Source organism: Shewanella sp. DAU305, assembly GCF_026802235.1.
GTDB classification, from domain to species: domain Bacteria; phylum Pseudomonadota; class Gammaproteobacteria; order Enterobacterales; family Shewanellaceae; genus Shewanella; species Shewanella baltica.
In genome coordinates this window covers 2,537,547-2,768,232 of sequence record NZ_CP113808.1, presented here as the reverse complement: position 1 = coordinate 2,768,232, position 230,686 = coordinate 2,537,547, and the positions used below count along the sequence as shown (strand labels likewise).

The following is a 230,686-nucleotide window of genomic DNA, read 5'->3' as shown; positions in this document are numbered from 1 at the left end:
GCAACTGTCACTAACTGCGATTTTGAAGCCGTTATCGCCTCAAGCATCACTTGGCTATTGCTGAATTTTCCCGTTCCGGTAAATAACCGTGATTCAAACTCCACATCGGCAATCGTTAACATACTAGCCTCCCGCTACAGCTGAAAAAAGTTCTAATTTATCTTCATGTTGGCAGAGAATCGATTGCCAGCGATTACGCGGAACCACCTCTGCATTCAACACGATAGCGACCGAATCGAGGGCTATATCTTGCGCGAGGATCACAGCCGCGAGTGAAGTCGGTTCCGTTAATGGCTGCGGGACATTATTTATGTGAATTAAAATCATATCAAACCTCCATACTTTATAGTTTGCTGGGCTTATCGGATAATGAATGAACCTCTTTTGGACCACATACGCCACAATGGGGATCCCGCGTTAATATCGCCGCTGTCCATGAAAGTGATTTAGCGTCGAAGCGCCAAAAACGTCCCAACAAGACATTTTTCGATTCATCGCAACCGCTATCCACACTCAGCAAGAGTTGCATGGCCACCAAGGATTGCATTGACGCCATCACGCCCACGCTGGGGCCGAGTACGCCTTGGGTACTGCAGCTCTGCGACACTCTCGTCTGTTCGGGGAAAATACAGTGATAACAACCACCAGAAGGGAACCGCATTTGGTCGACCGCGAACAATTGGCCGCTAAATGCCGCGATTGACGCGCTAACTAAAGGCAAAGCCGCTTCGATACAGCTGCGATTAATGGCTTGGCGAGTCGCAAAGTTATCGGTGCAGTCAAGCACTAGCACTTTTTTGCCCTGTTGTTTTGCCAGTAAAATATCCGCCAAATGATGAGCCGATGTCGCAGCATTAAATGCCGTTTCATAGGCAGTAACAGTGCAACGCGGTGCTATGCCATTGAGCTTTTGCTTGGCAACTCGCGCCTTATTAAGCCCAATATCGGCATCGTTGAATAACAATTGTCTTGGCAGATTTGATACTTCAACTTTATCCATGTCGATTAAGGTCAAGCGACCAATACCTGCACAGGCCAGATATTGCGCCGCCAATTGCCCTAAACCGCCAAGACCGATAATAGCGACACCAGCGCCGGCCAGTTGTAATTGCCCAGCCTCACCGACTTCAGGCAATAAGACTTGCCGAGAATAACGCATAAAATCGGCATCACTGAGTGTATGGCCGCAGTATTCATTGTCGCTGTGTATATGACCGCAAAGAACCTCTGCGTGAGAAAGAGGTGTTTTTTTACTCATGCTTTGCATCCAACTCATGCTTTACAGCCAGTTCTTCAGACAAGCTACATTGCTCCCAAGCTTGGCTCAGCTCTGCAAACGCTGCGACTGGCTCCTTAGCTTTCGTTATTGCGCGCACCACAGCAATATTGCCCACCCCTGTTGCTTTCACCTTTGCCAGATTATCTAAATCAATACCGCCAATTGCGACCAAGGGATAATGGCCTTGGAGTAACGCCACATAGTGTTTAAGTTTTGCGAGCCCTTGGGGCGCCGAAGGCATTTGCTTCGTTGTGGTAGGAAATATATGCCCAAGCGCTATGTAGGATGGCGAACATTGATGGGCCAATAACAGCTCGAAATAACTGTGACTCGATATGCCAAGCGCAAGTCCCGCCGCTTTAATGGCGGCTAAGTCAGCTACAGCGAGATCTTCTTGGCCTAAATGTACCCCAAAGGCATGGTGTTTTATTGCTAACTGCCAGTGATCATTGATAAAAAGCTGCGCATTAAAATGCTTACCTAAGGCAATGGCTGTTTGAATTTGTGCTTCTAATTCGGAGCCAATTAACTCAGTTTCGCCTGATTTAGATTTGCCTGACTCACATCTACTTTGCACAGATTCGCCTAACCCTGCAGAAGTTAATTCGCTGATGTCGGTTTTTATCCTTAACTGCAGGGTTTTAACGCCGGCCGCTAACAAACTTTCCAGCATGGTTAAGTCACTCACCACGGGATACACGCCGAGATCGGCATCGAGCACTTTAAAACCTTGGGATAAAATATTTTGAGGTGGCGCCGAGGCTATTCTTACCTGATCTGTTGCAACTAAATCACTCATAACATCAAGATGTTGGCTGATTTGATGACTAATAAAATTGCCATCACACAAATTTATCTTGGCATAGCAGGACAAGTTATTAGGCCAACCCGTACGGGCCAACGGCCCTGGACCTTGCCCTAAACCAATCGCCGCGCTTAAGCCTTGACTCACATAGGCTTTGGCAACAACCACCGCATCTTGTAATACAAAACCTTGCGCTAACACGGCGGCAATGGCCGATGACAAAGTGCAGCCGCTACCATGATTATGACGGGTATTAACCCGCTGGCTGGCTAACCAGAAGCGTCCATTTTGATGCAACTCAGAGCTCGCGCGCACTTGACGACAAACTAGATAATCCTCGGCAAGCTCAAGATCCCAGCCATTACTCTTGTAAGCGGTATCAAGAGCGTTAGTTTGAGTTTGAGTATCAGCAAGAATGTCAGTGCAACCAAAGCTCACATCGCCACCTTTAGCGAGCACACTGCAATCAAGGCTCTGGGATAAAGCCAGTGCCGCGGCAGCGAATTGCGCTTTCGTTGAAACATCACTGTGAGTTAACCGCCCAAGTTCAAGCACATTGGGTGTGATAAGTTCGATTAAACCTTTGAAAGGCCTAAAATCTAAGGCTGATTTAGCCGCACTTTTTATATCCTGACAGTTATCTACTGCTAATGCATCGCCACAACTGGCGACCATCACAGGATCGACAATCACAGGCACAGATGGATAGTGGATTTTAAAACTCGCGATCCAATCTGCCAGCAATGCCACTTGAGTTTGATCTGCCAGTAAGCCGATTTTAATTGCTTTGGGTGGTAAGTCGGAAAGTAAAGTCGTCAGCTGAGCCATTAACATCGCCGCTGATACGGGCTCGACTAAAGTGACCGCCACAGAGCTTTGCGCCGTCACTGTGGTGATCACGCTACAACCGTGACAGCCTAAATCTTGAATTGTCGCCAAGTCCGCCTGAATACCGGCACCGCCGCCACTGTCTGAACCAGCTATGGTCCAAACAAATGCGGGGTGAGCGGTATTCATGGGCGCATTATCCCCATGAATACCTAGCATAATTAGGCTTCCTCAGCTTCGGCGACAAGCTTGTCTTTCACGTGATAGATCTCGGCGCCCGAAGCAGCAAATTGTGCCGATTTTAGCGCCATGGCCGCTTCCAACTCCTGCGGCGTCTTGACTGTGACTTGCATGGCTTGGTCAGCAGCTTCAACTTGATCCGCCTTCGCTTGTGCCGCCTCTAAGCCAGCGGCATAGGCGCGCACATCTTGGGTGATTTTCATCGAACAAAATTTAGGGCCGCACATAGAACAAAAATGCGCGACTTTAGCGGATTCCTGCGGTAAAGATTCATCGTGATAAGCGCGCGCGGTTTCAGGATCGAGTCCTAAGTTATATTGATCTTCCCAGCGGAATTCGAACCGCGCCTTTGCCAGCGCATTGTCACGAATTTGCGCACTCGGATGACCTTTCGCCACATCGGCGGCGTGGGCGGCAATCTTATAAGCAATCAAACCTTGCTTAACATCTTGTTTATTCGGTAATCCTAAGTGTTCTTTTGGCGTGACATAACACAACATAGCGCAGCCGTACCAAGCAATCATGGCCGCGCCTATGCCGGAGGTGAAATGATCATACCCAGGTGCGATATCGGTGATTTGTGGGCCAAGCGTGTAAAACGGCGCTTCATCGCAGTGAGCTAACTGCTTGTCCATGTTCTCTTTAATGAGCTGCATCGGGATATGTCCCGGCCCTTCGATAATGGTTTGTACGTCGTATTCCCATGCGATTTTGACTAGCTCACCTAAGGTTTCAAGCTCTGCAAACTGGGCGGCATCATTGGCGTCGGCAATTGAGCCTGGACGCATACCATCACCTAAAGACAGGGATACATCGTAGGCAACGCAAAGCTCACAGATCTCACGAAAATGGCTGTAGAGGAAGTTTTCCTTGTGGTGACTCAGGCACCATTTGGCCATAATTGAACCGCCGCGGGAAACGATCCCAGTAACGCGTTTAGCCGTCATCGGCACGTAACGAAGCAGCACACCAGCATGAATGGTAAAGTAATCAACACCTTGTTCCGCTTGTTCAATCAAGGTATCGCGGAACACTTCCCAGGTTAAATCCTCTGCCACGCCGTTCACTTTCTCCAGCGCTTGATAAATTGGTACTGTGCCGATGGGCACTGGCGAGTTACGGATGATCCATTCGCGGGTTTCGTGGATATAACGACCCGTGGATAAATCCATGACCGTATCTGCACCCCAACGGGTTGACCAGACGAGCTTTTCCACTTCTTCCTCGATGGATGACGTCACCGCAGAATTACCAATATTGGCATTCACTTTCACCAAAAAGTTACGCCCAATGATCATAGGTTCGGCTTCGGGATGGTTAATATTCAGCGGAATAATCGCGCGGCCACGGGCAACTTCGGCGCGGACAAATTCGGCGGTAATCGGTTCGCCGACTAAGGCACCAAAAGCTTCGCCCTTGGCTTTACGATTGAGGATTTCATCCTGTACTTCGGCAAGTGCCATGTTCTCGCGGATCGCTACATATTCCATTTCGGGCGTGATAATCCCTTGACGGGCATAGTGTAATTGACTGACTCGTTTACCCTGCAGCGCTCTGCGTGGGCGGACAATTGCACTCGAACCTGCCTCAAAACGCAGATGGTCTAAACCGTCGTCGGCGAGTCTTTGTTGGGTAAAATCTGAGGTGGCACAGGGTAATTGCTCTGTGTCGTTGCGGGCTAGGATCCAGTTTTGTCTTAATTTACCAAGGCCTAGACGCACATTGATATCGGCCTCAGGATCGGAATAAGGTCCAGCGCAATCATACACGCGTATTGGCGGATTTTTTTCCATGATAGGCGCATCATCTGTACCGCCGACAAGGGTGTCAGTCTGCAGGATTTGCCGCATGCCAACGCGAATATCGGCACTTGAACCTTCGAGGTAAATCTTTTGTGAATTAGAATGTTGCAGCGGCGCTAACGTATCGATAAAGGCTTGGGCCTGCGCGCGGGTTTCGCGGCGACTCGGCGCCTTAGGCACGATTGATTGACTAGACTCAGCCGATTTATTAGGCACTGTCGATTTATTAGGGATTGTCGATTCTGACGCTGTGATTTCTATCGCATTGGCAGCTACAGCTGGGTTTTGGTTTGAACTGGACATAAGCAATCTCACGTTAAAAAATGGAGTTGCTTGTCTGGAGAATTGAGTTGTTGATAGCTGGGCATGGCAATCAATTTTTGTGGCCAACACTGGCTTCAAAAATTGAGTTACCCTGCTCAATAACAATTAAATCTAAACATTAAGGCTTAAAACACTGCTGAGTTAACAGGTGTTCAAGCCGTCTATTTTGGCGATTTAATATGTGTTATTACGCTTGTTTCCTTCGCAGGTTTTAACCTGATCAGGTTCAACGGATCCCGAATAAACGGTCTCAGCCAAGAGGCACTCCGACAAGATGAGTGCGCAGTATAGACAGAAGCGGCAGCAACAAACAAGGAAAAAAGTAATTAAAAGCCTTAAATACCAATCCAAAATAAAGGTTCATAATTTATTGTTTTTAATTGATTAAATCAAATTAAACTAAAAAAGCCATAATTAGCATGAAAATAGATCATAAAAGAAAGTCACTATTTATGGGGTTTGAGCATCATTTTATTTAATCGAGATTGAATGGCATCATCAATAGCTTGATTGATTTTTTTGCCACTGCAGTCAAATGGGAAGCCTAAATTTTCTGCGTAAGGATTGACTTGAGTCCCCAATTGTACCACGCGATAACAAGTATCCCCTTTACGCACAATACGATTTGGATCTAAGGGTAAATCTAGACTCGTTGTGCCACCGAAATCATCGGCGTTAGGGACAAATAACACTTCCATCTCAGGGCTCATTTCACTCATATTCGATTTCCGGGTGAATTTATCGGCCTGTTCAATGACGAGATCATCGAGCGCTTGCTCGCGCTGACGTTCAAAATATTGCTGGGTGAATAAACTCATGCTTGAGCTTGTCGCTATTGTGCTCTCACCTTCTGCTGCAGGCGAACTCTGAGCGCCAAGCTGCGTCTTAATTTCTGTGGCATCAAACATATTTGTTGGCTTTTTTGCCGTCGCTTCCGCGGGCTGTACTTCACTTGGGGCACTTGATTGAGATTGGCTCGATTGAGTGATGTCAGGTTTAACCGTATCTGGCTTCACTTTTCCCTGATCTACTTTTTCAGGCACGACCTTTTCAAATATTGGCATAGGCTTAACTTGAGTTGTAGGCGTGGGAACAGTTGTAGGCGTAACAGAACTTGTCATCTCAGTCTTATCCTCGGCCTTGCTCTCTGTTTCTAGCGCAGCGCTTTCAGCCTTCTCTACCGCGGGAGCATAAATAAAATAAGCTTTGAGCGCCGTTACTTTAGGGCCCCGGCTTTCTGTTTCTGTTAATCCAAAGGGATTTAACTGCGGGCGCCACAAAATGCAGATAAGTAAAAATAAACACACATGCACTAAGATCACAAAAAATAACAGGCTTAATCCTTTGAAATATGGCTGACGAGCACGCAAAACGGATCCTGTCCCCAATGAATAAGCACTGGTTTGTATTGTCCCAGACAGTTCAAGTTTTGATTCAGACTCAGCAACCAATTTATCTTGATGTTGATCTTGATGTTCAGTATGGATTTCTTGCAGTACCAAATCTCGGGCCTGCTCTTGATATATAGCTTGGGTGTCATGCTCAGTGACTAAAAGGCCTGCACCGCGATTGAACGCTGACGGCTCGGCATCAGTGGTAAAAACAGGCGTTTGAGCAGCATCCAGTTCACCGAGGTGATGATCAAATGCGATAAAAGTCTCACCTTCTGGCGATGTGACCGAAAAAAACAAAGCACTATCAGTATCATCTCCAATCGCTATTGCTGTAGGAGATACTGTCAATAAAGGCACGGCTTTGGGTTGACGTTGAAAAGGCAAAATCCATCCTTAGGTTTTGTGTAGTCTCAATTGATTTCGATGATGCTTAACGTGGAACAATTGCACTCAAATCCAATATCGAGTTGCTGAATATTGAAAGAGAATTATCCAATGATTGCATTTACTTGCGAGTGCTCAACGCAGATTAGAGGAGGCAAACAGGGTAAAGTTCAACGCGAATGCAACACGTTACAAGCGCAGTGCTTATGCCAATGCTTAGTAAGACACTTGTCAGTTGAGACAAATAAGGCTGGGAATTGAGATCACAATCGCGCTAAATTGATGGGAAAATGCTTGCTAACTCTTACGTCTTAAAGCGGATAACATAGTCAATGCGATACGCTGACGGGAATACAAGACGGCGTAAAAAAGATAAAAGGTGAAAACAATAGAAGCCAATCATGAAATTTAAGCTTACAAGTGTACGCTTAAATATGGTGATTTATTTTCCTAACTGATAGACTCAGTCATTATCGTTTGCGAGTGTGTATCTACCATGTCGACTCAAAGTGTTATCGAACAACAAAACCCAGCTAAAATCCTTGCTAAGTCTGGGCCGTATAGTATTAAAGAAGAGATCGCTAATAGCGTATCCCATGGCTTAGGCGTCATCGCAGGCATAGTGGCATTGGTACTGATGTTACTCAAAGGGCAAGATCATCTAACGCCAATTCAACTAACAGGCGTTGCCATTTATGGTGCGAGCATCATTGTGCTTTTTCTATGCTCGACCTTATACCACAGCGTTAGCCATTCAGGCTGGAAACATAAACTTAAGATCGCCGATCACTGCGCAATTTACTGCTTAATTGCAGGAACTTACACACCTTTGATGCTGATAAGCCTACAGGGGACGCAATCGATAGTAATTTTAACGGCGATTTGGTCGCTTGCAATTGGTGGGATCCTATTTAAGACGCTATTTATTCACAAATTCAAAAAGTTAAGCTTAGTCTTGTATCTCGCCATGGGTTGGCTATGTGTCACTGTGATGGGCGATTTAACGGCGGCCATGTCGGAGTTAGGTTTTAATCTATTGATCTTAGGTGGCTTGTTTTACACCTTAGGGGTGGTGTTCTACGTCGGGAAACGTATTCCATTTAACCATGCCATTTGGCATTTGTTCGTGCTTGGCGGTGCCATGAGTCACTTTCTGTGTATTTATCTGACTGTTATTTAAATGGCTATGATTTACCTGATGGTGATTTAACTGGCTATAATTTAAATGATTATGACTTAACAGATGGTGATTTAACTGACGGTGATTTATCTGTGAGTCAAAGCTGAAAGTCGTTAATTATCTATTCAAGCACTTCCTCAAACGTTCTCTCGAACATCGCAATCAAGTACGGCTATTCAATTCAGTAAACAGCGACGCTAATAGCGCCGCTTGTTCTGCTCTGCCACACTGGCGCCAAAGTGCAATAATACATTCTGCAGTACACAAGCCTCCTTCTTGCTGATTACGCCGCAATATAAAGGCGGATTCAGGCATAAGTGGCGGCAAACTGACTCGTGCAGCCGTTTTAAGATAGGGGCTCTGGCGCAGCATCTTACGCGCCTCCTGCCAGGTCGCATCTAAAATCACCACTTGGCTCGGCATTAGTTCTGCTATCACTGTAGATTGCGCTGCCGCTAACAACATTTGTGCATTCGAGAGCACTGGCTCAGCTAAATCCGTATCTAAGGCATTTTGATCAATGGGCACAGCGGGCTCAGTATCACTTGCAGGAAACAACAATTTAGCCTGCTGCGATGCCAGCATAGCCACTAAATCGTTATCAGGTGTAGTTCTCGACCAGACGATGCTTTTCACCTCTTCAGGGAATGCGGCTAACGCGAGTTGGCCGGTATTTGTTTTGCGAGTTAACTCGCGTTCGTGGGTCAATAAAATAATCTGCATTACCTTCCTTGCTGCGGCAAAAGAATGAGAAATAGCATTAAACATCTACTGTTGTCAGCCACAGGCTCGAAGCAATATCAGCTTAAAAGAGCACGTTGAAATAACGACGTTTAATTGCTAACCAAACTCTGCTCACTCAGTTATGTGTGAAATAAAATCATATATTAAGATAATGATTTAAAAGTGATAAAACTTACAAGCATTCCAACACTATCTGTTTTAGCAGAAAAGTTTCACGCTCTATTGATTGGCCTTTATGGGGATGATTGCGCTGAATATCTTCATTATGAGCGATGGCTTGATGAATATTGAGCCATTCAGGCCGCATGCCATTTTTTATCTCATGGGCTTCTAATCGAGTCTCACCTAAACCACGCTCGCCCAGTGCGGTGTCGATACGGCACACATAACAAAATGACTCCATGTGCACTACGTTCGCCCCTTCACGGTACCAAGGTCGAAACTCTTCGTAACGGCCAAAGGGCGCTAACACTTGAATGTCTAGGGCGCCGGTTTCTTCCTGTAGCTCACGGATCAGCCCGTCTTCGAGGCTCTCGCCGTCGTCAATTCCGCCGCCGGGTAAGCTGTAGTCGCGGTATTTTTGAGTATACAGCAGCAAAATGTCTTCACCCGATAACACAATCGCGCGGGCAGCTCTGCGATAAAAAACGCGTGCCGTCTGTAGGTTAACCGCTGGATCTTGGGTGGTTCTCAATAAACGCATAGTCGTAGCCATTTGCCGAAAAGGAGTCGCAGCATAAACGAAAATGTGCCAAATGCAGATCAAAAACTGTAGCAGAGGCAATAATCACACTCAGTCCAGTCCGAGTGATTGATAGGTTTTAGCGATTACAAGCTTAATTATTAACGCCTTAAGCTAAAATCGTTTTACCAATGATGTTAAGATCGCGATGCATCATCTCTTTCGCCTGATTCTCATCGTAGTTGCTCATCTTTGGTGCCCATCGTAATGTCCAAGCGGAAAAATGCTCAAGAGCATTCAAACTCACTATGCTCACTTAAGAGCTGGGCCAATTGCTGCTGATAGGCATCAATAATCTCTGGTGTTTGCTTATGCGTGGGCATGCGTTGGTAATGACCAATCACCTGCGACAAATAACGCTGCGCTCGCGGCAAACTTGCTTCATCTAACGTCTGCCACATTAACGAACCCGTAGCACTGATAGGCAGACCATTTGGAGCTGCGGTTGTACTGACATGGAGGATTTCGTAGAAACGTTGATTCTCTTCCAATAAGTGTTCTGACTTAAGCCCTAGCCCTAAGGCTGAGAGTGATTGCCTGACATAGTAATTATGATGCACGGGACACAAAATAAATTCGAGGTGCCGCTGTGGGTGTTGAGCTAGAATTGCCTTCACTAAGTCCACCAGCAGTTCACCACCCACACCAGCGATGATGATCAACTGTTTATCCTTGTCACTGGTTTGCACGAGCGGTAAAGCCGCAACATCAAGGCAATGCACTTGCCACTGAGTATGACAACTTAAATTTGGGTCTATGTCTAGGTTTAAGTGTGGGTCTATTTCTGGGTTTAAGTCTGGATCTAAGTTTGGATTAAGGCCTGATATGTCAGCGGGGAAGAAACGCTGCAAACGCAGTTCAAGCGCCTGCATCAGCGAAGGGACACAATCGACAAAGTGTACATGGCGGGCAGCGCTCCTTTCTAGCAACAGCATACCGAGTAAACCATGATCGCAGCAGCAATCCCAAATATGATCGTAATGGCCACTGATCATGCTGTTTATCTGTTGTAAACGTTGGCTAATTTTCACGGTTTGACCTTACTGCTGCGGCTCCAAATACTATAAATCCCACTGTAAATCCCACGCTAAATTGCATTTTTAAGCAAAAAGAAAGCGCGCATATTACCCGAGTCAAAAGCAAACCACATCTTTTGTTCGTGCCCTCGCAATGCTTCTCGTCACTTCTGTTACGTCACGCCTTAATGTGGTGAATACGTATGCAGGCCGTTGCGGTTAAAAAGCCATCGCCACTAGTATGCTGTGAGTCACATTCATTATAAAAACAAGGATCAAGGAATGTTCATCAAGACCAACCCTATTCAGTTTACTGGCCGTCACTTAACAAAGAGTCACGCTCGCCAGAGCTCATCGCGCCAAAAACAATCGCAAGCGCTATTGAGCCCTACACTTATCGCCCTTGCGGTGGCTAGCCTCTTTAGTGCCAACGTATTTGCCAAAACCGTTACCGTCAGCTCACCCAACCAACAAATCCAAATCAGCTTGAGTGACGATACTGGCCGCCCCGAATATAAAATCGATTTTCACGGCAAGACAGTCATAGAACCGAGCCGCTTAGGCTTAGTTTTTCAATCCCTTGGTGAACTCGGTCAAGGATTGCAGATTAACAGTAGCGATAAAAAGAGTGCCGATGACAAGTGGCAACAACCTTGGGGCGAGCAGGAATGGATCCGCGATCAACACAATCAACTGACCGCAGTATTAAGCAACGGCAAGGTACAGCTCGAAGTTGAGTTTAAAGCCTTTGACGATGGTATTGGCTTTCGCTATCACTTAGCCGATCAAGCCGCTCTTCCCGCTAATTCGCCGCTCTCAATCACAGACGAGTTAACCGAGTTCAATGTCGGTCAAGCCGATAAAGCCACCGCTTGGTGGATCCCTGCCCGTGGCTGGAATCGCTACGAATATTTGTATCGCACCACAGCGCTGAAAGAAGTCGATAGAGTCCACACGCCCTTCACCTTTAAACTCGCGAACGGTACGCACTTAAGTATTCACGAGGCCGCCTTGGTGGACTTTGCCGCCATGACCTTAGATCAGCAGCGCGATGGAAAGCTTAAGGCCGATCTCACGCCTTGGTCCGATGGCATTCGCGTCAAAACTCAAGTGGGCTTTTATACGCCGTGGCGCACCATTCAAATTGCCGACAACGCGACTGGGCTGCTCAATTCGCACCTTATCCTTAACCTCAATGAGCCCAATAAACTCGGCGATGTTGCTTGGGTAAAACCGGGGAAATACGTCGGTATTTGGTGGGGAATGCACTTAAATGAAAATACTTGGGGTTCGGGCCCAACCCACGGCGCCACCACCAGCGAAACCGAACGCTATATGGATTTCGCCGCTAAATATCAGTTTGATGGTGTATTGGTAGAAGGTTGGAATAAAGGTTGGGACGGCGACTGGTTCCACAATGGCGATCAATTTAGCTTTACCAAGGCCTATGCCGATTTCGATCTGCCCGCCATCACAGCCTACGGGGCGAAAAAAGGGGTGCGTTTAATCGGCCACCACGAGACAGCAGGATCAGTCACCCATTATCGCGATCAAATGGCTGATGCCTTTGCCTTGTATGAGAAGCAGGGTGTTACCCAAGTCAAAACGGGCTATGTCGCTGATGGTGGCCAAATCAAGCGTATCGATGACAAAGGGGTCACCCGCCACGAGTGGCACGACGGCCAGTTTATGGTGGGCGAGTATCTGCATAGCGTCACAGAGGCTGCGAAACACCATATCAGCATCAATAGCCACGAGCCAATCAAAGACACAGGCCTGCGCCGAACCTATCCTAACTGGATCTCCCGCGAAGGTGCCCGCGGCCAAGAGTACAATGCCTGGGGTAGCCCACCAAATAGCCCTGAACATACGGCCATGTTACCGTTCACCCGTATGCTCGCTGGCCCAATGGACTTTACCCCGGGGATTTTTGACTTAGCACCTAAGGGGTTGGATGCACAAAACCGTGTGCAAACCACCTTGACCAAACAGCTCGCCTTGTACGTTGTGCTCTATAGCCCAATCCAAATGGCAGCGGATCTGCCGCGCAATTATGAAAAGCACTTAGATGCCTTCCAATTTATCCGCGATGTGCCCACCGATTGGTATCAGAGTGTCGCGCTTGCCGGTGAAGTCGGCGACTATGTGGTCTTTGCCCGCCAAGCGAAGGATCAAGGTGATTGGTACTTAGGTGCACTCACCGATGAAACCGCGCGCAAGGTCACGGTCAAACTGGATTTCCTCTCCCCGAATAAACGGTATCAAGCGCAGATTTACCGCGATGGCGCAAAAGCCGATTGGAAAACCAATCCCTATGATTATGTGATTGAGACTAAAGAAGTGAGCGCTAAAGATAGCCTCAACCTCGTACTTGCCAGCAGTGGCGGTACGGCAATACGCTTTAAAGCACTTTAGATTTCATCGTGTTCAGTTCAGCGCGCTAACTTAATTGCTTAAGCGAGTGTGAAAATACAGAGTAAAAAACAGAAAGTCACCAAGGATATACCTTGTCCTTGGTGACTTTTTATTGCCAGATAGGACCTGTTTATCCCAATACAAAACGTAAAAGTTAATCCTCCTCGAAGCGTCTTAGCAGATGTTGGCGCAAATTCAGTTCGTGCCTAGGCCGACAAATCGGTATGAACCGAATACACAGGCTATAAATGCACTCGCAAACTAGCCAACACCACAGACTGTTCAATCCAGCCCAAGGCAAATGCGTACAATCAACACAGGTGCAAAAATGCCTCAGTTAGATTAATCTGACCTTCCTTTCCTTGCGTCATGGTGCTTATCTTGCGGTACACGGCAGACTTATTAGAAATGCGCAGCTTTAAGCGTTTCGAGACCGAACTCGCGCACTTAGGCTTTACGCATTTTCAACCCTTAGCGCCACTTCGCCCATGGGTGCAGCGCTACTTTCATTTGCGCGTAGCGACTGATTTACCGCAGAACATTGAGCAGACATTTTATCCGGACGGCGGCACTAGCCTACATTTCTATTTCCCAACACAAACACTAACTCAAACGCTCAGCGGCGAAGAACCTCAAGTGTTGTTTCATTGTGGTCAGAGCCGACATTCCCACGCCTTTTTGCCAGGAATCGAGCTGCTGACAGTTCGCTTTCACCCCGGCGGCGCGTTTCATTTACTCGGATTTGAACTGCAAGATATTCAGTCTGCCACATCAGTGATGGCTATTGATGCGACGCAATTGCAGCTAACAGGATTGGATCAACTGTTATCGCAACTGGCGCAAACGAATCAACCAGCCCGACGCATCGCATTACTTGAGCATTGGCTATTGCAACTCAACCAGCGGCAATTTGATGCGGCCTTATCTCGACATAAAAGCGCTATGATTGGCTTAGTGCAGGCGAGTTTACCAAAGCTTATTCAAACCCAAGCCAGTTTAGAGGATTTCTATAGCCAATTGCCCTTAAGTCGTCGTCAGTTTGAACGAAGATTTAAACAAGTAACCGGATTGTCGCCAGCGCAGTTACTACAGTTAAACAGAGTCAAAGTCGCCCGCAATCTACTCAGCCAATCACCTAACCTCAGCCTAGTGCAAGTTGCATTCGATTGCGGATTTTACGATCAAGCCCATCTACATCAACACTTTGTGCGGGTGACACAGCAAACGCCAGGACAATACAAAAAGCGTAAAATGTCGCAAATCTCCAATCCTACGTCGCGCTAACCGCTTAGATTGAAGCCTCAGCTTATAGGAGGCTTTTATGTCAGAACGTATACCACGCCAGCAAATTTATCAGCTACAACCCGCACTCGCCAACGCACTGTTAAGCTTAGACAAAGCAGCCGGCGACTCCCACTTTGCGCCATTACTGGTGCATTTAGTCAAGCTCAGAGCATCGCAACTCAATGGCTGCGCGTTTTGTCAGCGAAGGCACGCCGAGGAAGCCAGAAATGACGGTGAAGAACAGCTGCGTTTAGATTTACTTGCCGCTTGGCAGGAGGTCGATGGACTTTTTAATGAACGGGAACGTGCAGCGCTGCTCTGGACAGAAATCTTAACCCAAGTTGCTACTGCACCCGTGCATGACAGTCAGTATGCGGCGCTTACCGAACATTATTCCGAGAAAGAAATTGTCGACCTCACCAGCTTAATCATTGCCATTAATGGCTGGAACCGCATCGCGATCGCCTTCCACTTGCAACCCATATAGCAGCAAATAAATAGACAATAAAAAGGGCACCTAATGCAGTGCCCTGTTTGTTGGTATCACTATGCCGTTCGTATCGCTATGCCGTTAACTTAAGGTCAGCGCCACTATTTTAAGTGGATGATTGTCATCGAACGAAGGGAAATCTTCATGGGGATCAAGCCAAGTGTGCGCTGTGACTGTGCGGCCTTGTTTTTCAACGCAGCGTACTAAACTGTCAAACCAAGCTTGGCGCTCAACTTTCGCCACATTGTTGCAGCAAACGATAGTGCCGCCGACTTTAGTCGCCATTAATGCGGGCTTGAACAACCCTTGATAATCATTGATCAAATCGACAATACCGAAAGCACTTTTGGCATAACGCGGTGGATCGAGGAACACGAGATCAAACTGGGTTTGCGGCAATTTTGGGTAGCTCGGTAATTTTTGATTACGGCGCCCTCCCACACTTAAACCAGCCAATTGGCGCAATGCCGGAAACGCATCACTCTGCACAAACTCACACACATTGGACACCTGATTTAACGCCGCATTCGCTTTGCCCGTCGCTAAAGCAAAGGAAGAAAAATCGACGTTCATCACCCGAGTCGCGCCGCCGATGGCTGCCGCTGTACCAATGCCGCAGGTGTAAGAAAACAAATTCAGCACGGTTTTATCTTGGCTGTTTGCCCGTACATATTCACGACCAATGCGCATATCGAGGAATAACAGCGGATCTTGTCCTTCATGGCGCAGTTTAGTGCTGAACTTGATGCCATTTTCCTGCATGACTCGCTCAGAACTCGCGATCTCTGTCAGTGCGGGTGATAACGCATTCAATACGCGGGAATTGCCTAATGAGCGGTCGTTATACACAATCGGCAAATCGGTCTGTTGCAGTAAAATAGCGCTAACATCGGCTAACTCTTCGTCGGTTAAGGTCTGATGAAAACTCTGCACGAGCCAAGCATCGCCGTAACGGTCGATATTCAAGCCACTCACGCCTTCGACTGTGCCATGGAACACCCGAAAACAATCGGTTTGATCCTGTTCTGCTTGTTGTAAAAAATCATGGCGTTTCGCCAGAGCCGTCGATAACAGCGTTTGAATAGACATAAAAAGCGGGACTCGCGCAGCGGAAACCTGCGTAAGGTTTCAAGAAGGAAAACGGCATAATAGCAAACTAGGTCGCAGAATATCGGATAAATTCACCAAAAGAGCGCTAAATTGCAGGCTTTGGCCCGTTCCAACGAGGGCGCGACGAACTTAGCATAGATCTCTCGATATCACTGTTGAATATAGCGTTAGATACCGCTCATGCTGATCATTTGGATAATCATTAGCTGGAACTGTAGTGCTTGCGTTTAGCTAGCGTCAGTGCGCTCATAAATTAAGCCGTTTTCTGAGTGCCCTTTCATTCTTAGTCCATCTCAAATTCACTCACTTCACCCTTTTGCGATTCAGTTCACTGAGCCCTTGATGAATAAGGCTTAAGCAGGCAGATGGATCTTCTAATGGCAGCAGATGCCCATATCGCTTATCTTCTAAAAATACTGTATCCGGCGTGAGCTGTTGCCAGTGCAGCCAGGTCGCTTCAGAAAAGAACACTGACGGTTTCCCCCGGATAGCGACGCAGGGAAGCTTTATCTGCTTCAATATCGATAATACATTCGGCGGTTGAGTGTAATTATGCGCTTCCCATCGTTTAGGAAACTTCAGGGTGAATTGGCCATCATTGTTTTGATGAATCCCGAATTGGGCTAAGGCGATAAAAGCCTCATCATCAAAGCGTTTGTATAGCTTACTCATTTTGCAATATTCGATATATTGCTCCCGGGTTTCCCACACATCGCGCTTCTTTAAGGTGTTTTTTGCGGGCGCGGTCAGATTCATTAACGATTTAGACATTAACTTAACAAACCAAGCGATCGGGCGCGATACCATTGCAGGTTCAATTAGTATCAGTGCTTTAAACAAATCAGGTCTTTTATTGGCGGCAAGAATGGTGCTGGATGCTCCCATTGAATGGCCAATTCCGATAATCGGCGCACTGCAATGCCGCTCAATATGCAAGATCAAATCACCGGCATAAAGCTGCCAATCTCGGCGCTTAGGCGGCATACCTGCATCAGGCCAAGTCGGTCTTCAAGTGCATTAAGACTGAACGCTCGCTTCAACTTGACCAATAAGGGCGCATAAACGCCTAATGGAAAACCATTGGCGTGGTAGAAATGGGCGGGGTCGCCAATATCTGAAAAGGTTTTAAAAACCTGAGCCTGTTGTAATTCAGTCCAAATTTGATCCATCAAATCCCACTTATCGAGTCCCACTGTTATAGTTCAACGGATTCAATCGTACCAATCTAAATCGCTAGGCACCTTACGCTCAAGCTACGAAATCTAACCTGCCGATATTAGCCTCCACGACGGCCTAAAAGGTTATTAAATCACTTCAATTAACTGCTCTAATCCGGGCGCGGTTTTAGTCGGCACAAACTCTATTACCTCAAACTCGGCAACATCGGCAATGCAGAACGGATCTTGCTGCAAAATGGCCTCTAGCGCCGCGCGACTCTCAGCCTTAGCAAGGATGACACCGCCGGTACGTGGCACTTTGCGACCCGAGGCGACAAAAGTCCCTGCGGCATAATACTGCTCAAGGTAGGCAATGTGCGCGGCTAAATGTAACTCCACTTCGGCAATAGGCTTTTTATAGGTGAGCGAAACAACAAACATAGGTATCCTCTTATTCACAAGTTTGGGGCATAGGGTTCCCCCAGCTGACTATATAGTGCGGTCCTAAAGTGTCAAATGAACTTAGCTTCCTGCAAAGTTAAACATAGCCAACAGCAGGTTGCACCCCTGTTTACCAGAAGTTATCAACCCATGATGAATACGTATGTAAGCAGTTGTGCACAAATCCACGCCGAGGCTACTATAAATCCGCTAGTTTCACCCTCTGCTTGTGGGGTTTGAAATCTGTGAGGTCGTTTCTGATAGGGTTATATACAAGGATTGCTATCAGGCTTAAGTTCTTTCTGCTGACTGGCTTTGAGCCACTCTTTTGGACTGACCGCTTTTAACTAAGGCTGAGGTCCAATTTAGAAATGAATTTATTGGCGAATATACTTCTGAGGGAGAGGTATATTCGCCATTTTTTCACAGAGCAGACTCATTCATAGCATGCGCGAAACCATAGCGAACAAGCTTTGAATCTAACTATCAGTTGTTTCGGGGACTTGCTGGCTTTTACAGGAAGCCTTTAACACAAGCCTCTTAGCAGTGATGAATAGCGATCCACATAAAAGCAAAGTACAGTGCCAATCCATTGCTCGGCAAACAATTAAAACAATAAGCACTCAAGGCAGAAATACTGCCGGCAACAGAAAGGAAGTTCAATGTCTTCGAATCATCAACAGGCTAATCAAAAAGATAGCCATCAAGCTGTCACGCCTCAGACGCAGCATTCATTCAAGCAACAACCTGAGCTGAATTTCTGGCAAATTTTTAATATGTGCTTCGGTTTTTTAGGCATTCAATTTGGTTTTGCCCTGCAAAATGCTAACGTCAGCCGCATTTTCCAAACCTTAGGTGCATCTATCGATGAAATCCCCATTCTGTGGATTGCCGCGCCGCTGACGGGTTTATTGGTTCAACCTATTATTGGTTATTTGAGTGATAAAACCTGGGGACGCCTTGGCCGTCGCCGCCCTTATTTTTTGATTGGCGCGATTTTTACCACTCTTGCTATTTTTATCATGCCGCACTCGCCTACCCTGTGGATTGCCGCGGGCATGTTATGGATCATGGATGCCTCGATCAACATCGCCATGGAGCCGTTTCGCGCTTTCGTTGGTGACAATTTACCGAAAAGCCAGCGTACCCAAGGCTATGCCATGCAAAGCTTTTTCATCGGTATTGGCGCTGTGGTCGCTTCGGCCTTACCCTATATTTTGACTCACTTTTTTGCTGTCGCGAATACTGCACCAGCGGGTGAAATTGCCGACTCCGTGCGTTATGCCTTCTATTTCGGTGGCGCAGTGTTATTGCTCGCGGTCACTTGGACTGTCGTATCGACAAGAGAATATTCCCCCGAAGAATTAGCCGCCTTTAACGCAAAACAAATCGATGCTGAGGATGAAACCTTAGCTCGCACTCGTACCCGCAAGGACTACCAATTTGCGTCCTTCGTGTGGATGGGTCTCGGTGCCCTGCTCACCTTCGCTATTTGGGCGCAGGATTTAGATAAGCAACTGTATATCTTAAGCTTAGGGATTTTCGCCTTTGGCCCATTGCAACTGTATTGCGCGCTGCGTTTGGGCAATTCACACCCCGCTGAACGCAATAAGCTCGGCATGGTATTTAGCGTAGTCGATGACTTATTCCATATGCCCAAAGCCATGCATCAACTGGCGATTGTGCAATTTTTCTCTTGGTTTGCGCTGTTTGCCATGTGGATTTACACCACAGCTGCCGTGACGTCTTACCATTTTGGCAGCAGCGATGTGTTGTCCCAAGCCTACAACGACGGCGCAGATTGGGTCGGCGTGCTGTTCGCCTCTTACAATGGTTTTGCCGCCATTGCCGCGATTTTTATACCTATGCTGGCTAAGCGTATCGGCATAAAACTGACGCACACAGTCAATATGTTCTGTGGCGGTATAGGCTTGATTAGCTTCTTCTTTATTAAAGATCCAAGCCTGTTATGGCTGCCTATGATAGGTGTCGGTATCGCGTGGGCGTCCATTTTATCTGTGCCCTACGCTATGTTATCGGGCATGTTACCCCCGCAAAAAATGGGCGTTTACATGGGGATCTTTAACTTCTTCATTGTGATCCCGCAGCTTCTTGCCGCCAGTGTGCTGGGTTTAGTGCTCAATGGTCTATTCGATGGTCAACCTATTTATGCGCTGATCACAGGTGGCATCTTGATGATGTGCGCAGGTATTGCGGTACTTTTTGTTGAGCAAGAGATTGTGGCTCAAAATGACCAAAGCGCCGCCGTAAATAGCAAAACCAACTTAACCACAAAAGCCGCAAACAAAGTTAACTGATAACAGTTCACTGAGAGCAGTGACGCTCAATGAGGTGGCACTCAATTAAGCTGCGCCCATTTAAGTGCTGAACAGTTAAGCGGTGAACAATTAAGTGAGACTTTTTTTAGATGCCAAGCCATTAGATAACAGTCAGTTAGATGCTAGGTCGTTAGATAAGAGGCAGTTAGTCGGCATACATCCAGATACGTTACGCAAGGTGAACTTGGCCTGTTGGCGATTCACCGCAGCATGAAGCTTTTATATCAATTCAATCACTATAAAAATATAACCATTATTTGGGGAGAACGAGATGGAATCGAGTCCTACGCCGCAGCAGGATCTGCACACTAGCCAAACCCGTCACGCACAAACGTTAACAAGGCGCAGCCGCCTAGCGCTTGCCGTCGCCGCAAGTCTATTAGGGACAATAGGATTCACAGCCTGTTCACCCACATCGAATTCAGCAACACCGAGCATGAGTGGCAATGCCGCATCAAATGTGCAGCAGGTTGCGCCCGGCGCACCGGGTAAAGCGCCGACTTGGGCATTTTCGGGTAAAACCGGTATTGGAACGTCTTACGAGCCTTACACCCAAGGTCAATACCAAGATGCCAAGCAAAATCCCATTAGCCGCGTTTGGTTCTCCCTCGCCCAAGGTATTTTAACCGAAACCATGTATGGTCTGATCCATAATGCGCAGCTCAAAGAACTGCAATTTGTGGTCACGGGTAATGGCTTTGTCGATACCGAAAAAGATAACACCATCAGCAGCATAGAATATTTAGATACCGATGCTAACGGTCGCCCGCAATCCCTTGCCTATAAAATTATCAATAAAGATGTTGAAGGTAAGTATCAGATTGAAAAGCATATCTTTACCGATCCCGACCGCGACACCCTAATGATGCGCGTCACCTTTACCGCCTTTGAAGACGGCATTACGCCGCATTTGTATGTCAATCCGCATATCGATAACGCGGGCGCCAATGATATCGGCCGCATCGACACTCATGCTAATAATCATACTGACAATCATGCCAGCACTCATACTGGCAATCAGGCGCTAGTGGCCTATACCGCAGCCAAAGACAGCAGCGTGATGACGGTAAAATCCGATCTGAATTTTGTGCAGGTAACCACTGGCTTTGTCGGTGTCTCCGATGGCCTAGCCGATTTGGCCGATAACGGCAGACTCGATACGCACTATCAAACGACCAGTGCGCAAGATAAATCTACCGTCGGCAATATCGCCTTTACCGCTAGCTACCCAACGCTCATCAAAGCCAAACCCGTCACCTTTAATCTCGCCATCGGTTTTGGTAAAGATGAAACCCAGAGTTTAGCCAATGCCGATGCCACCTTGGCCGCAGGTTATGATGCAGTGCTCAGCGCCTACAAAGGCGATGCCACCCATATCGGCTGGCATGATTACTTAAGCTCACTGCCCGCCATCGCTAACATGGCCAACAACACTACCGATAACGGCAAGCTGCTGTATACCAGTGCTATGGTCTTGAAAGCGCAGGAAGATAAAACCTATGCGGGCGCACTGATCGCCTCGCTATCCAATCCTTGGGGCGATACGGTTTCGGCAGCCGTGCCGAGCACGGGCTATAAAGCGGTATGGCCGCGGGACTTTTACCAATGTGCCATGGCATTCCTCGCCATGGGTGACACGCAAACGCCCAAGGTGGCCTTCGAATACCTGAAAAAAGTGCAAGTGACCGAAAAGACGCCCGGCTTTACGGGTACACCGGGTTGGTTCCTGCAAAAGACCCATGTGGATGGGCAAATTGAATGGGTTGGCGTGCAGCTCGATCAAACCGCCATGCCTATCATGCTCGGCTGGAAACTCTGGCAAGCGGGCGTGCTCACCCCTGATGAGATCAGTCACTGGTATCAAGAGATGCTCAAAGGTGCAGCGGACTTTTTGATCAGCGGCGGTGAGGTTAATCTGGATTGGAATCACACCCAAATCACCCCGCCCAAAACCCAGCAAGAACGTTGGGAAGAACAAGCGGGTTACTCCCCCTCGACAACGGCTGCCGTGATCGCAGGTCTTGTAGCCGCGAGTGAAATAGCCAAAGAAGCCAAGGATCCCGACTCCAGCAGCCGTTATCTTGCCGCCGCCAAAGGTTTAAGTGATAGCTTAGAAAAACACTTAGTCACCACCCAAGGATTATTGAAGAACAGCACCGGAGTCAGCACGCCTTACTATTTACGTTTAAGCCCGAATGGCGAGCCAAATACTGGCGATACACTGGCGGCAAATAACGGTAAGCAAGGTTTAGATCAACGTCAGATCCTCGATGGCGGATTTTTAGAACTGGTGCGTTATGGCGTGCGCGGTGCAACCGACAAGCTGATCAATCAAAGTCTTCAACTGATTGATAATACTGAGCTTGAGCACAACCTACGCCTTAAATACGAGTTTAGCGCCAAAGATGGCAGCAAAATCCCAGGCTTTAGACGTTATGGTAACGACGGTTACGGCGAGGATACGGTTTCTGGCAAGAACTACGCGGAATCGGGCAGCAACAGCGCCGATCAACGTGGCCGCGTCTGGCCCTTCTTCACTGGCGAGCGCGGTCATTTTGAATTAGCACTCGCCCAAGCGAAAGGCGAGCTAACAGGCAATAACGCGCAGCAAACCAAGCAGCAGTTGATCAACACCTATGTGCAGGGCATGGAAACGTTTGCGAATGCGGGCATGATGTTACCCGAGCAAGCGTGGGACGGTGTCGGCGATGCCACCCGCTACCATTACCAACTCGGACAAGGCACCAACTCAGCCACGCCGCTAGCCTGGACCCATGCCGAATACATCAAACTGGTGCGCTCGATGACCGACGGCCAAGTCTGGGATAACTACCCTATCGTCCCAGCGGCATTGAAATAGTGTATTGAAATAACATATTAGTCGAACTACAAATTCGGTATATCGCTGGCTAGAACAACCTCTCATAAGTTGTTCTAGCTTTTTTATAGGGGTTTTATAATGCTTGATTTAGCTCCTACTGTCCCCACATAAATTCTTTCGATAAGTTTCATTGTTAGACTATACTGTTCATACGTACAGTATATTGTGATTTATTATGATGATCCTAGGCCGCTTCGCCAAACATACCCAATATCGGCTCTCGCTATTTAGCTCCTTGATTGCCGCAGGATTTCCGTCACCTGCCCAAGACTATGTAGAACAAACATTAGATCTCAATGAGTTATGCATCAAGCACCCCGCCGCCACGTTTTTTGTCAAGGTCCAAGGGGATTCGATGATCGAAGCGGGGATTTTCTCCGGTGATATTTTGGTGGTGGATCGCTCATTACAGCCGGCCCACGGAGATACCGTTGTCGCAGCAGTCAACGGCGAGTTTACTGTAAAGCAATTGCAACTGCGCCCTGTGGTGCAATTGCTGCCACGTAATGCCTTATTCTCCCCGATTGCCATCAATGATGAGTCTGAGTTAAACATCTTTGGGGTGGTGACCAACGTGGTGAAAAAACTCAAATGACGCCCTCACTATTCGCCCTCGTCGATTGCAATAATTTTTATGCCTCCTGTGAGCGGATGTTTAGGCCAGATTTAGCTGGCAGGCCGATTGTAGTGTTATCCAATAACGATGGCTGCGTCGTCGCCCGCTCGGCAGAGGCAAAACAACTTGGCATCAAGATGGCGGTGCCTGTATATCAAATCGCAAACCAACTCCGCCAGCATCACGTTGCGGTATTCTCCTCCAACTATGCACTCTATGCCGACATATCAAATAGAGTCATGACCACCTTAGAGCAAATGGTACCGAAAGTAGAAGTGTATAGTATTGATGAAGCGTTTTTAGATCTTTCTCGTCTCGATAAATGCATTGATATTCATCAGCTTGCACTTGATATTTATCAACGAATACCACAGTGGATTGGGATCAGTGTTTGCGTCGGCATTGGACCGACAAAAACCCTCGCTAAACTGGCAAACCATGCCGCGAAACGCTATCCCGCGACGCGGGGCGTGGTTGACTTGCGCGACCGTGAACGCCAACGACGACTGATGGCACTTATCCCTGTCGACGAAGTCTGGGGAATAGGCCGTAGGCTTACAAAACGCTTGAACATCATGGGCATAAATACCGCGTTGCAATTGGCGGATGCGCATCCCAAGCTTATCCGCGACACCTTTTCGGTCACCGTTGAGCGCACTGTACGCGAACTTAACGGCAATGCCTGTGATGACATACAAGAGGCCGCCGCCACTAAGCAACAAATTATCAGCTCCCGATCCTTTGGCAGTCGTATTGATAATTTAGAAGCGATGCAACAGGCGATCAATGAGTACACTTTTAGGGCCTGTGAAAAACTGCGCTCCGAGCGCCAGTACGCTAAAGCAATGTCGGTATTTGTCCGTACTAGCCCTTTTAGCGATGTAACTCCCCAGTACAGCAAATCGCTATCGGGCAGTTTAGTTCGCCCCAGCAATGACACGCGTGATTTTGTCACCCTTGGCCAAAGCCTACTGCAACGCATTTGGCGTGAAGGTCATGCCTATGCAAAGGCCGGTGTCATGTTAGGGGATTTTTTTGGTGCAGGCGTGTTTCAGCTCGGATTATTCGATGACGTCACGCCTAGACCTAAAAGCAAGGAGTTAATGCAATTACTCGATAAAGTTAACCACAGCGGTCATGGAAAAATTTGGTTTGCAGGACAAGGTATTGACCCCACTTGGGGAATGAAGCGTGAGCAGCTTTCCCCTCGTTACACCACCCAATGGGCACAATTACCCATAGTGAAATAATCAACAAATCCAGTGGCTAAATGACCGCCTGCGAATTACAGACCCCACCTAACTCTAAACTAACTCTAAACTAACTCTAAACTAACTCTAAAATCCATATAGCACTAAAACCCATCTAGATCTAAAAAATATATAGCGCTAAGCCCCGTTGGGTGTTAACGCTAAAGCGGCATTAACACCCATCAAGCTTTGGCTCATTCCGCCTTAACACTCTTCATCGCTGAGATCTTCAAAGTACCAGTAGCCTAGATTCACCCACTCGGTAAGTTGCGTGAGCAAATCAGCATGGGCTAACCAAGGGGCTAAGGAGGATTTATCTAACTGATTGCTATCACATAGTAGTGGGATCACTGCAGCCAATTCGGCAGAAAGCTGATACTTATCACCATTAATATAGACAACGCCCTGTGCCACATTGATATCAAAATACAAACAGCGCAGTCCGCCGAGGCGAATAAGCGGCTGCTCATCGAGCCAAGCGAGCACTTCGTCTTGCGTGATGTCCAATGGCTCATCGGGTAAATCTAAGGCGCATTTTGACTGAGTTAAATAGCGGCCCGAAAACTCGCTCACCAGTTCATCGGTCAACATATTAGTCAGTTGGGTGCGTAACCGCGCTAAATCGCCATTATCGACACAACCACTGCGGGTGGTCAGCTCGCGGTCTGGATCTGAAATCTGCTGTGCGCCTAAATCCTGCTCAGACAAATGATCAGCCAAAGCGCTTATCATATCTTTGGCGGAGGCGGTCCGATAACCCACTGAAAAACTTAACGACTGTTCTAAGGTTATGCCGTCATGGGGGAATCCGGGGGGAATATAAAGGATGTCGCCAGGCAACAACTCAGTATCGATAATCGGGTCAAAGGCTTCTGTGTGCAGCAAAGCGGGATGGGCGGCAAACTCTTTGTGCGGCCCCAGATCGCCTACGCGCCAGCGGCGACGTCCCGAACCTTGGCAAATAAACACATCATACAGATCGATATGCGGCCCCACGCCACCGCCAGGAGTGGCAAAACTCACCATCACATCATCTAAACGCCAGCGCGGAATAAAATCAAAACATTGGATCAGGGCTTCTGCATCGGGCACCCAGTTGTTCAAGGCTTGCACGATCAAAGTCCAATCCCGTTCACCGAGATGATCGTAGGAATCAAAAGGGCCAAATTCTGCCTGCCATTGCCCTGCCTGTTGGTACACTCGCCGAGATTCCACCAGCTCATCCATGGCTAACCCAGCTAACTCTTCGGGCGAGATTAAATCTTGAAAGTGTTTGAATCCTTGGCGGATCACCAAAGGTTTTTTCTGCCAATATTCTGCTAAAAATTGCGCGGGTGTTAAGCCATTAATATCGAGTTGCATGGGTCGCTCACAAACCAAACTGTTATTCATAGAGGTAAATGCTAACAGGAAGCGAAACCAAGAAAGCTCGACCGGATCAACAAAGCATTAAGTCTTTTATCAGCGTCAATGTGATAGTGAATTTACTAACGTATTGAATTACAATCGGCTTATCTAAAAGCGTTGCACTGTCAAAGACGGCAATGCTGACACATCATTTATTGAGTCCATGTAAGATCTATGCCTACATCAGCTGCTAACACTTTGGTCGTGCTCGACTTTGAAACCACGGGGCTATCGCCCAATCAAGGGGACCGCGCGATTGAAATCGGGGCAGTGCTGATTGAAAACGGTGTGATCACCCAAAGATTTTCTGAGTTAATGAACCCAGGATTTAGAATAAGTCGCTTTATTGAGGACTACACAGGGATCAGCAATCAAATGCTCAGGGACGCGGCGCCCTGCAATGAAGTGATGGCGCGTTTTGCCGACTTTATCGCCGATCACAATTTAGTTGCCCACAATGCGGCGTTCGATCAGCGCTTTTTAGATGCGGAGTTTGCCCAAATTCGCCATCGTTATCTTGGGCAATTTGGCTGTTCCTTGCTGGTGGCGAGACGTTTGTATCAAACGGCACCCAACCATCAGTTAGGGACTTTAGTGCGCTATAAACAGTTGCCAACCGATGGCACTTTTCACCGCGCCTTAGCCGATGCCGAAATGACCGGCCATTTGTGGCTAGCTATGCTGGCAGACCTTCAACAAGAGTTTGGACTCTGCTCACCGACCTTTGAGTTACTGCAAAAATTAGCGAAGAAAACCAAAGCAGAGGTGCCGAAGTTTTTACGCCAATACGCCGTCAAGTGATCCAAAAAGCAACGCAGCTAAGAGGTATCAAAAAGCAAAAAGCCGATAAATCCAAGGATTATCAGCTTTTTGTTTCAATAGGTACGATTTAACTATTCAATCGGTTGCCAACAAATAGCAGTATGCTAGAGCTACGAACGCCTAGCGATAATAGCCATCTATAGCGGCTTAAGCGGCGCGCTATCAATGCCGCAGGAGCTGCGAACCACTAAGGTTGTAGGAATAAGCTGCGCACTCACCTCTTGTCCGCGGATAAGTTTGAGTACACTGTCGACTAAGATCTCACCGGCTAATTGGGTGTTCTGCTTAATGGTCGTTAATGGCGGATTGGCAAAACTCGCCACCGGAATATCGTCATATCCCACGACAGCGACTTGCTCAGGGACTGAAATGCCCTTTTCTTTCAGCGCCCGAATCGCGCCGATGGCAATCAAATCGCTAGCCGCAAATATCGCATCAAACTTAGCGCCTTGGGCAATCAACACCATAGCGGCATCGTAGCCGGAACTTTCTGTGCTGATGGCCGACACTTGCTTAGTGCGATCAACCGGGATACTCGCCGTTTGCAGCGCCTTCACATGGCCTAAATATCTGTCCCTAAACTCAGGGCTATGGCTCGAAGCATCACCTAAAAAGGCAAAAGCGTTGCGGCCAAGGGAAATCAAATGCTCTGTCGCAATCAAGCCGCCTTGATGATTATCACAACCAATCGACAACACAGACTTATTGTTATGCTCGGCGCCCCAAATCACAAAATGGGTATTCTGCGCTAACAGTCGCTCCAGCTTTTGCTCGTAATCCATATAGTCGCCATAACCGAGCAGAATAATGCCATCGGCTTTATTGCTGTCTTCATAATCGGCGTGCCAATCGCTGGATAATTGTTGAAAAGAAACGAGTAAATCATAACCCTGCTGCGCCGTTGCTCGGGTAATGGAACCTAGCATAGACAGGAAAAAGGGATTGATTAACGAGTCATCATTGGTGGGGTCTTCACACAATAACAGCGCTAAGGTATGGCTATTTTGGGTGCGAAGATTACTGGCATTTTTATCAACCTTGTAATTCAGCTCTTTAGCAATGGCTTGAATACGTTGACGGGTCTCTAAATTGACTAACGGACTGTTTCTAAGGGCACGGGAAACCGTAGACTGGGATACGCCAGCACGATAAGCAATATCAATCGAGGTCGCTTTCGATGCCATAGAGAGGAGGTAACCTTAGTGATTATTTTGCGTCGATACTAAAACAGTTCCGCTAACTTGTATAGACGAATGCGTTAACATCCGTCTTACACTTGGTTTTTCTGCTTAAATGCCAAGCTGATCGAGCAAATCATCGGCGTCATTATCAATGGCGCGAGTCGCAATGGCGGGTTTGTCGGCCATCTTCACCCAAGGCGAAACATTCGACGTTGAGTCCTTATTACTGCCTATCGTGCTGTGCTGCTCTAACAGGCTGTCGGGGTCGAATTCTTCATCGTAAACAAATTCATCTAAACGAATGAACTCAGTTTTATCCATGGCAAATTCGAGGTAGAAAATATGATTATTTTCAGTTCTAAACGACACTCTACGGGCGACCGCATCATCTAAGTTAGCATCGATTGAAATAGTTAACTCTTTATTAATCGTCAACATTTTTGGCTGACTTTGGCTGATTGACGTTTGCAATTCTTTTGAAATTTTATTAATAAAATCCCCTAAGATTTGGTTCATCAACTCACCCATCACGTTACTCACTTCATCTGACGTATGCGAAAATGCCAACTCAGATTCAGGCATGCCCATGTTCAGCATGTAGCGACGGTAGATTTCAATCGCCGCCGAAGATGAAAAGTTAATGACGACTAGGCCCGAAAAACCACCATCAAAAATCGAGAAACAACCAAGATCGGGTTTTAGACGCGTGCGCGCGATACTTTGAACCATACCCGCGTGGGTAACATTACTGGCACTGGTGCTAGAGAGTACGTGGGCGACTGAGTGACATAACTTCAGTAAAATATCATCCGACGTTACGATAGTATTTGTGGTCATAATCGATTCTCAAACTGAATAATGCATTAATCTTGCGCGTAAAAGTGTAAAAAATCAAAATTAAAACAATTGATTAGCCTAATTTAGCAAGGCCGTAAAGTTAACATAATGCTAACTTATTGATATTTAATAGGTCAGATAAAACCTTCAAGGCGCAAGAACTTAAAAAACGGAATAACTTAATAAGAACATGCCCCATAATGCAACAGATTAAAATTCCCTATCATGATTCCCTGCTTTAGATCAAAGAAACTCATATTTTATAACGGCTTTTGCTGAATTTATGTCACAGACGATTCAATTGAGATTGATTCGCAGGTATATTAAGCAACAATTATTAGCCTTTGAGACCCCCCAATGATCACGTTTTTGCGCCGATTTACTATCTTGCAACGCTTAATGATGATGCTTCTTATGGCCGCGATAGGGACTGTGTGTTTTGCCAGTTTTTCGATTAAGGAGCAGTACAGCAATTTAATTGAGCAGAAATGGCTACAGATAGACGGTCAACTCGCCAGCATGTTAAGCGTGATAGATGTACATCGTCAGGATGCGCTCAAAGGTAAATACAGCGAAGAAGACGCCAAGAAAGCTGCCGCTGAGTTAATCAATCAGACTCGCTATTCTGGCTCAGGCTATTTCATTGTTATTGATGATAATAATCAAATCCTCGCCCACGGTGACAATGCAAGTCTTGTTGGCACCTCAGCATTAACGTTTAAATTACCCAATGGCACTAATCCATTGGCCACTATGCTGCCATTAGCGCGGGCTAAATCGAAAACCACCCTCGAATACCCCATAGCCGATCCTATGACTCGCGCTATCGAAGATAAGCTCGCCGAAGCCCGTTACTACCCGCAATGGGGCTGGACAGTGATGACAGGTGCTTATCTCAGTGATGTGAAAGCGAGTTTAAAGTCAGTCATTATCGATTACCTGATTATCATGTTTTTAATTTCAGTGCCGATTTTTGCTTTCTTCCTTGTGCTTAATCATTCCATTACCTCGCCATTGAATGATGCCATTGATGCCCTTGAAGATATTGCCCAAGGCGAAGGCGATTTAAGTCAGCGCATTAATGCCCAAGGTAAAGATGAAATTGCCCATCTTGCCCGCGCCTTTAACATGTTTGCACAAAAAATTGGCGACATGGTCGGCCATTTACAGCCTTTAGGCCAAGCATTAGACACTGACGCCAAACAACTCTTAATTGCAGTTGAAGAGTCCAATCAAAGTGCTGAGCATATCCACAGAGAAACAGGTAGTGTTGCCACCGCAGTCAATCAAATGCTCTCGACCACCCACGAAATGGCGAGCAACACCCAGCAAGCGGCCGATGCGGCGAACAGCGTAAAAGAACAAGCGCAGCAAAGCCAAGTGGTGATTGACAACACAGTCAGCAATACTGAAAAGCTGGTAGCAGAATTAAAAGCCTCTGAAGTGATTACCCAAAAACTGGGCGTTGCCTCACAGCAAATTGGTAGCATTCTCGATGTGATCCGCAGCATTGCTGAGCAGACCAACTTGCTCGCCCTTAATGCCGCCATTGAAGCTGCGCGAGCGGGGACCCATGGCCGCGGTTTTGCCGTGGTTGCCGATGAAGTCCGCGCCCTCGCCACTCGCACCCAAGACTCGACCAATGAGATCCAAAAAATCATTAGCGAGATCCAATCTGGTGTCGGCTCAGTAATGAAGAGCAACAATCAAACTCAGCTGCAATCCGATGAGCTGCAAGCCCAAGCCCACGAAGCGGGTAAAGCCATGGCGGCGATTCTACAATTGATTGCCCATATCAGTGACATGAACACCCAATTAGCCAGCGCCACTGAAGAGCAATCACTGGTGACGGAAGAGATTAATCGAAATATTTGTAATATTTCGGAATTAACCGAAGTCTCAGTCAAAGCCAACGAGAGCAACAGTCATGCGGCTCAGTCACTGCAAGACATTAGCCAAGACATGTCCCGCACCTTGGGTCAGTTTAAAATCTAACTAAAGTGTCTGGGCTGTGTAAAGGTGTATGACTTGTCGACAGGGGCGCCATAGGGCGCCCTTTTCGTTGCACACGTTTTCCAGTAACCCTGGTTAACCGCTAGCTCACCAACAATGAATTTCAACGAAAAAGTCCCATTAACCACAAATTCTCTGTCACGCTAACGTTTGATATGCGGTATGCTTTAGCCTTAAAAATCCAACCGAGACACTGCCATGCGAATGACCTTAGCCGTTCACCCTGAACAGTACACTATTCATAGCTTTAGCCCGAATGCCGTATTGCCCAGTGAGGTTTTTGCACAGGATATGTATTTCATTGGTAAAACCCAAGAAGGTTTATCTTTAGTCATTTCCAGTGAGATGGAACTCGACAGCCTAGAGCAAGAACCGGGCTGGTGTTGTTTTGAAGTGCTCGGCCCACTCGGATTTTCGATGACAGGCATTTTATCGAAAGTGTCTGGCACCTTAGCGGACGAACAAATCAGTATTTTTGCGATTTCCACCTTTGATACCGATTACATCCTCGTGAAAAATAATCGCCTCAAAAGTGCCATCACCGCCTTGAAAAAACAGGGCTACCACATCATAGAATCGAAAGACGAAGTGTAATACCCCTTTAAATATGAGCTCATCCACTATGTACGAAAAATCTGTCACCATTACCGCCAAACATGGCATTCACACCCGCCCTGCAGCTTTACTGGTTAAAGAAGCCAAAACCTTTGACTGCGATGTCATGGTCGAATGTAATGGTAAGCAAGCCAGCGCTAAGAGTCTGTTTAAGCTACAAACTTTAGGGCTATATTCTGGCGTCACGGTAAGAGTGTTTGCCGAAGGTGAACAGGCACAAGCCGCGGTTGAGAAAGTCTCAGAGCTGCTGATCACGCTAAGCTAAGCAGTAGGCCGTTGTCCCACTTATTAATGTACTGATTAGCGCACTAATATCTAAGGCTGCATATAGAACTTACCGACGAGGGATAAGTCGAAACAGGTTCTGTACGTGCCAATACTTTACACGCCAACGCTTTACAAACTCAACGCCACTAAACTAGACTCGCTAGCGCTAACGGGCACTCAGTTCAGTGGTTAATTTAGGAAGGGATATGTCAATAACGGGGATTATAGTGTCATCGGGAATTGCCTTTGGTCAGGCACTTCACCTTATTCACACCGAACACCACCTCGATTATCGCCCTATTCCACTGTCGAAAATTCCCCAACAACAGGGCAAGTTTGCCAAAGCCTTGCAAGAGCTACAGGCACAACTGGCCCACAGCCAAGCTGCACTCGATAGCGATTCAGAAAATTATCAGCTGATCGAAGCCGACCTATTGTTATTGGAAGATGATGAATTAATCGAGCAAGTGAACGATGCGATTCGTACCTTACAATTGTCGGCAAGTGTGGCGGTTGAACGCATATTTGCCCATCAAGCCAACGAGCTGCAATCCCTAGATGATCCCTATTTAGCTAATCGAGCCCAAGATGTACGCTGTTTAGGCCAACGCGTTGTCGCCGCGATCAATGGCCATTTAAACCAAGGGCTCGAAAAACTCGACAGACCCACCATCTTGTTGGCACAAGATTTAACCCCCGCCGAATTTGCCTTACTGCCGAGGGAAAACCTCTGCGGTATTGTGCTCAAAACTGGCGGTTTAACCAGTCATACGGCGATTTTAGCCCGAGCTGCCGGCATTCCAGCCATCTTAAGTTGTCAGTTTGATGCCGATTCGATCCCCAACGGCACGCCCTTAGTACTCGATGCGCTCAATGGTGAGCTTTGCGTTAATCCCAATCCAGATCAACAGGCAAGACTTACCGTCACCTTTCACCACGAACAGGCAAGACGGGCGGCGCTGCAAACCTACAAAGATGGCCCCGCGCAAACCCAAGATGGCCATATCGTGGGGCTTATGGCTAACGTGGGTAATCTCAACGACATCACCCATGTCAGCGATGTTGGCGCCGATGGTATAGGTTTGTTTCGCACTGAATTTATGCTGATGAACGTCAGCACCCTGCCCGATGAGAAAGCCCAATACAGCTTATATTGCGATGCATTGCACGCTCTGGGCGGTAAAACCTTTACCATCCGCACCTTAGATATCGGTGCCGACAAAGAACTGCCTTGCCTGTGCCAAGAAATAGAAGATAATCCCGCCTTAGGGCTACGCGGTATTCGCTATACCTTGGCACACCCCGACTTATTTAAAACCCAATTGAGGGCTATTTTGCGCGCCGCAAACCACGGCCCAATCCGCTTGATGTTCCCTATGGTCAATCAAGTAGAAGAATTGGATGAAGTGTTTGCACTGATTGCCCAGTGCCAAGATGCCCTGGAAGAAGAAGAAAAAGGCTACGGTGAACTCAGCTACGGTATCGTTGTCGAAACCCCCGCAGCGGTATTTAACCTCAATGCTATGCTGCCACGACTCGACTTTGTCAGCATTGGCACCAATGATTTAACCCAATATGCAATGGCAGCCGATAGGACCAACCCGCAGCTTACCCGCGACTATCCGAGCCTTTCGCCTGCCATTTTAGCGTTAATTAACATGACAATAGTCCAAGCAAAAGCGGCCAATGTGAAAGTGTCGCTGTGCGGTGAACTGGCCAGTTCACCACAAATTGCACCGCTGTTAATCGGCATGGGGCTGGACGAACTCAGTGTTAACTTAAGCTCACTGTTAGAAGTCAAAGCTGCCATTTGCCAAGGCAACATCCAACAATTTTCGGCGCTGGCGCACACTGCATTACAACAAGATAGAATTGCAGGTCTACAGCAGTGTATAACAAGCTATAAATAGAGACATTTATTCGTTATGCTGTATTACAGAACAAAAACAATGACAAAAACAAGCAAAAGAGGCTCTAGATTATGGGATTTTTAAGCCGAATAAGGCGCTTGGTATCGGGTCAGACTCAGTTAGCTGGCGGTATCATGGTATATGCCCCCGTTTCCGGCGATATCGTCGCTATTGAAAAAGTCCCCGATGTGGTTTTTGCTGAGAAGATTGTCGGTGATGGCATTGCTATCGCCCCCAAAGGCGAATTAATTCTTGCGCCTATCGACGGCACCATCGGAAAAATTTTTGAGACAAATCATGCCTTCAGCATTGAGTCTCCCCAAGGTTTAGAATTATTTGTACACTTTGGCGTCGGCACAGTCGAGCTGAGGGGCAAAGGTTTTAAACGTTTAGCCCAAGAAGGCCAAGAAGTGAAAGTCGGCGATCCGATTTTATCCTTCGATATTGATTATCTTAAAGACCAAGTCGACAGCCTACTCACCCCTGTCGTGCTGGCAAACATGGAAGACGTCAAATACCTAGACAAGGCCCAAGGCAGTGTCACCGCAGGTAAAGACGTGATCTTTACAGTACAGCTCTAATTTAACATGCATCGTTTATCGGTTGTGTTTTGAATAATAAAAGGCTGGCTCATAATTATGAGCCAGCCTTTTACGTTTTTGAAAACCGAGCCTAACACGGTATTTGAATTCGCCAAGCTGTAGCAGTCTCGATACACAGCATTTAGAACAATCCATTTCAGTCGTTTTCACGCTAAGCCATCACGTTAGCAGCAACGAGCTGAGATAGAGTTCTCGTACACTAATCCGCTTTAAACATGGAAAAATCGGGTCGCGGTAGTCTATCCAAAATACTGTACAGATAAATCACTAATACCGAGAGTGCGGCACCGGTCAAAAACAGCCACTGACCGCCAAAATGATCCAATATAATACCGCCGCCAAGGGGCGCGAGCGCAAAGCCTAAGTCATAGAATGAGGCGGCGCCAAAGTAAGCACCCCGAAGATGGTCAGGAGCTAGGCGGTCGATATGCACATTCATAGTGGGAAACAAAATCGTCTCGGCGACGCTCATCACCACAATTGCGCCTATCCAGCCCCAAAAAAGATCCAGCGGATTAAATGCCAGCCAGATCTGTGAGCAGATAAGTAACAGCAATCCGATTTGAATCCGTTTGACAAGCGGAAAACGGGCCATGAGTTTCAATAGCAAAAATTGGGTTGAGATAATCACCATAGCATTAGTGAAAATCATGCCAGAGATTAACGTCAGTAAATCAGGCGCGCCAGCGCGAGTGAGATATTGGATCAACGAACTGTCCATTTGGGCATAAATGAACATACATAAAATATTGGCGAAAATTAAACATTGCAGCAGTTTATCTTGCAATAGAATGGCGACAATTTGCTTACGGCTCACGACAGCCGCTTTTTTCGTGCTCGTCTCAGTATCACTCGATAAGCCATTCACGCCACGATTAACACCATCACTTGTCATGTCATTTACACAGTCATTTACACAGCCACTTGCACCATCACTTTCAGTGCCACTCGTAGCGTCACTTAAATTATCATTCGATGAGGCGCCAGCCGCCAAAACAACATCCTGACGGGTTTGATGGTTAAATCCCCAATATAATAAGGCTAACAACACGGCAAAGGCCACTGCAGTAAGGTAGAAACTGGACTGCTTGCCCGTAAGACCAAGCCATACCCCAAGCATAGGGCCAACGGCGCAGCCCACGTTGACGATGAAATACAGCGACTGCATCGCCAATTCGCGCGTCTTAGGATCGGCAATGATGTCACCAATAGCCGCCGATGTCAGTGGTCGCCATAATGAAGTCGCCATAGAGCAAAGGGTCATCACAACCACATACCCTTCGACAGAATTGGCTTCAGCCAATAACGAAAACGAGATGATATAGAGGATGCCCGTCAGGTACATCAACTTATGACGACCTATTCTGTCGGACAATGAGCTACCAACAAAGCTCGTAAATACCGAAATAATCGCGGCGCTGGACAAGACCATGCCGACCTCAGTGGCACTTAGCGCGAATTTCTCATATAAAATAACGGCCAAAAATGGCCATACCATGTAATAACTGCCACGGGTGATAAAAGACCCAAACAAAAATATCCACATCAAGCGCGGAAATTGCTTAAATCGCTGCCAAGAAACATCGCTGTGCATTTTAATCCTTTAAAAATCGCGCTAGAGTCAACGCCAGATATCAAGCTGATTTTAATGAGAAAACAATATATAACAGACAGCTTAAGTTAAACAAGTGTAAAGGGAGATATGGAGTAACCAAGAGATAATTCATCCAGTAATACAGCAACTGCAGCGGTAGCAATTTAACAAAAATTACAACCTAAAATGGGACCATAAACACTTGTTGATCACAAAAACTAAAAAATAAATATGACGACTTGTTTTAGAATGAAATGATGACTATACCTCTAAGAAAGCTTTTTGATATTCAAGAGGAAAAACAATGAAATTTAGTCATAAGATTGTAGCTGCATCCTCTATATTACTTTTAGTCACAGTAACGCTGTTAACATCCAAACAATACTCTTCAATTCAAAATGAAATGAAGTCACAGGTTGAAGCCAGTGTTACCGAAATTGTCGATGGGGTTAGAAATACTGTTTCATCGGAAATTGAATCCCGTAAACAAATGGCCGCTTACACGACAAGTCTATTGGAGCAAGATCTCAGCCCCACACATATTACTTCTGTTATTACTCGTCCAGTTGTTAAAAACACCTTTATACTTGTCGGATTCGGCTACGAAAAAGATGGTAGCAACATAAATAACAATCCTAGCTGGGACCCTGGCGCCGGATGGAACCCACGAATTCGTCCTTGGTACATAGACGCAAAAAAATCCGATAAGCTAATTATTACTGCGCCCTATCCTGACTCAGCATCTGGTGAAATTCTTGTCTCAATTGCAACACCGGTAAAAGATAATGGCGAGTTCATTGGGGCTATTTTCTACGATGTTAGCCTCGTTGGTCTAGCCAAACTCGTCAATGAAGTTAAACTCTTTAATGCAGGGTATGTCTTTATTATTTCTGGAGATGGCACGACAATCGCGCATCCAGAGTCAAAACGAAATGGCACGCCAATGAGCGACTATTTGCCACATGTTGAAGTGACGGAGAAGCCACAAAAAGTCACCATAGATGGTAAAAATTATACCTTAGATTTCTCTCGAGTTTCAGGAGAGGACTGGTATGTCGGCGTTATCTTAGATGAAGATATAGCCTATGCTGCAGTCACAAACCTACGCAATAGTTCTATTCTCTATTCCGTTATTGCCTTAATCATCAGTATCACAGTACTACTATTTTTGATTATCCGTTTAATGCGTCCATTACAAATCTTAAACGATGCGATTCAAGATGTTGCCTCAGGAGACGGCGATCTAACCCAACGCTTAAATACACAAACAGATGCTGAATTCTCATCCTTAGCCATTGGATTTAATACATTTACGACCAACCTACAACAACTGATTATTGAATCTAAGTCAATTGGGCAGCTCATTCACCAAAGCTCAGAGTTGACATCGTTAGAGTTACAACAATCGACAAATGCCATGAACTCGCAGATGCATGAATTAGAACAACTTGCGACAGCGATGCACGAAATGGCCACCACGTCTTCAGACGTGGCCCGTAATGCTCAAGGGGCTTCATCCGCCGCAAAAGAGGCTGATGAAGCGACAAATGTTGGTTCCAAAGTCGTCAGTGATACCACAAATGCTATTAACGCTCTGTCATCAAAAATCGATATGGCTGTTGCTGAAGTAAATACCTTAGGGTCAGCAACAGACAACATTGCCACTATATTGAAAGTCATTAATGACATTGCAGATCAAACGAATTTATTAGCCTTAAACGCAGCCATTGAGGCAGCAAGAGCTGGTGATTCTGGTCGTGGTTTTGCTGTGGTCGCAGATGAAGTCAGAACCCTCGCCCAAAGGACTCAACAATCTACAACTCAAATCCGTAACATGATAGAGCAACTCCAAACAGGAGCAAGGGCTGTTGCAGAGGTCATGAGTCAAAGTAAAGATAATGCAAAAGATGCGGTCACACTCGCCCAAGGTGCTAATACCGCATTAGACAAAATTCGTGAAGCAATATTGCAGATCAGCGATATGAATCTACAGATTGCTTCTGCAGCCGAAGAACAAAGTTTAGTTGCCGAAGAAATTAATAATAATACCATTAGAATTAAAGATTTATCTGTCCAAGTATCAGACACTGTGATTCATGCCAATACGGCTATGCATACGCAAACTCAGCACATCAAAGAGCAAGATACCATCCTTAATAAATTCATTGTTTAGGTATAGTAAGTCATGGATTCATCCATGACTTACGGTGGAAATCTTAATAAAGGTACTCATCATGAGCAGAATCGCATTGTTCGTACTAGGCACTATTCTTCAAATACCGCTACAGGCTAATGCCCAAGAAACGGAAGAGTCAGATCGACTGCAGCAACTAGAGCAAAGAGTGAAGGAATTGGAGCAACAAGCGAAAGCTGCACAAACCAGTTCATCAATGCAATCCTCCTTACGCAATAGTCACTTTTCTCTCTACGGCTCGCTGCGTCCAACCTTAGAATACCAAGACAAAGCAGACGATGTATGGGATATAGGTGATGCCCTCTCTCGTTTAGGGGTCAAAGCTGATACCGAGTTTGCCCCAAATTGGCATGCTATTGCCCAAGGAGAATGGAAGATTCGCCTCGATGATAATGGTCGATTCGGTGAGGCGCGCCTCGCATTCGCCGGAATAGGATCTCCCTTTGGTCAGATAACCTTTGGACGTCAACGGCCAGTGCAATACACTTTAGTCGCTGAGTACATTGATATTTTTAACAATGCAAACAGCCCGTTTGGTTACAACCAAGAGAGTCCATTCTTTGTTAATAATGCTTTGATATACGAACTAAAACTCAAACCCGTTACTGTAATGGCCTCTGCAATTTTTGATGGCAACTCTGGTGGCAGCGGCGCTGATACTATTAATGTCGGAGCCGGTTTTGACAAGAATGGATTACACTTAGGCGCCGCATATTTACAACAAGATGTCTATGCCAACGCGAATAGAACTGGAAAAGAACAACTGACAGGCGCGGTTATCTCATATGAGTTTAGCTCTGGTATATATGCTGCTGTTGGCTATCAGGCTAAAGATTACGAGTTTGAAACTGCAGTCAACCGCACTGGTAGTACTTTTGACAGTGCACTGGCTATCCCTTTTGCTAACGCCTATAAGCTAAAATTAGGGTATTTTTGGTTTAAAGATGGGATAGAAGATACTAGCAGTCAGGATTATGATGGCTATAACCTCACCTTAGAATGGCAAATTGCGGCAAATGTCCGTACACATTTAGAATACTTACAACAAAATAATGATCAACGCGAAGATGACACTATTATCGCCTTAGGCATTCGCTATGATTTTGATTTAAATTGGGAGTTCTAATTCAGATTCATTTTATTTAAATTGGCAAAATATAGGGTTAGAGATGCAGCAAATCTATGGCTTTAACCTAATGTCAGGAATAATCCCCTGCAGTAAAAGTAGCAGATCCAACATTTGCGCTAGCTCAACTTCCTAACATCTAATCTGCGAGATAGCGGTAGTTTGTTACCGCTTCTCGTAACGTTTGAAAATTGACTGCTGCTCTAATTATCGCCCTTATTATCGCCCTTAAGTGCAATCTTGACTGTAATATGAAGGCAACAATTAGAGATATAAATAGTAAATATCAATATTTCAACTTAGGCAAAAGTGTCGACTGACTCCCCTTTGCCCGCCTCTTTCGCGCGCTCTTGGGATGACTCATTCACTTCCTCTACTTTCTGAGGCGAGATATTGGCTTGTTTCTGTTGAGCTTGTATCGATGATGACTGCATGCTCGCAGATGATTGACCCACATTGGCGATATTCATGATGATTCCCCTCAACTAATGACAACGATTACACGCTTAGACATTAGAGCTGAAAACTTAAGCGACGCTTAAGCCTTTAGCCTATTTTTAATACAAACTAACAAACTTTCCCCCATGCTCAGATAACGCTTACAGCCCACAACAGCAGGCATGTAAAGGCGGATGCACTGACATTTTTATGCTCACGCTATCTCAGCGACACATCCTACTTGTGACATGCGGCGCACAATGCCACAATGCCAGCAAAATCAATGCTTGCCAGCCAAGCGTCCATCCACACTGGAGCATCATTTTGACCCTCTACGGTATTAAGAATTGCGATACAGTGCGTAAAGCACGCAAATGGATTGAAAATCATCAACTTCCAGTTCACTTCCATGATTTTAGAGATGACGGCCTACGCCAAGAAGACCTCGAATTCTGGTGTAACACCTCAGGCTGGGAAACCGTATTCAATAAGCGCAGCACAAGCTTTCGTGCACTCAGTGACGCAGATAAAACCGATATCGATCAAGCCAAAGCCATTCAACTTATGCTGGCGCAACCGACACTGATCAAACGCCCCGTCTTGGTCGTCGGTGAACACGTGCTGATTGGCTTTGATGAAGCCGCCTATAAAAGAGTATTTTCACTATGATACCAGCCGATGATTATCCCGTAACGGAACTGACAAAAGCGCTGATAGCCCGCCCTTCGGTGACGCCGCTTGATGAAGGCTGCCAAACCTTAATGGCTGAAAGACTCAGCGCCATCGGCTTTAATATCGAACCTATGGTATTTGAAGACACCACCAATATGTGGGCTCGCCGTGGCAATGAAGGTCCGGTCTTTTGTTTTGCCGGCCACACAGATGTTGTGCCAACAGGTGATGTGAGCCGCTGGCACACGCCGCCTTTTGTGCCCACCATTATCGATGGCTACTTATATGGCCGCGGCGCCGCAGACATGAAAGGTTCATTGGCGGCTATGGTCATTGCCACCGAACGTTTTGTGGCTAAACATCCCGATCATAATGGCTCAATCGCCTTTTTGATCACCAGCGATGAAGAAGGCCCCTTCATCAACGGCACGACGCGAGTCATTGATACCTTAGAAGCGCGCAACGAGAAGATCACCTGGGCGTTAGTCGGCGAGCCTTCATCTACCCTAAAGCTGGGTGATGTGGTCAAAAATGGTCGCCGCGGCAGTTTAACCGGCAACTTAATCGTGAAAGGCATTCAAGGCCACGTGGCCTATCCACACCTTGCCGATAATCCAATCCACAAAGCCGCGCCTTTCTTAGCTGAGCTGAGTCAGATGCACTGGGATAATGGCAATGAGTTCTTTCCGCCCACCAGCTTCCAAATCGCCAATATTAATGGCGGCACCGGCGCATCGAATGTGATCCCCGGCGCATTGGACGTGATGTTTAACTTCCGTTACTCCACCGAAGTGACAGCCGACATCTTGATTGAGCGGGTTGAAGCCTTATTGAAAGCCCATGAGCTAGATTACGATATCAGCTGGATTTTTAATGGCCTGCCATTTTTAACCGGCGATGGCCCACTGCTTGACGCGACCCGTATTGCGATCCGCCAAGTCACAGGCTATGAGACAGATCCACAAACCACAGGCGGCACATCGGACGGACGCTTTATCGCGCCAACGGGTGCCAAAGTGTTAGAGCTTGGCCCAGTGAACGCCACCATTCATAAAGTGAATGAATGCGTTAAAGTGGACGACCTTGAGCAGCTAGCCCTGTGCTATGAAGTGATTTTGGAACAACTATTGTGCTAACACACCTCGAGATCCGCCCCGAAACCGCAAAGCTTTACGGCTTAAGCTCTCCTGAATTGGTGGAATATTTAAGTCCGTATCACCTTGGATATCATAGCTTTTGGATCGAAGTGAACACCGCCATCGCCTTTAATGCGATGGCGGAAAAAGCCAAAGATGCGGGCATAGCACTCGCCATCTGCTCGGCCCATCGCCCTTTTGAGCGACAATTGGCAATTTGGAATGCCAAGGCCAGCGGTAAACGCGCGGTATTGGATGCCAACGAGCAGGCGGTAAGTATTAAGGGATTGAGTGACGATGCCATCGTCGACTTGATTTTACTCTGGTCGGCGCTGCCCGGCGCTTCGCGTCACCACTGGGGCACAGATCTTGATGTGTTCGATGCGAATCAAATTGATGTCAAAGCCCTGCGTCTTGTTGAAGCTGAATATGTCCAAGCTGGCCCCTGCGCCAAACTGCATGCTTGGCTGGTGGAAAATGCCCATGATTTTGGCTTTTATTTCCCGTTTCAACAGGGACAAAGCGCGGTCAGTCCTGAGCCTTGGCACATCAGCTATTTCCCTGTTGCGCAATTATTGTTGCCGCAATTCGATCGTGCCGAACTGGCAATCCTTTTAGAAAACAGTGATATGTTGCTAAAAGATGCGGTACTCGCACGATTAGACTATCTAGTGGATGAATACGTATTGCGTATCGCTCAGCCTTAGCTGTGGGATATTCGCCGCAGATTTTTGTAAAGGTTAAGCCCAGCGCTCTATCGCCAAAATGGGCGCCAAAATGCGGCTTAACATAATGATATATTTAATTAAGTAGGTTTTATGGATTTTTCTGCACACCGTCAGCAGCTCATTATTGCCGATCGTAAATTAAGTTACCTTGATGTCGGTACAGGCCCTGTATTGTTGTTTGGTCACAGTTATTTGTGGGATAGCGCCATGTGGGCGCCTCAAATTGCCGCATTAAGCGCCCATTACCGCTGTATCGTGCCAGAACTGTGGGGTCATGGTCAGTCAGATTTACTGCCCGATAATGGTAAAACCCTGCTCGATATTGCCGATCACATGTTGGCCTTAATGGATGATCTCGACATCACTGACTTTAGTGTTATCGGACAATCTGTTGGTGCTATGTGGGGCGCAGAATTGGTACTGAAAGCACCAACAAGGGTTAAAACCCTCGTGATGCTCAACAGTTTTATCGGTTTTGAACCCGAAGTGACCCGCGCGAAATATGATGGCATGCTGGATATGATTACCGCCGCTAAGGCGATTCCTGCGCCGCTTATCAGTGCGATTTCACCTTTGTTCTTCGCAAACAATGCCGCGCATAACACACCTGAACTGGTCGCTGGCTTTGAACACTCACTTGCCACAATCTCAGCAGAAAAAATCCCCACAATAGTGAAACTTGGGCGAATGATTTTTGGTCGTCGCGATACCATGGAATATGCGGAGCAGTTGACACTACCCTGCCTCATCATGGCGGGCGTTGAGGATAAAGCACGCAGTGTGCTAGAAAGCTACCTAATGAGCGATGCCATCGATGGCAGTCAACTGGTGCATATTCCTGCGGCGGGACATATCTCGACCCTTGAACAAGCCGAATTTATCAATCAACACTTAGCCGATTTTCTCGCTAAACATCATTAATCAGTCGGTAAATTAATCCGATTAGCAGCAAGACGTTCGCAATAAACGCAAGTCATAGAAAATATTGAATACAATGATACTGCCGCGTATTGGATAGACCAGCAGAAACAATTTTGCTGGTATACTCTTGCTAAAAATGTGCTGCTTGCATGAATTAGAGCATGAGAAGACATTTTATATGTCAATAAAACAATAGGTTAAAATGAAACTACTCAAACCTTTATTCGACAACAACCGCCGCTGGGCCGGACGTATACGTCAAGAAAATCCTGATTTTTTTGAGCAATTAGCGAAACAGCAACATCCTGAATACCTGTGGATTGGCTGCTCAGATAGTCGCGTACCGTCTAACCAAATCATCGATCTTATGCCGGGTGAAGTCTTTGTTCACCGCAATATTGCCAACATGGTGATCCATACCGATCTTAACTGCTTATCTGTGCTGCAATACGCCGTTGATGTGCTCAAGGTGAAGCACATTATGGTGGTGGGTCACTACGGCTGTGGTGGTGTGCGTGCGGCCATGAGTCAGCAACGCTTAGGCCTTATCGATAACTGGCTCGGGCATTTACGTGATATCTACCGTATCTATCAAGATGAATTAAAACAGATGGATGAAGCCAAACGTTTTGATCGCCTGTGCGAGCTCAACGTGATTGAGCAGGTAGCCAACGTCACCAGTTCAACTATAGTGCAAGAAGCTTGGGATCGCGGCCAAGAAGTCGCAGTACACGGCTGGATTTACGGCATTGATAACGGTTTACTGACAGATTTAGATGTCACTGTCGATCGTGAACACGGCTTAGCCAATCCACGCTAACGGCCTGAATGTAGGCTTTTAACCCTTAGCTAAGTGTCATCTATGCTCAGATAAAACCTGCCCCTGTGCAGGTTTTTCTTTTTCCATGGCAATTTTCAGCAATAAAACATCGCAAGGGTCTATTACCCCAGTTATAATCCGCCAGTTAATTGCAGCGCGACCTATGCGCGACATATTCTAAGGAGATACCTTCCATGCCCGGTTTTGAATTATTTGGTCCTGAAGAGAAGCAGGAAGTCGCTGACGTTATGGAAAACGGTTTTACCTTCCGTTACAACTTCGACCATATGCGTAATGATCGCTGGAAGACTCGCGATATGGAGCAACTGCTCTGCGAGAAAATGAACGTGAAGCATGCTCACCTTTTATCAAGCGGCACCGCTGCACTGCAAACGGCCATGATGGCTGCGGGCATTGGCGCTGGCGACGAAGTTATCGTGCCACCTTTTACCTTTGTTGCCTCAGTTGAAGCAATTTTTATGGCAGGCGCGATCCCCATTTTTGCCGAAATCGACGAGACACTGTGTTTATCTCCAGAAGGTATTGAAGCCGCGATTACCCCACGCACTAAAGCGATTAACTTAGTGCACATGTGTGGTTCTATGGCGAAGATGGACGAGATCAAAGCCGTCTGTGCAAAACATAACATCAAGATTTTAGAAGATGCTTGCCAAGCCATTGGTGGCAGCTACAAGGGCCAAGCCTTAGGTACTATCGGTGATGTGGGTTGTTACTCATTCGATTCAGTCAAAACCATCACCTGTGGTGAAGGTGGCGCTGTGATCACTAATAACACTGAAATCTACAACAACGCGCATATGTTCTCCGATCACGGCCATGACCACATTGGTAAAGACCGCGGCGCTGAGTCACACCCTATCATTGGCTTGAACTTCCGTATTTCGGAAATGAACGCCGCCTTAGGTTTAGCGCAATTACGTAAACTCGATACCATTATCGATATCCAACGTAAAAACAAAAAAACCATTAAAGATGCGATGGCCGCTGCTATCCCAGAAGTCACCTTCCGCCTGATCCCCGATCCAGAAGGTGACTCTGCGGGCTTCTTAACCTTTATGTTGCCAACCGAAGCGCGTACTATTGAAATCAGCAAAAAACTGGCTGAAAACGGCGTCGATGGCTGCTTCTACTGGTATGTAAACAACTGGCATTATTTGAAAAACTGGAAACACATTCAGGAGCTTAAGGCATCTGCTGCGTTGCCAATCACATTAATCGCCGACAGACCTGACTATACTCAAGTTTCTGTGCCTAAATCCGATGCCATTATGAGCCGCACCATTTCTATGCTCATCAAGTTGTCTTGGACCGATGCTCAGATAGCTGAGCGTATCGAAAACATCAAGAAAGCATTTGCCCAATAATTCTACGGGAGTTTGTTGCAATGAGTTTTAAGAATTTTAAAGTAGTTGAAAAAATGATCTTCGGCCGTGGCTCATTCGTCCAATTGGATGAAGTGTTAGCTGCTGAACGTAAAACCGCCGACGACTTCGTGGTATTTTTAGTCGATGACGTGCATCAAGGCAAAGCCCTTGAAGGCCGTATCCCAGCTAAAGCACAAGATATGGTGATTTGGGTTAACGTTGATGAAGAGCCAAGCACCATTCAAATCGACACGTTAACAGAGCAAGTTCAAGCTTTTAATAGCAAACTGCCTGTCAGCGTAGTGGGTTTAGGTGGCGGTTCAACCATGGACGTGGCTAAAGCGGTATCGCTGATGCTGACGAACCCAGGTGGCTCTGCCATGTACCAAGGTTGGGACTTGATCAAGAACCCAGCGGTACACCACATTGGTATTCCAACGATTTCCGGTACTGGTGCAGAAGCGTCACGCACCGCCGTGTTATGTGGTCCAGTGCGTAAGCTAGGTCTGAACTCAGATTACACAGTATTCGATCAAATTATCATGGATTCTGAGTTAATCGAAGGCGTTGAAACGGACCAATGGTTCTACACAGGTATGGATTGCTATATCCACTGTGTTGAATCTTTACAAGGTACCTTCTTAAACGAATTCTCTAAATCCTACGCTGAAAAAGCCATGGATTTATGTCGCCAAGTGTACTTAGACGACCATATAGATAAAGACGACAAGCTGATGATGGCGTCTTTCATGGGCGGCATGAGCATAGCCTATAGCCAAGTGGGTGCCTGTCACGCGGTTTCTTACGGTCTGTCTTATATCCTGGGTTACCACCACGGTATCGGCAACTGTATCGCCTTTGACGTGTTAGAAGAATTCTATCCAGAAGGTGTTGAAGAGTTCCGTTTGATGATGAAGAAACACAACATCACACTGCCGAAGAACATCTGTAAAGATCTGCCAGACGAAACCATCGCTAAAATGGTTGCCGTGACTAAGAGCATGGGTCCACTATGGGCTAACGTTTACGGCGCGGGTTGGGAAGAGAAAGTCACAGACGAAATGTTGACTGCCCTGTTCCGTCGCATCTAAGCTCTAACACATATTAAAAGGGCTCAATTGTGAGCCCTTTTGTCTATATGCATTGTATTTCTACACTGTATATCTTTGATAAAAGTAGGATAATTTGATGAATGTGACTCTGTTAATCCCGGCTCGTTACGGTTCAAGCCGCTTCCCGGGCAAACCCTTAGCCCCGATTAACGGCAAGCCAATGATCCAACACGTGTATGAACGCGCGTCGTTAGCCAAAGGCCTCACCAATATTTATGTCGCTACCGATGATGACCGCATTAAAGCGGCCGTTGAAGGTTTTGGCGGCAAAGTGGTCATGACCAGCCCAGAAGCGGCATCGGGTACAGATCGTATCAATGATGCGATAAACCAACTGGGACTGAAAGATGACGACTTAGTGATCAACCTACAGGGCGATCAACCCCTTATTGACCCCACCTCTATCGAGCAAGTCATCAGCCTCTTCGAGCGTCACCCAGGTGAGTTTGAAATGGCCACCTTAGGCTTTGAAATCGTCAATAAAGCCGAGCTTGACGATCCTATGCATGTGAAGATGGTGTTCGATAACAACAACTATGCCTTGTATTTCTCTCGTTCGCGTATTCCTTTTGGCCGCGACACCCAAGATTACCCCGTTTATAAGCACTTAGGTGTGTATGCTTATACCCGAAAATTCGTCCAAGCCTTCGCCGCTCTGCCATTAGGACGTCTAGAAGATCTGGAAAAACTCGAGCAATTGCGTGCATTAGAATACGGTCATAAAATCAAAATCGCCATTAGCGCCTTTGATTCTATTGAAGTTGATACGCCAGAAGACATTCGTAAATGTGAGCAACGTTTAGCGGTTGATTAATCGCCCGTGAGTCTTGTGCGCGAGTCTATTCGAAACAGGAGCTGAGTATGTCGACCTTAGAAGTCTGGATCATTATTATGTTGATCGTCGGTGTCATCGCCAGCAATCTTGCCGCGTTGAAATACAGTGCTAAGTTCAAACTGCCGCAGTTCGGCCAACATGGTAAAGATAAGCAGATAAAGCCTACTGCCAAGCCTTCGGCAGCAGAGAATGACGCAGATGCGGCTTCAAACAAGCCAAGTTCTACGGACTCAGAAGCCAATAAAACAGATGAGCCACCTAAGCGCTAAACTCAATAGTGGCTTTTAAAGAGTGAGTCAAAAGATGGCTCTTAAACACGCCTCTTAAAGACTGTGCTAAAAAGCTGAACAATGACGTTAGCAAACATAGAAAAGGCGCCATAAGCGCCTTTTTTGTCTCTTATACCAATCGTATTAATCACAAGCTTGCCCACGCATCAACCTTCAGCTTTTTTCGCTGACGTCCGACTCAATGGCTGCTCCTCAAGGTGTGCCACTAAAAAGACTAAGAAGCGAAACAGGGATTTAATCCTCAGATCGTGGCTTTTATTCGGCTCAGCCGCGACTAACTTCTGCAGTGATTTAATTTTAGAGTAAGCATTCTCGACCAAAGCGTCGTTCTCTTTACCGACATACTTAGCAAACTCGGAAAATTCGCCAATAAACGTCAGGGTCACTTTACGGCGATTTAACGCAGTGAGTGCAGCGCCCTCTTTCAGTTTTGCCTCAAAAATACTGCATTCTAAACCGCTGGCGATCGCGCTTTGTGATAAACCGCTGCTTAAGGCATCGGCCAGAAAACCCAAATTGGCTTTTAACTCAAAGGTAATCGCCTGCTTACTGGCGCTCGATTGCTGCCAGCGACTGCGTTCCTTATCGAAAATATCGTATAGCTCTTTCCAAATGCTCATGCGCTTTGCCTACCTTGCACTGAATCGCTCCCTGTCGTTTAATGGCACTCGACTTCATTTTTCAATACTAGTAATACTCGCGTTTTTTAATACTAGCGACTGAAAGTTATCATAAATTTAAGATTTTCGGCATAGCGCTATGATAAATAATGAGTTAAATAATGGGTTAATGCACATTCACACTAAAACTAAAATCGGCATAAAAAAATGGCCCGAACGAGTCGGGCCATAGTGCAACCATATTCAAATCGAGAGCAATGTATGAGCTGCCTGAGCGAGAAACGAACTCAGTGCGAACTCATGATTAACTTACAGCTAATCCAATGAAATATAAAGTTAAAGCACTTGCGATTTTTTCGCGTTATTTTTCTCGGCGGCGAGTCGACGCTGCGCTTCTTTTTTCTCGCGGCGTGCTTCAATCACTTGATTCACATCGCTGCCGATATGCGCTTCGTTACGGGCTTTTGCCAGATTCACTTGGCGCTCACGCTCAACAAAACGTTTACGCTGCTCGTCAGAAATTTTATCGATACAATGTGGGCAACTGACACCTTGCACATAGGCAGGGCTCTGTTTTTCAACTTCAGTGATTGGCATGCGGCAAGCATTACATTGATCGTATTGGCCTTTCTTCAAGTCATGGTTAACCGCGACGCGGTTATCGAACACGAAGCACTCGCCTTCCCACAGACTTTCTTCTGCTTTGACTTCTTCAAGGTATTTAAGAATGCCGCCTTCGAGATGATACACCTCGTCAAAGCCTTGCTCTTTCAAATACGCGGTTGATTTCTCACAGCGGATACCACCAGTACAGAACATGGCAACCTTTTTATGTTTAGCAGGATCAAGATTCTGCTTCACATATTCAGGGAATTCTCTGAAGGTTTCAGTCACAGGGTTAACGGCATTTTTAAAAGTGCCGATTTGCACTTCATAGTCATTACGGGTGTCGACTAAAATCACGTCAGGATCAGAAATCAGCGCATTCCAATCTTGAGGCTTTACATAGGTGCCAACCACTTTAAGTGGATCAATGCCTTCAACGCCCATAGTGACGATTTCGTTTTTCAGTTTGACTTTAGTGCGGTAGAACGGCATTTCATCGTCGAATGACAATTTGTGAACAATATTGTCTAGGCCGTTTTGGCTATTAAGCCAAAGCAATAGTGCTTCGATCGCTTCTTGGGTGCCGGCAACTGTGCCATTAATCCCTTCGCTTGCGAGGAGCAGAGTGCCTTTGATCTCGGCCTGTTCCATCATAGCGAGCAGTGGCGCTCGGATAGATTCAAAATGCGGTAAAGACACGAATTTATATAACGCACACACGACGACTTTAGTCATAACACCCTCTTTGCTAGCTGGAACTTAATTTCCAGTGCATAAACAAATCAATCATCTGTAGACTGGCTACAGATCCCAAAATAGCGCGGAATTCTACCTGAGTCACAGCAAGATAAACACAGATAAAATGCAGGGTCTTTAATTCTTTACGCACAGAGGTAAGAAAAATCATTTTCAGCTGGCAAATTAAGCAGAAATTTCAATATGAAAGCGTTACCATCTGCGCCCTTTGCACACTGCCTGATTGGCACTCGGCATTCGTACTGGCACACTCGCGTCGTCAATAAGCATGTACATGTAGAAGACACAAGCCGACATCAGCGTGCATCGCACTAACTTGCGTCGCATTAGCGCCGCACAGTAGAGGTAATCCTAATGGCTCTAGCCGTTTTATACACTTTTCGTCGTTGCCCCTATGCCATGCGAGCGCGTTTGGGACTCTTACTCGCCCAATGCAATGTTGAAGTCCGCGAAATCACCCTCAAAGCTAAACCAGCGCAAATGCTGGCCGCTTCACCCAAAGGGACTGTGCCGGTATTAGTGCTAGCCAATGGTGAAGTGATTGCCGAAAGTCTTGAGATCATGCGCTGGGCACTCACGCAAGCGGATCCCTTAGATCTGCTATGTCAGCAAAGCCCTGTAATTGAAGGTAAAATGGCGGAGCTTATCACGCAAAATGATCAGCAATTTAAGCCATGGCTCGACCGCTATAAATATGCTGACCGTTACCCTGAACAAACGCAAGCTGACTATTATCAGCAAGCGAGCCATTTCCTCACGCAACTTGAAGCATGCTTAGGGCAACACACCTTTTTAGTTGCCGGTACACCTCGCCTTGCGGACTACGCCATCGTGCCTTTTATACGCCAATTTGCCGCAGTGGATCTTAAACGTGCACTGAGCGATGATTTTCCGCGACTCGCCGCTTGGCTAGAAAACCTCATTTCGAGTGAAATATTTATTCGTGCGATGGAAAAATATGTGATCTGGGACGCTAGCCATTCTCCAACTTGCTTGTTATGAGACATGTAAGCCAATAAGATTTAAAGATTATTTTTATTTTATGTTATAGCCATCGGTAAAATATTCGAGTAAGGTATTTGACAGTTAGTGAGGTCGCTAATTTAGCTACAGATCACTAGGCAAGCTTCTCAAGATAAATGTAACCGCGCTTAATGTCTTTCAAAGGCGTGAATGATAGAACACAAGGATAAGGCAGTTGGAACATATGGATATCAATATCATTATTATGCTTGGGGGCCTGATGCTACTGCATTTTCTTTTCGCCCTTCGAGCCTTCAAGAGTAAAGTGGATCTCAGCACCAACAAAAAATGGTTATGGTGCTTTCTGAGTCTGATCCTCGGCCCTATGGGGTATTACGGTTATCACGGTTTTATTCCCCTCGATAGAATTCTCAAAGACTAAGCCGTCAAACACCATCACATTGGGCGACAACACTTGCTACCGCATCATTGCCCCGCCCAATTCAAATACTCATTTCAATACGAGTCAAAGCACATAAATAAGCATTTAAACAAATACTTACAAGAGCTTAAACACGCCAAAAAATAGCGCAAGCTTAGGCTGCGCTATTTTAATGATTCCTCTTTTACAAAACCTTAAAATTTAAATCATTCGCTATAAATGGCTATGCAACAGCACAGCATCATCGGGGACTTTTTGGATCACAGGCGCTTGCCCTTCAGCCAAGGCTTGTTTATAGCTTTGATTCATTTTAAGGGCGAGATACAAATCTGGCCGGATCAGAATGCCGCCTTCCCCTGTCTGCATACCCGCTTGCTCGAACCAACTCAGCATCTGTCGTTTACGCCCCGCAAGCACTAAGCGTACTCCACGCTTTTTAAGCAATTGATGTAAATCTGCCAACATGGCCATCACACTTAAATCTAAATGGGTAAAACAAGGCACGGCATCAATAATGATGCAATCGACCGGCTCAGATTCCCGAATAAACTTTTCCAGTAAACGGCGCTTAAAATACGTCGCATTAAAATAAGTTAACGGCGAATTAAAGCGATACATAAACACGCCAGGCACAGATTTAGCTTTACCCGAATCATCGACGCTGCGGATAACGCCCTTATGATCTAAGCCAAGCACTTGATCCGTGGGGCGCATTACCGTCGCAAGGAACTGGAATAACCCCAGTAACACGGCCAAAGTGATCCCAGGAATCACCCCAATAAATAGGACAGAGAACAAGGTGATACACGCAAGCAAGAAAGCTGACTTATCGCGCACACGCAAATTCCACAGCGACTTAAGATCGATAAGCGAAATAGAGGCAATCACCAATACCACCCCTAATGCTGCGCTAGGGATGTACTTCAACGGCGCAGTAAAAAACAGCGCGACAACGCCAATCAATACCGCCGCTATGATGGACACTAACTGGCTCTTGCCGCCATTGGCATCGTTCACCGCAGTGCGGGAATCGGCGCCGCTCACCGCAAACCCTTGGGAGATGGCGGATGCGATATTGGCTAACCCTAACGCCCTGAATTCTTTATCTGCATCTATATCGTAACCATTTTTTGCCGCAAAACTTCGAGCGGTCAGCATCATGCTCACAAAGCTCACCATGGCTAAGTTGAGCGCTGGCACCACCAACTCACGGGCGATCCCCAAATCAAAAGCCGGTGCTTGGAATGAAGGTAAACCAGAGGTCACCTCCCCGACAACGCTAATGTCAAAGCTCGTCAGGTTAAATACCCAAACAAGGAATGCCGCCATCGCCATCGCGCACATAGATGCGGGCCATTGTGGACGAAACCGTTTCACTAAGGCATAGGTCGCCAGCGTCACAATCCCCATAGTCAAGGTCGGCCAATGGGTTTTTGATAAATAAGAAGGGGCGCCGCTGAGGCGTTCGATTAAATAGCGCTCGTCGAAGGTAAAACCAAAAATCTTCGAAAATTGTCCGACGATAATGGTGATCGCGACCCCGTTCAGCAATCCCATCAAAATCGGCTTTGACAGAAAGTCAGCGAGCACACCCAGCTTAAAACGGCTCGCGATCAAGCACCAAAAGCCTGTCATGGCCGTCATGGTCATGACTAACTGCCAGTGCTTCATGCTATCACCCGCAGCGAGGGGCGTAACAACGGCGGCGATAACGGCGCAGGTCGCCGCATCTGGACCCACGATTAATTGCTTTGAGGTGCCAAATAGCGCGTATACCAGCATAGGCAAAACGCAGGAGTACAAACCCACAGCAGCATTGACGCCAGTGAGCTGGGCATAGGCAATGGCGACAGGGAGTGCCACAGCGGCAACGGACAAGCCTGCGCGCACATCATCCCTAAGCCATTGCTTTTCATATTGTAATAATTGCGCCAATCCCGGCATAAACGAAATCAAACTAGGGAACTTCACTCGGCAACCTCCATACACACCATCAAGATAAGCACTAATCAGTATAACCGAGACTGAAAATATTCAGCGAAAAGGTCATTACCTAAAAGCCAGCAATAGTATGTTGGTTATGGCATAAAGCCAATCATTACGCGAGTATTTTCCTCAGAATATTTATGGAGTTAGGCGCTGAATAAACACTAAGTTAGCGCAATATCATCGGCAGTGACACTAAAAGTAAACTGCCCATAAACCAATTAAAATGACGCTTACGTCTATCGGTATTGAGTTTCTTACTGATCGCCGCACCGACAAACACCCAAGTAAATGACGCCGGAAATCCCACTAAGTTAAAGGTTAATACCCCAAGAAAGGCACTGAGCCAAAAGCCATCGCCGCCTAATGTGAATGCGCTGCACAGGGTAATTGTCGACATCCAAGACTTAGGGTTAATCCATTGGAATAAGGCGGCCTCAATCAGAGTCATAGGTTTTCGGCCGTCATCAAGATGCGTGCTCTGCACTGGCGACGTCACTAATTTGTACGCGAGATACAGCAAATACGCCAAAGCGAAATATTTCAATACTTGGTGCAATATCGGTAATGCTTCAAACAAGGTGCCAAGCCCAAATAACACCGCAAGGTGTAAAGAAGTCGAACCCAAGCGGATCCCTGCAATGTGCGGCACAGTGCGCAGCACACCAAAATGTGCACCAGAGCTCGCTAAGAGGATATTGTTCGGTCCGGGCGTCATGGTCATGGTTGCACAAAACAACGCGGCAGAAGCCATCAAGGTCCATAATTGTGGATCATAGAGTAGTGCAGTATTCATATTCACCTTAAATTGTATGCATACATTTATTGACATAAATAGATGCGATAAATAATATACGGAGAATATTAGAGATCAATGGATTTATTGTCATGGGTACAATCTGGACGCCAGACCTAAACGCTTTTTCAGGCCCTAAATATCAGCGCTTAGTCAGTGCGATAGAACAAGGCATTTTGCAGAAGGTGTTGACCCAAGGCAGTAAACTGCCACCGCAGCGCCGCCTAGCCGATGCCTTAGGTATCACTATTGGTACAGTAACCCGCGCCTATGCATTGGCGGAACAAAGGGGTTACGTTGAAGCACGCGTGGGTGATGGCACCTATGTCAACGCCTCACCAGTACCAGAGATAGGTAACGTACAATTGAATATGGCGACCTGCCAGCAGCCACTCACAGATCAAATCAGCACCCTCAGTGATTGCCTCAGCCAATTAGCAAAAGACCCAACAAAGCTCAGCCAGTTACTGGGTTATCGCGCCAGTCCATTAGATCAACACCAACAAGTGTTTCACCAATGGCTTAACCAACGCGGCATACAACAAACGCCTGAGCAACTGATCTTTACCCATGGCGGCCAGCAAGCGATTTTTGCCTGTTTGAGTGCATTTTTATCGACGGGTGATGTGCTGCTGCACGAGCAATACAGTTATCCAGGCGTGAGAATTTGCGCTAAGCAACTCGGCGTGACCAGCATTGGTGTGCCCCTCACCCATGAAGGTGTGGATCTCGCCCGCTTTGAGGCGTTAGTGCAAATCCATCATCCCAAGTTAGTCTATCTAACCCTGAATAATCAAAACCCTACCTGTATTCAATACAGTGAGTCGCAGCGGAAAAAACTCCTCGAATTGGCCGAGCAGTATCAGTTTTATATCATTGAAGATGATGTGAATTATTGTTTACCCGAAGAGTGGCATTCGCCCCTGTGGCAATTAGCAAAACAGCTGGCTATCCCACGGGTGATTTATATTTCTAGCCTGTCAAAATTGTTTTCTGGCGGCCTAAGGCAAGGTTTTATTCTGGTGCCTGAACCACTGATCGCCCAAGTGCGACTCGCGATTCATAGCCAATGCTGGATGGTATCGCCGCTGAACATTGAAATAGCCTGTCAGTTGATTAAGAAAGGTCAAATCACTGCCGATCGCGATAGCATAGTTCGCCAACGCCAACGTCTCTGTATCGCCATGGGCGAACGACTGGGATTAGCCCAAACTTGGCGAGGACTTAACGGTTGGCTACATCTGCCAGAAGATATCAAGGCCCATCACCTCGTCACAGCACTGGCCGCTAAAGGCATTTTGATCCGTAATGGAGATGACTTTAATTGCCATGACAATTTTATTCGTTTAAGCCTTGGCGGCGCCGAAAACGACAGTCAATTTCAACATGCGATTGAGTGTATCGAGGCGACGATTCACTCCCTGGTACAAAATGCCTATTCAGTGGTGTAATAGCGCTTAAAAACCTCCGAACTCAGCCAATTTTTATGCGCCATGTCAGATGAAGTTAATTCACACTAAATAGCTAATTTATAAAATTAGAGAGCATAAAAAAGCGCCAGTAGCATGTATGCTACTGGCGCTGATGTTACTGACAAGCTTGATGAACAAGTAATTAGTTATAAACCACTAACGCACCATTATTTAATCTTTAGTTGGTAAACACTCGTCGTGCCGCTGACTTCATTGCCTATGATTAACAAAGGATTACCGTTAGGGCTTTTATCGGCACTGACAAATTTCATCCCTTCTGGCCCTAAATCACCCGCCAATGTTGCATCCCCTTTAACTTCACCCGTATCTGTATCGATAACAAAGTCGGCATCAAAATCACGATTCACAACATAGTCGATAAAATGCACATCGAAGGGATTGGTCACGTCATAGATCATAAAGCCTGAAGTACGCTCCAAACCAACAAAGGCATATAGTCGTTGACCAATTTGCCCCAGGGCTAAGGCTTCTGGCTCTGGTCCTTTGTCATCGCTGCGGCTATCACCTTTATTTTCTTCGTTATTATTGTTGAAGTTACTGCCTAAAAGTGCCGCGGTAATACGTTCAAAATCACTCGCACTGTCAAAGACTTGCTGACCGTCTGCGCTCCAAATCGAGAATGAGCGAGCACCGAAGCTGACTATCTTGTCGTAGTCGCCGTCATTATCGTCGTCACCCATGCTAGTGGTCACTTTAAGGCGGGCTAACTGCGTTTTATCTTTTGCGGCGGCAAATTGTGGGTGATTAGGGTCGAGCACTAAATCCCCTGCGCGGGCTTCTTCAGAAAAGCCCGCATAATCACGGGAATCACCTTCGTTGGCCGTAACGATAAAGTCGGTATTGTTCCAACGGTAGGTCGCGACAGTATCGGGTTGATACATGCCGTAGACGCCTGTGTAGCTTTGCATGTTGACAAGATTGTCTTTATCACTCGCATCAATTTTATTCACCTCAAGTCCGTAATCCTTAAGGCCTAGTGGTAAAATTTTGGCGACTTTGGCATTGGAGATATCAATTACGGCAATGGCATTGTTCTCTTGCAAACTGACAAACGCACGGCGGTTATCTTGGCTAATGGCGATATATTCAGGTTCTAAATCCTGCGCCACACTCGCCATTGGACCATTGATTTTAATGTCTGGCATGATCTCACTGGCACGTGCACCGCCCTGATTAAATTCACTAAAACCGATAATAGTCGCAGTGGCTGCGGGCTTACCGTCAGTAATTGCAATCAGCGCCACACTGCCTTCAGGATCTAGTGTATAGACTGGATTTGGCTCGCCTTCATTGGCCACTAATAAGGTTTTACCATCGTGGGTAAATGCCACGTTATCGGGTAAAGCGCCGACTTCTACCGCGCTGATAAACTGCGGTGCATCTGTGCCGTTAAGCTGATAAAAAGCGACAAAACCATTGGCTTGGGTTTTATTGCCGGCAGCATCGCCACGTTCAATTGCAGCCGCTAACAAGTTGCCTGAAATGCTCACACTGTTAACGCTACCCATAAAGGTTTGGCCAACGTCTTTAGCCACATCAAGTTCACCAAATTTTTCAAGATTATTCAATGCTAACGGATCAGCGGCATTGGATGCCGTTGCTAATAAACTGCCATCAATAATGTCCACTTTACCGCTAATGGCATTGACCACAAAAATACGGTTAGATGCACTGTGATATTCAACGATTTCGGCGGCACTTAAGCCATAAACACCAGTCTGATGGCGACCAATTAACTCAGCTTTTAAGCCTGCAGTTTGTGGCTGGCAAACATATTGTGTTTGCGCTGCTGCAATCTCGCTGTCATCTAATTGTCCATTATTGTTAGCATCTAATCCGGTATCGATACGCTGACCACCGGCGGGACAATTGGCATCACCGATATTCAATGCCGTCACGTTAACCAGTGAATTTAAGCCGTTGTCGCCTTTATCACCTGCTGCGCCATCATCACCGCTGCAGGCTCCAAGTAATAAGCTCGCCATAATGGCAGCGGCTAGCGGAAGTCGTTGTGTTTTCATCGTGTCATTCCTGAATATTTTATTTTTAGTAGGGTGAAGCTAAAGCCCACTAAACTAGTCAGCATAAAAGACGCAGGGATGACAAAGCCGTGACACTCAGATGACAGCTCGCACTTTAGAATGAGTCAGTTTGAACCATAAGGATGTGAAGGACTAAGATGTAAAGAGCTGAGTTACAAAGGGCTGCAATTTGATAAGAAAGACTTGATAAGAAAGATTTAAATGAAGAATCTTGTGAAGATAACGGCTCAATCCACTAAAGTGATGCCTCGATAATCAAACTTACCACTTAGTTACAATTTAATCGGTAAAAAACAGTAAAGAAATCAGCGCAAAGATTGGTTTATTTGTCCGAGCACTTTACTATGCTATTGCTTACTGTCTGAACTGTGCAAATAGACAATACCGCAATTCACTTTTGCCTAAACCCCGCCAATGATCTTGATCATGTGCTCTCGCGCTTAGTGTAGAAACTGGTAGCGCAGGAACTGGCTTAAAAATGGCGGATTAATTGTGAATTGTCCTAGTACAATTTAAACCACACCGCATAAACCTGTGAAATACGCTTTCAATTCTTTCGCCACCCGAGGTAACAGTGGACCCACAATCACAACCTTCTGCCCATAACGGCAGACGTATACCGAATTTAGCGCTGCTTATTCCCATGCTTGCGGCGATTGTCGCGATCACGCCATTGGCCATCGACATGTACTTACCTGCGATGTCGACATTAGCACTCAGTTTTCATACCGATGTCACGACAGTGCAACAGTCCCTGAGTATCTACTTAGCAGGTTACGCGCTGGGCATGTTATGTTTCGGCCCCCTAGCCGACCGCATTGGTCGTCGCCCTATGGTGATATTGGGACTGAGTGGATTTATGCTCACCAGCTTACTGATAGGGTTTGCGGGTCAAGTAGAAGTCTTTCTTGGACTACGTTTTTTGCAGGCTTTTATCGGCGCGGCTGCGACTGTGGTGGTACCGGGATACATCAAAGAAGTCTATGGTGATAATACCGCCAAGGGTATGTCATACGTGAGTTTAATCATGATGTTAGCGCCATTACTCGCACCTAGCATTGGCAGCGTGATCCTCGAACTCGGTGATTGGCATTTAATCTTCTTCATTCAATCCGCCTATGCCGCAACCCTGTTATTACTGGTGCTGTTTGCGCTAAAAATGCCCAGCGATAAAGATATGGATACCCGCAGCCAAAAATCGTTTCTTGGCGCCTATGCGACCGTATTTTCCCGTCCTGGCGTTAAGCTAAACATTGCCAGTGGCGTGTTAACGTCTTTTTCATTTTTCTGTTATCTCACCGCATCGCCCTTCGTTTACATGGAAGTCTTTGCCTTAGATAAATCCTATTTTGCCATCTTGTTTAGCACTAACGTCGGCGCGTTGATGTTGGCTAATATTATTAATACACGTATCGTGGGCCGTTATGGTTCGCTCCGTATGTTGCATGTGTCGACCTTTTTCGGGGCAATTGCTGGGGTCGGTTTATTAACCGTAAACCTGCTGGATATGAGCTATCACTTTACCGTGATCATGCTTATTCCTTTAATGGGTAGCCTAGGGGTGATGTCAGTCAATGCCGATGCGATAGTACTGATGAAGTTCAAGCAAGAAACGGGAACCGCAACCGCAGTTATTGGTACCTTAAGATTTGGCTGTGGCGCACTGGCGGGCCCGTTATTGGCGGTGTTTTACGATGGCACAGCCGTGCCCTTCTCTGCACTCATGTTAGGTTCTATTGTGTTAGTCGGTATTTGCCAATTCAATCGTCCAAAGCATCAAATATCGCCGACGGTTTGAGGATCTATTTTTAAGGGTCTATTTTTAAGGGTCTATTTCTAAGAGCCATGGATACCAATGCCACATCGGCAACACATGTTTGATCGCATAAAACAGCGTATTGGCTTTCACAGATGTAGCAAATAAGTAATATTTAATCGCGACAGTTAAGTATCTGCTTATCTAACCTCCCGCACCAAAACGGCACTTTTAGTGCCGTTTTTGCTTTTTAAGCATCTAACAATCTGAAAAAAATAAGATAAGCCCATAAATCAGCCTAGGTTACTTGGCGATTCCAGCAAGTTATCGAGCTATTCAAACGTGAAATTGTTTCAAGTTGGTTATTTTTTACATAAAAGGCTTGAAATGTTGTTTTTTTTGAATATGATGAAATTCTGTTCATTGCAACAGTTGCTGCATCCTAAGGGATGAGTCACTTGTCTTCGACGAAGTCAGTTCAGCATTTCGGAGTCTGAATTACCCTTCAGGCTTAATTTTTAGAGCGATTACCGTCGCTGTAACAAGATACTGTTTACCGTAACGGTACTATGCAATAGGAGTTCCACATGGAGATGTTATCCGGCGCCAGCATGATAGTGCGTTCTTTGATCGATGAAGGCGTAAAGCACATTTTTGGCTATCCTGGCGGTTCAGTTTTAGATATCTACGACGCCCTGCACGTTATCCCCGGTATTGAACACATACTCGTTCGCCACGAACAAGCCGCCGTACACATGGCCGATGGCTACGCCCGTGCCACGGGTAAAGTGGGCGTGGTATTAGTCACCTCAGGCCCAGGCGCGACCAACGCGATTACCGGTATTGCCACCGCTTACATGGATTCTATTCCCCTTGTGGTGTTATCGGGTCAAGTCCCGAGCAATCTTATCGGTAACGATGCCTTCCAAGAATGTGACATGATAGGTATCTCTCGCCCTGTGGTGAAACACAGCTTTTTAGTTAAAGATCCGACTGAAATTCCTGAAATTATTAAAAAGGCTTTTTACATTGCCTCTACTGGCCGTCCCGGTCCTGTGGTTGTCGATCTGCCCAAAGATTGTTTAAACCCCGCCCTGCTGCACGAATATTGCTACCCAGAAAGCGTCAAAATGCGCTCGTACAATCCAACGACATCAGGCCATAAAGGTCAGATCCGCCGTGGTCTTCAAGCCCTGTTAGCCGCGAAAAAACCGGTACTTTATGTCGGTGGCGGCGCGATTATCTCAGGTTGTGATAAGCAAATACTGCAATTGGCTGAGAGATTGAATATTCCCGTCGTCAGCACCCTGATGGGGCTTGGCGCTTTTCCAAGCACCCACAAAAACAGTTTAGGCATGCTTGGGATGCACGGTCGCTACGAAGCCAACATGACAATGCATAACTGCGATTTGATCTTCGGTATTGGTGTACGCTTCGACGATAGAACCACCAATAATGTGGAAAAATATTGTCCGAACGCGACCATTTTGCACATCGACATCGATCCCTCTTCTATTTCGAAAACTATCCACGTGGATATTCCTATCGTGGGTTCGGCCGACAGTATTTTAGACAGCATGTTGGCACTGTTAGATGAATCGAACGAACACAACGACAACGATGCCATTGCCACTTGGTGGAATGACATTGAACAATGGCGCAGCCGCGATTGTCTGGCCTATGACAAAAACAGTGGCCGCATCAAACCACAGCAAGTAATTGAAACCTTGTATAAGCTGACCAATGGCGATGCCTATGTCGCATCAGATGTTGGCCAGCACCAAATGTTTGCCGCCTTGTACTATCCGTTCGATAAACCGCGCCGCTGGATCAACTCAGGTGGCCTAGGGACGATGGGATTCGGCTTGCCCGCCGCGATGGGCGTAAAAATGGCCATGCCTGATGCCACCGTTGTGTGTGTTACGGGCGATGGTTCCATCCAAATGAACATTCAAGAGCTTTCAACCGCGCTGCAATATGATACGCCAGTAAAAATTATCAACTTAAACAATCGTTTCCTTGGCATGGTAAAACAATGGCAGGACATGATTTACTCTGGCCGTCACTCACATTCCTATATGGATTCAGTGCCAAATTTTGCCAAAATTGCCGAGGCCTATGGTCATGTTGGAATGACGATCAGCGATCCCGCCGAACTTGAGTCAAAAATGGCTGAAGCACTGGCGATGAAAGACAGGCTGGTCTTTATCGACATCATGGTGGATGAAACTGAGCACGTGTACCCCATGTTGATCCGCGGTGGTGCGATGAATGAAATGTGGCTGACCAAGACGGAGAAATGCTAATGCGTCGAATTATATCTGTATTATTAGAAAACCAATCCGGCGCCCTGTCTCGTGTGGTCGGTTTGTTTTCACAGCGCGGTTATAACATTGAAAGTTTAACAGTGGCGCCAACGGACGATATCACCCTGTCGCGGCTTAATATCACAGTCGTTGCCGATGAAATGGTATTAGAGCAGATAGAGAAGCAGCTACATAAGTTAATCGATGTGTTAAAAGTATCGAATATTACTGAGTCTGCTTATATTGAACGCGAACTCGCCCTTGTTAAGGTCCGTGCCCAAGGCGAATTTAGGGAAGAAGTGAAACGTATGGCGGATATTTTCCGCGGACAGATTGTCGATGTCACCGCCAATTTATACACCATCCAAATGGTGGGCACGTCAGATAAACTCGATGCCTTTATTCATGCGCTGGGGGAAGTCACCAAACTGGTCGAAGTCTCACGCTCCGGCGTGGTGGGTTTGGCCCGCGGCGAAAAGGCCATGAAAGCCTAGTTTTCTGAAGGAAATCTCGCGGACATTTTTCGCATAAATACAAAAACATCAAGGGGAGCATAATGCTCCCCTTGTTTTTTAAGCGATTATCACAGCGTCAATTATGACTGGCTGTCTAACAAGCGCGATGAGGTGATTTCAATTTTACGTGGTTTCAATGCTTCAGGAATTTCACGCACTAAATCAACATTGAGTAAGCCATTTTCTAAACTTGCACCGAGCACAGTGACATAGTCTGCTAGCTGGAAAGTACGCTCAAAACCGCGTTCAGCTATGCCTTGATACAGGTATTTACGCTCGGTTTGGCTTTCGGCTTTATTGCCTTTCACCAGTAATTTTTCACCTTCACTGCTGATCTCAAGTTCATCCATTGAGAATCCGGCTACGGCCATCGTTATGCGATAACGATTTTCGCCGAGTAATTCGATGTTATATGGAGGATAACCTGAGTTGCCATTATTGGCGGCGGCATGTTCTGCCAATTGCGCTAAACGGTCAAAACCAATGGCACTGCGGTAAAGTGGTGTTAAATCATAAGTACGCATATTCATATCCTTGTCTTAAGCAATATGGAGAATTGGCGGACTGTTTTCAGGATGAAAACGTTTGTAGAGTCTGCCGAATTAAATCTTCTGTCCTTACGGCACAGAATTCACACTAGGACCCTCATCGAGCGATCCTGAAATAGATATAAGGACGGAAGAGAAAATTTCAAGCAAGAAAATTAAAAAAATGTGCAGAATTTTAAAAGAACAATAAAAACAAACGCTAATACCGCTTTAAAACGGTGAATCGAGATGTAATTGGTATCGCGGCATTAGATTCATTGCGCACGGCAAGCAGTATTCGCTAAATTGCAGCCAATAAAAAAGGAGCCTAGGGCTCCTTTTTCAGTCTTAGCATCGAATTAACGAGTGCGTGGACACAGTTCTTCAGCGCTGAAGAAGTAAGCAATTTCACGAGCAGCAGATTCAACAGCATCAGAGCCGTGAGCCGCGTTTTCGTCAATGCTTTCAGCGAAATCAGCACGGATAGTACCAGGAGCCGCTTGAGCTGGGTTAGTTGCACCTAAAATTTCACGGTGAGCTAAAACAGCGTTTTCGCCTTCTAATACTTGGACCATGATAGGACCAGAAGTCATGAATGCAACCAGAGCACCGAAGAAGCCGCGCTCGCTATGCTCAGCATAGAAACCTTCAGCTTGTTCTTTAGTCAGGTGTAACATTTTTGATGCAACGATCTTAAGACCAGCAGTTTCAAAACGATTGTAGATAGCACCGATGTGGTTTTTTGCAACAGCATCAGGTTTGATAATAGAAAATGTGCGTTCGATCGCCATAACTAGCTTCCTTTGTCAGCAAGTTTAAAAAATTCGCGCGGATTATACGAAATTTAAAAGCTAAATCCTATCTTTATAGCAAATTAGTCTGAGATATTGCGCACATTCGCTTTATTCGTAATCAGCTTGATCACACAAAAGACCCCGCTAGGAGGATAAATCCTCAGCAGGGTCCATTAACTCATTAAAAAATGGGATTATTTTCTATTTTTGGCCCAAATACCTGCCCAAGCAATCAAAGCGACTAAAATGACTGCGGGTGCAAGATCTAACAAGTGATGGAATAAACCGACACCGCCATGTCCTGGATGAGCCCAAGCCATTGAAGGGACAAGCATACATAACAATACAAGCAAAAGTTTCATGTGAACATCCTTGCAGTTGCGATAACAAAGTTAAGCCATTTAAATGCCTTAACCAATATACAACAAGGTACGATATCCGCTAAAAATGAACTTGACTGTGATCAAACTCTCGCCAAATATTCTCTGCGCCGCTGCAAATGCGTGAGGTAAATCACCTTAGTTAAACGTCAAAAGGACAAGATGCCTCACATAAAAAGCCGTATCACCACTGTGTTCACTACTTTTCATCAATCCAACACTGCTGAATCGCTTCCAGTATTTTTTCATTACAGTGCTTGGGATCATCGGCAAAATCATCCAAGGCTAACACCCACTCATACAATTGGGTGAAATGCAGCTGAGTAGGATTCACCTCTGGGTGTGCTTCGAGTAATTCCAACGCAATATCTAACGAATCTATCCAGGTTAATGTCATCGTTTTCCCCTATTCGGTTCGCTTTAATGGGTAAGTTCTTGCTAAACGGCGTTACCCATAAGGAGGTGAATCAAGTGTTGATATTCCGTAGTCAATACTCGACAGCAAGGGCACTAACCCTGTGCTTGCGTCACCTTTTTCACTTTAATTGCATTTTTTTCAACAAAATCAATAATAGCACCCGCCACATCTTTCGTGGTGGCGCCTTCAATTCCTTCAAGACCGGGTGAAGAGTTCACTTCCATGATCACAGGACCGTGGTTTGAGCGTAGCAAGTCAACACCAGCCACATTAAGCCCCATGGTCTTAGCCGCACGAATGGCGACTGAGCGTTCCTCTGGGGTTAATTTGACTAAACTTGCCGTGCCACCACGGTGCAAGTTAGAGCGGAACTCACCGGGCATAGCTTGACGCTTCATGGCGGCAATCACTTTATCGCCGAGCACGAAACAGCGAATGTCTGCGCCATTGGCTTCTTTGATATATTCCTGCACCATGATGTTGGCTTTAAGGCCCATAAAGGCTTCAATCACGCTCTCAGCCGCTTTACGGGTCTCGGCTAATACCACGCCAATACCTTGGGTGCCTTCGAGTAATTTAATCACCAGAGGCGCGCCACCCACCATATCAATCAAGTCGGGGATATCACTCGGTTTATTGGCAAAACCAGTAATGGGTAAGCCAATGCCGCGGCGTGACATCAACTGCATAGAACGCAATTTGTCACGTGAGCGGGAGATCCCAACAGAATCATTTAAAGCATATACGCCCATCATCTCAAACTGACGCAAAACCGCAGAGCCATAAAAGGTAATCGACGCCCCGATACGGGGGATCACAGCATCAAATGCGGGTAACTCTCGCCCACCAATGTGGATACTCGATTGCCGCATGTTGATATTCATATAACATTCAAGGGGATTGATTACGTGTACTTCATGACCACGTAATTGAGCCGCTTCAACGAGTCGCTTCGTTGAATATAACTCAGGCCCTTGCGATAAGATCGCTATTCTCATTCTGGTCTCCGGCAACCATTAATTTTGAGCGCATAATACGCCTGCGCAGGGATAAATCAAACAACTAGAGGCATAGACAAGATTAGTTGCACAAATGCTCAACGCCAAAAGCAAAAAACCAGTCACGTGGACTGGTTTTAACAATTATCGCGGCAGCATTAATTGCCTTCGCTGACCATGTTAACCGTGTATTTAGGGATCTCAATCACCATGTCAGTGTCGACCACTTTCGCCTGACAAGATAGACGGCTTTCGGGCTCAAGTCCCCAAGCTTTGTCTAACATGTCATCTTCCAGCTCATCACTTGGCTCAAGATCATTAAAGCCTTCACGCACGATACAGTGACACGTCGTGCAAGCACAGGACTTTTCACATGCATGCTCGATATTGATGCCATTACGCAGCGCAACATCAAGAATGGTCTCACCAACATTCGCCTCAAGCACTGCGCCATCTGGGCACAACTCGGCATGGGGAAGAAAGACTAATTGGGGCATTACATCACCTATATGTTGTCGATCGACTGGCCTTTGAATGCCACTCGAATAGAATTGTCCATACGTCTGGCAGCAAAATCTTGGGTTTGCTCATCCAGTTTTTCAATCGCGAGCTTAATCGCATCGGCATCATCGCCCGCGGCAACTTGCGCCACATTGGCCATAGTGGCATCGATTTGTCCACGCTCATCGGCATTCAGCAAGTCGCCATCTTTCGCTAACGCGGCATGTAAAGACTCGAGTACCCTCGCCGCCTCCACTTGCTGCTCGGCCAGCATACGACGACCGATATCGTCTTTGGCATACTTCATCGAATCTTTCAGCATAGTGGCAATTTCAGTATCCGATAAACCAAAAGACGGCTTAACTTGAATGCTAGATTGCACGCCGGTGGATTTCTCCATCGCTGTCACGCTGAGTAAACCATCGGCATCCACTTGGAAAGTCACACGAATGTGGGCAGCGCCTGCGGCTAACGGCGGAATACCTTTCAGAGTAAAACGCGCCAGTGAGCGGCAATCGGCAACGAGTTCACGCTCGCCCTGCACCACATGGAATGCCATGGCCGTTTGACCATCTTTAAAAGTGGTAAATTCCTGTGCTCGCGCAACCGGAATCGTCGTATTACGCGACACCACTTTCTCCACTAAGCCACCCATGGTCTCAATGCCTAATGACAAAGGGATCACATCGAGGAGCAGCAAATCAGATTCGGGTTTATTACCCACTAAAATGTCGGCTTGAATGGCCGCACCAATAGCGACAACACGATCGGGATCGATAGACGTCAGTGGTGGTTTGCCGAAGAAAGCTTCAACCTGTTCACGTACTAATGGCACGCGCGTTGAACCGCCAACCATCACAGTTTCAAGCACTTCATCCGTAGTCACGCCCGCGTCACGGAGGGTGCGGCGACAACTTGCAATGGTCTTCTTAACCAACGCCGCAATCATGGCATCAAATTCAGCTTTAGAAACGATTTGCGTGAGTTCAGTCCCATCGGCAAGGATCACTTTTGCTTCAGTTTCTGCTGCATCCGTTAAGGCTTCTTTGACTCGACGCGATTCAATCAACAGTTGACGGCTTAATTGTGAGTCGATGTCGCTAAGCTGCCACACTTGTTGCATATGTGCTTGCAGTAAATGATCGAAATCATCGCCGCCAAGCGCTGAATCACCACCGGTGGCTAACACTTCGAATACACCGCGATTCAAACGCAAAATAGAAATATCGAAGGTACCGCCGCCTAAGTCATAGATGGCAATCACGCCCTCTTGCTTAGAGTCTAAGCCGTAGGCAATCGCAGCAGCCGTCGGTTCATTCAACAGACGTAGCACTTTAACACCCAGCAAAGCTGCGGCATCTTTTGTGCCTTGGCGCTGGGCATCATCAAAATAAGCAGGCACTGTGATCACGACACCTTGCAGCTCGCCACCTAAGGTTTTTTCAGCACGGGCGATCAGCGGACGTAAAATCTCCGCAGACACTTGCACTGGATTCACTTGGCCTTGGGGAGTCACGAATAAAGGTAAACCGTTTTCGCTTTCGGCAAACTCGTAGGGGAATGATTGCTCGCCGGCTTTAATATCAGCCAGGCTGCGGCCCATAAAACGCTTAACCGAAACGATCGTGTTTTGCGGATCCTGCGCCGAACTCAACGCCGCAAGGGCGCCGACTTCGACTGAATCTTGGGTATAACGCACGATAGAAGGTAATGAATGCTGTCCAAGTTCGTCCGGCAGGGTTGCCGTCTCTCCACTTCGAACAGCCGCCACCAAAGAATTGGTCGTACCTAAATCGATGCCAACGGCAAGTCTATGTTGGTGCGGCGCGGCACTTTGACCGGGCTCAGCTATCTGCAAAAGGGCCATATATATCCAACTTAGTAATGCCAACTCAAGCGTGCTTGAGTCAGCAAAGTAACATAAACACGGAAAATCAATCTAACAGAGCGTCTTCGACTCTGGTTAACTCGTCGTGTAATTTTGCCATAAATTTGAGTTTGCGAACTTGATCCGCCGCTAACAATGCATCTTCAGCCTGCTCACTGGTTAACAGTTGAGTCAATTGCTGAGTGAGTTGCGCGCGGTACTGCGCAAACGATTGATATAGCTCGTCAATACTCGCTTGAGGATCGGCACTATCGCGTATATCTTCCAACGCTTCGCGCCATTCCATTTGCTGCATCAAGAAGCCAGTATCTTTCACTGTCGTGGTTTCATGGCTTAGTTCAATGCCACGCAGCGACAGCATATGCTCGGCGCGGCGAATGGGATCTTTTAAGGTTTGAAAACCATCATTGACTTGCGCCGTGCGCTGCACCGACAACAATTTTTGCTGCTCAGTATCATTGGCAAATTTATCGGGATGAACCGCCCGTTGCAGTTCGCGATAGCGTTCTGCAAGTAAGGCGGTATCAATATCGAAGGCAGGGGAAAATTTAAACAGCTCGAAATAATTCATGCGTCAACTTTAGCGGTTAAACAGTGAAACTCTCACCGCAACCACACTCACCTTTTGCGTTAGGATTGTTAAATTGGAAGCCTTCGTTCAGCCCTTCTTTAACAAAATCCAGCTCGATCCCTTGAAGATAGATGAGGCTCTTGGCATCGATGATGATTTTCACATCTTCGATATCAAACACTTCATCGTCATCATTTAAAGAATCAACGAACTCAAGTACATAAGCCATACCAGAACAGCCTGATGTTCTTAAGCCGAGACGCAGGCCTACACCTTTGCCTCGGTTGACTAAGAAAGATCTGACACGATCGGCTGCCGCTGGGGTCATTGTAATCGCCATCTTAACTCCAGATGTTACTTAGCTTGTTTCGATTTGTACTCGTCGATAGCAGCTTTAATGGCATCTTCAGCCAAAATTGAACAGTGGATCTTCACCGGTGGCAATGCCAATTCTTCAGCGATATCTGTGTTCTTAATCGCCGCAGCTTGTTCGATAGTCTTGCCTTTAACCCACTCAGTTACCAGTGAGCTAGACGCAATCGCGCTACCACAACCGTAAGTTTTGAACTTAGCGTCTTGAATGATGCCATCAGCACCAATTTTCAACTGAAGTTTCATCACGTCACCGCAAGCAGGCGCGCCTACCATACCGGTCACGACCGAAGGATCGTTTTTATCAAAAGAACCAACGTTACGTGGGTTCTCATAATGATCTATCACTTTTTCACTGTAAGCCATGGTACTGCTCCAAAATTATCTATTGTAAAGGTCAGAATTAATGGTGTGCCCATTGAACTTGGTTCAGGTCGATTCCATCTTTAAACATTTCCCACAAAGGAGACATTTCTCTTAATTTATCAATAGATTGAGTAATTACTTCGATAGCGTGATCAATTTCTTCTTCGGTTGTGAAACGGCCGATAGAGAAACGAATCGAGCTATGTGCCATTTCATCGTTTAAGCCAAGCGCACGTAATACGTAGCTAGGCTCTAGGCTGGCTGAGGTACAAGCCGAACCCGATGAAACCGCTAAATCTTTCAGTGCCATCATTAACGACTCGCCTTCAACATAGTTGAAGCTGACGTTGAGGCTACCGCTAACACGCTCAATCGCATCACCATTGATATAGGTTTCTTCAATGTGCTTGATGCCATTCCATAATTTGTCACGTAATGCACCGATACGAGCATCATCAGAGGCCATTTCCGCTTTTGCGATTGCAGCAGCTTCACCTAAACCTACGATTTGATGCGTTGGTAACGTACCGCTACGCATACCACGCTCATGACCACCACCGTGCATTTGCGCTTCTAAGCGAATGCGTGGCTTACGACGAACATATAGCGCACCGATGCCTTTAGGGCCGTACATTTTGTGACCAGAAATCGAGATCAAATCCACTTTAGTGGCTTGCACATCGATAGGCACTTTGCCTGCACTTTGCGCTGCATCCATGTGGAAAATAATGCCTTTTGAACGGCATAACTCGCCGATTGCATCGATATCGTGGATCACACCGATTTCGTTGTTCACGTGCATGATGCTGACAAGGATAGTGTCGTCACGCATTGCCGCTTCTAAACGTTCCATCGGAATGATGCCGTTTGCCGCAGGCTCTAAATAAGTCACTTCGAAACCTTCGCGCTCTAATTGGCGACAGGTATCAAGAACGGCTTTATGTTCAGTCTTACTGGTGATGATGTGCTTGCCTTTCTTGTGGTAGAAATGAGCAACACCCTTAATCGCTAAGTTGTTCGATTCCGTCGCGCCAGAGGTAAACACAATTTCGCGGTGATCGGCGTTAATTAACTCGGCAATTTGATTGCGAGCAATATCCACCGCTTCTTCAGCTTGCCAGCCGTAGCGATGTGAACGTGAGGCTGGATTACCAAAGATGCCGTCCATTGTCATGCATTGGAACATCTTTTCCGCGACTCTTGGATCAACAGGCGTGGTGGCGGCATAATCTAAATAGATAGGAAGCTTCATAACACACTCCGTACTGAGCAGTCTCTGCCGAGGCTACATACAACGTACAAAAATTATTTTTATCGTATAACAAAGTTCAGTTATAAACTGACTCTTTGTTCCTTTTGCATAGTGTCTTGCTTAAGCGAGATAAATTGCACATCTCGTTTCTGCATCAAGCCAGCAAGACTGATACCATCTAAAAAATCTGAAATTTGTTTGCTTAAATCGCCCCAAAGTGAATGGGTTAAGCAGCGAGTTCCACTCTGACAATTGCCAAGTCCTTGGCAACGAGTCGCATCGACAGACTCATCTACAGCATGGACAACCATGCCGACTGAAATATCATTGGCTTCTAGGCCTAAGCGATAACCACCGCCCGGTCCACGTACACTGGCAACTAAACCGTGTTTTCTTAGCTTAGCGAAGAGTTGCTCCAGATAGGAAAGCGAAATCCCTTGTCTCTCAGAGATGTCCGCTAAGGGAACTGGTCCCGATGCCGAGTGGATGGCCACATCTAGCATAGCGGTTACTGCATAACGACCTTTTGATGTAAGTTTCATAACTACCATAGCTCCCGAAGAGGTATGCTTTATTTCAACATACCCGAGTAAATCAGTCAAGTATTAAAACCTACTAAAACACTCAAGTATTGAGTGCGCACATAACCAATACCCTTTCATCTTGGTGGGGTATTTAACCTTTTTCCGGCTTAAGATTCAATGCTAGAGCGCCAATTAATCGACATCTAGCACGATATAAACCCAGGATAAAAGTGATCAGTACACTATGGCGCGGTCAAACTAAGGTTTGACCGCGGTATGAGCATTTATAACAAGATCCGCTAAAGTAGAACCGTTGAAACTAGACTTTTAAGTCACTCAGACCATTACGTTAAAGCTAAATACTCGGATCAAACTCATCGATGGCATTTTGTCGCTTATCGGCGGCGGCTTTCTCTGCATCATTAAACTCGCCCATATCCAGCTCTGGCAGTTTTTCGGTGCAGACATTACCGCCCAGCCCTTGGATGGCTTGACACAACTCTTGAACTTTCGAGTCCATCAGATGCATATGATCCAGCATCTGCCCTATCGCATTGGCAACAGGATCGGGATTATCGGGGGATACCGCATACGCATCGAAGCCGTATTTTTTTGCCATCGCGCTGCGACGTTCGGTTTTTTCTTTAGATTGAGCCGAAGGTGTTGCGACCACACGTCCAGGAATGCCCACCACAGTGGTATCTTTTGGTACGTCTTTCACAATCACAGAGTTCGAGCCTACACGCGCACCATCATGCATAGTAATAGGACCGAGGATTTTTGCCCCCGCACCCACAACCACATTATTACCTAATGTTGGATGACGCTTGCCTGCCTGCCACGTGGTTCCGCCGAGCGTTACACCGTGATAAAGGGTGCAATCATCACCAATCTCAGCCGTTTCACCAATCACCACGCCCATACCATGGTCGATAAAAAATCGATGACCTATGGTCGCACCTGGATGGATTTCTACACCCGTCAACCAACGGGAAAAAGTCGATAAACAACGTGCCGTTAAGCGCCAATCGCGCTTCCATAGTTTATGGCTTATCCGATGCAACCAAATGGCATGCATGCCCGGATAGTTAACCAAGATCTCAAACGCGCTGCGCGCCGCAGGATCACGGTGATATATAGATTCAATGTCTTCTTTTAGCCTAGCTATCACGCCCATTGTTTATCCCTTTACGGTCATTCTGTATGGTAATTATTGATGATTAGGATTTGGCTATTTGTCTTTAGAACCCGTCACTTTCTCAATAGAGGTCAAAATACCCCTGAGAATATTCATCTCCTGACTCTCAATCCGTGCGCGGCTAAACAAGCGGCGCAGTTTCATCATCACTTGTCCGGGATGATTCTTAATGATAAAGCCAGTTGATAGCAGCGTCGTCTCAAGGTGTGCAAAGAAACGTTCCTGATCGGCGGCCAAGGGATACTCAGTCAGCTCTTCTTCGGCCACTTCTTTTTGTGCGAGGTGGGCAACACGGGTTTCATAACAAATGATTTGTACGGCTTGCGCAAGATTGAGCGAGCTATATTCAGGATTTGCAGGAATCGCCACATGATAAGTGCATTGTTGCAACTCTTCATTGCTCAACCCGTGGTTCTCACGGCCAAACACTATTGCAACGGGGCCTTTAAGTGCCTCGGTCGCTAATCTCACCCCAGCTTCTCTTGGCTCTAACATCGGCCAATCTAAGGTGCGACTGCGCGCGCTGGTTGCAATCACGAGACTGCAATCGGCAATCGCTTCAGCGAGTGAATCCACTTTCACAAGATGTTTCAGAATATCCGATGCACCCGCGGCTAATGCAATGGAATGCCCATCGGGTTCAACACGCGGTTCTGCAAGGTACAGATTTGACAGACCCATAGTCTTCATCGCTCTGGCAGTGGAACCAATATTGCCGGGGTGCGAAGTCCCCACTAAAACCACTCGAATATTACTTAGCATGAAACAACTTAATTTAATTCATAAAACGTTGGGGACGAATATTATCACAGCCATTGCCGAATGCTTATATGAAAATCGGTATTTGATATAACTATCAAATCGGGTATAATGCCGCCCGCTATTTTAACGTTCTTTAACATCCAGGGGATTGCAATGCATCCGATGCTGACGATTGCTGTACGCGCTGCCCGCGCGGCCGGCCAAAATATTATGCGCGCCTATACCGAACTTGACCGTATTGAAGTCAGTTCAAAAGGTATCAACGATTTTGTTACCAGTGTAGACAAGGAAGCAGAAGCGACAATTACTTACCAAATTCGTAAATCTTACCCTGATCACACTATCGTGGGTGAAGAGAAAGGCGAAAACCGCGGTGAGAATAACGACTACGTTTGGATAGTTGACCCTCTGGATGGCACTAACAACTTTGTTAGAGGCATTCCCCACTTCGCGATTTCTATCGCTCTGCAACATAAAGGTAAAACTGAAGTTGCGGTTGTTTACGATCCCGTCCGTGAAGAACTCTTTACCGCCGTCCGTGGTAAAGGCGCAAAACTCAATGATTTCCGTCTGCGTGTTACCAACGTGAATGAATTAGCTCCTACCATGATTGGTACTGGCTTCCCATTCAAGGCGCGTCAACACACTGAAACTTACATGGCTATTTTCGGCGAAGTCTTCGGCCAATGTGCTGACTTACGTCGCGCAGGTTCTGCCGCATTAGATTTAGCCTATGTTGCTGCGGGTCGTTTAGACGGTTTCTTCGAAATCGGCTTAAAGCCATGGGACATCGCTGCTGGCGATCTTATCTGCCGCGAAGCGGGCGGTACGGTTACCGATTTCACTGGCAACCATAACTATTTGATTTCTGGTAACATCGTAGCAGGCTCACCTAAAGTGACCACAGAATTAGTTAAAATCATGCGTCCTTTATTGAACGAAGCTTTAAAGCGTTAATTGTAGGCGTTAATCTCGAAGCGCTCGAAGCGTTAGCCTCGATTAACACTTAGCTTTCCAAAACGCATAGATACAAAACGTTAGACATAAAAAAGGCCAGTGGCAGTCTCTTCTAAGAGCGCTCACTGGCCTTTTTGTTTATGTGGCTTTCATTCTAAAGCCTTCAGTACTCGAGTCATCAAGTCCTCACATCCTCAGTCGCCAAAACATAGTATTTGAGAAATAGTATAGTCATTGAGACATAGTGATTGAGAATAAAAGGAGTGTCCTGCAAGCGTGCACTGATTTCAGCACCAATCGGCTAACAGGACGCACAACCACTGATTGCGTTATCTACCCGCTAAGGCTTGCGCTGGCGCAATCTGACTGGCTTTCCAAGCAGGATAGAGTGTGGCGACTAAGCTCATCACGAACGCCATTACAATCACCAACGCCGCATCTGAGCCATGTAACTCAGACGGTAAAAAGTCGACAAAGTACACATCGGCTGACAGCAGTTGAATACCGAGTAACTGCTCCATAGTGCTGGCAATCGCACTTAAATTCAGTGCCACACTCACGCCGATAATCCCGCCAAGACCACAGCCAAGCAGCCCATTCAAGGCGCCCTGCACCATGAAAATACCCATCACAGCAAGGCGGCTCAGACCCATAGTCATCAAAATCGCAATCTCAGAGGCTTTATCTCGCACTGCCATCACTAAGGTGGAAACGATGTTAAAGCAGGCGACACCAATCACCAGCACAAGCACTAAGTACATGACTGTGCGAACCAACTGAATGTCTTGATATAAATGCCCTTGGGTACGGGTCCAGTCACTGATATACACCGACTGCTTTTGCGCATAACCAAGTTCACGCACTTTGACGGGTGCATCAAACACTTTATCAACGCTAATACGCACGCCAGTCACGCCGCTCTTCATGTTCAAAATCTGCGCCGCGTACTGCATAGGAATATAAGCCGTAGTCAGCTCAAGCTCGCCGCCAAGATTATAGGCGCCAGACACCACAAAACGATGGCTCTTCGCCGCGCGTAAACTACCCGCCGCTTCTGGATCCATATCCTGCACATATAAGGCCAGCGTATCGCCAATCTCAAGCCCCAACTTAGTCAATAAACTCTGCCCAAGGACGATGTGATTCTCATCTTGGCCTAGACTCTGCCAGCTGGTATCGCTCATAAATTGCGCCAGTGTCGAGACCTTGATTTCTTCTTTTGGATCGATCCCCACGACAGCTAAGCCTTGAAAACCGCCGGGCTTTTGCACTAAACCTTGCATGCGGATAAATGGCGCCGCGCCGCGAATACCTTCAATTAACAGCGCGCCCTCGGCAACACTCTGCCAGTTCGCGATAGGCTCGCTCACACCGACTATGTCCGCCTGCGGCACGACGCCAAGCAATCTATGTTCTAACTCGCGCTCAAAACCATTCATCGCCGACAAGACGATGATCAATACCGCCACGCCTAAGGCGATGCCCGCTGTCGATGCGAAGGAAATAAAACTAATAAAGCTGTTGGATTGGCGGGCGCGATAAAAACGCCAACCAATGGATAAGGCTAACGGTCCTTTCATACTTGGGTTTCCGCCGCTAATTGCAGGAAGCCGTTCTTCATCATCAGTTGACGGTCCATACGGGCAGCCAATTTATGATCATGGGTCACCACCACAAACGCCGTACCCAGTTGTTCGGCGAGTTCGCGGATCAACTCATAAACGGCATCGCCGCTGTTGGCATCTAAGTTCCCCGTAGGTTCATCGGCCAGCACTAATTTAGGTTTATTAATCAAGGCCCTTGCGATAGCAACACGTTGACGTTCGCCACCCGATAGCTCGGCGGGAATGTGCGTCATGCGATGCCCTAACCCGACCCGCTCCAACAAGGCTTTAGCATCGGCGAGCGCCAGCTTACGATCTTTACCTTGAATAAACGCTGGCATAGCGACGTTTTCTAGCGCGGTAAATTCAGGCAATAAATGATGGAATTGATAGATAAAACCCAAATCTTGGTTACGTATCTGCGCTTGGCGCGTACTGGACACTTGATATAAATCTTCGCCTAATAGCAAGACTTTACCTGCGGTTGGTTCATCCAACGTGCCCATGATGTGCAGCAAGGTACTCTTACCTGAGCCTGAACTGCCGACAATCGCCAACTGCTCGCCCTTAAACACGTGCAGATCAACATTAGACAACACTTGCGTGGTCACGGCGCCATCATGGTAACTCTTACTGACACTCTGCACTTGCAGTAACACGTCTTGCATTGAAGTTCTCTCTTAAACAGGCTTTGGCATCGATTTATGTCATCAAATCAATGCATTTAATTATTCGCATCTTGCTAAACCGTCGCTCAATTCAAAAATGCCGACGGTTTACAGCTATTGGCGCATACCGTTACTCATATCTGAGCGCAGTCGCGGGTTGCACATTAGCAGCGCGCAGTGCGGGATATAAGGTCGCCAGCAGGGTTACCAGTAGCGTACCAATCACGATCACAGACAACTGCATCAACTCCAATTTCACCGGCAAGCTCTGCCCCACACCTAGAATAGAAATCCCTAAAGTGGTCATAATGCCATTCAGATTCAAGGTGATGAGTATCCCAACCGCCAGCCCCAGCACTAAACCCAGCACCGCATTGAGCGACCCTTGCACCACAAAAATGCCCATCACGGCGGGTGTGGTCACGCCTTGGGTTTTGAGTACCGCCACATCAGTGGTTTTATCGACCACCATCATGACCAGCGCCGAGACGATATTGAATGCGGCCACGGCCACAATCAGACTCAGCATTAGCGACATCATGTTCTTTTCCATTTTGACCGCGCCAAACAAGTGGCCATAGGTATCACGCCAATCGCTGGTTGTCGCCTTAACACCTTGTTTAGCTAATATATCCTGAACTTTAGGTGCTAAAGCGGGGGCGCTAAAGGGATCGGCTAAATAGAGTCTAAGCTGATCGATAGCCTCACTGGGTTGGCGCATCAGCCGTTTCGCATCTTGATAATGGATATACGCCACGCCCGCATCGACCTGAGAGCCCATTTCAAAAATGCCCGAGACTAAAAACTTACGTTGGCTCGGCACTGGGCCTAAGGGCGAGTACACCACACCATCGCCACTCAATAATCGCACCGTATCACCGGGGGCGACTTTAAGTTGCCTTGCCAGCTCAGAGCCCAAAATTACCTTGTAGTCGCCGCTCGTCAGCTGCTCAAATGCACCTGAGTAAGTGTGCTGGGCAACCGAAGATAACTTTTCCGCTAACTCGGGGAACACGCCATAAACCTGCACAGCACGAATACTCGCCGCCGATTGCACCATGGCCTGCGTTGACACGCTCGGCGTCACGCCTAATACGCCCGGTAAGGCTTTAAGCGCACTCGCCTGCTCAGTCCAATCGACTAAGGGCGCTTCACTATAAAGAGTTAATTGCGGTACTGCGCCTAAGATACGTTGTTTGAGTTGGCCTTCGAGACCATTCATCACAGAACTCACAACAATGAGCGCGGCAACGCCTAAAAAAATGCCCGAAACGGCAAATAGAGTAATGAACGACGCGAACGCGTTCGCTTTTCTGGCCCGCCAATAACGGTAACCAATATAGAAAGGAAATCCTGGATTCATTGAAAGAGGGTTGCGTCCTGTGTGCTGAACTTGCTAAATCATGAAGATGGGCACGATAATAGGGGTATTGGTCCTATAAATAAAGAGGCAAGCCTTGTTCACTGACACCAATCCGTATTTTAGTGTGCCTCACCCTTTTACAGCCTACTTAAGTCTGTGGCCGAGTTCCGAGCCATTACCCTCTGAAATGGCATTAAGATCAATGCAATCATTGGGTATCCAGCTACTCAGCGAAGTGAAAACACTCGAAGCCAATTGCTTGCTGCAACTACGCCATTTAGACAACGACGCTAAGGTGGTGGTGGACTTTTTAAAGCTGCAATCCCGCAAAGTGGATTTAGTGCTGCAGCATGTATTAGAGAAAGAAACCCAAGAAGGCGAAAAATGCATTGGCAATCAGTTTGGTGGCAGCGGCCTAAGACTCCTGACGCCAACCGCATTAGAAATCGGCTCCCACTACAAGATCACTCTTTTTATTCACGACGAATTAGTCGCCATTTTGTGCTTTGGTAAAGTGATTGACTCACAACTCAAACCGGTACAACACCCTGTCAGTTCAAATGCAGAGTCGAATACACAGGCTGAACTTCACTATCCAGTTCAACAGTGGCAAACCGACTTTGAATTCAGTCAAATTCTCGAAGCTGACGTGGAGCAATTAGTCAAAGCCAGCCTCAATGTGCAGCAGAAACAACTCAAGTTACGTAAACTCGCCAGAGACGAGCGTCAATAGCCGCTGACTTTTCACTGGCACCTGCGCCATCAAGTCTCTACAATGTCTGCAACTCTTTGTGAATGAATCAGTTTATCGCACGCCAATGACTCACATATCAGCCCTAACGCCGCCAGCCGTCAAAAATGGCAATCAAATTCAGACTCTGTCCACTGTGGGCGGCGTTTGCCAAGCCGTTACACTCGCCAGTTTAGCGCGTCAACATAAGGGGACGACCTTAGTTGTCACTAGTGATACGCCAAGCGCCTTAAGCTTAGAGCTAGAACTGAGTTATTTGCTCAGTAAAACAGGCATTAAGGTCAGATTATTCCCTGACCGCGAAACCTTGCCCTACGACAGTTTTTCGCCCCATCAGGATTTGATCTCCCAGCGACTCGAAACCCTGTCGCAGCTGTCTCAAATTGAGCAAAACATCGTTATCGTGCCCGTCACGACCTTAATGATGCGCCTGCCACCTAAGGCCTATTTAAGCGCCAACGTGTTTGTGCTGAAAAAAGGCGATAGCTACAAGTTACACGATGTACGCCAGCATTTAACCGACACTGGCTACCATTCGGTTGAACAAGTCTATGAACACGGCGAGTTTGCCATTCGCGGCTCGATTCTGGATATCTTCCCCACTGGGATGAATATGCCGCTGCGCATCGAGCTATTCGATGAAGAAGTGGAGACCATCCGCCATTTTGATCCCGAAACCCAACGTTCACTGCAACCTGTAGATTCGATTCGCCTATTGCCCGCGAAGGAATTCCCGACCGACAGCTCAGCCATCGAAGGGTTTAGACAAAGATACCGTCGCCGTTTTGAGGTCATAGTTAAAGAGCCGGAATCGGTTTATCAGCTGGTGAGCCGCAACTTGATGCCAGCGGGGATTGAAAACTACCTGCCGCTGTTTTTTGATGACACAGCGACCCTATTCGATTACTTGCCCAAGGACACTCAGTTAGTCACTTTAGGCGATATCGAAAAGTCTGCGCGCGCGCATTTGCAAGAAGTCGAACACCGCTATCAAGACCGGCGCGTCGATCCGCTGCGCCCACTGCTGGCGCCTAAAGAGCTGTATTTACTCATCGAAGAGTTATTTGCCGCCTTTAAACCGCTGCCACGTTACCAAATGCACGTGCCGACAGATGGCACTGAAGCGACGAAAGCGGTCGTGATTGCCGCCAGCACCCTGCCCGACATCAGCGCCAACCATAAATTAAAGCAACCACTGTTAGCGCTGCAAGATTATGCCAGCAGCGCCAAGCGCATGTTGTTTAGCGCTGAGTCCGAGGGTCGCCGCGAAGCGCTGCTTGAATTGCTCGCAAAAATTCAGTTAAAACCTGCGCTGTTTAACCATTTTGATGAATTTATTCAAAGTGATGCCAAGTTAGGCCTTATCGTATCGCCGCTGTCACGTGGTTGTTTGCTGCAGATCAGCGCCAAAGATGGCATCAGTATCATTTGTGAAACTGAGCTCTTCGGCCATCGAATTTCCCAGCAACGTCGCCGTGAAAAACAGCGCCAGATCAGCAACGATGCCCTGATTAAAAACTTGGCCGAACTCAAAGTCGGCCAGCCCATTGTGCATTTAGAACACGGTGTTGCCCTCTATAAAGGCTTAGTCACGCTAGATACAGGCGGACTGGTCGCCGAATACCTGCAATTGGAATACGCCGGCGGCGATAAACTGTATGTGCCAGTGTCTTCATTGCACCTTATCAGCCGCTACAGTGTTGGCGCCGACGAAGACGCCCACTTAAATAAACTCGGCAATGAGACCTGGGCTAAAGCCAAGAAAAAAGCCATTGAAAAAATCCGCGATGTTGCGGCCGAGCTGCTTGATGTCTATGCCCGTCGCCAATCTCGTCCCGGCGAAAGCTGCGAGATTGACGAAGAAGAATACGCCCAATTCGCTCGCGGTTTCCCCTTCGAGGAAACCGTCGATCAAGAAAGCGCCATCATCGCCGTGTTAGCCGATATGCAATCGCCGACCGCAATGGACAGATTAGTCTGTGGCGATGTGGGCTTTGGTAAAACCGAAGTCGCCATGCGCGCCGCCTTTGTGGCCGTCAACGCCGGTAAACAAGTGGTCGTGCTGGTCCCGACCACATTGCTTGCCCAGCAACACTATGAAAACTTTAAAGACAGATTTGCCGACTGGCCTGTGGTCACCGAAGTGATGTCACGCTTTCGCACCGCTAAAGAACAGACTCAAGTGCTGCAGCAATTGGAAGAAGGCAAAGTTGATATCGTTATCGGTACTCACAAGTTACTGCAATCTGAGGCCAAGTTTGAAAACTTAGGCCTGCTGATCATCGACGAAGAACACAGATTCGGTGTGCGTCAGAAAGAGAAAATCAAGGCACTGCGTGCCAACGTGGATATCCTAACTCTGACCGCAACGCCGATTCCACGGACCTTAAATATGGCCATGTCGGGCATGCGCGATTTATCGATTATCGCCACCCCGCCCGCCAAACGTTTAGCGGTAAAAACCTTTGTGCGGGAATCCGATCCTGCAACCGTGCGCGAGGCCATTTTGCGGGAAATTCTCCGTGGCGGCCAAGTGTATTACCTGCACAATAATGTTGAAAGTATTGAGAAATGTGCCCAAGGTATTATCGATTTACTGCCAGAAGCGCGGGTAGTCGTCGCCCACGGTCAAATGCGTGAGCGCGACCTTGAGCGGGTGATGTCTGACTTTTATCACCAAAGATTCAACGTGTTAGTCTGTACCACTATTATCGAAACTGGTATCGACGTTCCGAGTGCCAACACCATTATTATCGAGCGCGCCGATACCTTTGGTCTCGCGCAGTTACACCAATTACGCGGCCGCGTCGGACGCTCGCACCATCAGGCTTATGCCTATTTGATGACGCCGCATCCTAAACGTATGACTCCCGATGCGCGTAAGCGTTTAGAAGCCATTGATGCCCTTGAAGATCTCGGTGCAGGCTTTATGCTCGCGACCCAAGATTTGGAGATCCGCGGTGCAGGTGAACTCTTAGGTGATGAGCAGAGCGGCCATATTTCGAAAATTGGTTTTAGCTTATACATGGAAATGCTCGAAGCGGCAGTCAAAGCCTTAAAACAAGGCAAAGAGCCATCGCTGGCGCAAATGCTGAATCAACAATGTGAAATTGAACTGCGTATCCCTGCCCTACTGCCTGAGGCCTATGTGAGCGACGTGAATATTCGTCTATCGCTCTATAAACGCATCGCAGGTTGCGAAACCGAAGCGGCGCTGGATGAGTTAAAAGTCGAATTAATCGACCGTTTTGGCCTATTGCCCGAACCGACGCGCAACTTAATGGAAATGACCCTCTATAAACATGAGGCGACTCGCTTAGGGGCGACTAAAATAGAAGTGCACAGTAAAGGTGGCAGCATCGAATTTAGTCATGATCACGTCATCGATCCTATGTTTATTATTGGATTACTCCAAAGCCAGCCACAAATCTATCGAATGGAAGGACCGAATAAGTTAAAGTTCAGCCTTGCGGCCGAAACCAGCAAAGACAGGCTCGCTTTAGTGAAACTCTTGCTCGAACAACTATCTCAACATCAATCGCAACATCGTCTTGGAGATAATAAATAGTGTTACGTAAACTCGCGGTCTCTATCGCTACCCTCATTGCACTATCGCACAGTCAGGTGGTCCAAGCTGAAGCTTGGTTCGAAGTTGAAGTCTATGTATTTGAACGCCAAAGTCAGTCAACTGAGCAATGGCCAGATACGCCGATCAAGACGAAAACCGATAAAGCGATAGACTTGATCTCTCCAGCGGTTGCACAAGTCGTCACCCCAATGGCGAGTGAGTCGGCGCCTTGTACGCTAGTATTTGATGCCGATGCCAATAGCCACTGCGCTGAAAGCTTAAACGGTGAGTCAACGTCTGAGCCTGTAGCCGCCGCGCCGACCAGTGTCGAATATCGCTATCCGCCAGTGATCCCATCAGAAATCAGCAGCGCAACGACCAGCTATGCCAGCGCCAATGGTGGCCCAGTGTTATTAGCACGCAGCCAAAGCCAGTTCGCGAGCATTATCAATAGCATCTCCCGTGAACGCGGCACGCGCAGTTTACTGCACATGGCGTGGCAACAACCGATGCGCGGCAAAAGTGGTTCAGTGCCTATTCGTTTATTTGCGGGTAAAGATTTCTCGGATACCTATCATTTTGATGGCAGAAAAATTGTTACGCCAACTCAAACTGAACCTATGATCAATGCAGATGGCACGCCTATGCTTGCACCTGTGGTATCACCGGTTTGGGAATTAGATGGCACGTTAAATATCTACTTGAGCCACTATTTGTATATTGAAACCGCACTGAATATGCGCAAAGAAGGCAGAAAGCTATTACCAGCAATGCCAAGTGATGCCGCCGATACCAGCGCAACACTCACGGCGCCTAAAGTCATGACACCGTTTTTAATGTCAGTGCCTTTGGAGCAAAACCGCCGAGTGAAGAGTGAGGAAATCCATTATTTAGATCACCCCGAAATGGGCATGGTGATCCAAATTCGTAAGATGGCACAACCAAGTGCACAGCAAAAAAGTCAGAATGCCGAATCGATACAAACGGTTGGGCAATACTGAGTCAGCAAGTAAACAGCGAAAGGCTTAAGTCGTACTCTAAAATGAATGACTTAGACTGCACTGTTGTTTGAGACTGCACTTTTAGCTTAAGACTGTACTGCTGTTTAAGACTGTACTATGGAGAAGTCGAGGTAGATATCATCGGCTTCGTCTTCTCCCACAGTGACAGTTAATCCCTCGGTACAAGGCACGCCCACTTCGCACCAAGCAATCAAGTTATTCACCGCAATATCACTGCCTTGGGCTAACACTTCGACACTGCCATCACGGCAATTGGTGACATAGCCTGTCACGCCCAAGGCTCTGGCCTTAGTCAAGGTCGCATGCCGACAACCCACACCTTGCACTTTACCCGTTAAACTTATCAATACACGCTTCATCTCACGCCCCTTTTGCACTGCACACAAGCCCGTTATTGGATTAAGCATAGCCGCAATTATCCGAAGGCTAAGTGTTAACCTATGGATCTATAGAGCAAAAAACAAACGATATTTTATTTTAGGCAAAAAAAACAGCTAACAAGACTGCAGTTAGCTGTGTCGGGCGACATACGCAAAGGGATATCCAATAAATGGACAAATACAATAGCAACTCTGTAGCATTTTGTTACAAAATAGCAAGGCTGGCTACTTTACACAATAAATAATTATTTTCAAGAGTTTGAAAAATAAAACTATCCCTCCCTAATGAATATAATGCTTTTAGCTGAAAATCGGCTCATACCGCTGCCTGCATTGTTCATTTAACAAAACACCGCAGTGAAAGTTGCAGAAGTATGAGGACTCGTTGACGTTCAACGCTGAGATTGTGCTTGTTCTGGCCAGCTCGCAATTGCGAAACGAGGGTTTAGGAAGTAAGGGGGTTAGAAGTGAGGGTTGTAGAATTGAAGTGTCGCTATGCCACGCTAATAACGGGTGCTGTGTATGGCGAAGCGTTACAGCAAGACAAGCAAAAATATGCCAGCTACACATTCAAAAGACAAAAGTAAAAAACCGGCATAGTCTGCCGGTTTCTGTTTTATTGCGCTATAAGTTGATTACGCGATAACCTGCTACTCGCTGATCATCTGACCATTTTGATAGCGATACTCGGATGAGGGTTCGCCATTAAAGTAATACACCGACCTGCCGTGCAGTTGATTATCAAGATACTCATCACTTTGCAGCAGGCTGCCATCTTCGTTAAAACTATAGCCTTTGCCCTGCAATTGACCTTTATCATCATATTGCGTCTGCCCTAATAAATGGCCGTTGGCGGAAAAGGCTTGCCAGTGACCCACTTCGTGTCCTGCTTTATAGTTGCCATGCCAGAGCTTAACCATGCTGTAGCTGCTTTCATCTTGCAGCAGCCATTGGCCTTCACGCAGACCGTTAACATACTGACCTTGGGCTTGCAGCTGTTTATCAAAACCACGGAGTAAATACGCGCCATGTAACTTAGCGTTTTTATAAAACTCTCGGCGCATTATCGTGCCATCGGCTGCGATTTCTGTTTGTTCGCCACTCAGCTGACCTTGTTGATTAAACTGCTCATTGCGCGTCGTATCGGTATTTTGTGTGATCCACTGACCAACCTTTAAGCCCAAGTGGTATTGGCCCTTCACAAAACTGCCGTCCTCGGCGTTATCTTCTCGATAGGCACCGTGCATTTGACCTTTGCTGTAGTTGATTTGCCTGACATAACCATTCCAGCCAGCACCGATATATAAGCCTTCATATTGTCCCTTGAGTTGTTCATCGCGTTCAATCAATTCACCTGCTGAGTCGAAGCGCTGACGTAAACTCCAGTTTTTCGCAGTATCACGCTGATATTGATGGGTTAACTTTCCAGTGGCATCGAAGCGCTGTTCAGTGCTAATCCGGCCTTTGGCAAGATATTGAGTATCGGTTTGGGTGGCGACATTACCAGCATCATCATAGGTAATATTCTGTATTTCGCGGCCATCATTATCGTACTCTTGCTGCATGGCTAACAGCCCTGGCCCTTTAAAACGCTGCTGGTTTCCTACCTGCTTGCCATGCTGATAATGTTTGATCTCTTGCAGAATATCTGCGGCCTGATAGATCAACACTTCTCCGTGTATTTTCCCCTTAAGATAAAACTCTTTGGTGTATAACCAGCCCTCTTTGGCCCAATACAGTCGTTCACCTTGGTATTTTCCCGCCACCATATTCACGCTTTGTTCTGGCTTACCATTGTCATAGAAGCTTTCATATCGCCCTTCCATACCGTTCGCACCATAGTTTGCGCGCGATGCCAGCTGGCCGTTGGCATAATAACTTTGCGATAAGCCTAATTCAGCCCCATTCACGCGATGCTGAAGTTCCCGCAATTGACCATTGGTATGGTAACTTTTCTGATCTCCATGCAACTGGCCATTCTGGTAGTGGTACTCTCCCGAAAGCGCTCCGTCTTCCCAATAATGCAGATGCGTGCCCTGATAATGTCCTTGCGCATCGCTACTGCCCTTGCGAGACAATTGACCGTTGGGGTAGAAAAACTCGAAATCGCCAACGATAAAACTCTCGACTAAATTGGGATTGTTGACACTGCCCTTAAAAACCGGTTTATCCGTTTCTAAATAAAATAGCTGCAATGGCCACTCGCCATTTTGTTCTGTCGGCGCTTGTTCCAGATAATAAATGGCTTCGCCAGGTACATCGTTAAGCCGCCATTCTTGGTCGAGTAAAATTCGCTCAGCCAACAAATTAAACGACATCAGTAGCGCAGATAATAGTAATAAGACTCGCATTTTCTGCTCCTTAAGGTAACGCAGGGAATATATTAACCCACTGTTTATTGACCGGTTCGCCACTTATCGTCAGCTGTTCTATCTGTGCAGCGCGCCCCGCCAGCACAAACCAGCGTTGCTCACGTAATACTTGCTGCAACGGACGCTGATAAAAGTCACTGCCATAATCTTGAATAGCAGGCGCAAGGGGTAAATTCTGCGCATTTAAAAAACGATAGCGCCGCATAACGTCGGCAACGGTTTGAGTGGCATCAAGATTCGGCAGTTGAGTGATATCAATCAACCAGCTTTGCTCAGGTTGATACGCTAGCGCTTGCCATTTGGGCGTACCAGTACAGGCCAAGGTGCTGCTGACTTTGATGTCGTAAAAATTGCGGCGGATCCCATCGGCGCTGCTCAGTTGGTACTGCACAAACTTATCCAGCCCAGCACCAAAACCCGTGTTGCTGCTTGCGCTGGTGTTTGTCCATTGCAGTGTGTGTCCGTTGACCTTAGGGGCATCGACCACACTGAGGGTGCACACCGCTGCCTGCTCGGACGTTAACAGCATGCTGACGCCGTACTTAGCAACGATTTGCGGCTCAAGTAAGGCGGGATCAGCAGGTGTACTAGGTTGCGGCTGATTATCATAGGACGCATACATATCATCGCTGTAAAGCAGTTGCTGCTGCGCCGGCGGATACGCGACATTTTGCGCGTAATCTTGGGTTGGAATAAAACGAATATTCTTCGTCAGTTCGCCGCTGTCAGCCGCAGTATTTACATAAAGTGTCAACGCCGACGGCGCGGCGGCAAAGGTAAACTGTGTAATCGTCTCATATTGCGCCGATGAGGCCAGCGACAACATATTTTGCTCTGCCGACGTTAGCCAATCCGGTCCAGTGGCTGGCGGTGAAAGATAGTGCACCATAGCGCCTTCGGCACCATCATAGCGCCGGTATAACCACGTTTTATCAGCGCCGCCTCGCGATTTCAGCAGATAACTGAATGGCTTGTCGGGGATTGGCGAGAGTTCGAGCTGTAAATCTTCATACTGCACGCTCACGGTTTTACTGGGATCGGGTGTCAGGTTAAGTTTGACCAGTTTTGCACCGTGGTAATGGGCCGTCGCGCGAAACTCAGCGACTTGAGCTAAGAGATCATTTGGTGCATTCCAGCCAATAAGCAGATTTTGCTGCACAGATTGATGGAAACCATCCTGTTCTGGATAACTGTAACTGCCTACCTTGCTCAGTTGCAGCGGCAGCACTGTGCCATCCGCGCTGTGTGCCGTGATATCGGTTAAGCTAAACCCACCTTCGGATTTAAAACCTGAAAAGTCATGCTGATAGGTTAGATTTAATAGGTCATCTTGCTGGTAAAAGTAACCCGCATCATAGGCAAATACGGCATCAATGGCTAAGGTCTTATTGATGTCATCCAGCACAAAGTCAGGCTGTTTTTGATACTCAAAGGCTGGGAAATCATAATCAAAACCTAAACGCTGCGTCAGATCGCCCAACTGGCGCTGCTGTGGCAACATAATAACGTTGCTGCGCACTGTGCCCTTATAGCCGTAGCGCTCAAACGGCGCTTCTGCCACTAGAGCTAACTGCGCTAACCAACCCCGCTCACGTTCTAACATCAGCTGACCGTAGATTTTGGCTTGCTCGCCGTCACTTTCAACTTTGGCTAACACATGCGTATCAGTGACTTGCAATACAGTAAGTTTGGCATTGGCGTGGCCTTGATAGGCAGGAAGCGCGACGACCGCCCCCGCTTTGGCGGGTATAGTGTTAAGAAAGGCCGATGAACTAAAGAGCTTTTTCAACTCCTGCTCAAGCTCTGCGCCGCGTTCAGCCAGCAGCGCCTGCCATACCGGTTTGTTTAATGCAGTGAATTCTTTAACGCTGCCATCGTCTAGATTTAATGTAAATTCAAATCCCTGCGAGAAAATAGCGTGCATTTCAGGATTACGATCGGCCCGCTGGCCACTACTGACGCCGCTCCCTTGGCCATCGCGCATGTTCATGTAATCGACGTACACTTGAAACCGACTGTTTTTGCCCGTTTCGAGGACTTTATAACGCAGCAATTGATGTGAGCTAGTATTAACCGTTTCGGTGCGGCTACCATTATCTACTGTGATGTTGGTGGTGCTATACAGCTGATACGAGCGCTCTTCTCCTTTTTCTGGCGTAAACTCAACATCAGCATCCCCAAAAGAACAGGCCGATAATAAACAGCATGCAACTACGCTAACCAAGTACTTCATGGTTATTCCTTGTATCTTAAACAAATAGTAAGCGCCGCATTATGCCCTTTCATGCCCAGTAAATAAAATGCTTTGCTATTTTGCCTATCTAGCACAACACCTGAGTGCGCGACTAAAGCCTCCTTTTTAGATAGTCGCAGGTACAGCAATGCCAATCTTAACTAACACTTCTGCTGTTCGTTTTGCTAAAAAGATATTTGCCCAAAGCAAGATAATTTTGTCGTCAGTTTGCGGCTTGAATTGTCATTGCTTCCCCAGTGACACGCCATAAACTCGTCCCTGATGGCTCGACGGCGGCATCCATGCCGCCAACGGTCACTGTTGCAACAATGCCAATCCTCACTAACCTTATCGCTGTTCGATTAGCTAAAAAGCTATTGCCCCAAAGCTTGCTAGCATTCATTTAGTGAATCGAAAACTGACGAATGAATTACCCTACAAAATCTCATCTATTTACCAAATATATGGCTCTACCGTAAAGCGACTAACAATGTATGGGTATAGTCGTATTTAAATTTAGATGCTTTTGAGTGTTTTTACTCTCATTTGTTTGCGCGTTTATCCAGCCTAAAATTAACAAACCCCTTTAAAATCATTTGCATATACTTTCCAAAATTAGTTAATAGGTTTGGAAAACGCGCATGCGCGTTTTTCCAGTTGGTGTCTTGGATGAAAGGCTGATAAATTCTCTTTAATACATATAGTTAACACTGTGCGCGTTTTTACTGGTCTAATGAGGTAAACAGCGCAGCGCATAAATACTAAGACGTTACATGTGAATATGGAAACATCACCGTTCTACAATGAAGTGCATGAGTTGGCTTTGAGTCTTGTAAATTCACAAGACCAAACCAAATCGTACTGGCGTTTATATGAAAAACTACGAGTGGTTTGTGAAAATCATGCTGGCTCTAAAAGCGACCATCCCTTTCAGTGGGAGACGCTCGCTGACTTCACGCTGGACGATGTAGCTGCGTTAGAAATTTATGCTAAGGCTTTAGAAACTGCTGAAATTTTAGGGTTGGAGCAATATTCCGCATCAATCCAGCTCGCCATGGCAGAACGTTATCTTCAGCTAGGAAAACCAGATTACGCGTTAAAATTTGCAAACTCAGCTAATGAAACTGCTAAAGGCACGAAGGACTTAGACCTTCGTAAGGAAATAAGCGAATTTCTACTGGAAATCTGTAGAAACATGTAACAAGGCGTAGCAACACGCCGCTGCGCGGCTGGACAGTTTGTAAGTCGCGCTTATGTGGTTTTGCTGCGCAAAAGTATTCCACAACGCACAGCTTACAAACTGCCGTTGTGCTTAATGTTAGTTTTTAGGTTAACCAAATGATACTTAGTGCAGCGATTAACATTGCTAACCGAATAGTGGCTTTAGCGATCATTATTTTCCTTTTCGCTGGAGGTTATTTATCTATTTTTTCAGATGTCAGAGTTACCGTTGATAACTCATCAGGTACATGGATCTTCAGTTTGTATGTGTTTTTATTAGTGTTCGGGTTGTTTTCATTTGGTTGTATGTATTTTTTAAATAAAAGTAATTTTTCCGACGTTCGAAAAAACTGGAAAAACACACACTTTTTAGTTTTACCGATAGTTTTTGCTGGCTGGCTAGCGGCAGCTACATTTGGCGGATTGCCCAAGCTTTTGCATCATTTCTATGCAAGTGACGGCACCACAGAGCTAACTGTCGTAGAAATGGAAAGTGTAATCTTTAAAGGCCGATGTGCTCCAAGAGTTGTTGTAAAAGAAGTCACTTTTTTTATCAAACAACATATTTGTTTATCAGAGTCTGTTTACGGTAATCTTGAGTTAGGTTCGAAAATACGAGTTTTTGGGCAAATATCACCTTTTGGTATAGAGGTCGCGAAAATTGAAAACTAATCGGGTAGCCGGAGGTATTTAGCCTCCAGCCCCCACACCACCCTGCATGTGGCTCCGCACAGGGCGGTTCATTTAGAACGCCTAACCTGTTTTCTGGTTCGGATAGTGAACCGCGATCCATCCATCTCTCAGTGAATACAATCCTGCTTTCTTAAGATACTCATTACTCAGCGCTTGCTGTATCCCTGGTGTTTTCGAGCTTCGCCACGGCTCTTTGCTTGTAATTCCACAAGCAACGGCCGCTTGGATCCTGACGCCACGTTTGAGTAAGTTTTGTACCTTAGTCCGTGGCTTTCGCCATTGACGCCAGTAGCACATACGTACTTGACGACGGATCCAGTGGTCTAAATCGACACACCCTTGGTAAGCGTTGGCTATGCCAAAGTAGTTGATCCGGCCTTGCATGTATTGCCGCACTTTAAACAATTGATAGCTCATGCTCACGCCCCAATTGCGGTTTGTCAGTCGCCTTATCTTTTGTTTAAAGATGTGCAGTGTTTTGACATGCCACTGGATCTTTCCGCAGTTAAAGGTAAACCCTAGGAACTTGCTTTGGCCTACCTTAACCACTTGGCTTTTCTGTTCGTTAACAACCAGTTTTAGCTCAGTGGCAAGATAGCGAGTAATACTCTTGAGGACACGTTCGCCCGCTCGTTGAGACTTGACCAAGATGATAAAGTCATCCGCGTAGCGGGCGAAGTGATGCCCTCTGCATTCCAGCTCTTTATCCAGACTATCCAACATGATGTTTGATAATAATGGTGAGAGTGGGCCACCCTGAGGTACGCCTTCGAAGCTTGCTTCAAATTGGTCGTTGATCATCACGCCAGCACGCAGGTATTTACCAATAAGCGCCAGCAGACGCTTATCCTGTACCTTGCTCCTTAACTGAGTCATTAAGAGATCATGATTTACTCGATCAAAGAACTTGGACAGATCAACATCGACGGCAAATTTGCGTTTATGTTTGATGATATCCCTGACTTGCAAGACTGCTTGTTTGGCGTTCCTATTCGGTCTAAAGCCGAAGCTATTAGCCGAGAAGGAAGGGTCAAACAACGGCGTGAGAATTTGAGCAATTGATTGCTGTATCACACGATCAATGACGTTAGGGATACCCAGTTTGCGTTTACCGCCATCGGGTTTGTCGATCTCTACGCGTCTGACTGCTGAGGGTTGATATTCACCTAACTCAAGTTGAGATTTACACTGTTGCCAACCGCCTTGCTGCACCCAAAGCGGGAAGGCTTCGATACCAGCCGCGCCATTATTGGCTTTAACCTGTCGCCAAGCTCGGTGTAAATTCTCAGGCTGAAGCAGTTGTTGGAATAAATCGCTGTTGAAGGCTGGTTGCTCATTTACGGTGGCCATTAGATCACGTGGTTTCGTCGTCTTGTCCCCTTACTTAGTGGGGGAGGCCCTGCCAACTCACCTCTAGCCTACGCCTCATATGATGTTCTTGTTCATCAGCTCGCAAATTTGCTAGCGGCTTCCTTCAAACCAATCCTCGCGGATAAGCCCTTGCCATTCGCTAGTAGTTAACGTTTAATAACAGTATGTTATTGAACAGTGACCTTCCTACAGAGGACTTTCACCTCATTAGTTCATGCCCATGCTGGGCGTACACAAAACGTGCCAGCGGGACAAAGTGCTGCGCACTTCGCCCCTTCACTTGGCGTTATGTTTTCAAGGCAAAGTATGACTGAAGCACCAGAATACCGTGAGTTTACTGGCACACAGAAAGCGTTCGACGAAATTCTGAAAGAAAATATTCTGACTCGAAGAAGACTGTTACTATAGTTGGTCAGCGTATCGATGGTGCTTACACGTTTTTTGTTTACAAATGGGATATCACTGATTGGGAATATATTGGTGAAGGGTACTGGTCGCCTTCTGGAATAGGTGGTTTTTTCCAAGATTTAGATTCAGCTAAAACAGAGGCTTATCTGAACCTATGAATTTAGTGATAACCTCTGAAAAACATAACAAAGCGCTATTGTCGCCGTTATCGTGGCTGGGACGGCATACGCTACTCTTCAGCCGCCCCAAAGCTTGGCGTTATACAACATTCAATATTTGGATAAATTAATGGGATTATTTTCAAGTGGAACAAGCAATTCACCTGTTTTAAATTGGGAAGCATTGAAAAATAATGGTGGTTTGGGATCTAGTAAATATACATACAGAACCAAGGTTCCTGGTGGGTGGCTAATATCTTCATTCGTTAGTGAAGGCATCGAAGATAGAGAGGACAGCCACATCTTTTTGTGTTTTTTAGCTTCTTTGACTAAGCTTTACATTATCTTGGTTTTGTCTGTGTGGAGCTTGTGATGACCTCGGCCAGAAAGAAATAGAAAGGACAGCCACATATTTTGGAGTGTCTTATGACCTCAGCCAGAAGACAGTTAATTGATGCCAATGCAACGCCTTTCTATCATGTGATAAATCGCTGTGTTAGAAGGGCTTTTTTGTGTGGTGAGGATAAACTCACGGGCCGCAGTTATAAGCATCGTCGCGGCTGGATTGTTGATAAAATCAAGGTATTATCTGCGATTTTCTGCATTGATATTTGCGCCTATGCGGTGATGAGTAATCACTATCATTTAGTGCTTAAAATTGATGCCGACAAGGCGAAATCGCTAACGCAAAAAGATATTATTCGTCGCTGGTGTCAAATCACTAAAGGCCATGCCGTCGCTACTAAGTATATGAATGGTGATGCTTTAATCGACGGTGAAGTGATGTTACTTGATGCATTACTCGCCGAGTGGCATGAGCGACTGAGCAGTATCTCTTGGTTTATGCGCTGTTTAAATGAAGAAATTGCCCGTAAGGCCAATCGTGAAGATGAGTGTAAAGGCGCTTTTTGGGAAGGCCGTTTTAAGTCACAAGCCTTGTTAGATGAGCAAGCACTACTGGCGTGCATGATGTATGTCGATTTAAATCCTATTCGAGCAGGGATTGCCGACTCTTTGCAATCCTCTGATTTTACATCGATTCAGGAGCGCGTGAAGGCACTTAATCCTCATATCAACGCGCCAAAACTGGCCAAAACTACAGCAGATAACCTACAGCCAATATCACATAAAGCCCTCGCAAAATTTGATGGTTCAACACTTCTGAGTCAGCAAACGGGTATTCCGTTTCATTTTGCCGATTATCTTGAGTTAATAGATTGGACGGGACGAGCTATGCGCCTTGATAAAAAAGGCTATATCGATAATGAACGGCCAAAACTGCTCAATGAATTAGGCATTTCGCCCGATGCGTGGCTCACTTCAGCCAAAGAGTTTCGACGTCAATACAGTGGCATAAGTGGTCGATGGGATAGCATGTGCGAGTTTAAAAAGCAGCACAACAGCGGCAAATGGTGTAAAGGTAAAGCCTCAAGCCAAGCATTACATCCTTAAGCGCATCATGGCCGACGATTCTGCGCTTAGAATTGTTTTTTATCCGAAATGAAGATAATTTCGCGCAAAAAATAACACGTTTTTGTCCAATAAGAGTGGTGCCTATAATCGTTAAGATTAGATCGGCGATGTTGCACAAATCAGTGAACTAATCGGTGTTGCCATGATCAGATCTTCTGACTCACCTTCAGGACGGCAACATGGGCAAATCAATACGTAAAATCGTTAATTGGAAGCAATACAACCAAGCGTTAGTGAACCGTGGTTCGCTCACCTTCTGGGTGGATGAAGCTGCAGTAAAAGCGTGGTACTGCCATGAGCATCATGGCGGGCGTGGACGCGGGTTTAGCTATAGTGATGTGGCGATTGAAACCGCGTTGATGGTCAAAGGCATCTTTAATTTATCGTTGCGTGCGCTAGAAGGCTTTCTCAACTCATTATTTACATTGATGAATGTTCCACTAATATCACCTGATTACACCGCTATCAGTAAACGCGCTAAGACAGTCAATGTTCAGTACCGCAACCCCAGTCGCGGACAGATAGCGCATGTTGTTGTCGATGCCACTGGCCTGAAAGTGTTTGGTGAAGGCGAATGGAAAACGCGCAAGCATGGCAGCGAAAAACGCCGCACATGGCGCAAGTTGCACTTAGCCATAGATGCAAGCACTCACGAAGTCGTTGCAGCTGAAGTCAGTCTTGTGTCAGTAGGCGATAATGAAGTACTGCCGACTTTGCTCAATCCTTTACGGCGAAAGATAATGCAGGTATCGGCAGATGGGGCTTATGATACAAAGGGTTGTTATCAATTACTGCGACGTAAAGGCTGCAAAGCTACCATCCCCCGCGCTCAAATGCGGGGTTATGGGAAAAGGGGCATCCACGCAATGAAGCCGTAGAAGCACTGAAAACGGGTCAGCTGAAACAATGGAAAATCGATAACGGCTATCACCAGCGCTCTCTAGCAGAGACCGCCATGGGCCGATATAAACAGTTGAATAGTCCAATGCTAAGTTTACGTGATTACAATGGGCAAGTTGCAGAGGCATTGGCTGGTGTGAAGGCGATGAACAAAGTCATTAGACTGGGTATGGCCGTTCGCCAGCAAGTTGCTTAATCGGCCAGAAGTCTTGGAACGATTACGTTCTATGAAATGATTTAATCAACAACGCCGATTAGATCTAGTCTTTAAAACCTAGAGGTTACGCATGCGCTCGATCGGTGAGTCAATGCCATGGCAAGCCTGTGCATGTAGATACCAGCCAACGCTAATCCCCTAAAAAAAAACCAAAAGTCGCAGCCACCCTAGACTACTTTCATACACATTTAAGTCCAAAATCAACACAGTCGATTTTACAATCTAGAGCCCTCAATGTGCGCTACTTAAAAAGATCCCAATAGTCACAGTCATATTCACAGTCGCAATGTGCGTCACATGAAGTACGAAAGCCAAAACCATAAGGCGGAATAGCAGATAAGACAAACCCACTCCCCTTTTTAAATATAAAAAGAGGAGTGATAGTTTTATTCAATAGATATCAATCAAGCCAACTTAAAGGCTTTTATTTTGGGGAGATGTGCGGCGAGTTGGGGGAATTTGTGGGGCTGAACGTCATCCCAATCAATCGAATAATAGGCGCTTAATTCACTGGCGAGTTGCTGATTATCAAACATCTCATCATTAACCGAAAATATGCACATGGCCTTGTGGGTATTCTTTTCACGAAATTGCGACACGCACTTATTAGCAATGTCGGCATACTCTTCTGGGCGGTCAATCTTGCCCTGCATATTCTCTTCTGGATGCAAATTGGGGTTAATCAGCACAGATTTAAGCCCATTTAAAAAACCAATGCGTTCGGCCCAATAAGCGCCGAGTCCTACGCCGACCATTAACGGCGCGGGATCGTCGCTATGCTTCATTTGCTTAGCGACTTCCTTGAGCAAGTGTTGCATGTCGTGCTTAGGGTGCAAGGTGCTGTAACTGACCAAACGAACGTCAGGGTCGATAAATTGCAACTGACGCATTTTTTCGTGATTACCTGGGCTAGTCGCATCAAATCCATGAAGATAGAAAATCATATCAAGGCCTTTTAATCATTTTTGATTACAGTGAATTAACTAACCCTAGCAAAAGAGTGCTCTCACACCTTGCGCTATATCAAACTTTCGCCTGTTGGGCCAAACAAATTTGCTCGGCAAGCTGCTTCGCATTTTCCCAACGGGCCGTATTATCGAGCGCTGCAGCCGTTTGTGCGGCATTGGGTTTAAGTAAACTTGCAGGATACTGCGGCGCGCTCGCAGGCCAGGTAAAGCCATCCAGCAGCGACATCACGCCCGCATTGTCATTGCACACCAAAATCATATCGCAACCGGCAGCTAACGCCGCGCTGGCCCTTGCACGGTAATCGCCCGCAAATCCAGCGCCTTGCATGCAGAGATCGTCGGAGAAAATCACCCCGTTAAAGCCAAGCTCTTTGCGCAGCACTTGTTTTAGCCAGTATTCGGAGAAGCCCGCAGAGTTCGGGTCGACTTTAGGATAAACCACGTGCGCGGGCATCACGCCTAATAACTTTTCTTTTGCAATCAAGTCTTTAAACGGCAGGATATCCTTAGCAAAAATCGCCTCGGCATCGCGCTCATCAATGGGTTTCTCGTAGTGCGAATCCGCCACCACACTGCCGTGTCCGGGGAAATGTTTACCCACAGCGCCCATGCCTGCGGCGGCCATACCCGCAATAAAGCTTTCGGCCAGTGTAATCACCTCGGCAGGCTCAGGGCTAAAACTGCGTTTACCTATGACTTGACTCACGCCGTTTAAGTCCAATACGGGCGCGAAACTTAAGTCGATATCGCAGGCCAGTAGTTCAATCGCCATCAAGAAACCGAGCTCACAGGCCCAGCGTTTGGCTAACGCTATATCACCTTTTGCCGCAGGTAAAATGTCGCCCATGGCGGGAATAACGGTAAAGCCATCGCGGAAGCGTTGTACTCGACCGCCCTCATGATCGACGGCAATTAATAGTTCAGGGCGAATTTGGCGTATCTGTTGTACCAGACGGATCAACTGATCACGGCTTGAAAAATTGCGGGAAAATAGAATTAAACCACCCACCTGTGGATGGCGTAGCATCTCAGATTCTGCCTCACTGACGTCCAACGACAGTAGGTCCAACATTAAATAGCTCATACTTCTCCCTAAAAAATTTCATTAATACTCAAAAAACAACCACTCAAGCCATAAGTAGTCCGCGCTCACAAAAATGCTCAAAAAAGCGAACCATCTGCCCTTGTAGCGCTTTTAAAGCCTGTATTCTTGGCCATAAAATGGTCAGCAAAAAAGTCCCAATTAAGTTCAGCTTATCCGAACCATATCGAATTAAAAAAACTAATGTGAATTGTCACACTAATCTATGGGATACTGAGGTTAGAGTATCACACAAGCAGATTTCGCATGAAAGAGCGCCGCCATTGACCAGAGTTCACGTTGAAGATTAGCGTGCTTCAATCTGCAGAGCGAGCAATCCCATGCACTCAGACTAAAATAATAAACAAGACACAACAGGACTTCTATCATGATTAGCGTATTTGACATGTTCAAGATCGGCATAGGTCCATCGAGTTCACATACTGTCGGCCCAATGAAAGCGGGCAAAATTTTTATGCAAAACCTGACTGACTCAGGACTCGTGACCCAGATTGATGAATTAAGAGCCGAGCTCTTTGGCTCCCTCGGCCAAACAGGCAAAGGCCACGGCACGGGCAAAGCAGTGATTTTAGGCTTAATGGGTGAAGACCCAGAAACCGTAGACACTGACAGTATCGACGGCATTTTAGAGCACGTCTCTAAGGACGAAACCTTAACCCTGCACTGTGGCAAAGTGGTTAAATTTACCCGCGAGCAAGGCATTACCTACCACAGACGCAAAACCTTGCCAGCACACGCCAACGCCATGACCTTATACGCTTATTGTAAAGATGAGTGTATTTTTGAGCGCACTTACTATTCTGTCGGCGGCGGCTTTATCTTAGATGAAGACGAAATCAGCCAACGTAATGCATCACCTGCATCACCAATCGAAGCGGCCCCTTTTGATTTTGGTAGCGCAGCGCAATTATTAGAATTGTGTGGCGAACAAGGTCTGAGCATTTCTTCTTTGATGATGGCGAACGAACTGAGTTTAGCCACAGAAGATGAAGTCAAAGCCAAACTGTGGAACATTTGGCAGACGATGAAAACCTGTATCGAACGCGGTTATCAAAAAGAAGGCATTTTACCTGGAGGCTTAAAACTGCGTCGCCGCGCCCCTGCCCTGTACCGTCGTTTGAAAGCCGAAGGCCGTAACAACGTCGATCCATTAACCGCAATGGATTGGGTTGATTTATTCGCCCTGTCAGTAAACGAGCAAAATGCGGCCGGCGCTCGCGTCGTGACGGCGCCAACAAACGGCGCTGCGGGAATTATCCCTGCAGTATTATGCTATTACGATACCTTCGTACAAGAAGTGGATATAGATGTCTGCGCCCGTTACCTGTTAACCGCCGCCGCGATTGGTATTTTGTACAAGAAGAATGCCTCAATTTCTGGCGCCGAAGTGGGTTGCCAAGGTGAAGTTGGCGTAGCCTGTTCTATGGCTGCTGGCGCACTGACTGAAATCATGGGCGGCACGATTGAGCACGTTGAAAACGCAGCTGAAATCGGCATGGAACATAACTTAGGTTTAACCTGCGATCCTGTGGGCGGCCTAGTGCAAGTGCCTTGTATCGAACGAAATGCCATGGGCGCGATCAAAGCGATCAACGCCTCTCGTATGGCCCTACGCGGTGACGGTCACCATAAGGTTTCACTGGATAAAGTGATCAAAACCATGATGGATACCGGCAGAGATATGCGCAGCAAATACAAAGAAACCGCCAAAGGCGGCCTAGCGGTCAACATTGTTGAGTGCTGAGTGCTGAGTGTTAATCCACTCCCGCTAATCGCTTAAACTGCATCATAAAAAATGCCACAACTCACTGAGTTGCGGCATTTTTGTTTTAGCTCATCGGCGTGACTGCTGAATCGACGATTCAGGGCTTAAAGTACAAGCTATGGAACTTAAGGTGTTCTTCAATAAAGCTCGCGATGAAGTAGTAGCTGTGATCGTACCCCGCTTGCATCCGCACATCTAAGGGATAGCCCTTAGCATTGGCAATGTCCACCAGCGATTGTGGCATCAATTGGGTGTCTAAAAAGCTATCGGCTTCACCTTGGTCAATCATGACTGGCACCTCGGCAATGGCGAGCTTGAGCAACTCACTGGCATCGTACTGGCGCCAGTGTTCACGATTCTCACCTAAATACTCACTGAAGGCTTTAATGCCCCAAGGCGCATTACTTGGATTCGAAATCGGACTAAAGGCCGAAATAGAGCTGTATCTGTGTGGATTACTCAGGCCAATCACCAAAGCACCATGGCCGCCCATCGAATGGCCAGAGATGGCGCGCTGGGTAGTCACCGGAAAATGCGCTTCAATCAACGCGGGCAACTCGTGGACTATGTAATCGTACATTTTGTAATGACGATTCCACGGTGCTTTGGTCGCATTGAGGTAAAACCCAGCGCCTAAGCCTAAATCGTAGGCTTTGTCCGCTGCATCGGGCACATCGTCACCACGAGGACTGGTATCAGGGGCAACAATCGCCATCCCAAGTTCAGCCGCCATGCGCTGGGCGCCAGCCTTCTGCATAAAGTTTTCATCGGTGCAGGTTAAGCCTGAGAGCCAATACAGCACAGGCACAGGTTTATTCACCGCTTCAGGTGGCAGATAAATCGCAAAGCGCATCTCGCAGTTTAACGACTGAGATTGATGGCGATATTGCTTATGCCAACCGCCGAAACTCTTGTTACAACTGATATTTTCTATGGTCATACAAGTCCTTTTAAGCTCAATCTTTTAGCGCTTGGTCATAGCGCTTGCCTTAGAGTTTGTCATGGCATTTGTCTTAGCGTTAGTCATCTGCTCAGTGAACACAGCAGACAGATTGTCACCTGTCTGCCGATTTGTCACATCAAGCTGAAGCATCAATTGACAGTGCGAAACCGCTTATTTATCAAAATGGATCACGCTGCGGATGCTCTTACCTTCGTGCATCAGCTCGAACGCTTCATTGATTTGCTCAAGCCCCATAGTGTGAGTGATAAAGTCATCGAGCTTAAACTCACCCGCCATATAACGCTCAACAATGTGTGGCAGTTCAGAACGCCCTTTCACGCCGCCAAAGGCAGAACCACGCCACACTCGGCCAGTAACAAGCTGGAATGGACGGGTTGAAATCTCTTGCCCTGCACCAGCAACACCGATGATCACCGACTCGCCCCAGCCCTTATGACAACACTCTAAAGCGCTGCGCATCACGTTGACGTTGCCGATACACTCAAATGAGTAATCTACGCCGCCGTCGGTCATCTCAACGATCACCTCTTGGATGGGCTTATCGAGTAATTTAGGGTTGATGCAATCGGTCGCGCCGAGTTTTTTGGCTAACTCAAACTTAGACTCGTTGATATCAATGGCGATAATGCGGCTGGCTTTTGCCATAGTCGCACCAATGATCGCCGATAAACCAATACCGCCGAGGCCGAAAATCGCCACGGTTGCGCCTTCTTCCACTTTGGCCGTGTTCATCACAGCGCCCATGCCAGTGGTTACGCCGCAACCTAACAGACAAATTTCTTCTAATGGCGCGCTCTTATTGACTTTAGCCAATGAGATTTCAGGCAACACGGTATATTCAGAGAAAGTCGAGCAGCCCATGTAATGGAAAATAGGTTTGCCATCGAGATAAAAACGCGTGGTGCCATCGGGCATTAAGCCTTTACCTTGGGTCGCACGAATTTTTTGGCACAGGTTAGTTTTGCCCGATAAGCAGAACTTACACTCGCCACACTCAGGGGTATAAAGTGGGATCACATGATCGCCCACTTGCACGCTGGTCACGCCCTCACCCACTTGCTCAACGATACCGCCGCCTTCGTGGCCTAGAATCGCCGGGAATACCCCTTCTGGATCGTCACCGCTCAAGGTAAAGGCATCCGTGTGACACACGCCTGTGGCCACAATGCGCACTAAGACTTCGCCCGCTTTTGGTAACATCACATCCACTTCTTCAATCTTCAGTGGTTGTCCTGGTCCCCAAGCAACAGCGGCCTTTGATTTAATAAACTGCGGTTTTTCGTTCGACATTGTTACCGTCCCTTGATAGGTAATAGGAGAAAGTTATTGTTGTAATCGATTCTACTTAAGCTAAAGCATCTTGGTTCAAACATATTGGCTCAAACATACCGACTCAGCATACGCTGATACCGATTGCACTGATGCTACTGCACTGATGCTAATGAATAGTAAGATTGTATTTGTTTCTCAGCGAGAGACAATCTAGTATTCAAGCAATTCATTTTTACTGAGCAACAACAATGTACCTCTGGGATGGCATTTCTGAATTTGTCGCAGTGGCCGAAGCCGAAAGTTTTACCTTAGCGGCGCAGCGACTGAATATCTCCACTGCCCACGTGAGCCGCCAAGTCAGCGCCTTAGAGAATCGCCTCGGCACTAAGCTGTTTTACCGCACCACCCGCAAAGTGTCGCTAACCGAAGAAGGCACCATTTATTATCGTCATTGCCGCCAATTACAAACGGGGTTAGAAGAAGCCGAGCGCGCCATCTCAAACCTAAAGGACTCACCCCAAGGCTTAGTCAAACTCACCGCGCCCGTGGCCTATGGCGAAAAATTTATCATGCCGTTACTCAATGATTTTATGGTGCAATATCCCAGTGTTGAGTTTAGCGTCGACCTCACTAATCGCACCTTGGACTTGATTGAAGGCGGTTACGATCTGGCGATTCGCCTCGGCAAACTCGCCGACTCGAGTCTGATGGCCAAACCCTTAAGCAGCCGTACTCACTATGTGGCCGCCTCACCGAGTTATGTGGAAAAGTACGGTCAGCCCCATACCTTATCTGAGCTTAACCAGCACAACTGCTTGATTGGCAATCACAATTACTGGCGCTTTGTGGAGAATGGCCGCGAGCGCAATATCAAAGTGCGCGGCAATCTCAATTGTAACAGCGGCTACGCACTCAGGGATGCGGCGCTAAAGGGAATTGGTATAGTACAACTACCTGATTATTATATTGAAGATGATATAAATGCAGGACGTTTACTCTCCTTACTCGACGGTCACCGCGAAGCCAAAGAAGGCATTTGGGCGCTCTATCCACAAAATCGCCACCTGTCGGCCAAGATCCGCGTATTGGTCGATTACCTCGCCGAAAAACTCATCGAACAGGACTAATCTTTTTCTGAACAGCCGGTTGTTGAGCAGTATTTTGTGGAGCAGTCTGTTGCTAAAAAATCTATTGCTGAGAGGTTTATTGTGGAGCCGTCTGTTGTTGAGCGGATTACTCAGTTCGAACAAACGAAGCTATAACAGACAAGACGCCGCAAACTAGCGCCAGTTTTCCCGTAAAGTGTAATACAACATACCTAACGCCAGCGCTTGATTGCCAAACCATTCATTTAACGGAATACGGATATGGCGCATGCCGGCAAACAAATCAAATTCACGTAATTGTCCATCCATCGCATTGGCCATGATCTCAGCCATAATGTGTGATGTCGCCACCCCATGCCCAGAATATCCTTGGCAATAGAATACATTAGGCGATACTTTGCCGAGCTGCGGGATACGGTTAATCACAATTCCCGCCATTCCCGCCCACGCAAATTCGATATCAACGCCCTTTAATTGTGGAAACGTGCGCTCAATTGCAGGCCGTAATTCCGCCGCCACATTTTTAGGATCGCGGCCGCTGTAATTAGTGCCACCGCCGAACATCAAGCGTTTATCTGCGGTCAGGCGATAGTAATCCAGCACAAAGCGACAATCGTACACGGCTAAATCCTGCGGATTAATCTGCGAAGCGATATCATCGGGCAGAATCGCAGTGGCACAATTGCCTAAGGACGCTGGAAATAACATGCCGCGCAGTTGAGGACGCGCGAGTTTATGGTAGGCATTCCCCGCGATCAGCACGCTATTGGCGCGCACTTTTCCCTTGGCGGTGACAACGGTAGCAAGATCGCCTTCTTCAATATCGAGCACGGGCGAGTTTTCAAAGATCAGCGCCCCAAGACCTGCTGCAGCGCGGGCTTCACCCAGGCATAAATTGACTGAGTGTAAATGCATGTTGCGCCGATTAACTAAGCCGCCGTGATACAAGGGCGAGCCTAAATAGGCGGGTATTTCATCGGCGGAGACCAAGGTCATAAACTCACCCATACCGCGACGCTGCGCCTCATCATGCATAGCCATAAGCTCGTGCATATGCTGCATCTGGTAAGCGGTTTGAATATGACCAAACTTTAAATCACAATCTATGCCGTACTTGGCCACCCGATTTTTAATAATGTCGTGACCGCGCCAACGTAAATTCCACACATAATCTTCAGCTTCATTGCCAATTTGGCGGCGCAGCTGTTTTGTCATCGCTGCATCGCCAGACAAACTGCCCGTCACCTGCCCGCCGTTGCGTCCGGTCGCGCCCCACGCAACTTTGTTGGCCTCAATAAGCGCCACCTTGTAGCCCTTCTCGGATAATTCCAGCGCCGTTGCTACACCGGTAAACCCACCACCGACAATCGCCACATCGACGCGAATGTCACCTTCTAACTGAGGATAATTCGACTCTTGGTTTATGGTGGCATTGTAGTAGGAGGCGCAACGCTCTGCTGGCATAGTCATTCCTTGATGTTGAAAGTTCAGTGTTAAAAGTTAAATATTAAATGTTGAGTGTTGAACGTTAAGTACTAAAAACTGTGTGCTGGTAATGGGTGTTGAGTCTTAGTTTATAGGCACGAGTGTTAACACGTTTTCCGCCGACGGTTGTTTTATATTTTTTACAAGCGTTCAGAATTTGAGAGTATATCTGAGTTGAGATCGAGGTCAACAGTGGATTGAGTTAACCGCTTGCTGGACATAACAAAGGGAGTTGGGCTGGCTCCTGCTTGACGAGCCTGAAATCGAAAAGCTTGAGATGAAAGTATCTGAAATGGCGGCCCTGTGATTATGGAGCTAGAGATTAAGGAGCCAGAGATTAAGAACATGAGCTTAGGCGCCGAATATTAAGGCGTGGCTCATTTTATCTTTTAAGCCTTATGCTTTTTGCTGGTTTAAGATAGGCTTGTGCGGCGCCATACTCTTTTAATCTCAACTGCCTAGAGTCCATTATGTCACTATTACCCATTGCCCAGCCACTTAGCCAACTGCCGTTTTCCCAAGCGTGCGAAAACAACAAAGCGCCGATTTTAGCCGTATTAACGCAGGCATTCTCACTCAACCAACATATACTCGAGATCGGCAGTGGCACGGGCCAACATGCCGTATTTTTTGCAACAAATCTTCCCCATTTAATCTGGCAAACCAGCGATCAAGCTGAGTATATTGAGATCATTAGCGCAAGGTGCGAGCAAGAAGGCAAGCTACCCAATGCTGGGGCAAATCTAGCTTTACCGCTTATCCTTGATGTTACCGCGCCATGGCTGGTGGAGGGATTAACACCTGATATTGATGGCGTATTTACTGCGAACACTTTGCATATTATGAGCAAAAATATGGTTGAAGCGTTTTTTACTGGCCTTGGTCTGTATCTCCCCCAGCTCAAGACCCTGTGCATTTACGGCCCCTTTAACTACCAAGGCGAATTTAGCAGTGATAGCAATCGTCAATTCGATGCCTTTTTAAAACAGCGCGATCCCGCCAGCGGCATTCGCGATATCGAATGGATTTGCAGTTTAGCCAGCGAGCAAGGCTTAACACTCGAGCAAGATGTGGCTATGCCCGCAAATAATCGATTACTGCATTTTGTTAGAGGCTAGCATTTTGTTAGGGGCTAGTTTCTTGTTAAAGGCTCATTTTTTGTTAAAAGCTAGCTTTGGTTTAGTCCGTTTTGACCTCGGCGGTTCTGTGTCCGTAGCTCAGCACTCGTGTGGCTTTCCACTGTTCGCCCTGTTTGCGCCACACAATGACAAAGTCGGCTAGGCCATCACAGCTGCCGGTTTCAAAGCTGCAAAAACGGTGAACACCAAAGATCAAATAAAAGTGTCAGTTTCGTGGTGAATGCTGCTAACCACAACCGAGATACCCACCACCATACTGTTACTAAAGAGTAAAATTTACATAGTCTTTACACAAAAGCGGGATCTGCACTCTTGATGCACTATTTAAGAATAATTATCATTCGCCAAAATTACCCAAGGAAGAATGATATGTCCCGATTTATCCGCCGTACTCGCCTAATCTGTCACGCATCTGCCACAAAATCGACTCTTACGCTGAACCGCCTATCACGCGCCATTGGCTTAAGTCTGTTATTACCCGCAGCCTGGGCAAGTGCCGCAACGACTCAAGATGCCACGCCAGAAATGGAACGTATGGTGATCACAGCTACGCAAACTCAGCATTCGGAACTGTCGGCGCCCGCTTCTGTGTCTGTGATAAATCGCAGTGAACTCGAAGCGCTAGTGATCGACGATCTGGCCAGTGCAGTGCGTTATTTACAGGGCGTGAACATCAGTGAAGGCACGCCCTATGGTCGCAATGAAATTAGCCTGCGCGGACTGGATTCGGACTACACGCTGATCTTAATCAACGGTCGCCGAGTCAACTCCCGCGAAGCGCTAACCTCCAGTTATGGCAACGATTTTGACTTATCATCCATTCCAATGTCTGCCATTGAGCGTATCGAAGTCGTGCGCGGGCCTATGTCCTCCCTGTATGGCTCCGAAGCCTTAGGCGGCGTGGTTAACGTGATTTTGCGCCAACCCACTGACGACTGGCAGACCAGTGTCGGCGTGCAATACGATACGCCCACCAGCGGCAAAGGTGGCGACAGCACTAAGTACAATTTCTACACCAGCGGCGCGCTAATCAAAGATAAACTACTGGCAAACTTAATCGTCGACAGCAATCAACGTGATGCCTGGCGCTCAGATTTAAAACCCACAATCGATGCGTTAGAAGACAGAGATGAAATCAGCGCCCTCGCTAACCTGCAATGGTTGATTGATAGCCAGCAAGATCTGCAATTTGATTTAAGTTACGCCAACGACGAACGCGAGTCGGATTGGAATAACTACGGCACTATCCTCACCAATAACCAGCAAGCCGAGCGGATAAGCTCGGGTTTAACCCACAATGGCCACTGGAATTGGGGCGATACTCGCCTGCGCTATTACTATGAAAATGTTGAGGTAACTGACGACTCAGCGTTAATCGCCGAAATTGGTAATATCACCCAAACCAACCACAATCTCGACGGCCAAACCACAGTCCTGCTTGGGGATCACATGTTAACCAGCGGCGCAGAATACCGTTGGACTCAACTTGAAAACAGCCGCAACATTTTAGGCGATGGCACTTTAGACGACAGTCAATCGGCCTTGTATCTGCAAGATGAATTTAGCTTGGGCGAACTCAATATCACTTTGGGCGGGCGTGTCGATCACCACGATGTGTACGGCACCGAATTTAGCCCACGCCTGTATTTAGTGTATAACTTAAGCTCTGAATGGGTGATCAAAGGCGGCGGTGGCAAAGCCTTTAAAGCGCCAAATATGTCACAGTCTCAAGCCGATTATATTATCCCCGCTTGTCGCGGCGCCTGTACTGTTGCGGGCAATCCCGATCTACAGGCCGAAACCTCAGTGAACTACGAGTTATCGACCCAATATCAAACCACAGATTTTGGTGGCTCGATCACCTACTTCCACAATGATGTAGAAAATAAAATCATCACAGAAACTTGGGATAGAACGCCCGGTGCAGTATTAACTTACCAAAACGTGAACGAAGCTAAGATTACTGGTTGGGAACTGCAGGCTTGGTACGATGTAAGTGACACGGTCAGCATTAGCGGTAATTACAGTAAAACCGATGCCGAAGATAAGCAAAATGGCGCGCCTTTTACCTTAACGCCGGATGACAGCTACAACCTTAAACTGCAATGGCAGGCATTGGAGGGCTTATCCACCTTTATCGCCTACCACTATACTGGCGATCAGTATTTGCGCACCAATGTAAAATCGACGGGTTATGGTTCACTCGACCTAGGCGTAAATTACCAAATCAATCCTATGTTCAGAGTCAAACTCGGCGTCACTAACCTAACGGATGCTGAGCGCGACCAAGTGGCTACCGATCTGGATTACATCCAAAAGAGTCGCAGTATTTATGCGGGCGTAACGGCAAGTTTCTGATAACAATCTGCCACACATGGATTTATCTAGGTGAAAACGGGCTTGCGAAACTATCGCAAGCCCGTTTTTTATGAATTCAGTTTTAAGCTGTCGAACTTTTAGAACACTTCCTCAAGCGAGCAGCCTTAAGGGATTTGTTTTATGGGATCGGCTTTAAGGGAGCAGCTCTAAGGGATCTGTCTTAAAAATTCCAGCGCTTTATCTAGGTCACGGGTGCGCGCCATTGGCGGCAGTGAGTTTAAAAAGGCTTGGCCGTAATAGCGATTCACGATGCGATTATCACAAAGGATCAGCACACCGCGATCTTTTTCATCACGAATAAGACGGCCAACACCTTGTTTCAGCGCAATAATCGCCTGAGGTAAGGACACTTCAGTAAAAGGATCGAGTCCCTGACGACTCACATTGTCGGCTCGGGCACGATACAGGGGCTCATCGGGCGACACAAAAGGTAATTTGTCGATAATCACGCAGCTTAACAATTTACCGCGCACATCCACCCCTTCCCAAAAACTACTGGTGCCGAGCAATACCGCATTGCCGAGTTGGCGAAACTTAGTCAGCAGACTCTGTTTACCCGCTTGGCCTTGTACCAGCAGCGGATACTGAGTGCGAGTTCGCAGTGCCAGCGCCGCTTGTTCGAGCATTTTATGGCTGGTAAATAAAATAAAAGTCCGTCCCTGCGCTGCGTCTATCGCTTGCACGCACACATCCACCAACTGCTTTAACGCTTGCTGTTGATTGGTCACGCTCCCAAGTTGTCTCGGCACACAAAATACCGCTTGGCGGGGATAATCAAAGGGACTGTCGAGAATGCTTTGCTGTGCATCGACGATACCCATTTCTCGGGCGAAATGGGCGAGACTGCGGTTAACCTGCAAAGTTGCCGAGGTAAATATCCAGCTGGTTTCCGGCATAAATAACTGCTGGCACTCACGGGCAATATTGATGGGTGAAATTCGCAGCACCACAAAACGACTACCAAATTCAATGCTGTAGGCCGCCAGATTATTATCACAGTTAAAAAACACACTGAGCTTGTTATTCAGCTCCGCCAACTTGATGGCGATATCATCTAACAATTCACTGCGGCCAATATGGGCCATTAATAAATTCTGCAGCGCAGTTAATTCCGCTAATAAATCCCATGACGCCGCCGCGAGCGCTTTATTGCCCAGCACTAAACGCCAGTCGGATTCATCGCAGGAATATAACTGATTATGCCAGTCACTTAATTTAGCGAGGCAACGCTGACAAAATTGGGCGAGTTGCCCCGTGTCACTGAGTTCGGTCTGATAAATAGCGAGTAGCTTTTGAATAAAATCATCGATAGTGCGACTCGAACATTGCAGGCCAAAATAGTTAACGCAAATATCGGGTAATAAATGCGCTTCATCGAAAATCACCACGTCGGGATCGGGTAATAACTCGGCAAAACCCGTGTCTTTGAGTACGCTATCGGCGAAAAATAAATGGTGGTTAACCACAATAATTTTGGCATCCATAGCACGGCTGCGCGCCTTGCGGGTAAAGCAGGCATCATAAAAATCGCAGCGCTTACCAATACAGCTTTCTTTAGTACTGACTACGAGCGGCAACGCCGAGGAATTCTCAGGTACTGAGGTTAAACCGCCAATATCACCATCTTTACAGGTGCTCGCCCACTGATTGATTTTCAACAAATCATCCAACAAACGCGCATCGATATGTGTCGCCTCGCTCATTTGCTTATCGAGTCGCCACTGGCACAAATAATTATTGCGCCCCTTTAGCAGCGCCAGTTTGGGCTCAATTCCCAACATGGCGACCAGTGCGGGTAAGTCTTTAAAAAACAACTGCTCTTGCAGATTTTTACTGCCCGTACTGACGATAACTTGCTTACCGCTTAATATCGCGGGGATCAAATACGCAAAGGTTTTACCCACCCCAGTGCCCGCCTCAATCACCACATTGCTCTTAGACGCGATCGCCTCACTCACTTGCTGCGCCATCTGCATTTGGCTTGTGCGCGCACTAAACCCTTGAATGTGCTTAGACAATACTCCATCGGGCAAAAATGCCCGTTGCACTTCGCCCGCGAGTCGGCTCACCGCAGCAGCGCCTTTTGAGGCAGCAGGCTTAGCCACTGTTTCTTTTGAGGGAGCATGCTTTGATGTCGGTTGGCGGGTGCGAGTCAAAGGGAGAATCAATCCTTTATCAAGGTGTTAGGGAGCGTTATAAAAAATGTGTAAGGCCACACTATAAGCTGCTGTGGGCTGCTGAGCGAGTGCATTGTGATGACTTTACTTAACAACAAGCACTGGTTAGTGCCGCAAGCCGCGGCCGTAAAAAATAGCGTTAAGCTTAACAGCTCGAAGCATTATGCTGATTTGAGATAAGACTACAAGTTAGCAAGGATAATTTCGCGGGTTCTTTCCCTCACGCCATACATGAGCCGCCATTTCAAGCTGTTCATTTTATGGGTCGTCAGTTTTGATACAAAGCTCCCAAAACAAAATACTTGAGTACGCGCAGCATTAATTGCCATTGTTTCCCCAGTGACTCGCCATAAACTCGTTGCTGAAGGCTCGACGGCGGCATATATGGATATATTCACGGCGTGTCACTGGAAAGTTTTTCTAAGCCACCCATTGTTAATTATTGCGAGTTTCATGGTGCTTCTTGGTGAATCACCAATTTCGCAACTAGGCTTAGTGTCTGTTTCCCCGCACAAGGAGTGTGATGATGCCACAGCCAAGGAGAACTCAAGTCAGTTTGGAAGATACGCCTTTTTATCACTGCTGTAGTCGGGTAGTTAGACGTGCCTATTTATGTGGTGAAGACCTTTTCTCTGGTAAAAATTACGACCATAGACGTGAGTGGGTAGAGCAGCAATTACTTAAACTGGCTCAGGTTTTTGCTATTGATGTTGCAGCATATGCAGTGATGAGTAACCATCTGCACTTGGTACTTTGTGTGGATATTTTCCAAGCCAATCAATGGAGTGATAGAGAAGTGCTTGAGCATTGGCATCAAGTATTTAAAGGCACTGAATTAACACAACAATTTGTCAAAGGGCAAGTTATTGAAGCCCATGACGTGGCTAACCTTAAACACCATATCGCCCTATACCGCAGTCGCTTAAGTGATATCTCTTGGTTTATGCGAGCGTTAAATGAACCTATCGCCCGTAAGGCAAATCAAGAGGATAACTGCACTGGACGCTTCTGGGAGGGCCGTTTTAAATCCCAAGCCCTACTCGATGAGGCGGCAGTACTCGCATGTATGACTTATGTTGACCTCAACCCTATCCGCCTCAACTGGCCACAACACCAGAAACCTCGGATTTCACCAGTATTCAACGGCGTATCCGTGCGGCACTAGCAGGCAAACAACCTCAAACATTATTACCTTTTATCGGTAATGAGCGGGACAATATGCCTAAAGGGCTGCACTTTGATTTACAAGAGTATCTACAACTTGTCGACGATACCGGCAGAATTATTTGCGATGATAAACGCGGGAGTATCAGTTCGAGCAGTGCTAGCTTACTGAGTCGCCTTAATATTCCGCCTGAGCATTGGCTTAAGCTCACTCACCATTTCGGACAGCTATTTAAAGGTCCCGTGGGTACTTTGCAAGAACTTACTTGTTACTGCGAACACCTTGAAAAGCGACGAAGGCACTATCGACATAGCTGCCAGCATTTAATGGCAGGCTGACAGAAGCAGAGATAATTTAGTGTTCAAATTGATTAATCCACCGCAGTGGAGAATATGGCTCGAACTTAATCCATCCAATTTCAGCTAAATATCGGCAAATGAATATAAAACGACCAAAAACCCCTCGGAAATGTGACTTTCAACCTCTGTAAAATACCTTTGGTAAATGCGACTTAGGTGTTGTAGGTTATGTTTCGCATCATGGGTGGCTTGGAAATCGGCTTGGAAATCGGCTTGGAAATCGTCACTAGCAGAGACTGCCATGGGCCGATATAAACGGTTGAATAGTCCAATGCTAAGTTTGCGTGATTATAATGGGCAAGTCGCTGAGGCGTTAACTGGTGTGAAGGCGATGAACAAAGTCATTAGACTGGGTATGCCCGTTCGACAGCAAGTTGCTTAATCTGCCAGAAGCCTTGGAATGATTACCTTATATGAAATGATTTAATCAACAACGCCGCTTGAGAGGACAAATTATTGATACAACTTGATGATCATATCGCGACACTGTCACACATTGTATTTTCTACTGATGACGTAGTTGAGTGGGGTGGTGTCTATCAGTGGCTTCATATCTCAGCATCTATTGAATCGGTATCTTTGGATACAATTAAATATAATCAAAGTTTCGGATGGTGTGCACCTGCTGATGAATTTGATCTGGCAAGAGATAAATTACTGCCTATATTTGCTACAAAATTAGCAATCTTCAATTTCGTGTGGGGAGCACTTGAATCTACGATAGATATAGTTAAGCCGCCTAAGAACCCCGATAAATCTAAACGAGGAAAAATTAGAGATACTTGCTTTTGGTTAAGTTCTTTTAATAAGTCAGAACCAATACCGGAGTTATTAACTCAAACTACTTTGTTTAGAGCTTTAGCCTTACAATCAATTGGCTATGACCGTGTAGAGAAACGTATTTCAGCGACAGATGAATTTGGCGCTACTGGTGTTGGTTTATATGGAGTTTATGAATTAAGAAATTTATTTGCACATGGTAGTATGGAGTTTCCATATCCAGATGGCGAAAACCTTCCTGTATGTGCCGAAATAGACTTAGTCGACTGCGCAACACGCATTGTTTTGTTTTCTATTCAATTGCTAATGCTGAAACACTTTCCGAATCCAGAAGATTATGAAGTCTTTGTAACTTCGGTTAGTGGGAATCTAGATGGCGAAACCAATTTATCTTATGCTCTGCGAGTTTGCCATTTGGAAGAAAAAGAGCTAGTAACACTTAAGTTTCAGATGTAACCACTTAACAATCAAGGCAATGTGTTACACCCGTCTGTTTTGATTTGTAGTTCGTACACCTTATTGCAGGCGTTAATCCATAGATATTTTAATTCGAAACTCACCGATTAGAGCTGAAAATCTAACAAGATTTTGTCCAAAAGTGTACTCAGTATGTTTTCAGCCTTAACAAATCGGCTTTTCTAAAACATCTATAACTAATTCTAAAAAATAGTGGCCACATAACCAATTGAAATAACAAATACAGTAATTGTTAGTGCTAGCTCTAGCCTTTTGAGCTTACAGACAACACGAATGCACAAAAGGTGCGCTATGGTGATTAGCGAGACGACCGTCCCCCCCATGGACGGGGCGAGCATCCAAGGACGGGCTGCGAGTCGGTGAGTAAATGCCATGGCAAGCCTACGTGAGTAGATATCAGCAACGCACCGCACAACTCAAGTTACGAATTCCCTGCACGACTTACCAACACATTTCGGTCCACTTTCAACATCCCCTCAACAAATATGCTCAATGGCTTTATTTAGCGATAACCACCTGCCTTTCACAAAAACGCATAAATATTCTCATTTAATTCAAAATTGCTGTTGCAAAGGCTCATAAAAGCGGTTAGTTTAAATCCACTTATACGGATAGACGTCCGTAACAACGCATTCAACGCTTTACTGTATTTCGAGCAGTTGAGCCAATAAAGTTTAATACCGAGAGAGTAAAATGAGCCCACTACTTAACGCTATCCACCACCATCACCACCATATGCGGTAGCCTTCGGACGCTCACTGCCGGAGGACTATATCCTTCTGGCGGACTGATTCAAGATGATCATAAACCCCTGGAAGGAATTCCGGGGGTTTTTTGCATTTAGGCGTTAATTTTGGTTTTAATTTTAATAGAAATTTTAGATATTTTATAAATTTTCAATACGTTAGCTAGAACACTTAACTAGAGACCTTAGCTAAAGCCCATTGAACGGCAAGGCGTATTAAACCGATTAAACAACACATTTTGAATCTTTTAATTTTGATACTTTTGAGCGAGATAACACTATGACTGAATCGAACCGTTTACGCATCGCCATCCAAAAATCTGGCCGTCTTTCTACTGACTCTCAGCAACTGCTAAAAAGCTGTGGTGTTAAATTTTCCATTAATGAACAACGCCTTATTGCTCACGCCGACAATATGCCTATCGATTTACTGCGCGTTCGTGATGATGATATCCCAGGATTGGTGATGGACGGCGTGGTTGATATGGGGATTATCGGTGAAAACGTGCTCGAAGAAGAACAAATCGAGCGTCAAACCCTGAACAAACCTGCAGATTGCCTCAAACTGCGTCAGTTAGATTTCGGCTCATGTCGCCTCTCGTTAGCCGTACCAACAGAATTCAGTTACGCCGATGCCTCCTCGTTAGAAGGATTACGCATCGCCACTTCTTACCCGAACCTGCTGCGCCGTTTTATGCAACAAAAAGGCATAACTTATCGAGACTGTATGTTAAAAGGCTCGGTTGAAGTCGCCCCACGTGCCGGCCTTGCCGATGGTATTTGTGATCTCGTGTCGACGGGCGCTACCTTAGAAGCCAACGGCTTATACGAAACCGAAGTGATTTACCGCTCTATGGCCTGCATCATTCAATCGGCCCAAACCCAAACACCGACTAAACAAGCACTCATCGACAAGATTCTGTCCCGCGTCAATGGCGTTATCCGCGCCCGTGAGAGCAAATACATCCTGCTGCACGCGCCAACCGAAACCTTAGATCAAATCGTCGCCCTGCTGCCCGGCGCTGAAAACCCAACCGTATTGCCATTAAACGATGATACTAACCGCGTTGCTATCCACGCCGTCAGTACTGAAGATTTGTTCTGGGATACCATGGAACAGCTGACTGCGCTCGGTGCCAGCTCAATTCTGGTGATGCCAATCGAAAAAATGATGGGGTAATGTATGGAAATCCTAACTTGGTCAACCTTATCAACCGCCGAGCAGAAAACGGCGCTGAAACGCTCGCCCTTAATTGGTGACAGTGGCTTAGAGCAAAGTGTTCGCGCCATTCTCGATGCGGTGGCGACGCGGGGTGATGCCGCCATTCAAGAATTTAATCAAAAATTTGATGGCTTCAATAGCGCTATGATTGGCGAGCTGCGCATGGGCGAAGCCGAAATAGCTGCGGCAAGCGCACGGGTATCGCCAGAGCTGAAAACAGCGATATCCAAAGCCATGGCGAACATAGATGTGTTTCACAGCGCCCAGCAATTTCGCCCAATTGATATGGAAACCGAGGCGGGAGTACGCTGCGAGTTACGTAGCGAACCGATTGAAAAAGTGGGTTTATATATCCCCGGTGGCAGCGCGCCATTAATTTCTACCGTGATGATGCTTGCCCTGCCCGCCAAGATCGCCGGCTGCGAACAAAGAGTATTGGTCAGCCCACCGCCGATCAACGATGCCATTATCTATGCCGCCAATGCCTGTGGGATCACTGAAATCTATCAAGTGGGCGGCGCGCAGGCCATTGCGGCACTGGCCTTTGGCACGGAAACGATTCCGGCGGTCGATAAGATTTTTGGTCCTGGTAATCGCTATGTGACGGAAGCTAAACGTTTAGTGTCACAGGATGGTCGCTGCACTGTGTGTATCGATATGCCAGCAGGCCCATCTGAGGTGTTGGTGATTGCCGATAGCGACGCCAATTGCGAATTTATCGCCGCCGATTTGCTTTCGCAAGCGGAGCACGGCCCTGATTCACAAGTGATTTTAGTGACAGATTCGCAAGCTATCGCGGATGGCGTGAATGACGCATTGACAAGACAACTTGCCGTCCTGCCACGTCAAGATATCGCGGCAACGGCGCTACTGAGCAGTCGCACTTTTGTTGTTGACGATATGCTGCAAGCCGCGCAGGTTTCTAATCAATATGGGCCTGAGCACTTAATCATTCAAACGCGCTTTCCCCGTGAGGTGCTGAAAAACATTCGCGCTGCTGGCTCAGTGTTTTTAGGCGCTTATACGCCTGAATCAGTTGGCGATTATGCCAGTGGCACCAACCACGTGCTGCCGACTTACGGTTACAGCCGCGCCGTATCGAGCCTGTCATTAGCCGACTTTAGCCGCCGCTTTACCGTGCAGGAACTCAGCGCTAAAGGCTTAATCGGACTGGGGCAAGCGGTCATGACGTTAGCCAGTAACGAATTGCTCGATGCGCACAAAAATGCCGTCGCAGTACGTTTAGCTAGCCTAGAGAAATGATCCGCTTAATGAGATGTGAGTGAAGAAAATGAGCCAAGTGAGCAGCATGGACAAGACAGCAGAACCCGCAGCATTAGCGTTAAATTTAGCCGAGCGCCTAGCGCGCCCTGAGTTACTGGATTTAACGCCCTACCAGAGTGCCCGCAGACTGGGCGGTCGTGGTGATATTTGGATCAATGCCAACGAATCGCCTTTTAATAATGTCGATACGGCAGCGCTCGATTTATCAAAATTGAATCGTTATCCAGAATGCCAACCGCCGCAGCTTATCAATGCCTACAGCGAATACAGCGGCGTGAGCGCCAGCAAGATAGTCGCCAGCCGCGGCGCCGATGAAGCGATTGAACTGTTAATTCGCACCTTTTGTATACCAGGCGTCGACAGCATTGCCTGCTTTGGCCCGACGTACGGCATGTATGCCATCAGCGCGAACACCTTTAATGTGGGCGTTAAAGCGTTAAATCTCAGTGCAGAATATGGCTTGCCGACAAGCTATGCCGAGGACGTTCGCGGCGCAAAACTGGTGTTTATCTGCAATCCCAATAATCCGACCGGGACTGTGATCGACAAAGCCATTATCGAGCAAGCGATCAAAGCCCTGCCCGACGCGCTTGTGGTCATCGATGAGGCCTATATTGAGTTTTGCCCTGAATACAGTGTGACGGATTTACTGGAAAGTTATCCTAATCTAGTGGTGCTACGCACCCTGTCAAAAGCTTTTGCACTCGCCGGCGCACGTTGTGGTTTTATGCTAGCAAACGAGGCCGTAGTCGAAATCCTTATGCGCGTAATTGCGCCCTATCCTGTGCCGCTACCCGTGAGTGAAGTCGCCACCCAAGCGCTATCAAGCGCTGGCGTTGCGCGGATGAAAGTGCAAGTTGCACAATTAAATGAGCAAGGCGCCAGGCTCACAGCGGCGATCAGCGCATATTGTTCAAAATCGAATAGCTCAGATTCTCGCGCCCGCGTGCTTAAGCCTAACGGCAATTATGTACTGGCTGAATTTGATGATGTCGCCAAGGTCGTGGCGTTACTGCAAGGCAGCGGTGTTGTCGCCCGCACCTACAAAGATCCAAGGCTTGCCAAGGCTATCCGCTTTAGCTTCAGTTCAAAGGCGGATACCGATGTGTTAGTGAATTTATTTGAATCGCAACGCACTGAGCAATCACCAGAAACGAATAATATGTAACTGAACATAAAAACTAATAAAACCAATAAAAAGCGAATGCCGCGCTGAAGGTAAAATCAGTTTAAGCATTAGCTAAACGAATTGAATTTGAAGGTAGAGCCATGAACCCACAATTTATCCCGAACGTTGCACAAAAAATTCTGTTTATCGACCGCGATGGCACCTTGATTGAAGAACCCGTCACCGACAAACAGGTCGATAGTCTGGCTAAATTAGTATTTGAGCCACAGGTGATCCCCGCTTTGCTCCGTCTGCAAAAGGCTGGATTTCGTTTAGTCATGGTCAGCAATCAAGACGGCCTTGGCACACCGTCTTTCCCGCAGGAAGATTTCGACGCGCCCCACAATATGATGATGCAAATCCTCAAAAGCCAAGGGGTTAACTTCGAAGATGTGGTGATTTGCCCGCACTTTAACGATGAAAATTGCAGCTGCCGTAAACCTAAGCTTGGGCTAATAAAAGACTATCTCACCCAAGGCTGTATCGATTTCACCCAATCAGCTGTGATTGGCGATCGCGAAACCGATGTGGAACTGGGCAATGCCATGGGCATTAAAAGCCTGAAATATCAACGCGACACTTTGGGCTGGAACGCCATCGCCGATGCGCTGCTCAATAAAGGCCGCACCGCGACGGTCGTGCGCACCACCAAAGAAACTGATATTCGTGTGACTGTGGACCTCGACAGTTCAGTCAAAGGCAAAATCGACACTGGCATTGGCTTTTTCGATCATATGCTCGATCAAATTGCCACCCACGGTAATTTTAGAATGGATGTGAAAGTCGATGGCGACTTAGAAATCGACGATCACCACAGCGTCGAAGACACGGCGCTGGCCATAGGTGACGCCCTGCGCCAAGCGCTCGGTGACAAACGCGGCATTGCCCGTTTCGGCTTTAGTCTGCCGATGGACGAAGCCAAGGGCGAATGTCTGCTGGATATCTCTGGCCGTCCTTTTATCAAATTCTCGGCCGATTTTGAACGTGAGCACGTAGGCGAAATGGCCACAGAAATGGTGCCACACTTCTTCCGCTCCTTTGCCGATGGCCTGCGCTGTACGCTGCATGTGTCGACCGAAGGCGATAACGATCACCACAAGGTTGAAGCCCTGTTTAAAGTGCTCGGCCGCGCGCTACGCCAAGCAGTTAAAGTTGAAGGCGATATTCTGCCATCGAGCAAAGGCGTACTTTAAGGCATCAGCATAAATCGTTTAAGAGGTTAGGATGCAACAAGACACTCTATTAACAGCTGGCCAGCAATTAACAGCTAGCCCGCAATTAACAGCAAATGAATCATCAGATGCTGAAACCGTCATCATAGACACGGGCTGCGCCAATTTAAGCTCAGTACGTTTCGCCTTCGAGCGTTTAGGCGCTAAGGTATTGGTCACAGACGATAAAGCCAAAATCAAAGCGGCAAAACGTGTGGTGCTGCCGGGTGTGGGCACAGCGGGTGCCGCCATGGCGTCCTTACATGAAAAAGGCTTGGTCGAACTCATCCAAGGCCTGACTCAACCTGTGTTGGGCGTATGTCTTGGCATGCAAATGTTGGCGGCAATTTCTAAGGAGCGCGGCGGCAAAGGTCAAGATTGTGAGTGCTTAGGCATAATCCCAACCGACATTTGTGAGCTGGATACGCAGTTACTCAAAGCTGAAAGCCTACCTTTGCCGCACATGGGCTGGAACCAACTTAAGCTCACGACAAACTCACAAGGCGCCAACAGCCCTAACGTTCACCCGCTGTTTGCGGGTATTGAAGATGGCAGTTATGTATATTTCGTCCACAGTTACCGCGCGCCGTTGAGCGAATTTACCTTAGCCGAATGTACCTATGGTGAAGGCTTTAGCGCCGCCATCGGCAAAGGCAACTTTATGGGCGTACAGTTCCACCCCGAAAAAAGTGCCGCCGTGGGCGCGCAAATTCTGCGTAACTTTTTACAGATGGACGAGTTAAAGATGAACAAAGCTCTGATGAACGAAGCTCTGATGCACAAAGCGCTGCGAAGCAACTCTGCTGATGGCCAAGCGGGTGTAAATAAGGCTGACCAATGAATAAATTACTCATCAAAAAACCATTTATTAATAAATTACTTACAAACAAATCAAGGATGTGAACCTATGATTATTCCTGCGATTGATTTAATTGATGGCAATGTTGTCCGCCTTTATCAAGGTGATTACGGCCAGCAGACCACCTTTGATTTAAGTCCTTTGGCGCAGCTGCAATCCTATGAGGCACAAGGCGCGAAGTGGTTACATATTGTTGATTTAACAGGTGCGAAAGATCCCGCTAAACGCCAAACTCTCCTTATCAGTCAACTCGTGGCGGGACTAAACGCTAATATTCAAGTTGGCGGTGGGATTCGCACGGAAGAACAAGTCACTGAATTATTAGCTATCGGCGTAAAACGCGTGGTGATTGGATCACTTGCGGTGAAAGAACCTGAGTTAGTTAAACAATGGTTTATTAAATACGGCAGCGAAGCGATTTGCCTCGCGCTCGATGTCAATATCAACCAGAGCGGCGAGAAAATTGTCGCCGTATCCGGTTGGCAAAGTGGCGGCGGTAAGAGTTTAGAATCCCTTGTAGAAACCTTTAGCGCGGTCGGCTTAAAGCATGCGCTAGTGACTGACATTAGCCGTGACGGCACGCTAACGGGCGCAAATACTGCGCTTTATCAAGAAATTGCCACAAGTTATCCCGATATCGCTTGGCAAGCCTCCGGCGGTATTGCAACTCTTGATGATGTGAGCGCCGTGCGTGACAGCGGCGCTGCGGGTATCATTATCGGTAAAGCCTTGCTTATCAATCAGTTTAACGTGGCGGAGGCAATCCAATGCTGGCCAAACGACTAGTCCCCTGTTTAGATGTAAAAGACGGTAAAGTAGTGAAAGGCGTACAGTTTCGTAACCACGAAATTGTCGGCGATATCGTCCCGTTAGCAGCGCGTTATGCCGAAGAAGGTGCCGATGAGCTGGTGTTTTATGACATTACCGCCAGCGCCCACGAACGTGTGGTCGATAAATCTTGGGTGAGCCGCGTGGCGGAGCAGATTGATATTCCCTTCTGCGTGGCCGGTGGCATTAAAACCATTAGCCAAGCCCGTGAATTATTAGCCTTTGGTGCGGATAAGATTTCGATTAACTCGCCCGCCTTAACCGATCCAAGTTTAATCTCGCGCCTGCAGGACGAGTTCGGCCGCCAGTGTATCGTGATTGGCATCGACTCCTTTTTCGATGCCACCAGCAACAGCTATAAGGTAAAGCAATTTACTGGCGATGAAGCAGCAACTAAGGATACGCAGTGGTTTACCCAAGACTGGGTTGAAGAAGTGCAAAAACGAGGTTGTGGTGAAATCGTGCTCAATGTGATGAACCAAGACGGCGTGCGCGGCGGCTACGATATCAAGCAGTTAAGCCTTGTTCGCGCTATCTGCGACGTGCCTTTAATTGCCTCGGGCGGCGCTGGAACTATGGCGCATTTCCGTGATGTGTTTATTGAAGCCAAGGTCGATGCGGCGCTGGCAGCGAGCGTATTCCACAAGGCGATTATCAACATCGGTGAATTAAAAGCCTATTTAGCGGCCGAAGGCATTGCGATTAGGCGCTAGCTATTGCAATTAGCCGCTCGCGGTTAATCGTGAATAGCGAGCTAATGCCACCTCTCGATACCGCGACAGTAAGAGCATGAGCAATCAACCTGAATATGTCGCTAAAAAGCATCAACAAATTAAGAGTGAACACTATGTCAACGCAAACAAACACTAAAGCGGATTTTAGCGAGCTGGATTGGGACAAACAGGATGGGCTTATTCCTGCCGTGATCCAAAACCATTTATCGGGCAAGGTATTAATGCTCGGTTATATGGATAAGGCCGCGCTGGAAAAAACCTTAAGCACAGGTGATGTGACCTTTTTCAGCCGCTCAAAACAGCGCTTGTGGACTAAGGGTGAAACCTCGGGCAATACCCTAAAGTTGGTGGCTATCGATAAGGACTGCGATAACGACAGCCTGTTAGTGCAAGTGATCCCCAACGGCCCAACCTGCCACAAAGGCACCGAAAGTTGCTGGTTAGATGACAATGCGCACCCATTTTTGAACAACCTCGCCAGCTTAATCACCTCGCGTAAAGGGCAAAGTGCCGATTCCAGCTATACAGCGTCTTTATTTGCACGTGGCACTAAACGTATCGCCCAAAAGGTCGGGGAAGAAGGCCTTGAAACCGCCCTTGCCGCTGCGACCCACGATAAGGAAGAGTTAGTTAACGAAGCCTCAGATCTTATCTATCACTTGCTGGTATTGCTTGAAGATCAAGACTTAAGCCTCAGTGACATCACAGCAAACTTGCTGGCAAGACATGAAAAGGCGCTGCAGAGCAAAGCATAATCTGCTCACTGGCTCTGATATCACGCTGGTCGCTTACATCTTGAAATGCCGCACACTTAAGCCAAGTCTGCGGCATTTTTTATCTTGCCATAAATCTAGCTAACTCCTCTTTCCTTCCCCTCGTTGACCATAAACTGAGTGTGAGTTAGGCATATCTTTCAGCTTAGTCACATGACAAAAAACAAACAAAATACTGTTGTAATGGTTGACAAGTACACCTCAACTCCCTATGGTAGCCTCCGTTGCCGTTAGGTTATTAAGGCAAGGCATGAAAACACTTATCCGTTTTTACTCAACACACGCTAAGGCAAGTTTTATGTGTTTCACAGCATTTTATACTCCCTATCTGTAGCCGCAATGGGTATACCCAAGCTACCTGAAGATACGAGTTCCAGCATCTTCAGATTGTTTGTGCATAGATAGGCTCCCTCGCCTGACCTTCCATTGTGGCCATATCCTTTCGGATCCGCTGAGCGCCACTGTCTCATTTGCTTAAATCATTTTGTGTTTGAATCATTTCACATTGAATCGAATCAAAATATTTTAAGACAGTGACTTTCGGATCAAATCTTTAGCTCTTTTTCATCCGACACGCTTTTGAGATTATGTTATGACACAGAATAAAATTTTCGGCAGTTTGCTGCTTATCGCAGGCACCACAATTGGCGCGGGTATGCTGGCTTTGCCTATCGCATCGGCGGGACTTGGTTTTGGCACGTCCTCCGCCATCATGTTGATCCTGTGGGCGCTAATGGCCTACACGGCACTGCTTATGGTGGAAATCCATCAATTCGCCCCCAGCGATGCCAGCCTTAATCACTTGGCGCAACGCTTATTGGGTCGTAAGGGCCAGTTGATCGCCAATAGCGCCTTGATGTTTTTACTGTACGCCCTTTGCGCCGCCTACATTGCCGGTGGTGGTGAGCAAGTGAACCAAAAGCTGAGCACTTGGCTCGGGTTAAGTTTGCCACCGCAGGCGGGCGCCATCCTGTTTACCCTGCTGATTGGGGCGATTGTGGGCATGGGAACTCACTGTGTGGACCTTATCAATCGCGGTTTGTTTGCCCTTAAGCTATTGGCATTACTGCTTATGTTGGCCTTGTTACTGCCGCAGGTAGAAAGCCCACATTTGCTCGAACTCCCACTCAACCAAGGTTTAATTATCACGGCTATTCCGGTGATTTTTACTTCCTTTGGTTTCCACGGTTCGATTCCATCAGTGGTGCGTTACTTAGGGGTTGAGGTGAAAGCCCTGCGCAGGATCATGCTACTCGGCTCCGCTTTACCACTGGTCATTTATCTTTTGTGGCAAGTAGGTAGCCAAGGTGTACTGAGCCAAAGCCAATTGCTCGAAAATCAGAGCTTATCGAGCTTTATCAATCAACTAGCGAGCGTACTGCACAGCGAATACTTAAGCAGCGCGATCAGTTTGTTTGCCGATCTCGCTCTTGCTACTTCGTTTTTAGGGGTGAGTTTAGGCTTGTTCGATTTTATGGCCTCGACCTTAAGACGAGAGGATGATTTTTCTGGTCGTAGCCTGACCGCTGCCATCACCTTTTTACCGCCCTTAGGTTTTGCCCTCTTCTACCCCCAAGGTTTTATCACTGCCCTAGGTTACGCAGCGATTGCGCTGGTGATCCTCGCCATCTTTTTACCTGTGGCCATGGTGTGGACACAGCGCCAGACGAGGGACGCGGCCAATATGCCGACGGGATATCGGGTCGCGGGCGGCAAGTTTGCCTTAATGCTCGCCACACTTTGCGGAATAGTGGTTATCGCAGCGCAGATGTTTAGCTAGCTCCAATTCACTAACCAAAAGTTAGTTAGCCCTATTCGCTAGCTCGAATAACAGATTAGGTACAAGAGCCTGTAAAGCTTCAACTATTGACAGCAGGCTCTTGTCTATTCGATGATCCTTTCACATTAGTCAGCTAAGCCCTTGAGTGTTAAACTGCCTCTGATGCTCGTGCACGCTGCGACAGCGGCTAAGAAGACGGCTCCTAGAGTCAGTGACTAAAGACGGTTACTAATGTCAGTTGCTAAAAAAGTACCTCAGCAAAAATACCGATGCAAAGCAGGCGTGAGTGTATTTGTGCAATGCTAAGGCACGAGTTTGATCAGGGCTCAGTGAATAAGGAAAGAAGTCGAACCCAATGCCAATCCACAACAAGCCAAGCCGTAGCAGTGCTTCTGATAGCGAGACACCTCAACACGAGGCAACGGAGACATCCGCTGGCCCTCACAAAGGTGCTGCAGGTTCTGGAACGTATGCCACTGTAGCAACACAAAGCCGCCGTAAATTCCCCCTGAAAAAAACCTTATTGGCGACCAGCTTAACGGGCATCTTGGCGGGCGTGGCGTTAACTGTTTGGATTGTGAATACCCAGGCTGAAAAACTGATCATGCAGGCGGCAAACTTTGCCCTCGTAGGCATGGACAGCGAACTGATTGACATTGAATTAGGGGAAAGTCAGTTAGAACATTGGCGCATTACTTCTGCCAATCTTAGGGTGCATGACAGCCATATCACGCTTAATGATGTGAGTATCCAGCTAAAACTTGACTGGCCGCAGAGCTTTGCCGAGCTGAAACAGTTCAGCCAAATCGCTTACCTCACTCAAAAAATCACCCAAATCTCCACAGGTGATATTGAAGTCGAGTTAGGGCAATCGCTATTTTTACCCAATCGAAATGCCATCGATGAACAAGGCCCTGCCTTGGCCTTAGATATCAAATCATTACCCCTCATCGATATCGGTAAAACCAGCCTTATTCTTAAAGCCCACCATCTCAACACCCAAAATGATTTACCCGCCTATCGTTTGGTGATGGACAAGTTGAGCCTTAACGGCGCGGGGGAAATCAACAGCGAGTTTAGCCACGAAGGTGAAAGCATCGCCACACTCAAAGCCACACTCGCAGCTCAACAGTGGCAACTGGCAAGTCAAATTACACTCGCGCCGCTGCTTACAAGCTTGCATCAAATCAGCCTGAGGCAAGCGCAAGACAGTGTGCTAAGTCCGTTAACTAAACTTGATAAAGAGTGGCAAGCGTTAGCGATTGATCTGCAAGGTCAATTAGTGTCCGACAGCCGTATTACATTAACTTCGGGCGAGCTTATCAGCCAGCACCAGTTAATTGATCCTAAGCTGACTTTTAATAAGTTGGGTGCACTAGAACTTGCGCCAAAACCCGAGCTTGTGTCAAAACCTAAGTTAGCATTTAAGATTGCTGGACATTTAGCCGAACTTGACCTAAGCCTTGAGCCCTTTACCTTAGCTATGAGTCCTAATGCCGCGCAGCAACAGCGATTGATGCAGCTGCTCGATGAGACGCTGGCTAAACCTTTAACTCAGTCTCCATCCAAATCAGCAGCCAAGCCCGCTTCGGAGCAAGTGCCGGAACAAGTTGCAAGTCAAACAGCAGGTCAAATCGCTCAGCTGCTGTCAGGGCTCAAAAGCACTGATGCACCAGTGGGGATCGCGCTGACATTAAGTGAAGCCCTGCATTATCCGCTGACTCAAATCCAGCAAGATGCACAGAGTCAACCGCTTAAGAATGAGCCGCTTGATAATAAGCCGCTTAGGTTCAAACTTCCCCGTATTGAGCTAAAAACCTTAGGCAGTAAACTCGATACCCAAATCGATTTGGCCAATGTTGAAGTAGTCAAGTCCGCCGAAGCGCTGTCCTTCAACACAGATTGGCGCCTTAACGCTAAGCAAACCAGCTCACTGCAATTATCTGAATTGTGGGCGAATATTTCCCAAGATCTCAGCTGGAATAGCAGCCAGTTAACCACTGCGGGCAAATTGAGCTTCAATCAAACGCCAAGCTCAACCGACTGGCAATTCATTACCACGCCTATCGGCGCTGCGACCCAAACACAGCAAAATGCCGGCGACACGCTGCAGTTCACTGTGGGCGAGCTTAAACAGCTCAGCGCTCAAGATAACAATGCAGCTAAACATGCCGATGTGAGCCTTGGCAGTATCACAATAAATGCCCTTGCGCCGCTTACCGTCAGATCGCAGCGCAAATCAAATACCAGCTCAAGTATCAGCTCAGCACAAACTTCAGTGCCCGCGTCCGATACTGCAAACCAATTCACACTGGCCTTACCGCCTTTGACCTTGGCTCTGGAGCAGCTGCATTTTTCGCAAACCACACAGACGGTTGTTACTGAAACGGCTGTTGTTGAAACAAAAAAGGCTGAAACAACTGCTGTTGAAACGAAAGTGACAGAAGCTAGCGCTGACAAAAGCACAAACACGAGCATCACAACCAAAACCGATATGAGCGCGGGCAGTTTCTCGATTGCATTCCAAAAAGCCATGTCATTTGAGTTTAAGCCCGAGGTCGAAGCCCCACTCGACTCGTTGCTCGCAGCCACTTGGCAAAATCAACTCGCATGGCAAGCCAATCAGCTCAATATCGAAAAGCAACTCAGCAGCAAAGGTCGCAGCCGCAAAGAAACCGTACTTAAGCTGGACAAGTTATCGCTGGCACAAAGCTTAAATTGGAAAAATAACACGCTCTTTGGTGATGAGCACTGGCAAGTGGGCACGGTTGAGCTGCAAAGCCAACACAAGCTGAACCTTGCCACTGCGAGCAAACCTCTAGTGCTGACGGGTCAATGGGTTGTCGACACTAGCATGACCGAGGCGCTGTCCTTGCTCAATCAAACCCAGCCCTTGCCTGCTGAGCTTAATGTCACGGGTCATAACCAATTACAGGCACAGTTTAATTTAACCCAACAGCGCGATCAGACCCAATTTGCCATGCAAATTACCCAGTCGATGACCGAACTTGAAGGTTTTTATAAGGACACCACCTTTGAGGGGGGAAAACTGCAGGCGCAATGTGAGTTTACTTGGGGTCAATCTCATAAAAAACAGCAAGATAAAGGCTATTTTAGCAGTCTCAGTAAGCTAAATTGTCCGCAGACACTGATGACCTTTAACCTGTTTGATCCTGGCTTTCCACTGACCGATATCGAAGTGGAAGCCGATATCGCCCTTGGTAAAGATGCCGAGAAACTGCCCGACAATTGGATACAGCAACTCACAGGCTTAAGTGACACAGATGTTTCCATGACCGCCAAAGGCAAAGTACTCAGCGGCCAGTTCCTGCTACCAGAATTTAATCTGAAATTACAGGATAAATCCCATGCGTATCTGCTGCTGCAGGCCATGAGTCTGGAAGAGGTTCTGCGCATTCAACCGCAAATTGGCGTCTATGCCGATGGCATATTCGATGGCGTATTACCCGTAGACTTAGTCAACGGCAAAGTGTCGATCACAGGTGGTCAGTTAGCCGCCCGCGCCCCAGGCGGCTTAATCGCCATTTCGGGTAATCCGGCGGTTGAACAGATGCGCCAATCCCAGCCATACCTAGATTTTGTCTTTTCGACGCTAGAACACTTACAATACAGTCAATTATCGAGCAGCTTTGACATGGACCAAGCCGGTGATGCTAAGCTACTCGTCGAAGTGAAAGGCCGCAGCCAAGGGGTTGAACGCCCTATTCACTTGAATTACTCTCATGAAGAGAACATGCTGCAATTATTTAGAAGTCTGCAAATTGGTAATGACTTGCAGGACAGAATCGAAAAATCAGTGAAGTAACAAGGAAACCTCAGTGAAGATAATTCAATTACAGCAAGTTAGCCTAGGTGCCCGAAGCGCGATCGTCGCATTGTTCGCACTCGCCGCATTGCAGGGCTGTGCGCCCACAGTAAAAATAGAACCGCCGGATAAACCTATTGTGATCAATCTCAATGTGAAAATTGAACATGAGATACGGATCAAAGTGGATAAGGAATTAGATCAACTCTTGTCAGACGATAAGCTGTTCTAATTGATTAAGAATTGAGGAATCACCATGAAATCAATCCGACTAAAAACAAAGTTATTATTGCTATTAACCCTCAGCGTCTTAAGCCTCAGTGCTTTTGCCATGTCACTTCAAGACGCTAAATCACAGGGCTATTTAGGCGAACAAGCCAACGGCTACTTAGGATTAGTGCAAGCCAATCCCGAAGCCAAAGCCGTGATGGACGACGTAAATAACAAACGTCGCGCCCACTACGAAACCATCGCCAAGAAGAACAAACTCTCCCCCGCCGACGTCGCTAAACTCGCCGGCGAAAAAGCCATAGCCGCCACAGATAAAGGCAACTATGTACAAGATGCCAAAGGCAAATGGATTAAAAAGTAGTCCGCTTTTTAAGCCTCTAGCGCATAAAAGCAAAACGAATAGACATAAACAAAACGCCTGCAATAGCAGGCGTTTTTGTTGATGGAGTTTGATTAAGCACACTCATTCCAGTGACACGCCGTCCTGTTACCTAATAAAATCATCCCTATAGGCTCATCCGTGACATCTACGTCAAAAACGATCACTTACGTGATTGTGCTTAATCACATCGACAAATCCATACTGCTCATCGGATCGGGTAACCTCATTCAAACACAATATCCAATTTGAACTGAAAACGCCACACGTTGACAGTCTCTCTCAAGCGTGTGTCATCTACGTAACTAAATCAGCACGTAAAGCCTTAACATGTCTTTATGCTGGATGCTATTTTCAAAAATAGGTTCAGGATAGTTGAGTAGAAAATAGTCCTTTACCACTGACTCAACGCGAAAGCCAAGACGTTGATAATATGTCAGTTGATAGCCAAATGTGCCTGTGCCAAGCTCAACCCTTTTTATGCCTTTCATCGGTAAATTAGCTAGAGCGAATTTCAATAATTCAGAGCCTATACCACGACCTTGATGCTCTGGATATACAGAAACATTGTAGATCTCAGCAAGAGTCGAATTCTGAGATTTAACGGCGCAAACACCAAGTATTTGGCCTTTATCTGACGCAGTAAAACACCAAGAGTCAGATAAATACGTTGTAATGCTAGCTTCTGAAGGATCAGCTTCGAGCAGTAAGTCTATCGGAATCTCGCTACTTTTGACTTCGTTATATTCCATCTTTCCACCAAGCAGATAACAATTTATTACCCAGACTCCTCGTAAAAACCTAGCAAGAAATAGTTAGGTTTCGAACATTCCGAATAAATAATTTAAATAGGACAGCAACTTAGCATCTATCCCGATGATTTTTCAATCACTTTGTTATGTAGAAGTAACCGAGACTTTATATACGAGAAACTGATTAGCACAGTATGTAAATTAACGAATACCCAAAAATAGTATTATTAATACATTAACTTTGCCATAAACAACAAAGCGATATTATTGCTCGATATTATCCATTGAAAAAACGAAAATTTAAAACCGTCGTCTAATGCAAACTCTCGCCTTTTGAACCTCCAGACTACGCAAATGCTAAAAGGTGCGCCATGGTGATTGGCGAGACGACCGTCCGCTCCATGGACGGGGCGGTCGAGCATCCAAGGATGGACTCGCTGCGAGTCGACGAGTGAATACCATGGCAAACCAGACTATGTAGTAAGTTTGATAGCAAAAGCCGAGTTGAGAGTAGTAAGACCTCACGAATTATCATTGGATAGCATTAAATAGAAAGGTGTCGAAGATTCACGTGACTAATCTTAGGAAAAGGCTTTCTTAGCAGAAAAGAGTACGGATAACGCACTAACGCCATGGGGATTTGAGCGAATTATCGGCAAGTGGTTAATAGCAAAAAGCAATCGTGATGTATGGCTAATGTTAGAGATTAAAAACAAATGATGACTATTAATCTACAACCACATTATGCCGCTACCACGTGGCGCTGTGCACGCAGTGGGTGTAAGCGATTATGCATCACTTTAATGGTTTCAAACTGCACCATAGTTTTCGCGCCCGACAAAACACATTCGGGTGACAATAACATCACTAGCGCGGACTGTAGGGTATTTTCAACTACGAGGGCGAGCACTCTTTGCTTTTGGCATTTAAGCTCAAAGACTTTACCCACATCGCTATAAACACAGACATCACTGGTATCAAAAAACCATGATTTTGGCATTTGCGGTGTCAGCATAAAATGGGCTGCGGTGGCATTGAGGGCAATTTGAACAATTGCAGCATCGGACAAAGACAGGGTTTTAGGTAATCTATCGAGTAAGCTCATATAGAATTTGGCGTGCGCAATATTAAATTCCATGCTTGATAAGGCATCTGGAATGAGTAATTTTGCTTTATAAGACGTCAGAAATTCTATCTCGGAACCTAACGATACGCCTAAAACACCATACGAATCGTTATATTTCCATTGCCAATCTTTTTGTGGCATTAATAACATAACGGTGACCCAATATTTGAACACTGGGACATAATAGTAGATATTTTATCCAATATCAAAATAAAAATAATAAAATACAAATTATTTAACAGTTACTTAGTCGATCTAATATAGGATCTTAACAGCGATCCAGGGATCCTTTTAGATCGCTGTTGGAGAATAAGATCTTATTTTAGATCGTTATATTGATCTTAAGATCATTATTTTAAGCGGTATGCATTCACAATTTCTTTAATTAACTTCGGACCTTGATAAATAAAACCCGAATAAATCTGCACCATAACGGCGCCCGCATCAAATTTGGCCAAGGCATCTTCGGCACTATTGATGCCGCCCACGCCGATGATCGGGATCTGCCCTTTCAAGCATATCGCTAACTGCTTGATCACTTTGGTGGACAGCTCTGTCAAGGGTTTACCGCTTAAGCCGCCGCTTTCATTGGCGTTGGCAAGACCGCTAACACCATCACGCGTTAAGGTAGTATTGGTCGCAATTGCGCCATCAAATTTGTTTTTAATCAAAGCTTGCGCGATATTTTCAATTTCTTCGATGGTTAAATCTGGAGCAATTTTAAGCGCGATGGGCACGTATTTTTTATGCTTTTCGGCCAGTTCAAGTTGCTTAGTTTTAATTGCGCTCAATAATTCATCTAATAGATCGCCATATTGTAGCGATCGTAATCCTGGGGTATTGGGTGATGAAATATTCACCGCAATATAAGCCGCATGGAGATAAACTTTATCCATACAGATCAAATAATCGTCTTTACCTTGTTCTACTGGTGTGTCTTTATTTTTACCAATATTGACGCCAACCATAATGTCGGTCTTTTTAGCGATCAAATTTTTGACCAGATTATCGACACCTTTATTATTGAACCCCATGCGATTAATAATGCCTTTGGCAGGCTTTAATCTAAATAGACGGGGTAAATCATTACCGGGTTGTGGCCTTGGGGTCACAGTGCCCACTTCAACATGACCAAATCCCATCGCATGAAAGGCATCAATCGATTCGCCGTCCTTGTCCATACCCGCAGCGAGTCCCACTGGGTTAGGAAAAGTCAGTCCCATAACACTCACGGGAGCCGGTGCAATCGTTTGTCCGTATAGACACGTTAGCGGGCTATTGGCGGTCATTTTTAGACTGCCTATAGCAAGATGGTGAGCTCGCTCAGGATCCATCTGAAACATGACTTTCTGTGCGATTTTATAAAACATGTACTTTCCTCGACCTAAAAAAAGCCCCGGCGATCGCCAGGGCTTCTGATTGTTATAATAAGTTTACTTTTGGCCTTCGCAGTGAAGGATCAGAAGGTTAAGTTCACGTAGGGCGACAGAGAACTTAGCAAACTCATGGCTTTGCGACGTTTTGAAGTCAGCTAGCATGTGGAACCATCTTTCCAATAAGCCTTGATTGATCTCAATCCACTGAGAAATCACGCTTTCGGCATCACAGGTTGCACTGCAGGTTCTTAGTACCACTGAACTTAATGCACGTTGTTGCCAATCCAACTCTTCCCTAAAGGCGGCACGAGCCAGTGCTTGCCAATGGTTAGCCACTGGTTGAGCGCTGATCTGTTCTAAGAACCAGTGCAGCTCAACGCGGGCGCCGAGTTTGAAGTAAGTTTCAGCCACTAGCGCAACTGTCTTATCTTCTGTTTGGGCAATTTGGGCAATGTCTAAGGCAGAGAACAAGGTGCTCATGTTAGCCACAATGGTTGCCACAGCTTGTGGTACGTTTTCTTTGACCAAAGCATTGATCTCAGATTGGATACCTTTAGCTTCTTCTTCAACCAGATATAAATGAACATTGTCTTTAATTTGTTCAAATACTGGTTTGAAGAAGGCAACAGTCTGTTCGATGCTACCAGTGCGGTTACGGTGACGGAGGAACCAGCGGCTAGCACGACGCATATTGCGGCGTAACTGATGCAGCATTTCACCTTGAACCACAGCAGGAACTATGCCGTTTAAGTCAGTGATCGATTTAGTTAATTCAGCTAAACCAAATACTTCGCGGGCCATAGTGTAGCAAATTGCCGCGTCAGCAACTGAGGCACCAGTCTCATCTTGCATACGTTGAACAAAATTCAAGCCCATGTCGTTAACGAGTTCATTGGCGAGTGAGGTCGCAATGATTTCGCCACGCAGTGGATGGGTTGCCATTTTGTCGCTGTATTTTTCCTGAAGTTTTTTCGGGAAATAGGCAATAAGCAATTGGCTTAACAGCGTATCTTCAGTGATTTCTGGCGTCACTAATTGCTCTTTCAGCACCATCTTCGCATAGGCAACCAGTACTGATAGCTCAGGACGTGTTAACGCACGACCACTGGCTAAACGCTCAGCCAATTCGTCGTCAGACGGTAAGAACTCTAAGGCTCTGTCTAACTTGCCTTCTTTTTCCAGATACTGGATAAAGCGGATCTGCTCTTTTAACTGCTCAGCACCACGCACTTGAGTCACAGAGATAGTACGCGTTTGATCTTTACAGTCTTGCAGTACGATGTGGCCGACTTCTTCAGTCATTTCTTCCAGTAAACGGTTACGTTGTTTCAACGTCAGTTCACCTTCAGTTACCATAGCGTTCAGCAAAATCTTGATGTTCACTTCGTTATCTGAACAGTCCACACCACCAACGTTATCCACGAAGTCAGTGTTGATACGGCCGCCGTTAGACGCATATTCGATACGACCTAACTGAGTACAACCTAAGTTACCGCCCTCGCCGACTATCTTAGCGCGCAGTTCGCCACCGTTGACACGCAATGCATCGTTGGCACGATCGCCGACTTCAGCATGGGTTTCGCGTGCAGATTTCACATAGGTACCGATACCGCCGTTCCAGATCAAATCAACTGGCATTTTCAGCAGTTCTTTCATCAGCTCAGTTGGGGTCATAGAGGTTTTCTCTGTGGCCAACATTTGCTTAATTTCTGCCGATAATGGAATTGATTTAGATGAACGTAGGAAAATACCGCCACCTTTAGAAATCAACTTGCTGTTGTAATCTTCCCAGCTTGAACGTGGCAGAGCGAATAAACGCGCCCGTTCATCATAACTTAATGCCGTATCCGGATTTGGATCGATAAAGATATGCATGTGGTTAAAGGCTGCAACCAGTTTAGTGTGCTTAGACAACAACATACCGTTACCGAATACGTCGCCCGCCATGTCACCTATACCTAAACAGGTAAAGTCTGTAGTTTGGCAATCAATACCGACTTCGCGGAAATGACGCTTAACAGATTCCCAGCCGCCTTTGGCCGTGATACCCATTTTCTTATGGTCATAACCGTTACTGCCACCCGATGCGAATGCATCACCGAGCCAGAAGTTGTATTCAAGAGAAATCGAGTTCGCGATATCAGAGAATGTCGCTGTGCCTTTATCGGCTGCTACTACTAAATATGGGTCATCTTCATCGTGACGAACCACATCCAATGGGTGGACGATTTCACCGTTCAAAATGTTATCGGTAATATCGAGCAAGGCACGGATAAAGATGCGGTAGCATTCTTGACCTTCGGTGAAGAAAGCTTCACGGCCGCCTTCGGTTGGCAATTGTTTACAAACAAAGCCACCTTTAGCCCCCACAGGCACGATCACAGTGTTTTTCACTTGCTGTGCTTTTACCAGACCTAATACTTCAGTACGGAAGTCTTCACGACGATCTGACCAACGCAGACCACCACGGGCCACTTTACCGTAACGTAAATGCACACCTTCAACCCGTGGCGAATAAACGAAGATCTCGAATTTCGGCAGTGGACGTGGCATTTCAGGGATCAGTGAAGGCATGAATTTAAACGAGATATAACTCTTAGATTCGCCTTTAGCATCCTGCTGGTAGAAGTTGGTACGCAAAGTAGCGTTAATCAAGTCTAAATAACGACGAATAATACGGTCATCATCTAAGCTAGATACTTCGTCTAAACGTAAATTGATCTGTTCCATAAACTTGCCCAGAGTACGGGTTTTCAGTTTAGGGTTAAATTTACGGATAAACATCTTCACCAACAAATCAGCGATTTGTGGGTAACGACCGAAGGTTTCTTCGATATAAGACTGACTGAACGTCGCATCGATTTGACGCATGTATTTGGCATACGCGCGCAGTACCGAGACTTCACGGCCCGTTAAGCCTGACGCCAGAATAATACGGTTGAAACCGTCATCTTCTAACTTCTTTTGCCACACTTGTGACAGTGCAGTTTGGAATCTGTCTTGGCTATCGGCGATGTTGTCTGTATTCACGACTTTAACTGTCATCAAGAAGTCTAAGATCCAGAAGGTAGAACCGTCTGAGGTCGTGACTTCATATGGACGCTCGTTGATCACGCGCAGACCAAAGTTTTCCAGCATTGGCAGTACGTCAGAAAGATGAATTGGCTCATCTTTATGGAATAGCTTTAAACGCACTTTGTTGTCGTTCAGCGCCGCTTCTTGCGGTTGATAGAACAACATGCCGAGCTTGTGTTCGTCATCCAGTGCTTCGAGCTGTTGCATGTCAACGACGGCAGAGCTTGGTAATACGTCTTCTTTATAGCTTTGCTCAAACGCATTGAAATAACGCTTAGTCAGATGAGTGCCGGCTTCTTCACCGAGCGCACTGTTAAGCGCAGTGCTTAACTTATCTTCCCACGAACGAGCCGCTTCTATTAAGTTGTTCTCTATGGCAGCCACATCTACATCCATATTATTGTTATCAACTTTGACTATGTAGTGAGTGCGGGCTAGCGTCGACTCGGAGAAATAAGTCGTAAACTCTACATCTTCTTTGCTGTTAAAATGCTGGGCCAGAATACGTTGAGTATCTTGGCGGAGTTTAGTGTTGTAACGATCCTTAGAAACGTACACTAAACAGGATAAGAAACGGCCAAAGCCATCTTTGCGTACAAAGAGTTTCAGCTTGTCTCTGTCTTGCATTTCTAACACGCCATGGGCCATGTGCGATAAATCATCAACATTGGCTTGAATTAGCTCGTCACGAGGTAAATTCTCAAGAATGTTTAGCAGGGCTTTATAGTCGTGTGAACGTGGGGTTAAGCCTGAACGATCTAACACACGCTGCACTTTTTCGTTCAGCAGTGGGATTTCACGTGGGCTGCGGTTATACAGGTTTGACGCATATAAACCGATAAATCTATCTTCACCAACCACATTGCCTTTCTTATCGAAACGCTTGATACCGATATAATCGACATAAGCTGGGCGATGTACACGGCTCTTGGCACTGCTCTTAGTCAGGATTAACAAGCTGTGATCTAAGGCTTCTTTGCGGGCGCTATCGGAGAAGCTAGATAGCAACAAACCTTGCTCAGGTTGCGCTTTAGTGTGCTTGTTCATCAAACCTAAACTAGAGGCGATATTAGGCACTAACTCAACGTCACCTTCGACACGATTCAAATCGTATTGGCGGTAACCTAAAAGCGTAAAGTGATGATTATTCAAGTAAGTCAGGAAGTTAATCGCTTCTTCTAACTCTTGCTTATCGCCCGGGAACGGACGTTTTGGCAATTCCTTGATCATCTCACCCAACTTGGCAGACATGGCTTCCCAGTCATTGACAGATGAAGCAACATCGGCAAGCACAGACTGAATTTCGCGCTCTAATGCTTTGATATCGACTGTGCTGCTTTGACGGTCAATTTCAATCAAGAATACGGCGACATGTTCAGTGCTTTCTGGGCTCTGATTAAGATAAGTGACATTGGTCACACCGCTATCTGAACGCTCAATGGCCAGCGGAGTGTGTAACATCATGTGAGCAGTAATACCCATACGATTCAATGCCATACCAACTGAATCTACCAAGAATGGCATGTCAGGTTGGATAACTTCAATGATCGAGTGGGTAGATTGCCAGCCGTGTTTGGCCTGGCTAGGGTTGAACACTCGTAGGTGAGTGTTACCTTTTGGCGTTTTGTTCAGGGCGTTCCATAAACTGAGAACCGCACCGTATAAATCACTGTCATTACGCGCATTGAGATCGTCTTTCGACATGTGGGCATAAAGGCAGGTGGCGAACTGTTCAACTTGCTTGGCTTGTGAATTAGGGACTTTAGCGTGAATTAAACTGACTACATTTTCAAGTAGTACTGAAGGCATTGCATCTTTCAAGGCCATGTTGCTGTTTCCTTAAGCGTCTATGGCAGCGCTTTTTTCATTATTTGGATGCTTCGGCTTAACGATCTCAGATAAATTAATGTGATCTGGATCATCGCGCGAAGTTTATTACTAAAACCGCTGTATTTCGAGGAAAATTTTAGTGGTACATCCTCTTGAAATCCAGTATTCGCGTAAACAATGAATGACAAATGACCAAACAATCGATAAAGCAGACTAAGTATTCAAAAACAAATGGGGAGCTAAGCTCCCCATTTGTAGACCCTACTTAGGTTGGCGCCAGAAAACGGCGGCCAATGCAGGAAGGATAATTATGGCACCAAGCATATTTACCACAAACATGAATGTTAACAATATTCCCATGTCCATTTGGAATTTAAGTGCCGAGAAGAACCAAGTGCTGACACCAATCGCCAATGTGAGGCCAGTAAAGATCACCGCACTGCCCCGTTCGACCAACGCCTCATAGTATGCCTGTTGCACCGGCATACCGTTCGAGAGCTTAGACGACATGGTAGAGAGGATATAAATACCGTAATCCACACCGATACCGACACCCAGCGCAATAACAGGTAAGGTACTGACTGCTAAGCCAATATCCAGTTGCGTCATCAAGGCTTGCGCCAATGTTGACACCACATATAGCGGGATAATCACCGCCACAGTCGCTTTCAAGGATTTAAAGCTGATTAAACAGAGTACAAACACGGCACCATAGACGTATAACATCATAGGTAATTGCGCTTCAGCTACTGCTTCGTTGGTTGCGGCCATCACGCCCACAGGACCCGATGCCAGTTTAAACTGCAGCTTGTCGTTATCCATTTTCGCGGCGACGGCTTTCACCTTAGCGACCACAGTTTCTATGGTTTCTGCCTTATGATCTTTCATAAACAGATACACAGGCATGACAGAACAATCGCCATTTAACAAACCAGAGGTCGTCGGAATTTGGCCAATGGCCTGCACTAAACTCGCGGTCGTGCGCGGCAGCACTTCCCACCTTGGATTACCTTCGTTAAAGCCTGCGTTCACTTTTTTAGCAACCGACGCCAGACTCACAGTCGACTCGATCCCAGGCGTATTACGCACTAACCATTCAAACTCATCAATTTGAGTCAGCACATCGTGGTAAGTACAAGCCTCGGGCGCCGCCTCAACAATCACAGTCATCACATCAGTAGTGATGGAGAAATGATCTGTGATGAAGAAGGTATCGAGGTTATAGCGCGAATCTTGGTGTAACGCTGGCGCCCCGCCCTGTAAGTCACCAATCTTCATCTGATTGGCTTGTTGCAGACCGGCAAAATACAACACCACAGTGGCAATAATCACCACTACAGCGTATTTAGGCGTCGCAAAACGTGCTAAGAAACGCCAAATCGCTTCAGTGCGAACTTCTTCAGCCGTCGGCTCTGCGGTTTTATTGACTTTGATTTCAGTAAAAGAAATCACCAAAGGCAACAGGATAAGGTTAGTGAAAATGATCACGCCCACACCGAGTGACGCCGAAATCGCGAGCTCGCGAATAATTCCGATATCAATCGACAACAGGGTAATAAAACCAACAGTATCAGACAATAATGCGACACCACCTGGCACTAACAAACTGCGAAATGCCGAAGCCGCCGCCGCTTTGGTGGTTTGTCCATCCATCACGCGGCGCCTTACCGCGTTGATCATTTGCACCCCGTGACTGACCCCGATGGCGAATACCAAAAACGGCACCAGAATCGACATGGGATCAAGACCAAAACCTATCACAGTCAATAATCCAAGCTGCCAGACCACAGCGGTTAAACTGCAGACGAGGGGTAAAACGGTCAGAATGATCGATTTAGAGAAGAGGTAAACCATGATGGCGGTGATTAAAATGGCGATCACAAAGAACAGCAATACGCCCTTAGCACCATCGGCCACATCCCCCGCCATCTTGGCAAAACCTATGATGTGAATTTTAACCTTGTCAGTTTCAAACTTGCCCCTAAGTTCTTTTTCGAGCTGCGCCGCAAAGGCAATGGTATCTAAGGGTTTACCTGTTTGTGGGTCAAAATCCATTAACTGCGCCGACACCATGGCCGCACTGTAATCGTTAGCAATTAATCGACCAACGATGCCCGCTTTTTCAATATTATCGCGCACGGTTTCGAGCCCAGATACTGAGGTCGAAAAATCCGCAGGAATAACGGGCCCGCCAGCAAAACCATCTTCAACGACTTCGGTAAACCGAGTGGAAGGCGAAAAAATCGATTTCACCTGCGCGCGATCAACCCCAGGTATAAAAAACAGCTGATCGTGCACGTTTTTTAAGGTATCAAAATAGTTCGCATTAAAAATATTGCCGCTGGTGTCTTCCACCGCCACCATAATGCTGTTGGCGCCACCAAAATCTTTTTGATGTTTCAGGTAGGTCTGCATATAACTGTGGTGCAGTGGAATGTTTTTTATGAAGGCCGCATCCATTTTGAGTTGACTGGCTTGAAAGCCTAAAAACAACGTCAAAAACACAAAAATGCCGACGACCCACGCACGATTGCGAAATAAAAATGACTCAAATCCGTTGACCAGTTTTTCTAACATCTTCTCGGCCCTGTTATTGTAGTTTTAAAATTTTATGGCTTAAGAATAAACAGCCCTTGGCTGCCGGATAACCACATATTCCCTTGATTATCCTTCGCAATAGAGACTAAGTTTTCCCCTTGGCGACGAGTGACAATACTGCTGGTATCATCCCCATTCAGCTTAATCACTATCCCTGCATTGCCCACGAGATAAACCGCATCGTCCGATACTGACATCGCCCCATTGATTGAAGATTGCACGGGCAGTTCGATTTCATTCCACTGGCTTAAACTCACGTCAGCTTTGAATATATGACCGCGAAGGCCCATCACATACACGGCATCTTTCGTTTCAATGGCATTAAACATAGAGCCATCGTAATCAAAACTGGTACGCGCAAACGTTTGGCCTTGATCGCTTGAAACGGCAACTAAACCCAACTCGCCGACCAGTAATAAACGTCCGTCAGTCAAGGTTAAAATACGATTAAAGTGCGGCAATAATGAAGCGCGTGCGCTCACATAGGCTGATTGATCGCTGCCTTTCAACTCCGCTAAATAGGACACATCTTCTTCGGCTAACAGCTCTTCATGGAATTCGTCGCTCCAATGGGCGCCACCATCGTTGGTGCGATAAAACAAACCGTAAGCCCCAATGGCGATACCCATTTTTTCATCTAAAAAGACCACATCGAGGAATGGCTTTTCAATCTCGGGCGAATGCATCTGCTGCTGCCAAGTTTGACCGCCATCCTGAGTATGTAAAATGGTCGCATCATGGCCCACGGCCCAACCGAGTTTGTCATTAAGGAAAAACACTTTGGTCAACTGCGAGCTCACGGGCGTCGCCACTTGATGCCAACTGCCGTCATACACCAGAACATGACCGCGTTCACCCACAGCCACTAACCCTTTGCCCACGTTGGCAATATCTAAAATCAAGGATGAAGCCGCAAGCGGTTGAATTTGAGAAAAAATCGGATCAGAGGGGGTTGCAGATAACGTAGAAGGGAAAAAAGCGCCACCGAAACTTAATGCAGCAACACACTGAAGGATGCGAAACGACATACAAACTTCCTTAAACTAATGAGGGGCGCAGAGCGCCCCTTTATTTGTGGCGTATTAACGGATACCTTCGCGACGCAATGCATCGGGGGTAAAGTTAGCTTCAGTCAGTTTGGCATCGAAGTTATACATACCACTTTGGTTGTCTAAACCCATGGCGAGATAACGACGGGATTGCAAATCATGGAAGACTTCCAGCGTGTCCCATTGAGTTGGCACTTCGTAGTAGTTCAAGCCATGTGCAACAGCCACACGATACAGCTGATCACGGTTATCGTAGAGATCGGCTATCGACACTTGCCATGAATCTTCGTCAAGGTACATATCGCGCACTTTGTAAATGTGGCGCATACCGTCTTTCAACGTCGCCTTCACTTGCCATACGCGGTGTTTTTCCCAACGAACATACTCAGGATTAACATGCCCAGGTTTTAAGATTTGGTCATATTTCAGCTTGTCTGAGTGCAGTTTGTAATCGTTGTACGGGATGTAAATTTCTTTCTTGCCAACCAGTTCCCAGTTATAACGCACTGGAGAGCCGTTAAACATGTCGAAATCATCCGTCGTACGCAGACCATCAGACACTGTACCCGGTGTATCGAAAGCGACGTTTGGCGCTTTACGGACACGACGTTGTCCTGTGTTATAGGTCCAAGCTTGGCGTGGCAACGCCTCTTGATCCATGGTCTCTTTTACCAATAACGCAGTACCCGCTAAACGTGCTGGCTGAGTCACCACTTGCTTAAAGTAGAACAACGTATTGCTGGCTTTAAGCAGATCTAAAGTCATTTCTGGACGAGAATATTCGAAGCGAATTTCCTCTGAGGTTTCCACTAAGCTATAGCTACCATCGGCCGTTGGTGCAGCTTGGCTACGGGAAGTCTCGATATCGACCCCGCGAAAACGCAAAATGTGGTTCCAAATCGCTTCTAAACCATTTGCTGGGATCGGGAATGGAATACCAATAGCAGCGCCAGAAATACCATTGCCCTGTGCAATCAATTCTGCACGTGTCGCGTTAGCTTTGGTTGCGTCATAGACAAACTGCGGCACAGAAGCGCTACGGCGAGTCTTATACACATTCATCTTGTAAGTATCAGGGTAAAGTTCGAACAACTTCATCTGACCCGGTGTTAAAAAGTCTTTATATTGCGCTTTGTTAGCATTGGTAATGGTGAATTCAATCTTATCCTCAGGGAAAGGATCTGGGTGATGCATCCCTTTGGTATAACCCGCCACAGGCTTAGTGATACCACCATCCCAAGCCGGAATAGAACCGTCAGCATTACCTGCTTTTTCAGCACCTAAAGGGGTGAGCTCATTGCCAAGTTTAGCCGCGTCAGCCTCTGATACCTTAGCCATAGCGACTGGCGCTACGAGTGCAAACATCACCGCACTCGCCAATATCGTCAGTTTCTTCATTGTTTGAGTCCTTTTAGATCGAATACTTGATATTGAATGAAACATAATCACGATCTGCCATCGCATTCGTCGTACCGACACCGCCAAAGAAATTGTTATAGGAGATATCTGCACCCCAACGGTTTTGATAGTCGAAGTTAACGCCTAGCGCGACAGACTTGCGTCCTTCCGTGAACAGAAACATAGGATCCGGAGTAATACCGTCAACGTCATGGGAGAAAATGACCCGTGGCGACATATTGACCCCAGCAAAGACGTTGTTGAAATCCGCTTTTGCCACTAAACGGTAGCCCCAAGCAAAGTCAGTTGGGAACGGGTTAGTTTCAGGACCATTGTGCAAGGCTTGAATGATGCCAGGCATATCTGGATTGCCGCCAGAACGTGACGTACCTGGGCCATTGAGACGTAGCTCATCGAAACCTGGCATATCGTGGATCCACACACCACCCACTTCGGCCAACATAGTTAAGTTATCTAAACCTAAAGTTGGACCAAATAGATGGGTGAAAGTCACCTGCGCCTGTGTGGTATCAAGGCGGATAAAGCCATCGACGGTTTCACCCGGTTGAACGTCTTTAATCTGTGAAATACCATCAAGATCGGGACGAAGCCCCGCATTGGCTAACTGTTGTGGCATACCGGCGAACAGCAACTCAACGTCATCAATCTGCAGTGGCTCATCTTGACGATGGGCAATCTCACCCGCGACAGACGTATCACCAATCAAGGTGTTGAAGCTGAAACCGTAGAGTTTAATATCCTCTGGATAGACGATTTGCGCCTTAGAGAAGCTCTTCAGACTAAGCAGCAATTCACGGTTGATGTTGCCCGAGTTTTGACCTACCGTCGCCAAATCAGATAACAATGCACCCGTGCTAAAGTCGGCAGCAGTACCACTGATCAGTGGACGACGACTATGGTAATTCATGAAATAGAAACCAAATTCCGTTTCACCTAGCTCAGGCGCGTAATAACCCAGCTTGATACCGTATTGGCCATCATTGCTTGGTTCTTCTTCATCCTGCACTAGGGTCACTTTCGTTGGGTAGGCTAAAGCCATAGAAACCAATTGCTGCGTCGGAATAGATTGGCCGCTGGCGATCATGCCCGCTAAACGCTCATATTCTTGCATCACAAAATCTAAGTTTATGTCAGGGTTAGCGTTAAAACCAAGCTGAGCGTTTTGAGCATAACCACCAAAACCGGCAAAATCGTTAGTCGCAAAAATGGAGCCCGGAGTTGGGACCCAAATAGGTTGCCAATCATATTGATAGAATGCTTCAACCGTTAGCGAATCTGTCAGGCCAAGGGATGCCCACACCATACCTTGCGGTCTAAACGCTTCTTTTAACTCAGCACCAGGTGCGTTAAGAATGTTCAAATCCACGGCGTTAATTTCACTGATCCCATGGGCAATCAGTGTACTTTCACCCCATGACACCACTTGATTACCAACACGAATAGATAATGGATTCGCACCCTCATTCAAATCGAAGTTGGCATAGACAAACGCATCTAATAAACGGATATCTTTACATTGTACTTCTGAAGCGCGGCTATCTTCGCAAGGGTCAAATTCTTTACCCGTGATCGGATCGTTGTAGTCATAATTGCCATCGTTCAGTTTACGATCATAAAAATACATACCGCGGGCGAACAAACCGTAGTTTTTGTATTTCAACGATAATTCATGCAAACCTTTGACGATCTCAGACGTAGTATCGCCTTGAGAATAAAGTAAGTTACTTAAGTCATTGTTACTGGAATACGACCCGGGCTGGGCCCAAATCTCAGCAGAAGTATATTTTGTATTGCCAAATGCGCTGTAATTAGACCAATCGAATTGGGGTTGATTTACCTTACCAATTTGACCTTCCCAATCGCGCGCCCCAACACGCCAGCTCGCACCAGCAGTCCAAGTTGAGTCAAATGTACCCTCAACCTCTCCCCAATCAAAAGATATTGCATTAACGCTTGGGATCATTAACAAACTCAATGCCGACGCCACCCCCAAAGCAAGCGCCGATTTGTTAAAACTATTTTTAACAATTTTCATTTTAGCTCTCCGTACCCTGCTGGATTCTTTGTTTTAGGAATTACAACCAACATCTTGTTAGCTCACAGGTAACATCATTGTTACAGTAATTAATCCCCTTGGGCAAGGCGCAGTTAGAGAAAATTTTCTAAAGAATTAAGCATGTAGACACATTTGTGCCAGCTGTTGAAAAGGTGGGATTTAAATTAGAAAAAAGCGGGAGAGAAATAAAGCGGGGAAAGACATCAAAAAATCATATAATTCATTAACATATTTAAAAACTAAATATCACAAACCGAACCTAATAATCAGCCGACCGTTTAAAGTAATTACTCTAAGCGTTAATAAACAAATTTAGACTAAACTCGATTTAATGAAACAAATTGTCCCTTGTCATCTAAAACCAATTTGAAATAGCCGTGAATGCCATTTTCGGTTAAAAAACGTCTGAAATGACGACCATTAATCCACAAAATACGTCCTTGCGTTTCGCGAACCTCAACTTTATCAGCAAGCCCTTGATAATAAGGTAAGAAATCTCGATAGCTGATCGTTAGTTTGAAATACAATTCCATAATATCAGGGCGACATATCTTGCCGCCCTCCTCCTACAAATCGCTATTTTTCCAATGCCTTAGAGACTTTTTCGTACATATCCTTAGATAAGTCAGGTAAAGCCAAAAGTTGCCCTAAACAGGCTTTTATTAAGGTTTGACGGCCTAAGTCGAATTTATGGAACTGGATCAATGGCGTCACCATGCGCGCCGCAACCTGCGGATTGAGCTTATTAAGGGTCATTAAGCATTCAGTTAAGAAGGCATAACCCTTACCGTCTTGACGGTGGAATTGGTAAATATTCCCCGCCGCAAAACTGCCCACTAACGCGCGCACTCGGTTTGGATTACTCATACTAAAACGCTTGTGCTGCTGTAATTGACGCAGACGTTCAATCACATCTTGCGCATTACGAGTCGCTTGCAACATAAACCATTTATCCATTACCAATGGCGTGTCCTGCCAACGCAGCTCAAATGCGGTCATCAACTCATCGCGACAAGGCAAATCACCCACATTTGCCGCAGTCAGTGCGCCGAGGGAATCAGTCATATTGTTGGCTTTATCGAACTGAGAAATGACTAACGCTTCTGCCTCATCCGACACTCTTGCTAGCCAAGTTAAACACTGATTTTTAAGCGCTCTTGCCTGCGTGCTATCGACTGATACCAAAGAGCGATAGAGCGCGATCAATTCATCTTCAGAGTGTGAAGCAAGCTCTGTTAACACAAATTCACGGGCCAAGGCTAACGCATCGAGATCAACGCTCTCTGTTTGCTCAATCAAAGCAGATGCCGTAGGTATGGCTAAGATTTCGGCAATCAATGCAGGGTCAAGTTCAGTGTCTAACAATACGCCTTTAAAACTATCGCGCACCCGGGGATCGAGCGTCATCGCTTGTTGCTGTTGTAAACTCGCCACATTTTGCCAAATCGCTTGGCTCACTAAGGTCACTGAGGCTTCCCATCGCGCCACTTCGCTGCTGGCAAAACGCATCAAGTGAACCAGTTGATCCACATTGAATCGATATTGCAATTTAACGGGCGCGGAGAAGTTTTGCAGTAACGAAGCCACCGGTTTATGACTTAACCCCTCAAAGTTAAACACTTGTTCCGCTTGAGTAAAGTCGAGAACTTCATTCACTAAAGAGTGGCCCTTGGCATCTAAGAGTTCGATGCTGAACGGGATATGCAAGGGGGATGCACAGTTCGCTAAACTTTGTTTAAGGGTTAATTGGTAAATGCCCGTTAGCGCATCGAAACTGTCCATCGCAGTCACAATCGGCGTGCCCGCTTGGCTATACCATAAACGGAATTGGGTTAAATCCACGCCACTGGCATCTTCCATTGCCGCCACAAAATCATCGCAGGTGACCGCTTGGCCATCGTGGCGATTAAAATACAGTTTCATCCCCGCTTGAAACTTTTCTTCGCCGAGCAAAGTGTGCATCATGCGGATCACTTCAGCGCCCTTGTTATACACAGTGACTGTATAAAAATTATTCATCTCAATCACAGATTCTGGACGAATAGGATGGGACATAGGGCCAGAATCTTCGGCAAATTGTTGATTCTTGATCACTTTAATTGCGTGAATTCGATTCACAGCCCGTGAACCTAAATCGGAGCTGAATTCTTGATCGCGAAAAACTGTTAAGCCTTCTTTTAAACTTAACTGGAACCAATCACGGCACGTCACGCGGTTTCCGGTCCAATTATGGAAATACTCATGGCCTACAACCGATTCAATACCGTGATAATCCTCGTCGGTAGCCGTTAACGTATCTGCAAGCACATATTTAGTGTTGAAGATATTTAAGCCTTTGTTTTCCATCGCTCCCATATTGAAAAAGTCGACGGCAACTATCATGTAAATATCTAAATCGTACTCGAGGTCAAAACGACTCTCATCCCATGCCATGGATTTTTTCAGCGATGCCATCGCATGGTGTGCTTTATGTAAATTACCTTTATCAACGAATACTTGCAGGATCACTTTACGGCGACTGCGGGTAATGAACTCATCTTGCAACAGATCAAAATCGCCAGCGACTAAGGCAAACAAGTAAGCCGGTTTTGGAAACGGATCTTGCCAGCAAACATAATGGCGACCGCCCTCTAATTCGCCTTGATCAATCAAATTACCGTTACTCAGTAAAAACGGGAATGCGGCTCTATCGGCTTCGATGCGCACAGTATATTTGGCTAATACATCGGGACGGTCGAGGAAATAAGTGATCCGTCTAAAGCCCTCAGCCTCACATTGCGTGCAGTAGGCACCATCGGACATATACAGGCCTTCAAGGCTCGAATTGGCCTCGGGATCGAGCTTAGTGACGATGTTCAGCTCAAACTCATCAAGCGCCGTTTCTAAGACTAATTGACCCGCGCTAACATGGTAAGGCACAGCCTCCCCGTCAACCGTCAACGAGATCACAGTTAAGTCTTCGCCATCCAACACTAAGGCTTGGGTATGCTTAGAAGTGCGTTTTACCCGACTTATCGCCTGCACCTGAGTCTCATTGCCCGCCAGATTAAAGGCTAAGTCGATCGTGTCTATCGTGAAGAGTGGCGCTTGATAATCTGTTAAGTATTTTGCTTGAGCTTGTGTCATTTCGATCCCTTTAACGCTGATCTAAATAAGAAAAAACGCGCCATAAGCGCGTTTTGATATTGGATAAATCGACTCGACTAGCGCCTACTTAGCACTAGTTTTAGCCAGTTTTTGCGCATCAGCCATATCTAAAGTGATATAAGCCGTTTCATCTAAAAATGCGTCTGGCAATTCGGCGTCGTCTTTAATGTCTTCCATGGATTTAACTGGTGCTAAACCATTGGCGACTCGGCGCTCGTTCGTTCTATCGAGGACTTTCTTCTCATCGGCTTCGCGGGAGGCAATGCGCTCACTTTCAACCAGAGAAACTGTCTTCTCTTTGTGGTGCTTTTTAAAGTCGGCAATATCTTGATTGATATAAGCAAACTCTACACTGCTTTTGATGCGGTTAAGGTGCTTGGCCTCAAGGCTAGTCACTAACTGAGGCGTCACATCATTGAGCGTGCCATATTGCGCCATTGGCACTTTATCCCAAGGCAAGGCATTTTTCTCTTCAGCTTCGCCGTACTCACCTGGCTCTAACGCACTTGGGTAAGCAATGTTTGGTGTCACACCTTTAAGCTGTGTGCTGCCGCCATTGATCCGATAAAACTTTTGAATTGTGTATTGCACATGGCCAATTGGCTTTTCATACATATCGTAGATACGGCCTAAGCTCTTATGCTGCTGCACTGTACCTTTACCAAAGCTAGATTCACCAACAATCAGCGCGCGGTCATAATCTTGCAATGCGGCAGCAAAAATCTCAGAGGCTGAAGCACTGTAACGGTCAACCATCACAGCCAAAGGGCCCGCATAACTGGTTTTACCATCGTTATCACGGTGCGCAGACACACGGCCATCGGCATCACGAATTTGCACCACAGGGCCCATGTCGATAAAGAGTCCCGTCAGCAACACGGCTTCTGTTAAGGCACCACCACCGTTACCTCTAAGGTCAATGACTATGCCTTCAACTTTGGCTTCGTTTAACTTCACTAGCTCTTTTTCAACGTCCTGTGACAGATTCATGTAGAAACCAGGAATATGGATCACACCGACTTTGCGATTAGCGTACTCGCCGTCTTTAGGTTCAATCACCTTAGAGGTTGCCGCTCTGTCTTCAAGACGAATTTTATCGCGTACTAAGGTAACGTCGAATGGCTTAGCATTCGAACCGCCTTTCTTCGGTAAAATTTGCAGTACGACTTTACTGCCCTTAGGCCCTTTGATCAGATCAACCACGTCGTCTAAACGCCAGCCGATCACATCAACAATTTCACCGCCCTCTTGACCGACGCCGACAATCTTATCTTCTGGCGACAGTTTTTCGCTGCCAGCCGCAGGGCCGCCAGCAATTAAGCTTTTAATCACAGTGTAATCGTCTTCAAGTTGCAGTTGAGCACCAATCCCTTCAAGGCTTAAATTCATTTCCATTTGGAAACGTTCAGCATTGCGTGGTGACAGGTAACTGGTATGCGGCTCAATGCTGCGTGAGAAGGCATTCATCACGCCTTGGAACACGTCTTCACTGTTGGTTTGAGTCAAACGTTTGATGGCGTTGTTGTAACGCTTTTGCAGGATCTCAACAATTTCAGGCCATTTTTTACCTGTGAGTTTCAGATTTAGCGCATCGTATTTAACACGTTGACGCCATAACTCATTGATCTCAGCTTGATCTTTTGGCCATGCCGCATCATCACGGTCGTACTCATAGGCATCGCCAGGGGCGGAGAAGTCCATCTCTTTATCCAGTAGGGATAAAGCATAGACAAAGCCTTCATAACGACGCTTTTGGACGATATCAAACATTTTATAGGCAGGCTCAAGTTCACCAGAACTGAGCATGTCATCGAATTGGGTAGCATAAGGTTTAAAGCTATCGACATCCGCTTGGGTTAACACATTGCGGCGATAGTCTAACTGCTGCAGGTAACGGTCAAAAATTTGCGTAGAAAAGGCATCATCAAGATTAAATCTATGATAATGCGAACGAGTGTATAAGTCCGTTACCCTTTTGCTCGCGACCTTATGTTGCGCTTCCTGCTTGAGAGTGGGTAACTCGCTGATTTGAATCGTGGGTGGTACGGCCCAAGCCGAGAATCCGACAAAAACAGTGGCGATCGAGGTAGCCAAAGTGAGTTTTCGCATCAACAAGTTACTCCGTTTTAAAAAATGATTACAGCAGGATATGTTCTGCTCTAACTTTAATCGTTAGGCCACTATCAAGCTGAACATGAATATCTTCCTTGTTAATATCAGTAATCACACCGGCTACGGGTGTCATACCTAACTTAACATTGACGCGTTGTTTTTTCGTTAAATCAGTCAATTGTGCTTGGACATAATTTACGACTGGCGCTGCAGCTTTAGGCGCAGGCTTAGCAGGACGCTCAGTTTTAGCACGTTGAGGAACAGCCACCTTTTTAGGTGCTTTCTTCGCCGCAGGCTTAGGTGCGAGTGCTGCACGTTTCGCTTTCGCTTTATCCTGACTTTCTTTCAACATGGCTTGAGCATGGTCAATGTGCTCTTGCTCTAACTCGCCGCAAGGTTCGCCATCCAGATTAACGCGTTGTGCGCCCGCTTTAACGCACTTTAAATAGCGCCAGCTGCTGGTGTAACGTCTTAAGGCAACTCTGAGCTGAGTTTTACTGACTTTAGAATCATCAGCCAACCTTTCAGCCAAATCTTGAAACAATCCGATTTTTAATGGCTTAGTTTCACCTTCAGCAATAAAGCACAAAGGAAATGTTTCATACAAATACGCCAAAATTGCATTGGTGTCGGTCAACTTTTCTGTTGATTCCATCATTACTTCCACAGTCAAAAAGGGACATCGATTCGAGGTGATATATATCAACTTCTTACGTGTCGTTTATCTTCGTTAAACTCAATATTGAGTCAACGTACAAATTAGCATCCTAGCCGCGTTTACTAAAGTTAAAAAAAATATACCTTAACAAATTTTTACAGCTCAAAACACTAAGCTTATTCATTGCATGCCAATCAAACCAGCTTAATGCGTGCAGGCGCATATTATAAGGCGCACGCCACCGATTGCGACTATGAATTATGCGTTATTGTACGCAAATTAATCAAATAGGCAGTTTTCAAAACTTTTAACCAGTAATTCCAGCCCCTTTTGGTCATCTTCATCGAAACGATCGAAGATTGGGCTGTCAATATCGAGCACGGCAACCACGTTACCTTGAGCACAAACTGGCACAACGATTTCAGAATTACTGGCAGAATCACAGGCAATATGGCCATCAAATTGATGAACATCGGCCACTCGCTGGGTTTGATTGGTGAATGCCGCCGTACCACACACGCCTTTTCCTAACGGAATACGTGTACAAGCCACTTTACCTTGAAATGGGCCTAATACGAGTTGTTCGCCACGCATAACGTAGAATCCCACCCAGTTCAGCTCAGTTAAATTATCATTGAGTAAGGCTGAAAAATTCGCCATTGCCGCAACAAGGTCGTCTTCCCCTTCCAACAAGGCCAAGGCTTGACGGTTAAGTGACTCATAAAATTTCGATTTCATTACATTTCCTAACAATTTTATTCTGCTGCTTCGGTCTTTTTAGCCGTTTTTTTCGCAACAGGTGGATTCGTTGGCGTACTATTAACCTGAACGACACCTTTAAGCAAGTTCGTCAGCTCATCTTTATTGTTAGCAAAATAGAATGCGAGCTTTTCGCCCACGCTTTCATCTATACCTAAATCAGCTTTTTGAATGAAGGGGATAAGGTTATCGGCGATATCGAGCATCTTATCGTAGGCATCAGCCTCCTTCTTAGATGTGAATGTCATCTTTTCAACCCCTTCTCTGACCACGACAAACTGTGTTATTACTGCCATGACTGCCCTCGCACTGTTTTTATATACAGTAACTAGAGTGACATAGATTGAACTTGTGATGCAAGTGTTCTGATTAATCTGATATTATTAGCGTACTTTCGTTGCCAAGATTATAAAGCGCTAGACTGTGCAGAACGGCTGATTAGCACTACACTTTGCACCGATCTCGCTGTTATTACTCCTATTTAGGCTAATATATATTTTTATATGCATGAAAACGCAGCAGAAAATTCAGTAATCCTTTGTCGTTCCTGCGATTTAGCAGTCCGCAAACGTGCCTTGCCAAGCGGTGTCAGAGCCCTTTGCCCCCGTTGTAGCACTGCACTTTATGACACTCCATACTGCTCTGTAAATGGCATGCTCGCCCTATGTATCTCGGCATTAGTGTTTTATTTTCCAGCCAATTTTTTACCCGTACTTGAAATTCACTTTTTCGGCAGCATTCGCACCACCACGGTTTTTCAGGGCGCGTTTGCGGTATTTGACCAAGGTTATTGGGTTGTTGGTTTAGCCGTACTTGCCGCCGCTGTGATTGGTCCAGGCTTATTACTGTTATCGATACTGACGCAGATTTTGATAGTTAAATGGGGACTGAGTCGTCTTTTTTGGCGTAATTCATTAAAGCAATTATTGAAATTTCATGGCGTATTGTCGCAGCTCACTATGCTGGAAATTTATGTGATCAGCTTTTTGGTTTCATCGTTCCAGCTTTCTGATTTTTCGGATATTTATTTTGGTATGGGCACATTTTGCTTCACTATGTTGTTTCTCGTGACTTTGTTTCTGCAAAGAGAGTACGACTTAGAGCACATGTGGACTTTATTGGAAGGTCATCGCTGATATGAAGCAACAAGGTAAAGATATCGGCCTGTGTCTGTGTAAGGTCTGCCGCCAGCTCAATAGTAGTGACCTCACCCACTGCCAGCGCTGTGAAGCTGAGTTGCAGGTCCGGGACTATTCTAGCCTGCAAAAAAGTTGGGCTTTGTTGATTACCGCTGCCATCTTGCTGGTACCTGCCAACATTTACCCTATCACTATGCTTACCAACCAAGGGCAAGTACGGCACGACACCATTTTTTCGGGCATTTTGCATCTAGTGCATTCAGATATGTTGCCCATTGCCGTGATAGTTTTTACTGCCAGTATTTTAGTGCCATGGATTAAAATCATCGGCTTATCCATTTATCTGTGTGCGATCAGCTTTGATATTCCGATTTCAAAAAAGAAATTGATGGTGGGTTTTCACATCATCGAATGGATTGGTCGTTGGTCTATGCTCGATTTATTTGTCATCTCAATCACAGTGGCATTAGTGAATATGGGACAACTACTCGACGCTAAACCCGCGCCTGCAGCGACCGCATTTGCCTTGGTTATTCTGTTAACTCAGTTAGCCGCAAAAGTGTTAGACACTCGTTTACTCTGGGATCGATTGGAACCTCAAGATGACACAAATTGAATCGCCGAAAGTTGTAAAGAAAAAACTCTTTTCGCCCATTTGGCTACTGCCTATTGTAGCGTTGGCATTGGGTGCGTGGCTGGGCATTAAGAGCATTAAAGAATCGGGCGTTGAAATTCAAATTCACTTTCCGAGCGCCACTGGGATTGACGTAGGTAAAACCTTAGTCAAATACCAAGGCTTGACTGTCGGTAAAGTCAAAGACATAGGAATAGATGAAGATCTCAAGGGCGTAAACGTTAAAGTCATGATGGACTACCGTGCTAAGCCTTTCTTAAATAAAGAGACCCTCTTCTGGCTTGTCACCCCTAAGGCCAGTATCACAGGTGTTGAAGGTTTAGATGCGTTGTTCTCAGGTAACTACATCGCGATTCAACCGGGCAAAGGTAATGCGTCAACCTTCTTCGAGGCTGAACGCCAACCGCCGCCGATGCAAATCGGCTCAGAAGGTGTAATGGTCGAACTGACCTCAGACAAACTCGGTTCGTTGGATGTTGGCTCGCCAATATTTTTCCGCCAAATCCCCGTGGGCAGTGTGGTCAGCTATCGTTTAGATGGCAATCAAAGAGTCATCATCAGCGCCTTCATTCAAGAGCAATACGCGCGATTAGTGAAGAAAAACTCTCACTTTTGGAATGTCTCCGGCGTAAAAATTGATGCATCACTGACTGGAGTTAAAGTCAGCTCTGAGAGTTTGGCATCCATTCTGGCTGGCGGCGTGAGTTTCAGCTCTGACGATAAAGCGGATATTGCCAAAAACGGTGACATTTTTTCACTTTATGATTCAGAAACCACAGCCCTTGGCGGCATAGAAATAAACCTGACCATGGCTGATGCTAACGGTGTCGACAAAGGCACTCGCATTGTTTATCGCGGCATCAATATCGGCAGCATTTTAAGTAAGCAACTCACCGCCAATGGCGTAATAGCCACTGCTAAGTTTGAACCTCAATACGGTTCACTGTTAACTAACGACGGGGTGTTTTGGCTTGAAGGTGCCGATATTTCCCTCTCAGGCATTAAAAATCCAGAGCGTTTACTAACGGGCAGCGTGATCAACTTCCTGCCGGGTATTAATACTAAAACGGCGATGCCAAGCAGTTTTGCCTTACAAGCCAAAGCGCCTGATTTACTGCAATCGAAGAAGCGTTTCTTGACCTTAACCTCAGCCGAAAACATGGGCATTTCAGCGGGCGCCGAAGTTCGCTTCAAGCAAATCCCCATTGGCTCAGTGCTTGCGGTTAAGTTAACCAAAGATTTATCGGCGGTGGAATACCAACTCGAGTTACAACCTGAGTTCACTGGCCTAATTCGCAGCGACAGCTATTTTGTCCCTGAGTCAGCATTAACAGTAAAAGCATCACTAGACGGCGTGTCAGTCAAAGCAAGGGACTTTACGACGCTCACTCAAGGTGCAGTTAGCTTGATCCAAGGCCACAGCGATACACCACTCGCCGCCAACAGCGCCCTCACCTTGTTTAGTTCTGTGGATGCCGCGACAGCCTTCTATGATCGTCAGCAACAAGTGCATCTGACCTTAATCAGTCAAGATGGCGCCGATGTCAGCCAAGGCTCACCGATTTACTATAAAAAGATGCAAATTGGGACAGTTGACTCAGTGAACTGGCAAAGTAAGACCGAAGACTTTGCTATCAAGCTCGCTATCGACAAACAATTCCAGCCCTTGCTGAAAAAGCCGAATGTGTTCTGGCGTAACAGCGCCGTGGATATTAGCGCCAGTCTTGCCGGTATTGATGTTGCGGTCGCGCCGCTTCAAGGAGCATTAAAGGGCAGCATCAGTCTGGGATTGCTTGATAGCAATGGCAAAGCCAGCAATGCAGCTAACTTAAAACTCTATGAGAGCAAGCAGCTGGCATTAACTCAGGCGCAGGCAATTCGTCTCACCTTACCCGCTTCAAGTAAACTGACGGCCAAAGCAGCGATTCGCTATCAAGGTCATCAAGTGGGTGAAGTGTCGCAGGTGAAGCTCAATGCCGATCTCAATACACTCACTGCAACGGCCTATCTCTACGGCGAATACGCCGAACATTTCAGCCGCAGCGACTGTGAATATCATCTAGTGGATGCGCAAATTTCTCTAGCGGGAATTAAAGCACCAGAAACCTTGATCACTGGCCCTTATATCGGTGTACTGCCGGGTACAAGCAGTCAAAAAGCAACCCAGTTTGTTGCCAACCTCGCTGCCAGCAGTTATGCCAACGTTGCCGAAGATGCGCTTAAATTCGTCTTAGAAGATAACAACTTAGGCTCGATGAAAGTCGGCACACCTATCTTCTTCCGTGGTATCAAAGTCGGTCAAATCGATGGTTATCACCTGTCGACACAGGGCAATAGCGTGCTGATGCAAGCCCATATTGAGCCGCAGTACAGTCACTTAGTGAATCAAAGTAGTCAGTTCTGGGATGCTTCTGGAATTAAAGTCGATGTTGGCCTCTTTTCAGGTGCGCAAATCGAAGCGGGCTCGCTGGAAACCTTACTCGCTGGCGGCATTAATGTCGCGACTAAGGACACGACTCAAGAGAGTAATCGTTTAGCAGCAGGAACAGTATTAAGATTGCAACACAAAGCCGAAAACGAATGGCAGGAATGGGCACCCGCCCAGTAATTCTTTTCTTCAAAAATACTTACACCAACGCACTAATATTAAAGCTCTTAAAAGTCAATCAGGCGCATTATGCGCCTGATTTATTTTTAGCTTCCCTTGCAATTCTATTGAGACATTCTAGGTCGCTCAACACTCTAACCCCTTATCCATAAAACCAATAACAAACGGCAATCGCAGCGCTGATCCCTGCAAAATCCGCGGTTAACCCACAGGCTAAGGCGTGGCGGCCATGGCGAATACCCACAGAACCAAAATACACGGCGAGAACATAAAAAGTAGTTTCAGTGCTGCCTTGAAAAATCGCCGCTAATCGGCCAGCAAAAGAATCGACGCCGTGGTGATCCATGGTCTCGAGCATCATGGCTCTGGCACCTGAGCCACTAAAAGGTTTCATCAGCGCGGTCGGCATAGCATCGACAAAACGCGTATCGAAACCCAATATCCGTACGCCACTGGCAATCAAGTGCAACAGATAATCCAAAGCGCCGGATGCGCGCAGTAAACCTATAGCCAATAACATGGCGAGCAAATAAGGGATCAGCTGGATAGATTGGGCAAAACCCGCCTTCGCCCCTTCAATAAACTCATCATAAACCGCCACCTTACGGATACCCGCAACAATGACGAAGGTAAACACTAATAACAATAAAATGCCGTTACCCATTGCCGTCGACACTGTGCCAATGGCTTCAGCACTTAAGGTCATCAGATAAAAACCACTCGCCACTAGGCCAGAGAGCATCAAGGCGCCATAACCGAGCACCACAGAGTTCAATAACGAAATCCGCTGCACTAACGCCACTACCAGTAAGCCCGCCAATGTCGAGGCCGAGGTTGCCAGTAAAATCGGTAGGAAAATATCCGCAGGCGCGGCTGCACCTTGCTGGGCACGGTAAAGGAATACTGTCACAGGCACTAAGGTCACAGAGGAAGTATTGAGCACTAAAAATAAGATTTGTGCATTAGTCGCCACGGTTTTTAGCGGATTTAAACTCTGCAAATCATGCATCGCCCTTAAACCAAGCGGCGTGGCGGCATTATCTAAACCAAAAATATTCGCCGTTAAATTCATCGTGATACTGCCAAAGGCGGGATGGCCCTTGGGCACTTCTGGCATCAAGCGGCGCAGTAATGGCTCAAACACAAAGGCGATAGCGCTGACCACTCCGGCCTTCTCGCCCACCTGCATTAACCCCATCCACAGGGAAAGTACACCAATCAGGCCAAGGGAAATTTCGGCGGCAAGCTTAGCGCTCGCAAATAATGCGGCGACCGAAGCCGATAGGACTTCTATGTGCCCATTGAACAGTTGCACCGCTATTGCCAGCAATGCCGTAACAAAGAAAGCTAACCACACGCGATTCAGCACGCTAATCCCCTTATTTTTATTTGTTTTTATTCTATTAGCTCATGACTACTGAGTGCTAGCTTTATGGCAACTCATTCTAATATTGCGGCAATCGTCTGTGCATAAACCTCAAATAACCATAACGGCTGAGGCACTTGGGATAAAATCTCAGACCCAATAAGGGATTATGATATACTCGCGCCAGTTGATACACAGTCTATTTTCCTATGGTTCAATGAAATCAATGGTTCAATTAAATCAAAATTTTATCGATACAATCACCCAAGAACTCCCCGCCCATTTATCCATGGACGAGTTTATTGCCGCTTGCGACAGGCCGCTTAGACGTTCAATTCGGGTCAATACCTTAAAAATCAGCAGCGACGACTTTAAGACTCTGATGCAACCTAAGGGCTGGACGTTTGATCCTATTCCTTGGTGTGAAGACGGATTTTGGATCAGCTACGATGAAGAAGAACAACTCGGCAATGCCTTAGAGCACATTCAGGGCTTATTCTACATTCAAGAAGCCAGCTCTATGTTGCCGCCGACCGCACTTTTTACGCCTAGTGCATTTACGACTAGTGCAAAGTGGCAGTGCGTACTCGATCTCGCCTCTGCGCCGGGTTCAAAAACCACGCAAATGGCCGCATTGATGCAAAACCAAGGTTTATTGGTAGCGAATGAGTATTCGGCGAGCCGCGTGAAAGTATTGCACGCCAATGTGCTGCGCATGGGCGCAAGTCACTGTGCTCTCACCCATTTCGATGGCCGTGTGTTTGGCGAATACCTGTACGAAAGTTTCGATGCAGTGCTCATTGATGCGCCCTGTGGCGGCGAAGGCACAGTGCGTAAAGATGCCGATGCGCTAAAACACTGGAGCCTTGACGATGTGTTGGCCATTAGTGAAACCCAAAAAGCCTTAATCGAATCAGCGTTTCTCGCCCTGAAACCCGGCGGCAGTTTGGTCTACTCAACCTGCACCTTAAACCGCCTCGAAAACCAAGGCGTGTGCGAGTATTTAAAGCAAGTCTACGGCGATGCCGTGCAATTTGAATCCTTAAGTGATTTATTTGATGGCGCTGATCGAGCCACGACAGCCGAAGGCTTCTTGCATGTCTGGCCGCAGATTTACGACAGTGAAGGTTTCTTTGTCGCTAAATTGACAAAAACTGCCTCTGTGCCGCGATTACTGCCTGAGCCTAAACTGCAGAAAAACTTCCCCTTCACGACCGCATCAGCGAAACAAGCTCAAGGGATCAAAGACTATTTTCAGCAGGATTTAGGTATCAGCTTACCGGACGAACTCATCATGGTTCGCGATGATGAATTCTGGCTATTTCCTCATGAATTCAACGCTTTTATCGGCCGTATGCGCTTTCAGCGTATTGGCATTAAACTCGCCGATAACAGTAAGCACGGGTTTAAAGTCCGCCATGAAGCGATTATTGCTTTAGCGGGAAAACAACTTAGCCCAACGGCAAAAACGGTCGATGTGAGCGATGTTGAAGCTAAAGAGTATTTAATGGGGCGAGATATTCCCTTAGCCACCGCAGGCAAAGCCCAAGGTGAAGTGATCGTCTGTTATGGCGGCGCGCCATTAGGCATGGCGAAACATTTAGGCAATAAGTTAAAAAACAACCTGCCCAGAGACTTAGTGAAAGATAAAGTGTTATTGCTACCAGAACAGACAAAATCGTTATAGTTCTGCTGTTTTTTAGCGATAAATAACCTAAAAAAGGGGAAGGTGAACGCGACTCTAGGGCAAAAGCTCAACTACACTGAGTCTATTGTAAAGCGCACTGCATGGCGCTTTCACCTGTAGCGCACGGCTCTTCAACGAGCCATTCCCCTAGGCCCAAACAGCTTTCATCGTTTTGGGCCTTTTTTTATGCCAATGTCTTTATCCCAGTGCCTTTATGCCTGAGTCTTTTTGCCTGAGCCTTTATGTCTCAGTGTTGGCAAGCACGCAATCGCATAACATGGGTCAAAACACTTAAAGCTAACGGCCGACTAAACGCGCCGCATCTTTGAATAAATTAAAGAAGTTATTACTGGTGTACTCAGCAAGATCCTCGTAGCGCTCACCTCTAAGCTCGGCCACAAACTCAGCAACATCACGCACATAGGCGGGCTGGTTTTCTTGTCCACGGTGTGGAATAGGCGCCAAATAGGGCGAGTCTGTTTCAACCAGCAGGCGATCCTGTGGCACTTTACGGATAACAGTGCGAAGTTCACCGGCATTTTTAAAGGTGACTATGCCTGATACTGAAATGTAAAAGCCAAGGTCAATCGCCGCTTTCGCCATTTCCCAATTCTCGGTAAAGCAATGCAGTACGCCGCCAACTTTATCCGCGTTGCCCTGCTTAAGCATAGTGATCGTGTCTTCACGCGCATCGCGAGTATGGACAATCAAAGGTTTATTCACTTCGACCGCAAGGGCGATCTGCTGCTCAAAACATTGTTGTTGCAGCAATTTAGTTTCGTCGGCATAAAAATAATCTAGGCCAGTTTCACCAATCGCGACCACTTTAGGATCGGTGGCAAAGCGGCGGATTTGCTCAACATCAAGCCCTTCTTTAACGTCTAATGGATGCACGCCCGATGACAAAAATACCTGATCGAAGGCTGCAACTTTATCTCGCATCGATTCAAATCCCTGCTGGCGCACGTTGACGCATAGCATATAGTCCACGCCACGGGCTTTCGCGCTGGCCAGAATATGTTCTAGGGTTTGTTGATCAGGCGCCGCTTTAAGGCGATCGAGATGGCAGTGTGAATCAATAAGCACAGGGATTTCCAAGCAGAATAACAAAAGGAAGACAAGGATACCCAGCCAAGGGATCGAGGTCAAATTCCACGGAGGCGAAGTATCAGTTTAGAGTGTGGGCCAATGTTAAAACTAGAACAGTTAAACGAGAGTAACGCTTAAAGCAGAGCGTTTAAACCTAAGTAACATTTAAACCTAAGTAACCTTCAAACCAGAGCAATAATGCGGGCCAACCTACATAGTGCAGGTTAGATCGCCGGAGGCCAGTTCGCGGGACAGTAATTTTTCGATGTGGTGTTTATGGCTATCGGGCTCAGAAACAATTTTAATGCCAATGCCTACAGGACGGCCGCCCGAAGCACCTAAGGGATTGATCCATACCACGACACCGCGAAATTCATTCGTTATGGTCGCGCCCGGTAAGCGATACGCAATCGTCAGCGGCTGGCCAAGGTAATGCCCTTCACTGGTGGCTATGAATAATCCTGCCGGCTTAATAAAAGGCATATAGGCACGATATAGCTGATGTAAGGTATCAAAATTAACGACGAGATCTACCATGGCATATTACTTATTTGTTATCTCTCTATATTCTAAGACATAACTTTGACACAAGGCCAGATAATTGACGCTCGGCATTGTACTTAAGCTATGACACATTCCCATGATCTTGGCCGCCAAGTTCCCGAGCTGCGCATGGATAAACGCATCTTGGTGGCTATTTTTCAGTAACACCTGTCGTATAAGCAGGTATAAAACCTTAAGAACATCAATTATTTGTTGTTCACTTATAGTTAACAAACTAGCACACAGATGACCAGACGACAAACTTTGGGCCCAATCTTTGCGAAACTGTAGCAAGGATTGATAACGGCTCTGTTGACCACCTTCAGACTGCAAGCTCTCTGCCAACTGTAGCGGTCCACCCACCACACTCAAGCACCAAGTAACATCCTCTTTGATATCACATTGCTGCGCTAACCAGTTTTTGATGATTTCTCGACTTGGCACAACGAAGGGAATGCGCTGACAACGACTGCTGACCGTCGCCATTAAACGTGCAGGCGTATCCGACTGCAATATCAGTAAAGTGTCTTTACCCGGCTCCTCAAGGGTTTTAAGGAGAGCGTTGGCGGCAGCGGAGTTAAGCCGCTCGCTATGATGAATAATCGCCACTCGCATACCGCTTTGCTGGGCTGTAGCAGTAAGACGCGTGCAAAGCTCACGAATTTGATCGACTTTAATTTGATTGCCATCGGCAGCAATATGGTAAAAATCGGGATGATTGCCCGCATCAAAAAGCTGACAAGACTTACAAAAACCGCAGGCCCCCGCCGGTGTTGGCTGCAAACACATGGCCGCACGCGCCATAAATACACTCAGCAGCTCACCACCATAGGCAGAATCAATGCCGACAAGCTGCGCATGGGGCATTTTTTGCCGCGTTAGTTGCGCTAAAAATGCCTGCCTTGGCCCTTCGAGCCAAGGCAATTGCGCAGCCGTAAACCCAGACTCAACTACCATGCCATCGCCTGTAACACGGCTAAGATATCTTTATGCACTTCGGCCATGGTTTGACTCGCATCGATAACCACTATGCTGTCATCTTCGCTAGCAAGTTTAAGGTAAGTCGCGCGAGCCCGTTCAAAGAAATCAATCGCTTGTTGCTCAATTCTATCAAGCTCACCGCGTTTAGCCGCGCGGGTTAGCCCAAGCTTAGGATCTAAATCTAAGTACAAAGTGAGATCGGGTTTAAAGCCTTTTAGGGTGGCATTGCTCACCGCTTCCACTAACGGCATTAAGCCCCTGCCACCACCTTGATAGGCCAGTGACGATAAATTGTGTCTGTCACCCAATACCCATTGACCCTTTGCAAGCGCGGGCTTAATGACATTGGCAACCAACTGGGCTCTGGCGGCATAGATGAGTAAACACTCGGCCTCGTCACACAGGGGATCGGTCGCATCGGCAATTTTGACCAAATCACGGATACGTTCGGCCAGTGGCGTGCCACCCGGCTCGCGGGTGCAGATCGGCGCTTTACCCGTATGTTTTTCAATAAAGTCGCGAATAAGGTTAATAGCACTCGACTTACCCGCGCCCTCTAAACCTTCAATAACGATAAATTTTGCAAAAACTGACATTGGATTTTCTTTCTCTGCATTTTTACTTTGGTGATTTTTCTGGCGTCGCCGGTTTTTTCTTACGCTGATACACATCGACAGCTTGGTTGTGTGCTTCAAGTGTGCTTGAAAACACATGGGTACCATCGTTGCGTGACACGAAATAGAGATAACTCACACTAGCGGGTTTAGACACGGCCATCAGTGAGGCTTTACTCGGTGCTGCTATCGGTGTTGGCGGTAATCCAAAAATACGATAAGTGTTAAAAGGTGTCTCTTCGACTAAATCTTTACGGGTGATATTGCCCTTATAGCGTTCGCCCATGCCATAAATAACCGTCGGGTCGGTTTGCAGACGCATGCCTTGATTAAGACGATTAACGAATACTCCGGCAATTTGGTCGCGCTCATGGGCTTGGCCGGTTTCCTTCTCGACTATCGATGCCAAGATCAGCATTTCATAGGGGGATTTTAACGGTAAATTCGGCGCCCGTTCCGCCCACGCTTTGGCAAGCTCTTGCTCCATCATCTTATAGCTTTGAGTCAGCAGGACTTTAACATCCGCCTCAGCAGTATAATGATAGGTGTCAGGGAAGAATTTACCCTCAGGCAGACCTGAATCATCGCCCTGCGCCATCAACACGGCGGCAAACACCTCTGGTGACATCTGTAAATGCGGCGCACTGGCAAGTTGTTGTTCCCATTCAACGATGGTTTTACCTTCAACTAAGGTCAAACTGAAGGTTTTCACTTTTCCGGCAATCAAATCATTCAGCAAATCGGTAATGGTTTGTGAAGGGGATATTTCGTAAAGGCCCGAGCGGATCTTAGCAAGCTCAGGGCGGAACTTAAGTAGCCACTTGAGTTTCCACGTGTCTTGAATCACACCATCGTCGGCAAGTTGCTGCGCAAGCTGGTTCACGCTGGTACCGCGTTCAACGGTCAGCTCTTTAGGCTCGCTGAGACTCAGCGGCGTTTGACTGTATTCGATGACAGTTTGATAGCCCCAAAAGGCGCCAAAACAGACTAATGTCAGCAAGGTCAACAGGGTTGAACTGGCGATAAGAATGAGTTTTTTCATAGGGTGAGTGAAAGTGTCTGTCTAAGTTGCGCGGTAATCGGAGCACGGCTGAACATGAGCGAATCAATCGCCAGCACATCCACAATTCCTAAAACGCTGTTAGTGATAAACGCTGAGTCAAATTCAATTAAACGCTCGGCGCCAACGGGCAAACATTCGATATTCATGTTCTGTTCAAGCAAGGCTATCATAACCTGTTCGCGCATCACACCCGCCACGCCGCACTGGGCTAATGAAGGGGTTATAACGCGATTGCCTTTGATAAAAAACACATTGGCCATCGAAGATTCAATCACATTGTCTTCGATATCGTTAACTAACCAGTCATCAAACCCCTGAGGTAAAGGGTGGGATTTTATCAAGACTTGTTCGAGTCGATTTAAATGCTTCATCCCAGCCAACAAGGGCTGCAAACCCAATCGTATCGACGAGGTTTTAAGGCAAATGCCCGCTTGCTGCCACTTTGCATAATGGCTTGGAATAGCATGAACAGAGACGATTTCGGTAGGATTAACCGTTTCTGGTGGTGTGTAACCACGGCCACCAACACCACGGGAAACGATTAACTTAATGCAATGATGTGGATATTCAATGGCTAAGGCATGAAGCTGCTGTTGCAGTGCTTCACTCATTTGCCATTGAAACCCAAGCCTTGCGGCGCCTGCGGTTAAACGAGCTTGATGGGCGTCGAAAAACAAAATCCCCTCAGCGCCTGTCCGCATAGTCGCAAACAAGCCATCACCGTAGGCAAGCCCTCGATCGGAAGGGTCGACACTCGCCAGCGATGCGCCATTCACCCAAAACACTTGTGTTAGTCCTGACTGATACGGCTGGCGACCGCTTCTTGCTGATCTTTATACTTGGCACTTTTACGGGTGTTATAAGGACGTGCAACCGCATGATTGAGGCGTTCAAAGTTAAGCGCACCTATGGTCATACGTGGACGCAGGGCCAAAGGTAACTTGCCGCTGTTATAGAACTCGAGCACGATTTTACCCTGCCAACCTGGATCGATACGGTGCGCAGTCACATGTACCATAAGACCTAAACGCGCCAATGATGAACGACCATCGAGCCAACCGACGATATCGGCGGGCAGCGTCACGCTCTCGTAAGTCACCGCCAAGGCCAATTCGCCAGGATGCAGGAAAAACGCTTCGCCATCAGGGATTTCGATAATTTCACTCATCACCCGATCAAGCGCAGCTTGCATCTCGACGCTTGGGCCACTCAAGTCGATATAAGGCGCAGTATGATCTTTAAACACGCGAAACTGTCCACCTAAGCGCACATCAACACTGACGCCTGAAATAGCTTCTATGCCTGGGCGAGGTTCTATTACGATAGTGCCGTTATCAAGGGCCTGTTCAATTTCGATATCGGTTAAGCGCATCTTGCCTATTACTCCTTGAGTTTTTATGTCGTTATTTTGCCAGTAAATGTTGGATACGAGTTTTTAAAATATCGGTCGCAATACGATTCTTACCGCCACGGGGAACGATAATATCGGCGTATTGTTTCGACGGTTCGATAAACTGTAAGAACATAGGACGCACGGTTTTCTTGTACTGAGAAATCACAGATTCCATCGTACGACCGCGTTCAGCCACATCACGGGTTAGGCGACGTAGGAAACAAATGTCCAGCGGTGTGTCCATAAACACACTCGCGTCCATCAGCGCACGTAATTTAGGATCGGTCAGCAGTAAGATACCTTCTAAAATGATCACCTTTTTCGGTGTCATCGTCAGGGTTTCTGCTATACGAGTGTGTTCTGTGTAGCTATAACAAGGGATATCAACAGCTTCGCCAGACTTGAGCAACTGTAAATGGGTGCACAACAGTTGATGGTCCAACGCTTTTGGATGATCGTAATTCGTTAATACCCGTTCATCCATGGATAAATGACTCTGATCGCGATAGTACGCGTCTTCATTAATTACCCCAATTTGATCTGTGCCTAAATCGCGGCGTAATTCGTCAAAAATCGTTTTGGCAATTAAACTTTTGCCCGATGCTGACGCGCCAGCAATTGCAATAATGACACACTGCTGAGAATTCATACCCTTAAACCTTACTCGTCATCTGAAACACTAATAGAAACTGTTTTCTGGCTTTGTTTTAAAGCCAATTCTGCGCCCACTTTACGGGCAATTTCCCGATAAAGTGCGGCTACTTCACTGTCTGGTTCGGCAACGACCGTCGGCGCACCGTTATCCATGGCTTCACGGATATTGATGTGCAGCGGCAAGGCGCCTAACAGTGGAACTTGATAACGCTCGGCGATTTTACTGCCACCGTGTGTTCCAAATGGATGTTCTTTATGTCCACACTCGGGACATAAATGGAAACTCATGTTTTCGACGATACCCAGCACAGGAATGTTCACTTTCTGGAACATATTGATGCCCTTCTTGGCATCGGCCAGCGCGATATCCTGCGGCGTAGTCACGATAACAGCACCACTCACAGGCACTTTTTGTGACAGAGTTAATTGAATATCACCCGTACCCGGCGGCATATCGACGACTAAATAATCCAGCTCTGGCCATTGGGTTTCATTGAGCAGTTGCGCTAGCGCGCCCGCTGCCATTGGGCCACGCCACACGGCCGCTTCATCACCGCTGAGCATAAATCCAATCGATTGCGCGGCAATGCCATGGGCACTGGCGGCGGTCATGTGTTTGCCATCGGGGGAAAGCGGTCTGAAATTAGGAATACCTAGCATCATAGGCACTGACGGGCCGTAAATATCCGCATCGAGAATACCTACCTGCGCGCCTTCTGCCGCGAGGGCCAAAGCTAAGTTCACCGCTGTGGTTGATTTACCCACACCGCCCTTACCTGAGGCAACGGCAATCACTTGCTTCACATTGGCAATCGGTGCGATAGAAGATAACGCTGAATAGGCTTTAGGTTGAAAATCGATTTCACATTCGACTTCATCGATAGCATCTAGCACGGCCAACTTGTTGGTCAACGCCATCACAGTGTCGCGATACTGGGTCATGCAAGGGTATGGATAGACTAAGCCAAGCTGCAAACGCTTACCTTCCAACGCCAGTTTATTTACGCATCCTGCGCTCACTAACCCTTTCGCGAGATACGGGTCAACAAATGAATCGAGAATAGCCAGAACTGGCCCGAGAAGATCGTCATTTAGACGATAATCAGTTTGAGTTGAAGACAAAAGAATTACCCCCACCAATAAATTTGCCCAAGTGTACCAGATAATGCAGAAAACATTAGCGCAGATTTAGCTCAATCGGCTCAGCTTTTGATGAAAATCATCCTGTAATCGGTTAGTATCTCTACCAATATTTTTGGCCCACCACGATATTTGAGACAAGATGGCAACTTCACAACGTAAAATTCTCGTGACCAGCGCACTTCCCTACGCAAACGGACCGATACATTTAGGTCACATGTTGGAATACATCCAGACAGATATCTGGTCGCGTTATCAAAAACTTCGTGGACATGAGTGCCACTATATTTGTGCCGATGACGCCCATGGCACGCCGATCATGCTTAAAGCCCAGCAATTAGGCATAGCGCCAGAAGACATGATCGCCCAAGTGAACAAAGAACATCAGCAGGATTTCGCCGATTTCAGTATCGCCTTTGATAACTATCACAGCACCCACAGTGAAGAAAATCGCGTGCTGGCGAGCGATATTTATCTCAAGCTACGTGCCAACGGCTATATCAAGAGCAAGAGTATTTCTCAGCTGTTCGATCCTGAGAAATCCATGTTCCTGCCAGACCGCTTCGTAAAAGGCACTTGTCCTAAGTGTAAGTCACCGGATCAATACGGCGATAACTGTGATGCCTGCGGCGCGACTTACAGCCCAACTGAGCTCATCAATCCAAAATCAGCGGTATCGGGTGCGACACCAGTGATGAAAGACACTGAGCACTTTTTCTTCGACCTGCCCGCCTTCGAAGGCATGCTAAAAGAGTGGACTCGCTCTGGTGCCCTGCAAGTCGAAATGGCCAATAAACTCGACGAATGGTTCGAGCAAGGATTGCAGCAATGGGATATCACCCGTGATGCACCGTATTTTGGTTTCGAAATTCCCGATGCGCCAGGCAAGTATTTCTACGTTTGGCTAGATGCGCCTATCGGTTATATGGGTTCGTTCAAAAACCTCTGTGACAAACGCCCTGAGCTGAGCTTTGATGAATTTTGGGGTAAAGATTCTACTGCTGAGGTTTATCACTTCATCGGTAAAGACATCGTTTACTTCCACAGTTTGTTCTGGCCCGCCATGCTGCATGGCTCAGGTTATCGTCAGCCAAACAGCGTCTATGCCCACGGTTATGTGACGGTCAATGGCGCGAAGATGTCTAAATCGAAAGGCACGTTCATTAAGGCGCGTACCTATTTAGATCATTTAGATCCTGAATATTTACGTTACTACTACGCCGCCAAACTCAGCAGCCGTATCGACGATTTAGATTTAAATCTGGAAGATTTCGCTCAGCGCGTGAACTCAGATTTAGTCGGTAAGCTAGTGAACTTAGCCTCGCGCACCGCAGGTTTTATCACTAAACGTTTCGATGGCAAGCTCGCGAAAATTAACGACACCACCCTGACTGAGGCGTTTTTAGCCAAGCAAGACGTGATTGCCGATTTTTACGAGTCGCGCGAATACGGTAAAGCGATGCGCGAAATCATGGCGCTGGCGGATATTGCCAACGGGTTTGTGGCCGATGCTGCGCCTTGGCAAATGGTGAAACATGACGATCAACAGGAAGCGGCCCATCAAGTGTGTTCAAACGCCTTGAATCTGTTCCGTATTCTCGTGACGTATCTAAAACCTGTATTGCCACGTTTAGCCCAAGATGTGGAAGCCTTCTTCCAATTGCCACTCACTTGGGATGCATTGAGCCAAGATTTAGCGGGTCATGAAATCGCCCCATTCAAGGCAATGATGCAACGTGTTGAGCTGGATAAAGTCAATGCCATGGTTGCTGATTCCAAGGATAACCTGCAAGTCACGGCCGATGCACCAAAGACGGCAGCACCTGAAAAAACCGCTAAAGCTTCATCGGTTAGCAGTGAACCGCTGGTTGACGATCCGATCAGTGAGACCATCAACTTTGATGATTTCGCGAAAATCGACCTGCGTATCGCTCGCATCGTCAAAGCAGAGCATGTTGCTGACGCTGACAAGTTACTCAAGTTACAACTCGACATCGGTGGTGAAACGCGCCAAGTGTTTGCCGGGATCAAATCGGCTTATTCGCCAGAAGATCTCGAAGGTAAGTTAACTGTAATGGTGGCGAACTTAGCGCCACGTAAGATGCGTTTTGGCATGTCAGAAGGTATGGTGTTGGCCGCTGGCCCTGGTGGCAGCGACCTGTGGATTTTAGAACCCCATGAAGGCGCACAGCCTGGCATGCGTGTTAAGTAATCTGCGCTAGCTAACGCTCAAAAAATCAATAAGGCCGCATTTTATGTGGCCTTATTTGTTGGTATCGATTGTTTGAGCCTATTTGTGGCTTCGAGTGTCACTCAGTCTTTTAAAAGACTGAGTTTAAGCGACTAGTTTAACTGACAGGTTTCAGAGATCGAGTTAATGCTCGTATTTCTATCGACAAGGCATTCGCTGCAGTGTGATATTCATATCTGTGACAGGTCTAAAATCGACGCAGTGTTCAGTGAATCATTCGAGGAGTAGCTATGGGAAATATCGTTGAGCAGTTGCTGTTTTCTGCCTCGATTACGGGTCCAATCTGTTTGATGTTAGCGCTCGGTGTGATCCTAAAACGCACCCAAATCATCAATGAAAACTTTATTGATGTCGCATCAAAATTAGTCTTTAACGTGACGCTGCCAGCCTTGCTGTTCCTTAGCATTATTAGCTCCAATCACGATCTCGCCTCCAGTGCGCCCTTAATTGGCTATGGTTTAGCGGCCAATCTCCTGTTTTTTATACTCTCCACCTATGCAACTGGGCGGCTATTTCCCAAGCACAAAGACCAAGGCGTGATCATTCAAGGGGATTCAGGGCCAATACCGCGATTATTGGCTTAGCTTATGTTTCCAACGCCTACGGCAGTTCTGGTGTTGCTTTAGCTGCGGTTTATGTCGCCTCGATGACGCTGCTCTACAATATTCAAGCGGTTATTTGCCTAAGCCCTAAAGGCGAAGAATCCAGCCAACGCGCATTTGGCGTGATTATTAAAACCATTACTAAAAACCCGCTGATCATTGCCATTATGGTCGGTATGTTGTTCTATTTACTTGCTATTCCAGTACCGAAAATGGTGCTCGATGCGGGCCAATACTTTGCCAATATGACCCTGCCACTAGCGCTACTGTGCACTGGCGGTTCGCTCGATATTGGTTCACTTAAACATGAAAAGCATTCAACTTGGTTCTCGACCGCATTGAAACTGATCTTTGCCCCGCTTTTTATCACGCTTGGGGCCTTGCTGTTGGGCTATCGAGGGATTGAGTTAGCGCTGCTCTTTTTAATGAGTTCTGCCCCCACCGCAGCCGCCAGCTATGTGATGGCACGCGCCATGGGTGGCAATGCCCCCCTTGCAGCCAATATTATCGCGCTGACCACAGTCTGCTCGTTGATCACGTGCACCTTAGGAATCTTTGTATTGTCAACTTTGGAGCTGATCTAGCTACAGCTAAAGGCTAAGAGCTGATTGCACAAGCGCTAGAGGAACGAGTTTGAGTGCTGATAAGTCACCATAACTCACAGTAAAAAAGGCGAGCCATGCTCGCCTTTCGATTAGGGATAAAACGGCAATATGGTCATCATAAGCCGCTTTATTAATGGATTAGACCGGATTAGTGATATCCACAAAATGATGCACAAGATCAAACTCGCGAGCGAGATGACGGCCTAAGGCTTGAATCCCAAAACGTTCGGTCGCATGGTGCCCCGCCGCAAAATAATGTATGCCCTGCTCCACCGCACTGTGGAAAGTGCGTTCGGACACTTCACCACTAATAAACGCATCCACACCTAAACTCGCCGCAACATCGATATAGTCCTGCGCGCCGCCAGTACACCAAGCTAAATGTTGGATCTTGGCATCGCCATCACCAATGTGCAGTGGGGCTCTGCCTAACGCATCCTCAAGGGTGTGAGAAAATTCGCTAGCACTAACCGCAAGATCAAGTTTTCCACGCCACAGCAGCCCCTGAGCCACCTCTTCGATGGCTTCTGCGTCGACTATCCCAAGCTGTCTGCCTAAGGTCGCGTTATTACCCAGCATTGGGTGGGCGTCCAAGGGCAAATGATAGCCAAATAAATTAATTTCATGCTTGAGCAGTGCCTTAATCCGGCGTTGTTTCATGCCAGTGATCACTTCAGGCTCATTCTTCCAAAAAAAGCCGTGATGGACCAAAATCGCATCGGCGTTTAATCGAATCGCTTCATCGATCAAAGCCTGACACGCAGTCACGCCCGTCACTATGGTGCGGATCTCATCCTTGCCTTCTATTTGCAGCCCATTGGGCGCGTAATCTTTAAACGCCGATACATGTAAAAAATCGGCTAAATATTGGGTTAATTCTGTCCGTGTCATTGCTTTACCGTCCTTTACTCGAGATGATCATTTACTGAAGATGACGACTTATTCAAGATAAGACAGTCGCTTACATCGCGACATCAACACGCACACCACCTTGCAGGTAGACGACACGTACTCTGTCACCCGCATTGAATACCATGCCAGCATCATAGTCTTGGATCACCATAACTTGGGTGCCATCTTCTTGATTGATGATCAATTCCACCAGCTTCAATGACTGCACGCTCGTGCCACTGCCATAACGATTGCCGATACCGCCACCAATCAAGGCACCTAAAATGGTCGCCACATCACGGCCAGAACCGCCACCAAACTGATTACCAATCACCCCACCCGCTAAGGCGCCACCAAAGGTTTTCCAACCTCGATTACGATCTTCAATCAGCTGGGTTTCAGTGATATTACGTACCGAAGTGATATCGCCATAGAGCACTTTCTCGACAGGCACGGCTTGATTACGGTCATAACCCGCACTCGCGGGGCTGAGGATAAACGCAAAAATAAACATAAAGCTTGCTAGAGTAGGTTTCCACATATCTGAATTTCCGCTAACTTAATAATAAGGTCTATAACTAAATCATACTCAATTGTGAAGTCACTGTCTTTTCTGAATCACGAATTTGAAGCTTTTCCTTCACCCGAACTCGCCTTAACCGATCCTAATGGGTTATTGGCTATCGGCGGCGACTTACGTCCTGAACGCTTACTCTCGGCTTACTACAACGGTATTTTTCCTTGGTTTAACTCAGATGATCCTATTTTGTGGTGGTCGCCCGATCCCCGTGCCGTATTTATTCCCGGTGAAGTCCACATCAGCACAAGTTTGCGGAAATATTTAAAAAAACAACCTTGGCGGATCACAATCAATCACGCTTTCACCGATGTAATGGCGGGATGCGCGCAGCCAAGAGAAAAACAGAGCGGCACTTGGATCACCCAAGAAATTCAAATGGCCTATCGCGAACTGCATCACACTGGTCACGCCCATTCCATTGAAGTCTGGGAAGGTGAACGTTTAATCGGTGGGCTTTACGGCTTAGCAATCGGCCAAGTGTTTTGCGGCGAGTCCATGTTTCACCGTAAAACTAATGCGTCCAAGGCCGCAGTTGCAGCGCTGCAACAGCATTTACTCAAAATGGGATTCAAACTCATCGATGCACAAGTGATGAATCCTCACCTAGAAAGTTTGGGAGCCAAAGCCATTAAACGCATTGATTTTATAACGTTACTGAGCGAACTGAGAAACAATCCCGTGGACCCAGCGACTTGGACCACTAAAGAGGTCATCTTTGAACTCGAGTAAAGCATCGATCGCTATCGGTATCAGTCAAATATTTCCCTGCAGCTACCTCGATGGCCAACAGGAGCAGCTACTTGTCATCCAAGAAGATACGCTCGATCCCATTTTATTTGAGCGTTTACTTGCGGTGGGTTTTCGCCGCAGTGGCGGCTCCATCTATAAACCCCGATGCCCAAGTTGCAGCGCGTGCCAGCCTATTCGTGTGCCAACGCATGAGTTTGTGCCATCGAAACGCCAAAAACGGACTTTAGCCAAAAACCAAGATCTGACATGGCGAATTACATCGGAACAAACCGCCGAACAATATGCCCTGTATGAACATTACATTCGTGAGCGGCATTTTGATGGCCCTATGTTTCCCCCGAGTGAAGATCAATATAATCACTTTCTTTTTTGCCATTGGTTGCCGCCGACGTTTATCGAAGTCTATAACGGCGATAAATTATTAGCCGTCGCGGTCACAGATACCTTACCCAATAGTCTGTCGGCGATTTACAGCTATTTTGACCCCGACGAAGAACAGCGTTCCCTCGGCGCCCTGTTAATTTTAATTCAGTGCCGCTTGGCAAAACTCATGGACAAAGAATTTGTTTATCTCGGATATCAAATAGATGAAAACCGTAAGATGTCCTACAAGCGTTTATATCGCCCATATCAAATTCTCACACCGACGGGCTGGGAGTATTCCCAAGTTTGCTAAGTACTTCCCCTTTACAGCAGGGTGAATTTGGGGCATGATACGCCCGTTTTTTATATTCGAAGGCTAATGGGATAATTAATTAATGGCGAAAGAAGACAACATTGAAATGCAAGGCACTATCCTTGAAACCTTGCCAAACACAATGTTTCGTGTAGAGCTTGAAAATGGTCATGTGGTGATAGCCCACATTTCAGGCAAAATGCGCAAAAACTACATCCGGATCCTTACTGGCGATAAAGTTACCGTCCAGCTGACTCCTTATGATCTGACCAAAGGTCGCATTGTCTTCCGCGCACGCTGATATAGCCTCTTAGATTTAAAAACCCGGCAAGGCCGGGTTTTTTTGTTTGCGAAAGATGAAAAAAATGGCTGCAATTGCAGCCATTTTTATGTCTAAAACTAATGGATAATCAAGCGTTAAGCTTTTGTTGTCGCTTTTTCGTGACGTTCGGTACGAATGACAAGCTCGCCCTCCTTCACATCCACATGCGCCACACCGCCTGACTCTAAGACACCAAATAAGATCTCGTCTGCCAATGGACGTTTGATCAATTCGGTCACGACCCGAGCCATTGGACGCGCGCCCATGTTCTTGTCGTATCCTTTCTCGGCCAACAAGGTTCTGGCTTCGTCGCTGACTTCCAAAGTAACGTGTTTTGCATCCAATTGAGCCTGCAATTCCACCAAGAATTTATCGACCACTTTGGCGATAATCGTCATATCCAAATGGTTGAACCAAATGATGGAATCGAGACGATTTCGAAATTCTGGCGAAAATACCCGATTAATTTCAGATAACGCATCTTGAGTGTGATCTTGTTGGGTAAAGCCAATCGACTTACGAATAGTCTCCTGAACACCCGCGTTCGTTGTCATCACCAAAGTCACGTGTCTGAAGTCAGCCTTACGACCATTATTGTCGGTCAAAGTACCGTGATCCATCACCTGCAACAGCAAGTTATAGACATCGCGGTGGGCCTTCTCGATTTCATCCAGTAGCACCACACAGTGCGGATTTTTAATCACAGCATCGGTGAGCAAGCCACCTTGGTCATAACCCACATATCCAGGAGGCGCACCAATCAAGCGTGACACTGTGTGGCTTTCCATGTACTCAGACATGTCAAAGCGCACCAGTTTCATCCCCAAACAGTTGGCCAGTTGGTTAGTGACTTCGGTTTTACCCACGCCGGTGGGACCCGCGAATAAGAAGCTACCCACAGGTTTCCTGTCTGTGCCTAAGCCACTGCGCGATAAGCGAATGGCCGAACTCAGACTCTCAATGGCCTTGTCTTGGCCAAAGACCACCATCTTAAGGTTACGCTCAAGATTACGCAGTAAGTCCTTATCAGTGGCGGATACCGACTTCTCAGGGATACGCGCCATTTTCGCCACTATCGACTCAATCTCGGCTTGGCCTATGGTCTTTTTACGTTTGCTCATAGGCAACATCACCATACGCGCACCTGCTTCATCGATCACATCGATGGCTTTATCGGGTAAATGTCTGTCATTGATGTGCTTGGCCGACAATACCGCAGCGCTGCTGATCGCAGCCTGAGTATAACGAACCCCATGATATTCTTCGTATTTAGACTTAAGCCCCATCAAAATCTTAGTGGTTTCTTCCACTGAAGGTTCATTGATATCCACCTTTTGGAAACGACGTGCAAGTGCGCGGTCTTTCTCAAAAATACTTTGATATTCTTGGAAAGTTGTCGAGCCCATGCAGCGTAAGTTGCCGCTAGATAGTAAAGGTTTCAGCAGATTAGAGGCATCCATTACGCCGCCAGAGGCCGCGCCAGCACCGATAATGGTGTGGATCTCATCGATGAATAGGATGGCATGCTTATCGGCAGCCAGTTCTTTTAACAGGTTCTTAAAGCGCTTTTCAAAGTCGCCGCGATACTTAGTTCCCGCCAGCAGTGAACCTAAATCCAAAGAATACACTGTGGCTTCAAGCATCACATCGGGCACTTGTTTATTGACGATGCGATACGCCAGCCCTTCGGCAATCGCCGTTTTACCTACGCCCGCCTCACCCACTAACAGCGGATTATTTTTACGGCGACGGCATAGGGTTTGAATCGCGCGCTCAATTTCTTGATCGCGACCAATCAGTGGGTCGATGATCCCTTGCTTAGCAAGTTGGTTTAAGTTGGACGCAAATTGCGACAACATGCTGCGCTCTTCGCTGCTTTCGCCCTGATCTTCAACCCGTTCTTGATCTTGATGTGACTCAGCATCATCATTTTTGGCGAAACCATGGGAAATAAAATTCACAACGTCTAGGCGACTAATATCGCAGCGGCGCAGTAAATACACGGCTTGGGATTCTTGCTCACTGAAAATGGCGACTAACACGTTAGCGCCGTTCACTTCATTGCGACCCGATGACTGCACATGGAATACTGCACGTTGCAGCACTCGTTGGAACCCCAGCGTCGGCTGAGTTTCTTTGTCATCATCAATATCGGCAATGATTGGGGTTGTTTGTTGGATAAAGCTTGCCACTTCATCTCTGAGTTTATCTAGATTCGCTCCACAGGCGATTAACGCTTCTTGAGCCGCAGGATTGTCGATCAGAGCTAATAACAGATGTTCCACTGTCATATACTCGTGACGCGCGTCTCTGGCTTGCTGAAACGCCAGATTTAAGGTGACTTCCAGGTCTTTGTTCAGCATAAGCACCCCCAAAATTAACAACAGACTACAGAGTAAAGCGGTTTTATGCTTTCTCTAACGAACACAGTAACGGATGTTGGTTTTGTCTTGCAAATTGATTTACTTGTATCACCTTGGTTTCTGCAATCCCAAACGGGAAAATACCGCAAATACCTTTTCCTTGGTGATGGATCGTCAACATGATATCGGTCGCTTCCTGCTCGTTCTTGCGAAAGAAAACCTGCAAAACTTCAATCACAAAATCCATTGGGGTGTAATCATCATTATTGAGTACCACCTTATACATCGAAGGCGGCATTAACTCTGATTCGACACGTTCTTCAACGTGTTCAATATTTCCTATCTTTGCCATTTTTTAATACTAGCCTCTCGTGTTGGCCTCTTCCAATTGATCCGTTCAAATTAATCAGTTGTTACCCCTTTGTTAATTTTAGCTTGACTTCCGCTTTTACTCCTTACATTCTGTTGTGCAGACGGTGAACGAATACCCGTCTATACAGGTTTTACTATCTTACTGGTAAGTAGACAACAGAAGGAAGTGGAAGTATGGCAAGCGGAACTGTTAAATGGTTCAACAACGCCAAAGGATTCGGGTTTATTTGCCCTGATCAAGGTGGTGAGGACGTTTTTGCACACTATTCTACCATTGAAATGGAAGGCTATCGAACTCTAAAAGCAGGCCAACCCGTTCAATTTGAAGTAGAAGCCGGTCCAAAAGGGATGCACGCTTCAGCCATTTCACCAACAAAATAACGTTTGGTGAGGCCAATGATCTAAAAGGCAGGGACTTGTCCCTGCCTTTTTATTGCTGCGTGTTTTATCAATCCCCACCACTTTAGGCTCCATCGCTTGTCAGCATTACGCATGAATTTAATTCAAGATCAATCGCCGCAGCTCACCCATTGCATCCCCACAAAAAAATTTATCACCAGTCTCGACAGTAAATTTAGGGCATAAAAAAAGATCTGCCATGCAGATCCCTTTTGAAAATCAGTCTAATGACTTACAACTTTACATCAACTTTGATGGCCCACACTGACGCGCACACCATCCAAAAGCTAACACTCACGAGATTAAGCAATCAACAGCTTGTTTAACGTCTCGCTTGGGCGCATGGCTTTTTCAGCCTTAGCCGCATCTAAACGGTAGTAACCGCCTAAATCGACTGGTGCACCTTGTGCCGTCGCTAATTCAGCCACAATCACTTGCTCATTTGCCGCCAACGCATGCGCTAACGGAATGAAGTGAGCTTGTAACTGCTCATCGCCCGTTTGCGCGGCTAAGGCTTGTGCCCAGTACATGGCTAAGTAGAAATGGCTGCCACGGTTGTCTAACTCACCGACTCTTCTTGATGGCGATTTGTTGCTATCTAAGAATTGGCCAATGGCTTGATCTAAGGTATCAGCTAACACTTGGGCTTTTGGATTACCGACAGTTTGGCTTAAATGCTCAAGAGACGCCGCCAGAGCCAAGAATTCACCGAGTGAATCCCAACGTAAGTGACCTTCTTTCTCAACCTGTTGCACGTGCTTAGGTGCACTACCGCCCGCTCCAGTTTCAAATAGACCACCACCGTTCATTAACGGAACGATTGATAGCATTTTGGCACTGGTGCCTAGCTCTAGGATGGGGAACAAGTCAGTCAGGTAGTCACGTAGAACGTTGCCCGTAACTGAAATGGTATCTTTGCCTTCTTTGATGCGAGCCAAAGACAAACGCGTCGCGTCTTCTGGAGACATGATGCTGATATCTAAGCCATCAGTGTCATGTTCTGGCAGATACTGCTGCACTTTTGCAATGATTTGCGCATCGTGGGCACGTTTGCTATCTAACCAGAATACCGCAGGGGTATTGCTTAAACGGGCACGGCGCACGGCCAGTTTTACCCAATCACGGATAGGTGCGTCTTTAACTTGGCACATTCTCCAGATATCGCCAGCTTCCACGTTATGGCTCATCAATACCTTACCGCTGGCATCAACAACGTTCACCACACCATCAGCAGGCATTTCAAAGGTCTTATCGTGGCTGCCGTACTCTTCGGCTTTTTGCGCCATCAAGCCCACGTTTGGCACGCTGCCCATGGTTTTAGGATCAAAAGCGCCGTGCTCTTTACAGAAGGCAATCGTTTCTTGGTAGATACCGGCATAGCAACGATCTGGGATCATAGCTTTAGTGTCATGCAGTTGACCATCTGGTCCCCACATTTGGCCAGATGAACGAATCGCAGCAGGCATAGATGCATCAATAATGATGTCGCTTGGCACGTGTAAATTGGTGATACCTTTGTCAGAATCAACCATAGCCAATGCAGGACGTGCAGCGTAAACGGCGGCGATATCGGCTTCGACTTCGGCGCGGCTATCGGCAGGTAATGTCGCGATTTTGGCATAAACATCACCAAAACCGTTGTTAACATCTACACCTAATTCAGCGAAAAGCGCCGCATGCTTGTCAAATACTGGCTTAAAGAATACCTTCACAGCGTGACCAAACATAATAGGATCAGACACTTTCATCATAGTGGCTTTCAGATGCAGCGATAACAGCACATCTTCTGCTTTGGCGTTTTCGATTTCACGCTCATAGAAGCTCACTAAGGCTTTTTTACTCAATACCGCAGCATCGATAATTTCGCCAGCCAGCAGCTTAAGACCCGATTTCAGCACCACTTCTTGGCCATCTTTTTGCGTCAGCACGATATTCACGCTGCCCGCATCAGATAAAGTCACTGACTGCTCGCTGCCGTAGAAATCGCCGTCGGTCATGTGAGCAACGTGAGACTTAGAATCTGTAGCCCATTTACCCATTGAATGCGGGTTTTTCTTGGCGAAGTTTTTCACCGATAATGGGGCACGGCGATCTGAGTTACCTTCTCGCAGTACTGGGTTTACCGCACTACCTTTGATCTTGTCGTAACGTGTTTTAATTGACTTTTCAGCGTCGGTTTTTGGCTCATCCGGATAGTGAGGGATGTTGTAACCTTTTTGCTGCAGTTCAAGGATACAGGCTTTTAACTGTGGAATTGAAGCACTGATATTCGGTAACTTGATGATGTTCGCTTCTGGCTGATTCGCTAACTCGCCAAGCTCAGTCAGATGATCGCCAATCTTTTGTGCTTCGGTCAGTTGCTCAGGGAAACTGGCAATAATACGGCCCGATAACGAGATATCACGGGTTTCAACCGCAACGCCCGCTGCGTCGGTAAAGGTTCTGATAATAGGTAAGAGTGAGAGGGTGGCCAGTGCTGGCGCTTCGTCTGTTTCAGTGTAAATAATTGTTGATGAGTTATCTTTCATGTTACATCCTACATTATTGTAAAATTTAATATTTTTTATAATAATTTTATAGCATGGCGAACAAATCTGAGCACAGTGAAAATATCAATCAAGGCAATCGAATCCGCCTTAACCTTTCACATTCTCAATGCCCTTCTGCCTTTGCACGCAAGCTAAAATTTGTTACAACGACTCATTAAAACCTAATAAACATTTAGGCACAGATCACATTTTCTGGCCGACATCATAGAGCATTCGCAATAATATTCAAATTCCACTAACGGCGAATGCCAAGTACACTATGACCACATTAACGACTCAATCAAGTCAGGTAAGCGTGTCTCAACCTCCTGTTAGCAAAAGTATGAACAAAAACAAGTTTCCACCTAAACGTGCCAATTCCAGCGCCAATTCCCCAGCCAAGAGCACGATTAAACCCGCTAAGCCCGCGAGCAGAGGCCCTGCCAACCGCGCTACCGCCGTAGATAGCAAAGTGGCGCCAGCACGTAATGCCAATGGCAGTTTAAAGAAAGAACCCTTTAAAAATCCTAATCGACGCGCAATTGCAGCGGCAAAACCGGTGCAGAGCCAAACGCTCGCACCGATTATCGTGCTGTTTAATAAGCCTTTTGATGTACTTTGCCAGTTTACCGATGAACAAGGTCGTAAAACCCTAAAAGACTATATCCCCATTGCTGACGTGTATGCCGCAGGCCGCTTAGACAGAGACAGTGAGGGCTTGTTACTGCTGACCAATGACGGTCAATTACAGGCAAGACTGACAGAACCGAAAAAGAAAACCTTTAAGACCTATTGGGTGCAAGTAGAAGGCGTGCCGACGGAAGATGCACTGACGAAACTGCGCCAAGGTGTTGAATTAAATGATGGTATGACGCTACCAGCTAAAGTCAAAATCATGGATTCACCCGATATTGGGCCACGTAATCCGCCGGTGAGAGAACGCAAAAATATCCCAACAACTTGGTTAGAAATCCAAATTCATGAAGGTCGTAACCGCCAAGTCAGACGCATGACAGCGCATATCGGTTTTCCGACCTTAAGATTAATCCGTTATAAAATAGGCCAATGGAGTCTAGATAATTTGCCATCGGGCGAGCATAAATGCATCCGTCTCGGTGATGAAGTCTAAATTTCAGCCAAATTTCTGCGCTCAACGCCACTAAAAAGTGGCACCATGTCCACTCAAAGGAGGCACTATGAGTCAAAGATATAAACCCAATGTGACCGTCGCCTGTATTATTCATGCGACTTCACAGGACAAATATCTGATGGTGGAAGAGTGGATTGATGGCGAGCAGCGCTTTAATCAGCCAGCGGGTCACTTAGAAGCAAATGAAAGCTTAATCCAAGCCTGTGAGCGTGAAGTATTTGAGGAAACGGGGTTATCACTTAACCCCCAAGGACTCGTCGGCATCTATCAATTTAGCGCCAGTGAAGACTTAGCCTTTGTGCGCTTTACCTTCTTCGTGCAGTTAGATGATATGCCCTCACCTACGCCGCAGGACAAGGCTATACACAGTGCGCACTGGCTGAGTTTTGCACAGATAGAAGCCAAGTCATCTTTACTGCGCAGCCCCTTAGTGCTCGATTGCCTAAAAGACTATCTTAATAACGCACAACAGGGCCAAACTTATCCCCTCTCCTTACTCAATAGTGACCGCCTCGCGATAGCCCAAGCGAGTAAGGCGTGATAGAATACTGCCCCGCATAAACTGCTTGTTAAACTTATGCATGTGTTAGTGCCTGTCGGCCTCTACGTGGCTAAATAGTAGACTGTACAGTAGGCCGTAAATACGAGTTTTACTGACCGCTCGCACTACACCCAGATTTTTAAGTTAGCTTTTAAGTTAGCTTGGATTTAAAGCTAGCCCATATTTTTTAAGCTAGGTTAGGCACTTTTGTTACGCGCTCAATGTCGCGGCTTAACTTCAACAACCTAGCCAACACACATACTCAATGGTTTTTAGGATCTATGACATCAATCGAACCCACTCACACAGGAAAAAAAGTCATTGTCGGCATGTCCGGCGGTGTAGATTCATCTGTTTCAGCCTATTTGCTTATGCAGCAAGGCTATCAGGTTGAAGGCCTTTTCATGAAGAACTGGGAAGAAGATGACAACAACGAGTACTGCGCTGCCGCAGAAGATTTAAAAGATGCCCAAGCCGTGTGCGACAAGCTCGGGATCAAGCTACACACAGTCAACTTTGCAGCCGAATATTGGGACAATGTATTTGAGTATTTCCTCGCCGAATACAAAGCCGGCCGCACGCCAAATCCCGATATCATGTGCAACAAAGAAATCAAATTTAAGGCATTTTTAGAATTTGCCGACGAAATCCTCGACGCCGATTACATCGCCATGGGCCACTATGTGCGCCGCCGTGATAATAGCGATGGCAGCACACAAATGCTCCGTGGCGTCGATGGCAATAAAGATCAAAGTTATTTCCTCTACACCCTTAGCCACGAGCAAGTGGCTCGAAGTCTATTCCCTGTCGGTGAATTGGAAAAACATGAAGTACGTGAAATCGCAAAAGAAATGGGCCTAATCACCCATGATAAAAAAGACAGCACCGGCATCTGTTTTATCGGTGAGCGCAAGTTCACTGAATTCCTGGGCACTTATTTACCGGCGCAGCCTGGTAATATCGAAACCCCAGAAGGTGAAATCATAGGCACACACCAAGGGCTGATGTACCACACCTTAGGCCAGCGTAAAGGCCTAGGCATTGGCGGCATGAAAAACAGCAATGACGATCCTTGGTATGTAGTTGATAAAGATCTTGAGCGTAACGTGTTGATCGTAGGGCAAGGCGGACACCATCCTCGTTTGATGTCGACCGGCATGACAGTTAACCAACTGCATTGGGTGGATAGAACCGGACCTATCGATGGCTGTCATATCGCAGTGAAAACCCGTTATCGCCAACAAGATGTGCCTTGTACTTTGACCTACACAGATGAACACACCTTACGCGTGGTCTTCGATGAACCTGTTGCGGCGGTGACGCCAGGACAGTCTGCGGTATTTTATGATGGTGAAGTCTGCCTAGGTGGCGGCATCATAGATCAATTGATCCGAGGGTAAAGCGTGAACGAGCAATTAGTTAATCGGACCATGGCGTTTGCAGGCATACTGCAAGCCATTGCCCAAGTTCAACATTTAGCCCGCCATGGCGAATTAGATAATGCCGAGCTCGCGGCGAGCTTAAACACCATTCTCGTCACCAATCCTGACAATACGGCCGATGTCTACCAAGACAAAATCGTATTGCAAAAAGGCTATAAGCTGATCTTGAATCAGCTCGGTGACAGCAGTCAAAAAGATGTTGAAATCACCCGCTATTTAGTTGGCGTGTTGGCGTTAGAGCGAAAATTAGTTCGCTCAAACAGCGGTTTAGGCATGTTGGCCGAGCGCATTAATCAAGTGAATCGCCAGCTACATCATTTTGCGATCACAGATGAACAAGTGATTGCCAATCTTGCCAGCATTTACAGTGACATCATCAGTAATTTAGGGCCAAAAATCCAAATCTCTGGTAATCCTGTGTGTTTGCAACGCCCTATCGTACAACAAAAAATTCGCGCTCTGCTGCTTGCAGCCATGCGCAGCGCTGTACTGTGGCGCCAACTAGGCGGTAAACGTCGACACTTAGTCTTCGCCCGCAAAGCCATAGTCGATACAGCCAAGAAAAGTCTTACCCTATAATAAAATTAGCGTTCATCAAGGAGCTTCACATGGATCTTTCCGCACTAACTGCTATCTCTCCGGTAGACGGTCGTTATGGTAGTAAAACCGCGTCATTGAGAGGGATTTTCAGCGAGTTCGGTCTTACCAAGTACCGTGTTCAGGTTGAAATCAATTGGCTAAAACTGTTAGCAGACTGCCCAGACATTAGCGAAGTGCCAACATTGAGCGCGTCAGCTATCGCTGTGCTCGATGGTATTAAAGACAATTTCAACGAACAAGATGCGCTGCGTGTTAAGGCTATCGAAAGCACCACTAACCACGATGTGAAAGCAGTTGAATACTTCATCAAAGAAAAAATCGCGGGTAATGCCGAGTTAGCAGCGGTTGGTGAGTTTGTTCACTTTGCCTGTACTTCTGAAGATATCAACAACTTAAGCCACGGTTTAATGTTGACTGAAGCCCGTGAGCAAGTATTACTGCCATACTGCAACGAGTTGCTGACTGCGATTAAAAAGCTGGCGATTGAATATCGCTCTGTGCCATTAATGTCACGCACCCATGGCCAACCAGCTTCACCTTCGACACTCGGTAAAGAGATGGCGAACGTAGCGATGCGTCTTGAGCGTCAAATCAAACAAATCGCCAATGTTGAAATCATGGGCAAACTGAACGGTGCCGTAGGTAACTACAATGCTCACCTGTCAGCCTACCCTGAAGTTAACTGGCATGAACTGTCTGAGCGTTTTGTGACTAGCCTTGGCCTGCACTGGAACGCCTACACGACGCAAATTGAACCACACGATTACATTGCCGAACTGTTTGATGCGGTTGCCCGTTTCAACACAGTGCTGATTGACTTTGACCGTGACATTTGGGGTTACATTGCCCTAGGTCACTTCAAACAACGCACTATCGCCGGTGAAATCGGTTCATCGACTATGCCACACAAAGTTAACCCAATCGATTTTGAAAACTCTGAAGGTAACTTAGGTATCGCTAATGCGCTGATGCAACATTTAGCGTCTAAGCTGCCGTTATCAAGATGGCAACGAGACTTAACTGACTCAACAGTACTGCGTAACTTAGGCGTGGGTATTGCACACGCGTTGATTGCGTATCAAGCGACCTTAAAAGGCATCAGCAAGTTAGAAGTTAACGAAGCGCATCTGCGTGATGAGTTAGATCACAACTGGGAAGTGTTAGCAGAACCCGTACAAACTGTGATGCGTCGTTATGGTATTGAAAAGCCATACGAAAAATTAAAAGAACTGACGCGCGGTAAACGTATCGACGCGCAGCAACTGTCAGTGTTTATTGACGGACTTGAATTACCAGACTCAGTGAAAGCTGAACTGAAGAAAATGACGCCAGCCAATTACATTGGTCGCGCCGAAACGTTTGTCGACGAACTGAAGTAAGCTTTTAACTGAACTTAGTTTTTAACTGAAATTAGTTATTAGCTGAAATTGGCGATGGACAATACTCTCTCATAAACAGAAATAAGGATTAAGGCGACTCACATCTCCGCGATGTGGTCGCCTTTTTTAACACTATGTATACACTCAATCTCGATATCGCCCAGTTTCTTAGTGAATACTGGCAAAAGAAACCCCTGCTGATCAAAAAAGCGTTTCCGCAGTTTGAAGATCCGATCAGCGCCGATGAACTAGCAGGCCTTGCCTGCGAAGAAGAAATCTCTTCGCGTATCGTCGTTACTAAAGACGAAAACTGGGAAGTGGTTCAAGGCCCGTTTGAAGATTACGACAGCTATGGCGAAACCCATTGGCAGTTACTAGTGCAAGCAGTCAATCATTGGTATCCCGATTCACAGCCATTAGTTGAAGCGCTACGCTTTTTACCTGACTGGCGTTTCGATGACTTGATGGCCTCATTTGCAACGCCTAGTGGTGGTGTGGGCCCGCACGTTGATAACTACGATGTGTTTATCATTCAAGGCGAAGGTGAACGTCGCTGGACTGTGGGCGACAATACCCCGCAACAACGCCGTGGTGGCAATCCCAACTCGCCGCTGGTTGAAGACTTCACCCCAATTATCGATGTGGTGTTAGAAAAAGGCGACATGCTTTATATTCCACCCGGTTTTCCGCATTGCGGCGAAACCCTAACAGTGGCAATGAGTTACTCGATTGGTTTTCGTGCACCAAGCCAGCAAGAACTGATCAGTGAAGTTGCCGATTATTTGCTCGACAATAACTTAGGTCAGCAGCGTTTCACGTCGCAAACTGAACCGAGTTCAGCGGGTATTGTCAGCCAAGATCATCAAGTGGGTATAATGTCACTCTTGAGTCAGCTGAGCCAAGATCCCAATAGCTACCAAATCGTGTTAGGTAAACTGCTCAGTCAAAACCGTTTCGAGCTTGATTTGTGTGAAGGCGAAGAAGCTTACAGCATTGAAGATTTGCAAGATGCCTTCGCCCAAGGTGCTGGCGTGAGCCGTATCGGCGGTTTGAAAGTATTGCGCCTTGAAAATGACGCCACGCCGCGATTATTCATAAATGGTGATGTGCACGAATTGCTAAATACACCGGTAGACGTTATCGCACAGTTGAGCGATAACGTGAGCTTAAGCGCCGATGAAGCGACTGAAATATGTCAGCATGAAGAAGTTCAAGCCTTACTATTGAAACTCATCAATCAAGGTTTCTTCTACTTAAGCGACAGCGAAGAATAAGCCCTATCGACTTTGCTCGATGACCTTGTTCTTAACAGAGGAAATCAACATAAAAGTCAGTATAAATAAGGCACTCAATTGAGTGCCTTATTGTTATTTCAATTATCAGTATCAATCAACACAAGTGACTGTATTAACTTAATACTATCTCAATACAATCCTCAACTCATTTGAGCTTAGGCATTCCACAGCTTATCGTCATTGTGCATACGATATAAACTCTCAGCGCGCGATACCAGTAATTGCGCAAACTTAGCCTGAGTAGCATCACGGGTTGCACCTGAACGTACCAAGTTTTCCGCCTGCATTTGCCACATCATAGAGAAATGACGCACCGCATCACGGGCCGTTGCCGCCACTTTCACATCGACGAAATCCGAGGGTAAATCGCCCGACATCACCCAATAGGTTTTGTTGCTGGGACGTTTTGATTCCATTTTCCAAATCGCCATGTAAGGCGCAAGATAACGACTTTCATCGGCCAAGACTTTGCTTGGGATCACGCCTTTTTCAGCGAGGAAACGATTGGCTTTTTGAAATTGAGTTCTGACCCACTCTTGACGCAGCTTTTCCACTTCTTCAGCTGATAAATTCTGTTGAGTTTGGTCGACAGCTTGTTCAGTCATACTTCCGTCCTATCTTATTGTTATAACGCGAACCTAATTCTTGGGATCAGTGCGCGATTCATTCTATTCGTTACATTAAATTCAGTACAATCCATTTTCAACCACAAAGCTTACGTTTACGTAAAGTGGAAAGCTAAATTGCCACAAATAATGTATTTATTCGGTCATTATGCATGGTTGAGAGTATCGCTAAATGCTATGGTTCTGCAATAAATATAACAAGCAGTCGATGGGGACTCACCTCGTCGGCTTTTTCATTGTGTATAGCGGAGAAATTCACGTGGCTGTATTTAATCATGTATCCTTTGACGAACATGAACAGGTCGTATTCTGTCATGATAAAGAAAGTGGCTTAAAGGCCATTGTCGCCATCCATAACACCAACCTTGGCCCTGCCGTGGGTGGTTGCCGGATGTGGAATTACCAATCGGATGATGAAGCCCTGACTGACGTATTACGCCTCTCTCGTGGCATGACTTACAAAAACGCCCTTGCCGGTTTAACCATGGGCGGCGGCAAATCAGTGATCATCGCCGATCCAAAAAGACAAGACCGCGAAGCCCTATTTCGCGCTTTTGGCCGTTTCATTAATAGCCTTGGCGGCCGCTATTATTCCGCTGAAGACGTGGGTACAACTACAGCAGATATAATGATTGCCCATGAAGAAACCCCTTATATGGCAGGTCTTGAAGGCAAGAGTGGCGATCCATCACCGTTCACCGCTCTTGGCACTTATTTAGGCATCAAAGCTGCGGTTAAACATAGACTCGGTTTAGACAGCCTAAAAGGCCTTAAAATCGCCGTTCAAGGTGTAGGTCACGTTGGCTATTACCTGTGCAAACACTTGCATAACGAAGGCGCTGAACTGATTGTTACCGACATTCATCAAGCATCGTTAGACAAAGTCGCTACCGACTTTGGTGCCATTGTTGTCGCGCCTCAAGATATTTACGCGCAAGATGTGGATGTGTACGCTCCTTGTGCCCTTGGCGCAACTTTAAACGATGCGACCTTACCGCAACTGAAAGCCAAAATTGTTGCTGGCTGTGCCAACAACCAATTAGCTGAAGTACGCCACGGCGAACAGCTGAAAGAAATGGGCATACTGTACGCGCCAGACTATGTGATCAACGCAGGCGGCATTATCAATGTGTCATTCGAAAAAGATTACGACGCCGCAAGGTCTACCGCCAAAGTAGAAGAAATTTACAACACACTGCTGAAAATCTTCAGCCAAGCTGATGCACAGAACCGTACAACCGGCGCTGTGGCTGATGAAATGGCCAAAGCCATTATCGAAGCCGCAAAAAAGTAATTTATCTGCCCGCGTAACATCCGCAAAAGCGACCTCTGGTCGCTTTTTTGTTATCTAAAATTTAATCTAGCGCTAAGCTCATGGTTTAGCCGCGCTTTTAATTTCGACACAGAATATTCATTAAATCACGCTGGAAAACGTCATATTTGTCTGCTTGAATTAGCCTCTCAGGTCCCAGCACAGGATAGCGCTATGATCCGTTTCAAGTATGATCTCAACCAAGATGTAGTTGAACTGCAAGCCAGTAATTGGAGCGGTTTAGAGCGGGTCTTTGTCAACGGCCAGATGGTGTCGCACAAGCTGAATTTTAAGCCTCAGAGCGAACATACTATTCAACTTAAAGACGGCGCACCTTGCAAGTTCGAACTGCTTATCGATCCCCAAACCGATGAGTTGATGTGCCGAATTTATAAGCAGCACACACTCGTCGCCAGCCTAAAACAAGGCAAAGAAAATTTGTTAGCCAGCCGCCGTTATTTGCAACACTCAGTCATAGCCGTCAGCCTACTCTGCGTCTTTGCACTTTACTTGAATTGATTGAGCCAGTTTAATCCCGCGAAGTGACAGATGAATGATGGGATTAAACTGGAGAAAATGAATTTAGACAATCACATAAAGATAGCAGTGAAAACGGCTAAACCGCAGTATCCCTCCATACCGAATGAATCCGTATCATTAAGCCAAGCGATTGATTTTATTTAATAGTAAGACGAACTGCTGCTGCTCCTCATCACTGAGGTTAGACAGGAACTTTTCGTTGACCCGCTCAGCTTCGCAAATCAGATCTTGCTCTAGCGCTTTGGCTTCATCGGTCAAAAAGATTTGAAAGGCGCGCCGATTATCGGCTTCTTGATGGCGGGTAATAAGACCTTGTACCTGTAACTGATCGAGTAAACGCGTCATAGTGTAATTTGCCACATCGCAACGCTTAGACAATTCAGTTTGGCTGATGCCCTCCTCTTGCCACAAAGCAAACAGCACAGGCCACAGTTTTATATCGAGTTGATATCGCTTAAGATGCAGATCAAGCTCATTTTGCAGCTCGATATTTAAGTGGGAAACAAGATAGCCTAAGCTTTCATGACGATTCAAACAGCACCTCCTACAACAAAGGTTTTAACGCGTTTTCACTTACCCTGTGCGCCATTATAAGAAGACAGAGTCAGTTTTAATACTACCACTTAACCCGCAATAAACTAGCTAACACCACAGCTAATTACGCGATTAACCTACGAACTCACTGCTCATTTAGATCAGATAAATTGAATTCATTCACAAAATTATAGTAACAGGCACGGCCTAATTTTCCCCATAACCCACGCTCAAGCGGCAAATAAACACTGTCATCGGTGAGCTTCATCTGCTTTATATCCACATTGTGGTGCAGAGTGTCAATACTGGTGCTCACATTGAGCAGAGAATGAGGTTGCGCTCGCTCGAAATCGACAATCAGCAGAGGCGCATCTTCAACCTGCACTCGCACCTTTTCCACTGGGGTAATTAAGAAATACTCATCATCGATGCAATGCAAAATACTGGCGAACAACTTAGCAAACTTTGCTGGCAGCGATGTTCCTAGATATGTCCAATTACCCAAGGCGTTAATGTCAAATAGTGGGATGTCACTGCACAACCGCGTTGTTGTCGTTAATGCGCTATCGGCGGCGAATTGTTTGAGTGTGTGTTGAATACTGTCAGTCATTTTTTCCATCTAGGCCTCCATCACCCATAAAAAAACCAGCCTTGCGGCTGGCTTTAGTGTGACATTCAACACTGGGATATGCCAGTGAGGATAATAACAAGCTCACTGGCGAAGCTAAGTGATAAACACCACTAGATATTTGCTAACTCAAGCAAGGCCTCAAGTGGATGTTTTGGCTTGTAACCGGCAAAACGTTTCACTTGAGTACGGCAAGAATAGCCCGACACTAAAACTTGCGGCTGTTCAATCTTAGCGAGAGTTTGCTGCCAAGACATCTCAAACAAGGCCTTAGAACGCTCGAGGTTTTCCGCCTCGTGGCCGTAGGTTCCGGCCATACCACAACAACCTAAATTGACTGCGGTTAACTTAGCACCAAAATGAGCAAAGATTTTAGTCCATTCTTTGGCGGTATTTGGCTTGGCCGTAGATTCAGTGCAATGACTAAACCAGGTATATTGTTTATCTTGTGGCGCTTTCGCGGGTAGGTCCTTGATGACATTAAGTAGCCATTCGTTGGCTAACTTGACCTCAAAATGACCGCGATTAGCCCCTAAGACTTCACGGTATTCGTCGCGATAACACAAGACTAAGGCAGGATCGATACCGACCATCGGCATGCCCAGTTTATGGACTTGGTTCAAAAAGTCCGCACTCGACTGCGCCGTTTTCGCGAACTTATCTAAAAATCCCTTGATATGCGTTGGCTTACCATTGGGTTTATAGGGCAACAACACCGGTTTTAAACCGAGTTTTTCAATCAACTGGATAAAGCGCAGCACAAGACCTGAGTCATAGAAACTGTTAAAGGGATCTTGCACCACCAGCACAAACTGTGAGCGCGCCTCTTCTGGAATTGCCTGCAGTGCCGCTAAATCGTAACCACGACTGGCATGGCCATCGAGTCTTTGCTTTAAGGTCGGCACAGATAACGCAGGCGCGTCCACGTAACCAATCGCCTTTTTAATCACCCATTGGCTCAATGGATTTTGCGCGGCAAAGTTAGTAAGACGCGGTGCAGCGGCCATTAATGGCAAGCTATCTTCGATACCTGCAACAAGATAGTCCTTCGCCGGTCTTAAATAGCGTTGATAGTAAATATTAAAGAACTGCGCCCTAAACTTAGGTACATCCACTTTGACCGGACATTGCCCAGAGCAGGCTTTACAGGCCAAACAGCCCTTGAGCGATTCCATCACTTCGTGGGAATAATCATAATCGCGCTGGGCGTTCAGGGTATTTTGAACGCGCTGCAGCAAACCTAAGGGCTTTGCTTTTGCCAGTGCGTTGACATCAACCCCTTCAGCCTCCAGCAGCCTGAGCCATTCTCTCATGAGCCCTGCGCGCCCCTTGGGCGATTGTACCCTGTCACCCGTCACCTTAAACGACGGACACATGGGCGAATAGCTGCTGTAGTTAAAGCACAGGCCGTTGCCGTTACAGTTCATCACATCGGGGAATGCATCACGTACTTCGATGGGGATTTGTCGGTCAAACTTACCGCGCTTAGCACTGTCGATATCGTAATAGAGGGCGCCAGTATGTTTAGGTGCCACCAGCTTACCAGGGTTAAGTCGGTTGTCGGGATCGAACAAGCCTTTGATATCTTGTAGAACGCCGTATAGTTCATCACCAAAGACAGATGGACCGTATTCACCACGCACACCTTTACCGTGTTCGCCCCACATCAGGCCGCCGTATTTAAGCGTCAGTGCCGCGACTTGATCTGAAATGACTCGCAGTAGTTTTTCATCTTCAACATCGCACATATCGAGTGCGGGCCGAACATGCAACACGCCCGCATCCACATGACCGAACATACCGTATTGCAGATTATGACCATCGAGTACTGCGCGAAACTCCATAATATAATCGGCGAGTTTTTCGGGCGGCACCGCGGTATCTTCCGCAAAGGCGATAGGTTTGCGACGTCCTTTAGTGGCGCCGAGTAAACCAACGGCTTTTTTGCGCATGCCGTAGATTTTTTCGATGCTTGGCTTGTCTTGCGTCACTTGGTAACCCAATACGCCGCACTCACCTTTGCTGATCTGCTCAGTCAAGACAGCTTCAAGGCTCGCAAGCTTTTGCTCAACCTCTACTGTGTCACCAGCAAATTCGACCATATTGAGGCCGTCGATGACTTTACCCGGCACTTCTTGAATCAGATCAGATACCGAGTGCCAGACAATATCTTCGCGGGCTAAATTAAGCACTTTTGAATCGACGGTTTCGACCACAGTCGCCCGCGCGGCAACTAAGGATGGCGCATGACGCAATGCCGATTGGAACGAATCGTACTTAATGTTCACCATCGCGCGCTCAGTCGGCAGCGGGGTGAGATTGAGTTTAGCTTCGGTTATCACCGCAAGCGTGCCCTCTGAGCCTGTCAAAATCCGTGATAAATCGAATTGCGTCAGGTTGTCGTTCCACACATGTTTTAAGTCATAGCCAGTAAGGAAACGGTTGAGCTTAGGAAACTGGTTTTCAATCTGAGTGCGCTTTTCGCGGCATACCGCCGCCACAGCAGAAATCAGTTTCTGCCCCAACGGATTATCACTGACGTTATCGGGGTTGCACAGTAGTCCAGCGTCTAGGGGATGCGTATCCAACACGCTGCCATCAATCAACACACTGCGCAGCGCCAGCACGTGATCTGACGTCTTACCGTAAACCAGTGAGCCCGCACCCGAGGCATCGGTATTGATCATGCCGCCAATCGTGGCGCGGTTTGAGGTGGATAAATCGGGACTAAAAAAGAATCCATGGGGACGCAATGCATCGTTAAGTGCATCTTTAACGACGCCAGCTTCAACTCGTACCCAACCTTGCTCAGCATTCACTTCGAGCACGCGATTCATGTAACGCGACACATCCAAAATCAAACCATGGGTCAGGGATTGTCCGTTGGTACCGGTACCACCGCCACGTGCACTGAAGGTCACGCTGCGAAATGCGTCCGTAGCAGCCAGTGTCAATGCAATTTGGATATCCTGCTGATTTTTAGGATATAACACAGCTTGAGGTAAGAATTGATATACAGAGTTGTCCGTTGCTTGCACTAAACGTGCGCTGTAACGTTTGTCTATATCACCGGAATACTCACTTTGCTCCAGTGCATCAAGGTATGCCAAATACACTGGCTCTAATGTTTGTTGATGTGATAGCAGGGGTAGCATAGATGGCTTCTGTCAATTATCGTTATGGCGCCATTATAAACAAAAAAAAGCCGCTAAAAAGCGGCTTTTTTAACAAGTTTATAAAATTACAATCGAGATCAACCGTGAGCTTCGGCTAAATACAACCAAGTATCAATCACAGTATCTGGATTTAACGATACGGTATCTATGCCCTGCTCGACCAACCAAGCCGCAAAATCGGCGTGATCTGAAGGACCTTGACCACAAATACCTATGTATGCGCCCTTCGCTTTAGCCGCTTTAATGGCCAATGAAAGTAGCATTTTAACGGCTTCATCACGCTCATCAAATAAGTGGCTGATGATACCTGAGTCACGGTCAAGACCGAGTGTTAGCTGAGTTAAATCGTTTGAGCCGATAGAGAAACCATCGAAATGCTCAAGGAATTGATCCGCTAACAGGGCGTTTGAAGGCACTTCACACATCATGATGACGCGTAAACCATCTTTACCGCGCTCTAAACCTTGCTCTTTCAGCAGGCCGATCACTTGTTCAGCTTCTTTCACTGTACGTACGAATGGGATCATGACTTCAACGTTTTTCAGACCCATGTCGTTACGAACACGTTTGATCGCTTCACACTCTAAGGCAAAACAGTCACGGAACGATTCAGAGATATAACGGCTTGCACCGCGGAAGCCCAGCATTGGGTTCTCTTCTTCTGGCTCGTAACGATCACCGCCAACCAAGTTTGCGTATTCGTTAGACTTAAAGTCTGACATACGCACGATCACTTTCTTCGGATAGAAAGCAGAACCGATAGTCGCAATACCTTCAACCAGACGGGCAATGTAGAACTCAACCGGTGATTCATAACCTGCGATCATCTCGTTGATTTCAGTTTGCAGCGCAGCGTCTTGTTGATTGAACTCAAGCAGTGCCTTTGGATGAATACCAATCATACGGTTGATGATGAATTCTAAACGCGCTAGACCCACACCTTCGTTTGGCAAACGGGCGAAATCAAATGCACGATCAGGGTTACCCACGTTCATCATGATTTTCATTGGCAGTTCTGGCAAAGAGTCAACACGGTTTGAAATCACTTCAAACTCTTGTTTACCTTCGTAGATAAAGCCAGTATCACCCTCAGCGCAAGAAACAGTCACGATTTGACCATTCTTGATACGGTCAGTCACGTCACCACAACCCACCACCGCTGGCACACCTAATTCACGGGCGATAATCGCCGCGTGACAAGTACGACCGCCACGGTTAGTGACGATGGCGCTCGCGCGTTTCATGATAGGTTCCCAATCTGGATCTGTCATGTCAGTCACTAACACGTCACCTGGTTGGATTTGATCCATATCAGCGATAGAGGTTAATACTTTGGCTACGCCGGTTCCCACTTTATGACCGATAGCGCGACCTTCACAGATCACAGCGCCACGGCTCTTTAAGTGATAACGCTCAATCAATTGCACATCTTCACGGCTACGAACCGTTTCTGGACGCGCTTGAACGATATACAATTTGCCGTCGTTACCGTCTTTTGCCCACTCGATGTCCATTGGACGACCATAGTGTTGCTCGATAATCACAGCTTGTTTTGCCAACTCTTCAACTTCAGCGTCATTGATTGAGAATTGACGGCGTTGCTCGCTTGCAACATCTTCAATTTTCACTTGTTTGCCGTGAGCAGCATCATCTGAATACACCATTTGGATGAGCTTGCTACCGATATTACGGCGCACAACAGCCTTGTGACCTAAGGCTAAAATAGGTTTATGAACATAAAATTCATCAGGGTTTACCGCGCCTTGAACAACCATTTCACCCAGACCAAAAGATGAAGTGATAAACACGACATCGTTATTGCCAGATTCAGTGTCCATAGTGAACATCACACCTGAAGCCGCTTTATCTGAACGAACCATGCGTTGCACGCCAGCAGACAAGGCAACACCGTGGTGTTCGTAACCTTGGTGAACACGGTAAGAAATCGCGCGGTCGTTAAAGAGTGAAGCGTAAACGTGCTTGATAGCCGTTAGTACAGAATCAAAACCTTTAACGTTTAGGAAAGTTTCTTGCTGACCCGCAAAAGACGCATCTGGCATATCTTCTGCTGTTGCAGAAGAACGTACCGCGAATGACGCTTCGCTAGTTTCAGCGGCAAGTTTATCGTAAGCTTCACGAATGGCTTGCTCTAATGCTGGTTGAAATGGGGTGTCGATAACCCACTGCCTGATCTGTGCACCTACTTTAGCCAGCGCATTGACATCATCTACATCCAGTGTGGCTAGAATGTCATAAATCTTCTGGTTAACTCCGCTTTGTTCAAGGAACTCGTTGAACGCATGGGAAGTTGTCGCAAATCCGCCAGGTACTTGAACACCGGCATTGGCCAGATTGCTGATCATCTCGCCTAGAGAAGCATTTTTACCGCCAACTAAGTTGACGTCACCCATGCCTAATTCTTGATACCAGAGTACGTATTGCTGCACAGTTCTATCTCCGCAAGTTTATTTCAGTGGCCCCTTCACACGAGGGCAGCGGCATTTTACACTCCTGTCGAACACGCGTAAATCTATAATTTTATTTGTAATTTTATTACTACAAGAGGTCAGTATGGCACCAAAAGTATTCTATATCTCCGACGGGACAGCGATCACAGCTGAAGTTTTTGGTCATGCGGTTCTCTCGCAATTTCCATTAGAATTTGAGTCACTTACAATTCCATTCGTCGAAACTTTGACGAAAGCGGAGCAAGTTAAGCGACAAATTAATGATTGTTTTATTACAACAGGTGAGCGGCCGTTAGTATTCCATTCAATCGTAAAAGCGGAGATCCGCGACATCATCTACTCGAGTGAAGGCTTAGATTATGATTTTTTGAATACTTTTGTGGCCCCACTCGAACAACATTTAGGGGTTTCAGCTTCTCCAGTGCTACATCGTACCCATGGAAAAGCGAATCACGGCTATGAAGCGCGTATTGATGCGATTAATTTCGCCATGGATAATGATGATGGCCAGACCATGAAACACATGGATCAAGCCGATCTGGTTTTACTTGGGGTGTCTCGCTGTGGCAAAACGCCATCAAGCCTGTATTTGTCGATGCAATTTGGCATCAAAGCTGCGAACTACCCTTTCACCGAAGATGATATGGATAACCTTAAGTTACCCGACGCGCTGAAACGCAATAAGAAAAAGCTGTTTGGCTTGACGATTGATCCTGTGCGTTTACATGAGATCCGCCAAAGCAGAATGGAAAACAGCCGCTACTCGTCACTCAAGCAGTGCCGCTTAGAAGTCAAAGAAGTGGAAATGCTATTTAAACGTGAACGCATTCCTTATATAGATACAACGAATCATTCAGTGGAAGAAATTGCCACCAAAATATTGGATGTCACGGGCCTAGAACGGCACATGTTCTAAGCTTGTAGAGCAAAAAGCACCAAGATAAACCGAGTGAATTTAGCTTAATTGAATCTAACTTAAATCAAATTCATTGCACAGTTGCCGACAATTAACACAATTGGCGCTGTGCAACTCGTTTCGATTCGTTATAATCCGAGGCAATCTGGCGAAAAGCGCCGCACGCAAGCTCGGTATTTTGAATGACCATAAAAACAGACGAACTACGCACTTCCTTATTAGCAAAAGTCATCTCACCTGCGCAACTGGCATCTGAGTTCCCATTAACTCAAGATGCGGCCGATTATCTGGTTCAGCAACGTCGTGAAGTCGAAGCCATTATTATGGGTGAAGACCAACGTCTATTGGTGATCGTAGGCCCATGCTCAATACACGATACTAAAGCTGCATTAGATTATGCTCAGCGTTTAGCTATATTACATCAAGAATTGAAAGATGATTTGTGTATCTTAATGCGGGTCTATTTTGAGAAACCTCGCACGGTTGTCGGCTGGAAAGGATTAATTTCGGATCCCGATCTTGATGGCAGTTTCGAGCCAAACAAAGGCCTACGTATTGCTCGCGAGCTACTGCAACAAATCACAGAATTAAAATTACCTATTGCCACCGAGTTTTTAGATATGGTGAACGGTCAGTACATCGCCGATCTCATTACTTGGGGCGCAATTGGCGCACGCACCACTGAAAGCCAAGTTCACCGTGAGATGGCCTCGGCACTGTCTTGTCCTGTTGGTTTTAAAAACGGTACCGATGGCAATATCAATATCGCCGTCGATGCAGTGCGCGCCGCACAAGTTCCGCATATTTTCTATTCACCGGATAAAGATGGCGCGATGGCGGTCTATCGCACCCACGGTAATCCGTTTGGTCATATCATTCTGCGCGGTGGCAAAACGCCTAATTACCACGCCGAAGATATCGAAAAGGCACGTCAACAACTTGCCTCTGTTGGGGCCACTCAACGTATGGTGGTCGATTTCAGCCACGGTAATAGTGAAAAGAACCACCTTAAGCAGCTTAACGTTGCCGATGCAATCATGGCGCAAATGCGGGCAGGCAGCACTGCCATCGCCGGTATTATGGCAGAAAGCTTCTTACAGGAAGGCAACCAGAAAGTCGTTGCAGACCAACCACTCTGTTATGGCCAAAGCATCACAGATGCCTGCTTACATTGGGATGACTCAGAAGTCCTGCTACGTAAACTGGCAGCCGCTTCCCGCGAGCGAAAAGCATTGTTAGCAAAATAAGCCTGACGCTCGAAAATATGTCCGAAGCGATATACATTTTCCAATAAAAAACCGATCTTTGATCGGTTTTTTTATTAAGAGCGGTTTAATACCCAATGTAATAGCCAGCAACACACTGCGACTAACGCCTTTGCGTTCTTTTATTAAACATAAACAATGTTATAGATTACACACAAACGCCCAATCTGCAGAAGCTCCTGGTGCCGCGTTGGTCCACCACTTAGCTTGGTACACAGCGCTGCTGTTTTTCATCCGATCGCCCGTTGCTGCATGACTTGGATTTCCCTGATAGTCCTTTTGCGGGAAATTTGGATAAGCAGGAATACCCGCAGTATCAACACTCGCCGCTTCACAACTATCCACCACAGGTACTTGGCATTCAGGTAAACTTGGATTTGCAGCACAATCAACAGGTGGAACAACGGAACTCGCCGCACCAAATCCATATCGAGTGCCATTAAAACTTACAGTAAAGTTTGATGGCATAGAGACAGGCAAATAGTACTTAATCGTGCCGTCAAACGTTGCCCCAGGTGCGAGACTTTTCCAAGTTGGCAAGATAAAGCGAACATGGTGGAAATCATTCTCCAACCCGCCCACGTTATTTCCAGCCACATTGGAACCATCAGTCACCACAGTTAACCCCATACCCGATTGATCGGCAATTTCGGCTGAGGTTGAAGTTGAAATATCAAATTCAAACTCCGCACCGCCGGGTATAGTCACTTGGCTATTATTGGTGATGGTTAAGGTTGGCGTAATCGGATAGTTACTGTCGCCCACTTTATAGCCAGATAAGCTTGCCGTTAAGGTCAATGTTTGTGATGGCATTACCTGATTGCTGGTGCGATTGCCATACGGGGTTGCTTGCGCAAATCCGTTGTACGCAATGCTGGTCATAGTATCACCGACAAAGAACTCACCCAGCCCATTATTACGCTCTGGATACCAGCCGAAGTCACCTGCTAATTCCCAGAACATGACGCCGCCAATGCCGTTATCGACCACATATTTCACTTTGCGCGCCATAGCTTGCTCATCTTCAGTAGACAGATACACCTTTTTGGTCGGGTTCCATAACCATGAAGATTCCGCCACAGCGTCATAGTGGCGCTCATAGGTACCCGTCAGTCGATCGGCAACATTCGTTTGCGGATCTAATCCATAAAGGCTTAAATAACTGCCGCTGATACCGAGCTCCAAGTTTTTAGCATGCCACATAGGGTTAGAGCCTGCGAACATCTCATCGCCACGTACATCACTATCGTGCCAGAGGTTATCAATTCCTTGAGCACCGTAACCACAGTTTGACGCCCCATCACCCGTACCCACAGGACAAGCCGTTTGATCCGGATATGCCGCTAAGCCCCATAGGCCGTTAGTGCCACCACTAACATTTTGCCAACCACGCGTATAGTAAGGAATACCGATATTGATCCGCCCTGCTGGCATAGAACCGCGGAAATAATGGTATGCCCAATCGGTATTGAGATAACCAATGCCGCCATATTGCGCCGTACTATAAACATCCCAATGCGCAAGCTCTGCATCTGTACCAGTGTCAAACAGCGCCGCATTGTGACCGACAAAATCGTTCCACGCGCCGTGCAAGTCATAGCTCATAATGTTGACGTAATCGAGATAACGGGTCATCTGATACGCCTCCATCCCACGTAATAAATAGCCCGATGCTGGCGCAGCAACGGTCAACATATAGTGCTTACCATCTTGCTTGCTGGCTGTATCGAGTTTTTCACGCAGAGTTTTCATCAGTAGTTCGTACTGTTTAAACAAGGTCGCACGCTTTGGCTCTGACATCGAAAAATCATCAGGATTGCCAGATTTAGCCATTGATGTCGCGTACTCATAGTCGATATCCGCCCCATCAAAACTGTAAGTGCGTAAGAACGTCACCACAGAATCGGCAAAGGTTTCAATCCCTTGCGTCGTCTGAGTCATCTCATAGAAACCACCACTGGCAACACGATTGCCGTTATCATCAAAATAACCGCCCGTTTCAGCCCAACCACCAATCGAGATTAAAGTCTTAACGTTTGGATGGCGTTTTTTATACTTATTGAGCAAGTTAAAATGGCCTTTGTAATTAAACTCGGGATCCATCTCAGCGCCTGCAACGCCCGGCCACTCTAATCCTGTTGCCGCGTTCGTTACACTATTGGGGTCGCCAATAGAGACCTTGTTATTCGAATCAATATGCGCAAATGCATAATTGATGTGAGTAATTTTATCCCACGGAATATCACTTGCGAGATAACTCGGCTGGCCATTTTTACCCGTGCGCCACGAAGTAAAGTAACCGATAACGCGGCGGGCGTGATCGCTACCCATTTTTTCGCGGCCCTGTTGATCGTACACATCGCAATAGACTGAATCACCCACTAAACCTTCAGGACGGCAAGCCTCATTATCGGTTGGTGCTTGACCTACTCGGCCGATGACAGCAGTTGATAATGTTGTCAGGCCAAGATTATCAATCGCCTCAGCGGTGAAACGAATGTCACCGTTTTCAATGGCTGCCCATTGTGCACTGTATGGCGCGGTTGCATCTTCAGCAACGAGCACGCCGTTAGCATAAAAGCGCACGCTGGCCACATCGCCATCACTGTCAGTCGCAGTTGCTGCGAGTGATAACACCGTGCCTAAATCTGTTTGAAAGTTGGACTGCGGCGCGGTTAATGTCACGCTCGGCGCTTGATTAGCTGCGGCAACATTGAGTTTGATGATTGCCGACAAGCCGCTGGCATTGTGACTATCGTAGGCACGGGTTTGTAATTGATGCACACCGACTCCTGCAGCCTGCCACGTTGCCGAATAGGGTGCACTGTTATCAGTCGCAATCAATTGACTATCAAGATAAAACTCAACTTTAGTAATGCTATCACCCGTATCAGGATCGCTCGCATTCGCGGTAATGGTTACTGAGTTGCCAACAGTGACAGCGCTGTCATTGAGAGGTGTCAAAATTTCTGTCGAAGGCGGTAAATTTTCACTCGTAGCATTAATAACGGTTAGCACAACACTTTTCTCGGTCGTCGCACCTTTGTCATCGGTCGCTACCGCTTTAAGCTGGACACTGCCGATCGCATTAGTCGTCCAAGGGCTCGTTACCGCCTGACCATTGGCAAACCAATCTACGCTCGCAACGGTACCGTCAACATCAGATGCATCTGCCTGCAGCAAGACGACATCCCCTAAATTCACACTCACATTGTTTTGCGGCTGTAAGATGACCAGTATAGGCGCTTGGTTTTGCGCTCCATCACACACGCCTTTGTTTTCCCATACGCCCCACTGCCCTGTTTGGCTTGGGTTTTCATTCTGGGTCCACCACTTATTTTGATAGAGATAATTATCGTAGGTTACAAGCGTGACGGTTGCGTAGATTTGGCTACTGTTCCAAGCTGCTATGTCTTGGCAACTCACTGCTGCAGCCGTTTGAGAATAACTGAAACCCGCCATAGCTGTGGCCATTAACCACGCGAATCGCTGTTGTTTCATTACCCAAGGTATATTACAGATCATGTTGAAATCCTCTTTTATTATAGTATGTTACCGAAATAGTCCTTTACACGAGCACATACAACGTCAGATGACAACAAAGGGGTTACTGCGGAATATTCAAGGTAGCTCAATGTAAGTAATTTGTTAACCTTTAAAGTGTTATATTAAATAACTAGATATGACAAAATATAAAAATCACATAACTTTTAATGACTTATGCTTAAACAATGAGTTTAAAATATTATTTGCTATGCATAGCCGCCTAAAAGGTTAGTAATAAACCGACAATAAAATCTGCTAGAGGCTCAAAATGAAGTGGTTTTCTATCTTTAAGAATTAAAAATCTCTATAATTCTGCCTTATTTGCTGCATTACCTTAGGTTGCTGTATGTCGCTTACGCCCATTTCTCCAAACACCGAAAATACCTCACGAACCGAAACCTCTGAAGCACAATTCCCAGAAGCGATTCAAACGCGAATCGACTCCTCTGAAGCGCGGGTAATTAAAGCGGTATTTCCATCCATCACCAACCATCACAATACGTTATTTGGTGGCGAAGCTTTAGCGTGGATGGATGAAACGGCCTTTATTGCTGCAACTCGTTTTTGCCGTAAAACCTTAGTGACTGTGAGTTCCGATAGAATCGATTTTAAAAAACCTATCCCCGCAGGCACATTAGCCGAACTGATCGCGCGGGTGATCCATGTCGGTAACACTTCATTGAAAGTTGAAGTGAACATCTATGTCGAAGACATGTATCAAGATCACCGAGAGCATGCCATACGTGGTGTGTTCACCTTTGTTGCGGTTGACGAACAACGAAATCCCACTCAAGTGTGGACATACGAGTAGTTTGTAGACGATGTAAAGATACAGAACGGCCCGTTATCTCGGGCTTTTCATTACTATCGTGCGATTCAAAAATATTTTGCAAAACACCGACCAAAGTCTAACAACCAGAAACATATCAAAATTTTGTCCTTATTCATGAATAAAGCAATAGGATCCTTGATTACTTTTCTGTTACATTGAGTTCAATCTTCACGCGCACCGAACATAATCATAAAAGCCATGAAGCTAGAAAACTTAAATATTATTATCGCAGACGATCACCCATTGTTCAGAAATGCACTACGTCAAGCACTGACCACAGCGTTTGAGCATGCACAATGGTTTGAAGCCGACAGTGCTGACGCACTGCAATCTGTGTTGGATGTCCGTAGCGTCGATTACGATCTTGTACTGTTAGATTTGCAGATGCCCGGTTCCCACGGCTACTCCACACTGATTCACCTACGCTCACATTATCCCGATTTACCCGTGGTAGTGATTTCTGCACACGAGGATATCAATACCATTAGCCGTGCGATTCATTATGGTAGTAGTGGTTTCATCCCTAAATCGGCTTCGATGGAAACCCTCAAAGAGGCACTGAGTGCGGTGTTATTCGGTGACATTTGGCTGCCTAAAGGCACTGAGATTATTTCTATAGATGACGATGCCGTTGATAAAATGGCCAGCAAATTATCCGATCTCACGCCGCAGCAATATAAAGTGTTGCAGATGTTTGCCGAAGGTTTATTAAATAAGCAAATTGCCTACGATCTTGGCGTCTCTGAAGCGACCATCAAAGCACACGCAACTGCCATTTTTAGAAAACTGGGCGTTCGTAACCGAACACAAGCCGTCATAGCTCTTGCTCAGCTTGAGATGGATAAAGTCGATTTATCTTAATCGCTTACGTCTTGATATGTATAACGGACTTGATGCATGTTTATGCTTTCTGAATACCAAATGGCTAGTGTCTACATGAACTAAATTTAAGCGCCTAGATTTAACGACTTATTAAGGACTTAGATTTAAGCACCTAGGTTTAATACCTTGATTTATTCATGAAGTTTCAGCTAAACATTACCCCATAAAAATGCCGCTTATATTAGCGGCATTTTTATATCAGTAAATCATCGCCAATTAACGCATTGGCAGATTTTTATCGGCAAACATTTCATCGATAAGCTGTTGATCCCGTAAGGCGACAGCTTTCTCCACCACGTCACGGGTTAAATGCGGCGCAAAGTGCTGAATAAAATCATACATATAACTGCGTAAGAAGCTGCCCTTCCTGAAGCCAATTTTAGTCGTACTGTGGGCAAACAAATGGCCAGCATCAATCGCAACTAAATCTTTATCGATATTAGGGTCAATCGCCATAGAGGCGATGACGCCCACACCTAATCCTAAACGGACATAGGTCTTCAACACATCGGCACTGGTCGCACTAAAAACAACACGCGGCTCTAAATTGGCGCGATTGAACGCTTTCTCAATTTCAGAAGCACGGTCAAAACCAAAGACATAAGTCACTAAGGGGAAGCGCGCTAAATCTTCGATGCTAATCAAATTATTTGGGCTACGGGTCGCAAGGGGATGATCTTTAGGAACGACGATGGAGCGATTCCAATGATAACAAGGCAACATAATCAAGTCGGAATACAAATGCATTGCTTCAGTCGCGATGGCGAAATCCGCATCACCGCGAGCCGCCTGTTCACTGATCTGTGACGGCGTCCCCTGATGCATGTGTAAGTTCACTTTAGGGTAGCGATCAATAAACTGGCGAATAATCGTCGGCAATGCATAGCGCGCCTGAGTGTCTGTTGTGGAAATATTTAACTCGCCTTGATCGGGCTTAGTATATTCCTCAGAAACTTTTTTAATGCTCTCAACTTTACCCAAGATATCATTGGCAATGCTGATCACTTGCAAACCTGCAGGTGTGACATGGGTTAAATGCTTACCGCTACGACCAAATATTTGGATCCCCAACTCATCTTCAAGCATGCGAACTTGTTTACTGATCCCAGGTTGAGAGGTATACAAGTTTTCAGCTGTCGCCGATACATTGAGGTTATGTTTTACGACCTCAGCAATATACCTGAGTTGTTGCAGTTTCATCTTATTTCCTTGTTTCAAACACGCAAAATGCCATTAACAACTGAGCCCTCAAAGCACTCTCAGCTATAATCAATCGTTATAGTATATAGTAAAACTTAAAGCAAATAGGAATATAGAGCACAAGTCTGCAGATTCATACGACAGAAATGATAACCTAGGCTAAGATAACTATGCTAGTTTATTGATTTATTGTAGCATTAGCTCAATTGGATAAATAATGGAACATCTATGTCATTCACCTTGGTTCTGATCCTCATCGGTGCGCTTTTACTGCTTGTTATCGGAATTAACGTATTACAACAACAAAAAGAACGCGTAGAGGCTGAGCGGCGCATTGAATTTGCCCGTCAAAGAGCAATTATCGATGAAACCGAAGCTGTGTTATCAAACACAGGGATGATGCCTTGTAGCACGAATATTGTGTTGGTTTTGTACCGTCGCGTGCAAGATGCCTTGCAGGCTGCGACAGCTATTAGTAATAGCCAACAACAGTCTGATTACCAGCGCCGACTAGCCGATATCAACAATCAAATAACAACCTTACAGTCTGGTCAACCTCAATCACCACCGATTGAGAATTTCAGACTACCCGATAACGACAAACAAATTTTAGCGCTAGTGCAAACCTTGAAAAAGCTCAAGGCGATACTTAGAGCAGAACATAACAAAGGGAAAGTCGACCCGAGCATTTTTGCTCAGGAAGAAAGTCGTATCGACAGTTTACAGCTCAGGATCAATGTTGATTCCATGCTTTCCCGAGCCAGAGCGGCCAGTTTTATGAAGCAGTATGGTTCATCAAAACAAATGGTGACTAAAGCACTATCGACATTGCACGCGATTAAGGCACAAACGCCTAATGACCCTTTCATTGGTCGTAAAGTGGATGAGGCTAAACAATTGCTTGATGAGATTATGGGCGCGCAAAAACAATCTGAACCCAGTGCACCAAGACCTAAAAATGAAGAAGATGATATCGACATGCTGTTTCAGCCGAAAAAGAAATGGTGATCAGTTACTGTGTGCTTACCTTTAAGTTAAATTAGCGGCACGTCTTACACTCGTTCTTCAGCGTTATTGGGCGTGGTGAGTGAGTGCGAGTAAAGCGAGCAACATTTTTGGCTCATTATCTACAGCAACAAATCAGTCTCTAAAGAAAATCGAAACAAAAAAGCCAAGTCATCATTGACTTGGCTTTTTTGTTGTTGCCTTAGCATTAAGCTAGCTCAATCCACCGCTATGCGCTTTTCTTGGCTTTCTTGGTAGTCTCACTCACCCACTTGCCATTCACGTAATGGGCTGACCAACCAGTAGCTTTACCGTCGACTTCAGTCGCAACATATTGCTCTTTCGTCTTACGGCTAAACTTCACCGCTGCTTTATTGCCTTCGTCATCAGTGACGGGCGCATCTGCTAAATATTGATACTTAGGCCACAGCAGCTCGCGGTATTGAACCAGCTCCTCAACCAGAGGTGCACGGGTTTCCCGTGATTTAGGGAAAGTACTGGCCGCTAAGAAGATCCCTGCTGCACCATCACGTAATACGAAATGGGCATCCGATTTGCTGCATTTCAGATCAGGCAAATAGATAGGATCTTCTTTTGGTGGCGCAGCCTCACCGTTCTTCAGTAATTTACGCGTATTTTTACATTCGCTATTGGTACAACCAAAATACTTACCAAAACGGCCGTTTTTCAGTTCCATGTCGTGGCCACAGCGATCACACTCAATCAGCGGGCCTTCATAGCCTTTGATCTTGAATTGGCCTTCTTCGACTTCATAGCCTTCACAAATAGGGTTGTTGCCACAGACGTGCAGCTTACGCTTCTCATCAATTAGGTAACTGTCCATTGCTGTGCCGCAAATACCACAGCGGTGCTTCGCACGCAGTGCATCTGTCTCGGCATCTTCACTGTTTTCGCTAATTGCCTCAACGCCAGGTGTAAGGTTCATCGTTGTCTTACAGCGCTCTTTGGGAGGTAATTCGTAACCAGAGCAACCCAGGAAAACACCAGTCGTTCCTGTACGAATACCCATAGGGCGACCACAGGTTGGGCACTTGATATCCGTCATTACCATTTGGTTAAGACGCATGCCACCTTCTTCGGGATCGAGCTCCGCTTTTTCTAATTGCTTAGTAAAGTCAGCATAGAAACCATCGAGCACTTTTTTCCAATCTAATTCACCGCGAGCCACATCATCTAATGTTTGCTCCATACTGGCGGTAAAGTCATAGCTCATTAAATCAGCAAAACTGCCGACTAATCGCTCGCTGACAATTTCGCCCATTTTTTCGGCATAGAAACGACGATTCTCAACTTTTACATAACCCCGATCTTGGATCGTTGAAATAATAGTTGCATAGGTCGATGGGCGGCCAATACCGCGTTTTTCTAATTCTTTAACTAAAGAGGCTTCGCTGTATCGAGCTGGCGGTTTAGTAAAGTGTTGTTTAGGTTGCAACTCTTTTAACGCTAATACATCGCCTTGTGCCACAAATGGCAACGTATTGTCTTCTTCGTTTTTCTTCTTGAGCGCTGTTTGTACGCGAGTCCAACCATCAAAACGTAAAGTACGTCCCGTTGCTTTGAGCTCATAGTCACCCGCTTTCACGGTCAACTTAGTGGCATCATATTGTGCTGGTGTCATCTGACACGAAACAAACTGTCGCCAAATCAGCTCATATAAGCGCTGAGCGTCACGCTCCATGTCCGATAAGGTCGCCGCTTGGACATGAACGTTCGATGGACGAATCGCTTCGTGAGCCTCTTGTGCGCCTTCCTTAGAACCATAACGAATGGGTTCAGCGGGTAGATATTTATCACCAAACTCTTTGGCAATCATATCACGCAAGTTTTCAACGGCTTCTTGACTCAAATTGGTCGAGTCGGTACGCATATAAGTGATATGACCAGCTTCATAAAGTCGCTGAGCCATCATCATGGTCTTCTTCACACCGAAACCTAAGCGCGTACTCGCCGCCTGTTGCAATGTCGATGTAATAAAGGGCGCAGAAGGTTTGCTTTGGGTCGCTTTGTCTTCGCGGGCCAGCACGGTAAAACTCGCCGCGGATAACGCTTGAACCGCGGCCATCGCTTGCTGTTCATTGATAGGATTAAAGGCCGCATCTAAATGCTTAACCACTTCCATCCGCAAGGCTTCTTGAGCGGGCGTACTCAGCTCTGCATGTACATCCCAGAACTCTTCCGGTACAAAGGCTTTAATTTCGCTTTCACGTTCAACCACTAAGCGAACAGCAACCGACTGCACTCGTCCAGCTGATAAACCGCGAGCGACTTTTTTCCACAGCAGTGGCGACACCATAAAACCGACAACTCTGTCTAAGAAGCGACGGGCTTGCTGGGCATTAACCATGTTAGTGTCGAGTGTCGACGGCTTGCTAAAAGCGTCTTGAATCGCAGACTTAGTAATTTCGTTGAAAACCACACGTTGATACCGTGAAGGATCACCGCCAATCACCTCTTGCAAATGCCAGGCTATAGCTTCTCCCTCACGGTCTAAGTCGGTTGCGAGATAGATTTGGTCGGCAGAATCGGCAAGTGCCTGTAACTCTTTAACAACCTTTTCTTTGCCAGGCAAAATTTGATACTTAGCCGCCCAGCCCTTTTCAGGGTTTACGCCCATGCGAGACACCAGCGCTTGCTGATCTTTCACCTTTTTATATTGAGCTTTTTCTTCTGGCGACATTTTCTTAACTTCGGCAGCGGATTTAACCTTTTCATTGCCTTCTGAAGTCGATGATGTCGGCAGATCACGGATGTGACCTACGCTCGATTTAACGATGAATTCTTTGCCAAGATATTTATTAATAGTCTTAGCTTTGGCCGGTGATTCGACAATAACTAGCGATTTACCCATAGTTTAATTTGCGCCAAAAAATCTCAAGAAGGTGGAAATTGGCACCATATATAGAGGGTTGTACTGATAGTTTCAAGTTAATCCCTCTTTTATATGTACCAGCGAGTCACTTTTTAATCAAAGTTGAAAAAATGTAAAAATATAATATGCGTAATTAAAAACTAATATTTCATTATTTGCCAGCAAGCAAGAAATAGTTATGCATTTATCGTGAAAAAGTCGCTTTGAGCACAAAACCGTCCGCTTGTGCACTCGAAAAGCTTCAGTATACTGGGTTCCTTCAGGGACCATATGAACAAATAATAACTTTCCCTATCACAAGGATAAGCAATGAAGCACTTTGAAGCGAATTTTGATGGACTCGTTGGACCAACACACAATTACGCAGGGTTGTCTTTTGGCAATGTCGCCTCGCTCAGCAATGCCGCCTTAGTTTCTAACCCCAAAGCTGCTGCGAAACAAGGACTCCAAAAAGCCAAAGCACTTGCCGATATGGGCATGGTTCAAGGTATGTTAGCCCCTCAAGAGCGCCCAGACCTCTATACATTGCGCCGAATTGGATTTTCCGGCTCTGACGCCAATGTATTAAAACAGGCTGCGAAAGAAGCGCCTATGCTGCTTAATGCCTGCTGCAGTGCATCCAGTATGTGGACTGCCAATGCCGCAACTGTCTCACCCAGTGCAGATACGCGTGACGGCAAACTGCATTTCACCCCAGCAAATTTAGTCGATAAACTGCATCGCAGCATCGAGCCCCTCACAACGGGGCGCATATTAACAGCAACTTTCAGTGATCCCCACTATTTTCATCACCATAGTCACTTACCTGAGCATAATAGCTTCGGTGATGAAGGTGCGGCGAACCACACTAGGCTATGCAACGAGTACGGCCATGCCGGTGTAGAATTGTTCGTTTATGGACAAGAAGCCACCAATCCCAATGCCCCTAAACCGCAAAAGTATCCAGCAAGACAAACCTTAGAGGCATCGATGGCAGTGGCACGCTTACATCAGCTGGAAGAGGATAATTGCGTCTTCATCCAGCAGAATCCTGATGTCATTGATCAAGGCGTATTCCATAACGATGTTATCGCAGTCGGTAACCAGAATGTGCTGTTCTATCATGAACAAGCCTTCTTAAATACCCAACATAAAATTGATGAAATTAAACGTAAGATCGATACTGAACTGTATTTCATTGAAGTGCCCACCGCTAAAGTGGCGATTAACGACGCAGTCAAAAGCTATTTATTCAATACCCAGATTATTACGCTTCCCTCTGGTGAAATGGTCATTGTTGCCCCAACTGATTGCCAAGAAAATCCCGCAGTATTTGCCTATTTGAATGAACTACTGACGCTAAACACTCCCATCAAGCAAGTGCTTTACTTCGACGTAAAACAAAGCATGCAAAACGGCGGCGGCCCCGCCTGCCTGCGTTTGCGTGTTGCGATGAATGAGATGGAAGTTGCGGCCGTAAATCAACACACCTTAATGAATGATGCCTTATTTGCGCGTTTAAATCTTTGGGTAGACAAACATTACCGTGACAGATTGACCACCCAAGATCTTGCTGACCCTCAGCTAATCATCGAATCTCGCACTGCATTAGATGAGCTCACGCAAATCATGAAACTAGGAAGTGTTTATCAATTCCAACGATAATGAATAAATATAATTCCAATGACTAGGGTCTGTTGATCTTTCTAGAGTGATTTTTAGACAGCATGGCAAGACGTTATAATTTGCTTCGCCAAAAGTAACCATAACCTCAAGCCATGCCAAGACTTATGCTAACCGATGCACGCTGGGAAAAGCTATTTCATTTAATGAAAAGCACAGGCCGTGTTTATGACAAACCTGAACATAGACAAACATTCGAAGGTATTCTTTACCGCCTTAGAACAGGTATCCCTTGGCGAGATTTACCTAAAGAGTTCGGTCATTGGAGCACGGTCTTTAGACGGTTTCATTTATGGTCTAAGAAAGGCGTTCTGACACATTTATTCAAGGCCTTAGCCAACCTTGCTGATATAGAATGGGTCTTTATTGATGGCTCGATAGTGCGGGCTCACCAGCACAGTGCAGGTGCAGCGACGCTAAGTAATGAGAGTATTGGTAAAAGTCGAGGCGGTAATTCAACCAAAATTCACTTAGCCGTCGACAGCGGAGGATTACCGATTTATTTCGAATTATCAGAAGGCCAAAAACACGATATTACACACGCCCCCAGCTTAATTGAGCACCTGAAGCAGGTTGATACCGTCATTGCAGATAAAGGTTATGACAGCGATGCTTTTCGTGAACTTATCGCAAATAAAGGCGGGAAATCTGTTATTCCGAGGCGCCGCTATAAGAATACACCTCAAGAAAGAGTCGATTGGTGCTTATATCGGTATCGACATTTAGTGGAGAATGCTTTTGGAAGAATTAAACACTATCGAGCAATATCAACAAGGTATGACAAGCTAGCAAGAAATTACGCCAGTATGGTGTCACTGGCGTTTATGTTAATGTGGCTACCGATGTATTGCTGAACAACATTTGTACAGCAAAGATCAACAGACTCTAGACACTAAAAAGCGCACAATTAAGTGCGCTTTTATTTATATTTTTGTCCCGTCCTAAATAGCGTTAACACTTGTCGATAATTTTATTTCATAGACATTAGACTAGTGGATAACGACAGGGATCGTTGCAATCTGCGTTAAAACACCTTTTTTAGTCAGTGCTTCAATCACTAATGACCCTGCATCAGGTTGGTCAGCACCTTTTATAAGAACGCTATACTTTCCTGCCCCGTTATCATTTGAAGATGCGATAGTGAAAGAGCCTTTACTTGCTAAGCTACCAGCTGAGGGGGTAAACGTAATGACTGTTCCTGAAGGCAAAGGCTGATTATGTAAATCCCCAATAATAATAGTTACGCCACCAGTCGACTTACCAATAATGTCAATCGTATTGTTATCGTTTAGACCATCACACACATCAACTATAGCTTTATCATCAATACAACTATCAGTAATTACTGGAACAGAAGCCATAGCATCACTACCCGACATTACCAAGACTAACGAAGCACGCACATTCAGCGAAGTATTACCCGCTGCACATCCGGCATGTTTACTGCCATTAGCATCCAATTGGCACAAACTACCATTGTATAAACCATCTGCTTGGTCATAAACGCCATTACTATTAAAATCAGTAAACACTTCAGCATCCCCTCCCTCTTCACCACCTGCTACACTTGGGTTAAAAGTACTGTCTTCATTATGGTCGACAAACGCTTCACTTAAGTCATACGGATTACCCGATACATCCTTTTTGCTTAAAAAATTAGCCACTTCAGATGCGTCAAAACGTCCATTGCTATTAGTATCTGGGAAAGACTCTTCACCGATAGCCGTAGCTAAAATCGTCACGCGTCCGCCATAAGGTTGACCCAATTCCGCATCTAACGAAGGTTCTTTACCTTGCATTGCTAACGTATCACCAGTAGGGCGAGGATTTTGACTTGTCCATTTAACTGAACAAGCACCATTAACTGTCAAACACGAAGACGCTATCACACCGCCCTCTGTGGTAAAGGAAACAGCTGTGCCATCGGGTACAGGGTTGTTGAATGCATCAGCCAATCGTGCCGTCACATCAACCTCAATGCCATCGTAGTCCCAACCTTCAGGGCTTAGGTTTGATGCCGATAAAGAAAAGCTATCTTGGTCAGGTAAACCTGTCGAAATAACTAATTGATTCGATTGACTTGATATTGCTGGCGTACTGCCAGCAACCACTGCAGTAACCCTTACACTTGTTGATACTGAGCCCGAATTAACTACCGTTTGAACAACTCCCTGACCATTTGTAGTAGCAAACTCAGGATCAAGAGTGATATTGCCAACTTCAGTATTGAGCGAGAAATTCACACGTTGATTACTAACCGGAATACCATTTTTATCCATTACTTTAAATTTCACGGTTGAGGCTTCTGCCCCACCGGTTCCTTTAAGCCTAATGACTTCGGGTAATGCCTCTAGGAAAAAGATACTGCCGACACTTGCTGGTAAGACATTTACCGTCGCCTTGGCGGTTAGAGATTTTCCACCAACATTTGCGCTTATATTTATAGTATCGTCCCCCACACAACCTTTTGCTAAGTAGGTACTGGTTGCAATACCATTAACCGCGACTACAGGCGTGCTTAATTCAGCTTCAGCATTCGCCTTCAAAGCACAAACAGAGGTGAATTGCACTTCAACAGGATCGGCAAATGGATTTCCTGCGTCATCCTGAATAGCTACAGAGACACTTGAAGTCCCACCCGCTGAAACAACCGAAGGCTCAACAGATGCAACACCATTTTGAAATGGAGAACCACTCCCCATAAAGACATTAGTCGCACCGATACTAAACACTAGTGGTTCCGATTTTTCTCCCGTGAGTAACGTTGCTGTCGCACTACCTGCTCCCGGCTGGGTACCTGCTAAAATTTGAACATAAGCAACACCTTGTTCTGTAACAGCGGTATCAATGGGTAATTCACCGCGCGTACTGGAAAATTGCACAATTGTTTGCTTGGAAATACCTGTCACATTAGCAATAAGATAACCAGGTGAAAGAGATGTTATTGTTGAAATAGGTGTTTTTGACTCAAGATCACTCACCATTACTAAAGCCACCTGTGCACCTCCAGTTGATGCACCACCATCACCTTTAGTACTAAAATCAATAGGATTAGATCCTATTGCTGTCCCGCTAGCGGGTGTATATGTTGCAGTAATCCGGCCAGAACCCAGCTTATTTCCTGGTAAAACATCGATAGAAACTTTGCCATCAGCATTAGTCACACCACTATCAGGTGTTAAAACCCCATCGCCTTCTAAACTAAAAATAATGCGCCCAACATAAGGGCTTCCATTTTTAGTTAATGTCGCGTTCAACTTTCCTGGAATAGCATTCGAAATATCTGTTATAGCCTGACCATCCGAGTTAACTAATTCCAATTTAACAACAAACTTATCAGATGGCGTCGTCCCACCATCATCGGAGATGCTGCCTCCACCACCACATGCAATTAAAAAAAGTGAACACAATCCTGCGAGAAAAACCTTATACGCTGACTTCATTGTCAGGCTCCCTGTTACTCTGATGATGATACTTAAGCTAGACGCTTATTACTTATAGGCTAACATTACACAATTTTCACCAATTTTACCCACTAGAACCTTATTTTATTTCACAAATAACACAAATACTTTAACGCTATTTGTCATTTCATCTTCGCCGTTTTCTTGCTAGTCTTGTGAGCGCCAAAAAATAGAATGTATAAAAAACACACAGGACTCCCCATGGCAATTTCGATAAAAAATAAACTCGGCCTTACAAGTAAAATTCTGATCGGTATGGGAACAGGTATTGCCTTAGGTCTCTTACTCCGCAATGCCTTTCCAGAAAGCGATATCGTAAAAGACTATATTACCGAAGGTTTTTTACATGTTATCGGTACCATTTTCATCTCCAGCTTAAAAATGTTAGTTGTTCCTTTAGTCTTTATTTCATTAGTTTGTGGCACTTGCTCACTGAGTGAGCCTTCAAAATTAGGCCGTTTAGGGGGCAAAACCCTTGCTTTCTATTTATTCACCACCGCAATTGCTCTCGTAGTTGCGATTGTCAGTGCAGTCCTTATACATCCTGGGAACGCTTCACTCGCTTCAGAAAAAATGGAATACATTGCCAAAGAAGCGCCAAGTCTTTCAAGCGTGATTATCAATATAGTCCCCACCAATCCGATGCAGGCATTGAGTGAAGGCAATATGCTACAAATCATTATTTTTGCGGTGATTTTTGGTTTTGCGATTGCCCATATTGGTGAGCGAGGTAAACGCGTTGCGGCTTTGTTTGAGGATTTAAATGAAGTCATCATGCGCGTCGTGACACTGATCATGCAGCTTGCACCTTATGGTGTGTTTGCGCTGATGGCAAAACTTGCATTAACGCTCGGTTTAGAAACCTTTGGTAGCGTAGTTAAATATTTCTTCGTGGTTCTCGGTGTATTACTGGTCCATGCATTTATTGTTTACCCTACACTTCTAAAACTTTTCTCTGGCCTCAATCCGTTAATATTTATCCGTAAAATGCGTGATGTGCAGCTATTTGCCTTTTCAACAGCAAGTTCAAATGCCACTTTGCCGATTACCATAGAAGCCTCTGAGCATAGATTAGGTGTCGATAATAAGATTGCCGCCTTTACGCTCCCCTTAGGTGCAACCATTAACATGGATGGCACCGCAATCATGCAAGGTGTGGCAACTGTATTTATCGCTCAGGTTTTTGGCATTGAACTCTCGCTCACTGATTATGCCGCCGTTGTTGTGACAGCGACATTGGCATCAATTGGTACCGCAGGCGTACCGGGTGTCGGACTTATCATGCTGGCCATGGTATTGAATCAAGTTGGTTTACCGGTTGAAGGTATTGCACTGATTATCGGTGTTGATCGCCTACTCGACATGGTACGTACTGCAGTAAACGTCACCGGTGATTGTGTGGCGACCGTGGTCATTGCGAAATCTGAAGGTGAATTTAACGAGCAAGTGTTTAACGACACTCAAGCGGGTAAGGTTGCTAGAAATTTTGATGAGCAAGTTCATCATTCAAATAGCTCTAACTAGCCTTAGTTAAATACCAATCACGCCCAGCCTCTGTGTTGGGCGTTTTTGTTTACGCTTTTTGTTTACACTTTTGTCTGTACTTAGCCCAATTAATTTTTCTACAATTAGCAAAATGTGAACATGCCAATAGTATGGCAGTTTGTTTTTAGCTACATTGTTTTTACTATCTTAATACGTTAAATGGAGCTAAATAAATGTGGTGGAGAAGTCTTTGGATCCTGATAGCTTGCTGGCTATTGTGTGCCCACTTTGTGCGTTATGAACAAATTAGCTTTGCCATTCCCTTTGCAATTGCGCCCTTAGTTTTATTCTTTAACTCGGTTTACTTACTGCGTTTATTACAAACTTTATTATTTGTGAGTGTCTTTGCCGTCTGGGGCGTTACGACGATCGAAGTGATACAAGTGCGTTTAGCGCAAGAAGCGCCTTGGTTAAGATTATCTTTGATTATGATGGCGGTGATGTTATTTACCTTAGGTGCAATTATCTGTGGTAACGGTATTTTGCGGATCAGAAAACAAAAGTCTCCTTGGGGAAATTCACCAATACGCTAGCACTCCATCGGTAAAACTTTCTTATTCAACAATAAATGAGTACTTATTTTGACCACACGTTCTGCTCGGTCAGCAAAGGTTAAGTTCAACTAAGATATGCTGATACTCTATTTGGTTATCAGTGTGATTTTGCGTAGACTGCTTTGCTAATGCTTAGCTCATCCACTTTAAGGCATGTATATTATGAGAATTTTGGTTGTTGAAGACGATCCTATTTTATCCCACCACTTAAAAGTGCAATTAAGCGATCTCGGCAATCAAGTTCAAGTGGCGCTCACTGCCAAAGAAGGTTTCTATCAAGCCACGAATTATCCCATCGATGTGGCTATTGTCGATTTAGGTTTACCCGATCAAGATGGCATTAGCTTAATTGAACAACTCAGAGAAGCGGGTCTTAAAGCGCCGATATTAATCCTCACCGCACGAGTCAATTGGCAGGATAAGGTCGAAGGCCTTAACGCCGGAGCCGATGACTATTTAGTGAAGCCCTTTCAAAAAGAAGAACTCGTCGCTAGGCTCGATGCCTTAGTACGCCGCAGCGCAGGTTTTGTTAAACCTGTGATTTGCAGTGGAGAATTAAAACTCGATCTCGCCGCCAAACAAGTCACCCTGAGCGATGAAATCATGGAAGTCACCGCCTTTGAATATTTGATCCTCGAATATTTAATGCGTCATTGCCATGAGGTGGTTGCCAAACAACGTTTGCTCGATGTGATTTATGGCGATAAAGAAGGCGATCCGAATACGATTGAAGTCATGGTCAGCCGCCTGCGCAAAAAACTGACCCGCGATGGGATAGACAATCCTATCGTCACCATTCGCGGCCAAGGATATAAATTTAACCTGCCATGCAACTAAGATTAAAATTTAAGAAACGTCTGCTGACGCGGATGTTTCTCACCTCGCTATCGATTATTGCCTTAGTGGGTTTTGGTCTCGCATGGATGGTTAATATTCTGCATGCGCAAAATAGCTATAACGAAGAAACCGCACAACTCATTGCCGAAATTCCCCAAGTCGCCGCCGAATTGCGGGAGCACGATCTCATCCCCGATACCAGTGCGTGGCTGGAGGAAAATAATAAGCAAGAACGCTATGTGATTGCGAGTTGCGATGAAAAATTTAAACAAGTTTGGACTTCATCCCTCGCGGTAGACCGTGGCTTATTTGATACTTGCGAGCGTTTTAACGAAATTCGCAACGACTCCCCGCCCTATTATCTTACTATGGCCGATGACAGAGGTTACTTCGTCTATTTGCTCGCGGTGGAAATTGCTAGCGTACATTACAACCTGCTCGTCCTCAAAGATGCCGCCAAACTCGAGCAGGAATACAGTAAGTTCAGTAAACGCACTTATATTCGACTCGCCATGGTATTAGCCTTAGCGTTAATTCTATTGGTCAGCGCCGCCTATTGGGGAATGCGACCCTTAGTACGGATGCAGAATGAACTGCAATCGATTAACCAAGGGAAGAGTAAATCACTTTCAGAGGGTTATCCTGTTGAGCTCGAAGGGGTAACTCAAGCACTCAACCAAATGCTGCAACAATCGAGCGCCCAACAACAGCGCTATCAAAATGCCATGAACGACTTAGCACACAGTCTTAAGACCCGCTTAGCCGCTGTGCATGCCATCACAGATGACGCCAGTTTGAGTAAACAATCGGCGAGCGAAAAGATCATGGAACAGGTCAGCCAGATGGATCAGCTGGTCAAATATCAATTAAAACGCGCCATGTTAGGCCGCCAAGGCCTGAAGCAAGAACAGACTGTGATTGCGCCCTTAGTCGATCAATTAGCGCAAATGCTATTTAAGATTTACCGCGATAAGCAAGTGCAGTTCTCAGCGAGCATTTCCCCTTCCTTAATGTTTCCCGGCAACAAGGGCGACTTGATGGAGCTGTGTGGCAACCTTATGGAAAATGCTTTCCGCTTATGTATTAGCCAAGTGCATGTATCGGCTAAGATTAATTTACAAGGTGAGTTTGAACTTATTGTCGAGGATGATGGCCCAGGTGTCGAAGAAAGCTTAAGACAAAAGATTATCCAACGCGGCGTGCGAGCCGATACCCAGTCACCAGGACAAGGTATCGGATTAGCCGTCTGTGATGAAATCGTTCACAGCTACGGTGGTAGTTTAAAAATTGAGGAAAGCCGCTTAGAAGGTGCACTATTTAGGATCAGTATCCCTGTTTAAGGACCGGGATAACTCACAACAAAGGCTAAATACAAAATAACCAAATACAAATAGTTAAAACAAGGATGTGTAACTATGTGGATACTCATACTTATCAGGCAATCACAGCGTATAACTGCTCTGCTCGATTGAACATGATCCAAGAGGTGGCAATGTATTTGTCACCACTCACAGGTTTATTACCCCTATGCGTATGAGTGAATCCCGCTGGTGCTATCACCATAGTGCCTTTTTTCGGGGAAATTTTACGCTGCTGATAATAAAATTCGGTTTCACCGCCCGCTTCCACATCATTTAAATAAAACATATAAAGCACGACGCGATGCAAGGCTTCATTGTGACCATTTTGCGGGAATTGCTCCGAATGCCAGTGGGGATAACCGCCTTTATTCTGCTGATACTTTTGAACATTAATACTGCCACTGCGATACAAATACTTGACTAAACCATCGGCTCTAGGCGCACCCAGCGCTGCAAAATTAGCAGGGGTTAGCGTCGCGGGTTGGCCTTGTTCATCACTCACAGACACAGCGACAGCGCCCATTAACGCCATTGAATACTTTGTGAAATAATCTACCGCGCCCTTTAAGGTATAACCTAAGAGTTCGTTTCTGAGGGGCTGCAAGTCGGCGAAACTATCTAAGGTCAAATCGCGGCTGATCTTCTTCTCCAGATCAACGCCATTGCCCGTTTGTCCGTCGACAACGCCAGCATGTTGCTCAAATGCCAGAATGAGACGGTCACACAAGTCGTTTGGCAACGCATTAGGGTATACTTCAATAAAGTCCATACTTCCTCAATGGATTGGCTACTTTCTAGGCTTACTATGCTGACATGTTAGTTAAGTAATTGTAAAGCAGTATCATTGAGATAAAATAACCCACATTAGGCTTCACGATAACAAGAATATGAAAAAAAGCTGTAAAGTCTCAGTCCATCAACTTCAAGTCGGCAACTTTGTGCGTTTGCCCGTGGCTTGGAAAGATCATCCCTTTTTATTCAGTAGCTTTCATATTAAACAAGCTGCGCAAATCGAGTTGATTAAAAATCTGGGCATCGAACATGTCATCGTCGATTTAGAACGCAGTGACGTCGCCACGATACATGCTGATGCGGTCAACCCAATCAAATTACCGCCAAGTGCTGAGATCAATGTGCTTAAAAACGACATGGATCAGTACAAGGCCGAACAAATCGAAGTGCAAAAGAAATTACGCCGCGACATTCATAAAACCGAGCAAAACTTTACCCGCTCGGTCGCCATGATGCGCAGCCTCATCTCTAAGTTGCGTAATCGCCCCTTAAATGCGGTCGATGACGCTAAAGATTTGGTGCACACCATAGTCGAGCAGCTGCTCAACTCAGATAACTTAGTGCTGCACTTAATGAGCGATGCTAAGCAAGATGAAAGCATTTACTACCATTCTTTGAACGTCGCGATTCTTTCTATGTTGATCGCCAAAGAACTCGAATGGGATAGAAGTGAGATTGAAACAGTGGGTCTCAGTGCCCTATTCCACGACGTGGGTAAATTAAAAGTCCCGCCACAAATTCTTAAAAAATCGACCCCTTGGTCGGCGCCAGAGCTTAATTTCATCAAGCAGCATCCGTTACTTGGGATAGAACTGCTCAAATTAGCCGATAATTTTCCCCAAGCGGCCTTAGCTCCCATCACCAATCATCACGAATGTCTCGATGGCAGTGGTTATCCCAAAGGCTTAAAGGAAGAGGCGTTAGACAAAGTATCGCAACTGATTGCGGTAGTGAACGAATATGACTCCCTGTGTTATCCAAGCCAACAGGGCAAAGCCAGAATGCCCTATGCCGCTCTGGGGCATTTGTACAAGCAATACAAAACTAAGCTTAATCAAGAATACATTGGCAAGATGATCAAGATGCTCGGCATTTATCCTCCCGGCAGTGTGGTGGAATTATCCAGCGGTCAATATGCCATGGTGATGTCGGTTAACTTAACTAAATTGCTATGCCCTAAGATATTGGTTTACGATGCGTTAGTCCCTAAAGATCAAGCGCCTATCGTTGATTTAGAGGTTGAAGGGATAAGCATAGTGCGCTGCTTACCCCCTGCGGCGCTTCCTGAAAAAGTCCACGAGTACTTGAATCCCCGCGAACGAGTGAGTTACTACTTTGGTGGTGACAGTCGTAAATGATGGCTGAGTTAAGTAGCCGTACAATTGGTGCATAACTGGCGGCACTGATTTAATCAAAGTCATAGAGTTAGACTCGTGACATAAAGCTCATTAAATCGAGTAAAGCGATTAAATCGCAGTGATAAGAATAAGGGTCGAATATTATATTCGACCCTTATTTTTTTATTCGACAAAACCAACGCGTCTAGCGGCTGACTTATAACCAATGTTTACGTTTAAAGAAGAAGTAAGTACCGGCGGCACTGGCTAACATCATCACAATCGCCATAGGGTAACCGTATTGCCACTCAAGCTCAGGCATACTGGTAAAGTTCATCCCATAACTACTGGCAATCAAGGTTGGTGGCAGAAACACCACAGCGGCAACCGAGAAGATTTTAATGATTTTGTTCTGTTGCAGGCCACTGAAACCCATGGCCGCATCAAGCAAGAAGTTTAATTTATCGAAAATAAATTGACTGTGGGGCATCAGCGACTCGATATCCGATAACATTTCCCGCAAGTCCTTCAAGTGCTCATCGGATAGCTGGCCACGATAGTAACGCTGCATATAACGCAGTGAACGCTGGGTATCGAGCAAACTCAAACGGATTTTACCATTGGAGTCCTCTTGCAGAGTGATAAGCTTAAATACATCATCAAGCTCATCGTTATCAAATACTTGCTCACCGACATTTTCGAGAACTGTGTAAACGTCTTCGATTAAGTCAGACAGATAATCCACTTTCAGATTAAATAATTCGAGAAACAGTTCCTGCGGCGTCGACACATCTAACCGGCCCAAACGTAAATAGTTACGCAGCAAGCGGATAAGACCCACGTCTTCTTCACGGATTGTCAGTAAAAAATTGGTGCGAAGGTTGAAGGACACGTTAACGCCACGCACATCTTGGCCGACACGCTGGGGGAATAACGAATTGATATGCAGGCCATCGCTGTTTTGATAAAAACGTGCCGAGGCCTCAATTTCATTGATATCTTCTTCGTCAGGCACTTCTTCAACAGAAAAATGACTTAACCATTCTCGCTCCGAATCATCGGGTTTATACAGATCTAACCAAATGGTCGATGCGGGAATACTGTCCAGTATGCCGAGCTCTGTCACGGTAAGGTGACGATTTTCATACACATAAGCAGTAATCATTTGTCCTCCTGAAAAAAACTTAAGTTAACGATCCCACTTAAGTGCAGGCTAAAAAATTGTCGCTAGTTTACCGCATAAGTTGGCAATGAAAAGGCGCGAAAGATAATTTAGTAAAATAAATATGCCTTAATCGGTCTCGATGATTGCCAGCCGTTCTTGGGTCGAAAAGCGAATATAGATGCCATCGAGCGTCACCATTTTCGAGTCTGAAATATCGCCTTTGCGCACGCGATACTCGCCGTTATTGTCGGCATTGGGTGACACGATTCTAACCGTGACTATTTTGTGCTGATCGCGCCAATACCAAACACTATAACTGAGCACACTCAGTCCGAGCACCACAAACACGCCTGTGAGTAAATAACGACGCCACAGGGGTTCATTTAAACGTTTAGTGCTGATATTCGCGGCCTGAGGCACAATTTGTCGCTGGCGCTTCATCAGCAAAAACCAAGCGCCAGCAATGACTAAGACTGTCAGTAAAATTTTAGTGAGCATGGCCCCTTCCTTTGATGTACTTAGCCTGCGCGCAATAATTAATATAATGCCAACTACAATCGAGCATTAACTCATCAATGCCACACATAAGCTCGCGCATTATACATTGACCATCATACGCTGACTTAAGTGGATAAACTGTCTTTGGGATCAAGCTTAAGGCTCATGGTCAAAGAGAGAAGGAAAATGGTGAGTGACATTATGCAAAAGCAATGGTTTGAAACAGCGTACAACAGCCTTGTTACAGGACGAAAAGTGACAGTACGAAAACATCGCAGGCCATAGGTAAAGTAAAGGGCCTAATCAGATTTACTGCGACAAAAGCGTCACAGTACTCATGATGACTAAGCGCCTTATTTTAAAAATCCTCAAATACCTTTGCCATACGTTGAATTTGCGCCAAAGGCACGCCATGACGATTACGTTTTGCGCATTCCAACTGATGGGCAGGATTGCTCGGTTCGCCTATCAGCATAGTTCGGACTTGATAACCTAAGGCTTTTGCCGCCGCTTCATAGGCCATGTATTCCCAGCGGCACAGATTAGTGTTATCGCAAATCACCACGGGCTCGCCTGAAGACAGCGCCTGAATAAACCCCGCCAAATTACATTGATGGTACTCAGGTAACTTCTTGGCATCGAAGCGGTATTCATCTTGGTGATAGAAAAAGCTATCGGTCGAAAATACGCCGCGTTGGCGCACGCTGATGGCTTTTTCTAAAGGAAGGGAAAGAATATAAGTTTCAACCCAATGTGACTTACCACTGCCCGGTAAACCACGCATAATTATCGCGATTTTATTACTCATGCATTCGACTCACTGCCAATCACTCGGCCCGCTAAAATGGTATCGACCAACTGAGGCACTAACTCCCCCGCTTTGCCCGTGAGATGATACTGGAACTGACTATGTCTATCGGGTGCCATCATATTCACTTCTACTGTTTGCGCGCCGTGATGATTAGCGGTATCCACAAAACCTGCGGCAGGATAAACAGTACCAGAGGTGCCAATAGCAATAAACAAGTCGCAGTTATCCAGCGCATCGTGGATACGATCCATCCCTAAGGGCATTTCGCCAAACCATACCACATGGGGGCGTAAACGCTGGGCAGGAATACAGCAGGTACAACAATTATCTACACCAAAAGGCTCACGCAGAATAAAGGTCTGACGTGAGCGCGGGCAGCGACCTTTGGATAGCTCGCCATGCATGTGCAGCAATCGACGTGAACCCGCACGCTCATGCAAATCATCAATATTCTGGGTCACAACCAATAACTGGCCTTGAAATTCTGCCTCTAACTTAGCCAAGGCAAGGTGCGCCGCATTGGGCTCAACTGTGCCACTGTGCAATTGCTGCCAACGACTATTGTAAAAGCGTTCCACAAGCTCAGCATCACGTTCATACCCTTCTGGCGTAGCCACGTCTTCAATATGATGTTCTTCCCACAGACCATCTTGATCGCGAAAGGTGCGTAATCCCGACTCAGCAGAGATCCCTGCGCCGGTTAACACCACAATTTGCTGGTACATGCCGATTCCTTATTATTTTATTTATTTGAATTATTCTCACTGACTTTGGCGGCCGTGAATATTATTCCTTGGTATAACCATACAAAAACTATGCTTGAATTGCCGCAAAATATTGTGATTTAACGCCTATTGACACAATTTATCTGCATATCGCCCCATAAAGCCAGAACAAAGGTTTAAGTTTTCAACCTGAGCCCCTATAATGGCAAACACTATCCACGGATGAACCTATTGGTTCTGCAATCAAGAGATTAGCAATGACAGATGGAAATCAAGCGCTAAAAAAAGCGGGTTTGAAAATTACCCTGCCACGAGTCAAGATCCTAGAACTGATGCAAGGGCCTGAAAACCAACATATCAGCGCAGAAGATTTGTACAAGAAGCTGCTCGATTTGGGTGAAGAAATTGGTCTAGCCACCGTCTACCGTGTGTTAAACCAATTTGATGATGCAGGTATTGTCAGTCGTCACCATTTTGAAAGCGGTAAAGCCGTTTTCGAACTCTCGACTCAGCATCATCATGATCACTTAGTTTGCCTATCATGTGGCAAAGTAATTGAATTTTCTGACGATATGATTGAACGTCGTCAAGATGAAATAGCCATGAAACACAACATTAAGCTGACTAATCACAGCCTATATTTGTATGGCACTTGCACCAATGATACCTGTGAGCATAACGACGCTTAGTCGACTTTTGCTTTCATCAGCGTGACACAGAAAACCAGCCTGAGGCTGGTTTTTTATTGGATGATGTGAACAGGCAAACCGCTATAACACCTTGGCGTAGATATTCACTGTATGCCCCATAAACTCATTTTGCTCACGCCAGTGCATGCCAACGCGCTTAGCCACGCCTTCGGAGCCGAGATTCCCTTCTAAGATAAGTGCAATCGTCTGCTCAATCCCAAAGCGCTTAAACTCGGCTAATGCAGCAGATGCAGCCTCTGTACCAATCCCAGTACCCCAATACTCTGGGAAATAACGATAACCTAACTCGACTTCATTAAATTCTGGAATAAATTTAGGGCCACAGAATCCGATCACACGCTTGTCGGCTTTATGTTCAACCGCCCAACGGCCAAAACCATGTTGCTGATAATCGCCTTGGATCACCTGGTGGAATAACTCAAGCGCCTGCTCGCGAGACGTAAAAGCGGCAGAGGGAATGTATTTCAGCATCGCCGGATTACTGTTCATCAAATACAGGGCTTCACAATCTTGCTCGGTAAATGGCCGAATAATTAACCGTTCAGTTTGGGTTATCATCTTTACTCCTTCAAAAATGGATCGCTTGACGCATCAGCCAATCGTTAGCATGGTCATCACTGGCGTAAGGTCAACAACACTACGCCAGTGTATGCCCAATGTAGATGCTTAACGGTGGAAGTCACCGCTGCGCTCAGGCTGATACAGGATTTCTTCAATACGCACTTTTACCATGGAACCACCAGGGCCAGGCCATTCAATCTCATCGCCTTGTGACAGCCCTAATAATGCACTCCCCACTGGCGCCAAAATAGAAATCGTGCCCGCGCCGTTTACGTCTTTTGGATACACTAACCGTAAACAGAAAGTCTCATTACTGGATGAAACGCTAAATTTCACTTCCGAATTCATGGTCACCACATTCGCTGGCATCTGCGACGCAGGCACGATATCGGCTCTGTCTAATTCAGCCTCCAATGCCGCTTTGCCCGGAAACGCATTTGCCGGCAGTGACTCTAATAATCGCTCTAGTCTTTCTAAGTCGATTTCCGAAATAATGATTTTAGGTGTTTTCACAGTCTTTCCCTCGTAAAGAAACGTGATGTTCAAGCCGTTACTGTGGCTAACATCGACTCAGTGGCTTACCCTCCCCCAATGCGGTAAGCCCCATAATACAAATACGCTCGCAGCGAAAAGCTGCAACCGTGTGATATAAATTTGAATTCAAGATATTTTGCAGAAACAGCACTGAAGCCATAAGCACTTGGCTCATGGTTAATGGTCCTACTCACGCTATGCTCGCCCATGGTACAGGCGACTGCCGAGCAGAGAAGCATCAATCTAACCCGTAGAAGAAAAAATATCTAGTCTTCATGGTGTTAGCTCAATCCCATTCCTATCATTTACTGTGTTTCGCAGCTTATACCAATCACAATCCGATTAGTATTTTACAGCCAATAAAAAAGGCGCCTTAGGCGCCTTTTATCATCGTGAGGTTAGCTTACCAACCTGTACGAATACGCAGCGCTTTGCCGATATCAGCTAGCGAGCGGACAGTTGTCACGCCAGCTGCTTCTAATGCAGCAAATTTGTCTTCTGCAGTACCTTTACCGCCAGCGATAATCGCGCCAGCATGGCCCATACGCTTACCAGCAGGTGCAGTTACACCCGCAATGTAAGACACAACAGGCTTAGTCACGTGTGCTTTGATGTAAGCAGCCGCATCTTCTTCAGCGTTACCACCGATTTCACCGATCATCACGATCGCTTCAGTCTGAGGATCGTTTTGGAACATTTCCAATACGTCGATGAAGTTAGTACCTGGAATTGGGTCACCACCGATACCTACGCAAGTAGATTGGCCGAAACCTTCATCAGTCGTTTGCTTAACCGCTTCATAGGTCAGAGTACCTGAACGAGAAACGATACCCACTTTGCCTTTTAAGTGGATGTGACCTGGCATGATGCCGATCTTACATTCACCTGGGGTGATAACACCTGGGCAGTTAGGGCCGATCATGCGAACGCCAGTTTCTTCAAGCTTCACTTTAACTTGCAGCATGTCCAGTGTAGGAATGCCTTCAGTGATACAAACGATAAGCTCAATGCCACCGTCGATAGCTTCAAGAATGGCATCTTTACAGAAAGGAGCCGGTACATAGATCACAGAAGCAGTCGCGCCAGTCGCAGCTACAGCGTCTTTCACAGTGTTAAACACTGGCAGACCTAAGTGAGTTTGACCGCCTTTACCAGGAGACACACCGCCCACCATTTGCGTACCGTAATCGATAGCTTGTTGTGAGTGGAATGTACCTTGACCGCCAGTGAAACCTTGGCAAATTACCTTGGTATCTTTATTGATTAAGACAGACATTATTTGCCCTCCGCAGCTTTAACAACTTGCTCAGCCGCGTCAGTCAGACTGGTAGCTGCAATGATATCAAGACCTGATTTAGCTAATACTTCACGGCCAAGTTCAGCGTTAGTACCTTCTAAACGAACCACAACTGGTACTTTAACGCCCACTTCTTTAACAGCGCCGATGATACCTTCTGCGATCATGTCACAACGTACGATACCGCCGAAAATGTTAACCAGAACCGCTTTCACATTGCTGTCAGACAGAATGATTTTGAATGCTTCTGCTACACGTTCTTTAGTCGCGCCGCCGCCTACGTCTAGGAAGTTCGCTGGCTTGCCACCGTGCAAGTTAACGATATCCATAGTACCCATAGCCAGACCAGCACCGTTCACCATACAGCCAACGTTACCGTCTAACGCTACGTAGTTCAGTTCGAACTTAGCAGCGTGAGCTTCGCGGGCATCATCCTGTGATGGATCGTGCATGCCTTTGATTTTTGGTTGACGATAAAGTGCGTTACCGTCGATACCGATTTTACCGTCTAGGCAGTGTAGGTTGCCTTCAGTGGTAATAACCAGTGGGTTGATTTCAAGCAATGCGAAATCATGGTCGACGAACATAGTCGCCAGACCCATGAAAATCTTAGTGAACTGCTTCATTTGAGTTGGGTTTAAACCTAACTTGAAGCCAAGATCACGTGCTTGATAACCTTGTGGACCAGTCAAAGGATCGATGATTGCAGTGTGGATGAGTTCTGGCGTTTCTTCTGCCACTTTCTCAATTTCAACACCACCTTCAGTCGACGCCATGAACACGACGCGACGAGTCGCGCGGTCAACAACGGCACCTAGGTACAGTTCGTTAGCGATGTCGGTGCAGCTTTCTACTAAAATTTTAGCAACTGGCTGACCTTTCTCATCAGTTTGATAAGTCACCAGATTTTTGCCTAACCAGTGTTCGGCAAAGGCTCTGATTTCTTCTTTATCGCCAGTGACTTTAACGCCACCCGCTTTACCGCGGCCGCCTGCGTGTACTTGACACTTAACAACCCATAAATTTCCGCCAATATGGCCTGCCGCTTCTACAGCTTCTTGGGCTGTATCACATGCAAAACCTTCTGACACTGGTAAACCATATTCGGCAAATAAGGATTTTGCCTGATACTCATGCAAATTCATGATGATCTATCCGTATACTTCTAATCAAATCCAACTGGCCCATTTGGGCCAGTCACGAGGGTATGTCTGGCTATTTCTTTAAGCGCAAACTCTTAGCGAGTTGGCTTACAGATCAAGCAGCAGACGAGTTGGGTCTTCTAGGAAGTCTTTAATCGCCACCAAGAAACCAACAGACTCACGGCCATCAACAATACGATGGTCATATGAGAGTGCCAGGTACATCATGGGCAGGATTTCAACCTGACCATTGACTGCCATTGGGCGATCTTTAATGGCATGCATGCCTAAAATCGCGCTTTGCGGCAGGTTAAGAATCGGTGTAGACATCAATGAACCAAAAACACCACCGTTAGTCACAGTGAAGTTACCGCCAGTCATGTCAGCCACAGTCAGCTTACCGTCACGGCCTTTAAGGGCTAAGTCACGGACAGCTTTTTCGATTTCAGCTAAGTTCATGGTATCAGTGTCACGTAACACTGGTGTTACCAGACCACGTGGCGTTGATACTGCAATGCTGATGTCGAAGTAGTTGTGATAAACGATATCATCGCCATCAATAGACGCGTTGACTTCTGGGAAACGTTTCAGCGCTTCAGTCACGGCTTTGATGTAGAAAGACATAAAGCCTAAACGGATACCGTGGCGCTTTTCAAAAATATCTTGGTATTGCTTACGGATATCCATGATTGGCTTCATGTTCACTTCGTTAAACGTCGTGAGCATAGCGGTAGAGTTTTTCGCTTCTAACAAGCGGTTAGCGATTGTCTTACGCAGACGTGTCATTGGCACGCGCTTCTCGCTACGGCCAGCCGCTAACGGAGCCACAGCAGGTGCTGCTGGCGCCGCAGCTTTAGGCGCAGACTTAACAAAAGCTTCAACGTCTTCTTTAGTAATACGACCACCCACACCAGTGCCTTTTACTTTGCTGGCATCAACATTGTGCTCAGCCAGTAAACGGCGTACAGATGGGCTTAACGCATCACTGCTTTCATCGCTGGTTTCAGCTGCAGGCGTAGCCGCTTCAGCTTGCGCTTTAGTGACTTCTTTGCCAGATACAGCACCGGCGATGAATTTAGCGATCACTTGTTCACCCAGAACAGTGGCGCCTTCTTCAAACAAAAACTCGCCAATGTGGCCATCTTCTGGCGCAACCACTTCAAGAACCACTTTATCGGTTTCAATATCAACCAGGTTTTGATCACGAGAAACTTGCTCGCCCACTTTCACATGCCAAGTGGCAATCGTGGCATCGGCAACAGATTCTGGTAGTACGGGTACCTTGATTTCGATACTCATGAAAAACTATCCTTTTATAAAATGTCTATTACTACAGTGTGATTGTAAGTTTCAGGGCACTGTTCACTAAAGATTCTTGCTGATGTGCGTGCAATTCAGGGTAACCACATGCTGGCGCAGCTGACGCTTCACGACCGGCATAAGTTAACTGTGCACCTGCAGGAACCGCGGCCCAGAAATGGTGTTGACTAGAGTACCAAGCACCTTGGTTCTGTGGCTCTTCCTGACACCAAACAAAATCTTTAACATGTTGGTAATCAGCCAAAGCAACGATCATTTCATCATGTGGGAACGGATATAACTGTTCGACACGGATTAACGCTACGTTAGTGATATTTTCTCTACGACGTTTTTCCAGTAGCTCGAAGTACACTTTGCCACTACAGAAGACAACGCGGTCAACCTTGCTCGCTTCCAACGTATCGATTTCACCGATCACGTTTTGGAAACTACCACTGGCTAAATCGTCCAAGCTTGAAACCGCTAATGGATGACGTAGCAATGATTTAGGCGACATAACGATGAGTGGTCGACGCATAGGACGCACCACTTGACGGCGCAACATATGGTAAACCTGTGCCGGCGTAGATGGCACACACACTTGCATGTTGTGGTTTGCACACATTTGCAAGAAACGCTCTAAACGGGCGCTTGAATGCTCAGGGCCTTGACCTTCATAGCCATGGGGTAACAGCATAGTCAGACCACATAAACGACCCCACTTCTGCTCACCCGATGACAAGAACTGGTCGATAACCACTTGAGCACAGTTAGCAAAGTCACCAAACTGCGCTTCCCAAATGGTCAGGCCGCCGGGTTCTGCTGTCGCATAACCATACTCAAATGCCAGCACTGAGGCTTCAGATAATACTGAGTCAGTAATATCAACTGGGCCTTGCTCATCGGCGATGTTGCGCAGTGGCATGTAAGTCGTGCCATCGTTTTGATTGTGCAATACCGCATGACGATGGAAGAAAGTACCACGGCCAGAATCTTGACCCGTAATACGTACGCGCTTGTTGTCTTCCAGAATCGAGGCATAAGCCAAGGTTTCTGCAAAGCCCCAATCGAGTGGCTTCTCGCCTTTCGCCATTGCTAGACGGTCGCTATAAATCTTAGCAACGCGTGATTGCAATGGATGGCTTTCAGGCACATAACTCATTTTGTCAGCAAGACTTTGTAAACGCTCAGCCGACATAGAGGGTTGATACGCTTCGTCCCACTCACGACCGATATACGGTGTCCAGTCAACAGAATGCAGCGTCATTGGGCGCCATTCTTTCACCACACAATCACCTTGATCTAATGCATCACGGTAATTATTGATAAGACCAGTCACCTCATCAGCAGCCATCACGTTTTCAGCGATCAGCTTGTCTGCATAAATCTTACGTGGCGTTGGGTGTTTCTTGATCTTGGCATACATAAGCGGCTGAGTTGCACTTGGCTCATCGGCTTCGTTATGACCATGACGGCGATAACAGACTAATTCAACCACCACATCACGTTTGAACTCGTTACGATAATCAACGGCTAACTGCGACACAAAAGCAACGGCTTCTGGATCATCAGAGTTAACGTGGAAAATCGGTGCCTGAACCATCTTAGCGATATCAGTACAGTATTCAGTCGAACGAGTGTCCGCATGGTTAGACGTAGTGAAACCCACTTGGTTGTTCACTACGATGCGAATGCTGCCGCCGACGGTAAAACCGCGAGTTTGAGACATGTTGAATGTCTCTTGTACTATCCCTTGACCCGCAATTGCAGAGTCACCGTGAATAGTAATAGGCATGACTTGTAAGCCATCCTTACAACCGCGACGGTCTTGACGGGCACGTACAGAACCAATCACCACAGGGTTAACGATTTCAAGATGCGATGGGTTAAAGGCCAGTGCTAAATGCACGTTGCCGCCCGGCGTTTCGAAATCAGAGGAGAAACCTTGGTGGTACTTAACGTCACCAGAACCGTGGGTATCGGCATGCTTACCCGCGAACTCGTCAAACAGTTCAGCAGGACGCTTACCTAATACGTTCACTAACACGTTCAGACGACCACGGTGAGCCATACCGACGACGATTTCTTTAGTACCCGCTTCACCTGCACGATAAATAATTTCGCGCATCATAGGCACTAACGCATCACCGCCTTCTAACGAGAAACGTTTCGCACCAGGGAATTTAGCACCTAAGTATTTTTCAATGCCTTCTGCGGCGTTTAAGCCTTCAAGAATGCGTGTCTTAACACTTTTATCGTAGTTAGCTTTACCTAAGGAAGGTTCGAGACGTTGTTGGATCCAGCGTTTCTCATCGGTATCGGTAATGTGCATATATTCAGCACCGATAGAACCACAGTAGGTGGCTTTCAGCGCTTTTACCAAATCCGCGAGCTTCATGGTTTCGCCACCATGAGCAAAAGAACCTGTATTAAACTCACGATCCATGTCTTCTTTAGTCAGGCCGTGGAAGGCAGGATCTAAATCAGCAACGGGTTCGCGTTTCCACAGTTCAAGCGGGTCAAGGTTAGCACCTTGGTGACCACGGAAACGATGGGCGTTAATTAACTGCAGGACTTTAACTTGCTTAGCATCCATTTCAGGATCCGTCACACGAGCAGAGCTCTTATGGCGTCCTTCTAACGCTAAACTGCGAAAATAATCACGTACTTTTGAGTGAGCAGCTTCAGGCGCATCAACAGAGGCACCGTTCACAGGAGGGAGATTATCAAATACCGCACGCCAATCATCAGCGACTGACTGTGGGTCTTCTTGATAGGCTTCATACATCTCTTCTACGTAGGTCGAATTTGCACCACTTAAGTGAGATGATTCGAGCCAGGCTTTCATGATGCCTTGGTGCATTTCTATTCCTTTCAAACTTTATACACGTGCTTAGCCATAGTATTAAATATGCAGTCTGTAGAGATTACCTTCGACGCATAATTTCTGCCGCCCCTAGATGTCCAGATATACGGCGCGTTGTCTTCCATTACATACGCAAAAGAGTCACCTTCTGCTACCAGAAAGTGACTCTTCAAGAGCTATATTATTATTGGTTTCAGCTCGGGTTCTCGCATTACACTGCTCGCTTCAACAGCATGGACTTAATATGACCAATTGCTTTAGTCGGATTAAGACCTTTTGGACAAACGTCAACGCAGTTCATGATGCCGTGGCAACGGAACACGCTATAGGCGTCGTCCAGCTCAGATAAACGTTCTTCTGTTGCTGTATCGCGACTGTCGATCAAGAAACGATATGCGTGAAGCAGACCGCTTGGACCGATAAACTTATCAGGATTCCACCAGAACGATGGGCAAGCCGTTGAACAACAGGCACACATGATACATTCGTACAGACCATCTAAATGAGCACGCTCTTCAGGTGATTGTAAGTGTTCACGGGCTGGTGCTTTCTCATCATTGATGAGGTAAGGCTTGATCTTCTCATACTGCTTATAGAACTGAGTTAAATCAACGACTAAGTCACGAACAACTGGCATACCTGGTAATGGGCGTATTTCTAATTTCTTGCCTTTAAAGGTTGAAATTGGGGTAATACACGCCAGACCATTCTTACCATTCATGTTCACGCCGTCAGAACCACACACACCTTCACGGCATGAGCGACGGAATGACAGAGTCGGATCTTGCTCTTTTAACTTGATCAGTGCATCAAGCACCATCATGTCAGAGCCTTCAGCCACTTCTAAGGTGTAATCCTGCATATACGGTTTAGTATCTACGTCAGGATTGTAGCGATAAACTGCAAATGTCAATTTCATCTTTGCAACTCCTAGTAGGTACGTTTCTTCGGCGGGAATGCTTCACGTAACTTAGGTGCCATGTTCACTGCACGACGATCCATCGTTTCAGTGATTGGGTCAAATAAGCTGTGGCATAACCAGTTCTCATCATCACGCTCTAAATAATCTTCACGTGAGTGAGCACCGCGACTTTCAGTACGGAAGTTAGCCGCATAAGCCGTTGCAATCGCCGTTGCCATTAAGTTATCTAACTCTAAGCATTCAATACGTTGAGTGTTGAATTCACGAGAGTTATCAGACAATTTAGCATTTGCAAGACGTTCGCGGATCACTTTCAACTGCTCTAAACCTTCAGCCATAGCATCGCCACGACGGAATACAGAGAAGTTTAATTGCATACACAGTTGCAGATCCTTACGGATTTGCGCTGGATCTTCGCCATCTTTGTTGCTTTCCCAACGATTCAGACGCGCCAGAGATGCTTGAATATCCGCGTCACTTGCGTCTTTTGGATCGTCAGTCTCATCCAAAGCTTTACCTAAGTGCTGACCCGCTGCGCGGCCAAAGACCACTAAGTCGAGCAATGAGTTACCACCTAAGCGGTTTGCACCGTGAACAGATACACAGGCAATCTCTCCCACAGCAAACAGACCGATAACATCGTGTTCAGTGCCGTCTTCATTCTTACGAATAACTTGACCACTGACCTTAGTTGGCAGACCGCCCATCATGTAGTGACAGGTTGGTAATACAGGGATTGGACCATCGGCCGGATCGATATGAGCAAAGGTACGAGACAATTCACACACGCCTGGTAAACGTGCTTCTAATGTTTCTTTACCTAAGTGATCAAGCTTGAGTAAACAGTGTGGACCTAATGGACCGTCTAAACCACGACCTTCGCGGATTTCAGTCATCATTGAACGTGCTACCACGTCACGTGATGCCAAATCTTTCGCGTTAGGGGCATAACGCTCCATGAAACGCTCGCCGTCTTTGTTCAGCAGATAACCGCCTTCACCACGACAACCTTCAGTCACAAGTACACCCGCGCCGGCGATGCCAGTTGGGTGGAATTGCCACATTTCCATGTCTTGCATTTGCACGCCAGCACGCATTGCCATACCGACGCCGTCACCGGTGTTGATATGTGCGTTAGTGGTCGAAGCGTAAATACGCCCTGCACCACCTGTCGCAAGAATCGTTGCCTTGGCTTTGAAATAAACGATATCGCCTGTTTCAATTTCAATCGCAGTACAACCCACAACGGCGCCATCATCGTTTTTAACGAGATCTAATGCATACCATTCTGAGAAGACTTGCGTCTTATGCTTAACGTTTTGTTGGTATAAACAGTGCAGCAAAGCATGACCAGTACGGTCGGCAGCTGCCGCAGTACGCGCAGCCTGCTCGCCACCAAAGTTCTTAGATTGACCACCAAATGGACGTTGGTAAATCGTACCATTTTCGAAACGAGAGAAAGGCAAACCCATTTGCTCAAGTTCAATAACGGCTTCAGGACCGGTTTTACACATGAATTCAATCGCTTCTTGGTCACCGATAAAATCGGAACCTTTCACGGTATCGTACATATGCTGTTCCCAATGATCTTCATGGGCGTTACCTAACGCAACGGTGATACCACCCTGCGCAGATACGGTATGAGAACGAGTTGGGAATACTTTTGATAAAAGCGCACAGCTTTTACCTTCTTTGGAAATCTGCAGCGCTGCACGCATACCAGCGCCACCGGCACCGATCACTACAGCATCAAATTCGCGTACTGGAATACTCACTTAGACACCCCACACAATAACAATGCCGGCCGCTAAATAACAAAATACGGTAACGACAAAGGTGAACTGTAAAACACCACGTAACGACGTGCACTTGACGTAATCGGTCAGCACTTGCCATACACCAATCCAAGCGTGTACTAATAATGCTACCAGCGCCAGAAGTGTAAACACTTTCATCGGCAGAGCGCTAAAAAGGCTATGCCAGACGTCGTAGGTGAGAGGGGAACTACATGCAATAAAGCCAACCAAGAAAATGGTGTAACAGGCGAGGATCACTGCACTAGCGCGTAGTAGAATATAGTCATGAACACCACTGCGTCCAAAACTTGCTGCATTGGTTACCATACCCAAATCCCCGCTATGATTGAAAAGGCTACCGTTAAGGCAAATACAGCTTTCGCTGATGCGGCACCCGATGACAATTCTTCCCAACGACCGGTATCCATTACTAAGTGGCGCAGGCCACCGAACAAGTGATACGCCAGTGCAGTCATAATGCCCCACATGATGAACTTCATAACGAAGTTATCGAATAGAGATTGTACGCCAGCGAAACTTTCAGCTGATGCTAAAGATGAATTTAGCAACCAAATGAGAATGCCAACTGCGAACAGCATGATGACACCGGAAACACGGTGAAGAATTGACACAATCGCTGTTGCAGGAAAGCGAATGGTCTGCAGATCTAAATGGACAGGTCTTTGCTTTTTCACGTTCTGCTCACTCAGCTCCATTGAGCATTTTTTTTGTTATGTGAACCGCTTTTGTACAAACTTTAAACTGGGATGTGAATCACGGCAAAAGTAAACACAAAAGCAAAGTTTAAACAAACAGTTAACTATCTGAGCACGCACTCATTTAACATGTAAACAAAGGGTGCTTTATAATCGTTGTTTGCGGCCCTTATTGGGCGAGGCAAGTATACTCGCGGCAAATGTCAAATACAAACATCACAGAATGCAAATTATGTTTTTTTGACGATTTTTTACTGTAAGTGCCAGTTCCGCATGGGAAAGTAAAGGCATTTATACCATGGTCTAACAAATTTAAACGCTTATTTAAATTGAAATGTGATCTAGAATGGCTGTAAAGTAATGGCGGTTTGACATGCCGCACTCACAGATAAGAACTAAGTAAGGAGAACGGGGTATGGCTGATTTAAAAGCCAAATTAGAATTACCAGGGAACGACTCGATAGAATTGCCAGTAAAGCAGGGAACCGCTGGTTTTGACGTAATCGACATCAGTAAACTTGGCAGCAAAGGTTACTTCACTTTTGATCCAGGTTTTCTTGCGACTGCCTCCTGTGAATCTGCAATTACCTATATTGATGGTGATCTGGGTATATTGTTACACCGTGGCTATCCAATCGATCAACTCGCCGTTGACTCCGA

189 protein-coding genes, 4 pseudogenes and 1 riboswitch (2 of these 194 only partly in view) are annotated in these 230,686 nt (G+C 46.5%); of the genes and pseudogenes, 90 read left to right on the top strand and 103 right to left on the bottom strand.

All coding sequences use genetic code 11. The features are described from left to right. From OX890_RS11770 to OX890_RS11745, 6 genes are all read right to left on the bottom strand, one after another. A protein-coding gene (locus OX890_RS11770) for a thiazole synthase (protein WP_106650602.1) crosses the window boundary here: on the bottom strand, positions 1-122 show its 5' end (the start). The gene continues 643 nt to the left of window position 1, outside the view; 122 of the gene's 765 nt are visible here — the first part of the coding sequence; its start codon is at positions 120-122; the stop codon falls past the left edge of the window. Position 123: 1 nt separating this feature from the next. Next, positions 124-327 carry a sulfur carrier protein ThiS gene (gene thiS / locus OX890_RS11765; RefSeq protein ID WP_006081758.1) on the bottom strand — a complete coding sequence of 68 codons (204 nt, stop codon included), beginning with the start codon at positions 325-327 and terminating at the stop codon, positions 124-126. 16 nt (positions 328-343) lie between these two features. Continuing rightward, entirely contained in the window at positions 344-1,258 is a 915-nt protein-coding gene (locus OX890_RS11760; RefSeq protein ID WP_268649247.1) for a HesA/MoeB/ThiF family protein, read from the bottom strand. Next, a complete protein-coding gene (locus OX890_RS11755) occupies positions 1,251-3,131 on the bottom strand; it encodes a bifunctional hydroxymethylpyrimidine kinase/phosphomethylpyrimidine kinase (protein WP_268649246.1) in 1,881 nt (626 codons plus the stop codon). The genes OX890_RS11760 and OX890_RS11755 overlap by 8 nt, the downstream gene beginning before the upstream one ends. Before the next feature lie 2 nt (positions 3,132-3,133). Then, positions 3,134-5,257 carry a phosphomethylpyrimidine synthase ThiC gene (thiC, locus tag OX890_RS11750; RefSeq protein ID WP_268649245.1) on the bottom strand — a complete coding sequence of 708 codons (2,124 nt, stop codon included), beginning with the start codon at positions 5,255-5,257 and terminating at the stop codon, positions 3,134-3,136. Between the two features lie 201 nt (positions 5,258-5,458). Next, a riboswitch (TPP riboswitch) is annotated at positions 5,459-5,557 on the bottom strand. 167 nt (positions 5,558-5,724) lie between these two features. Next, positions 5,725-7,056, bottom strand: coding sequence for a hypothetical protein (locus tag OX890_RS11745; protein WP_268649244.1), 1,332 nt, complete (start codon positions 7,054-7,056; stop codon positions 5,725-5,727). 496 nt (positions 7,057-7,552) lie between these two features. Here OX890_RS11745 and trhA point away from each other — a divergent pair, with 496 nt between their 5' ends. Then, entirely contained in the window at positions 7,553-8,236 is a 684-nt protein-coding gene (trhA, locus tag OX890_RS11740) for a PAQR family membrane homeostasis protein TrhA (protein WP_268649243.1), read from the top strand. Positions 8,237-8,398: 162 nt separating this feature from the next. On the opposite strand, the gene OX890_RS11735 is transcribed toward trhA, so the two are convergent. The 3 genes from OX890_RS11735 to OX890_RS11725 all read right to left on the bottom strand — a co-directional run bounded on the left by OX890_RS11735 (position 8,399) and on the right by OX890_RS11725 (position 10,753). Next, on the bottom strand, positions 8,399-8,959 hold the full coding sequence (locus OX890_RS11735; protein ID WP_327237050.1) for a tRNA-uridine aminocarboxypropyltransferase: 561 nt from the start codon (positions 8,957-8,959) through the stop codon (positions 8,399-8,401). Positions 8,960-9,152: 193 nt separating this feature from the next. Beyond that, positions 9,153-9,683, bottom strand: coding sequence for an NUDIX hydrolase (locus OX890_RS11730; RefSeq protein ID WP_041408466.1), 531 nt, complete (start codon positions 9,681-9,683; stop codon positions 9,153-9,155). A 266-nt stretch (positions 9,684-9,949) separates the two neighbouring features. Then, positions 9,950-10,753 carry a tRNA (adenine(22)-N(1))-methyltransferase gene (locus OX890_RS11725; RefSeq protein WP_011846896.1) on the bottom strand — a complete coding sequence of 268 codons (804 nt, stop codon included), beginning with the start codon at positions 10,751-10,753 and terminating at the stop codon, positions 9,950-9,952. Between the two features lie 267 nt (positions 10,754-11,020). On the opposite strand from OX890_RS11725, the gene OX890_RS11720 reads away from it, so the two are divergent. From OX890_RS11720 to OX890_RS11710, 3 genes are all read left to right on the top strand, one after another. Next, positions 11,021-13,153, top strand: a complete 2,133-nt coding sequence (locus OX890_RS11720) for a glycoside hydrolase family 97 protein (RefSeq protein ID WP_126491845.1) — start codon at positions 11,021-11,023, stop codon at positions 13,151-13,153. A gap of 369 nt (positions 13,154-13,522) precedes the next feature. Then, on the top strand, positions 13,523-14,437 hold the full coding sequence (locus OX890_RS11715) for an AraC family transcriptional regulator (protein WP_268649239.1): 915 nt from the start codon (positions 13,523-13,525) through the stop codon (positions 14,435-14,437). 37 nt (positions 14,438-14,474) lie between these two features. After that, the gene (locus OX890_RS11710) at positions 14,475-14,924 is read left to right on the top strand and encodes a carboxymuconolactone decarboxylase family protein (RefSeq protein WP_268649238.1); all 450 of its coding nucleotides are present in this window, start codon (positions 14,475-14,477) and stop codon (positions 14,922-14,924) included. An 84-nt stretch (positions 14,925-15,008) separates the two neighbouring features. Here the strand turns inward: OX890_RS11710 and OX890_RS11705 are convergent, their stop codons facing one another. From OX890_RS11705 to OX890_RS11690, 4 genes are all read right to left on the bottom strand, one after another. Further along, a complete protein-coding gene (locus OX890_RS11705) occupies positions 15,009-16,016 on the bottom strand; it encodes a class I SAM-dependent rRNA methyltransferase (RefSeq protein ID WP_268649237.1) in 1,008 nt (335 codons plus the stop codon). A gap of 324 nt (positions 16,017-16,340) precedes the next feature. Next, positions 16,341-17,021, bottom strand: a complete 681-nt coding sequence (locus OX890_RS11700; RefSeq protein WP_268649236.1) for an alpha/beta fold hydrolase — start codon at positions 17,019-17,021, stop codon at positions 16,341-16,343. Beyond that, positions 16,976-17,206, bottom strand: a complete 231-nt coding sequence (locus OX890_RS11695; protein ID WP_268649235.1) for a hypothetical protein — start codon at positions 17,204-17,206, stop codon at positions 16,976-16,978. The genes OX890_RS11700 and OX890_RS11695 overlap by 46 nt, the downstream gene beginning before the upstream one ends. 135 nt (positions 17,207-17,341) lie before the next feature. After that, positions 17,342-17,635, bottom strand: coding sequence for a YciI family protein (locus OX890_RS11690; RefSeq protein ID WP_012587557.1), 294 nt, complete (start codon positions 17,633-17,635; stop codon positions 17,342-17,344). A 662-nt stretch (positions 17,636-18,297) separates the two neighbouring features. On the opposite strand from OX890_RS11690, the gene OX890_RS11685 reads away from it, so the two are divergent. From OX890_RS11685 to umuC, 4 genes are all read left to right on the top strand, one after another. After that, positions 18,298-19,953 carry an MFS transporter gene (locus tag OX890_RS11685; RefSeq protein ID WP_268649234.1) on the top strand — a complete coding sequence of 552 codons (1,656 nt, stop codon included), beginning with the start codon at positions 18,298-18,300 and terminating at the stop codon, positions 19,951-19,953. A gap of 292 nt (positions 19,954-20,245) precedes the next feature. Then, the gene (locus OX890_RS11680) at positions 20,246-22,834 is read left to right on the top strand and encodes a glycoside hydrolase family 15 protein (protein ID WP_126491839.1); all 2,589 of its coding nucleotides are present in this window, start codon (positions 20,246-20,248) and stop codon (positions 22,832-22,834) included. A 196-nt stretch (positions 22,835-23,030) separates the two neighbouring features. Continuing rightward, positions 23,031-23,450, top strand: coding sequence for a translesion error-prone DNA polymerase V autoproteolytic subunit (umuD, locus tag OX890_RS11675; RefSeq protein ID WP_006081811.1), 420 nt, complete (start codon positions 23,031-23,033; stop codon positions 23,448-23,450). Continuing rightward, the gene (gene umuC, locus OX890_RS11670; RefSeq protein ID WP_268649233.1) at positions 23,447-24,721 is read left to right on the top strand and encodes a translesion error-prone DNA polymerase V subunit UmuC; all 1,275 of its coding nucleotides are present in this window, start codon (positions 23,447-23,449) and stop codon (positions 24,719-24,721) included. The genes umuD and umuC overlap by 4 nt, the downstream gene beginning before the upstream one ends. A 204-nt stretch (positions 24,722-24,925) precedes the next feature. Here umuC and OX890_RS11665 read toward each other — a convergent pair whose 3' ends face one another. Beyond that, positions 24,926-26,083, bottom strand: coding sequence for a ribosomal protein uL16 3-hydroxylase (locus tag OX890_RS11665; RefSeq protein ID WP_126491837.1), 1,158 nt, complete (start codon positions 26,081-26,083; stop codon positions 24,926-24,928). A 219-nt stretch (positions 26,084-26,302) separates the two neighbouring features. Between OX890_RS11665 and OX890_RS11660 the strand changes: the two genes are divergently transcribed. Then, on the top strand, positions 26,303-26,929 hold the full coding sequence (locus OX890_RS11660) for a 3'-5' exonuclease (RefSeq protein ID WP_126491836.1): 627 nt from the start codon (positions 26,303-26,305) through the stop codon (positions 26,927-26,929). Between the two features lie 158 nt (positions 26,930-27,087). Here the strand turns inward: OX890_RS11660 and OX890_RS11655 are convergent, their stop codons facing one another. Further along, complete coding sequence (locus tag OX890_RS11655; RefSeq protein WP_126491835.1) at positions 27,088-28,134, bottom strand: LacI family DNA-binding transcriptional regulator; 1,047 nt, start codon at positions 28,132-28,134, stop codon at positions 27,088-27,090. 105 nt (positions 28,135-28,239) lie between these two features. After that, positions 28,240-28,968 carry a DUF3334 family protein gene (locus tag OX890_RS11650; protein ID WP_011846921.1) on the bottom strand — a complete coding sequence of 243 codons (729 nt, stop codon included), beginning with the start codon at positions 28,966-28,968 and terminating at the stop codon, positions 28,240-28,242. A 357-nt stretch (positions 28,969-29,325) separates the two neighbouring features. Between OX890_RS11650 and OX890_RS11645 the strand changes: the two genes are divergently transcribed. From OX890_RS11645 to crr, 5 genes are all read left to right on the top strand, one after another. Next, positions 29,326-30,963: a methyl-accepting chemotaxis protein gene (locus OX890_RS11645; RefSeq protein ID WP_011846922.1), complete on the top strand. Its 1,638-nt coding sequence runs from the start codon at positions 29,326-29,328 to the stop codon at positions 30,961-30,963. A gap of 216 nt (positions 30,964-31,179) precedes the next feature. Continuing rightward, positions 31,180-31,575, top strand: a complete 396-nt coding sequence (locus OX890_RS11640) for an ACT domain-containing protein (protein ID WP_012587548.1) — start codon at positions 31,180-31,182, stop codon at positions 31,573-31,575. Positions 31,576-31,603: 28 nt separating this feature from the next. Then, complete coding sequence (locus OX890_RS11635) at positions 31,604-31,861, top strand: HPr family phosphocarrier protein (RefSeq protein WP_006081819.1); 258 nt, start codon at positions 31,604-31,606, stop codon at positions 31,859-31,861. A gap of 208 nt (positions 31,862-32,069) precedes the next feature. Further along, a complete protein-coding gene (gene ptsP / locus OX890_RS11630; protein ID WP_259504055.1) occupies positions 32,070-33,773 on the top strand; it encodes a phosphoenolpyruvate--protein phosphotransferase in 1,704 nt (567 codons plus the stop codon). A gap of 71 nt (positions 33,774-33,844) precedes the next feature. Then, positions 33,845-34,354, top strand: coding sequence for a PTS glucose transporter subunit IIA (crr, locus tag OX890_RS11625; RefSeq protein WP_006081821.1), 510 nt, complete (start codon positions 33,845-33,847; stop codon positions 34,352-34,354). A gap of 220 nt (positions 34,355-34,574) precedes the next feature. Here the strand turns inward: crr and OX890_RS11620 are convergent, their stop codons facing one another. Next, positions 34,575-35,969 carry an MFS transporter gene (locus tag OX890_RS11620; protein ID WP_268649232.1) on the bottom strand — a complete coding sequence of 465 codons (1,395 nt, stop codon included), beginning with the start codon at positions 35,967-35,969 and terminating at the stop codon, positions 34,575-34,577. A 304-nt stretch (positions 35,970-36,273) separates the two neighbouring features. On the opposite strand from OX890_RS11620, the gene OX890_RS11615 reads away from it, so the two are divergent. Both OX890_RS11615 and OX890_RS11610 read left to right on the top strand, forming a co-directional pair. Continuing rightward, positions 36,274-38,142 carry a methyl-accepting chemotaxis protein gene (locus OX890_RS11615; RefSeq protein WP_259573805.1) on the top strand — a complete coding sequence of 623 codons (1,869 nt, stop codon included), beginning with the start codon at positions 36,274-36,276 and terminating at the stop codon, positions 38,140-38,142. A gap of 61 nt (positions 38,143-38,203) precedes the next feature. After that, the gene (locus OX890_RS11610; RefSeq protein ID WP_268649231.1) at positions 38,204-39,289 is read left to right on the top strand and encodes a porin; all 1,086 of its coding nucleotides are present in this window, start codon (positions 38,204-38,206) and stop codon (positions 39,287-39,289) included. Positions 39,290-39,588: 299 nt separating this feature from the next. Here OX890_RS11610 and OX890_RS11605 read toward each other — a convergent pair whose 3' ends face one another. Further along, positions 39,589-39,759: a hypothetical protein gene (locus tag OX890_RS11605; RefSeq protein ID WP_006086821.1), complete on the bottom strand. Its 171-nt coding sequence runs from the start codon at positions 39,757-39,759 to the stop codon at positions 39,589-39,591. A 292-nt stretch (positions 39,760-40,051) separates the two neighbouring features. On the opposite strand from OX890_RS11605, the gene OX890_RS11600 reads away from it, so the two are divergent. From OX890_RS11600 to OX890_RS11560, 9 genes are all read left to right on the top strand, one after another. Then, complete coding sequence (locus tag OX890_RS11600; RefSeq protein WP_041411449.1) at positions 40,052-40,396, top strand: ArsC family reductase; 345 nt, start codon at positions 40,052-40,054, stop codon at positions 40,394-40,396. Beyond that, positions 40,393-41,535 carry a succinyl-diaminopimelate desuccinylase gene (dapE, locus tag OX890_RS11595; protein ID WP_268649230.1) on the top strand — a complete coding sequence of 381 codons (1,143 nt, stop codon included), beginning with the start codon at positions 40,393-40,395 and terminating at the stop codon, positions 41,533-41,535. The genes OX890_RS11600 and dapE overlap by 4 nt, the downstream gene beginning before the upstream one ends. Continuing rightward, positions 41,529-42,242, top strand: a complete 714-nt coding sequence (locus OX890_RS11590; protein WP_268649229.1) for a M15 family metallopeptidase — start codon at positions 41,529-41,531, stop codon at positions 42,240-42,242. Before dapE ends, OX890_RS11590 begins: the two co-directional genes overlap by 7 nt. Before the next feature lie 111 nt (positions 42,243-42,353). Then, positions 42,354-43,184: an alpha/beta fold hydrolase gene (locus OX890_RS11585; RefSeq protein ID WP_268649228.1), complete on the top strand. Its 831-nt coding sequence runs from the start codon at positions 42,354-42,356 to the stop codon at positions 43,182-43,184. Between the two features lie 202 nt (positions 43,185-43,386). Further along, on the top strand, positions 43,387-44,004 hold the full coding sequence (gene can / locus OX890_RS11580; protein ID WP_006081831.1) for a carbonate dehydratase: 618 nt from the start codon (positions 43,387-43,389) through the stop codon (positions 44,002-44,004). A 194-nt stretch (positions 44,005-44,198) separates the two neighbouring features. Beyond that, the gene (kdnA, locus tag OX890_RS11575; RefSeq protein WP_006081832.1) at positions 44,199-45,389 is read left to right on the top strand and encodes an 8-amino-3,8-dideoxy-alpha-D-manno-octulosonate transaminase KdnA; all 1,191 of its coding nucleotides are present in this window, start codon (positions 44,199-44,201) and stop codon (positions 45,387-45,389) included. A gap of 20 nt (positions 45,390-45,409) precedes the next feature. Continuing rightward, on the top strand, positions 45,410-46,480 hold the full coding sequence (gene kdnB / locus OX890_RS11570) for a 3-deoxy-alpha-D-manno-octulosonate 8-oxidase KdnB (protein ID WP_006086829.1): 1,071 nt from the start codon (positions 45,410-45,412) through the stop codon (positions 46,478-46,480). Positions 46,481-46,577: 97 nt separating this feature from the next. Beyond that, entirely contained in the window at positions 46,578-47,315 is a 738-nt protein-coding gene (kdsB, locus tag OX890_RS11565) for an 8-amino-3,8-dideoxy-manno-octulosonate cytidylyltransferase KdsB (RefSeq protein WP_006081834.1), read from the top strand. Between the two features lie 47 nt (positions 47,316-47,362). Beyond that, entirely contained in the window at positions 47,363-47,605 is a 243-nt protein-coding gene (locus OX890_RS11560; protein ID WP_126491828.1) for a DUF2897 family protein, read from the top strand. Positions 47,606-47,772: 167 nt separating this feature from the next. Here OX890_RS11560 and OX890_RS11555 read toward each other — a convergent pair whose 3' ends face one another. Then, positions 47,773-48,246 carry a hypothetical protein gene (locus OX890_RS11555; RefSeq protein WP_268649227.1) on the bottom strand — a complete coding sequence of 158 codons (474 nt, stop codon included), beginning with the start codon at positions 48,244-48,246 and terminating at the stop codon, positions 47,773-47,775. Between the two features lie 336 nt (positions 48,247-48,582). After that, a complete protein-coding gene (trhO, locus tag OX890_RS11550; protein ID WP_126491827.1) occupies positions 48,583-49,587 on the bottom strand; it encodes an oxygen-dependent tRNA uridine(34) hydroxylase TrhO in 1,005 nt (334 codons plus the stop codon). Between the two features lie 375 nt (positions 49,588-49,962). On the opposite strand from trhO, the gene OX890_RS11545 reads away from it, so the two are divergent. Next, on the top strand, positions 49,963-50,610 hold the full coding sequence (locus OX890_RS11545; RefSeq protein WP_268649226.1) for a glutathione S-transferase: 648 nt from the start codon (positions 49,963-49,965) through the stop codon (positions 50,608-50,610). Between the two features lie 205 nt (positions 50,611-50,815). Continuing rightward, positions 50,816-51,013 carry a hypothetical protein gene (locus OX890_RS11540; RefSeq protein WP_126493490.1) on the top strand — a complete coding sequence of 66 codons (198 nt, stop codon included), beginning with the start codon at positions 50,816-50,818 and terminating at the stop codon, positions 51,011-51,013. 213 nt (positions 51,014-51,226) lie between these two features. Here OX890_RS11540 and OX890_RS11535 read toward each other — a convergent pair whose 3' ends face one another. Both OX890_RS11535 and OX890_RS11530 read right to left on the bottom strand, forming a co-directional pair. Further along, positions 51,227-52,984 (bottom strand): SulP family inorganic anion transporter, encoded by a 1,758-nt coding sequence (locus OX890_RS11535; RefSeq protein WP_011846940.1) that lies wholly within the window; start codon positions 52,982-52,984, stop codon positions 51,227-51,229. 184 nt (positions 52,985-53,168) lie between these two features. Next, complete coding sequence (locus tag OX890_RS11530) at positions 53,169-53,795, bottom strand: LysE family translocator (RefSeq protein ID WP_041411170.1); 627 nt, start codon at positions 53,793-53,795, stop codon at positions 53,169-53,171. A gap of 92 nt (positions 53,796-53,887) precedes the next feature. Here OX890_RS11530 and OX890_RS11525 point away from each other — a divergent pair, with 92 nt between their 5' ends. Next, positions 53,888-55,246, top strand: coding sequence for an aminotransferase-like domain-containing protein (locus OX890_RS11525; protein WP_126491825.1), 1,359 nt, complete (start codon positions 53,888-53,890; stop codon positions 55,244-55,246). A 188-nt stretch (positions 55,247-55,434) separates the two neighbouring features. Here the strand turns inward: OX890_RS11525 and OX890_RS11520 are convergent, their stop codons facing one another. After that, a complete protein-coding gene (locus tag OX890_RS11520; RefSeq protein ID WP_126491824.1) occupies positions 55,435-57,309 on the bottom strand; it encodes a choice-of-anchor I family protein in 1,875 nt (624 codons plus the stop codon). 595 nt (positions 57,310-57,904) lie between these two features. Here OX890_RS11520 and OX890_RS11515 point away from each other — a divergent pair. From OX890_RS11515 to ilvN, 3 genes are all read left to right on the top strand, one after another. Next, on the top strand, positions 57,905-59,128 hold the full coding sequence (locus tag OX890_RS11515; protein WP_126491823.1) for a multidrug effflux MFS transporter: 1,224 nt from the start codon (positions 57,905-57,907) through the stop codon (positions 59,126-59,128). Positions 59,129-59,673: 545 nt separating this feature from the next. After that, the gene (locus tag OX890_RS11510) at positions 59,674-61,392 is read left to right on the top strand and encodes an acetolactate synthase 3 large subunit (protein WP_006081845.1); all 1,719 of its coding nucleotides are present in this window, start codon (positions 59,674-59,676) and stop codon (positions 61,390-61,392) included. Beyond that, positions 61,392-61,886, top strand: a complete 495-nt coding sequence (ilvN, locus tag OX890_RS11505) for an acetolactate synthase small subunit (protein WP_006081846.1) — start codon at positions 61,392-61,394, stop codon at positions 61,884-61,886. Before OX890_RS11510 ends, ilvN begins: the two co-directional genes overlap by 1 nt. A gap of 101 nt (positions 61,887-61,987) precedes the next feature. On the opposite strand, the gene OX890_RS11500 is transcribed toward ilvN, so the two are convergent. From OX890_RS11500 to trmJ, 14 genes are all read right to left on the bottom strand, one after another. Beyond that, positions 61,988-62,431: an Hsp20 family protein gene (locus OX890_RS11500; RefSeq protein ID WP_006081847.1), complete on the bottom strand. Its 444-nt coding sequence runs from the start codon at positions 62,429-62,431 to the stop codon at positions 61,988-61,990. 362 nt (positions 62,432-62,793) lie between these two features. Beyond that, positions 62,794-63,225, bottom strand: coding sequence for a nucleoside-diphosphate kinase (gene ndk, locus OX890_RS11495; protein WP_006081848.1), 432 nt, complete (start codon positions 63,223-63,225; stop codon positions 62,794-62,796). 197 nt (positions 63,226-63,422) lie between these two features. Then, on the bottom strand, positions 63,423-63,590 hold the full coding sequence (locus OX890_RS11490; protein WP_006081849.1) for a hypothetical protein: 168 nt from the start codon (positions 63,588-63,590) through the stop codon (positions 63,423-63,425). Positions 63,591-63,807: 217 nt separating this feature from the next. Beyond that, a complete protein-coding gene (iscX, locus tag OX890_RS11485) occupies positions 63,808-64,005 on the bottom strand; it encodes a Fe-S cluster assembly protein IscX (RefSeq protein WP_006081850.1) in 198 nt (65 codons plus the stop codon). 113 nt (positions 64,006-64,118) lie between these two features. After that, positions 64,119-65,024 (bottom strand): 30S ribosomal protein S6--L-glutamate ligase, encoded by a 906-nt coding sequence (gene rimK, locus OX890_RS11480; RefSeq protein ID WP_006081851.1) that lies wholly within the window; start codon positions 65,022-65,024, stop codon positions 64,119-64,121. Between the two features lie 158 nt (positions 65,025-65,182). Beyond that, positions 65,183-65,521 (bottom strand): ISC system 2Fe-2S type ferredoxin, encoded by a 339-nt coding sequence (fdx, locus tag OX890_RS11475; protein WP_006081852.1) that lies wholly within the window; start codon positions 65,519-65,521, stop codon positions 65,183-65,185. 8 nt (positions 65,522-65,529) lie between these two features. Further along, on the bottom strand, positions 65,530-67,392 hold the full coding sequence (gene hscA, locus OX890_RS11470) for a Fe-S protein assembly chaperone HscA (RefSeq protein ID WP_012089340.1): 1,863 nt from the start codon (positions 67,390-67,392) through the stop codon (positions 65,530-65,532). Between the two features lie 67 nt (positions 67,393-67,459). Further along, positions 67,460-67,984, bottom strand: a complete 525-nt coding sequence (hscB, locus tag OX890_RS11465; RefSeq protein WP_012089341.1) for a co-chaperone HscB — start codon at positions 67,982-67,984, stop codon at positions 67,460-67,462. Positions 67,985-68,000: 16 nt separating this feature from the next. Beyond that, a complete protein-coding gene (gene iscA / locus OX890_RS11460; protein WP_006081855.1) occupies positions 68,001-68,324 on the bottom strand; it encodes an iron-sulfur cluster assembly protein IscA in 324 nt (107 codons plus the stop codon). A 14-nt stretch (positions 68,325-68,338) separates the two neighbouring features. Next, the gene (iscU, locus tag OX890_RS11455; RefSeq protein ID WP_006081856.1) at positions 68,339-68,722 is read right to left on the bottom strand and encodes a Fe-S cluster assembly scaffold IscU; all 384 of its coding nucleotides are present in this window, start codon (positions 68,720-68,722) and stop codon (positions 68,339-68,341) included. Between the two features lie 37 nt (positions 68,723-68,759). Then, positions 68,760-69,974: an IscS subfamily cysteine desulfurase gene (locus OX890_RS11450; protein ID WP_006081857.1), complete on the bottom strand. Its 1,215-nt coding sequence runs from the start codon at positions 69,972-69,974 to the stop codon at positions 68,760-68,762. Between the two features lie 80 nt (positions 69,975-70,054). Further along, positions 70,055-70,516 carry a Fe-S cluster assembly transcriptional regulator IscR gene (gene iscR / locus OX890_RS11445; RefSeq protein ID WP_006081858.1) on the bottom strand — a complete coding sequence of 154 codons (462 nt, stop codon included), beginning with the start codon at positions 70,514-70,516 and terminating at the stop codon, positions 70,055-70,057. 337 nt (positions 70,517-70,853) lie between these two features. After that, the gene (gene cysE, locus OX890_RS11440) at positions 70,854-71,675 is read right to left on the bottom strand and encodes a serine O-acetyltransferase (RefSeq protein ID WP_268649225.1); all 822 of its coding nucleotides are present in this window, start codon (positions 71,673-71,675) and stop codon (positions 70,854-70,856) included. Positions 71,676-71,729: 54 nt separating this feature from the next. Further along, complete coding sequence (gene trmJ, locus OX890_RS11435) at positions 71,730-72,458, bottom strand: tRNA (cytosine(32)/uridine(32)-2'-O)-methyltransferase TrmJ (RefSeq protein ID WP_006081860.1); 729 nt, start codon at positions 72,456-72,458, stop codon at positions 71,730-71,732. Between the two features lie 153 nt (positions 72,459-72,611). On the opposite strand from trmJ, the gene suhB reads away from it, so the two are divergent. Then, on the top strand, positions 72,612-73,415 hold the full coding sequence (gene suhB, locus OX890_RS11430; RefSeq protein WP_006081861.1) for an inositol-1-monophosphatase: 804 nt from the start codon (positions 72,612-72,614) through the stop codon (positions 73,413-73,415). 329 nt (positions 73,416-73,744) lie between these two features. Here suhB and lolE read toward each other — a convergent pair whose 3' ends face one another. From lolE to OX890_RS11415, 3 genes are all read right to left on the bottom strand, one after another. Continuing rightward, positions 73,745-74,995, bottom strand: coding sequence for a lipoprotein-releasing ABC transporter permease subunit LolE (gene lolE / locus OX890_RS11425; RefSeq protein WP_268649224.1), 1,251 nt, complete (start codon positions 74,993-74,995; stop codon positions 73,745-73,747). Further along, positions 74,992-75,687: a lipoprotein-releasing ABC transporter ATP-binding protein LolD gene (lolD, locus tag OX890_RS11420; protein ID WP_126491819.1), complete on the bottom strand. Its 696-nt coding sequence runs from the start codon at positions 75,685-75,687 to the stop codon at positions 74,992-74,994. Before lolD ends, lolE begins: the two co-directional genes overlap by 4 nt. 130 nt (positions 75,688-75,817) lie before the next feature. Then, the gene (locus tag OX890_RS11415; RefSeq protein ID WP_012089342.1) at positions 75,818-77,050 is read right to left on the bottom strand and encodes a lipoprotein-releasing ABC transporter permease subunit; all 1,233 of its coding nucleotides are present in this window, start codon (positions 77,048-77,050) and stop codon (positions 75,818-75,820) included. A 94-nt stretch (positions 77,051-77,144) separates the two neighbouring features. Here OX890_RS11415 and OX890_RS11410 point away from each other — a divergent pair, with 94 nt between their 5' ends. The 3 genes from OX890_RS11410 (at position 77,145) to OX890_RS11400 (ending at position 82,370) form a co-directional block, all read left to right on the top strand. Next, the gene (locus OX890_RS11410; protein WP_126491818.1) at positions 77,145-77,783 is read left to right on the top strand and encodes a hypothetical protein; all 639 of its coding nucleotides are present in this window, start codon (positions 77,145-77,147) and stop codon (positions 77,781-77,783) included. A gap of 85 nt (positions 77,784-77,868) precedes the next feature. Continuing rightward, entirely contained in the window at positions 77,869-81,369 is a 3,501-nt protein-coding gene (mfd, locus tag OX890_RS11405; RefSeq protein WP_126493489.1) for a transcription-repair coupling factor, read from the top strand. After that, complete coding sequence (locus tag OX890_RS11400) at positions 81,369-82,370, top strand: peptidoglycan binding protein CsiV (protein ID WP_259579000.1); 1,002 nt, start codon at positions 81,369-81,371, stop codon at positions 82,368-82,370. Before mfd ends, OX890_RS11400 begins: the two co-directional genes overlap by 1 nt. 104 nt (positions 82,371-82,474) lie before the next feature. Here OX890_RS11400 and OX890_RS11395 read toward each other — a convergent pair whose 3' ends face one another. From OX890_RS11395 to OX890_RS11385, 3 genes are all read right to left on the bottom strand, one after another. Beyond that, the gene (locus OX890_RS11395; RefSeq protein ID WP_011846955.1) at positions 82,475-82,750 is read right to left on the bottom strand and encodes an acylphosphatase; all 276 of its coding nucleotides are present in this window, start codon (positions 82,748-82,750) and stop codon (positions 82,475-82,477) included. Between the two features lie 671 nt (positions 82,751-83,421). Further along, on the bottom strand, positions 83,422-85,122 hold the full coding sequence (locus OX890_RS11390) for a toxin-antitoxin system YwqK family antitoxin (protein ID WP_126491816.1): 1,701 nt from the start codon (positions 85,120-85,122) through the stop codon (positions 83,422-83,424). Positions 85,123-85,132: 10 nt separating this feature from the next. Next, positions 85,133-87,376, bottom strand: a complete 2,244-nt coding sequence (locus tag OX890_RS11385; protein ID WP_268649223.1) for a hypothetical protein — start codon at positions 87,374-87,376, stop codon at positions 85,133-85,135. Between the two features lie 775 nt (positions 87,377-88,151). Here OX890_RS11385 and OX890_RS11380 point away from each other — a divergent pair. Together OX890_RS11380 and OX890_RS11375 are read left to right on the top strand one after the other, a co-directional pair. Continuing rightward, a complete protein-coding gene (locus OX890_RS11380) occupies positions 88,152-88,577 on the top strand; it encodes a tetratricopeptide repeat protein (protein WP_126491813.1) in 426 nt (141 codons plus the stop codon). A gap of 137 nt (positions 88,578-88,714) precedes the next feature. Then, a complete protein-coding gene (locus tag OX890_RS11375; protein ID WP_126491812.1) occupies positions 88,715-89,269 on the top strand; it encodes a hypothetical protein in 555 nt (184 codons plus the stop codon). An 81-nt stretch (positions 89,270-89,350) separates the two neighbouring features. On the opposite strand, the gene ltrA is transcribed toward OX890_RS11375, so the two are convergent. After that, entirely contained in the window at positions 89,351-90,640 is a 1,290-nt protein-coding gene (gene ltrA, locus OX890_RS11370) for a group II intron reverse transcriptase/maturase (RefSeq protein ID WP_268649221.1), read from the bottom strand. Positions 90,641-91,653: 1,013 nt separating this feature from the next. On the opposite strand from ltrA, the gene OX890_RS11365 reads away from it, so the two are divergent. Together OX890_RS11365 and OX890_RS11360 are read left to right on the top strand one after the other, a co-directional pair. Continuing rightward, positions 91,654-92,679, top strand: a complete 1,026-nt coding sequence (locus tag OX890_RS11365; protein ID WP_126491810.1) for a transposase — start codon at positions 91,654-91,656, stop codon at positions 92,677-92,679. 200 nt (positions 92,680-92,879) lie between these two features. Next, positions 92,880-93,796: pseudogene (locus OX890_RS11360) on the top strand (IS5 family transposase). A gap of 425 nt (positions 93,797-94,221) precedes the next feature. On the opposite strand, the gene ycfP reads toward OX890_RS11360, so the two are convergent. Continuing rightward, complete coding sequence (gene ycfP, locus OX890_RS11355; protein ID WP_011846961.1) at positions 94,222-94,761, bottom strand: alpha/beta hydrolase YcfP; 540 nt, start codon at positions 94,759-94,761, stop codon at positions 94,222-94,224. Positions 94,762-94,840: 79 nt separating this feature from the next. Beyond that, the gene (gene nagZ, locus OX890_RS11350; RefSeq protein WP_126491808.1) at positions 94,841-95,869 is read right to left on the bottom strand and encodes a beta-N-acetylhexosaminidase; all 1,029 of its coding nucleotides are present in this window, start codon (positions 95,867-95,869) and stop codon (positions 94,841-94,843) included. Positions 95,870-96,254: 385 nt separating this feature from the next. On the opposite strand from nagZ, the gene OX890_RS11345 reads away from it, so the two are divergent. After that, on the top strand, positions 96,255-97,631 hold the full coding sequence (locus tag OX890_RS11345) for an L-serine ammonia-lyase (RefSeq protein WP_006086305.1): 1,377 nt from the start codon (positions 96,255-96,257) through the stop codon (positions 97,629-97,631). 118 nt (positions 97,632-97,749) lie between these two features. On the opposite strand, the gene fghA is transcribed toward OX890_RS11345, so the two are convergent. Together fghA and OX890_RS11335 are read right to left on the bottom strand one after the other, a co-directional pair. Then, positions 97,750-98,592 (bottom strand): S-formylglutathione hydrolase, encoded by an 843-nt coding sequence (gene fghA, locus OX890_RS11340; RefSeq protein WP_268649220.1) that lies wholly within the window; start codon positions 98,590-98,592, stop codon positions 97,750-97,752. A 174-nt stretch (positions 98,593-98,766) separates the two neighbouring features. Next, positions 98,767-99,906 (bottom strand): S-(hydroxymethyl)glutathione dehydrogenase/class III alcohol dehydrogenase, encoded by a 1,140-nt coding sequence (locus OX890_RS11335; protein ID WP_006081880.1) that lies wholly within the window; start codon positions 99,904-99,906, stop codon positions 98,767-98,769. 230 nt (positions 99,907-100,136) lie between these two features. Here OX890_RS11335 and OX890_RS11330 point away from each other — a divergent pair, with 230 nt between their 5' ends. Continuing rightward, positions 100,137-101,015 carry a LysR family transcriptional regulator gene (locus tag OX890_RS11330; protein WP_012587517.1) on the top strand — a complete coding sequence of 293 codons (879 nt, stop codon included), beginning with the start codon at positions 100,137-100,139 and terminating at the stop codon, positions 101,013-101,015. A 153-nt stretch (positions 101,016-101,168) separates the two neighbouring features. Here the strand turns inward: OX890_RS11330 and OX890_RS11325 are convergent, their stop codons facing one another. Next, positions 101,169-102,458, bottom strand: a complete 1,290-nt coding sequence (locus OX890_RS11325; protein WP_268649219.1) for an NAD(P)/FAD-dependent oxidoreductase — start codon at positions 102,456-102,458, stop codon at positions 101,169-101,171. 491 nt (positions 102,459-102,949) lie between these two features. Between OX890_RS11325 and OX890_RS11320 the strand changes: the two genes are divergently transcribed. Next, on the top strand, positions 102,950-103,597 hold the full coding sequence (locus OX890_RS11320) for a DUF938 domain-containing protein (RefSeq protein WP_126491805.1): 648 nt from the start codon (positions 102,950-102,952) through the stop codon (positions 103,595-103,597). Positions 103,598-103,987: 390 nt separating this feature from the next. Continuing rightward, positions 103,988-105,976 (top strand): TonB-dependent receptor domain-containing protein, encoded by a 1,989-nt coding sequence (locus OX890_RS11315; protein ID WP_126491804.1) that lies wholly within the window; start codon positions 103,988-103,990, stop codon positions 105,974-105,976. 167 nt (positions 105,977-106,143) lie between these two features. Here the strand turns inward: OX890_RS11315 and OX890_RS11310 are convergent, their stop codons facing one another. Beyond that, positions 106,144-108,153, bottom strand: coding sequence for an ATP-dependent DNA helicase (locus tag OX890_RS11310; protein ID WP_172599581.1), 2,010 nt, complete (start codon positions 108,151-108,153; stop codon positions 106,144-106,146). A 547-nt stretch (positions 108,154-108,700) separates the two neighbouring features. Here OX890_RS11310 and OX890_RS11305 point away from each other — a divergent pair. The 15 genes and pseudogenes from OX890_RS11305 (at position 108,701) to OX890_RS11235 (ending at position 125,977) form a co-directional block, all read left to right on the top strand. Then, positions 108,701-109,677: pseudogene (locus tag OX890_RS11305) on the top strand (transposase). Positions 109,678-109,921: 244 nt separating this feature from the next. Further along, positions 109,922-110,080 (top strand): annotated as a pseudogene (locus OX890_RS11300) (IS5/IS1182 family transposase); the annotation flags it as partial. 74 nt (positions 110,081-110,154) lie between these two features. Next, positions 110,155-110,934: a hypothetical protein gene (locus OX890_RS11295; protein ID WP_126491802.1), complete on the top strand. Its 780-nt coding sequence runs from the start codon at positions 110,155-110,157 to the stop codon at positions 110,932-110,934. Between the two features lie 1,046 nt (positions 110,935-111,980). Then, positions 111,981-112,880, top strand: coding sequence for an ATP phosphoribosyltransferase (hisG, locus tag OX890_RS11290; protein ID WP_268649218.1), 900 nt, complete (start codon positions 111,981-111,983; stop codon positions 112,878-112,880). A 3-nt stretch (positions 112,881-112,883) separates the two neighbouring features. Further along, the gene (gene hisD, locus OX890_RS11285) at positions 112,884-114,185 is read left to right on the top strand and encodes a histidinol dehydrogenase (protein ID WP_268649217.1); all 1,302 of its coding nucleotides are present in this window, start codon (positions 112,884-112,886) and stop codon (positions 114,183-114,185) included. A gap of 28 nt (positions 114,186-114,213) precedes the next feature. After that, entirely contained in the window at positions 114,214-115,374 is a 1,161-nt protein-coding gene (gene hisC / locus OX890_RS11280) for a histidinol-phosphate transaminase (RefSeq protein ID WP_268650609.1), read from the top strand. Positions 115,375-115,475: 101 nt separating this feature from the next. Next, positions 115,476-116,567, top strand: coding sequence for a bifunctional histidinol-phosphatase/imidazoleglycerol-phosphate dehydratase HisB (hisB, locus tag OX890_RS11275; RefSeq protein ID WP_012089365.1), 1,092 nt, complete (start codon positions 115,476-115,478; stop codon positions 116,565-116,567). Positions 116,568-116,598: 31 nt separating this feature from the next. After that, complete coding sequence (gene hisH / locus OX890_RS11270; protein WP_115334483.1) at positions 116,599-117,426, top strand: imidazole glycerol phosphate synthase subunit HisH; 828 nt, start codon at positions 116,599-116,601, stop codon at positions 117,424-117,426. Positions 117,427-117,492: 66 nt separating this feature from the next. Beyond that, complete coding sequence (hisA, locus tag OX890_RS11265) at positions 117,493-118,230, top strand: 1-(5-phosphoribosyl)-5-[(5-phosphoribosylamino)methylideneamino]imidazole-4-carboxamide isomerase (protein ID WP_115334482.1); 738 nt, start codon at positions 117,493-117,495, stop codon at positions 118,228-118,230. Continuing rightward, a complete protein-coding gene (hisF, locus tag OX890_RS11260) occupies positions 118,212-118,985 on the top strand; it encodes an imidazole glycerol phosphate synthase subunit HisF (protein WP_006081894.1) in 774 nt (257 codons plus the stop codon). Before hisA ends, hisF begins: the two co-directional genes overlap by 19 nt. Before the next feature lie 134 nt (positions 118,986-119,119). Next, positions 119,120-119,761 (top strand): bifunctional phosphoribosyl-AMP cyclohydrolase/phosphoribosyl-ATP diphosphatase HisIE, encoded by a 642-nt coding sequence (gene hisIE, locus OX890_RS11255; protein WP_012089368.1) that lies wholly within the window; start codon positions 119,120-119,122, stop codon positions 119,759-119,761. Between the two features lie 610 nt (positions 119,762-120,371). After that, positions 120,372-121,559 carry an aromatic amino acid transport family protein gene (locus OX890_RS11250; protein WP_126491795.1) on the top strand — a complete coding sequence of 396 codons (1,188 nt, stop codon included), beginning with the start codon at positions 120,372-120,374 and terminating at the stop codon, positions 121,557-121,559. Positions 121,560-121,914: 355 nt separating this feature from the next. Continuing rightward, entirely contained in the window at positions 121,915-125,385 is a 3,471-nt protein-coding gene (locus OX890_RS11245; protein WP_268649216.1) for a YdbH domain-containing protein, read from the top strand. 13 nt (positions 125,386-125,398) lie between these two features. Next, positions 125,399-125,617: a YnbE family lipoprotein gene (locus tag OX890_RS11240; RefSeq protein ID WP_006086286.1), complete on the top strand. Its 219-nt coding sequence runs from the start codon at positions 125,399-125,401 to the stop codon at positions 125,615-125,617. 24 nt (positions 125,618-125,641) lie between these two features. After that, positions 125,642-125,977: a YdbL family protein gene (locus tag OX890_RS11235; RefSeq protein ID WP_006081899.1), complete on the top strand. Its 336-nt coding sequence runs from the start codon at positions 125,642-125,644 to the stop codon at positions 125,975-125,977. 323 nt (positions 125,978-126,300) lie between these two features. Here OX890_RS11235 and OX890_RS11230 read toward each other — a convergent pair whose 3' ends face one another. From OX890_RS11230 to OX890_RS11165, 14 genes are all read right to left on the bottom strand, one after another. Beyond that, complete coding sequence (locus OX890_RS11230) at positions 126,301-126,747, bottom strand: GNAT family N-acetyltransferase (protein WP_126491793.1); 447 nt, start codon at positions 126,745-126,747, stop codon at positions 126,301-126,303. Between the two features lie 742 nt (positions 126,748-127,489). Then, complete coding sequence (locus OX890_RS11225; protein ID WP_006081901.1) at positions 127,490-128,023, bottom strand: cell division protein ZapC; 534 nt, start codon at positions 128,021-128,023, stop codon at positions 127,490-127,492. A 200-nt stretch (positions 128,024-128,223) separates the two neighbouring features. Then, positions 128,224-129,243, bottom strand: coding sequence for a quinone-dependent dihydroorotate dehydrogenase (gene pyrD, locus OX890_RS11220; RefSeq protein ID WP_268649215.1), 1,020 nt, complete (start codon positions 129,241-129,243; stop codon positions 128,224-128,226). A 63-nt stretch (positions 129,244-129,306) separates the two neighbouring features. Further along, positions 129,307-134,151 carry an NAD-glutamate dehydrogenase gene (locus OX890_RS11215; protein WP_011846980.1) on the bottom strand — a complete coding sequence of 1,615 codons (4,845 nt, stop codon included), beginning with the start codon at positions 134,149-134,151 and terminating at the stop codon, positions 129,307-129,309. A 264-nt stretch (positions 134,152-134,415) separates the two neighbouring features. Continuing rightward, positions 134,416-136,731 carry an efflux RND transporter permease subunit gene (locus OX890_RS11210; protein ID WP_268649214.1) on the bottom strand — a complete coding sequence of 772 codons (2,316 nt, stop codon included), beginning with the start codon at positions 136,729-136,731 and terminating at the stop codon, positions 134,416-134,418. A gap of 32 nt (positions 136,732-136,763) precedes the next feature. Beyond that, on the bottom strand, positions 136,764-137,780 hold the full coding sequence (locus OX890_RS11205; protein WP_126491788.1) for a YCF48-related protein: 1,017 nt from the start codon (positions 137,778-137,780) through the stop codon (positions 136,764-136,766). A 54-nt stretch (positions 137,781-137,834) separates the two neighbouring features. After that, complete coding sequence (locus tag OX890_RS11200) at positions 137,835-139,199, bottom strand: DUF1329 domain-containing protein (protein ID WP_006081906.1); 1,365 nt, start codon at positions 139,197-139,199, stop codon at positions 137,835-137,837. Between the two features lie 13 nt (positions 139,200-139,212). Then, complete coding sequence (locus tag OX890_RS11195) at positions 139,213-141,255, bottom strand: DUF1302 domain-containing protein (protein ID WP_006081907.1); 2,043 nt, start codon at positions 141,253-141,255, stop codon at positions 139,213-139,215. 338 nt (positions 141,256-141,593) lie between these two features. Beyond that, positions 141,594-141,809: a DUF2835 domain-containing protein gene (locus OX890_RS11190; protein ID WP_106650707.1), complete on the bottom strand. Its 216-nt coding sequence runs from the start codon at positions 141,807-141,809 to the stop codon at positions 141,594-141,596. Positions 141,810-141,852: 43 nt separating this feature from the next. Then, the gene (pepN, locus tag OX890_RS11185; RefSeq protein WP_126491787.1) at positions 141,853-144,402 is read right to left on the bottom strand and encodes an aminopeptidase N; all 2,550 of its coding nucleotides are present in this window, start codon (positions 144,400-144,402) and stop codon (positions 141,853-141,855) included. An 84-nt stretch (positions 144,403-144,486) separates the two neighbouring features. Beyond that, the gene (gene prc / locus OX890_RS11180) at positions 144,487-146,532 is read right to left on the bottom strand and encodes a carboxy terminal-processing peptidase (RefSeq protein WP_172599580.1); all 2,046 of its coding nucleotides are present in this window, start codon (positions 146,530-146,532) and stop codon (positions 144,487-144,489) included. Between the two features lie 28 nt (positions 146,533-146,560). Further along, on the bottom strand, positions 146,561-147,190 hold the full coding sequence (proQ, locus tag OX890_RS11175; protein ID WP_006081911.1) for an RNA chaperone ProQ: 630 nt from the start codon (positions 147,188-147,190) through the stop codon (positions 146,561-146,563). Between the two features lie 282 nt (positions 147,191-147,472). Further along, entirely contained in the window at positions 147,473-147,931 is a 459-nt protein-coding gene (locus tag OX890_RS11170) for a GAF domain-containing protein (protein WP_126491785.1), read from the bottom strand. A 17-nt stretch (positions 147,932-147,948) separates the two neighbouring features. After that, a complete protein-coding gene (locus OX890_RS11165) occupies positions 147,949-148,248 on the bottom strand; it encodes a YebG family protein (RefSeq protein WP_006086275.1) in 300 nt (99 codons plus the stop codon). Positions 148,249-148,455: 207 nt separating this feature from the next. On the opposite strand from OX890_RS11165, the gene OX890_RS11160 reads away from it, so the two are divergent. The 3 genes from OX890_RS11160 to OX890_RS11150 are packed head-to-tail and all read left to right on the top strand — an operon-like array spanning position 148,456 to position 152,333. Further along, positions 148,456-149,088 (top strand): paraquat-inducible protein A, encoded by a 633-nt coding sequence (locus tag OX890_RS11160; RefSeq protein ID WP_006081914.1) that lies wholly within the window; start codon positions 148,456-148,458, stop codon positions 149,086-149,088. 1 nt (position 149,089) lies between these two features. Next, positions 149,090-149,707, top strand: a complete 618-nt coding sequence (locus OX890_RS11155; RefSeq protein ID WP_011846987.1) for a paraquat-inducible protein A — start codon at positions 149,090-149,092, stop codon at positions 149,705-149,707. Beyond that, positions 149,694-152,333, top strand: a complete 2,640-nt coding sequence (locus OX890_RS11150) for a PqiB family protein (protein ID WP_268649213.1) — start codon at positions 149,694-149,696, stop codon at positions 152,331-152,333. The genes OX890_RS11155 and OX890_RS11150 overlap by 14 nt, the downstream gene beginning before the upstream one ends. 142 nt (positions 152,334-152,475) lie before the next feature. Here the strand turns inward: OX890_RS11150 and OX890_RS11145 are convergent, their stop codons facing one another. Beyond that, the gene (locus tag OX890_RS11145; protein ID WP_012587487.1) at positions 152,476-153,702 is read right to left on the bottom strand and encodes a nucleoside recognition domain-containing protein; all 1,227 of its coding nucleotides are present in this window, start codon (positions 153,700-153,702) and stop codon (positions 152,476-152,478) included. 223 nt (positions 153,703-153,925) lie between these two features. Here OX890_RS11145 and rsmF point away from each other — a divergent pair, with 223 nt between their 5' ends. After that, entirely contained in the window at positions 153,926-155,386 is a 1,461-nt protein-coding gene (rsmF, locus tag OX890_RS11140; protein WP_115334473.1) for a 16S rRNA (cytosine(1407)-C(5))-methyltransferase RsmF, read from the top strand. 297 nt (positions 155,387-155,683) lie between these two features. On the opposite strand, the gene OX890_RS11135 is transcribed toward rsmF, so the two are convergent. The 9 genes from OX890_RS11135 to apbC all read right to left on the bottom strand — a co-directional run bounded on the left by OX890_RS11135 (position 155,684) and on the right by apbC (position 162,845). Further along, on the bottom strand, positions 155,684-156,472 hold the full coding sequence (locus tag OX890_RS11135) for a TatD family hydrolase (protein WP_006086270.1): 789 nt from the start codon (positions 156,470-156,472) through the stop codon (positions 155,684-155,686). Between the two features lie 213 nt (positions 156,473-156,685). Next, positions 156,686-157,012: a PilZ domain-containing protein gene (locus tag OX890_RS11130; protein WP_006081920.1), complete on the bottom strand. Its 327-nt coding sequence runs from the start codon at positions 157,010-157,012 to the stop codon at positions 156,686-156,688. A 6-nt stretch (positions 157,013-157,018) separates the two neighbouring features. Next, on the bottom strand, positions 157,019-157,975 hold the full coding sequence (holB, locus tag OX890_RS11125) for a DNA polymerase III subunit delta' (protein WP_126491783.1): 957 nt from the start codon (positions 157,973-157,975) through the stop codon (positions 157,019-157,021). Beyond that, entirely contained in the window at positions 157,969-158,595 is a 627-nt protein-coding gene (tmk, locus tag OX890_RS11120; protein WP_011846993.1) for a dTMP kinase, read from the bottom strand. The genes holB and tmk overlap by 7 nt, the downstream gene beginning before the upstream one ends. Before the next feature lie 22 nt (positions 158,596-158,617). Next, entirely contained in the window at positions 158,618-159,655 is a 1,038-nt protein-coding gene (gene mltG, locus OX890_RS11115) for an endolytic transglycosylase MltG (protein WP_006086268.1), read from the bottom strand. Beyond that, entirely contained in the window at positions 159,652-160,461 is an 810-nt protein-coding gene (gene pabC / locus OX890_RS11110; protein ID WP_006086267.1) for an aminodeoxychorismate lyase, read from the bottom strand. Before pabC ends, mltG begins: the two co-directional genes overlap by 4 nt. 5 nt (positions 160,462-160,466) lie before the next feature. Continuing rightward, positions 160,467-161,048, bottom strand: coding sequence for a dCTP deaminase (gene dcd / locus OX890_RS11105; RefSeq protein WP_006081925.1), 582 nt, complete (start codon positions 161,046-161,048; stop codon positions 160,467-160,469). A 31-nt stretch (positions 161,049-161,079) separates the two neighbouring features. Beyond that, complete coding sequence (gene udk / locus OX890_RS11100) at positions 161,080-161,718, bottom strand: uridine kinase (protein WP_006081926.1); 639 nt, start codon at positions 161,716-161,718, stop codon at positions 161,080-161,082. Between the two features lie 11 nt (positions 161,719-161,729). Beyond that, the gene (apbC, locus tag OX890_RS11095) at positions 161,730-162,845 is read right to left on the bottom strand and encodes an iron-sulfur cluster carrier protein ApbC (RefSeq protein WP_006081927.1); all 1,116 of its coding nucleotides are present in this window, start codon (positions 162,843-162,845) and stop codon (positions 161,730-161,732) included. Positions 162,846-163,005: 160 nt separating this feature from the next. Here apbC and metG point away from each other — a divergent pair, with 160 nt between their 5' ends. Both metG and OX890_RS11085 read left to right on the top strand, forming a co-directional pair. Next, positions 163,006-165,075 carry a methionine--tRNA ligase gene (gene metG / locus OX890_RS11090; RefSeq protein ID WP_268649212.1) on the top strand — a complete coding sequence of 690 codons (2,070 nt, stop codon included), beginning with the start codon at positions 163,006-163,008 and terminating at the stop codon, positions 165,073-165,075. A 269-nt stretch (positions 165,076-165,344) separates the two neighbouring features. Beyond that, positions 165,345-166,300, top strand: a pseudogene (locus tag OX890_RS11085) (AEC family transporter). 159 nt (positions 166,301-166,459) lie between these two features. Here the strand turns inward: OX890_RS11085 and OX890_RS11080 are convergent. Further along, a complete protein-coding gene (locus tag OX890_RS11080; protein WP_268649211.1) occupies positions 166,460-167,212 on the bottom strand; it encodes a Nif3-like dinuclear metal center hexameric protein in 753 nt (250 codons plus the stop codon). Positions 167,213-167,282: 70 nt separating this feature from the next. After that, positions 167,283-167,753, bottom strand: coding sequence for a glycine zipper 2TM domain-containing protein (locus OX890_RS11075; RefSeq protein ID WP_268649210.1), 471 nt, complete (start codon positions 167,751-167,753; stop codon positions 167,283-167,285). A gap of 54 nt (positions 167,754-167,807) precedes the next feature. On the opposite strand from OX890_RS11075, the gene aat reads away from it, so the two are divergent. The 3 genes from aat to infA all read left to right on the top strand — a co-directional run bounded on the left by aat (position 167,808) and on the right by infA (position 169,519). Then, complete coding sequence (aat, locus tag OX890_RS11070) at positions 167,808-168,521, top strand: leucyl/phenylalanyl-tRNA--protein transferase (protein ID WP_268649209.1); 714 nt, start codon at positions 167,808-167,810, stop codon at positions 168,519-168,521. After that, positions 168,508-169,218: an arginyltransferase gene (locus OX890_RS11065; protein ID WP_268649208.1), complete on the top strand. Its 711-nt coding sequence runs from the start codon at positions 168,508-168,510 to the stop codon at positions 169,216-169,218. The genes aat and OX890_RS11065 overlap by 14 nt, the downstream gene beginning before the upstream one ends. A gap of 82 nt (positions 169,219-169,300) precedes the next feature. Beyond that, positions 169,301-169,519, top strand: a complete 219-nt coding sequence (gene infA / locus OX890_RS11060; RefSeq protein WP_006081934.1) for a translation initiation factor IF-1 — start codon at positions 169,301-169,303, stop codon at positions 169,517-169,519. Positions 169,520-169,635: 116 nt separating this feature from the next. Here the strand turns inward: infA and clpA are convergent, their stop codons facing one another. Beyond that, positions 169,636-171,903: an ATP-dependent Clp protease ATP-binding subunit ClpA gene (clpA, locus tag OX890_RS11055; RefSeq protein WP_006081935.1), complete on the bottom strand. Its 2,268-nt coding sequence runs from the start codon at positions 171,901-171,903 to the stop codon at positions 169,636-169,638. Between the two features lie 43 nt (positions 171,904-171,946). Continuing rightward, entirely contained in the window at positions 171,947-172,255 is a 309-nt protein-coding gene (clpS, locus tag OX890_RS11050; RefSeq protein ID WP_006081936.1) for an ATP-dependent Clp protease adapter ClpS, read from the bottom strand. A gap of 194 nt (positions 172,256-172,449) precedes the next feature. Between clpS and cspD the strand changes: the two genes are divergently transcribed. Next, on the top strand, positions 172,450-172,656 hold the full coding sequence (gene cspD / locus OX890_RS11045) for a cold shock domain-containing protein CspD (RefSeq protein WP_006081937.1): 207 nt from the start codon (positions 172,450-172,452) through the stop codon (positions 172,654-172,656). 320 nt (positions 172,657-172,976) lie between these two features. On the opposite strand, the gene OX890_RS11040 is transcribed toward cspD, so the two are convergent. After that, positions 172,977-175,202, bottom strand: a complete 2,226-nt coding sequence (locus OX890_RS11040) for an NADP-dependent isocitrate dehydrogenase (protein ID WP_268649207.1) — start codon at positions 175,200-175,202, stop codon at positions 172,977-172,979. A 343-nt stretch (positions 175,203-175,545) separates the two neighbouring features. Between OX890_RS11040 and OX890_RS11035 the strand changes: the two genes are divergently transcribed. From OX890_RS11035 to OX890_RS11010, 6 genes are all read left to right on the top strand, one after another. Continuing rightward, complete coding sequence (locus tag OX890_RS11035) at positions 175,546-176,331, top strand: rRNA large subunit pseudouridine synthase E (RefSeq protein WP_232005164.1); 786 nt, start codon at positions 175,546-175,548, stop codon at positions 176,329-176,331. 67 nt (positions 176,332-176,398) lie between these two features. Then, entirely contained in the window at positions 176,399-176,893 is a 495-nt protein-coding gene (locus OX890_RS11030) for an NUDIX hydrolase (protein ID WP_126491776.1), read from the top strand. A gap of 281 nt (positions 176,894-177,174) precedes the next feature. Further along, the gene (gene mnmA, locus OX890_RS11025) at positions 177,175-178,293 is read left to right on the top strand and encodes a tRNA 2-thiouridine(34) synthase MnmA (protein WP_083548599.1); all 1,119 of its coding nucleotides are present in this window, start codon (positions 177,175-177,177) and stop codon (positions 178,291-178,293) included. A 3-nt stretch (positions 178,294-178,296) separates the two neighbouring features. Further along, entirely contained in the window at positions 178,297-178,914 is a 618-nt protein-coding gene (gene hflD, locus OX890_RS11020; RefSeq protein ID WP_006081942.1) for a high frequency lysogenization protein HflD, read from the top strand. Positions 178,915-178,943: 29 nt separating this feature from the next. Continuing rightward, positions 178,944-180,314, top strand: coding sequence for an adenylosuccinate lyase (purB, locus tag OX890_RS11015; RefSeq protein ID WP_071939365.1), 1,371 nt, complete (start codon positions 178,944-178,946; stop codon positions 180,312-180,314). Between the two features lie 134 nt (positions 180,315-180,448). After that, complete coding sequence (locus OX890_RS11010) at positions 180,449-181,588, top strand: ribosomal protein uL16 3-hydroxylase (RefSeq protein ID WP_126491775.1); 1,140 nt, start codon at positions 180,449-180,451, stop codon at positions 181,586-181,588. Positions 181,589-181,764: 176 nt separating this feature from the next. Here the strand turns inward: OX890_RS11010 and OX890_RS11005 are convergent, their stop codons facing one another. Then, positions 181,765-182,214, bottom strand: a complete 450-nt coding sequence (locus OX890_RS11005) for a DUF4826 family protein (protein ID WP_006081945.1) — start codon at positions 182,212-182,214, stop codon at positions 181,765-181,767. Between the two features lie 280 nt (positions 182,215-182,494). On the opposite strand from OX890_RS11005, the gene OX890_RS11000 reads away from it, so the two are divergent. Beyond that, entirely contained in the window at positions 182,495-183,529 is a 1,035-nt protein-coding gene (locus tag OX890_RS11000) for a Glu/Leu/Phe/Val dehydrogenase dimerization domain-containing protein (protein ID WP_126491774.1), read from the top strand. A gap of 192 nt (positions 183,530-183,721) precedes the next feature. Continuing rightward, entirely contained in the window at positions 183,722-184,066 is a 345-nt protein-coding gene (locus tag OX890_RS10995) for a hypothetical protein (RefSeq protein ID WP_006081947.1), read from the top strand. A 138-nt stretch (positions 184,067-184,204) separates the two neighbouring features. On the opposite strand, the gene OX890_RS10990 is transcribed toward OX890_RS10995, so the two are convergent. The 4 genes from OX890_RS10990 to ppsA form a co-directional block, all read right to left on the bottom strand. Then, positions 184,205-184,621 (bottom strand): MarR family winged helix-turn-helix transcriptional regulator, encoded by a 417-nt coding sequence (locus OX890_RS10990; RefSeq protein WP_006081948.1) that lies wholly within the window; start codon positions 184,619-184,621, stop codon positions 184,205-184,207. A gap of 145 nt (positions 184,622-184,766) precedes the next feature. Continuing rightward, on the bottom strand, positions 184,767-185,240 hold the full coding sequence (locus OX890_RS10985; protein WP_268649206.1) for a DUF1285 domain-containing protein: 474 nt from the start codon (positions 185,238-185,240) through the stop codon (positions 184,767-184,769). A gap of 122 nt (positions 185,241-185,362) precedes the next feature. Beyond that, entirely contained in the window at positions 185,363-188,404 is a 3,042-nt protein-coding gene (gene ydiJ / locus OX890_RS10980; RefSeq protein ID WP_268649205.1) for a D-2-hydroxyglutarate dehydrogenase YdiJ, read from the bottom strand. A gap of 98 nt (positions 188,405-188,502) precedes the next feature. Beyond that, the gene (gene ppsA, locus OX890_RS10975; protein WP_268649204.1) at positions 188,503-190,872 is read right to left on the bottom strand and encodes a phosphoenolpyruvate synthase; all 2,370 of its coding nucleotides are present in this window, start codon (positions 190,870-190,872) and stop codon (positions 188,503-188,505) included. A gap of 124 nt (positions 190,873-190,996) precedes the next feature. On the opposite strand from ppsA, the gene ppsR reads away from it, so the two are divergent. Together ppsR and OX890_RS10965 are read left to right on the top strand one after the other, a co-directional pair. Beyond that, positions 190,997-191,809: a posphoenolpyruvate synthetase regulatory kinase/phosphorylase PpsR gene (gene ppsR, locus OX890_RS10970; protein ID WP_006081952.1), complete on the top strand. Its 813-nt coding sequence runs from the start codon at positions 190,997-190,999 to the stop codon at positions 191,807-191,809. 182 nt (positions 191,810-191,991) lie between these two features. Continuing rightward, positions 191,992-193,056, top strand: a complete 1,065-nt coding sequence (locus tag OX890_RS10965; RefSeq protein ID WP_268649203.1) for a 3-deoxy-7-phosphoheptulonate synthase — start codon at positions 191,992-191,994, stop codon at positions 193,054-193,056. A 159-nt stretch (positions 193,057-193,215) separates the two neighbouring features. Here OX890_RS10965 and OX890_RS10960 read toward each other — a convergent pair whose 3' ends face one another. Further along, positions 193,216-196,599, bottom strand: coding sequence for a glycosyl hydrolase family 18 protein (locus OX890_RS10960; protein ID WP_268649202.1), 3,384 nt, complete (start codon positions 196,597-196,599; stop codon positions 193,216-193,218). 367 nt (positions 196,600-196,966) lie between these two features. Here OX890_RS10960 and OX890_RS10955 point away from each other — a divergent pair, with 367 nt between their 5' ends. Both OX890_RS10955 and OX890_RS10950 read left to right on the top strand, forming a co-directional pair. Then, positions 196,967-197,431: an acyl-CoA thioesterase gene (locus OX890_RS10955; RefSeq protein ID WP_172599578.1), complete on the top strand. Its 465-nt coding sequence runs from the start codon at positions 196,967-196,969 to the stop codon at positions 197,429-197,431. Positions 197,432-197,650: 219 nt separating this feature from the next. Next, positions 197,651-198,313, top strand: coding sequence for a response regulator transcription factor (locus OX890_RS10950; RefSeq protein ID WP_006081956.1), 663 nt, complete (start codon positions 197,651-197,653; stop codon positions 198,311-198,313). Positions 198,314-198,550: 237 nt separating this feature from the next. Here the strand turns inward: OX890_RS10950 and cysB are convergent, their stop codons facing one another. Then, complete coding sequence (gene cysB / locus OX890_RS10945) at positions 198,551-199,534, bottom strand: HTH-type transcriptional regulator CysB (protein ID WP_126491768.1); 984 nt, start codon at positions 199,532-199,534, stop codon at positions 198,551-198,553. A gap of 228 nt (positions 199,535-199,762) precedes the next feature. Between cysB and zomB the strand changes: the two genes are divergently transcribed. Then, entirely contained in the window at positions 199,763-200,542 is a 780-nt protein-coding gene (gene zomB, locus OX890_RS10940; protein ID WP_006086247.1) for a flagellar motor control protein ZomB, read from the top strand. Positions 200,543-200,768: 226 nt separating this feature from the next. Here zomB and topA read toward each other — a convergent pair whose 3' ends face one another. Beyond that, complete coding sequence (gene topA, locus OX890_RS10935; RefSeq protein ID WP_006081959.1) at positions 200,769-203,411, bottom strand: type I DNA topoisomerase; 2,643 nt, start codon at positions 203,409-203,411, stop codon at positions 200,769-200,771. 330 nt (positions 203,412-203,741) lie between these two features. On the opposite strand from topA, the gene astB reads away from it, so the two are divergent. Together astB and OX890_RS10925 are read left to right on the top strand one after the other, a co-directional pair. Then, positions 203,742-205,076, top strand: a complete 1,335-nt coding sequence (astB, locus tag OX890_RS10930; protein ID WP_126491767.1) for an N-succinylarginine dihydrolase — start codon at positions 203,742-203,744, stop codon at positions 205,074-205,076. 113 nt (positions 205,077-205,189) lie between these two features. Next, positions 205,190-205,948, top strand: coding sequence for an IS5-like element ISSod6 family transposase (locus OX890_RS10925; RefSeq protein ID WP_126491766.1), 759 nt, complete (start codon positions 205,190-205,192; stop codon positions 205,946-205,948). Positions 205,949-206,083: 135 nt separating this feature from the next. On the opposite strand, the gene OX890_RS10920 is transcribed toward OX890_RS10925, so the two are convergent. Further along, complete coding sequence (locus tag OX890_RS10920; protein ID WP_126491765.1) at positions 206,084-208,537, bottom strand: hypothetical protein; 2,454 nt, start codon at positions 208,535-208,537, stop codon at positions 206,084-206,086. Positions 208,538-208,759: 222 nt separating this feature from the next. On the opposite strand from OX890_RS10920, the gene OX890_RS10915 reads away from it, so the two are divergent. From OX890_RS10915 to OX890_RS10900, 4 genes are all read left to right on the top strand, one after another. Beyond that, positions 208,760-210,082 carry a dicarboxylate/amino acid:cation symporter gene (locus OX890_RS10915; protein ID WP_268649201.1) on the top strand — a complete coding sequence of 441 codons (1,323 nt, stop codon included), beginning with the start codon at positions 208,760-208,762 and terminating at the stop codon, positions 210,080-210,082. A 194-nt stretch (positions 210,083-210,276) separates the two neighbouring features. Continuing rightward, complete coding sequence (locus OX890_RS10910; protein WP_006081963.1) at positions 210,277-210,636, top strand: hypothetical protein; 360 nt, start codon at positions 210,277-210,279, stop codon at positions 210,634-210,636. 183 nt (positions 210,637-210,819) lie between these two features. Continuing rightward, positions 210,820-211,494: a response regulator gene (locus OX890_RS10905; RefSeq protein ID WP_006081964.1), complete on the top strand. Its 675-nt coding sequence runs from the start codon at positions 210,820-210,822 to the stop codon at positions 211,492-211,494. Beyond that, on the top strand, positions 211,485-212,834 hold the full coding sequence (locus OX890_RS10900; RefSeq protein WP_107404381.1) for an ATP-binding protein: 1,350 nt from the start codon (positions 211,485-211,487) through the stop codon (positions 212,832-212,834). Before OX890_RS10905 ends, OX890_RS10900 begins: the two co-directional genes overlap by 10 nt. A gap of 94 nt (positions 212,835-212,928) precedes the next feature. Here OX890_RS10900 and OX890_RS10895 read toward each other — a convergent pair whose 3' ends face one another. Next, positions 212,929-213,624: a 2OG-Fe(II) oxygenase gene (locus tag OX890_RS10895; protein ID WP_107404380.1), complete on the bottom strand. Its 696-nt coding sequence runs from the start codon at positions 213,622-213,624 to the stop codon at positions 212,929-212,931. A 118-nt stretch (positions 213,625-213,742) separates the two neighbouring features. Here OX890_RS10895 and OX890_RS10890 point away from each other — a divergent pair, with 118 nt between their 5' ends. Continuing rightward, positions 213,743-215,005: an HD-GYP domain-containing protein gene (locus OX890_RS10890; protein ID WP_107404379.1), complete on the top strand. Its 1,263-nt coding sequence runs from the start codon at positions 213,743-213,745 to the stop codon at positions 215,003-215,005. A gap of 196 nt (positions 215,006-215,201) precedes the next feature. Here OX890_RS10890 and corA read toward each other — a convergent pair whose 3' ends face one another. The 4 genes from corA to cobB all read right to left on the bottom strand — a co-directional run bounded on the left by corA (position 215,202) and on the right by cobB (position 218,183). Further along, entirely contained in the window at positions 215,202-216,149 is a 948-nt protein-coding gene (gene corA / locus OX890_RS10885) for a magnesium/cobalt transporter CorA (protein WP_006081968.1), read from the bottom strand. 126 nt (positions 216,150-216,275) lie between these two features. Further along, complete coding sequence (locus OX890_RS10880; RefSeq protein ID WP_006086239.1) at positions 216,276-216,647, bottom strand: hypothetical protein; 372 nt, start codon at positions 216,645-216,647, stop codon at positions 216,276-216,278. Positions 216,648-217,005: 358 nt separating this feature from the next. Continuing rightward, positions 217,006-217,455, bottom strand: coding sequence for an ATP-binding protein (locus OX890_RS10875; RefSeq protein ID WP_006086238.1), 450 nt, complete (start codon positions 217,453-217,455; stop codon positions 217,006-217,008). Beyond that, complete coding sequence (gene cobB / locus OX890_RS10870) at positions 217,452-218,183, bottom strand: Sir2 family NAD+-dependent deacetylase (protein WP_006086237.1); 732 nt, start codon at positions 218,181-218,183, stop codon at positions 217,452-217,454. The genes OX890_RS10875 and cobB overlap by 4 nt, the downstream gene beginning before the upstream one ends. A 257-nt stretch (positions 218,184-218,440) precedes the next feature. Between cobB and fur the strand changes: the two genes are divergently transcribed. Next, complete coding sequence (gene fur / locus OX890_RS10865) at positions 218,441-218,872, top strand: ferric iron uptake transcriptional regulator (RefSeq protein WP_006081972.1); 432 nt, start codon at positions 218,441-218,443, stop codon at positions 218,870-218,872. An 81-nt stretch (positions 218,873-218,953) separates the two neighbouring features. Here fur and OX890_RS10860 read toward each other — a convergent pair whose 3' ends face one another. The 10 genes from OX890_RS10860 to sdhC form a co-directional block, all read right to left on the bottom strand. Next, the gene (locus OX890_RS10860; RefSeq protein ID WP_006086236.1) at positions 218,954-219,451 is read right to left on the bottom strand and encodes a GNAT family N-acetyltransferase; all 498 of its coding nucleotides are present in this window, start codon (positions 219,449-219,451) and stop codon (positions 218,954-218,956) included. 108 nt (positions 219,452-219,559) lie between these two features. After that, positions 219,560-219,967 (bottom strand): nucleoside diphosphate kinase regulator, encoded by a 408-nt coding sequence (rnk, locus tag OX890_RS10855; RefSeq protein WP_006081974.1) that lies wholly within the window; start codon positions 219,965-219,967, stop codon positions 219,560-219,562. A 424-nt stretch (positions 219,968-220,391) separates the two neighbouring features. Continuing rightward, a complete protein-coding gene (sucD, locus tag OX890_RS10850; RefSeq protein WP_006081975.1) occupies positions 220,392-221,264 on the bottom strand; it encodes a succinate--CoA ligase subunit alpha in 873 nt (290 codons plus the stop codon). Beyond that, on the bottom strand, positions 221,264-222,430 hold the full coding sequence (sucC, locus tag OX890_RS10845) for an ADP-forming succinate--CoA ligase subunit beta (RefSeq protein WP_006081976.1): 1,167 nt from the start codon (positions 222,428-222,430) through the stop codon (positions 221,264-221,266). Before sucC ends, sucD begins: the two co-directional genes overlap by 1 nt. Before the next feature lie 105 nt (positions 222,431-222,535). Continuing rightward, positions 222,536-223,726 carry a 2-oxoglutarate dehydrogenase complex dihydrolipoyllysine-residue succinyltransferase gene (gene odhB / locus OX890_RS10840; RefSeq protein WP_006081977.1) on the bottom strand — a complete coding sequence of 397 codons (1,191 nt, stop codon included), beginning with the start codon at positions 223,724-223,726 and terminating at the stop codon, positions 222,536-222,538. Positions 223,727-223,757: 31 nt separating this feature from the next. Next, entirely contained in the window at positions 223,758-226,589 is a 2,832-nt protein-coding gene (locus OX890_RS10835) for a 2-oxoglutarate dehydrogenase E1 component (protein WP_268649200.1), read from the bottom strand. A 214-nt stretch (positions 226,590-226,803) separates the two neighbouring features. Continuing rightward, entirely contained in the window at positions 226,804-227,511 is a 708-nt protein-coding gene (locus tag OX890_RS10830; protein WP_006081979.1) for a succinate dehydrogenase iron-sulfur subunit, read from the bottom strand. Positions 227,512-227,522: 11 nt separating this feature from the next. Next, positions 227,523-229,289 carry a succinate dehydrogenase flavoprotein subunit gene (gene sdhA / locus OX890_RS10825; RefSeq protein ID WP_006081980.1) on the bottom strand — a complete coding sequence of 589 codons (1,767 nt, stop codon included), beginning with the start codon at positions 229,287-229,289 and terminating at the stop codon, positions 227,523-227,525. Further along, on the bottom strand, positions 229,290-229,637 hold the full coding sequence (sdhD, locus tag OX890_RS10820; RefSeq protein ID WP_006081981.1) for a succinate dehydrogenase, hydrophobic membrane anchor protein: 348 nt from the start codon (positions 229,635-229,637) through the stop codon (positions 229,290-229,292). It abuts the gene before it with no gap. Beyond that, entirely contained in the window at positions 229,631-230,026 is a 396-nt protein-coding gene (gene sdhC, locus OX890_RS10815) for a succinate dehydrogenase cytochrome b556 subunit (RefSeq protein WP_006081982.1), read from the bottom strand. Before sdhC ends, sdhD begins: the two co-directional genes overlap by 7 nt. A gap of 415 nt (positions 230,027-230,441) precedes the next feature. On the opposite strand from sdhC, the gene OX890_RS10810 reads away from it, so the two are divergent. Beyond that, a protein-coding gene (locus OX890_RS10810; protein WP_071939348.1) for a citrate synthase crosses the window boundary here: on the top strand, positions 230,442-230,686 show its 5' portion. Its footprint extends 1,042 nt past the window's final position; only the first 245 of its 1,287 coding nucleotides appear in the window; it begins with the start codon at positions 230,442-230,444; the stop codon falls past the right edge of the window.

Excerpts from the sequence above, each read along its gene's own strand:
- thiS (WP_006081758.1), bottom strand. The coding sequence starts at position 327 with ATGATTTTAATTCACATAAATAATGTCCCGCAGCCATTAACGGAACCG.
- OX890_RS11760 (WP_268649247.1), bottom strand. The coding sequence starts at position 1,258 with ATGAGTAAAAAAACACCTCTTTCTCACGCAGAGGTTCTTTGCGGTCAT.
- OX890_RS11755 (WP_268649246.1), bottom strand. The coding sequence starts at position 3,131 with ATGCTAGGTATTCATGGGGATAATGCGCCCATGAATACCGCTCACCCC.
- thiC (WP_268649245.1), bottom strand. The coding sequence starts at position 5,257 with ATGTCCAGTTCAAACCAAAACCCAGCTGTAGCTGCCAATGCGATAGAA.
- trhA (WP_268649243.1), top strand. The coding sequence starts at position 7,553 with ATGTCGACTCAAAGTGTTATCGAACAACAAAACCCAGCTAAAATCCTT.
- OX890_RS11735 (WP_327237050.1), bottom strand. The coding sequence starts at position 8,959 with ATGCAGATTATTTTATTGACCCACGAACGCGAGTTAACTCGCAAAACA.
- OX890_RS11730 (WP_041408466.1), bottom strand. The coding sequence starts at position 9,683 with ATGCGTTTATTGAGAACCACCCAAGATCCAGCGGTTAACCTACAGACG.
- OX890_RS11720 (WP_126491845.1), top strand. The coding sequence starts at position 11,021 with ATGTTCATCAAGACCAACCCTATTCAGTTTACTGGCCGTCACTTAACA.
- OX890_RS11715 (WP_268649239.1), top strand. The coding sequence starts at position 13,523 with ATGGTGCTTATCTTGCGGTACACGGCAGACTTATTAGAAATGCGCAGC.
- OX890_RS11710 (WP_268649238.1), top strand. The coding sequence starts at position 14,475 with ATGTCAGAACGTATACCACGCCAGCAAATTTATCAGCTACAACCCGCA.
- OX890_RS11705 (WP_268649237.1), bottom strand. The coding sequence starts at position 16,016 with ATGTCTATTCAAACGCTGTTATCGACGGCTCTGGCGAAACGCCATGAT.
- OX890_RS11700 (WP_268649236.1), bottom strand. The coding sequence starts at position 17,021 with ATGCCGCCTAAGCGCCGAGATTGGCAGCTTTATGCCGGTGATTTGATC.
- OX890_RS11695 (WP_268649235.1), bottom strand. The coding sequence starts at position 17,206 with ATGGATCAAATTTGGACTGAATTACAACAGGCTCAGGTTTTTAAAACC.
- OX890_RS11690 (WP_012587557.1), bottom strand. The coding sequence starts at position 17,635 with ATGTTTGTTGTTTCGCTCACCTATAAAAAGCCTATTGCCGAAGTGGAG.
- OX890_RS11685 (WP_268649234.1), top strand. The coding sequence starts at position 18,298 with ATGTCTTCGAATCATCAACAGGCTAATCAAAAAGATAGCCATCAAGCT.
- OX890_RS11680 (WP_126491839.1), top strand. The coding sequence starts at position 20,246 with ATGGAATCGAGTCCTACGCCGCAGCAGGATCTGCACACTAGCCAAACC.
- umuD (WP_006081811.1), top strand. The coding sequence starts at position 23,031 with ATGATGATCCTAGGCCGCTTCGCCAAACATACCCAATATCGGCTCTCG.
- umuC (WP_268649233.1), top strand. The coding sequence starts at position 23,447 with ATGACGCCCTCACTATTCGCCCTCGTCGATTGCAATAATTTTTATGCC.
- OX890_RS11665 (WP_126491837.1), bottom strand. The coding sequence starts at position 26,083 with ATGCAACTCGATATTAATGGCTTAACACCCGCGCAATTTTTAGCAGAA.
- OX890_RS11660 (WP_126491836.1), top strand. The coding sequence starts at position 26,303 with ATGCCTACATCAGCTGCTAACACTTTGGTCGTGCTCGACTTTGAAACC.
- OX890_RS11655 (WP_126491835.1), bottom strand. The coding sequence starts at position 28,134 with ATGGCATCGAAAGCGACCTCGATTGATATTGCTTATCGTGCTGGCGTA.
- OX890_RS11650 (WP_011846921.1), bottom strand. The coding sequence starts at position 28,968 with ATGACCACAAATACTATCGTAACGTCGGATGATATTTTACTGAAGTTA.
- OX890_RS11645 (WP_011846922.1), top strand. The coding sequence starts at position 29,326 with ATGATCACGTTTTTGCGCCGATTTACTATCTTGCAACGCTTAATGATG.
- OX890_RS11640 (WP_012587548.1), top strand. The coding sequence starts at position 31,180 with ATGCGAATGACCTTAGCCGTTCACCCTGAACAGTACACTATTCATAGC.
- OX890_RS11635 (WP_006081819.1), top strand. The coding sequence starts at position 31,604 with ATGTACGAAAAATCTGTCACCATTACCGCCAAACATGGCATTCACACC.
- ptsP (WP_259504055.1), top strand. The coding sequence starts at position 32,070 with ATGTCAATAACGGGGATTATAGTGTCATCGGGAATTGCCTTTGGTCAG.
- crr (WP_006081821.1), top strand. The coding sequence starts at position 33,845 with ATGGGATTTTTAAGCCGAATAAGGCGCTTGGTATCGGGTCAGACTCAG.
- OX890_RS11620 (WP_268649232.1), bottom strand. The coding sequence starts at position 35,969 with ATGCACAGCGATGTTTCTTGGCAGCGATTTAAGCAATTTCCGCGCTTG.
- OX890_RS11615 (WP_259573805.1), top strand. The coding sequence starts at position 36,274 with ATGAAATTTAGTCATAAGATTGTAGCTGCATCCTCTATATTACTTTTA.
- OX890_RS11610 (WP_268649231.1), top strand. The coding sequence starts at position 38,204 with ATGAGCAGAATCGCATTGTTCGTACTAGGCACTATTCTTCAAATACCG.
- OX890_RS11605 (WP_006086821.1), bottom strand. The coding sequence starts at position 39,759 with ATGAATATCGCCAATGTGGGTCAATCATCTGCGAGCATGCAGTCATCA.
- dapE (WP_268649230.1), top strand. The coding sequence starts at position 40,393 with ATGATACCAGCCGATGATTATCCCGTAACGGAACTGACAAAAGCGCTG.
- OX890_RS11585 (WP_268649228.1), top strand. The coding sequence starts at position 42,354 with ATGGATTTTTCTGCACACCGTCAGCAGCTCATTATTGCCGATCGTAAA.
- can (WP_006081831.1), top strand. The coding sequence starts at position 43,387 with ATGAAACTACTCAAACCTTTATTCGACAACAACCGCCGCTGGGCCGGA.
- kdnA (WP_006081832.1), top strand. The coding sequence starts at position 44,199 with ATGCCCGGTTTTGAATTATTTGGTCCTGAAGAGAAGCAGGAAGTCGCT.
- kdnB (WP_006086829.1), top strand. The coding sequence starts at position 45,410 with ATGAGTTTTAAGAATTTTAAAGTAGTTGAAAAAATGATCTTCGGCCGT.
- kdsB (WP_006081834.1), top strand. The coding sequence starts at position 46,578 with ATGAATGTGACTCTGTTAATCCCGGCTCGTTACGGTTCAAGCCGCTTC.
- OX890_RS11560 (WP_126491828.1), top strand. The coding sequence starts at position 47,363 with ATGTCGACCTTAGAAGTCTGGATCATTATTATGTTGATCGTCGGTGTC.
- OX890_RS11555 (WP_268649227.1), bottom strand. The coding sequence starts at position 48,246 with ATGAGCATTTGGAAAGAGCTATACGATATTTTCGATAAGGAACGCAGT.
- trhO (WP_126491827.1), bottom strand. The coding sequence starts at position 49,587 with ATGACTAAAGTCGTCGTGTGTGCGTTATATAAATTCGTGTCTTTACCG.
- OX890_RS11545 (WP_268649226.1), top strand. The coding sequence starts at position 49,963 with ATGGCTCTAGCCGTTTTATACACTTTTCGTCGTTGCCCCTATGCCATG.
- OX890_RS11540 (WP_126493490.1), top strand. The coding sequence starts at position 50,816 with ATGGATATCAATATCATTATTATGCTTGGGGGCCTGATGCTACTGCAT.
- OX890_RS11530 (WP_041411170.1), bottom strand. The coding sequence starts at position 53,795 with ATGAATACTGCACTACTCTATGATCCACAATTATGGACCTTGATGGCT.
- OX890_RS11525 (WP_126491825.1), top strand. The coding sequence starts at position 53,888 with ATGGGTACAATCTGGACGCCAGACCTAAACGCTTTTTCAGGCCCTAAA.
- OX890_RS11520 (WP_126491824.1), bottom strand. The coding sequence starts at position 57,309 with ATGAAAACACAACGACTTCCGCTAGCCGCTGCCATTATGGCGAGCTTA.
- OX890_RS11510 (WP_006081845.1), top strand. The coding sequence starts at position 59,674 with ATGGAGATGTTATCCGGCGCCAGCATGATAGTGCGTTCTTTGATCGAT.
- ilvN (WP_006081846.1), top strand. The coding sequence starts at position 61,392 with ATGCGTCGAATTATATCTGTATTATTAGAAAACCAATCCGGCGCCCTG.
- OX890_RS11500 (WP_006081847.1), bottom strand. The coding sequence starts at position 62,431 with ATGCGTACTTATGATTTAACACCACTTTACCGCAGTGCCATTGGTTTT.
- ndk (WP_006081848.1), bottom strand. The coding sequence starts at position 63,225 with ATGGCGATCGAACGCACATTTTCTATTATCAAACCTGATGCTGTTGCA.
- OX890_RS11490 (WP_006081849.1), bottom strand. The coding sequence starts at position 63,590 with ATGAAACTTTTGCTTGTATTGTTATGTATGCTTGTCCCTTCAATGGCT.
- iscX (WP_006081850.1), bottom strand. The coding sequence starts at position 64,005 with ATGACATTAACCTGGATAGATTCGTTAGATATTGCGTTGGAATTACTC.
- rimK (WP_006081851.1), bottom strand. The coding sequence starts at position 65,024 with ATGAGAATAGCGATCTTATCGCAAGGGCCTGAGTTATATTCAACGAAG.
- fdx (WP_006081852.1), bottom strand. The coding sequence starts at position 65,521 with ATGCCCCAATTAGTCTTTCTTCCCCATGCCGAGTTGTGCCCAGATGGC.
- hscA (WP_012089340.1), bottom strand. The coding sequence starts at position 67,392 with ATGGCCCTTTTGCAGATAGCTGAGCCCGGTCAAAGTGCCGCGCCGCAC.
- hscB (WP_012089341.1), bottom strand. The coding sequence starts at position 67,984 with ATGAATTATTTCGAGCTGTTTAAATTTTCCCCTGCCTTCGATATTGAT.
- iscA (WP_006081855.1), bottom strand. The coding sequence starts at position 68,324 with ATGGCGATTACAATGACCCCAGCGGCAGCCGATCGTGTCAGATCTTTC.
- iscU (WP_006081856.1), bottom strand. The coding sequence starts at position 68,722 with ATGGCTTACAGTGAAAAAGTGATAGATCATTATGAGAACCCACGTAAC.
- OX890_RS11450 (WP_006081857.1), bottom strand. The coding sequence starts at position 69,974 with ATGAAGCTTCCTATCTATTTAGATTATGCCGCCACCACGCCTGTTGAT.
- iscR (WP_006081858.1), bottom strand. The coding sequence starts at position 70,516 with ATGAAACTTACATCAAAAGGTCGTTATGCAGTAACCGCTATGCTAGAT.
- cysE (WP_268649225.1), bottom strand. The coding sequence starts at position 71,675 with ATGGGCGTGATAGCTAGGCTAAAAGAAGACATTGAATCTATATATCAC.
- trmJ (WP_006081860.1), bottom strand. The coding sequence starts at position 72,458 with ATGCTAAGTAATATTCGAGTGGTTTTAGTGGGGACTTCGCACCCCGGC.
- suhB (WP_006081861.1), top strand. The coding sequence starts at position 72,612 with ATGCATCCGATGCTGACGATTGCTGTACGCGCTGCCCGCGCGGCCGGC.
- lolE (WP_268649224.1), bottom strand. The coding sequence starts at position 74,995 with ATGAAAGGACCGTTAGCCTTATCCATTGGTTGGCGTTTTTATCGCGCC.
- lolD (WP_126491819.1), bottom strand. The coding sequence starts at position 75,687 with ATGCAAGACGTGTTACTGCAAGTGCAGAGTGTCAGTAAGAGTTACCAT.
- OX890_RS11415 (WP_012089342.1), bottom strand. The coding sequence starts at position 77,050 with ATGAATCCAGGATTTCCTTTCTATATTGGTTACCGTTATTGGCGGGCC.
- mfd (WP_126493489.1), top strand. The coding sequence starts at position 77,869 with ATGACTCACATATCAGCCCTAACGCCGCCAGCCGTCAAAAATGGCAAT.
- OX890_RS11395 (WP_011846955.1), bottom strand. The coding sequence starts at position 82,750 with ATGAAGCGTGTATTGATAAGTTTAACGGGTAAAGTGCAAGGTGTGGGT.
- OX890_RS11390 (WP_126491816.1), bottom strand. The coding sequence starts at position 85,122 with ATGCGAGTCTTATTACTATTATCTGCGCTACTGATGTCGTTTAATTTG.
- OX890_RS11385 (WP_268649223.1), bottom strand. The coding sequence starts at position 87,376 with ATGAAGTACTTGGTTAGCGTAGTTGCATGCTGTTTATTATCGGCCTGT.
- OX890_RS11375 (WP_126491812.1), top strand. The coding sequence starts at position 88,715 with ATGATACTTAGTGCAGCGATTAACATTGCTAACCGAATAGTGGCTTTA.
- ltrA (WP_268649221.1), bottom strand. The coding sequence starts at position 90,640 with ATGGCCACCGTAAATGAGCAACCAGCCTTCAACAGCGATTTATTCCAA.
- OX890_RS11365 (WP_126491810.1), top strand. The coding sequence starts at position 91,654 with ATGACCTCAGCCAGAAGACAGTTAATTGATGCCAATGCAACGCCTTTC.
- ycfP (WP_011846961.1), bottom strand. The coding sequence starts at position 94,761 with ATGATTTTCTATCTTCATGGATTTGATGCGACTAGCCCAGGTAATCAC.
- nagZ (WP_126491808.1), bottom strand. The coding sequence starts at position 95,869 with ATGAGCTATTTAATGTTGGACCTACTGTCGTTGGACGTCAGTGAGGCA.
- OX890_RS11345 (WP_006086305.1), top strand. The coding sequence starts at position 96,255 with ATGATTAGCGTATTTGACATGTTCAAGATCGGCATAGGTCCATCGAGT.
- fghA (WP_268649220.1), bottom strand. The coding sequence starts at position 98,592 with ATGACCATAGAAAATATCAGTTGTAACAAGAGTTTCGGCGGTTGGCAT.
- OX890_RS11335 (WP_006081880.1), bottom strand. The coding sequence starts at position 99,906 with ATGTCGAACGAAAAACCGCAGTTTATTAAATCAAAGGCCGCTGTTGCT.
- OX890_RS11330 (WP_012587517.1), top strand. The coding sequence starts at position 100,137 with ATGTACCTCTGGGATGGCATTTCTGAATTTGTCGCAGTGGCCGAAGCC.
- OX890_RS11325 (WP_268649219.1), bottom strand. The coding sequence starts at position 102,458 with ATGCCAGCAGAGCGTTGCGCCTCCTACTACAATGCCACCATAAACCAA.
- OX890_RS11320 (WP_126491805.1), top strand. The coding sequence starts at position 102,950 with ATGTCACTATTACCCATTGCCCAGCCACTTAGCCAACTGCCGTTTTCC.
- OX890_RS11315 (WP_126491804.1), top strand. The coding sequence starts at position 103,988 with ATGTCCCGATTTATCCGCCGTACTCGCCTAATCTGTCACGCATCTGCC.
- hisG (WP_268649218.1), top strand. The coding sequence starts at position 111,981 with ATGACTGAATCGAACCGTTTACGCATCGCCATCCAAAAATCTGGCCGT.
- hisD (WP_268649217.1), top strand. The coding sequence starts at position 112,884 with ATGGAAATCCTAACTTGGTCAACCTTATCAACCGCCGAGCAGAAAACG.
- hisC (WP_268650609.1), top strand. The coding sequence starts at position 114,214 with ATGAGCCAAGTGAGCAGCATGGACAAGACAGCAGAACCCGCAGCATTA.
- hisB (WP_012089365.1), top strand. The coding sequence starts at position 115,476 with ATGAACCCACAATTTATCCCGAACGTTGCACAAAAAATTCTGTTTATC.
- hisH (WP_115334483.1), top strand. The coding sequence starts at position 116,599 with ATGCAACAAGACACTCTATTAACAGCTGGCCAGCAATTAACAGCTAGC.
- hisA (WP_115334482.1), top strand. The coding sequence starts at position 117,493 with ATGATTATTCCTGCGATTGATTTAATTGATGGCAATGTTGTCCGCCTT.
- hisF (WP_006081894.1), top strand. The coding sequence starts at position 118,212 with ATGCTGGCCAAACGACTAGTCCCCTGTTTAGATGTAAAAGACGGTAAA.
- hisIE (WP_012089368.1), top strand. The coding sequence starts at position 119,120 with ATGTCAACGCAAACAAACACTAAAGCGGATTTTAGCGAGCTGGATTGG.
- OX890_RS11250 (WP_126491795.1), top strand. The coding sequence starts at position 120,372 with ATGACACAGAATAAAATTTTCGGCAGTTTGCTGCTTATCGCAGGCACC.
- OX890_RS11245 (WP_268649216.1), top strand. The coding sequence starts at position 121,915 with ATGCCAATCCACAACAAGCCAAGCCGTAGCAGTGCTTCTGATAGCGAG.
- OX890_RS11235 (WP_006081899.1), top strand. The coding sequence starts at position 125,642 with ATGAAATCAATCCGACTAAAAACAAAGTTATTATTGCTATTAACCCTC.
- OX890_RS11230 (WP_126491793.1), bottom strand. The coding sequence starts at position 126,747 with ATGGAATATAACGAAGTCAAAAGTAGCGAGATTCCGATAGACTTACTG.
- OX890_RS11225 (WP_006081901.1), bottom strand. The coding sequence starts at position 128,023 with ATGTTATTAATGCCACAAAAAGATTGGCAATGGAAATATAACGATTCG.
- pyrD (WP_268649215.1), bottom strand. The coding sequence starts at position 129,243 with ATGTTTTATAAAATCGCACAGAAAGTCATGTTTCAGATGGATCCTGAG.
- OX890_RS11215 (WP_011846980.1), bottom strand. The coding sequence starts at position 134,151 with ATGGCCTTGAAAGATGCAATGCCTTCAGTACTACTTGAAAATGTAGTC.
- OX890_RS11210 (WP_268649214.1), bottom strand. The coding sequence starts at position 136,731 with ATGTTAGAAAAACTGGTCAACGGATTTGAGTCATTTTTATTTCGCAAT.
- OX890_RS11205 (WP_126491788.1), bottom strand. The coding sequence starts at position 137,780 with ATGTCGTTTCGCATCCTTCAGTGTGTTGCTGCATTAAGTTTCGGTGGC.
- OX890_RS11200 (WP_006081906.1), bottom strand. The coding sequence starts at position 139,199 with ATGAAGAAACTGACGATATTGGCGAGTGCGGTGATGTTTGCACTCGTA.
- OX890_RS11195 (WP_006081907.1), bottom strand. The coding sequence starts at position 141,255 with ATGAAAATTGTTAAAAATAGTTTTAACAAATCGGCGCTTGCTTTGGGG.
- OX890_RS11190 (WP_106650707.1), bottom strand. The coding sequence starts at position 141,809 with ATGGAATTGTATTTCAAACTAACGATCAGCTATCGAGATTTCTTACCT.
- pepN (WP_126491787.1), bottom strand. The coding sequence starts at position 144,402 with ATGACACAAGCTCAAGCAAAATACTTAACAGATTATCAAGCGCCACTC.
- prc (WP_172599580.1), bottom strand. The coding sequence starts at position 146,532 with ATGCGAAAACTCACTTTGGCTACCTCGATCGCCACTGTTTTTGTCGGA.
- proQ (WP_006081911.1), bottom strand. The coding sequence starts at position 147,190 with ATGGAATCAACAGAAAAGTTGACCGACACCAATGCAATTTTGGCGTAT.
- OX890_RS11170 (WP_126491785.1), bottom strand. The coding sequence starts at position 147,931 with ATGAAATCGAAATTTTATGAGTCACTTAACCGTCAAGCCTTGGCCTTG.
- OX890_RS11165 (WP_006086275.1), bottom strand. The coding sequence starts at position 148,248 with ATGGCAGTAATAACACAGTTTGTCGTGGTCAGAGAAGGGGTTGAAAAG.
- OX890_RS11160 (WP_006081914.1), top strand. The coding sequence starts at position 148,456 with ATGCATGAAAACGCAGCAGAAAATTCAGTAATCCTTTGTCGTTCCTGC.
- OX890_RS11155 (WP_011846987.1), top strand. The coding sequence starts at position 149,090 with ATGAAGCAACAAGGTAAAGATATCGGCCTGTGTCTGTGTAAGGTCTGC.
- OX890_RS11150 (WP_268649213.1), top strand. The coding sequence starts at position 149,694 with ATGACACAAATTGAATCGCCGAAAGTTGTAAAGAAAAAACTCTTTTCG.
- rsmF (WP_115334473.1), top strand. The coding sequence starts at position 153,926 with ATGGTTCAATTAAATCAAAATTTTATCGATACAATCACCCAAGAACTC.
- OX890_RS11130 (WP_006081920.1), bottom strand. The coding sequence starts at position 157,012 with ATGGTAGATCTCGTCGTTAATTTTGATACCTTACATCAGCTATATCGT.
- holB (WP_126491783.1), bottom strand. The coding sequence starts at position 157,975 with ATGGTAGTTGAGTCTGGGTTTACGGCTGCGCAATTGCCTTGGCTCGAA.
- tmk (WP_011846993.1), bottom strand. The coding sequence starts at position 158,595 with ATGTCAGTTTTTGCAAAATTTATCGTTATTGAAGGTTTAGAGGGCGCG.
- mltG (WP_006086268.1), bottom strand. The coding sequence starts at position 159,655 with ATGAAAAAACTCATTCTTATCGCCAGTTCAACCCTGTTGACCTTGCTG.
- dcd (WP_006081925.1), bottom strand. The coding sequence starts at position 161,048 with ATGCGCTTAACCGATATCGAAATTGAACAGGCCCTTGATAACGGCACT.
- udk (WP_006081926.1), bottom strand. The coding sequence starts at position 161,718 with ATGAATTCTCAGCAGTGTGTCATTATTGCAATTGCTGGCGCGTCAGCA.
- metG (WP_268649212.1), top strand. The coding sequence starts at position 163,006 with ATGGCAACTTCACAACGTAAAATTCTCGTGACCAGCGCACTTCCCTAC.
- OX890_RS11080 (WP_268649211.1), bottom strand. The coding sequence starts at position 167,212 with ATGACACGGACAGAATTAACCCAATATTTAGCCGATTTTTTACATGTA.
- OX890_RS11075 (WP_268649210.1), bottom strand. The coding sequence starts at position 167,753 with ATGTGGAAACCTACTCTAGCAAGCTTTATGTTTATTTTTGCGTTTATC.
- infA (WP_006081934.1), top strand. The coding sequence starts at position 169,301 with ATGGCGAAAGAAGACAACATTGAAATGCAAGGCACTATCCTTGAAACC.
- clpA (WP_006081935.1), bottom strand. The coding sequence starts at position 171,903 with ATGCTGAACAAAGACCTGGAAGTCACCTTAAATCTGGCGTTTCAGCAA.
- clpS (WP_006081936.1), bottom strand. The coding sequence starts at position 172,255 with ATGGCAAAGATAGGAAATATTGAACACGTTGAAGAACGTGTCGAATCA.
- cspD (WP_006081937.1), top strand. The coding sequence starts at position 172,450 with ATGGCAAGCGGAACTGTTAAATGGTTCAACAACGCCAAAGGATTCGGG.
- OX890_RS11040 (WP_268649207.1), bottom strand. The coding sequence starts at position 175,202 with ATGAAAGATAACTCATCAACAATTATTTACACTGAAACAGACGAAGCG.
- OX890_RS11035 (WP_232005164.1), top strand. The coding sequence starts at position 175,546 with ATGAACAAAAACAAGTTTCCACCTAAACGTGCCAATTCCAGCGCCAAT.
- OX890_RS11030 (WP_126491776.1), top strand. The coding sequence starts at position 176,399 with ATGAGTCAAAGATATAAACCCAATGTGACCGTCGCCTGTATTATTCAT.
- mnmA (WP_083548599.1), top strand. The coding sequence starts at position 177,175 with ATGACATCAATCGAACCCACTCACACAGGAAAAAAAGTCATTGTCGGC.
- purB (WP_071939365.1), top strand. The coding sequence starts at position 178,944 with ATGGATCTTTCCGCACTAACTGCTATCTCTCCGGTAGACGGTCGTTAT.
- OX890_RS11010 (WP_126491775.1), top strand. The coding sequence starts at position 180,449 with ATGTATACACTCAATCTCGATATCGCCCAGTTTCTTAGTGAATACTGG.
- OX890_RS11005 (WP_006081945.1), bottom strand. The coding sequence starts at position 182,214 with ATGACTGAACAAGCTGTCGACCAAACTCAACAGAATTTATCAGCTGAA.
- OX890_RS10995 (WP_006081947.1), top strand. The coding sequence starts at position 183,722 with ATGATCCGTTTCAAGTATGATCTCAACCAAGATGTAGTTGAACTGCAA.
- OX890_RS10985 (WP_268649206.1), bottom strand. The coding sequence starts at position 185,240 with ATGGAAAAAATGACTGACAGTATTCAACACACACTCAAACAATTCGCC.
- ydiJ (WP_268649205.1), bottom strand. The coding sequence starts at position 188,404 with ATGCTACCCCTGCTATCACATCAACAAACATTAGAGCCAGTGTATTTG.
- ppsR (WP_006081952.1), top strand. The coding sequence starts at position 190,997 with ATGGCACCAAAAGTATTCTATATCTCCGACGGGACAGCGATCACAGCT.
- OX890_RS10965 (WP_268649203.1), top strand. The coding sequence starts at position 191,992 with ATGACCATAAAAACAGACGAACTACGCACTTCCTTATTAGCAAAAGTC.
- OX890_RS10960 (WP_268649202.1), bottom strand. The coding sequence starts at position 196,599 with ATGATCTGTAATATACCTTGGGTAATGAAACAACAGCGATTCGCGTGG.
- OX890_RS10955 (WP_172599578.1), top strand. The coding sequence starts at position 196,967 with ATGTCGCTTACGCCCATTTCTCCAAACACCGAAAATACCTCACGAACC.
- OX890_RS10950 (WP_006081956.1), top strand. The coding sequence starts at position 197,651 with ATGAAGCTAGAAAACTTAAATATTATTATCGCAGACGATCACCCATTG.
- cysB (WP_126491768.1), bottom strand. The coding sequence starts at position 199,534 with ATGAAACTGCAACAACTCAGGTATATTGCTGAGGTCGTAAAACATAAC.
- zomB (WP_006086247.1), top strand. The coding sequence starts at position 199,763 with ATGTCATTCACCTTGGTTCTGATCCTCATCGGTGCGCTTTTACTGCTT.
- topA (WP_006081959.1), bottom strand. The coding sequence starts at position 203,411 with ATGGGTAAATCGCTAGTTATTGTCGAATCACCGGCCAAAGCTAAGACT.
- astB (WP_126491767.1), top strand. The coding sequence starts at position 203,742 with ATGAAGCACTTTGAAGCGAATTTTGATGGACTCGTTGGACCAACACAC.
- OX890_RS10925 (WP_126491766.1), top strand. The coding sequence starts at position 205,190 with ATGCCAAGACTTATGCTAACCGATGCACGCTGGGAAAAGCTATTTCAT.
- OX890_RS10920 (WP_126491765.1), bottom strand. The coding sequence starts at position 208,537 with ATGAAGTCAGCGTATAAGGTTTTTCTCGCAGGATTGTGTTCACTTTTT.
- OX890_RS10915 (WP_268649201.1), top strand. The coding sequence starts at position 208,760 with ATGGCAATTTCGATAAAAAATAAACTCGGCCTTACAAGTAAAATTCTG.
- OX890_RS10910 (WP_006081963.1), top strand. The coding sequence starts at position 210,277 with ATGTGGTGGAGAAGTCTTTGGATCCTGATAGCTTGCTGGCTATTGTGT.
- OX890_RS10905 (WP_006081964.1), top strand. The coding sequence starts at position 210,820 with ATGAGAATTTTGGTTGTTGAAGACGATCCTATTTTATCCCACCACTTA.
- OX890_RS10900 (WP_107404381.1), top strand. The coding sequence starts at position 211,485 with ATGCAACTAAGATTAAAATTTAAGAAACGTCTGCTGACGCGGATGTTT.
- OX890_RS10895 (WP_107404380.1), bottom strand. The coding sequence starts at position 213,624 with ATGGACTTTATTGAAGTATACCCTAATGCGTTGCCAAACGACTTGTGT.
- OX890_RS10890 (WP_107404379.1), top strand. The coding sequence starts at position 213,743 with ATGAAAAAAAGCTGTAAAGTCTCAGTCCATCAACTTCAAGTCGGCAAC.
- corA (WP_006081968.1), bottom strand. The coding sequence starts at position 216,149 with ATGATTACTGCTTATGTGTATGAAAATCGTCACCTTACCGTGACAGAG.
- OX890_RS10880 (WP_006086239.1), bottom strand. The coding sequence starts at position 216,647 with ATGCTCACTAAAATTTTACTGACAGTCTTAGTCATTGCTGGCGCTTGG.
- OX890_RS10875 (WP_006086238.1), bottom strand. The coding sequence starts at position 217,455 with ATGAGTAATAAAATCGCGATAATTATGCGTGGTTTACCGGGCAGTGGT.
- cobB (WP_006086237.1), bottom strand. The coding sequence starts at position 218,183 with ATGTACCAGCAAATTGTGGTGTTAACCGGCGCAGGGATCTCTGCTGAG.
- fur (WP_006081972.1), top strand. The coding sequence starts at position 218,441 with ATGACAGATGGAAATCAAGCGCTAAAAAAAGCGGGTTTGAAAATTACC.
- OX890_RS10860 (WP_006086236.1), bottom strand. The coding sequence starts at position 219,451 with ATGATAACCCAAACTGAACGGTTAATTATTCGGCCATTTACCGAGCAA.
- sucD (WP_006081975.1), bottom strand. The coding sequence starts at position 221,264 with ATGTCTGTCTTAATCAATAAAGATACCAAGGTAATTTGCCAAGGTTTC.
- sucC (WP_006081976.1), bottom strand. The coding sequence starts at position 222,430 with ATGAATTTGCATGAGTATCAGGCAAAATCCTTATTTGCCGAATATGGT.
- odhB (WP_006081977.1), bottom strand. The coding sequence starts at position 223,726 with ATGAGTATCGAAATCAAGGTACCCGTACTACCAGAATCTGTTGCCGAT.
- OX890_RS10835 (WP_268649200.1), bottom strand. The coding sequence starts at position 226,589 with ATGCACCAAGGCATCATGAAAGCCTGGCTCGAATCATCTCACTTAAGT.
- OX890_RS10830 (WP_006081979.1), bottom strand. The coding sequence starts at position 227,511 with ATGAAATTGACATTTGCAGTTTATCGCTACAATCCTGACGTAGATACT.
- sdhD (WP_006081981.1), bottom strand. The coding sequence starts at position 229,637 with ATGGTAACCAATGCAGCAAGTTTTGGACGCAGTGGTGTTCATGACTAT.
- sdhC (WP_006081982.1), bottom strand. The coding sequence starts at position 230,026 with ATGGAGCTGAGTGAGCAGAACGTGAAAAAGCAAAGACCTGTCCATTTA.